Consider the following 173,620-nt stretch of genomic DNA (forward strand, 5'->3'; position numbering starts at 1 on the left):
AAAATCGGTCTTATAATCTCGACACTTTTTGGATCTTCTTTTATTAGCTCATCTCTTTTCTTTCCATCGATAATAAAAGCTTCATTATAACCTGTTTTTATTCCATAGTTAATTTGTATGTCCCAGTCTTTTATAGGCGTTCCGATTTTTTCCATTTTTTCTTTTATCCTTTTTTCAACAGAAGACAATACAACCCAACTTTCATTTTTAAAAAAAGTTGGAGCTGAATTTTCAATAATGAAATTTTCAAATAAATCAGAATTAAAATCTTTATTAAGTAAGCAAGCGTTTGTTGCACTTTCATATTTTGTTTTACTCCCAATTAAAATATTTGTGTCGACTGTGGCAGAATCGAATACTTGAACTCCTCCAAAATCGATAAGTAAAAGAGGGCTGGATTTTTCAACGAAATACTTACGAAGACTTTCTCCATAGGCAGCTCGCATCCATTTATTTGAAGTTATATATGTTAATATTCCATTTTGCCGAAGTAAGTTGAATCCTAATTCATAAAACAGGCTATAAATGTCTCCTGATTTAGAGTAGGTTTCAAAGCTCATTTTTTCTAAAAAAGCACCATCGACCCCCATTTTTTGTAATTGAATGTATGGAGGATTACCAATCATTAAATCAAAACCAATAAATTCCCCATCATTATTCAATGTCTCTGGAAACTCGAAACGCCATTCAAAAGCATTCTCGTATATCTTATTGTTTTTTATATCGTCAATTGTGGCTTGGTATTTTTTAATGTTTTCTTCTAACTCTTTTTTGTCTTTAAGTTGTGCGCTAGTTAGTTTTACTTCAAACAGTTGTTCAGTAACATATTTATTATTGTATTCTAATGATGCTTTTTGAAGGTCTTTTATTTCTTTGCTATTACTGCTTATTTCAGTTTTAAAATTGTTTTTTATGTTGGAAATCAAATCTTCCATTTCTCTTTTTTGCTCTTTGCTATCAGCATTTTGATAGGTTCTCACAGCATCTTTATAAGACTGAATTGTTAATCTACTCTTTTTTAAAGTTTGCTTTAAATCGGCATCCAAATTAAAACGAGAAATTAAAGAGTTACCACATTTTATATTGATGTCAATATTAGGTAATGTTTCCAGTTCATTACTATCAGTTTTGTAGTAGGCATTTTTGAGTAATTCAATCCACAAACGTAAACGACAAATTTTTACAGAATTAGGATTAATATCTACACCAAAAAGGCAATTTTCAATAATGGTTTGCTTTTCGTGAAACAATGTTTCTTGTATGCGTTGGCTCTCTTTGTTAGTTATATTGTACTGAAAAGGAATTCCATCATCATCGGTTATAATCAATTCATCATTAACTACCTCAATGGAATAATCCCGAAGTGTTTTTCCTTGTCTATCGGTTAAAATTCCTAAATCATGTTTAATTGCAATGATTTCATTTAATGCCGAAACTAAAAAATGCCCAGAACCTACTGCGGGGTCACAAATTTTTAAACTATTAATAATACCATTAGCTTCTTTTTTGTCCTTTATGTTGTTGTATAGTTCAGAAAAGTTATTGCAAGACCATTGCAAGGCTTCATTAAACTTTTGCAAAACAGCTCTTCGGATAGTTTCTTTACACATATACATTGTGATAAAACTAGGTGTAAAGAAAGAACCGTCTTTGTAACCATTGATTTTTTCAAATATCAACCCAAGTACTGAAGCATTGATTAATGTTTTGTTGTCTTCTTGAATTTCTTCACTCCCCTCACTTGCAAAGTCATAAGCATCAAGAAATGAAAAGAAATAATACAATGCGTTTTTAGTTCCGCTTACTTTTTTACCATTTGCATCTTTTATAACTGTTGAAGGTAATAATGGCAAAGAAATATTATCTTCTAATTGATTAATAGACAATGCAATTCTTTCCAATTCAGTTGGTTCAAATAACGAACTATTTAAGTAAGGTACTTTTTCAAAATCTTTTACTAATCTATCAATACGTTCATCCGTTTTTTTGGCTAAAACTTTAAAGAAAAGGTTGTTTAAAACATCATAATCTTTTATCGAATCTGCGTTTAGAAATGAATAGCTTTTATTGCCTTTATGGTATGATATTAATTGCGCTTCGAGTAGTTTTAGAAATAAAATTCTGTTTACCCATGTAATTGTTAGCTCTAATCCGATTGCGAAGAGTTGTTCGTCTTTGTTTTCTCCATATTGCTTTAAATTAGGGATATAGTTTAGTTTATCTTCACTCTCTAGTTGCAATATTGCATTTTCAAGTAATGAACCATCGTTTCTATTTTCTTTTTCGTGGCGTTTTATTAGTTTTTTACCTCCATCTTTTACTTCGGTCAAGCCTATGATGTGAAGTAATTCATTGTAAAAGTTTTTGTCTAATGAATTGCTATCATTTGCAAAAGACAACTTTAATAAATGTTCCGGAGAAAGTAATTTGAATAATGCAATTAGAGTTTTGTCGTCATTTTTGTCATTATTGCGTAATGGTTTGTCATACTTTCTAATATCGAAATGCGCAAACTCAATAGTGCCTTGCAAACTTGCGATGTATGGTTTTGCAATATCGTTGTAAAAATAATCCGTTTTACTCCCTGATAAACGTTTTTCTTCAAAATCAATAAACTGTTTGACAAAGGTTTTGTTTTCAGCAAACAACTTATTAAATAGCTGTGCATCAAAAACAAACCATTCATGTATGTTTGAAATTACAAGGTGTTTTAAATCGGTGTTTTTGTGGGTAATGCGTTCACGCATATAATATAAAACTAACTCTTGCAATGCTTTTCCGTTGAGATTGTCAACGGTAATCATTTCAGATTTATTAGATGGACTTTTAACTTCAATTATAACCCCAACGCTAGTTTTAGCTTCTTTACCATTATGAATTACTAAATCGTTTCTGCCTTTCGTATTCACAAAATTATTAGGGTCATAATAAGTTTTCTTTAAAAACTCAATGACAAGATTTTTGTGAAACTCTTCGCTTTCTTTTTCGTTAATAGAGTCTAAAATTGCAATTAAATTGATTTTGAATAATTCAATTCCAGTTCTATTTGGTTTGATTTTTAGAAATGCTTTGTTTAATGCTTTTCGTGGTTCAAGTAGTTGAATATTCATTGCAATTGTTTTGTTTCTGTAAATATAAAAAAATCAACGGCTTTGCAATAATTGTTTTACAAAGGAAATAGTATTGTAATGAAATTTAAAAGGAATTGCAATAATGCAAAACCAATTGACATATTATTTTAATTTATAATCGTATTTGCAAAGTAGTTATATAACTATTTGCAAATACCTCTGCAACGCTCAACAACACCATTACAATGAGCTTATTCGTTTATCAATGCACATCAACGCTATTTCAACTTTATCGTTGCTCTGCGTTGCAACGCTAGACTATGCCTTTTGCAATAGTTTATTATATGTTTTGCAATGCCATGACATAGCACTTCAACGTTATTTCAACGCAAAAGCAACGCTACCGTTGAAAAGCGCATCAACGCTTTACAACGCTAAAAAGACTGTCGTTGCTATAGCAGTGCAACGCTTTTGCAACGCTAACAATGCAATTTCTAAATTATTAAAAAAACACATTCTCTAACCCTTGAAAACAGTGCGCTCCAACGCTATTGCAACGCTAAAAAATACTATAATATTAATAATAGTGAATCTCAAATATAACCATACTTGCAAGTATGGTTTTCAAGCTTGCAAGTATGTCTAAGGCTACTTTAATAAATTTGAATAATCCTCTGGAAGTTCAGCATCAATGTCTCTTAAATATTTCTCTAATGCAGTCATTGTAGAATGCCCAGTGATAAGCATCAATTTACTTTTAGTTTCAAATTGTGAGCTAGTTTTTCGCATTTCTCGATACAATTTAGTGATGAAAGTATGTCTGAAACTATACATTCCGTAATCTTTGTTAAGGTTGAAATGTGTTTTTACAACTTCTTTAAATCGTTTTGAGAAGTAGTCTCTTTTATTGTTTGGTTCTGTAACCCAATCTTGACCAAAGCCAGTAGGAGTGAAGAGAAAACTTTCAGGGGCGAAATTCGATAAATCGGGTAAATCATTCAGCAAAATTTCAGGTATTATTTTGATTTTTACTGCTTTGTTTTTTGTTCTTAAATAAATCCTTTTTCCGACTAAATCAATGTCTTTAATTCTCAATTCACAAACTTCGATTGGTCTCAAAAAGTTATAAGACACAAATTTTATGAATAATAAAAGTAACTTGTCGTTCTCTTCGAGAAAAGAATAAATGTCTTTCTGCATTTCAGAGGTGTAAGTCTTATTTCTTTCAGGATTGGACTTTAAAACATTTATTTTTTTGACTAGGTTATCTGCAATTATTTCATTGTCTTCTAAAACTTGAAATAATGAACTTAAATCTGCTCTTGTATTGTTTCGGTTCCTTGCACTTGAATTAACCAATACGTCATTAAGATAATCGTTAATAACCTTTTTGGTTATGAAAGTTATCGGTTTGTTTTCATCCAAAGACTTTCTAAATTTTCTAACTCTTAATTCAAAGTTTTTATATGAGGTATCTCTAATTGTACTCTTCTTTAAGTTTAAGGCAAATTCAAAAGCTTCTTTAATTGTTAGAGTTTCGAGAATTGCAATATTTTCTTGAGGTATTGCAATTGTATTGTTAGGAATTGCAATGGTTTCAGTAGGTATTGCAATGTTTTCTTTTGGTATTGCAATGCTAGTATTGTTTCCTTTTGAAGCTTCGGATTGCTTTTTATTGAGTAGCTCTTCAATATTATTGGTTATGTTAGGATTGAAGCCTTTTTCAAGTAAAAATTCTAGCGCAACACACATTGCATTCAAGTATTCAACCCTTTCTTTTTTAGTTTTTAGCTTATTTACATTGCCTTTAATGTTCGGCATTCTCTTTAGTTTGCCAGTTTCAGCATCTCTAAAACTATAATATATATACCAACTTTTAGATAATGCTTTTGCTTTTTCGGATTCACTAAGTTGATTCCATAGCAGAATGTTTACACCGCCTGTAAAGATTTTTGGAGCAGTAAAGTCTTTTTGTTTCAACAAGTTTTTTGAGTGATTAATTGGGGAATAGTGTTCTAAATCGTGTACTAAATCGTGTACTTTTTGTAAATGTAAAAATATTTTAGACATAAAAAAAACGGTTTAGAGTACCTAAACCGTTGATTTTCTTGCTTTCAATTTTGTAGCGAGAGGGAGATTTGAACTCCCGACCTCAGGGTTATGAATCCTGCGCTCTAACCGACTGAGCTACCTCGCCATTATAATCATTCCCTGAATGCGGGTGCAAATATAAAATTAAAATTTATGGGTGCAAACTAATAATGGTTATTTTTTTTATTTTCGAAAACGTTTTTTTTTTGATTTTATATTCTATATATTTCCAAAAAATTTGTTCTAATCATGGATAATAAAATACGTTACGAACTTGAATTCCCTTTGAATTCTTCACCTCAATTATTGTATCAATATATCTCAACTCCTTCAGGATTACAGGAGTGGTTTGCTGATAATGTAAATTCGAGAGGAGAATTTTTTACTTTTATTTGGGATGGTGCGGAGGAAAATGCCAGACTTGCTTCCAAAAAAACCGGTGAGAAAGTAAAGTTTAAATGGGTTGATGATAATAAAAAAGATACAGAGTATTATTTTGAACTGAGAATCTTGGAAGATGAAATTACAAAAGATGTCTCTTTAATGGTGGTTGATTACGCCATAGAAGACGAATTGGAGGAGTCAAAACTTTTATGGGAAAACCAGGTTTCCGACTTAAAACACGTCATTGGTTCGATTTAAATAAATTTTATTGCAGTATATTTGTCCCGCTAAAAAACGGGACTTTTTTTATGGTAAATTTTAACGGTGATATCCTAGATTCTGAATTGCAATTAACATTTTCTAATCGCTCATTCCTCTACGGCGATGGCGTTTTTGAAACTTTAAAAGTAGTCGATAATAAAATATTATTTTTTGAAGACCATTATTTCAGATTATTGGCGTCCATGCGAATTATCAGAATGCAAATCCCAATGTCTTTTACTTTAGAATATCTGGAAAGCCAGATTTTAGCTTTGGTAAGCCGACAAAATATCTCAAATTCTGCTCGTGTCAGGTTGACAGTTTTTAGAAATGAAGGCGGTTATTACTCGCCGTTAGACAATTCGGTTTCCTTTGTTATTCAAGCCAGTGAATTGCAGAATAAGTTATATTCAATACAGAATGAATCATTTGAAGTTGATTTATATAAAGACTTTGTTGTTACTAAGCAATTGCTTTCCACCTTAAAAACCAACAATAAAATAATCCAAATCACCGCTAGTATTTTTGCCCAAGAAAACCAATTGGATTCTTGTTTGTTAATCAATGAAGATAAAAATGTTATAGAAGCAACCAATGGAAACCTTTTTATGCTGATGAATAACCAATTGATTACACCGCCAATTTCACACGGATGTTTGAATGGTATCATGAGAAAACAAACCTTAAAATTGGCAAAAGAGATTGAAAATGTTGAGGTAATAGAAAAAGAAATTTCGCCTTTTGATTTACAAAAAGCTGATGAATTATTCATAACAAATGTGATTGTTGGTATCCAACCGATAACAAAGTACCGCAAAAAAGAATTTGAAACTAAATTGTCTAATGCATTGTTGGTTAAACTAAATCAAGCGATATTAGTTTAGTTTAAGATAGGGTTTTCGGGAGCGTTGGACCAAATTAAGTATTCTCCGCCCAATTCGATGATTTTTTCTTTCCAAAAATGAACAGAAGCTTTGCCTAAGATTTTATTTTCATAAATATTCTTGGTTAAAATCCACGAACTCGACTGCATTTCAGTTTCTAATTGTTCAGAATCCCAACCGGTGTAACCAAGAAAGAAGCGAATATTTTTCTTTTTTAGTAATCCGTTGTTGATTAAATCTTTGGTCAACTCAAAATCACCACCCCAAAAAATACCATTGGAAATCTCAATACTATTCGGAATCAAATGAGGAACATTATGGATAAAGTATAAATTGTCTTGTTCCACCGGACCGCCGTTATAAATTTTAAATTTGGCATTAATCTCCGGAAGTAAGTCTTTGATGGTATATTTCAAAGGTTTGTTTAAAATGAATCCAACCGAACCTTCTTCATTGTGGTCGGCTAATAAAATTACAGATCTGTTAAAAGATAAATCACCTATAATAGATGGCTCAGCTATTAACAATTGACCTTTTTGTAATTTTTCCGAAATCATTCTCAGCTAATTTTTATTAAAGTTGGGAAAAAAAAATTAGATAACCAAAAGAATTTGTTAAAAACAAAAAAACCATCTCGATTGATTGAGATGGTTTTTGTATATCAGAAGAACTAATTTATTAGTTTACTGCTCCGTCTAATTCAGCACCAGCTTTGAATTTAACTACATTTTTAGCAGCGATTTTGATAGTTTTTCCTGTTTGAGGATTTCTTCCGTCTCTTGCAGCTCTTTTAGATACTGACCAAGAACCGAATCCTACTAAAGATACTCTTCCACCTTTTTTCAAAGTACCACCTACATTTCCTAAAAATGATTCTAAAGCTAGTTTTGCAGCAGCTTTTGTGATTCCAGCGTCAGCTGCAATTGCATCGATTAATTCTGATTTGTTCATAATGTTAGTTATTAATTGTTGGTTAAACATTCTGTTAATGATAACAAATTTAATAGGAATTCCTTACCGTGCAAGCGTTTTCGGGTTTTTTTCAAAAATTTGTTGATAACTTCGGTCATTTGTTGATAAACCCAAGCGTTTCGTCGATTATTTTGAGTCAAAACGCCTTGAGACCTTATTCTGCTTGCGCTCTTTCAGAAAATGTAACACCATTTAATAGTTCGTGAGCCTGCATTTTTTTCTTTCCGGGCAATTGTAAACTTAGTATTTGGATATAACCATCTTTTACAGCGACTTTGATTTCTTTTTTGGTAGTGATGATTTGACCAACATTAAAGGAATGTGCTTCAGATATTATTTTGGCATCATAAAGTTTTACATTCCATTCTTCTCCGTTGTCTTTAAAAAAACACCAAGCTGATGGATAAGGCGATAAACCTCGAATTAAATTATGAATTTCATTGACTGATTTGTTCCAATCTACTTTGCAGTTTTCACGATTGAGTTTATAAGCGGTTTTGATTTCAGAATTATCTATTTGAATAGTTGTCTCCACCTTTCCTTTTTCTATTAAAGTCAAAGTCTCGACAACTGCGTTGCTGCCTAATTCCATTAATCGGTCATGTAATTCGCCTGCGTTTTCTTCCGAACTTATTGCTGTTTCTTTGCTCAATATCATCGCGCCGGTATCAATTTTATCATCAATAAAAAAAGTAGTCACACCGGTTTTGGTTTCACCATTAATGATTGCCCAATTGATTGGTGCAGCTCCACGATAGTTTGGCAAAAGCGAAGCATGAAGATTAAAGGTTCCTAGTTTTGGCATGCGCCAAACAACCTCAGGCAACATTCTGAAAGCCACAACCACTTGTAAATTGGCATTTAAACTTTGTAATTCGGCCAAAAAAGTTTCGTCTTTTAAATTCGATGGTTGTAATAATCTTAGGTTGTGTTCCAATGCATATTCTTTCACCGCTGAATATTTCAGCTTTTGGCCTCGACCGGCAGGTTTGTCAGTTGCGGTAATGACACCAACAACTTCGTGATTATTTTTGATAATGGTGTCCAAAATGCCGACGGCAAATTCTGGAGTTCCCATAAAAACGATGCGTAATTTTTCCATGCTTATTTTAAGGAATATAAATTATTCGAATTGATGCTGATGGTTTCGTCTTCCAGCAACTTCTGCAACGCAAAGATAACATCGTCTTTCGGAAGTTTGGTCAACTTTTGAATGTCTCTCGAATTGAAATCTTGTATTTTTAATAATTCAACAATTTTATCGGAAACGGTTTCCGGGTTTTGCTTCTTTCTATTTTTCGAAATACAATAGGAGCAAATACCACAATCTGCAGCGAGGCTTTCACCAAAATACTGCATCAATACTTTATTCTTGCACGATTTGGTGTCTTTACTATACTGTAGAACCGCTTGCAACTGTTCTGTTTTTAACTTGTTCTGTGCTTCCAAATATTTAGAAACTCGGTTAATGGTACGTTCATCTTCTCGAATTTCATTCAAAGTAATCGTCGCGTCATTGCTTTTAGCCATCATTTCGATGATGTTTTTCTCTTTTAATTTTTGCAAAAGCGAAAGCACTTCGTTCTCAGTATGATTAGATTTTTTGGCAATCAATTGTAAGTTGAAAGCAGTTTGCATGTCATAAATGCCGGGATAAGTGCGCAACATCGTTAAGAGAATTTCTTCGTCATTCGGATTCAGACTCATATACCGAATCACTTCTTTGGACGGAATGATAAATTGCAACGTGATTTTCTCTGAGAATTCTTGTGATAAAGTGATTATACCTTGTCGGTCTAAGAACTGCAAAGCATTATAGGTTTTTAAAGTTGGAAAACTATATTTGGTGCAAAAGTGATTCAGGTTGAAACTAAATTGTTCGTCAATACCTTCGCCATAAGCGATTTGGAAATAATTGCATAATTTAGTAAAAACCAAATTCAAGAATTTTTTATCCGGTAAAACGCTGATAAATTGCGCTTCAGCGTGTAAAATATCGGATGGATTGTTTAATAAAACGGCAAAAGCTTTATCGCCGTTACGTCCGGCGCGTCCGGATTCTTGGTAGTAATTCTCTAGATTTTGTGGCAAATGCAGATGAATAATAGTCTTAACATTCGCTTTGTCAATTCCCATTCCGAAAGCATTGGTAGCGACCATCACCTGAACTTTTTCGTTCATCCAAAGTTGCATGTGCTTTTCTTTGTCTTTGGATGACAAACCGCCATGATAAAAAGTGGCAGTAAAACCAAGGCTTTCCAATTGATGAACGGTTTCATTGCACGACTTTCTATTGGTTACATAAATAATAGACGGTTGCGGATTTTTTTGGAGAATTTGTTGCAGTAAATGCAACTTGTCCTCGGTTTCAAAAACCATATAAGCAATGTTATCTCGGTAAAATGACTTCGTGAAAATCTGAGGATTATCGAGTTTTAATTGCACCATAATATCTTCCTTCACTCTTGGCGTAGCCGAAGCAGTCAAAGCCAAAAAAGGCACTTTCGGAAAGTATTCTTTAAGTTGTACAATCTTCAAATATGCCGGTCGAAAATCATGTCCCCATTGTGAAACACAATGTGCTTCGTCAATCGCGATAAGATTTACAGGAAGATTTTTAATGCGTTCCAAAATCCAGTCGTTTTGCAAACGTTCAGGAGAAAGGTATAGGAATTTGTAATTGCCAAACTGGCAATTGTCTAATAAATCGATTATCTCATCGGAATGAATGCCACCGGTTAAAGCGATGGCTTTTATGCCTTTGTTTTGTAAATTCTGTACTTGGTCACGCATCAGCGCAATCAGCGGAGAAATCACCAAGCAAATGCCTTCCTTCATCATGCCCGGAACCTGAAAACAAATCGATTTTCCGCCACCGGTTGGCATCAAGGCAAAAGTATCTTTGCCTTCCAAAACCGAAGCGATGATAGCTTCCTGTGGTTTCCGAAAAGCATCGTGTTTCCAATACTTGGTTAGGATTTCTAGGGCTGAATTCAAATTGTGAATGGTCAATTGTGAATGGTGAATTACAAACTAATTCAAATGTATAAAAAAGAATTGGAGTGCTGTTATACAAAAAATGTATTTATGCAAGCTGACTTAAGATATATTGGATGCGTTCTTCCACGGTTCCGCAAGGAACTTGAATGAGTTCATAACCATATTTTTCATAGGTTTCTATCAAATGGTCGAAGATGAGTTTGGCTTGCTCAAAGTTTTCATAACGCGCTTCGTCACTTTCGTAGATTTCTTCCCAAGGCGGAAGTACAAAAATTTTGGCGTATTGATGTTCTCTGCAAGCATGGTCAAAAAAAGCCGGATAACTGTCGCCGATGTAATGCATGTAAGCTAAAATATCGGGAATTCCTCGGTCGAGGAAAACCAAATCGGCCACGTCTTCCGTAGCTTGTTGGTGTTGTTTTCTTCTGCCTTCGAGTAATAATTCGCTGAAGAGTAAAGGTTTTTCAAGAAACAATTGTTCGATGCCCTGTTTTTTGGCTTCTAAAGTTACTTGTCTTGAAATCTCAGGGAAACACGCGTAACCTTGTTCGATAAGTGCATCGATGATTGTGGTTTTTCCGGTGCCCGGACCGCCGGTTATGACTATGAGTTCCTTTTTCAAAATTTTTAGCAATAAGGGGCAAATTTATTGAAACAAATTAGAATACCGAAAGGGATTTTGGTTTTTATTTCGGTCGTGGCCAAAAGTGCGATTAGTTTCCTTTTTAGCCCTGATGGGAGCGGTTACCGTGTAAAAGCGGACAGCAGGAAAACGGCTTGTAAACCAACCCGAACCTTTCGCTACTGATTAAGATCGGCACAAGTCAAAAAAATAAATAAAACCGATGGAATTCTTCTCCAAAATCTGAAATCAATACTGTATATTTGCTTTTATTTTTTGATTAATGGATAAGAAAACCGAAGAATTTTATACCCGATTGCGAGAAGAGTTGAACAATACTTCAACATGGCCGACTGAATATTTGTATAAATTTATTGTGCCAACAGACCCTAAAAAGATTGAAGAAGTCGAAAATGCTTTTGATAATTTGGGCGCCGTAATCCAAACTACCCAATCTAAAACGGGAAAATACACCAGTCTTTCTGTAAACGTGATGATGGAAAGTCCGGAAAGCGTTGTCGAGAAATACATTGAAGTTTCTAATATAGAAGGAATAATTTCATTATGATGGCGGAGAAATATATAAAAGAGAATGCCAATGATGTCGTTCACCATTTGGAGTACAATGCCGAGAGAACGCATTTGATTATTCCGGAATATGGTCGTCATTTGCAAAAATTGATTGACCAAGCCACTGTAATTGCAGATAGGGAAGAGCGCAACAAAGCAGCCAAATACATTATTCAGGTAATGGGAAGTTTGAATCCGCACTTGCGTGATGTGCCCGATTTTCAGCATAAATTGTGGGATCAGATTTTTATCATGTCCGATTTCAGATTGGATGTTGATTCTCCGTATCCTATTCCGACCAAAGATGTAATTCATCTGAAACCGGAACGTTTGCCTTACCCGCAAAAAAATCCGAAGTATCGTTTTTATGGCAACAACATCAAATACATGATTGATGTGGCCAACAGTTGGGAAGAAGGCGAAATGAAAAATGCGTTGGTAAAAGTCATTGCCAACCATATGAAGAAATCTTATTTGAGTTGGAACAAAGACACGGTAACCGATACCGTGATTTTTGAGCATTTATATGAATTGTCCGAAGGTACTTTAAATTTATTGCAGAGCTCTGAAGAATTATTGAATACCAGTGATTTGATGCGTACCAATAAGAAAATGTCGAACAAAAATATGCCGCCTCAAAGCGCAAAGATTAAGAGTAATAATAACGGGAAGAAACCGTTCCCGAAGAAAAATAATAACAATCAGAAATAAAGGTGCTGAGGCACTAAGGTTCTAAGGTACTAAGGCCTCAGAACCACAGAGCCTCATGACCTCAGAACCTTAAAAACACATATGGGAACTTTTAAAATTGAAGGTGGCATTTCACTGAAAGGAGATGTACAACCACAAGGCGCCAAAAATGAAGCATTGCAAGTTTTGTGTCCGGCATTATTAACTTCAGAAAAAGTTAGAATTACCAATATTCCGGATATTATTGACGTTAATAAACTCATCGTTTTATTGGGGAATTTGGGCGTAAAAATTCAAAAAAACGGTGTTGGTGATTACACTTTTCAAGCAGATGAAGTCAATATTGATTATTTAAAAACGGAAGCCTTTAAGAAAGAAGGTGGAAGCTTAAGAGGTTCGATTATGATTGTTGGGCCACTTTTAGCCAGATTTGGTTGTGGTTATATTCCAAAACCGGGTGGTGATAAAATTGGTCGTCGTCGTTTGGATACGCACTTTGAAGGATTCATCAATTTAGGAGCCAAATTCCGTTACGAAAGAGAAGACCATTTCTATGGCGTGGAAACCAAAACCCGTTTGAAAGGCGCTCACATGTTATTGGACGAAGCATCAGTAACCGGAACAGCCAATATTGTGATGGCAGCTGTTTTAGCTGAAGGAACAACTACTATTTATAATGCAGCCTGCGAGCCTTACTTACAACAGTTGTGTAAAATGTTGAACTCCATGGGTGCGAAAATCACCGGTGTTGGGTCTAACTTATTGACCATTGAAGGCGTTGAAAAATTAGGCGGTTGCGAACACAGAATCCTTCCGGATATGATTGAAATCGGTTCGTGGATTGGATTGGCAGCGATGACGCGTAGTGAAATTACCATTAAAAATGTAAGTTGGGATAACTTGGGTGTGATTCCAAGTGTGTTTAGAAAATTGGGAATCACTTTAGAAAGAAAAGGAGACGATATTTATATTCCGGCTCATACCAAAGGTTATACCGTTAAAACTGATATTGACGGTTCTATCTTAACTATTGCCGATGCGCCTTGGCCGGGATTTACGCCTGACTTGTTGAGTATCGTTTTGGTGGTAGCAACGCAAGCCAATGGCGATGTTTTAATTCACCAAAAAATGTTCGAAAGCCGTTTGTTCTTCGTGGATAAATTGATTGATATGGGTGCCAAAATTATGTTGTGTGATCCACACAGAGCGGTGGTCATGGGACATAATTTTCAATCGCAATTAAAAGCGACAACAATGTCTTCGCCTGATATTCGTGCGGGAATTTCCTTGTTGATTGCTGCGCTTTCTGCTAAAGGAACTTCTACGATTCAAAATATTGAGCAAATTGATCGCGGTTACGAAAGAATTGACGAAAGGCTCAGAGCTTTAGGGGCTAACATCGTTAGAGTTTAACAAAACAGATATATAAAGAGGCGCAAATTGTGCCTCTTTTCATTTTGAGCCTATGGAAACCTACATCATTGTATTGCTTTGTATTGCTTCTTTCTTTGCCGGTTTTGTTGATGCTATTGTTGGCGGCGGCGGTTTGATTCAAACTCCGGTTGCAATGATATTGATGCCCAATTTATCTGTGGCGAGTATAATTGGTTCACTTAAGATTCCGGCATTTAGCGGTACTAGTTTTGCTGCTTTTCAGTATTTGAAGAAAGTCGATATGAATTGGAAGCTGCTGTCTATTATGGCGGTCTTGGCCTTTTGCTCAGCTTTTTTAGGTTCGGCGCTGTTGAATGTGGTCAGTAGTGATTTTATGAAACCGTTGCTGTTTTTTGTTTTAATCGGATTGGCGATTTATACTTTTAAAAAGAAAAACTTCGGACAACACCAAGAGAAAGCACATACCGTTAAAAGGCAAATGCTTTACGCGGTTATCATCAGCATATTGGTTGGTTTCTACGATGGCTTTATTGGTCCCGGAACGGGAAGTTTTTTAGTGTTAGGATTTGTTTCGATTTTAGGATTTGATTTTCTTCATGCTTCCGCGAATGCAAAAATGGTCAATCTTGCCACCAACTTCGGTTCGATATGTTTGTTTGTCTTGAAAGGCAAAATCATATGGGCTTTTGCGATTCCGATGGCTTTCTCTAATGCTTTAGGCGGTTGGATTGGCGCCAAATTAGCCATAAAAAAAGGAAACGACTTTATTAGAAAGTTTTTCCTTTTTGTAGTGGTATTGACGTTAATCCGTTTTGGATATGATGTTTTTATAAAATAATTACCATTCGCTGAAAACAACACTGTCATTTATGGTAAGACGAGTAATGTGCTTACAAGTGGTCCCGAATGGCGCTAAAGGTGTCCAACTTTTAGCATAAAACAGTGTAATTTTTTTTCCTTCAAAATCTTTTTTGGCTTTAGCCATTTCAAATCCGTTTTCAAAACCGCGATTGATATAGTAGGTAGTTTTGTGGTTTTCCAATTTAAAAACCACATCTTTAACACCACCTTCATAAACTGATTTTACGGTCCCGGAAACTTCAATGGAATTTTCTTTGGAAGTATCAATCGCCGTTGATAAAATAATAAAAAAGGCAACAACGAAAAATAGGATAAAAATATAAATAGCTTTTTTCATGGTTTTAGTTTTATGGTTATCTCTAAAACGAATAAAATCACTTTTTATTATTCATTTCATTTAAAAATTGAGACCAAACATCACGCCATCGCCTTGATAACCATTTTGATAGGTACGAACATAATCGATTCTCAAAACTCTGAATTTCCCAAAGCCTAAATTGCTTAAACCGGCAGAGAATTCTTGATAAGGATTTCTATCGGGAACCGCCAGGTTCTTAAAGCCTAAAACTAATTTTGATTGCAATTTGTTCAACAACGGAATTTTATTCATGATAAACCCTTTGTCGTTGTATTCCATATGCGTTTCAAAATAGCTGTCGTTGGTACTGGCTAAATAGTAAGGTAAAAAGTTAAATTGATTGGTATAAGAACTGCCAAATACCACATGGGTTTGGTTTCCGTTGAAATGATTATAATCAACAAAGGAGATTCCTTCTGCATTAAAGAACTTTCCGGCCTTGGTGTTGATGGCTATTGCGCCTTTATTGCCCATAGTTAAATCATAGGTTATTCTGGTCGAAATTTTATCATAATTGTATAGGTTCTCACTTCCGCCTAATCCTTTTTCATAATTTAGGGAAACGGTTGGGTATTTGTCGTTCCCGAGATTGTATTTCCCGTCAGGACGTGTGATGTATTGTTGGCCAAATTTTATTCTGGCACCAACATTTAGTTTAACCAAATTATGTCTGTCAATCGCTGATGTAGTATAGTCAAAAGGAAGCAAAGGATTATTCGAAGTATATAAATCTTCTGATTTGATTACAGTATAATCTGTAGTGTTGAAGAGCGGTTTTCTTTCTGCATATTCAAGACCTAAACTCATGTTTAACCCATTGAACATTTCTCTTGAAAAATTAGCAGCGATATAATTCTTCTCATACAATTTCATAAAGTTGTTTTTGAAAAATAACGTACTTATGGAATTAATCAACTTTGAAATTGGCTCTTCGCGGTTGAACTGATTGACCGAATTCCCGCCAAAAACAGAAAGATAAGATTTTGATTTGTTGCTTAGTTTTGACGAAAAATAAGCCGTTGGTCTAAATCTCTCGTCTGAAAAGCCATACGCCAAAGACGAACCAAATTGATAATAAGTGTTTTTGTCTTCGTTTCTTTTAAAGTAAGACAAACCAATACTGGTATTATAGCCTTGAACGGTGTTGAAAGAAGTGTTTAATAATGGTCCGTTGTAATTTATCGACCATTTTTTATAAGAATTAGAATAGCTGTAACCATTTAAAACATCCATCAAGCGGAATTTATTTTTTTTGGCATCAATTGAATCTAAATATACTTTTGACTTTTTCTTTTCTTGAAGCGCATCTTTCTTAATATAATCGGTGGTTTCTTCAGAAGTTAAAGGCACGGGACGAATGGTGTTCCAAAAAGCATCGTCTTTTTTATTGGCATTTTCTTCAAATCGGATAACTTCTGCTGTAAATGTTTTCTTTTCAAATTTTTCTGGAAAGGCGAAATTTGAAAACACATAAGTAAATCTTCCGGAGATGTTCACGCCTAACATTCCGGCATCAAAATCTAAAGTTTGTGTATTTTTTGCCCAGATTCTTGAAGTGCTGTTGTAGCTGAAATTTTGTTTTAAAGTCAAAGTGTTTAACGCAGGATTTTGAATTTGCTTGCCGGTAAAACTGACATCAACTGCATAGATTGCATAAGTATCATCGACTATATAAATGTAGCCCGACATTACGGGTTCAGTTTCTCTGCGTGGAATGATTTTGATTTTGTTAATCTGTTGGCGATTTTCTGTAAAAAACGAACCTTCAAATTGGTATTTGTAATAGTTGAATGCGTTATCTGCTATAGGGGAAACTACATTAGTATCAAATTCTAAATAATTTTCATAAAAATCAAAATTGGCAGACGAAGCATCGTTAAAACTAAAGCCGTTGTCATTACCGCTGACTTTGGAAGCCAAGATTTCTTCCTTCATTTTATCCGGTTTTTGAAAAGTAACTTTGGAAACGGTTTCGGACAAATATAAAATACCGCTTCGTGTAGAGTCAATTACCTCGTCAAAGAAATCGAGTTTTTGCCCTAAGATTGTTTTGGGTAAATTTTTAACTCTAAAAATACCTCTCGAATAAAAATCGGCAGTATATCTTGCTGTTTTAGCAGAGTTTTCTTTTTTGTTTTTGATGGCATTCCTAATGATTTCATTTGCCGGATTGTCTTTTGGATTGATGACTACTTCATTTAAAATGAAATTTTCTTCAACCATTACAATCTCTAAAACGACAGGTGTTTTATCAATAGTAATTGTTTGCTTGTTGGTCTTAAAACCTAAATACTGAAAAATAATAGTGTGTTGTTTTCCTGGCGTTTTCAGATTTAATTCAAATTGCCCTTGGTCGTTACTGGTGGTTCCGTTATAGGTGTTTTCCTCGAAGATGTTTACAAAAGGCAATGGATTTCCTTTTTCGTCGGTGACTTTTCCTTTGACTTGTGACAAAGCGATTGTAGAAATAAATAAGAATACGGCAGAAAGTAGTTTTTTAGGCATGTTAAAGATAAATTTTAGAGTTTATAAGAATGATTGCAAAGCCAATTCGTAACTTTTTAACCCGAAACCAATGATAATTCCTTTAGCATTTGGAGAAATAAAAGATTGATGGCGAAAAGTTTCTCGAGCAAATGTATTAGAAATGTGTACTTCAATTACCGGTGTTATGATAGCTTTAACAGCATCGCCTATACCAACCGATGTATGTGTGTAAGCTGCCGCATTGAGAATAATGCCGTCATAGGTAAAACCTGTATCCTGAATTTTATCAATTAGTTCGCCTTCAATATTACTTTGAAAATAGTCCAAATCGATTATAGTGTATTTACTTTTCAATTCTTCAAAATAGTTTTCGAAGGTCTTGTTACCATATATTTCCGGTTCGCGTTTTCCTAATAGGTTGAGGTTTGGTCCATTTATTATTATAATTTTCATACAATTTGATCTTTTTGTAAATGTATAAAGAATCTTTAACAGTGAAAATTAATGTTTTTTGATGATTTTATGTTGAGGTGCAAGCATTGAAAGTGGTTTTTTGTATTTTCCTATTAGTGCTCTTTTTTTTAAAATCTTTATGAGATGGCAACATTTCCTTGTAAATCAATAGTGTAGCTTGTGAAAATTGTTAACAAAAATGTTAATAACTATAAAGAGGTCTTTGGCTGCTTAAAAAGGATTAAGAATAATTTAGTCTCACTAATTTTAAAATTAATAAACATGAAAAAAATTATTTTAACTGTTGCTGCAATATGCGCTTTTGGGTTTGCTAATGCACAAGACAAAGGTGGTTCAAGCGACATGAGATTTGGTGTTAAAGCTGGTTATGCCAACACTAACTTTGGTGGAGATGCAGATACTGATGCTGCTTCAAACTTCTACTTAGGTGGTTTAGTAGATTTTACTATTTCTGAGAAATTCCACGTTCAACCAGAGTTATTATACTCTATGGAGGGTGCTGATAACCCAGAGACTGGATTAAATTTCGTTAGAATACCGGTTATGGCTAAGTATTACATAATGGAAGGTTTAAATCTTCAAGCTGGACCTCAATTTGGTTTTGTTGCAGGAGGAGATGCTATCAAAGATTCATTGAAATCATTTGATTATGGTTTAGGAATCGGTGCCGGTTATGAATTGGAGTCAGGATTATTCTTTGATGCTAGATATAACTTAGGTTTAGCAGATTTGAACGATACTGGAGGTGATGCTAAAATTTCTACAAATTCATTTAATGTTGGTTTAGGATACAGATTCTAATCAGTTTTAAAGATTATATTTTAAAACCTCTCGTTATGAGAGGTTTTTTTATATCCATACATTTCGTTTATTTGTAATATGAACTGGAACAGCTATATCAAGAGTTTTCAATCTTATTTAAAAATTGAAAGAGGCTTGTCAAAAAATACAGTGGCTAATTATACTTTTGATTTGGAAAGATTGTGCGCTTTTTTAAGTGCTGCTAATATCAATGTTTCTCCCGAAAAAATTAAGGAAGAAACCATTCAACAGTTTATTTATGAAATCTCTAAAGAAGTCAACGCGCGTTCGCAAGCCCGAATAATTTCAGGATTAAAGAGCTTTTTTACGTATTTAATTTTTGAAGATTTTCGTTCTGACAATCCGATGGAATTGATTGAAGCCCCAAGAATAGGCAGAAAATTGCCGGATACCTTATCAGTGGAAGACATTGATAATTTAATTGGCGCCATAGATTTGGCCACACCCGAAGGTGAACGCAACAGAGCGATGCTCGAAACTTTATATGGATGTGGCTTGCGTGTTTCCGAAATAATTACTTTGAAGATATCTGACTTGTTTTTTGAAGAAGGCTTTATTAAAATTACAGGTAAAGGCAACAAACAGCGATTTGTTCCGATAGCCCAATCTACCCAAAAGTTTATCGGACTCTATAAGCAATCAATTAGAAATCATATGGTTGTTGCTAAAGGTTTTGAAGATACTTTGTTTTTAAATCGAAGAGGCAAACAACTTACGAGAGCTATGGTTTTTACTATTATAAAAACTTTAGCTGTTAAAATCAATTTAGTTAAAAATATAAGTCCACATACTTTAAGGCATTCTTTTGCTACCCATTTACTTGAGAATGGTGCTGATTTACGTTCGATTCAAATGATGCTTGGTCATGAGTCAATTACGACGACTGAAATCTATGTTCACTTGGATAGGAGACATTTAACACAAATCATCAATACATTTCATCCGAGAAAAGCGTAGTTTATCGGTTTTTTTGTTTAATATTGCAAAGTCTAAGACAATAATCCCCAAATCTGTTTTTAAAATGAAGTTCAACAACCTATTTGTTGTGGATGATGATAAGATGCACCACTTTATTATCAAGAAGTTGCTCGAAAAAAATAATATTCAGGTCAATCCATGTTTTTTTGAGAATGGACTAGATGCCTTGAGCGATTTAAAAGCCAAACTTAATGAAACCGAAAACCTTCCTGATTTAATCTTATTGGATATTAATATGCCTGTTCTCGATGGTTGGCAATTTTTGGAGGAATTTAGTGAAATAAGAAAAAATGTCTTAAAAGAAATCACCATTTATGTTGTAAGTTCTTCTGAAGATTATTTCAATTCTGATAAACTCGAACAATTTAAGAGTTTAATTGCGGAATATTATGTGAAGCCGATGACTGGCGATGTGATTAAAAAGATATTTACCTAATAAAAAAGGCGACCAATAGGTCGCCTTTTTTATGCAGTACTTTTAATTATTTAGCGATATTCACCGCTCTTGTTTCTCTGATTACAGTGATTTTTACTTGCCCCGGATAAGTCATCTCCGTTTGAATCTTTTGTGAAATTTCAAATGATAGGTTAGAAGCCATATCGTCACTTACTTTTTCACTTTCTACAATCACACGTAGTTCGCGACCGGCCTGAATTGCGTAAGCATTCTTAACGCCGGTAAAGCCAAAGGCAATGTTTTCCAAGTCTTTTAGTCTTTGGATATAAGAATCAAGTACTTGACGTCTTGCGCCTGGTCTTGCGCCTGAAATTGCATCACACACCTGAATAATCGGAGAAATCAAATATTTCATTTCAATCTCGTCATGGTGCGCTCCAATCGCGTTGCAAACTTCTTCTTTTTCGCCATATTTCTCAGCCCATTGCATTCCTAATAAGGCATGTGGTAAATCACTTTCTGTATCTGGTACTTTACCAATATCGTGTAGTAAACCGGCGCGTTTTGCTAATTTTACATTCAATCCTAATTCAGCGGCCATGATTCCGCAAAGCTTGGAAACTTCACGCGAGTGTTGTAATAAGTTTTGTCCGTATGAGGAACGGTATTTCATTCTACCAACTACTTTAATCAATTCAGGATGTAAACCGTGAATTCCTAGATCAATAACTGTACGTTTACCAACTTCAATGATTTCATCGTCGATTTGTTTCGTCGTTTTGGCCACTACTTCTTCAATTCTCGCCGGGTGAATTCTGCCGTCAGTTACCAATTTGTGTAATGACAAACGAGCAATTTCTCTTCTCACCGGATCAAAACACGATAAGATAATTGCTTCCGGAGTATCGTCAACAATAATTTCAACACCGGTAGCGGCCTCTAAAGCACGGATGTTTCTTCCTTCACGACCAATGATTCTTCCTTTAACGTCATCTGATTCGATATTGAAAACAGATACACAGTTTTCTACTGCTTCTTCCGTTCCAACACGTTGAATGGTATTGATGATAACTTTTTTAGCTTCTTGTTGCGCTGTTAATTTAGCTTCTTCAATGGTGTCTTGGATATGCGACATCGCTTTGGTTTTGGCTTCCGCTTTCAAGCTTTCTACCAATTGCTCACGAGCATCTTCAGCAGACAGACCTGAAATCACTTCCAATTGCTCTACCTGACTTTTGTGTAGTTTTTCAAGCTCTTGTTGTTTCTTGTCTAACAGCTCTATTTTACTATTGTATTCATTTGTTTTGGCTTCGTAATCGTCATTGACTTTTTTGGCTTTGGCCAATTCGCTCGATACTTGAGATTCTTTATCGCGTGTTCTCTTCTCTACTTCGGCTATTTTTTTGTCTTTGTTTAAAATCTCTTTTTCATGCTCTGATTTTAATTCTAAAAACTTCTCTTTGGCTTGAAGTAGTTTGTCTTTCTTAATGTTTTCAGCCTCAACGTTAGCATCTCTTAAGATAGAGGTAGCCTCTTTTTTAGCGTTTTTAATCATATTAGAGACGTTGCTTTTTTCTAGGAATTTTGCAATTCCAAAACCTCCGGCAACGCCAACGATTAACGCAATTATAGTTAATGTAATTTCCATGTTTTGATTGTGTTTATATATAAAAAAAGCCTACATTAGGTGAATGCATAAACTCGTAAGGACAAGTTTTGAGCTAACTCGTTGGTCAAGGATCCACGATAAAAGTGGCGTGCTTTAGTAACGATGATTTGCTCATTCTAAATTGTTAGTGTTGAGTTTACCAATTAAAATCTAATGTAGGCGGTATTGTAATCTATGTTAAGAACGTTATTTTTTATCGAGATAGTCGAACAATAAATCATTAATTTTTTTTAATCTGTCCAGAGTTTCTGTACCATCAATGGAATTGTCCACTTGCTTTTGTTCTACTTGCGAGGCAAATTGTAAAGCGCACATGGCCAATACATCTTGTTTGTCGCGAACGGCATAGTTTTCTTCGAATTGCTTAATCATTGCATCAATTTTTTTAGAAGCACTTCTCAGACCTTCTTCTTGCGAAAGATCTACCGTTAACGGGTAAACTCTGTCGGCTATTGATAACTTTATTTTAAGCTTATCCTCCATATTTTAGTCTGATAACTGCGCTATACAGTAATCGATCTCTCTGATTAATGAATTTATTTTAAGCTTTGTATCTCTTTTATTTTCTTCACCGCCTAATAATGAATTGGCCATTTTGAGGGATTCACATTCTGATTTCAATGCTGTGATTTCGTCAGTTTTCTTTTGAATCAATTTTGCAGCTTCTTGCAATTCTGTTCTTAATGCCATAGAATTTTTCTCCAAACTGTCTATTTTCATAAAAAGTTTTTCAATCCTATTTTCAACAGAATCAATTATTTCTGCAATTTCACTCATAAATTACTTTATTCATTACTTACTTTACAAAGTTAGGATTCTATTTTGTTTGCACAATATTTTTGACAATTATTTATTCCTTGTTTTTAAATGAAATTATAATATTTTGTTTTTTAACGAGTTATAAATTAAAAATCACGATTGTAAATTTTAACTCACTTTTTTGTATCTTAGCTAAAACAACTTTTGGATGAAATATATCTTGTTTTTGTGTTGTTATTCAACTTTGGTTTTAAGCCAAAATCAGTATCCAAAGGACTATTTTCGTTCTCCTTTGGATATTCCTTTGCAGCTTTCGGGCAACTTTGGCGAATTAAGACCCAATCATTTTCACTCAGGTTTCGATTTTAAAACCCAAAAAAAAGAAGGATTCAATGTTTATGCCGTAGCTGATGGTTATATTTCCCGAATTAAAATAGCCGAAAATGGTTATGGGAAAGCCATTTACATTACCCATTCTAATGGTTATACCTCTGTTTATGGACATTTACAATCGGGATACGGTGAAGTTGAAAAGTTAATTAAAAGCGAACAGTATAAAGCGAAATCGTATGAAATTGATTTAACATTTTCTTCCACGGATTTATTAGTCAAAAAAGATGATGTTATCGCAATTTCCGGAAATACAGGCGGTTCTGATGGTCCGCATTTGCATTTTGAAATTCGCGACACCCAATCCGAGAAAATTATCAATCCGATGTATTTCGGCTTCGATTCGGCAATAACCGATTCGAAAAGACCAATTCTTAACAGCTTGTTTGTTTATCCTTTAGATAATAATTCGATAGTCAATCAATCAAAAAGACCAATTGCGGTCAGTATTTCACAACAAGCAGACGGAAGTTATATCGCCGAAAAAGTGTTGGCGACAGGGAAAATCGGTTTCGGAATTACCACTTTTGACTATGATGATGTTTCCTGGAATGCAAATGGAATTTTTAGAGTACAAACTTTTCTGAACGGCAAAACCAATTTTAGTTACAAGTTTGACACTTTTGCTTTCGATGAAACGCGTTATGTCAATGCGCTAATTGATTATGGCCGCTATAAAAAGTTAGGACAACGCGTTCAGAAACTGTTTGCTGAAAATGCATATCCACTGAGCATAATCCAATCCGGAACCAATGGAGGAATCATTTCAGTTACTTCCAATGTAACTCAAAACTATAAAATTGAAATAGCCGATTTTAGCGAAAATGTGACTAGAGTTTTTATCCCGATTGACTATTCACCATTACCTTCTAAAGTCTACGAAGAGTCAATTACATCCAAATATTTAGTCAAAACCAATAAAGAAAATGTCTTTTCATTAGAAAATGTCACTGTTTCTATTCCGGCGAATGCTTTTCTAAAAGATTTCTACATGGATTTTGAAGTCAAAAACGGATTGTTGCATTTGCATGATGATTTGGAACCGGCTTTCGCCAATATGACGATAACTTTTGAAGACAGTATTACTGCCGAAAACGAAAGACAAAAAATGTTTATCGGTTCCATTGATGGTAAAAAAATCTACTATTACCATACTAAACGCTACAAAAATTCGTTTACTGTTTATTCCAAATATTTGGGAGATTACAAATTATTCAAAGACAGTATGCCGCCAAAAATCAAAATTGATAAGAAAATCGGTGGTAAATGGATTAGCCAACAAAACGAATTGATATTCACGATTTCCGATGATTTGTCAGGCATCAAAAGCTACGAAGGCACGCTCAACGACAAATGGATTTTATTGGAATATGAACCCAAAACTAAAAAACTGATTCATCGCTTTTCAGATGGTATAGTAGCCGAAGGGAAAAACGATTTAAAAGTCGTCGTTAAGGATAATGTTGGAAATTCTACTATCTTTGAAACACATTTTTTTAGAAGTCAAAAACCTTAATTATATCCTTTGAGAACAAATCAATTCCTTTTTACGCTCCTTTTTTTAGCGTTCAGTTGCATCACTTTTGCCCAAAATCAAACGGCTAAAGTCGCCGGAGTCGTACTCGATGAAAATAACAGACCAGTTGAAAATGTTAACGTAAGTTACCAAACCAGATCAGCGACTACCGATGCAAACGGTTTCTATGAAATATCTGTTCCGGCCAATCAAAAAGTGGTCTTGGTGTTTACACATACATCGTTAAAAAGTATAACAGCAACTTTTCAATTAAAACCTGCCGAAAACTTAGAATACCATGTAGTAATGAGTGAAAAAGCCGAGCAACTAAATGATGTGGTAATTACCAGTAGTAAAAGACGAGTTCAAGGAATTACCTCAATCGAACCGGAAACTATTCGTAAAAATCCTAGCGCCATGCCCGGAGTAGAAAGCGTTTTGAAAACTTTTGCAGGCGTAAATGCTAACAACGAATTAAGTTCGGGTTACAACGTCCGTGGTGGAAATTACGATGAAAACTTAGTTTATGTCAACGAAATAGAAGTCTATCGTCCGTTTTTAGTTCGATCCGGTCAACAAGAAGGATTGAGTTTTACCAATACCGATATGGTGCAAAACGTCGATTTTTCTGCCGGTGGCTTTCAAGCGAAATATGGCGATAAAATGTCTTCTGTTTTAGATATTACTTACCGTAAACCAACAAAATATAGCCTGACAGCCGAAGCCAGCTTGTTAGGCGGAAGTGTAACCGGAGAAGGTATTTCGAAAAATAAAAAATGGTCAGCCATAACCGGAATTCGTTACCGCGACAACTCACTTTTTGTAAACAGTCAGGAAACGCAAACCAATTTCCGACCAACTTTTATGGACGTACAAACCAACGTTAATTTTAGTCCAAATAAAAGATGGCAATTCAGTTTTTTAGGAAATGCATCGCAGAACAAATACAATTACCAACCGTTGACGCGTCAAACCAATTTTGGAACCATAGATGAACCGATTGCGTTGCAAATATTTTATGATGGTCAAGAAAAAGACAAATACCAAACGCTTTTTGGTGCACTAAAAACCACTTTTGTTAAAGACGAAAACAATAATTTCAGATTAATTGGTTCGGTTTATCATACACAGGAACAAGAGTATTTCGACATTTTTGCAGCTTATTTTTTAGGAGAAGTCGATACCAATATCGGTTCAGAAACTGTAGGCGAAGTGACGTACAGTCAAGGTGTCGGAACGCAATTAAATCATGCTCGTAACGATTTAGATGCCTTAATTATTAACGCAGAAGTCAAAGGAACCCATTTCGTAAATAACAAAAAGCACCAAATCGATTGGGGTTTTAAATACACTCGTGAAAATATTCGCGACAGAATCGTAGAATGGGAAGTAATTGACTCAGCCGGTTTTTCTTTAAATCCGCCCGATTTTGATTTCCCAAATGACCAACCTTATAATCCTTATGTTGGACCTTTAGTACCATATCAAAACGTTAGAGCAACTAATTTCATCGACATAGACAGATTTTCAGGGTTTGCCCAATGGAATACTAAAACTGAAATGGGTAACAGTCAACTATGGATTACAGCCGGTGCGCGTTTTCACAATTGGACAGTATCAGGTGATGGTATTTCAAATGCGAAAAGCCAAACCGTTTTCAGTCCGAGAGCACAATTTGCCCTTAAACCGGATTGGGACAAAGACATGATATTCCGTTTTGCTGCCGGTTTGTATCACCAACCGCCATTTTATCGCGAGTTGAGAGATATGGATGGCAATGTAAATCCAAATGTAAAAGCACAGCAATCGATTCATTTCGTGTTGAGTAATGACTATAATTTCAAAATGGCAAAACGTCCTTTTAAATTGGTTACCGAAGCCTATTACAAAACTATGACGGACGTAAATACTTATACTTTGGAAAATGTTAGGATCCGTTACCGCGCCAATAATGATGCGGAAGCGTATGCTTATGGTTTAGATATGAGATTAAACGGAGAATTCGTTCCCGGAACAGAATCTTGGTTGAGTTTAGGTTATATGAAAACGGAAGAAAACCAAAATGGCAGAGGCTTTATAGCGCGTCCTACAGATCAAAGATTGAAAGTTGGAATCTTATTCCAAGATTATATGCCGAATTTACCTAATATGAAATTGTATCTGAATTTGGTTTACAACACCGGTTTGCCGGGCGGTTCTCCATCTTATGCAGATGCTTATACTTACCAAACCCGTTTGCGTGATTACCGTCGTGCCGATGTTGGTTTCTCTTATGTTTTAACCGAAAGAAACAATGAAAGACCGGATGGTCATTGGCTGAAAAAATTCGAGGACTTGTCCTTTGGTTTTGAAATTTTCAACTTGTTCAACAATCAAAATGCCATTACCAATACTTGGGTTCGCGATGTTTATACCAAAAATCAATACGGAATTCCAAATTATATGACTACGCGAGTTTTCAATATAAAGCTGACCGCAAAATTGTAGAAATAATTCACTATTTTTGATTACAAATTATTTTGAGATGAAAAATTATCCTTTCTATATTTCCTTGATTTTAGTGCTGACTTTGGTAAGTTGCAAAAAAGAAGAAGCGCCAAAACCCAAAGTGATTTATCAAGATCCTTCAAAAGTTAAAACCGAAGTTCCTGAAGATACCAGTCAAATTGAAATTGCCGATTTACCTATCAATATGGATGGAACCAATTACTTGATTTTTCCAATCGGAACGATTTCTAGTGACAAAAAAGGCATAAAATCTTCTTATGATTCTAATACGGGTTATACGGTTTCTAATTATGGCGAATACCAAATTACCGGTTATTTGCAGAATTTGAAGTTTCAAGAAATAGGGCAAGACACGATTTATGCCTTGACCGAAAAAAATGTGTTGATAGAAACGGCTACTTATTTAAAAGGCATAGCCGACAAAGCCAAAAAGCAACTGATGGTTTTTACCTTGGCGGATTTAGATACCAATAAAGACAATAAAGTCAACAATAGTGACATCAAATCACTTTACTTGAGTGATATTTCAGGGAAAAACTTTACTAAAATCTCTACTGATTTTCAGGAATTAATTGATTGGAATATAATTGAATCCAGAAACAGGTTGTACTTCAGAGCTATTGAAGACACTAATAAAAACGGTGCCTTCGACAAAGAAGACACACTTCATTATTATTATGTTAATCTTTTGGATAAAGAATGGAAAGCCATAGAGATTAATCCATTACCTTAATTTTTAGATTAAAATATCGCTCTCTAAATCGGATTTTTCAATCTCAAAATCAAACCCTAATTTGGAGACCAATTCAATCACCAACTTTTTATACCAATTTTCCGATTTGGGATGAATATAGATTTTTTCAATCATTTGATTGATATCGACATCAATTTTTAAACCGTCATTGATTTTAATGTCCTTGTCGGATAAATCGGCAATGATTCTGACTTCGCCTTCGTATTGAAAACTTTTTCGCTTAAACAGGAACGGAAAAAACATATCGTCAAACGGAATATATTCCTTTTTGTAATCGATATAATTGACTTCGCCAATGTATTGTTTGAAATCTTTTTCGGCTTCCAAAGCTTTTTGCAAACGACCAATCGTAGATTGAATGGCTAAACCTTCACTATTTTGGGTAAAAATCTGCCACATGGCAAACGATTCGTATTCGTTGATGTGCCAACTGCTAACCACCACTTTTTCGCGGTGTGATTTGTAATACGCTAGGAATTCAGGATTGTTTTCGGAAAGTTTTTTGATTTCTTCAAATGTTGGTTCGCTAAAAGTACCTTCGTATTGGTCTTCAAATTTGTCCGAGCGAGACATGAACAATTGTCCGGAAAGCAATAAGTCGAGAAATTTCGACAAGTCCAAATATTTCCAAACTACCGTATTTGGATCTTCAGGCAGTTTGATATTTGGATTGTTTACATACATTTTGGAATTATGAATTACGAATTACGAATTACAGTCAATAAAGACCAAATATAATACCTTAAACTTCTAATAATCTAAATATCTAACAATCTAATCAAAAGATTGCATGGTTACCAATTTGGAATAAGTTCCGTTTTTGGCCAAAAGTTCGTCATGTGTTCCTTGCTCCACGATTTCTCCTTTTTGCATTACGACTATCATATCGGCTTTTTGAATAGTCGAAAGTCGGTGCGCAATAACTACTGAAGTTCGGTTTTGCATCATGTTTTCCAAAGCTTGTTGGACTAATCTTTCACTTTCGGTATCCAAAGCTGAAGTTGCTTCGTCCAAAATCATAATCGGTGGATTTTTTAAAACCGCACGAGCAATGGACAAACGTTGTTTTTGTCCACCCGATAGTTTGTTTCCGCTGTCGCCGACATTCGCATAAATTCCGTCCGGTAAATCTTTTACGAATTCGTAGGCATTGGCAATTTTCAAAGCTTCTATGATTTCTTCATCAGTGGCGTCTAATTTGCCCAAAGCAATATTGGCCTTAATCGTATCGTTGAACAGAATAGAATCTTGTGTTACCAAGCCCATTAAACCGCGAAGAGAATGTAAATCCATGTCTTTGATGTCGACATTGTCTATCGTTATTTTACCTTCATTTACATCGTAAAAACGCGTCAATAAATTGGCAATCGTACTTTTTCCCGAACCGGATTGACCAACTAAGGCGACGGTTTTTCCTTTTGGAACTTGAAGCGAAAAGTTCTTTAAGACGTTTTCGTCTTCGTATCTGAAATTGATGTTTTCTAAGGTGATTCCGGATTCAAAAGTCGATTTCTGAACCGCATTTTCTTTGCTTTCAATCGGGTTTTCTTGTTCCAAAATTTCTAAAATTCTTTCAGCAGCAGCTTCTCCTTTTTTGACACCATAACTGGCTTTTGAAATCGCTTTGGCCGGTGTTAAAATGTTATAAGCCAATCCCATATAGCCAATAAATTTTGCGCCCGAAAGCGTTCCTTCCACTAAAACCATGCTTCCACCGTAAACTAAAAGTACCGCAATGATTAAGATTCCCAAGAATTCACTTAAAGGTGAAGAAAGGTTTTGACGGTTTAGAATTTTATTGTTCAGGTGAAAAAATCTATCGGTTGAATTAGTGAATTTCCCTTGGAATACTTTTTCACTATTGAAACCTTTAATAACTTTTAATCCGCTTAGCGTTTCTTCTATAATGGATAAAAAATAACCTTGTTCAATCGCCGCTTTATCTGATTTTTTCTTAAGTGATTTACCTACTTTGGAAATGATAAAACCGGATATTGGAATAAATATGAAAACAAACAGCGTTAATTTGACACTGATAAAAAACATCGCGCCAATAGTAAATAAGATGGTCAAAGGCTCGCGGACAATCAATTCTAAAACCGACAAAAAAGAATGTTGGATTTCCAAAACATCCGAGGTCATTCTTGAAATCACATCGCCTTTTCTTTTTTCTGAAAAATAGGAGATAGGCAACTCTACTGATTTCTTGTACATTGCATTTCGAATGTCTCTTAACACCCCATTTCTGAGAAAAGTAATAAAATACATCGCCCAATAATTACACAAGTTTTTCAGTAAAAACAACGTAATAATCAGTGTAATCATGATTAATAAAGTGTATTGTTGGCCTTTAGTTTCGTTGAAATGAGAAATGTAATAACCCATATAATTTTCCACAAAACTACCAATGTGTTCTATACCTTCAAAAACCGGTTTTGTAGTGATTTTATTGTCTTCTTTAAAAAGCACGGACAGCATCGGAATCAGTGCCACAAAAGAAACAGCGCTGAACAAAGCGTAGAAAACATTAAAAAAAATGTTTAAGTAAACGTACTTTTTGTACGGACGGATAAAAGGAAATATCTTTTTGATGCTACTCATTAGTTCAACTGCATTTCAGAAATGATAGTGGTGATTTTTTGGTCCAAATAAGCTTCGGCAGCCGGAATTTCTCCTAAATTTTCTATAGCGGTATTGACGCTGAAATAGAATTTTATTTTCGGTTCCGTTCCGCTTGGACGGGCACAAATTTTTGAACCGTCTTCTAAATAATAAATCAACACATCTGATTTTGGAATTAATAAGCTTTCCGTTTCGCCGGTCAACAAATTTTTTGCCGTAGAATTTTGGTAATCTTCTACCATAATAACCCGTTGTCCATTGATTTCAGAAACCGGATTGTCGCGCATGTCAATCATCATTTGTTTGATTTCATTCGCGCCTTCGATTCCTTTTTTGGTAATTGAAATTAGGTATTCTTTGTAGAAACCAAAATCCACATACATTTGTTGCAAATATTGGTAAACGGAACTGTTATTTTCTTTAGCCTGTGCTGCAATTTCACACATTAATAAAATCGCACCAACAGCATCTTTATCGCGAACGGCATCGCCAACCATAAACCCAAAACTTTCTTCGCCACCGCCAATGAATTTCAACTCAGGAAAATCTTTGATAAACTTGGCAATCCATTTGAAACCGGTCAACCCGACTTTGCATTCCACACCATAAGCTGAAGCCAATTCGAGCATCATTGGTGTTGAAACGATTGTAGAACCGATGAATTGTTTGCCGTCAATTTTGCCTGCTTTTTTCCATTGTTCCAATAAGTAATTGGTCATAACAACCATCGTTTGATTTCCGTTAAGGAGAATCATTTTATTGTTGTTGTCTCTAACGGCAACGCCCAAACGGTCGCTGTCAGGATCAGTTCCAAAAACGATATCGGCATTTAATTTTTCTGCCAAAGCCAAAGCCATGGTCAACGCTTCAGGTTCTTCGGGATTGGGTGAAACTACGGTTGGGAAATCACCATTAGGTTCAGCTTGTTCCGGAACAATATTTACATCCGTATATCCAGCTTTTGCTAAAACATTTGGCACCGATTTTATGGAAGTTCCGTGTAAAGAAGTATAAACAATTTTCAAATTCGCTTTTGCATTTACCGAAGTGTTAAAACTTGCATTCGCAACAGTTGACTCTACAAATGCATTGTCAATCTCTATATCAATGTATTCGATTAAATTATTATTGGCTTCGAATTTAATTTCGCTGTATTTTAAGTCTTCAATCACTTGAATGATTTCTTCATCTTGTGGCGGAACGAGTTGTCCACCATCTTGCCAATATACTTTGTAACCGTTGTATTCCGGCGGATTATGAGAAGCAGTTAGTACAATTCCGGCATGACATTTTAAATATTTTAAAGCAAAAGACAATTCCGGAGTAGGTCTCATTTCTGAAAACAAATACACTTTGATGCCATTAGCCGAAAAAACATCGGCAACCACTTTTCCTAAAGTGTCACTGTTGTGACGACAATCATAAGCAATTACGACTTTTAAGTCTTCGCCAGGGAATGATTTTTTTAAATAATCAGAGATGCCTTGCGTATTTTTACCCAAAGTATATTTGTTGATTCGATTGGTGCCAACACCCATAATTCCGCGCATTCCACCGGTTCCGAATTCTAAGTTTTTATAGAAACTCTCCTCCAAATTTTTGGGAGAAGTCGTCATCATTTCTTTGATCTGGTTTTGGGTGTCAACGTCAAAAGTTGGTGTCAACCATTCGTTTACTTTGTCTAAAATAGCTTGTTCGATATGCATGGTAATTGTTTTATTATTGAAATGAAGTCGTTATAGATTCACTTCGCTTGAAATTTTATAACGCTCTTCATTGTTTTTGGTTCGAAGTATAATTTCGCCCAAAAATCCGGCTAAGAATAATTGGGAACCAATAATCATTGAAGTTAAAGCAATATAGAAAAGAGGGTTTTGTGCTACTAAAATGGTCGGTTCATGAAATACAAATAATTTCATCAGTTTAATTCCTATGATTAAAAATGTAGAGATGAAGCCAATGATAAACATGACAACACCTAGTGCTCCGAAGAGATGCATCGGGCGTTTGCCATATTTTGAAAGGAACCAAATCGTTATCAAATCTAAAAAGCCATTGATGAATCGGCTCATGCCAAATTTAGATTCGCCATATTTTCGCGCTTGGTGAATGACCACTTTTTCGCCTATGTTGGAAAAGCCTGCATTCTTGGCCAAAACCGGAATATAACGGTGCATTTCTCCCGAAACTTCGATGTTTTTAATGACAACACTTTTGTAGGCTTTTAAACCGCAGTTAAAATCATTCAAATAGACCCCAGAAGTTTTTCTCGCTGCCCAATTGAATAGTTTAGAAGGTAGGTTTTTAGCAACCACCGAATCATAACGTTTCTTTTTCCAACCGGAAACTAAATCGAAATTTTGATTAGTCACCATATCAAACAAACCCGGAATTTCGTCCGGGCTGTCTTGTAAATCGGCATCCATCGTGATTACGACATCGCCTTTGGCTTTGGCAAAACCCGCATGCAAGGCTTGTGATTTTCCAAAATTTCTGAGGAAACGAATGCCTTTTACATTCGGGTTTTCTTGGGAAAGTTTTTCAATAATTGTCCATGAATTATCCGTGCTTCCATCATCGATGAAAATAACTTCATAGGAATAATTGTGGGTTGTCATGACTTTGACAATCCATTGGTGTAATTCGGGTAAAGATTCCTGCTCGTTAAGAAGCGGAATTATTATGGATAGATTCATCTATAATCCTTGATTCGATTTTGATTTGAAAATGGCGGCTAAAATTAAACCGAAAATCGCTTGAAACACTAAGCCTATAGCAAAACCAAACATTAGATTGCCTAATGAATAGTTGTCGGTTTCTGCCATTTTTTGCATGGTTTCATTGATTGTTGCTGCCGGTGTACCAAATTTTTCCATCATTTCTTGTGTATACTTTAAAGTAATTTCTTTGATGGTTTCTTTGGCTTGGGTATCGATAAAATTGAATAAAACATAATTGTAAACGGTTGAGATAAAAGAACCAATTACTGCGGCAATAAAATACACTGTAAATGCCTCTTTGAAGGTGATGTTTCCACCTAATTGTTTTTTTGTTTTGGATACTAATACCACTCCAATAACAATTGAGATTACGATTGCAACTATACCAATCCACCAACTTGTGAACAGTTGTAAGTCAATTACATAAATTGCCGTTGTAAAAAGAACTGAAAAAAGTCCTAAGATAATTCCAAAATTGATTCCGTTTTTCTTAATAATTTCATTCATGGTTTTTAGGTTTTAATTAATTAACAAATATAGTAATTCCGCAATTACTTACCAGTAAGTTTAAAACAATTAAAAAAAGTTACAGTTCGCTTTGATTTTTGTAAAAAAGTTGTATTTTTGCACTCTCAATTTAAAAAAGAAATTAATAAAAGTTGTAGCCAGTTTACACCTTTCAAAGTGAAAGCTTCAAAACGAACTACTTCAAAACAATAAAAAGATTTATCATGAAAAAAGGAATTCACCCGGAAAATTACAGATTAGTTGCTTTCAAAGACATGTCAAACGAAGATGTTTTTATCACTAAATCAACAGTAGAAACTAAAGAAACTATCACGCACGAAGGTGTTGAATATCCAGTTTTCAAAATGGAGATCTCTAGAACTTCTCACCCTTTTTATACAGGTAAATCTAAACTTATCGATACTGCAGGACGTATTGATAAATTCAAAACAAAATACGCGAAACACGCAAAATAGTAGTTTCAGAGTTCAAATTTTAGGAAGACCATTCACGAAAGTGAGTGGTTTTTTTATTGAATAAACTTTGCCTAGGCTTTGTCGAACGGATTTTTTTTATAAACTTTGGACACACAACTGATAACAAACAAAATGAACTACATACTTTTTGACGGAACTGTTCGCAATGCTCTTCTCCCTTTTACTTTTACACGTCCGGTTGCCGATATTCGTGTCGGGATTTTAACCATACGTGAAAAATGGGAAAAACATTTGGGTTACACCACGACTACTTTAACCGAAGAATACCTTTCCGAAAAGTTTCCAATGGTGGAAATGGAAGAGAACGTAATGATTAATGCTTCTTTTTTACCAAATGATGTTTTGGCAGAAATGGTAAAAAGTCTCGAAAATAACCAAGCTATTTTTCAAGGTGAAGAAGTGGTTGCTTTTTTTACCAATGATACACAGGAAGAAGTCGATTTTGATTTCTATGAAATCATTGAATACAACGAAGAAGGCTTAAGAATCGAGCACACTTGGGATATTTTCGCCAAAAATGACGCTGCTTTGAGAGAAGATTTCGAATTAATCACTGAAGACAGACATTCCCAACCGATTCCAAAAAGTGTCAATGTCATTTCGCCCGAAAATATTTTTATTGAAGAAGGAGCAAAGCTTGAGTTTGTAACTTTAAACGCTTCAACCGGACCAATCTACATCGGAAAAAATGCAGAAATCATGGAAGGTTCAGTCATTCGCGGGCCATTTGCGTTATGCGAATCGGGTCGAGTGAAGTTGGCTTCCAAAGTATATGGTGCGACTACTGTTGGACCACATTCTGTGATTGGCGGCGAAGTGAGCAATTCGGTTTTAATGGGTTATTCGAATAAAGGACATGACGGATTTTTAGGCAATTCTGTTTTAGGCGAATGGTGCAATATCGGAGCCGATAGCAATAATTCCAACCTGAAAAATAACTATGAAGAAGTGCGTTTGTGGAGCTACGAAACTGAAGGATTTGCCCGAACCGGTTTGCAGTTTTGTGGTTTAATGATGGGCGATCACAGCAAATGTGGCATCAATACGATGTTCAATACAGGAACGGTGGTTGGTGTTTCTGCTAACATTTTCGGTTCCGGATTTCCACGTAATTTTGTGCCGAGTTTTTCTTGGGGCGGCGCTTCGGGTTTCACAACTTATTTGACTTCAAAAGCTTTTCAAACGGCTAAAATTGTGATGGCTAGACGCCAAGTTGAATTCAGTGAAGAAGACGCGAAAATTTTGGAACACGTTTTTGAAATTACAAAAAAATACAGGAAAGAGTAAATTTGAACTCGATTATATTTACCGTTAATTCGCAAATTGAAAATAAGTAATTTGCGAATTAACGGTTTTTAATTTTAACTGTTTTATTAATAGAAATTTAGTTTGTAAATTTGCCCACTCAATTTTTTGACAACGATTTCATCAATTGAGCAATCTTATGGAACAAAAAAAGAAAGTCGCCTTTTATACTTTGGGGTGCAAATTGAATTTCTCCGAAACTTCTACCATTGCGAGAAACTTCCAAGACGAAGGTTTTGACCGCGTCGATTTTGAAGAAGTTGCCGATATATACGTGATTAATACCTGTTCGGTAACGGATAATGCTGATAAACAATTCAAGCAAGTTGTCAAAAAAGCCATGAAGCTCAACGACAAAGCGTTCGTTGCGGCTGTGGGTTGTTATGCGCAATTAAAGCCGGAAGAATTAGCAGCAGTTGATGGTGTTGATTTGGTTTTGGGTGCGACAGAAAAATTCAAAATCACCGATTATATCAATGACTTGTCCAAAAACGATATGGGTGAAGTGCATTCGTGCGAAATTGAAGAAGCTGATTTTTACGTCGGCAGTTATTCCATAGGCGACAGGACGCGTGCTTTTTTGAAAGTACAAGACGGTTGCGATTATAAATGTACGTATTGTACAATTCCGTTAGCCAGAGGAATTTCTCGTAGTGATGCTTTGGAAAACGTTTTAAAAAATGCGTTCGAAATTTCACAACAAGGTATCAAAGAGATTGTTTTGACCGGTGTCAATATTGGTGACTATGGCAAAGGCGAATTTGGCAACAAAAAACACGAACATACTTTTCTTGATTTGGTCAAAGCTTTAGACGATGTTGAAGGTATTGAAAGACTCAGGATTTCTTCTATTGAACCCAATTTGTTGAAAAATGAAACCATAGAATTTGTATCCCAAAGCCGAACATTTGTCCCACATTTTCACATTCCATTGCAAAGCGGAAGCAACGATATTTTAAAGAAAATGAAACGTCGTTATTTGCGTGAAGTGTATACCGAAAGGGTTTCTAAAATCCGCGAAGTAATGCCTCATGCTTGTATTGGTGTTGATGTGATTGTTGGTTTTCCGGGTGAAACAGATGAACATTTTTTGGAAACTTATAACTTCTTAAACGAATTGGATATTTCATATTTGCACGTGTTTACCTATTCAGAAAGAGACAATACCGAAGCTGCTGAAATGGATGGCGTTGTACCTGCGAATGTGCGTTCGAAAAGAAGTAAAATGCTTCGCGGTTTGTCAGTAAAAAAACGCCGTGCTTTTTATGAAAGCCAAATCGGAACCAACCGAACGGTTTTATTCGAAAGCGAAAACAAAGAAGGCTACATTCACGGTTTTACAGAAAACTATGTGAAAGTAAAAACCCCTTGGAATCCAGAGTTGGTCAATACTTTACACGAAATCAATTTGTCAAGAATCGATGAAGACGGAAGCGTTAGAATGGAGTTCTTAAACGTTGAAGCTTAAATATAAAAACCCTGAAAACTAATTTTCAGGGTTTCTTTTTGAAATTTAATTTACGGCTTCTACCAATCGGATAAATTCGGCTTTGTAGCCTTCATCATCATTTCTCAAACCGGATTTGGCTAAACTTTTAATTTCATCAGAGGATTTATTCGAAATCAATTTGGAATCTCTCAGTTTCAATCCGAACCAAGCCACGGCGGAACAGAATTTAAAATCGGCAGTACTGCTTTCCAAAGCAATTGCTTTGTCCGCAATCGTCTCAACCATTTCAATGCTTTTTTCGCCATCCGGTTTTTTGTAACGGAATTTAATCGTCGCCAATTCCTCTGCATAATTGATATCAGATTCTGTCTTAACTTTGGTGTATTTCAAATCCGAAGGCACATAATCGCTGTCAACGCCAACCGGAATGATTTCATACAAAGCTGTTACCGTGTGTCCGCTGCCTAATTCACCGGCATCAATTGCATCGTTTTTGAAATCTTCTGCTTTTAATCTTCTGTTTTCATAACCAATCAATCGGTAAGCCAGAACATGTTTTGGATTGAATTCGATTTGGATTTTTACATCTTTGGCAATAGCAAACATAGAACCCTTAAATTCTTTCCCTAAAAAGCGATTCGCTTCCTGAATGTTGTCGATATAAGCATAATTTCCGTCGCCTTTATCGGCTAAAATCTCCATTTTACTGTCTTTATAATTGCCCATTCCATAACCCAAAACAGTTAGAAAAACACCCGATTTTCTTTTCTCTTCAATCAAATCTTCCATGTCACCGTTAGATGAAGCACCAACGTTGAAATCACCGTCAGTGGCTAAAATCACTCTGTTATTTCCTTCTTTAATAAAGTTTTGCTCCGCCAGTTTATAAGCCAAGTTGATGCCTTCACCACCTGCCGTACTTCCGCCAGCCATTAAATCGTCAAAGGCATCCATAATTTTTCCTTTTTCGTCACCGGAAGTTGGCTCTAAAACCACACCGGCTGCACCGGCATAAACCACGATCGAAACTTTGTCTTTGCTGCGCAATTCTTTGACCAAAACTTTCATCGATTCTTTGAGTAAAGGCAATTTGTTTTCGTCGCTCATTGAACCTGAAACATCGACTAAGAAAACCAAGTTAGAAGCCGGCAAATTGGTCGTTGGAATATCTTGGCCTTGTAAGCCTATTTTTAGCAACTTGTGTTTTGAATTCCATGGGCTCGTACTGTATTCTGTGTTGATAGAAAATGGATGCTCACTTTGTGGTTGCGGATATTGGTATTTAAAGAAGTTGACCATTTCTTCGATACGAACAGCGTTTTTTGGAACTTCTTGACCGTTGTTAATGAATCGACGGATATTGGTGTAAGCGGCATTGTCAACATCGATTGAAAAAGTAGATAACGGTGCTGTTTTTGGCGATTCGAAAGGATTTTCTATAAGTTCGGCATAGCTTTCGGAGTTTTCATTTATGGTGACTGAATCCATGGCGCTATCAGTCAAGTTTTCTGCGTCTGATACTTCAACAGTAGTTGAGTCTGTAGCGGCTTCTCCTTGATATGAGCCATTTTTGCAACCGGCAAAAATAAGCATAAGAAGTACCGCTGAAAAAAAATGATATTTTTTCATTGTAATAAATGTTTAGAAAATTAATAATGATTTTGTTTCTTAAAATAACCTCCTGAATTCCGGATTGCTCAGAAATATTATTCTTCAATTTTGGTGCATTCAAATTTGATGCCAAAAAATTAAGCCAATCTTAAGAATTGCTATTTTATGCCTAAAATCTTAGTATTTATAGTGGAATCTAATTTTGGTAATTCTGAAAACATCAAAGCTGTATTGCTCAATGAACTCAAATTTGTGTCGCCCGAGTTGTTGGAAACTAATAATTCTGTCGGCTGAAATTTCATAATACATATTGCTGCCTTCCATCATCAGTTTTTGACCATTTTTGCGATAGGCTGATCGAATTAATTCAAATTCTGATAGATTCCAAGTAGTGAGATTTGCATCGAGTGTTTCCATGTCGGTGCACAAGCCTTCGGTTATCTCTGTTTTGGAACCATAATATTTATCGATTTGCTCGAAGAAAGTTACAATCTCTTGGCGGAAGTCTTCTGTATTCATCCGATAAATATAAATAAAATCCACAAAAAAAAGCCGTCTGGTTTTCTAGACGACTTGTGTTAAAGTTATTTTGTGTTAGATTTTTATTCCCGGAGGCAATAAATCTCTGTAGGTAGTGTTCTTTCTAAAGAAAAGTGCGATTTTTGGTAAAATAGGAACCACTTTTAGTTTTCGTTCGTAAGCAATTTCCATGATGTTTTTCAGCAAATCATTGATAAACTCCTCGTCATTAAAGCCGTCAAAAGTATTAATTCTCGTCAGGAATATTTTCTTTTCTTGAAAGGAATATTCAACAGAAATCAATTTCCCACCTACCAACGTTTCAAATTGTCGAGCAAAAGTGTTGTCTTTAATTTCCATTTTATCTGAAATTAATGTTGTGTTCATAATCAAGTGAAATAAAAGGATTATTTTTATGCAAATTTACTAATAATTAACGAGTTTACAGTTAAATAATGTCTAAAATCCACGTTTACTTCATGCCAGGCATGGCAGCCAGTCCATCCATTTTTGAACGAATCCAATTGCCCGAAGACACTTTTGAAATGCATTTGCTTGAATGGGAAATTCCAAATAAGGGAGAAAGCTTAAGTGCTTATGCTGAAAGAATTGCTAAAAAAGTGCAGCATGAAAATCCAATTTTAATCGGCGTTTCCTTTGGTGGGGTTTTAGTTCAAGAGATGAAGCAGTTTTTAAAGCCTCAGAAAGTCATAATTATTTCGAGTGTAAAATCTAATACGGAATTCCCTAAAAGATTTAAGGTAGCAAAATCGACTAAAGCCTACAAACTCATTCCGACCCAATTATTTGAAAATATTGAATCTTTAGTCAAATTTTCTTTTGGTTCTTCAATAGTCAAACAACGATTGGCTTTGTATGAAAAGTTTTTGGCGGTTCGTGACAAACGTTATTTAGATTGGGCTATTGAACAGATTATCAATTGGACCCGAATTGAAATTGATCAGGAAGTCATTCACATTCACGGCGATGCAGATGAAGTTTTTCCGCCTAAGAATATTAAAAATTTCATTCCGGTAAAAGGCGGAACCCACATTATGATTTTGAATAAATACCGATGGCTCAATGATAATTTGCCTAAAATTATGTTAGAAGATAAGGTGTAGCGGCTCAATTTTTGTAGCTTTACTATAATATAGTTGTAGTTTTACAACATTAAAAATGAAATTCATGAAATCACTTTTAGTGAATCAATAATGACCACTAAAAATAAAATCCTTCATTATGAAAACGAATAAAGCCTTATTATCCGTAATAACCGTTGTCCTGCTATCAGGAATTCTTGTTTTTGGAATTTCGGGCGACAATAAAGAAAAGCTGTTGCGAGAAGGCACAGCGATGTATTTCCCTATGGAAGTTGATTTTGCCGGCGAGAAAGCACCACTTCAGATAACAGATGTTCGCGAAAGATTAGATAGAGAATTACTCATCAATGCTAATCTTGACGCAACCACTGCGTTAATTATCAAAAGAGCGAATCGCGCTTTTCCTATCATCGAACCGATTTTAGCCAAATATGGCGTGCCGGATGATTTTAAATATTTAGCCGTAATCGAAAGTGGTTTGGTCAATGCAGTTTCTCCTGCCGGAGCACGTGGTGTTTGGCAATTTATGCCCGATACCGCCAAAGAAAAAGGAATGGAAGTTAACGATGTGGTGGATGAAAGATACCATTTAGAAAAATCTACAGAAGCCGCGTGTCGTTATCTTTTGGTAGCCAAAGATAAATTTGGTTCTTGGACATTAGCAGCCGCTTCTTACAATGGAGGAATGTCCGGAATCAACAAAAAAATTGAAGAGCAAAAAGTAAGCAACTATTATGATTTGGCACTTACCGAAGAGACATCACGTTATGTTTTTAGGATTTTAGCCTTAAAAGAAATCATGAAACAGCCAGCAAAATATGGGTTCAGTATTTTTGAGAGCGATTTGTATGCGCCAATTCCAACAAAAAGAGTCGCCGTTGACAGTACCATTACTGATTTAACCGGTTTTGCCATTTCACAGGGTATCAATTATAAGATTCTTAAAATTCATAATCCTTGGTTGAGAGATAAGAAGTTGGTGAATCCTAATAAGAAAAGATACGAAATTGAGATTCCGTTAGCAGGATATTAAAGGAGTGATCAGTGTTCAGTTTTTAGTGTTCAGTAAAATTTATATAAAAAAACGTCCCGAGAATTTCAGGACGTTTTTTTATTTCTGGAAATAACTGTCAACTAATCGCTGAACACTGAACACTAGATTTTCTTCATTTGCTCTTTCATCATCTTAATCTGATCGTTCAGCATATTCTGTTTGTCTAACTTTTTCGCTTCGTTTAACAAAGCGGTAGCTTCCATTTTGCGTCTTCTTGACATTGCGATTCCGGCTAAATTCAACTTAGCTACGGCCAAATCCATATCCATACTCAATCCTAATTCAATCGCTTTCTTGAAGAATTTCTCTGATTGGTGCAAATTAGTTTGCGATGTCATTAAACCGTGAAGGTAATTGTAATAACCTTGTTGTTTTCTCACCAAAGCCGTTTCCGGATTTTTGATTTTGTCCAACCAAACTTTCGCGCCCGGAAAATCTTGTTTTCTCAACTTTAAGAAAGCCAATAAGATAAATTCGTTTTTATAATATAAAAAGATAGGAATGGCGGTCAATAAAATCAAGAAAATACCGTTCCCGATATTACCTTCCGTAAATTGCCAAATACCTGCTACGACCATCAACGCCGCTATAATTAATTTAATAAATCTGTGAAACATGTCTTTTAATTTTTAGTGGCACAAAGGTAATAAAAGGATTTGAAAATATTTTTATAAAACTACTTGCCAGAAAAAAAAAGGTTTGTATATTTGCACTCGGTTTTAAAACAGCCATATACCATAGAAATTAAACAAGATTTTAAAGATACAGAGCAATGAGCAAAAGAACGTTTCAACCATCGAAAAGAAAAAGAAGAAATAAACACGGATTTATGGACAGAATGGCTTCTGCAAATGGAAGAAAAGTCCTTGCGCGTCGTAGAGCAAAAGGAAGACATAAATTGACTGTATCTTCTGAACCAAGACACAAAAAATAATGATTAGCCACTAATCAATATCAAGCCGTTACTTTTATTAGTAGCGGCTTTTTTTTAAACCTGTTCATAAATATTGATAATTTTTAGGAGCTATTTCCCGCTGTTCGTTACAATCTTTTTATTTTTAGAAAAATAAAAAGGATTTTCACTACCATCGGGGCTAGTTAAGCATAAAACACAACATAATACAACACAACAAATTAATCTAACATTCTAAGAAGTCTAACGATCTAAAAATCTAAGAAGTCTAAAAATCTAACTACAATGCCTAAAGACAACTCCATCAAATCGGTTTTAATTATTGGTTCAGGACCAATCGTTATCGGACAAGCCTGCGAATTTGATTACGCCGGTTCTCAATCTGCTCGTTCACTTAGAGAAGAAGGAATCGAAGTAATCCTAATCAATTCCAATCCGGCCACGATTATGACCGATCCTTCCATGGCCGATCATGTTTACCTATTGCCTTTAACCACCAAATCGATTATTCAGATTTTAAAAAATCATCCACAAATTGATGCGGTTTTACCAACCATGGGCGGACAAACCGCGTTAAACTTGTGTTTGGAAGCCGACGAAAAAGGCATCTGGCAAGATTTCGGTGTGCGATTAATCGGTGTCGATATCAACGCCATCAACATTACCGAAGACCGTGAGCAATTCAAACAATTGTTGGCCAGAATTGATGTGCCAACCGCACCGGCCAAAACTGCAACTTCATTCCTAAAAGGAAAAGAAATTGCACAAGAATTTGGTTTTCCATTGGTAATTCGTCCTTCGTTTACTTTGGGTGGAACCGGAGCGGCATTCGTACACAAAAAAGAAGATTTTGACGATTTACTTACCCGAGGTTTAGAAGCATCACCCATACACGAAGTCTTAATTGACAAGGCTTTACTCGGTTGGAAAGAATACGAATTAGAATTACTGCGCGATCAAAACGACAACGTAGTAATCATCTGTTCGATTGAAAATATGGATCCGATGGGAATTCATACCGGAGATTCAATCACGGTTGCACCCGCAATGACATTATCAGACACGACTTTTCAAAGAATGCGAGATTATGCCATTTTGATGATGCGTTCTATCGGAAATTTTGCCGGAGGTTGTAACGTGCAATTCGCCGTTTCACCGGATGAAAAAGAAGATATCGTGGCCATTGAAATCAATCCGCGTGTCTCTCGTTCTTCTGCTTTAGCATCAAAAGCAACCGGTTATCCGATTGCGAAAGTGGCGACAAAATTGGCTTTAGGATATAATCTTAATGAACTGCAAAACCAAATCACCAAATCAACTTCGGCTTTATTCGAACCAACTTTGGATTACGTAATTGTAAAAATCCCGCGTTGGAACTTCGACAAATTCGAAGGCTCAGACCGAACGTTAGGACTTCAAATGAAATCGGTTGGAGAAGTTATGGGTATTGGGCGTTCGTTTCAAGAAGCGTTGCACAAAGCCACTCAGTCGTTAGAAATTAAGCGTAACGGAATCGGAGCTGACGGAAAAGGTTATAAAAATTACGAACAAATCATAGAGAAATTGACGTTCGCTAGTTGGGATAGAGTTTTCGTAATTTACGATGCCATTGCGATGGGAATTCCACTAAACAGAATTCACGAAATCACTAAAATCGACATGTGGTTTTTGAAACAATACGAAGAACTTTATTTCTTAGAAAGAGAGATTTCTCAATACAAAGTCGATACTTTACCAAAAGAATTATTACTCGAAGCCAAACAAAAAGGTTACGGTGACCGCCAAATTGCACATATGATGGGCTGTTTGGAAAGTCAGGTTTACAAATTGCGCGATGATATGAATGTGAAAAGGGTTTACAAATTGGTTGACACTTGTGCGGCCGAATTTAAAGCTTTAACACCTTATTATTATTCAACATTCGAAGCCGAAATCCAAACGGCAACCGGAGAAAGATACGTTCACAACGAAAGTATTGTTACCCCGAAAAAGAAAGTCGTGGTTTTAGGGTCAGGACCAAACAGAATCGGGCAAGGAATTGAGTTTGATTACTCTTGCGTACACGGCGTTTTAGCTGCTAAAGAATGTGGTTATGAAACCATCATGATCAATTGTAATCCGGAAACGGTTTCAACCGATTTTGATACGGCAGATAAATTATACTTTGAGCCGGTATTTTGGGAACACATTTATGATATAATCAGACATGAAAAACCGGAAGGTGTAATCGTGCAATTGGGCGGACAAACTGCTCTGAAATTAGCCGAAAAATTAGACCGTTACGGCATCAAAATATTAGGAACTTCTTTTGACGCTTTAGATTTAGCCGAGGACAGAGGAAGATTTTCAGACTTGTTGACCGAGTTGAAAATTCCTTTTCCAAAGTTTGGCGTAGCCGAAAATGCGGATCAAGCCTCAGCTTTAGCGGATGTACTTGATTTCCCGTTGTTGGTTCGTCCTTCGTATGTTTTAGGAGGGCAAGGCATGAAAATTGTCATCAACAAACAAGAGTTGGAAGAACACGTTATCGATTTATTGAAAAATATTCCCGGAAATAAACTGCTTCTAGATAATTATTTAGACGGAGCGATTGAAGCCGAAGCGGATGCGATTTGTGACGGAGAAAACGTCTACATTATTGGAATCATGGAACATATCGAACCTTGTGGTGTTCACTCAGGTGATTCGAATGCAACCTTGCCACCGTTTAACTTGGGCGAGTTTGTAATGCAACAAATCAAAGACCATACGAAGAAAATTGCGTTGGCTTTGAGAACTGTTGGTTTAATCAACATCCAATTTGCCATCAAAGACGATATCGTTTACATCATTGAAGCCAATCCGAGAGCGTCGCGTACAGTGCCATTTATCGCGAAAGCTTATGGCGAACCGTATGTAAATTATGCCACGAAAGTGATGTTGGGCGAAAATAAAGTCACCGATTTCAAATTCAATCCTCAATTGAAAGGTTATGCGATTAAGCAACCGGTTTTCTCCTTTAGCAAATTCCCGAATGTCAATAAAGCACTTGGACCAGAAATGAAATCTACGGGAGAGAGCATTTTGTTTATAGATGATCTAAAAGACGACCAGTTTTATGAGTTGTACTCACGAAGAAAAATGTATTTAAGTAAATAAATAAAAAATCCCGAGTTATCGGGACTTTTTAAGGTTAGTTTTTAACTAATTTATAAGTTGCTTTTCCTAATTCAGTATTGATAGTCACGAAATAGAATCCGCTTTGAAAAGCACTGATGTCTATTGGTTTTAAACTTACAACAGTATTGCTTTCCAGGTGTTTTCCATTGAGGTCAAAAATTTGATATTGGGCATTCATTTCGGTTTGCATGGCAATGGTGAAATAACTTGAAGTTGGATTCGGATACAAAGCAAAATTGCCTTTAACATTATCCGTAATAGACAAAGCAACCATTTGAGTTGTGACTGTATTGGTTATAATTGGCGAGTTGTAATCAAAATAAATGTCAGATTTTGAACTTGCAACATCACCAATGGCAAAATTGCTTTTGGGTTTAATTCGGTAAACCATCCATCCATGACTTGCTGGTTCGTTTGCGGATTCATAAGGTAAATCAATATTGGAAAAGGTATAGGTTAAGTCATTTCCGGTTCTGATTTGAATATTGGCTTCATGACTGGAAGCAATTGGTTCAAATGTATTCCAATCCAAATCGGTATCTAACGTTTCTTTGATAACTACAGTAGTTGCATTAGCAGTTCCGGAGTTTTGAAAACGAGTCAGGTAAGTCAAGTAATTATTGGCTTCAGCCGTAGTAATATAAGCGCCTTCGATTACGGTTTTGTCATTCGGATCAAAGGAACTTCTGACCGTTTGATTCCAAGAAAAAGTATTATTGGCAGGAGTATTATCTCCGACAATTGGATTAGAGACTACAGTAAAATTTAATAAATCATTGATGTTTACAGTGGGTGGTGTAAGAACATTTAAAGTCAAATGAATGTTATGGTGTTCAAACGGCTGAAGGTTGGTGTAATTCCATGTTAAAGTATTTGTTGTAGCATTGTTTTGACTTGGAGTGGCATTGGCAAAAGTCAATTTACCACCGTCAAAAGTCAATTGAATGCTCCCGCTCAAATTGGTTGTGCCATTGTTCCAAAAGCTAATGTAGTAGCCTGCCGTATTTCCCGGAATTGCCTCGTTACTATTGTGCATTGAAACACTTAAATCGGCAAAATCTGTAATAGCACTAAAGCAGAAATCATTGTTATTATAATTAACGGGCACACCTGAATTATAAGTTGTGGTTGCTATTGAAATTGGATTAGAAGTAAAATTGGGGTTTAAATTAGTCGTAGCCGTTGTGGTATAATTTCCATACATATTTGGGATTATAATATGATAGTCACCACTAGTGTTGGTGTATGTTGTATAGTTATAAGTCCCATCGGAAGTGTCAACTCTTCGCTGTGGTAAATTGATACCGGTATTACAATTGTCATTATTGTTATTGAATTTTATATTTCCTGATATTTTATGTGGTTGTAAATTGCTTATCTTAGTGATAATATTGGCATTATTAGGATTGGGGCAGCTATAACAAACGGATTCATCTTCGAATTCAAGATAAGTTGAGCCCCAACATTGAGATTGGTATATTACATGTGAAGAGTTATAAACATAACCCATATTTATTTCGGCTTGAGTAATATAATGAATGCCTGTTGCTGAAACTTGACCTGACGAATAAATCATGTCTGAAATGATAGCATTGTCATCGTAAAAAATAGGGTTGACGAATCCCTGAAATAGATAGGTATAATTGATAACATCACCAACGTCAACTATATTGTTACTGTTTAGATCATAATAGGTTCCGTTTTGAGAAACTCCAGTGATATAATCCTGATAATAACTGCTTGTAGGGATGTCATTATAATAAGAACCATAAGAAAAGTTTCCATTCACGGTTTCATATTGAAAAGGATCTGAAGATAAATCGGTTATTTCACTTCCTCCAGTTGTTGTAGCATGAACAATGGTTTGGCTTACATCATAACACATGGCATCTTTATGTCCATACAGATAACTAATTTCTTCACCGGGAGCTAAACTGGCAATAGGAGTGAAGTAGTATGTAATAGGAGATGTACCGGGTGCTTCTGTTATGTATATATTAGTTAAGGTCTCGGTGCCAATGTTCTTAATGTAAAAAGAAAATTGAATAGAAGATGGACCGCCTCCAAAACCTCCTGTCATCTTTAAACCAATCGCCGGACCATCAACGGTTTTGTTAGGCTTAGCAATAACTAAAGAAAAACTCAATAAAAAAAGGAATAGTAGTTTTTGTTTCATTGGTGTTGGTTTAGTTGGTAACTGTTTGATAGCGATAAAGATATAAAATAAAGTGTAAGTTTTTTACTTTTTTTTCTCTTCTTCTTCCAAATCACTCAAATGCAAACGCAAAGCCGTAACCGAGATGCTAATTTCCCAAAACGAAATACCCAATGAAGTCAATAAACACAATAAACTGGCGGCAAAAAGATAAATCCCTGCCGTTTGTAATTCAACAAACAAACACAACATCGCAAACACGGAAAGAAACAAACACAAAACCCCAAAAAGTTGCATATAGCGAATCAAAGAAAGTCTCAAGTTGAGGTTTCTGATTTGCAGTAAAATGCTTTTGGTATGCACTTCGTCATAATGTTTTTTCAAACTGCGCACAATTTGCGCAATAGTCAAAAACCGATTGGTATAAGCCAACAATATCAAAGAAGTTGCTGAGAATAATAGGGCTGGAGTTTCTATGTTGAGTGTCATTAGTTTTTGATTTTAATAAGGGTTGTAGGACAGTGAAATATAGTAGATATGGAAGGAAACTTATATTCTACATCAGTGAAAATATAAGTATCGCCAAATTCAGCTAAGCGAACGAGTTCGGAGTAGTTTTCAGTTACTAATTCGCTGGTTATAGCATTGTTTTTATCAATCCTGATAATCTTCATATTGGTGATGTCCAAGCTGAAATCGTTGCATACAAAGTCAGGCGAAACAATTATTCCGGGTCTTGTAACCCTAAATCTTCGAGCCGAGATGGAATCAGTTTCTTCAAAAACCTCTCCTCCAAAAGTCAAGACAGATGGTGCAAGTTTTTTGATTTTGAAATCAAACTCCTCCGATTTGTTTCTTAAATGGACCGTAATCTTACTTATATAATCATCTTGAGGGATTACGCTATAGTTGTTATTTTCTGTTTTTTCAATCGACCCTTTATCAATGGTCACATTTATAACCTTTTTATTGGAAACTACAATGAGTATGTTTGGAAAACCTTTAGTCAATTCTTTCTTTGATTGTCTGTTATAGCAATCTACAGTTGTTTTTGATGCACATGAGCTCAAAATCAGGACAACCAACAAGATAATGAATCTCATATGACAATTTTTAATAGGAAATCTAATGTAATGATTTTTCTTTATTAATGTCAATAAAAAAACCTGCAAGCTTTCACTCACAGGTTTCTAATTGCTTATCTCTAATCCCTTTTTACTTAATCAACTCAAAACTTCTCTTCACAAAAGCCGTTAATTCTTCGCCTTTTAGTAAACCTTGAGAAATCTTGGCCAAGTCTAAAGCTTGTTTCACCAAACTTTCTTGAGCCGATTTGTCGGAAGTATTTAAAATGGTTGTCGCCAAATCTGAGTTGGTGTTTACCACCAAGTTATACATTTCTGGGAAATTGCCCATACCGAACATGCCACCGCCACCGGTTTGACTCATTTCTTTCATTCTTCGCATAAATTCCGGTTGCGTGATGATGAACGGTGCTGCGTTGCTGTCCAACGGCTCCAGTTGAACAGAATAATTGGTTTTTGGTACAATTTCTTCTAAAACTGTTTTCAATTGGGTTGATTCATCTTCCGATAATTTCGAAATTTGAGTGTCTTCCTTTTGAATTAATTTGTCGATATGGTCAGAATCTACACGAGTGAAAGTTAGGTTCTCGTTATCAGATTCTAATTTTTGAATCAAATGCGAAACGATTGGCGAATCTAACAAGATTACTTCATAACCTTTTTCTTTGGCGATTTCAATATAGCTGTGCTGTGCATCTTTGTTTGAAGTGTACAATACCACTAATTTTCCGTTTTTGTCGGTTTGGTTGGCAGTGATGGCTTCTTTCAATTCTGCTAAAGTATAATATTGGTTATCAACCGTTGGATACAAAACAAAGTCACCTGATTTTTCATAGAATTTTGGTTCCGATAACATTCCGTATTCTAAAACGATTTTGATATCGTTCCATTTTTTCTCGAAATCTTCACGGTTTTCCGTAAACAAACCTTTTAGTTTATCAGCTACTTTGCGGGTAATGTAATTCGAAATTTTCTTCACATTGCTGTCGGCTTGTAATCCGGAACGCGAAACGTTCAACGGAATATCCGGCGAATCAATCACACCTTTTAGCATGCCTAAAAATTCAGGAACAATTCCTTCAACATTATCCGTTACATAAACCTGATTTTGGTACAATTGGATTTTATCCTTTTGCATTTGCAAATCGGCCGACATTTTTGGGAAGTATAAAATTCCGGTTAAGTTGAAAGGATAATCTACATTCAAATGAATATTGAACAAAGGTTCTTCAAACTGCATTGGATACAATTCGCGGTAGAAATTTTTATAATCTTCCTCAGTCAAATCTACCGGTTGCTTTGTCCACGCCGGATTTGGGTTGTTGATGATATTGTCTACTTCAACTTCGGTAAAGATGTTGTCTTTGTTTTCTTCAGAAACAGATTCTCCTTTTTTCTGCTCTATTTTTTCAGTTCGGGTACCAAATTTAATCGGCACCGGCATGAATTTATTGTACTTGGTCAACAATTCATTGATTTTATACTCTTCTAAAAATTCCAGAGAATCCTCGGCGATGTGTAAGATGATTTCCGTTCCTCTGTCGGTTTTGTCATGCGGTTCCAAAGTAAATTCCGGACTGCCATCACAAGTCCAATGTGCTGCCGGTTCGTCTTTGAATGATTTGGTGATGATTTCTACTTTTTCGGCTACCATAAAAGCAGAATAGAAACCTAAGCCAAAATGACCAATAATCCCTGAATCTTTGGCAGAGTCTTTATATTTTTCCAAAAACTCTTCAGCTCCGGAGAAAGCGACTTGATTGATGTACTTTTCCACTTCTTCGGCTGTCATTCCCAAGCCTTGGTCGATAAGGTGTAATTTTTTGCCTTCTTTGTCGATTTTTACTTCAATGATTGGATTGCCATATTCTACTTTGGCTTCGCCAATACTGGTTAAATGTTTTAATTTTAAAGTTGCATCCGTTGCATTGGATACTAATTCGCGCAAGAAAATTTCGTGGTCGCTGTATAAAAACTTCTTGATTAGCGGAAAGATGTTTTCTACTGATACATTAATTTTTCCTGTTGTCATATTTAGATTTTTTAATTAAACAATTTGGAAATACTCTTGTCAAAACTAATACCAATTATGTTGATTATGACAAATTGACGTAGTAACAATTCTACAATCATTATCAGAAATTATGTAAAAATGTAATCAAAAATGACCGTATATTTGCCAATACAAAACATAAATATATATAAGATGAAAAAAATTATTTTACTAAGTTTATTATCGGTTTTGATTTTATCTTGTAAATCGAATTCTGCTACTAGTACTAAGATTGATTCAAAATCTCAGATGGCTATTAAAGGAGAATGGAGGGTTTCTTCAGTGTATTATCCCGGTTCAGAAGTGATTAAAGTTACTTCGTTTGACCTCGCTGATTCCAAATGTTTTATCGGAAGTACTTGGAAATTTGTTTCTATGAGTAACAAAGGAAATATGGCTTTAAACAGTTCAAGTTGTACAGCCTATTCTACGCCAATCTCTTGGTTTATTAACAAAGAAGGTGAATTTGTATTGAAAATATTGGATGAATCTAAAGCAAAAACGGTTAAGTCAGGTTACGTTTTAAGAGTAGCCAATCAAACCGGCAGTTCTTTTCAGTTGATAGATAAAATCAATGTAGGAGGAACTTTAACTGATGTAGTATATCAATTTGAAAAATTAAATTAAAAGAAACATGAAAAAATATAGCGCAATTTTATTAGGAAGTTTAATGATTTTATCAACGGTTTTCACTAGTTGTGAAGCGGTAAAAAATACCAGTAATTCGCAACGTGGTGTGGCTATTGGAGCTGTTGGCGGTGCCGTTTTAGGCGGGATTTTAGGAAATAATGTTGGAAAAGGCGGAAATGGTGCTTTAGGTGCTGTTCTTGGCGGCGTTATCGGAGGTGTTGCCGGTGGAGTTATTGGTAACAAAATGGACAAACAGGCCAGAGAAATTGAATCCGCTTTGCCCGGTGCACAAGTCGAAAGAGTTGGTGAAGGAATTCGATTGGTTTTAGGGGAAAATGCAGTGCGTTTTGATACTAATAAATCAACCTTAACTGCTGCTGCTAAAGCTAATTTGGATAAATTGGTTCCTGTATTTAATCAGTATCCTGACACCAATATCCAAATTTATGGGTATACTGATATTACCGGAAGCCCGGAATACAATTTGAATCTATCTGAGCAAAGAGCTGCTTCAGTAAGAGCTTATTTGGCCGGAAAAGGATTGTCATCAGCAAGATTTACCACTACAGGTTTAGGTATTGCTGATCCAATTGCATCTAATGATACTGCGGAAGGAAGAAGTCAAAACCGTCGCGTAGAGTTTGCCATTACAGCCAATGAGAAAATGGTTCAAGAAGCTCAAAAAGAAGCCGGTAAATAAAAATTATTTCAATATATTCAAAAGCGTTCATCACAAGTGAACGCTTTTTTTATTTTCATTTTTTTTGAACAACATTTAACAAAACTTTTTGTTTACTTATTTTCTTAAATAATTAAACAGTTGTAATTTTACATGGCTTTTAAAATCAACACTATGGCAACAACAAAACGCGCTAAGGCAAAGAAAAACGCAATTGATGACAATTACTTAATCGAATTGTACATGAATGATGTTTTAGAAACCAATGAAGAACCCAGAAATGCTTATGCTTTTTGCAAGAAGCATGAGATTGAGGAAAGTGATTTTTATGCTTTCTTTGGGTCACTCGATATTGTCAAGCAAACCATATGGGTAAAGTTTTTTGATAATGCTGTAACTACTATCGAAAAAGAGGCAGCCTTTGAAAACTATTTGGATAAGGATAAATTGTTAACACTTTATTTTACGCTGTTTGAGGTTTTGACTTTAAACAGAAGTTATGTCTTATTTTCACTCAAAGAAAATAAAGAAGGATTGAAAAATTTGAAAAATTTAAAACTTTTCAGAAACCATTTTAAAGAATATATCGTAAATAAAATAAAGTCAAAACCTTCAGAGCCATTCGGGAAAGTAGCGAAAGTAACCGAACCTGTTTTCTCTGAAGGTGCTTGGCTACAGTTCTTATTCATATTGAAATTTTGGATGGATGATACGTCAAAAGGATTCGAGAAAACCGATGTTTTGATTGAGAAATCTGTGAATACAGTAGTCGATTTGTTAGATACTAAACCCCTGGAAAGTTTGTTTGATTTGGGCAAATTTCTATGGAAAGAAAAAATGCAATAAATGAAAACATTAGACAAAATACCAACGGGTAAAATAGAACGCGCTAGTCAATTGGTCAAAACCGGAATCAAAGTAGGAGGAAACTACGTCGCTTATTATGGTGAAAAAATAGTGAATCCATCATTGAACCGCGACAAATTAAACGAAAGCAATGCCGAAGACATCTATGACGGATTGAAAAACTTAAAGGGAAGTGCCTTGAAAGTCGCTCAAATGTTGAGCATGGACAAAAGCATTATGCCACAAGCGTATGTCGATAAGTTTTCATTGTCACAATTTTCGGTTCCGCCTTTGTCAGCGCCATTGGTTCGAAAAACCTTTAAAAAATATTTAGGGAAATATCCCGAAGAATTATATGATTCCTTCACTCCGGATGCTATGAATGCGGCGAGTATCGGTCAGGTACACAAAGCAACTAAAGATGGGAAAAAGCTTGCTGTGAAAATCCAATATCCAGGAGTGGCGGATAGTATTAGTTCTGATTTGGCGTTGGTGAAACCTTTTGCTGTTAGAATGTTTAATATCAAAGGGAAAGATTCTGATAAATATTTTCAAGAAGTTGAAAACAAATTGCTTGAAGAAACCGACTATATTTTAGAATTAAAACAAAGTATAGAAGTATCGGATTGGTGTAGTAAAATTGACAATTTGCGTTTCCCCAAATATTATCCTGAGTTTTCTTCGGAGAAGATTTTAACGATGGAATGGATTGATGGCGAACACCTTTCAGAATTCACGTCGCACAATCAAGATAGGGTGAAAGGTGATAAAATCGGTCAGGCGTTATGGGATTTTTATATGTACCAAATGCACTACTTAAAACAAGTACATGCCGATCCGCATCCGGGAAATTTTTTGATAGATGCTGAAAATTATTTGGTGGCGATAGATTTTGGTTGCATAAAACATGTTCCCGATGAATTTTATATTCCGTATTTTGAATTGGCAAAGCCTGAAATTATTGGTAATCCAAAATTGTTCAACGAAAAGTTATATGAATTAGAAATATTGCGTCATGACGACAGTAAACAAGAAATTGAATATTTCACCAAAATATTTCATGATTTGTTGAGTTTGTTTACCAAACCGTTTCATGGTGATTATTTTGATTTTTCCGATGAGGATTTCTTTAGCAAAATTGCCCAAATGGGAGAAGATTTTTCTAAAGATACCCAACTCAGAAAAATGAATGGGAATAGAGGTTCTAAACACTTTTTATACATCAACAGAACGTTCTTCGGATTGTATAATTTGTTACACGATTTAAAAGCCCGAATTGACACAAAGTCATTTGAAAAATATATACCGAGTTAAAATTGTTTATTTATTGGTTAGGTTGGTAAGAGCGACACTCCACGTTTGAGTCCTGTCGCTCTTATCTTTTTAAGTTTAAAAAGATAATTTAATTCCCAATGACAATCCAATTAGTGCCATCACTTTGCACCATATATCGTGTATTTGGATTTAACACTGTGATATTTGCACCAGATACATCATCGTAGATGCCGCCACCTAGAGTTGAGAAAATTTTACTTGTTATGGTATTACTTCCGATGATTATAAAGACTTTACCTATATTGCTAGCGGCAGCCGGTAATCTGACTTCAGAGACGCCACCAAAAACCCTTACAGTGTACTCGGTTAAGGAAACATCATAAATTCCGGTGGCTGCTCCGGTAGTGTTATATGGTTTGACAGTATTAACAGGAACAGTGGCCCAAGTTGTAACTCCGGCGCCATCTGTTTGTAAAAATTGACCATTAGTTCCGCGTCCGGTTGGAAAAGCATAACCGGTTGTAGCAGGGTTTCCCACTTGAAGCGTTCCGTTTGTTCTTAGTATCTTGTTGTCAAATTCACCATAAATCAAAGCATTTGAAGCATTAGCATTCGAATTTTCTATGTACAATTTATTGCTTCCGGTTTCTAATCTTCCCGCTTGATATCCTATACCGACGTTTCCGCTACCCAATACATTTCGTAAAGCTTCATATCCCAAGGCCGTGTTGTTGGTTCCTGAGGCATTTTGGCGCAAAGACGCAAAGCCCACTGCAGTATTATTATCGCTATTAGAGGTCGTTAAAGCATTTCTTCCGACAGCCACATTATTATTGGCCGAACTATTAGAAAATAATGCTCCCGAACCAATGGCTGTATTTGTAATTCCGGTAGTATTTGAGAATAAAGCAAATTCACCTAGACCGACATTTAATCTTCCTGTTGATAAATTAGGCATTACATTTACCCCAAAAGCTGTATTTCTTACACCAGCTTGAGTTCCAAAATTAATGGTAGGATTAAGCATTGAATTAGCGCCAAAAGAGGTGTTTCCGTTGTTGGAATTAAAACCTCCATCATAAGTTGGGTCACCAATAAATCCAGCTCTAGTATTAAATCTTTTAAAAACAATGTTTTGATCGTCTGTTGTTCCTAAAAAATGAGTGCTCGGATTTGTACCTGCATTTCCCAAAATACTCCAATCCACAGCGGCACTGGTTTGAATTCCAATCCAATTCGTTGAAGCATTGTCCCAATAATAAAAACCTGGATTTCGACTACTACTTGCAAATGTTGCTGTAGTGGTAAGATATACTAACATACCTTGTTGTAATGCAGTTGGATTTGTGACCGGGAATAGGTCAATTTTAGGGATTAATACGCCATCGGTATTGGTAGGAGTAGCTTGATTACTCGAACGAATATCCAATTGAGCTTCGGGTGAAGTTGTGTTGATTCCCACCTGAGCGGCTGTTTTGTCGGCGGCCAAAACAAGAATTAGAAAAATAATTAACTTCAATTTCATATTTCAAAGTATATTTGAAAATCGTGCGTACTAAATTATTTAATTCCGTCAATAAACAATAATCCTAACAAAGTTGAGGATTTTTACAATAAAAACAATGCGAAGTATGGCAAAATTGCATACTTTTTTAAATTTAAAATCGGCACCAATTCCTTAATCCTATGCTGAAAGTCCAAAACATTTCCTTTTCTTATAAAGATAAACCTACATTAAAAGCACTTTCTTTTGAATTAGAGAAAGGTAAAAACTTGGCGGTAATTGGTGAAAGCGGTTGCGGAAAAAGCACGTTGCTCAAACTCGTTTATGGCTTATATGATTTAAATGAAGGAAGTGTTTATTGGAACGAAAATGAAGTTTTAGGGCCGAAATATCATTTGATTCCAGGGATGGACTATATGAAATATTTGGCACAAGATTTTGACTTAATGCCTTTTATAACGGTTGCTGAAAACGTGGGGAAATACCTGTCGAACATTTATGCTGATAAGAAAAAAGAACGCATTGCAGAATTATTGGAAATCGTCGAAATGAAGGAGCATGCTAATAGTAAAGCCCAATTTTTAAGTGGTGGACAAATGCAACGCGTGGCTTTGGCGAGAGTTTTGGCGCTTGAACCCGAAGTGCTGTTGCTTGACGAGCCGTTTAGCCATATCGATAATTTTAGAAAGAACAGTTTGCGCCGAAAGTTATTTGCTTATCTAAAAGACAAACAAATCACGACCATAGTTGCCACACACGACAGCTCGGATGTATTGTCATTTGCAGATGAAGTTATTGTGATGCAAAACGGAAAAATCATTGTTGCTGATTCTCCAAAGAAATTATACCAAAATCCAACCAGTAAATACATCGGTTCACTTTTTGGAGATGTCAATGAAATAGAAGTTAATAGTAAGATTCAATATATTTTTCCACACCAACTGAAAGTGGTTCTCAAATCGGAATTAGAAGTTGAAATCGTCAATAGTTTTTACAAAGGCAGTCATTATTTGATGGAAGCTAAGCGAGGTGAAGAAACCATTTTCTTTGAAAATCCAACTGATATTCCCATCGGAACGACCATTTGTCTCAAAATAAAAAACCCTGAAATCGATTAATCTCAGGGTTTCTTTTTTAGTTTTTCAAATACTTTTCAAGGAATTGGTCTTGTTCCCAAAGCAAGTGAAGAATATTGTCTTTGGCCGCATAACCATGGCTTTCTTTTGGTAGTAATACCAAACGAACCGGCGCACCTAAATTTTTCAACGCTTGGAAATAACGCTCAGATTGCAAAGTAAAAGTGCCCGGATTGTTATCGGCTTCACCATGAACTAATAACAATGGTGTTTTCATCTTATCGGCATTCATAAACGGCGACATGCCATTGTATATTTCCGGTACATCCCAATAATTTCTTTGCTCACTTTGGAAACCAAAAGGGGTCAAAGTTCTGTTGTAAGCACCACTTCGGGCGATTCCGCAGGCGAATAAATTAGAATGTGTCAATAAATTAGCCGTCATAAAAGCACCATAAGAATGACCACCAATCGCTACTTTTTTACGGTTGATATAACCTAGATTATCAACTGCATCAATCGCTGATTCTGCATTGGCGATTAATTGTGGCATAAAAGTGTCGTTTGGTTCCGTTTTACCTTCGCCAATAATTGGGAAAGAAGCGTCGTCTAACACCGCATAACCTTTGGTTACCCAATAGATAAACGAGCCGTAGTTTGGAAACGTAAACTCATTTGGGTTTTTGTTGCTTTGGCCAGCGCTGCTTTTGTCTTTAAATTCTTCAGGGTAAGCCCAAATTAACAAAGGTAATTTCTCCGCTTTTTTATTTCGGTCATATCCGGCCGGTAAATACAAAGTTCCGGATAGCTCTACACCGTCTTTTCTTTTGTATTTAATCACTTCTTTGTAAACATTTTTAATGCTTTCAAAAGGGTTTTTAAAGTTGGTGATTTGGGTTAGTTTTCCCGATTTGATGTTTCTGAAATAGTAATTCGGAAAGTCATTTTTAGACTGAATTTGTACCAAAACATCGCCTTTTTTGAAATCTTCAATCGATTGTAAATCCTCTTTTTTGTCTTTGAAGGTAGATTTATACAAACGTTTAGATTTTAGCGTAGCCAGATTGAATTCGTCAATAAATGGAAATTGTCCTTCTTTGGTAAAACCGTCACCCATTAAGTAAGTGTTGTTATTTTCGATGGCTAACACATAGCGATTGTATTGGTTTCTTTTGGTTTCAAAATTACCCGGATCGGAATAAATGTCCTGAGAATTTCTATCCCAAATGATTTTTGGTGCTTGAGCCGGATTTGACGGATTGAATAAATACGTTTTTTGGTTGCGAGTATCATACCAATCATCATAAGCAATCGCAGTTGTTTCGTTGCCCCAAATGATTCCGGCAAAACGTTGTTGGGTTTTGAGAACCGATTTTGGTTCGGCCGAAAATGGTGCATCCCAATTGAAAATTTCATCTCTGAAATTAACTTTTTTGGCTTGATCTCCTTCGTCTAAAGCGATAACATAGGAAAGCGTTGCCGGCTTGTCAGCTCTCCAATTCATGCTTCTTTTTCCTTTTCTAACCGATGAAAAACCTTTAGGAATTACTTCACTCAATGGAACTTCGTTCACTACTTTAACTTCTCTTCCGGTTAGATCATAAACGACTGATTTTTGTGGAAAACGACTCAGCGGAACGATATAAGAATAAGGTTTTAAAATGGTCGTAATCATCAAATAATTCCCGTCAGGCGAGAAGCTTTCTCCGGCATAAATGTCAGCCGATTTGAATAGTTCTGTTTTTCCTGATAACGATACTTTATACAATTCCGAAGTCACTAAGGCGTCAAAATTAGCTTCATCTGTTTTGTTTTTTAATAAATCCTGATAGGTTCTGTTTTGTGATTTTGAACCATCGCTGGTCGAAACCGTCGGCCCTTTTGGTAAGTCTTTTTTATTGTCGATTAAAGCAGCGCGATTTTTTGGTAACATTTTTACCAAAAGCGTTTCATTGTCTTTCATCCAACTGTATGGATTTCCTAAGTTGGCATTTAAATTGTCATTCGTAACTTTTTTGGCGGAAGCCGTAACGACATCAATTACCCAAAGTTCAACGCCGGTATTTGTCGTGTTGGTAAACCCAATTTTCTTTTCGTTTTGTGACCAAGAAATGTTGGTGATTCGAGGATTTTGGGGTAAACCTGAAACTTGTGTTTCAACTTTGTCGCTTACTTTTCGCAACTTCAAATTGTTGATGTAAGTTACGGTGCTTGAGATATTAGTAATCGGATTAATTCTTAAACCACCCAAACGCATTTCTTCTTGATTCAGGTCGTCGAGTGTTTTATAGGTATTTCGGTAACTCAAAAGCATGTATTCTTTTTTTGAATCCATGCTTACTGATGGCGAGCGATCATAATCAGCTAAAGCCAAAATTTCAGCGGAAGGTTTTTGATAATTCAGATTTTCTTGAGCCCAAGAAGAAAATCCCAATCCGACTAATAAAAGAAGGGTAAGATGTAATTTCATATGCTGTTAGTTGGTTTAAAATTGATTTAAATAGTTGGTCTAAATTACTTTATAATGGTTACAATAATTTTAAGATTTTGTTAAATTTAATCCTGAAAAACAACGGCTAAGGATTGGTCATTTTTGCTAATTTTCAAAATTGAATCCAAAAAGGGCTTTTAGAAATATAAGATTGTTAAATTTGCTGTTCTCATTTTATTAAATAAGCAAAGAATATGTTTCACTCCAAAATAACAGGTTTAGGGTTTTATGTTCCGGATAATGTGGTGACCAATGATGATTTGGCCAAAATAATGGATACCAATGACGAATGGATTCAGGAACGAACCGGCATTAAAGAAAGAAGACACATCAAAAGAGGTGAAGATACCACCACTACAATGGGCGTAAAAGCGGCCAAAATTGCTATAGAACGTTCAGGTGTTGCTAATGACGATATAGATTTTATAGTATTCGCTACTATTTCACCCGATTTTTACTTTCCCGGTCCTGGTGTGGCTTTGCAAAAAGAATTGGGATTGAAAACGATTGGTGCTTTGGACATTCGCAACCAATGTTCGGGTTTTATTTATGCCTTATCTGTTGCCGATCAATACATCAAAACCGGAATGTATAAAAATATTTTGGTTGTCGCTTCTGAGTTGCAATCTTTAGGATTAGACATGACCGATAGAGGTAGAGGTGTTTCGGTTATTTTTGGGGATGGTGCCGGAGCCGCAATGTTGAGTAGAGAGGAAGATGTGTCTAAAGGAATCTTGTCAACTCATTTGCATTCAGAAGGAGAACACGCCAAAGAATTAGCGGTTTTAGCACCAGGAATGGGCGGAAGATGGGTTACTGATATTATCGCAGAGAATAATCCGGAAGACGAAAGTTACTTTCCTTATATGAACGGACAATTTGTGTTTAAAAATGCAGTAGTTCGTTTCAGCGAAGTTATTAACGAAGGCTTGCAAGCCAATAATTTACAGGTTTCTGACATTGATTTATTGATTCCGCATCAGGCGAATTTGAGAATTTCACAATTCATTCAGCAAAAATTCAAATTGACCGATGACCAAGTATTCAATAACATTCAAAAATATGGAAATACCACTGCGGCTTCCATTCCGATTGCTTTGACAGAAGCTTGGGAGCAAGGTAAAATCAAAGAAGGAGATACGATTGTTTTAGCGGCTTTCGGTAGTGGATTTACTTGGGCAAGTGCCATCATAAAGTGGTAAAAACATAACTTTTATAAATAGAAAAAGCCAAACTTTACGTTTGGCTTTTTCATAACAACTAATTCAAATAATCCTTGTGATAATTATAAAAGGCCACCACTACCTTGTGTCTCGTTTTGATCTCTTTGCTTGCGTTGCATAGCACTGTTTTTACCGCCACCAAACATATAATTGAATCCTACGTAGAATGTTTGACTTTCCCAGTAAAAGGCTCCAACTTGACGATAAGGAATACTTCCGTCAAAAGCAAAATGCATCGTTTCAAAAACGTCATTTACTCTGGCTGTGATACTTCCTTTTCCTTTCAGAATAGTATAAGTTGAGCCAATATCCATTTTATACATAGGTTTTCTTTCAAACTGTAATCCTAAATCTTTTCCTCTGTACATCGCAAATAAATTGAATCTTAATTTTTTGGTCGCTACAAAGTTGTTGTTAATTCTTGCGTTGAAGATAACTACATCGGCTTCTGCTCTTTCTTGTTCTTGGGTATTGGCGTTTTGAACCGTTCCTCTCACTTTTTTGAAATAAGCATCACTACTGGCATTCACTGACCACCACGGTGTTAATTTTAAGTTGGCAGAAACTTCCGCACCAACAGCACTATTGTCATCAAAATTGTCATAAGAAATGATATCTTGATTGTTGTTGTCAGGGTTTTTATAAATGATTCTACCGATTTCATCATTGATTTGTCTGTAGAAAACACCCGAAGTAATAGAACCGATTTTGGTAATTCTGGTGTAATTAACTTCAAAAGAGTTGGTGAATTGCGGTTCCAATGAAGGATTTCCTCTTGATTCCACCAATGGTGTTGTCCATTCTCTAATCGGGCTGATTTGTCCGATGCTTGGTCGGTCAACACGTCTTGAATAATTAAAGTTAAAAGAGTCTTTATCACTCGCTTTATAATTGAAGAATACCGATGGATAAACCGAGAAGATATCGTCTTTAATATTACTTTGGTCATTAATGTTTTCTGTCGGATTTGAGGAAGTCACGACATTTTCAAAATCACCGTCGATTTCATATTGTTCTAATCTTACTCCGGCTTGAACACTCCATTTTTTCCATTGCTTTCCTAGGTTTGCATAAAACGAATGGATATTTCTGGTGAATTCAAAAGCAGAATTCCCTTGTCTGTTATAAGATTCAGAAGGTTCGCTGATGGTTTCGTCAAAATCATTGGTGATTTTTTGAAGACGCGTTTCGGCACCAATTTCCAATTTAACGGTTTCCGATAACGGGTTTACATAATCCAAGTTGATTTGCAAATAATCAGTATCACGCTCAATATCGTTGTTGGTGAATCTGGTTGAAGTTGGATTGGTTTGAGTGAATTCATAATCCGTTATTTCAGGACTTTTTGTAGTAGAAAAGTTGGCTTGAAAATCGAAAGTTTCCCCCTTTTTAGTAAAATCATGTTTGTAAGCAACATCATAAGTTTGCGTATAGTTTTCAGTTTCAGAATCAGAAGTTTGTCTTGAATCTCTCAACAATGAATTTTCATAGTCAGCAAATGTAAAGCCATTCCCGCCGCCATTTACAATGTTTTGATTGGTGTAAAAGGAAATGGTATTTTTTTCATTGATAAAATAATCCATACCTAATTTAATCAGATGAGAAGTATTCAAGTTTGAACCACCAAATTTTTGATTGTTTTCCAAAAGAGGTCTGAAACTGTTGATATAACCATCGTTTTCATTCTGACCATGATTGAAACCATAATTAGTGTAGAAATTCACTTTTCCTACTTTATAATTAAGATTCAAAGCCGAATTTACTTTCGGAGTTACTCCAAAAGTGACACCGGAATTGATGCTTCCGTTAAAACCTTCTTGCGAGTTTTTGTGTAAAATAATGTTGATGATACCACTCATTCCTTCAGGATTGTATTTGGCAGAAGGATTGGTAATCAACTCAATTTGTTTGATAGAAGATGACGGGATTTGTTGTAGCAATTGAGCAGCGTCAATGTTAGATGGTTTTCCGTCAATCAATACTCTTACGTTGGAGTTTCCTCTTAAACTCAATTCTTTCGTTTGCGGATCAACACTAACGGTTGGAATATTATTCATAATTTCAGAAGCTGTATTTCCGGAAGCAATTAAATCTTTACCAACATTAACCACTTTTCTGTCGATTTTTTGCTCGATAGTAGAACGTTCTTTTACAATTTCAACACCGGCTAATTGTACTGCTTCTTCTTCAATTGAAATAGTGTTTAAGTTAATGGTTTTGTCGCTTTCTGACAAAGTAACTGCTTGGGTCACTTTTTTATATCCAATAAATTGAATTTCAACGGTGTATTTTTTTAAAGCCAAACCTTTGATAGAAAAGTTTCCATTTTCCAGAGTAATTCCACCGGTGATGATTTTTGCATCTTCTAAAATCGATACATTCACATAGGGAATAGGTTGTTTGCTGTTTTTGTCTATTACTTTTCCGGTGATTACACCAGGACCGTTAGTTGATGGAACTTGAGCCATTAGAATAGAAAAATTACAGACTACTAAAAGAAATAATAATTTAAATTTCATTTTGTTTTAATTGATGATTTAATGTTGAGATTATTACTGGTAAAGATGATTCTTTAACAGTTGTTAATTTTATTCAACCAAGTAGACTTGGAAAGCAATTATTTGTTACAGTAAAAACAAAAAAACTCTCAAAAATATTTTGAGAGTTTTTGATGATGTATAATATTGAAATTATCGTTTCATGGCAAAATGCGCCTTGAATTCTTTTGTTGTTTGATTTTCATCGGTATAAGTAACTACAAACCAATAATCATCTGAAGGCATCATATTTCCGTTGTAAGTTCCGTCCCATCCACTTCCGCTTGGTCTTATTTGTTTAATCGTTTTTCCATATCGGTCATAGATTGTAATATTGGCTGTTGGTTGGTTTGATAAATTTGGGATATTCCAAGTGTCGTGGGTTCCATCACTATTTGGTGTGAAGTATTTAGGATAGTTGATTACTATAGCTTGAATGGTAGTTGAACCACAACCATATTTATCTCTCACAGTGATAGTGTGTATGCCTGACAAAACATTTTCAAAAACCGGATTGTCTTGGAACGAACCATTGTCCAATTGGTATTCAAAATTGTTTCCTTGACCAGTGGCAATAACAGTAATAGATTGTGAGTCTGAAAAATCTTCTGTAACAGTATAGGTGACAACAGCTGGTTCAGAGGCAACAACGTTCACATTAACAGGTTCTGAACTACATCCTGTTGAGATTCGAGTAGCGACTAAGGTATAAACTCCCGGTAATACTGCGGTGTAATTATTTCCGGTTCCAACTGTTACTCCTTGATCATTTGTCCAAACAAAAGTATGTGTTGCTGTACTGAGTCCACTAAAGATATTGTAAGCATTTAAAAGTGTTTGTGTTTCACTGTCAAAACAGATTACGCCATCCAGCGGTGTTGGAACAGGTAAAGTATTTACAATAATTGTTATTGGTTTGATATCAAAACAGCTTGCTGCTAAGGTATTGCTAACTCTAACATATACTGTAGAAAGTGTAGTAGTTGCAATAGCATTGGATTGGTTTGAAGCATCAGCTAAAGTTGCGTAGTAGGCAACCGTAAACTCGCTGCCGGTTTGGGTTCCTAAAACGGTAGTTGACAAACTTGTTAAATCAAAAGAAGTCACACCATCATTTGTGCCGTCTTCATCACATACTGTTCTTTGAGCAACCGGAACGATATTAGCGATAGGCGTATCAATAATGGTTACCGTAAATGAAATCTCATCAGCACAACTTGGGGTAAAAGGCGAAAGAGCATAAATGTATATGGTTTGCGATGTTGATAATGTAGTTCCGGCAGCCAACGGTGTTCCAGTAGCATTTGGTCCGGTAAAATAGTTACCAACGCTTAATGCAGGTAAAGTATAGCTTTCGCAAATAGTTACATTTGGGATGTTGTCAACATTGAAAATTGTGATGTTAAAGCTGGTTTCGCTTGTACAGTCCGGAGTTGTATTTGTTCTTGCAAAAATATATACTGTTTGAGATGAAGTTATAGTCTCACCTGCATTTAATAAAGTTCCGGTTCCGTTCGGACCTGTATAATAGTTGCCCACAGTTAATGGGTTTAAAACATAAGAATTACAAGCAAAAACATTAGCCACAGCCGGAATTACTGGCGTGTGATTTATAGTAACGTTGAATGAGTTTTCATCAATACAAGAGAATGCTGTTCTGATTTCAGACTCTTTATAAATATAAATGGTTTGACTAGTAGTAATTGCAGTTCCCGGTAAAATTTCTGTCCCAATTCCGTTTGGACCACCTGATTGCGTAAAATATTTATTATTTGGTGTTAATGTTGGCAAAGTGAAACTATCACAGGTTGTTACATCAGCAACCACATCTGCAGAGGTAGAGAAAATATTTATTTCAAAACTATTTTGGGCACTACAAGCCGGCGTAGTATTAGAAATGGCATAAATGTAAATTCTCTGAGATGTTGTTATAACTGTTCCTCCGGGAATCATAGTTCCTGTTCCATCCGGACCGGTGTAATAACTACCAATTTGTAAAGGAGTCAATACATATTGGTCACAGATATCAATGTCCGATCTGGAGCTTATAGCAGGCAAAGGATTTATAGTAACCGTAAAACTTGATTGATTAAAACAAGTGCTGTTTAATCTTTTGAAAATATAAAGAGTTTGGGTTGCAATTATCACATCACCAGGATATAACTGCATACCTGTACCATCAGTTTCAGTATAATATTCTCCATTGGTTAATGTTGGTAAAGTATAACTCTCACAAACTGTTACGTCACTTAAAGTATCAATATTCGGTTGCGAAATGTTTAGAGTAAAGAATAAATTATCGGTACAATTTGGTCCTCCACTTGTAGTTTGTGCATAAATATATACAGTTGTGCTTGTGTTGATTACTGTTCCACCAGGAATTTGTTGTCCTGTTCCATTTGGACCAGTGAAATAATTTCCAACCGCTAATTGTGGTAAAGTATAACCGTTACATTGTGAAATATTTTGCGGAGGAGTTAATCCAATAATTACTTCAAAACGATCTTCATCACTACATGGTGTTGTGCCGGTTGTAGTGGCAAAAACATAAATTGTTTGACTGGTTGTAATTTGTGTTCCTGCTGCAAGTTGTGTTCCACTTCCATTGGGACCTGTAAAATAATTTCCTAAAGATAAAGCAGGTAAAGTATAAGAAGAACACTCGAATACATTAGCTCTTTCTCCAACTTCAACGGTTGGAATAATGGTAACTGTAAAACTAGAGTCAACATTACAAACAGGAGGTGTCACTGTTATAAAATAATAATATATTGTTTGAGATGAACTGATAACAGTTCCGGCCGGAATTTCCGTTCCGGTTGCACCCGGACCAGTGTAGTATTTTCCCAACTCTAATGAAGGTAAAGTATAGCTTCCACAATTGACTACATCATCCGGAGTCATATCAGTGGTGTCAATTATTGTAATTGTAAAAGAACTAGTAGCACCACAGCTGCCAGGACCGCCGGGTTGATTATAGATATACAATGTTGTTGTTTCTGAAATCACATCACCGGCATGCATCATAGTACCGCCACCATTTGTTGCAGTAAAGTAGTTTCCATTTACTAAAGGCTGTAGAATATAATTTGAACAAATTAATACATCTTCTAAATCGTCAACAATAGGTAATGGCGTTACAATTAAATCAAAACTTGTGATGTTAAAACATGATGGGTCTGAAGTTGTATACACTCTTACATAGATAGTTTGTCCGGTTGATAAATAATTTCCTAAACCCGTAATTGGATTGATATTATCTATTGCATTGTTTGATGAGGTAAAATATCTTACGGTGTAAATTGATGTAGATTGTCCATTCAGTATTACAGCGCTTTGTTGGTTTAAATCAAATCGAGCGTTGAGCTGAGTTTGTGATCGAGCACAAAGGGTTAAATTTTGTGGTTGTGTGGCTGTTGGAGCCTGTGCAGTTAATATAGAAAATGACTTTACAGTAAAACAACCGTTCGGTAATTCAATTCTAACATAAATCACTTGTCCTGGTGTGCTATCATATGCTAATGACAAAGGGCTTACGTCGTTTGTAGCATCATTTGCAGAAAGGTGATAGGTTACAACGGTTAATGGGTCTAATCCTTGTTTAACTCTACTGGTATTGGAATCTAAATTGTATGTATAAGTGGCAGCGCCTGTATCACATCTAAACAAATCTCTTGGATTCGGCGATACTATTTCAGCATTGTATTCAACAATTACCGAATCTGAAATCGGTTGACAAAGATTATTATTATTCAGATAGGTTACAGTGTAATTTCCGGCTTGATTTATGGTTAAGGAAGGGCCTGTTTCGTTAGGAATTATACTTTCACCATTTGACCAAACAAACGAATATTCAGTTGCACTTAAACCAGTATCTAAAGTCAAACTTGCACCATGACATAAAGCGGTATTGGTAGATAAAGTAAAATCTTGACCTAAAACATCTTGTCCGATGTTAAAACTGTCAGAGGACATAAAAATTGCTGAATCTGACTGTGGATCTAATCTATCAGCAATCACTAATTTAATATGATAAGGTACTCCAGGCGTTAAAACGGAAGCAGCAGTCATTACTGTAGTTTGTCCATTAAAATTAGTGGCAGCGCCTGCAGCACCGGAACCACCATTAAAACTTCCAAAATATTGTGAATTAGCCGAACCACAAGATGAATTAAATAGAAAATCTCTAATGGTTATAACAGAGATAGGTTCATTGGTATTGGGAACAACAGCCAAATTGGTAGTAATTCCGGTATTCATATTGGTCAATAAAAAAGCAAATGCATCAGAATATTGACATTGGAAATTTCCGTATTCTTCTGAAGCAAATATAAAATCAAAACTAAAATTGGGAGAAATTGGCGTAAAGTCAAATTCTAATACGGTTGCATTTGAAGAAACCATCGGAATGCCTGCCGCTGCTAATGTAGCTTCAAGACTCGCATCTCCTGGCCAAGCAGCAGAACCATCATTTAAAATTGAGGTATTTGGTCCCGGAGCATTTAAGGCATCTCCGGTACTCAAAACGACACCGCTTTGCATTGGGAAATTGGGATTGGTGTTTTGAAAGAATCCAATACCATTGGTCGAACCAAAATTTGAACCAGTGCTCCATGTAATGTTAGTTGCCGATACACATGGGGAATTGATTAAAACGTTGTTAACCAATTGTGGTACTGAATGACTAGTAGTACTCACTGTTACAGATTGTGAGAAACCTAATGTAACTGTTAAGATTGTAATAATTAGTAATAGCTTTTTCATGATTTGGGGGATTTTGACAAAGCAAATATGCATGATATCATCGTTTAAAAGCAAATAAAATCGATGAAATGCATAATAATTTAATTTAATTAAGTATTAAACTTACAAATACATCGATTTTAACTTGCTGATTATTACTTTTTATATTCCAAAACCAATTCCTAAAAATTTATTTTCTAATGTTTATCTTTGTCAGCCAATAAATAAATTAACATGAAGCTTTCACAAATTTTAACGAGTCACATTCAAGTCGCAATTCAAGAACTTTTCAATATCACTGTTGAAAGGGTAGAGTTTCAGTTGACCCGCAAAGATTTTGAAGGCGATATCACGATGGTTATTTTTCCGTTGCTGAAAGTCATCAAAGGAAATCCAATCGAAATCGGAACTAAAATCGGAGATTATCTTGTAGCCAATGTTGAAGATGTGGTTCGTTTTAATGTCGTTTCAGGCTTTTTAAATATTGTTGTTTCTGATGATTATTATTTGAATTTCTTCAACAATATCATAGCTGATGAAAATTTCGGATTCGTTTCGGCTTCGCCAAATGAAAAGGCGGTAATGGTAGAATATTCATCACCAAATACCAATAAACCGCTGCATTTAGGTCACGTTCGTAACAATCTTTTAGGGTATTCAGTGGCCGAAATTATCAAAGCTTCGGGCAAAAAAGTCTACAAAACCCAAATCATCAATGATCGCGGAATTCACATTTGTAAATCAATGTTGGCTTGGCAAAAATTCGGCGAAGGCCAAACACCGGAATCAGCCGGTTTAAAAGGCGATAAGTTGGTTGGAAATTTCTATGTCAAATTTGACCAAGAATACAAAGCGCAAATCAATGATTTAATTGCCCAAGGAAAAACAGAGGACGAAGCCAAAAAACAAGCGCCAATCATTGTAGAAGCCCAAAGAATGCTTTTAGATTGGGAAGCCGGAAAACCCGAAGTAATTGAATTGTGGCAAAAAATGAACCAATGGGTTTACGACGGTTTTGCCCTAACGTATAAAAATTTGGGTGTTGATTTCGATAGTTATTATTATGAAAGCAATACTTATTTGTTAGGGAAAGAAGTAGTACAATTTGGTTTAGAAAAAGGCATTTTCGAAAAAGATCCGGATGGTTCGGTTTGGATTGACTTAACTGAAGATGGTTTAGACAGAAAAATTGTGTTGCGCTCAGATGGAACCGCAGTTTATATGACGCAAGATATTGGAACCGCTATCCAACGTGTAAAAGATTTTCCAGATGTCGGCGGAATGGTTTATACCGTTGGAAACGAACAAGATTATCACTTTAAAGTACTGTTCTTAATTCTGAAAAAACTCGGATTTGATTGGGCTGAAAGTTTGTTCCATTTGTCATACGGTATGGTCGAATTGCCTTCGGGAAAAATGAAATCTCGTGAAGGAACGGTTGTAGATGCTGATGATTTAATGGAGGAAATGACCGAAACCGCTGGTAGAATTTCAACGGAATTAGGTAAATTAGAAGGTTATTCAACAGAAGAAAAAGCCAAACTTTTCAGAACGATTGGTTTAGGCGCTTTGAAATATTATATTCTGAAAGTAGATCCAAAAAAACAAATTCTGTTCAACCCGGAAGAATCCGTAGATTTCGCCGGCAACACAGGTCCATTTATTCAATATACTTATGCGCGTATCCAATCGATTTTGCGCAAAGCGAATTTCGATATTGTTTCACCGAGCGCAGTTGAGGTGCTTCATTCAAAAGAAAAGGAACTTATCAAGCAAATTGAACTTTTTCCTGAAGTAATTCAAAACGCTGCTCACAATCACAGTCCGGCTTTGGTGGCCAATTATACTTATGAATTGGTGAAAGAATACAACTCGTTCTACCAATCAGTGTCAATTTTAGGCGAAGAAGATTTGACTAAGAAAACCTTCAGAGTCCAACTTTCTAAAAAAGTGGGCGAAACCATAAAATCAGCCTTCAAACTATTGGGAATAGAAGTTCCGGAAAGAATGTAAAAGCAAAAAATCCAAACTGAGAAGTTTGGATTTTTTATTTACTGTTGGCACTGTCAAATTTATTTTGCAATAAAAGAATCAATAATCGCGTCAATTTCTTTTTGACTTGCTTCCGGTTTTAAATCAAATAAAAAGGAATAAAGCGGTTTGTTATTTACAGATTTTTGTAGCGTTACATCTTTGTCATTGGCATAAACTTTATCCCATTTGGCTCTTACTTTTTGCCATATCAATTGGTTGTTTTTCCAATAATCTTGCGCTGCTTTACATTTGCTGTCATCGACTTTGGTATACACGTCAACTCCTTTTTCTTGTGCCAAAAGAAAATCTTTGCCTTTATCATCTCTGACAATTTTGTCGTTGTCTTGTTCGTGTAACCAACCGTAAGAGGTAATTTCGTGAATGTTTCTTCTTTTCAACACATTATAATCGTCTCTTTTAGTGTGTTCTCTTCTTGGTAATGGCGCATCGGTGGTATTGTTCCAATAGCTTTTGCCATCTACAAAAACCCAACTAGCGGTTCCTTCATATCTCGGACTGTCATCAACTTGATATACTTTTTGTGTCCATTGGCCTTTAACGTCGTTTGGAGCAAATTTTTTATACTTCCAAGTTTTGTCTTTGAAGAAGGAGTATAGTTCAGTGTTTTCATAAAGCCAATCTTGTCTCCAGTGTTTTACGATGTCTTTTTCTGTTGCGCCAACAATTAATAAATGTTGCAAAACGATTTTGTTTTCTTGGTTCTCTACTAATTCGACCCATTCTAATCCGCTATCGTGTTTCGTTTTTGATGGTTTGTAATTAGCAGTGTCTTTAGCATAACTAAAAGTTTCTGTGAAATTGAATTGGACTTCATAGCAACCACACATCGATTTGATGGCTTTTTGGTCTTGCTGTTTTTTAGTTTCCTGACTTTTACCGGTAAAGCCGATTAGCAAAAATGCTGTTGAAAATAGAAATGAATTGATTTTCATATTGTTAAAATTTAGGTTTGAAATGATGTCGCAAAAATATTAAATTAATTTAGAATAAATAAAAATAAGATATATATTTGTCAAAAATTATTAAGAATGTTTCTAAATAGATGTTTTTGTTTTGGATTTTTAGTTTGCTCAGGTCTTATCTTTGCTCAGGAAAAGCAAACAATCGATACTGTTAAAGTCAATCAGTTAAATGAAGTTGTTGTTACTGCCACAAGAACAGAAAGAAAACTATCATCCTTGCCATTACCTACATCCATCATCACCTCTGATGCAATTTCAAGAGCCGGAGTTACGAGACTGAATGAAATTTTGGCAGAGCAAACCGGACTAATCATGATTCCTGATTTTGGTGGAGTAGAAGGTATTCAAGTGCAAGGTTTAGACGCCGCTTATACTTTAATTATGGTTGATGGCGTTCCGTTAGTTGGAAGAAGTGCCGGAACTTTGGATTTGTCCAGAATCAGCGTTGGTAATATTGAGCGAATTGAAATAGTAAAAGGTGCATCATCTTCTTTATATGGTTCCGAAGCTTTAGCCGGCGTGATTAACATTATTACTAAAAAACCAAAAAAAGACAATCTCTCCGGAAATGTTTCTTATCGATATGCGACGTTTAATACTAACGATGCAAATGCCGATTTTGTTTGGAAGAAGAAAAAGTTTTCGGGCAGCATTTTTACGAATTACTTTTCTACTGATGGTTATGATTTAGATAAATCTACTATGATTCAAACAGTTGAGCCTTATTACAGCACGACTGTTCAACCCAAATTGTATTACGAATTTTCAGAAAAATTAAAGTTGGTTTTAGGCAATCGGTTTTACCATCAAAAACAAGAGTATAAAGCTGTGGTTTCGGATGAAAATTATATTGGCGATGCTCAAATCAATGAATGGAATGCCCAATTAAAATTGGAACAAAAATGGAATGCCAAGATAAACTCGGAATACGAAATCTATACTACAAACTATAAAACAGCAGCGTTTTTAAATGACGAAAACAACCAACTTTTCGAAGAAAGTTATTATAACCAATGGCTATTTCGACCTGAAATCAGAACTACTTTTTCTACTGAAAAAAGTAAGACTACGGCCGGAATTGGAATCAATTATGAAACCTTAGACCGAACTTATTTCAGTTCGAATGTCACTTTCAATTCACAATACGGATTTCTGCAATATGATTACAATCCAACTGAGAAATGGAACATATTAGCCGGTTTTCGATACGATAATCACAACCAATACCAATCGCAATTCAGTCCAAAGTTGGCCTTAAATTATAAAATTAACAAAGCCATTTCTTTGAAAACCTCAATCGGTTACGGATTTAAAGCGCCTGATTTCAGACAATTGTACTTTGATTTTACCAATTCTAGTGTTGGTTATACGGTTTTAGGTTATAATGTCGCTGAAGACCGTTTAGACGAATTAGACAGTCAAGGTCAACTTTTATTCAGAAGTCCGGGAATCGATTTTAATAATCCGCTAAAACCCGAAAGTTCGGTGAATTTCAACTTCGGGACATATTTTCATAAAGGCAAGTTGACCATTGACATAAATGCTTTTTACAATTCGATTTCCAATTTGATTGATACGAGAGTGGTTGCGCAAAGAACGAACGGTCAAAACGTATTCAGTTATTTCAATATCAATGAGATTTTTACTTATGGAATCGAAAATAATATAGTTTATAATTTTAGCAAAGAGTTCAAGCTTTCTTTAGGTTACCAATACTTGATTGCCAAAGACAAATCGGTCATTGAAGCGATTGAAAACGGAGAAGTTTTTGCCCGCGATCCGGAAACGTTGCAATCTTTTCAAATCAAAAAATCGGATTATTTCGGATTGTTCAATCGATCAAAACATACTGCTAATCTGAAAGCATATTACACTTTTACTAAACTCAAAACCGATGTTAACCTGAGAATTTTTTATCGCAGTAAATACGGCATTTTCGACAGCAATAGTAACCAAATCTTAGATAAATACGACGATTTTGTCAACGGCTATTTCATGACCAATTTATCGGTTTCCAAACATTTCAAAGAAAAATACTCACTTCAAATCGGAGTCAATAATGTATTCGATTTTACCAATCCACAGGAAATCAGCAATGTTTCCGGAAGACAACTTTTTGCCCGAATTCAATTTAATTTTTAATATATAAACCTTTTTTTTATGAAAACAAATTTCTTAAAACTTTCAATTGTAGCCTTAGCTATAGTCGTTTCTTCTTGCAGCAATGATGATTCAAGCTCAACTCCGGCATTGGAAACAGAGACTTTCTCTAATTTATATGCGCCACAAACCGGCGGTCAAGGACAACCTGTTGGCGGAGCGTTTACCAAATTCAGTTTCTCGGAAAATGCTGTGGTGACCAATGACAATTGGGATATCGCTTTTAGAGGAACCACTATTATTGTAAATGGCGGAACTCAAATCGGAATTACGGATGAGCCAACAAGAACAGGTATTGGAGCAGTAAGTATGGTGACCAGTACGCTTGATGCTGTTATGGCAATTCCTGCAACTTCCACTTTTGCTCAGGACGGAAATGCTACTTACGCAATTCCAACCGGAAGCGGAAACGGTTGGTATAACTACAATTCAAGCAATAATATTATTTCGCCAATCGCAGGAAAAGTTTTTGTCGTAAAAACGCATGACGGAAAATATGCAAAATTTGAAATCTTGAGCTATTACCAAAACGCTCCGGCAAATCCTGATGCGACTTCGGTTGGTCGTTATTTTACTTTTAATTTTGTGTATCAACCTAATAGTACAACGACATTTTAATTTTGGTAGTTAGTTTGCATTGAAAAGGGTTGGATTTTTTCCAGCCTTTTTTTATGCTAAAAACTAAGTTTTACATTAAAATTAGGTGTCATTTCAAGTGAATAAGTATCTACGCTTTCTACAGAATTATCGGTTGTGTTGACTCTGTAAAAACGATTCAAACTGTTTTTGGCGTTCAATAAATTCAGTATAGAAGCAGCAGTTTGTAATGTAACTTTGGAACTCAATTTCCAATCTTTCGAAGCCGAAAAATTCACCTGAAAATAATCTTTAAGTCTGGAATTATTAGGCGAATTATAAACGATGTTCGGATTGGTTTCTGTCACGATAAATGATGTTGGTGTTGTAATTGGTCTTCCACTATGCCATTTGGTACCTAAAGCTAATTTCAATTTATTCCATTCATAAATTCCGGCCCAAGAAATGGCATGAGTAATGGCATAATTGTTTGGAAAAGTAGTACTTGATAAGGCTTCAAAATCATATTTATTGTCATTATAAGAATAACTCATCCAAGTGTAAAATCGATTAAATGATTTTTGAATCAAAAATTCTGTTCCCAAAACTTGATAGTCGCCTATGGTTTTTTCCAATTCAAATTGGTTTTGAAATCCCTGACTGCTACTGGTAATTCCGGTGATTTTTTTATAGAAATTGTCCAAAGTCAACAACCAATTGTTCTTTTTATAACTCAAACCTAACGAAACCTGATTGCTCTTTTGAATAGGAATAGTTGAATTGTTAGCCAATGTCCATCGTCTCTTTTCAACACCCAAAAAATCTTGTTGTAAGTCGATAATTTGCGAAAGCGTTTGGCTTTTTTGTTCACCTAAAATCTCAAACCTCAATTCTGAAGTCAAAGCTTGATTGAATTGAAGTCTCGGTTCCAAAATAAAGGAATCAAACTTGTCAAAGTAATTCGCACGCATACCGGCTTTTAGAAAAGTTTTTTTATTTACAGTTTCAAAAATACCTTCTGCGATTCCAACATGCGTCAGCAATACATTGGTAATCGTTCTTGAGAATAGTGGCAGATTGACTTTGTCATAATTGGTAACGCCGGTTTCATTAAATTGATAACCGGAATTAAAAGTAAATTGTTTTGAAATGGTATTGGAGTGCCTAACTTGAAATCCGGTGTCAAGGACTTGGTTTTTTTGGTCTAATATCTGATTGCTTTCCAAAGTTTTATAAGATGAATTCAAGTCATAACTCGAAAAATAACCTTTGAATTCCGTGCTGTGTTTTGCATTCCAATTGGTTTTCCATTGAATGGTGGCGCCAAAATTTTCTTGTTCTAATTGGCTGTTTCTATTCAAATCTGTCGAAGCTTGATTGAATTGTAAAGTATTTTCAATAGCAATAATATCAATATTCAATTCGTTTTTGGTACCAATCTTTTGCTGGAATTGAGTTGTAATATCATAAAAATAAAATTCGACTTCGCTTTTGTAATTCACAATTTCATTGTTGTTCAAATCGGTAATAACGCTATTTTGAAATATTCGATCACTATAGTTTTTATAAGTCGGAGATTGGAAAATATCAGTCAAAGAACGTCTGGCAGACAAAGTTAAATTCGCTTTTTCTGAAACTTTTAATTTAGTATAAAACTCAACGCTGATAAGGTTTGTGCTAATACTGCTATTGGTCTTTTCTACCGTACTGGTTCTTGAAGAAATGTCTACCAAACTCGAAACACTTTCGCCAAAAAAAGCAGAACTACCGTTTTTGGTAATCGAAATGGTTTGTGCCAATGAAGGATTAAAAGCCGATATCAAACCAAAAAAATGTCCGGTTTGAAACATCCGAATGCCATTCCAAAGAAACAAGTTTTGGTCATGCGTTCCGCCGCGAACATTGATGTTGGAAATCGTTTCATCGATGCTGATAATGCCAGGAACTTGTTGCATCGTTTGCAAAACATCAGGCTCAATTAAACCGGGTAAAATGCCGAATTTCTTTGGTTTTACTTCTATTGAACCATCATTTTTTTTGCTGATTCCTGTCGCCAAATATCTTTGCGCCACGACTTCTTCAAGGGTTTGCGTAATGGCTTGCAATTTAAATTTCGGACAATTAACAACATTTAAATCTTCGGGATTGATGGTAAATGATTGATAGCTTTGGTGCTGTACTTCTATTAAATCTGAAGAAACTTTGGGCAATTCAAAATAGCCGGTTTCATTAGTGAAAACTGAAATCGCTGTTTTATCGATTTTAAGTAACGCATTTTCAATTCCTTTTCCGGTTTCGACATCAAGTAAAAAACCACAAAGCGGTTTGTCTAATTTTTGGTCGTTAAAAATGGTGTAATATTTTTGGGTAATCTGTTTGAACTGTAGTTTGGTTTCTTTTTTCAGATAAGCAATGGATTGTTCTAAAGACCAATTTTTTTCCGGCGGAACAACAGCATAAACGATAATTTCATCTTCTATATAACTGAATTTTACCTCATGTTGCTGAGTGATTTGAGCCAAAATATTTTTCAATGGAATAGCCTTCTTTTCTCCTTGCGCCAAACATTGGGCAACTGAAAAAAGAAAAATAAAAAAGGAATAGGCTAATCTATTTTTGAGCATTAACCGCTTTTAAGATGATTTTGTTTTTACTCACTTTAGTAGGTTCTAAATGATAAGTGGTGGCCAAAATCTGTAACGCAATATCAATATTTTCCGAAGGAATCGTTCCGGTAAATAATTGTGAATTGTCATTTGATTTCAATTCCAAAGTTACATTAAAACGACGTTCGAATTCACCTATAATTGATTTTAAATTAGCTTGATAAAAAACCATTTCGTTATTCAGCCATTCCGGATTTTGAATCGCATTTTCGGGAATTGTAATGGATTTTCCATCTTCAAAAGCTATGCTCATGCCTTTGGTAATAATAACTTCAGTTTCCCCATAATTTACTTTGACTTTGCCTTCATAACAAGTCACGTCAAAGCGGTTTTCTCGCTGTTTTACATTGAATTGCGTTCCGAGAACAGTCACTTTTCCGAGTGAAGTATGGACTTCAAATTTTTGACCTTTGGCGACTTTGAAATAAGCTTCTCCATTGAGTTCGAGCGCTCGATGGTTCTCCCAATTCCATTTTTTATATTCTATTTTGGAACCGGAATTCAGAACCACTTCTGAATTGTCAGGTAAAGTAAATGAGTTTTGAACACCATTTTCAGCATATTCCGTTGAAGTGGCAAAGTTTTGGTAGCCAATGAACAATCCCAATCCAATTACTAAAACGGCCGCGATTCTGAAGAACCAATTTTGAGCAAGCGAAACCGTTTTGATTTCTTTCTTTGGTGAAGCCAAAATGGTGGACAAAGTTTTGTTCTCATCAAAATTGGGCGTTTCCAATTCCGAAGCGTATTTTTTGATTTTGTTATAAATGACAAAGTCAGGCTCCGCTTCAAATGCAGCCAATTCATCTTCGCTCATTTCTCCGGACAGCCACTTCGCTAATTTGTAATTTTCTTCCATAATCTTCTGCATTTCAATACTGAAACAGATTTACTTTATTTTACCCTACTTAAAATGATCAAACTCTTTACGCAATTCCACCAAAGCCAAATGGATACGTTTTTCCACCGCTTTTATCGAAATGTCTAATTCAGTTGCGATTTCTGCATATTTTTTTCCGTCAATTCGATGCATCAAAAAAGCCACACGTTGGGTTTCATTGAGCTTGCCTATCGCTTTTAAAAGTTTCGATTTGAATTCGTCTTCTTCTAAGATAAACTCCGGACTTTCATTAGTGGTATCTTTGTTGGGCGAACTTTTTGCATAATTTAAAACCACTTTTTGGTGCGCGATTACGTTTAAAGAAGCATTGTTGGCAATGGTGTAGACATAGGATTTGGCTTTTTCAATGGGAACATCGGCACAATTTTGCCACAATTTGATGAAGGCTTCTTGGGTTACATCTTCGGCTTGATCTTCGTTGCCAAATTTGTAATAGAGATAATTTCGCAATGCTTTAGCATGACTTTTAAAAAAACCGGAAAAAACATTTTCCTTGCAAATCCCTGATAATTCCTTGTTTGACATACAATTTATTGGCTAAGTCTTTGGTAAAAATAATTATTTTTTTCAATTAAAGTAGGGTAATTTTACGATTGCTTGTTTTATCTTCAAACCAACCCGAGCCAAAGGCGAACGGAGTGGAGCTAAACCTATTATCATTTTATGAATGCATTGCGATATATAATCTTTGGCTTTATATTTTTCTCCTTCGGCAGTTGCCAAAAAGAAGAAGAAACCATTATTCAGGACGAAACCGAAAGTTTTGTGCTTGATTCACCGATAGCAGGTTTGTTGTCGCGAACTTCTCAAAACCCAACGTCAATGGATAATATATTAGACAACTCGAGTTGTTTTAGTGTCCAATTGCCGGTAACAGTGATTGTAAACGGTCAACAAATACTCGTTTCAGACGATGCCGATTACCAAACGGTTCAGGATGCAATTGATGAATTTTCAAACGATGATGATTTGGTCAATTTTGTGTATCCGATAACAATCCGATACCAAAATTTTCAAACCGATGTTTTGCAAGATGCGGATGATTTAGAGGATGTTTTAGATGATTGTGGTGATGATGATGGTTTTGATGAAATTGACTGCATCACTTTGGTTTACCCAATTACAATTAATGTTTACGATAGTAACAATCAGTTGGCCAATACAGTAACTATTACTAGCAATAGCAATCTTTTTAACTTTCTGGCTAACTTAGGAAATAACGTTTATGCAGCCATTAATTATCCAATTTCGGCTATTAATTTCAATGGACAAACTATAGCAATTAATTCTAATAGTCAATTAGAAAATTTTATTGAAGAGTCTATTGATGATTGTGATGATGACAATTCAGGCGGTGGCGGAACAGGAAACCAAACCTTTACCGACGTTTTGATATCAGGCAGTTGGTATATCTCTTATTTCACTGAAGATGATGACAACGAAACCGCTTATTTTAACGGTTATAATTTTACTTTCAATACTAATGGAACAACAACTGCGGTTAAAAACGGAGTGACTACTAATGGAACTTGGAGTACTTATGTTGACAGCGGAGAAAATAAATTAGACTTGAGTTTTGATGGTGCTATTTTAGATGAAATCGAAGAAGATTGGAGAATCATTGAGTTTTCTGCAACGCAAATCCGATTAAAACATATAAGTGGTGGTAATGGTGGAACCGACTATTTAACATTCACCAAAAATTAAGATTGATTATGAAGTTTTTGTTTAAAAAAACCTCTGATAATGAGTTGAAATGTAAAGAAGAACCGAGCAAAATATCTAAAATGCAATATTTTTTGAACCAGTTTTTAATATGGATTTTTATCTTTTTAATACTGATGTTTGTGATGGATTTTTTAAATATTAATACTAACTTAAACGAATAAATAATGAAAAAACTAATTTTAATTCCAGCCCTATTTTGCCTATTTATGTTAAATGTGGCCTCTATGTGTAGTTCTGATGATGATTCTTCTTCTTCTCAAGATCCAACACCGGTAATTAATACCGCTACCGATGGCACTTGGAGAGTTACTAGTTATGTTGATTCTGGAACCGACGAGACAAACCATTTTACAGGTTACAATTTTACTTTTGCTACAGGTAATGTTTTAACAGCTACCAATGGAACCAATACCTACACCGGAGTTTGGTCGGTTACTTCTGATGATAGTAATGATGACAGTCCAAGTAGTGATTTAGATTTCAATATTGCGTTTGCCACACCGGCTAACTTTGCAGATCTTACCGATGATTGGGAAATAGTATCATACACTGCAACAACTATTTCATTAATTGATATCAGTGGTGGAAATGGCGGAACAGATACGTTGGTTTTTACTAAGAATTGAGTTTGATTTTAAATAGAGTTATTGATTGAAAACCATCCTGATAAAAAGGATGGTTTTTTTATTTGGTCAAGCATAGAAGTTCTAAATCAAATCCTTAAATTTGCACTTCATTAAAAACAAAGCATACCATTATGTTCAATAATTTAAGTGATAAACTAGACAAAGCATTACATATCCTAAAAGGACATGGAAAAATCACCGAAGTCAATGTAGCCGAGACTTTAAAAGAAGTACGTCGCGCTTTATTGGATGCCGATGTTAATTTTAAAATTGCCAAAGATTTTACCACAAGAGTTAAAGACAAAGCTATTGGTGAAAATGTATTAACTACATTACAACCGGGACAATTGATGGTCAAAATCGTAAAAGACGAATTGACCGAATTAATGGGCGGCGAAGCAACCGGCATCAACTTGTCAGGAACGCCATCGATTATTTTGATGTCGGGTTTACAAGGTTCGGGTAAAACGACTTTCTCCGGAAAGTTGGCCAATTATTTAAAAACTAAAAAAGGTAAAAAACCATTATTGGTAGCTTGTGATATCTATCGTCCTGCGGCAATTAACCAGTTACACGTGGTTGGAGACCAAATAGGAGTAGAAGTTTATTCAGAACCGGAAAATAAAAATGCGGTTTCTATTGCTCAAAATGCCATTCAATATGCTAAATCAAACGGATTTAATGTAGTCATTGTCGATACTGCCGGTCGTTTGGCCATTGACGAGGAAATGATGAACGAGATTGCCAATGTGCATGCCGCCATCAAACCACAAGAGACTTTGTTTGTAGTTGATTCGATGACAGGTCAAGATGCGGTGAATACTGCAAAAGCGTTTAATGACAGATTGAATTTTGACGGTGTTATTCTAACCAAACTAGATGGTGATACTCGCGGTGGAGCTGCGATTTCGATTAAATCGGTTGTAGATAAACCAATCAAATTCATCGGAACCGGTGAAAAAATGGAAGCCATCGATGTTTTCTATCCTTCGCGTATGGCGGAAAGAATCCTCGGTATGGGTGACGTTGTTTCCTTAGTAGAAAGAGCACAAGAGCAATACGATGAAGAAGAAGCGAGAAAACTCCAAAAGAAAATCGCTAAAAACGAATTTGGTTTTGATGATTTCTTAGCCCAAATCCAACAGGTGAAAAAAATGGGGAACATGAAAGACTTAGTTGGAATGATTCCCGGTGCCGGAAAAGCATTGAAAGATGTTGAAATTGAAGACGATGCGTTCAAACATATTGAAGCTATCATTCACTCGATGACACCATTGGAAAGAACCAAACCGGCTGTCATTGATATGAAAAGAAAAAACAGGATTGCCAAAGGTTCCGGAACCAAAATAGAGCAAGTCAACCAATTGCTCAAGCAATTTGACCAAATGAGCAAAATGATGAAGATGATGCAAGGCGGTGGCGGCAAAAATTTGATGCGCATGATGGGCGGCATGAAAGGCATGAGATAATGTAGAGACGCGATTTATCGCGTCTTATTTTTTTATAACAACACACAACAAAATAGCTACATGGAATTATTAGACGGAAAGAAAGTCTCCAACGACATCAAAGCAGAAATCATGGCTGAAGTGAATAAAATGAAAGCCAATGGTGAGAAAGTACCGCATTTGGCTGCAGTAATTGTCGGTAATGACGGTGCGAGTTTGACTTACGTTGGGAGCAAAGTAAAAGCCTGTGAATTGGTTGGTTTTGAATCGACTTTGGTAAAAATGCCAAGCACTACTTCGGAAACGGAGTTGTTGAAGAAGATTAAAGAACTCAACGAGAATGACGACATCGATGGTTTCATCGTGCAGTTGCCTTTGCCGGAGCAAATTGATACCCAAAGGGTTTTGATGGCGATTGACCCAAGTAAAGATGTTGATGGTTTTCACCCGGAAAACTTCGGAAAAATGGCTTTGGACATGACGACTTTTATTCCGGCGACGCCATTTGGAATTCTGGAATTATTGGAACGATACAACGTAGAAACCAAAGGAAAACACACCGTTGTCATCGGAAGAAGTCACATCGTTGGTCGTCCAATGAGTATTTTGATGGGCAGAAAAGGATTTCCGGGAAATTCAACGGTTACCTTGACACACAGTTACACTAAAAACATAGCCCAAATCACCACACAAGCCGATATTATTATCACGGCTTTAGGTGTGCCGAATTATCTGAAAGCCGAAATGATTAAAGATGATGCTGTTGTAATTGACGTAGGTATTACCCGTGTAGCCGATGATACTGATCCAAGAGGTTACCGAATTACCGGTGATGTCGATTTTGAATTTGTATCCAAAAAAGCTTCGTATATCACACCGGTTCCTGGCGGCGTTGGACCAATGACAATTGCAATGCTGTTGAAAAATACGTTACTCGCCAGAGAGCAAAAAAGATTAAGATTAGAATAAAAAAATCCTGAGTGACAACTCAGGATTTTTTGTTTTTACCGTTTTTATATTGGACTTTTTCCACCACTTGGACTTTTGGCGCTTGCTTTTTGTCTCTGGGGTTAAAAGGTTTAGCTCCGCTCTGTTCGGCTTTGCCTCGGGTCTTTTTGAAATCTGTTTTAGGTTTAGCCTTGAATTCCGTTTTTTCTTTGAACTCTGTTTTCGGCTTTTCAGCAACATTTTTCTTAACCTCGGCCTGATTTTGTTTAATCACATCCATCGCATTCTTCGGTTCTTCTTTGGTGCCGCGCAAATGAATGACCAAACCGTTTAAGAAATTGCGCAACACTTGGTCGCCACAATCCATGTATTTCGGATGATCGGTAGCTCGGAAAAAAGCACCCAATTCGGCCGCAGAAATTCTGAAATCCACCAATTGCATGATTTCTACTATTTGGTCATCGCGCAGTTGAAGCGCAACACGTAATTTTTTAAATATATCGTTGTTGTTCATTTGTCTTAAATTAGAAAAGCCAAAGGTACGCCTTTTTAAAATTTTCGCGCCACAATTTTTCGTTGTGTTGCCCGCCTTTGACAATTACTTTTTTGTTGAGTTTTTTGCATTCACAACGCTTGGTATTGACCCATTTTTCTACGTTTTCCATATCGGGAATCACATCGGCATCGCCTTCATTATCACCACATAAGAAATAAACTTTGGTTTTGAAGGTTTCTGTTTTTGATAACAAATCGTTGATGTCTTTTCGGTTAAACCAAAAAGAAGGTGAGAAGCAACCGACTTTTCCAAACACTTCCGGATATTTTAAAGCGGCATAAAATGAAACCAATCCGCCCAAAGAACTGCCCATAATGGCTGTGTTCTTTGCATTGGTTTTGGTTCGGTAAGTTGCGTCAACTTTCGGTTTTAAAGTTTTGACGATAAAATCCAAATAAGCATCAGCTTTACCACCGGCATATTTTGGGTGTGGATAAGGTGTTAATTCTTCAATTCGTTTATCGCCACCATGTTCGATTCCGATTACTATTACTTGTGCATTGATACTATCTAGAGTTTCATCTACATTCCATTCGCCCACATAAGAAGTCTTGGCGTCAAAAAGGTTTTGAGCATCATGCATGTAAATGACAGGATATTTTTTGGCGGAAGCCGAATAATCTTTAGGCAAATACACCCAGATTTTTTTGTTGCTTTTGAGTTGTGGTGCTTCGATAGTAAAAGTTGAAACTTGCTTGCTGGCAGTACTTTCCTGAGCATTTGACTGAAAAAAAATAAAGCCAAATAAGAGCAAAAAAATAGTTTTCAAAATGATTAATTATTGGAATCAGTTTCTTTTTCCTTTTCTTTTTCCTTTTCTTTATCTTCGCTCTGTTCGGCATTGCCTCGAGTCTTTTTTTTCTTCTTCTCCGATTTTTGAGTTTTTAGTAAAGCGTATTTTTCCTTTTGAGAAGCACTTAGATAGCCCAATATGGTTTTCTCCATATTTTCTTGAATGGATTTTATTTCGGCTGCTTTTTCTTCGTCTGAGTATTCGCTTTTTATTACAATATCTATTCGCTTACTGTTATTAATCATTTCATTTTTAATCGCAATATATTGTAGCTCGTCAAGGGTCAAATCAGTTTTTAAAACCGACATATAACTGTCCACTTGTTTGGTTCTGTTTTTTTCAATCTCTGCCGGAGTCAATTCTCTTGGGGTTGATTGCGGACTTTGCATTCTGTTGTTTCTATTCATGCCTTGACCACCATTGGGATTGCCGAATTGTGCATTGGCTCCAACGCTAAAAAAGAGAAGACAAACAAATACTATTTTTAATATTTTCATGATATTCCTAAAATTTAAAAAAGTAAAATTAAGTAAAATTATACAGGTATCAATGTTAAAAAATAAATGATTAACATTTGGCAAAAAATCATATTTTAGCAAAAAAATAATTTATTGATGAACAAATACGAAGAAAAATTAGCTTTATTGTCTGAAATGATTGCTTTTTCTGTGGTTGACGGAAGACTGCATGAAAGGGAGTTTCTTTTTCTAACAATGATTGCCGATGAACTTCAGGTAACTCAAGAAGATTTTAAAGCCTTGTTTCATCACGAAAACTATCCTACAGTTATTAAAACGGAGTTTGAGCGTATCCAACAATTCTACAGATTGGCTTTGCTAATGCATTGTGATGGAGTGTTACACGAACGTGAACAAATTAAAATACACGAAATCGGGATCAACATGGGATTGAATCCGCATGCCATCAAACGGGTATTGAAAGCCATGGCAATTTCTCCAACCAAAATGATTTCTCCTGAGTTTTTACTCGAAGTTTTTCAAGAGCAGTTAAACTGATATTTAGTCAGTTAAAGAATTCTTAAATACGTCAAAATTTCATTTTTGAACTTTGTTGTGTTGCCAAAATGGCTTAAAAATAGCCTTGGTATATCCTTTGTTTTTTCAGTTGTAAAAAGAGTGTTTAACATTAAATTTTTACAACCATGAATTTAGTTAAAAGAAATTACAACAATTTTCCATCAATCATTGATGAGTTTTTGAAACCGGACTGGTTTGGAGGTTTCCAAAATTTACAAACTAACATACCGGCGGTTAACATTAAGGAAACGGATACTAATTACAGTTTAGAATTGGCCGCGCCCGGAAAAGTTAAGGACGATTTTGTGATTGAAATCGACCACAATGTTTTGACTATTTCTTCTGAAGTTAAAACAGAAAACGAACAAAAAGACGATAACGGAAGATATACCCGAAGAGAGTTTAGTTATGCGGCTTTCAGAAGAGCCTTTACTTTACCTGAAACGGTGAATACAGAGGATATCAATGCCAATTATGAGAACGGAGTATTATGGATAACCTTGCCTAAAAAACAAGAAGCATTACCCAAGCCGAAGCGATTGATTGATATCTTGTAAATGAAAAAAGCGTCCTAAATCAGGACGCTTTTTTATTTAATGGTTGATCTTTATTTCAATGAGATTTAATATATCATTTTGTAAAGTTTCATCTTTAATGTCGATTCGAATGCCACGACCTTCAGCATGTACTTTAGTGGCTAACAGTTCTTTTTTTATGGATTCAGAGATGTTACTTGTCATAATTTCATCAGTGGCTTTTTGACCAAAAACAAAGGCGACTTTAAAGAAGTTATCCCTTGGCAGTAAGTAAATAATCACTCTTTTTTTGTCCTTAATTCTGAGACTCCAACCGAATTTCTCGTTTGAGAAGTTCCATTCACAGATGGCTTTTGGATATAATTTTTTGGTATGTTCTGCAAAAGTTTGCCAATAAACATAAGTTTTACCTAAAGCTTCCTGAAGTTGGACTTCGTTTGGGGTTTCTGACTTATTGGTAAAAATACTTTTCATAGCTTTCGATTAAGTGATCGCTAATTTACTCTGCAACGCATGAATCTCATCGCGAAACTTTGCCGCTTGCATAAAGTCTAAATCTTTAGCCGCTTTTTCCATCGCTTTTCGGGCGTCACGGATTTTTTTTTCGATTTCGGGTTTGGATAAATAAAGGCTTTCGGGTTCGGCAGCTTTGGCAATTTTATCTTCAAAATATTGTGTAGAAACAGAGTTGCTACTCAAAGCATTTCCTAAGCTTTTATTCAATGCTTTTGGTTCCAAACCGTGTAAAGTGTTGTAAGCGCTTTGTTTTTCCCGACGATAATTGGTTTCGTCTATGGTTTTTTGCATACTGTTGGTAATCTTATCAGCGTACAAAATCGCTTTGCCGTTGACGTTTCGCGCAGCGCGTCCAACGGTTTGCGTCAGAGAGCGATGACTTCGCAAAAAACCTTCTTTATCTGCATCTAAAATCGCAACCAACGATACTTCGGGTAAATCTAAACCTTCACGGAGTAAGTTTACACCAATTAAAACATCAAACAAACCTTTGCGCAAATCTTGCATGATTTCTACCCGTTCCAAAGTATCAACATCTGAGTGAATGTATCGACAACGAATCGAAACTTTGGTTAAATATTTGGTCAGTTCTTCCGCCATTCTTTTGGTTAAGGTGGTGACCAAAACGCGTTCATCGGCTTCGCAACGCAACTGAATTTCTTCGATTAAATCATCAATTTGGTTCAAACTCGGCCGTACTTCAATAATCGGATCCAATAATCCTGTTGGACGAATCACTTGTTCCACATAAATGCCTTCCGATTTTTGCAATTCATAATCTGCAGGTGTTGCCGAAACATAAACGACTTGGTTTTGCATACTCTCAAATTCCTCAAACTTTAACGGACGGTTGTCCATCGCAGCCGGTAATCGGAAACCATATTCGACCAAATTCTCTTTCCGACTTCTATCACCACCATACATGGCATGTACTTGCGAAATTGTTACGTGACTTTCATCGACAACCATCAAATAGTCATCGGGAAAATAATCGAGTAAACAGAAAGGTCGTGTTCCCGGAAGTCGACGGTCTAAATATCTTGAGTAATTCTCAATGCCGGAGCAATAACCCAATTCGCGTATCATTTCCAAATCGAAATTGGTACGCTCTTCTAAACGTTTGGCTTCAAGATGTTTGCCGACTTCTTTAAAATAATCGACTTGTTTGACCAAATCTTGTTGGATATCCCAAATTGCTGATTGCAAAACATCGGGTGACGTTACAAACATATTGGCGGGATAAATATTCAGTTTTTCGTAGCGTTCAAAAACTTTCGCGGTTTTTGGATCAAAAGCTTCAATTTCTTCAATTTCATCGCCAAAGAAATGCACGCGAAAAGGTTCGTCCGCATAACTTGGGAAAATTTCCACGGTGTCGCCTTTGATTCTGAAAGTTCCGGGTGTGAATTCTACTTCGGTTCTGGAGTATAAACTTTGGACTAAGCGGTGTAATAATTTGGTGCGAGAAATCACTTGACCTTTGTCTATCGAAATTACATTTTTTTGAAATTCCACCGGATTTCCGATACCATACAAACAAGAAACAGAAGCCACAACCAAAACATCTCTACGGCCGGATAATAGGGCAGAAGTAGTGCTTAAACGCAGTTTTTCTAATTCGTCATTGATGGATAAATCTTTTTCGATAAAAACGCCGGTAACCGGAATGTAAGCTTCGGGTTGGTAATAGTCGTAATAAGACACAAAATACTGTACGGAATTGTTCGGAAAAAATTGCTTAAACTCCGAATACAATTGCGCGGCCAAGGTTTTATTGTGAGCCAAAACCAAAGTCGGTTTCTCGACTTCCTGAATCACATTTGCCATAGTAAATGTCTTTCCGGAACCGGTAACACCTAAAAGCGTTTGGTATTTTTCACCACTAACAATCCCTTTGACTAATTTGTCAATGGCTTGTGGTTGGTCACCGGTAGGTTGGTATTCGGATACGACTTGGAATTTCATAATAAATAATTTGTGGCTAACCCGAGCACGCAGTGCGAATTGTGTAGAGCGCAGCGGAGCAAGTTACTATGTTGCTGAGTGGCTAAGTTACAAAGAATAAAATTTAAACTAAACCATTGATTTTTGCATATTGTAATAACATAATTGTCTTCGCATCTTTGATTTCGCCTGACGCAATCATGTTGTAAGCTTGGTCAAAATTGAGCTCTAAAACTTCGATGTTTTCTTGTTCTTCTTGTATTCCGCCACCATCATTGACTTTCATGTCCTTGGTATATTCGGCAGCAAAGAAATGGACAATTTCGGTAACGGAACCTGGCGACATATAAACTTCAAATAGTTTTTCTACAGCTGAAATTTGATAACCGGTTTCTTCTTCAGTTTCTCTTCTGATGCATTCCTCGGCGTTGTCTTTGTCTAATAATCCGGCGCAGGCTTCTACCATCATTCCGGTTTCGTTGCCATTGACATAAGTTGGTAAGCGGAATTGTTGTGTTAAGATTACCGTTTTAGCTTTTTTGTTATATAACAAAATCGTGGCGCCATTTCCTCGGTCATATGCTTCGCGAATTTGCGTTTCCCAATTGCCGTCTTTTTTGAGATAGTTGTAAGTGATTTTTCGGAGCACATACCAATTGTCTGAAAGGATTTCTGATTTGAGGATTTCTATTTTTGGGTTACTCATAAGTTTAACGAATTAATCATTTCGGTTTGTTGTTTTGGCGAAAGAAATGTCCATGCGACCAAGCGGCTTATCTTTTGGCCTTGCGCCATATCAATGGTTTTGATTTCGGCGGCGCTAACTTTATTTAGCGTTTTATAAATGCTTTTCAAATTGTCTTTTTTGGAAACCAAAGTCGTAAACCATAAACATTGTAACGGATATTTGGCACTTTCATAAATCATTTGGGTAATAAATCCGATTTCGCCACCATTACACCACAATTCTGCATTTTGACCATCAAAATTTAAAACGGGATTTGAGGTCTTTTTATCATTTAAAGTATTCACTTTGCGCAACGCACTTTTTGCCGCTTCTTCAGCCGAGTTGTGAAAGGGCGGATTGCAAATGGTGAAAGCAAATTTGTCTTCGGGCAAAATAATGTTTTTGAAAATAAATCTTGGTTCGACTTGTAATTGTAAACTAATGGCATCAATTAACTTTGGGTTTTCAGCGATAATTTTTTTGCAATTTTGAAGCGCTTTTTCATCGATATCAGTACCAACAAAACTCCAGCCATAAGCGCTATTTCCTATAATCGGATAAATGCAATTGGCACCAATACCAATGTCCAAACCGACTACAGTTTCGCCTTCAGGAATGATTCCGTTATTTGTTGTAGCCAATAAATCTGCGATGTAATGAATATAATCAGTTCTTCCGGGAATTGGCGGACAAAGATAGTTGGCAGGAATATCCCAATTTTGAATGTCGTAATGGAAAATCAGTAAGGCTTTATTCAGTGCTTTTACAGCATCAGGATTACTGAAATCCACGGTTTGCTTCGACTGTTCGCTATCGCTCGAGCCTATTTTGTGTTCGTTGGTATGAACAAAACTTTTCAACTCCGGACAAACTTTGATCAAGGCTTCAAAATCGTATCGAAATCGGTGTGGATTTCTAGGATGTAAAGTAGTTTTTTCTGAACTGTTTTGAGTTTTCAAGGGTTGTTTTTTTAATTAGTCCCAACATTCCATCAGCAATAAATCGCCTTCGGTATGGGAAATTGACACAATTCCGTCTGTGGTAACGTGGTTGCTGCTTCCGGTTCGGTAACCGATGGTCAATTCTTCCTGGGTCAATGAATAGAAAAGATTTCGAGTGGTAATGCCGCTTACTTTTCCGATGGGAATCAGTGAAATAATGGTGTTTTCTGTGTACCATTTTTCAAAAGTATTGGGTAATAAGAACACTTTGGAATGGTCGTCCAAAATAACCACTTTCAGTTTATTTCGGTAAGCAACGATGTTCGTTAAATTAGTGATGGTGTGATCGGCACGTTTTCCGGTGGCCCAAATGACATTCGCTGCTTTATGTCCTTTTTCGATTAAATAGTCAAAGGCTTTTTCCAAATCAGTTTTGTCTTGGTTGGGCGCGTACACAATTTCAATCGGATATTGTTTTTCTTTGTAATAGTCAGCATCAAAACCTCGGTCAAAATCGCCTAATAATACATCAACTTTAATCCCTAATTCTAAAACCCGTTCAATAGCAGAATCTAAGACTATGACCAATGGTGACCATTCAAGCAATTGTCCTAATAGTTCAGCGCTACAAGCTTCTCCATTGGCAATAATTAAAGCCGGTTCTTGGTCGTCGCGAACGATGTGATGTGATGACATTTTTTGAGTAATGAGTTAGCTGTCGGAAGCATAAAGTTCCTACGGTAAAAGTAATTAAAAAACACTTAGTATTTTGTGCTTCTTACTGAATGATATACTCTGAAATTTCGGTTTTACTCAGTCGGAAATAACCCAAAGCAAAATTGTTGAAATTGGTTTGGTTGACTATATTTCCTCTTACGGTTGAGGTTGGTGTAGAAAATGGTCCCATACTATTTGAACCCGTTTGTTCCAATAAAATGTCCATGTAATTATAGTAGTTTAAGGTAATTCCGTTTAAAGTGAATTTTAAAGTATCGTTTGGTTTTAAATCTTCACTAAAATACAAACCAAACATTTCATTGTTTTGAAAAAAACGATCTTCAATCACACCGTATTCTGGAATGACTTTGTAAGGATCATCAATTCTAACCATATAGTGATTGGTTTCATTGACTAAATCGTCAAAAAAGAATTTCACTTCAACTTCATCGCCTAGAATCCCGCCTTCATCATCTTGTTCGATTCGGGTTACCGTTGGCGTATCTAAGAGTTTTTCTGTAGAAGTATACGTTTCGCCTTCATAGATAACGGTTAAAGTGTAAGTTTCATTCACCACGGGAATAAAATTAAGGCATTTATAAATTCCGAGTTCTGTATCTTGGGTAAAATTGAAAACGACATTGGAACTGTTAGTAATGTAAACTACCGCATCAGTAACCGGTGGAATTTCACCGGAGAAGTAATCTGTCGTAGTGGAAAGTTTGACGATTTGTTCGTTTCCGGGAGTTCCGTTAAGCCACTGAATGGAGGCTTCAATTACTAACCTTGGTTCCGAAGTTGATAAGTCAACATCAATGACTTTTTCACAAGAGGTGAATGAAAAAAGGACAATCAGCAAACTAAAATATATGGTTTTCATAGTTTAAAATTTAATGTTATAAGTAGCACTTGGCACAATTCCGAAAATAGACAATCTGATGGCTTCATTATTACCGGTTTCTTGATTTTGTCTGAAGGTAATAGAGGCGGAATTCATTCGGTTGTAGATGTTGTAAATCCCGAAAACCCATTCGCTTTGCCATTTTCTGCCTTTGTTTTTTCTTGGTGTCAAAGTAGCCGAGACATCTAAGTGATGGTACAAGGGTAAATTGTTTTCGTTTCTGGAGCTAAAAATCGGAACTGTGATGCCTTGGTATTCATATTGTCCGGTTGGAAAGGTCACAGGTTGTCCGGTTTGCAAAGTGAAATTGGAACTAAAACGCCATTTTTCATTTAATTTGTAATTCGCTACCACCGCCAAATTGTGCATTTTGTCAAAGCCGGTTCTATACCATCTGCCGTTGTTAATTCCGATTTCTTCCGGAGTTCTTCCGTCAACTTGCTGTTCTGATCTTGACAACGTATAAGAAACCCAACCTTTGAAACGACCTGAGTTTTTTCGGAACAAGACTTCTAATCCGTAAGCTCTTGCTTTTCCGTTCAAGACCACTCTTTCAATAGCTTCGTTGGCTATTAAATTGGCTCCGTCAATATAATCGACACGATTTTTAATTTTTTTGAAAAAAGTTTCGACTTCAAGTGAATACAAATCATCGCTTATATTTCGGAAATAACCTAAAGCTACTTGGTCTAAAATCTGAGGTTTCAAATATTGGTCACTTGGTGCCCAAACATCCAAAGGTGTTGGCGATTGCGTATTTGAAATCAAATGCAAATACTGCGACATTCGGTTATAACTGGCTTTTACAGACTGGTCTTCATTTAAGGTGTAAGCAATGGCAAAACGAGGTTCCAGGTTTTCAAAATTCGCTATCGTTTCATTTTTACCATAACTAACAGTTCCGGTGGGTTCTGCACTTTCGTAGATTAAAAATTGGGAATTAAATGTCACCGGTTGATTGTTGGCATAAGTATTCATCGTTTGTTGGCCCAAACGCAGAAACGAACTAAATCGAAGACCATAAGAAAGGGCAAGGTTTTTAGAAATTTGGTGTTCCGCATCTAAATAAACGGCATTTTCTAAAGCATATTTTTTCTCCAATTGGTCTGCATTAATACCTGATTCTTCACTGGTAGGCTCAATTTTACCCGGATTGAAATCGTAATAATGGGTTTGTATACCGTAAGTAAGTTTGAGTTTGTTAGTCAAATAATGTTTGAAATCGTATTTGAAATTGTAGTTTTTGATTCCGCTATCCCAATTAAATCCAATGATGTCTAATTTGAGACCGTAATAATAATCAGAATAAATCATCGACATATTGGAGAACAATTTGTCTGAAAACAAATGATTCCATCTAAAATTGAGAACCGCATTTCCATAAGTGTTGACAAAACTATTGTTCAGTTGGAACACATCTCTACCAAAATATCCCGAAAGATAAATGTTGTTTTTTTCATTGATGGAATAACTCAATTTGGTGTTCAAATCATAAAAATAAGCCGAGTTTGGATTATCCGCCAGTTTTAGAAATAGATGTGCATAAGAACCTCTTCCGGCAAAAACGAAGGAACCTTTTCCTTTTACAATTGGTCCTTCGGCTAAAATTCTACTGGAAATAAGTCCAATACCGCCATTCATGTGAAAAGAGTCTTTGTTTCCTTCTTTTTGGTAAATGTCTAAGATGGAAGACAATCGACCACCGTATCTTGACGGAATGCCACCTTTATAGAGTTTCAAATCTTTAATGGCATCGGGATTAAAAACCGAAAATAAACCGAATAAATGCGAGGAATTAAAGATGGTAGCTTCGTCTAATAGAACCAAGTTCTGATCAGCACCGCCTCCGCGAACGTTGAATCCCGATTGTCCTTCACCGGCATTGGTAACTCCCGGAAGCGTTAATATCGATTTGATAACGTCGACTTCACCAAATATCACCGGCATTTCTTTGATTTCCTGAATGGTGAGTTTGTTGACACTCATTTCAGGCTTTCTGACGTCCACGCGTTTGCTGTTTTGAACAATTACGACTTCGTCAAGTTGTTGGCTGCTTTCAGTAATTAAGAAATTTTTCCGGGTATCTTGAGTAAGTTCTATGGTTTCTGTTATGGTTTTGTAGCCCACATAACTAACCGATAATGTATAATTTCCTTTGGGCAAAGTAATAGAATAAAAACCGTATTCATTGGTGGTTAGTCCGGTTTTTGTTTCTTCTATATACAAGGAAACCCCAATTAATGTTTCTTTATTTCTGCCATCAGAAACTAAACCACTAATGGTGTATTTTTGTTGTGAATGGAGTTGAAACGTTAATAAAATTAAAAAGATAGGAGTGAAAATATTTTTTGGCATAAATTTGGCTTTAGGAAATACAAAATTCTTAATAAAATTAGTAATTTCCTCATAATCATTTGTTAAGGTTTGGTTAATAGAAAGCGGTAATTTTTAGAGAATTGAGTATTTTCACTATTCAAAAATAAGTTATAATGAAGGCAGGTTTTACGCTATTATTTATATTAATTTTCAGTTTTAAGGGGTTAGCTCAATTTGAACAACCCAAGAAGACTTTGAAAATAGCTCCTGTTACGAATCCTTCAGGGCAAATTGCTCCAACTTCCTCAAAATCGATTACTTATCCGAGTATATTTGATAAGAAAGACAAATTATTAGAGAATGTTTCTTTGCTTAAAAAGAAGCCGGAAGAGGAGAAGAATATAATGGAGAAAGAGCAGTTTGAAGATCCTTCAAAACCCTACACGGAAAGAATGAATAGGAAAAGTAGTGATGGCGAAATTCTGGAAAAATTCAAAAGTGATAGTTTTTTAGGCCAATTTAAAACAGGCTCTAAGGTCATAAGTATTGCTTGCAGAGACCACGAAGCGCCTGACGGAGATTTGGTTAGAATTTGGCTCAATGATAAAATTGTGGTTGATGCTATTTTATTAGAAGTTAGTTTCAAAGAAGTGTATTTAGACTTAAACGAAGGAATCAACAAAATAGAAATCGAAGCTTTAAACCAAGGAGAATCCGGTCCGAATACAGCCCAATTCGTGATTTTTGACGATAAGAAAGGCATGGTAACCACCAATAAATGGAATCTAACCACGGGTGTAAAAGCCAAATTAGTTATCCTAAAAGACGACGGCGGTTTGCAAGAACAGAAATAAAAAAAGCGACTTAATTAAGTCGCTTTTTTTATAAATATATCAATTAGCATTATACCAATTTTGATAGAATTGCATTAAAAGTGCCACTCGGACGCATCGCTTTTTCCGTCAACTCCTTTGAGGGTTGGTAATAACCTCCAATTTGTTGAGGTTTACCTTGCGCTCCAATCAATTCTTCATTAATGGTAGCTTCGTTAGCGTTCAATTCACCTGCAATTTGAGTAAACTTAGCTTGTAATTCGGTGTCTTTTGTTTGAGAAGCTAAAGCTTCTGCCCAATACATGGCTAAGTAAAAGTGAGAACCTCTGTTGTCTATTTGGCCAACTTTACGCGCCGGAGATTTGTCAGTAGCTAAGAATTTCTCGGTAGCTACGTCTAAAGCTTCTGCTAAAACCATCGCTTTCGGATTGTTTTGGGTTTGGGCTAAATGTTCTAAAGAAGCGCCTAAGGCTAAAAATTCGCCCAAAGAGTCCCAACGCAAATAACCTTCTTCAATAAATTGCTCAATGTGTTTTGGAGCTGAACCACCGGCTCCGGTTTCAAATAAACCACCGCCATTCATTAAAGGAACGATTGATAACATTTTGGCCGAAGTTCCTACCTCTAAAATCGGGAATAAATCGGTTAAATAATCACGCAATACGTTTCCGGTTACTGAAATAGTGTCTAATCCTTTGCGGATTCTGTCCAATGTTAATTTAGTAGCGTCAATCGGATTCATGATACGGATGTCTAATCCATTGGTATCATAATCTTTTAAATATAAATTTACCTTTTTGATAATTTCTCTATCATGTGCTCTGTTTTCATCTAACCAGAAAATAGCCGGTGTTGCAGACAAACGAGCTCTGTTTACGGCTAGTTTTACCCAGTCTTGAATTGGCGCATCTTTAGTCTGACACATTCTGAAAATGTCTCCGGCTTCAACCGCTTGTTCCATAAATACATTTCCTTCCGCATCTAAAACTCTGATTGTTCCTTCCACATCTGCCTGGAAAGTTTTGTCGTGTGAACCGTATTCTTCTGCTTTTTGGGCCATTAAACCAACATTTGGAACTGATCCCATAGTTCTTGGGTCTAATGCGCCGTTGGTTTTACAATCTTCAATAGTTGCGACATAAAGACCGGCATAACATCTGTCCGGAATTAAAGCGATAGTATCTTGTGCTTTTCCTTCCTTGTTCCACATTTGTCCAGAAGTGCGAATCATTGCCGGCATTGAAGCATCAACGATTACGTCTGATGGTACGTGAAAATTCGTGATTCCTTTATCAGAATTTACCATAGCAATGGCTGGTCCGTTGGCGATTGCATTTTCGATTGCGGCTGTAATTTCAGCTTCTTGCGGATGACCGACAATTTTTACATACAAATCACCTAAACCATTATCCGCTTTGTAGCCTAATGATTTGAAAACATCTGCGTATTTGGTGAAAACATCAGCGAAATAAACTTCGACAATTGCACCGAAAATAATTGGATCGGAAACTTTCATCATCGTTGCTTTCAAGTGAGCCGAAATTAGAACACCAGCTGCTTTCGCCTCTTCAATAGTGGCAGAAACAAAAGCTTTCAATGCTTTTAAATTCATTACTGAGGAATCAATCACTTCACCGGCTTTCAAAGCGCCTAATCCTTTTAATTCTTTTATCGAACCATCTTTTCCAACGAATTCTATTTTGAACTGAGAAGCATTGGCTACCGTTACTGATTTTTCAGTGCCGTAGAAATCGCCTTCGTTCATAAAAGCCACCTTGGTTTTAGAATCTTTCGACCAAGCGCCCATGGAATGCGGATTGGCTTTGGCGTAATTTTTAACCGCTTTTGGTGCTCTGCGATCAGAGTTTCCTTCACGTAAAACCGGATTTACTGCTGAACCTAGTACTTTAGCATAACTAGCTTTTATCGCTTTTTCTTCATCGTTTTTAGGATTGTCAGGATAGTTCGGAATGGCAAATCCGTGTGCTTGTAACTCTGCAATAGCATCAGTTAATTGTGGGATAGAAGCAGATACGTTAGGTAATTTTATAATGTTTGCTTCCGGCGTTGTAGCCAATTGGCCCAACTCTGATAAAGCATCGCTTACTTTTTGATCTTCTTTTAAATAATCAGGGAAATTAGATAATATTCTGCCCGCAAGAGAAATATCCCTCAATTCAATGTCAATATTGGCAGGCGCCGTAAAGGCTTGTACTATTGGTAAAAACGAATGAGTAGCCAACATCGGCGCTTCATCAGTAAGCGTGTAGTGGATTTTAGAATTTTGTATCATTGGTATTGTTTTATATTCGTAACGTTTAGTTTGTAGTTGCTTTTTGGTCGAAAACGTTCATTTTCAAGCCATGCAAATATAAGTAAATCACGATTACGCTCCATTGGTTTTGAACGAAATCGATTGAATTGTCAAATTGATAATATGCGAGGTTTAAATTAGTAAATTGATAATTAGCGCAACTTAAAATAGCAAAATGACAATTTTTTAGACTAATTTTTAAACATAAAAAAGCCCCGATAATATCGAGGCGTTTTTATAAGTACAAAGTTTAGAATTATCTTCTTCTTTCTTTGATTTTTGCTTTTTTACCGGTAAGTTCTCTAAAGTAGTAGATACGAGCTCTTCTAACTTTACCTCTTTGGTTTACTTCAACTTTTTGTAAAGCCGGCATGTTTACTGGGAAGATACGCTCTACACCAACTGCGCCAGACATTTTACGGATGGTAAAAGTTTCAGTCAATCCTGCACCTTTTCTTTGGATTACAACTCCTTTGAAAAACTGAGTTCTTGTTTTTTCACCCTCTTTAATTTCGTAGTATACAGTGATTGTATCACCAGCTCCGAATAAAGGGAAATCTTTTTTTGTTGATAATTCGTTGTTAACGAAATCTACTAAATTTGCCATTTTTAAGACTATTATGGTTTGAAATCTGAGCAACATTCACGGTTTTCGCCAGAGGTTAGTCAAATGTGGGTGCAAATATAAAAAAGAATTACGAATTATGAGTTATGAATTATGAGTTTTTTTATCCTAAGTTAGGAGTTTTAATTGTTCTATAATGTCTTGATTGTCAATTGAGAAAGATTTCCTCTTGCGAATGCTTTCATAAACTTCATCAAACAAAGCATTGAAGTTTCCTTTAATTGACGGAATTGATTCAACTATAGTTTCATTATTGGCATTGATGTAAGTCAGTTTCCCTTCTTTATTGGGCTTTTCATTACCAAAATTTGAATCCAATGGTGACATGCCGTCAATCAACTGATTTTCCTGTTCGTCGCAAAATTCTTTGATGAAACTGCCTTTGGTGCCGTGAATTACAATTCCGGCTTGTGCATCGGAAACCAACATACTCGTGGTGATAAACACATTGACTTTATTTGGAAAAACGATATGCATAAACGCAAAATCATCGACTAACGAGTTTTCGCGATAGCTGTTTTTACTTCTATAATGACTGACAGGTTTTCCAAAAATAGAAATCGCCTGGTCAATCAAATGCGAACCTAAATCATACCAAATACCGCTACTTGGAATCGGGGTTTCTTTAAAAGTTTTAGCACTAATAGTTGGACGATATCGGTCAAATCGCAAATGTATTTCGATAACGTCGCCTAATTTTCCTGAGTTGATAATTTCTCTTGCAGCAGTAATATCACTGCTCCAACGTCGGTTTTGGTAAACAAAAACTTTCCGGTTTACTTTTTCGGCTAAAGCCAAAAGGATTTCAAATTCTTCCGGAGTTGTGGTTGCGGGTTTTTCAATTAAGACATGTTTGCCTGATTCTAAAGCCTGTTTAGCATAATCGAAATGAGTATTATTCGGCGTGTTGATTACTACTAATTCTATCTTTTCATCCGAAAGTAATTCGTCAATAGCAGAAAAACTGATGATTTCAGGATAATCGTTTACAGCTTTCTTCTCATTTCGTTCCAAAACCGCATAAAGCTCAAAACCTTTGTTGGTCGCCAAAAACGGTGCGTGAAAAACTTTGCCCGACATTCCGTAAGCCAACAAAGCAGTAACAATCGGTTTTTCCATAATTAGTCTTCGAGTAAATCAGGTCTTCTTTTTTTGGTATGCTCATACGCCATGTCTTCGCGCCATTTGTCAATTTTGGCAAAATGACCGCTGGTCAATACTTCCGGCACTTTCCAACCTTTGTAATCGGCTGGTCGGGTATATATTGGTCCCGATAATAAATTGTCCTGGAAACTATCCGTTAAAGCCGACGTTTCATCACTCAAAACACCCGGAATCAGTCGGATAATCGCATCGCAAAACACAATCGCACCAATTTCGCCTCCCGAAAGTACATAATCGCCTATCGAGATTTCTTTGGTAATAAAATGATCGCGAACGCGTTGGTCAACGCCTTTGTAATGCCCGCAAAGGATGATAATATTCTCATACATCGACATCGTATTGGCCATTTTTTGGTTCAGCGTTTCTCCGTCAGGCGACATGTAAATGATTTCGTCGTAGGTTCTTTGGCTTTTCAAATGCGTGATACAATCATCTATTGGTTGTACCATCATGACCATTCCTGCGCCGCCGCCAAATTGGTAATCGTCAACGCTTTTTTGTTTGTTGGTTGTATAGTCTCTTAAATTGTGAAAATGAACTTCCACCAATTCTTTTTCGATGGCGCGTTTCATAATCGAGCCTTCAAAAGGACTTCGCAATAAATCAGGTAATATGGTAATGATGTCTATTCGCATGGGGCAAATATAGAAAGAAGTTTTTTTAGAAGCTATTTCCCGCTATCCGTTCCAATCTTATTGTATTTTCCTTCCGCTTTGCTACAGGATAATCCAAAAGGATTTCCACTTCTATCGGGGCTAGGGTTTCAGCATGTATTAGAAATTTATTTTTTCGAAGCCAAAATCGAATACACCATCGGGATTTTATTCTCCAATGGTTTAATTCGGAACTTCCCTTTCTCAAATTCTACTGTTTTATTAAAACAATTATAAGGCGAATAGTCATATTCGTTAAACGAATTGATTTCCAAACCGCTTTGAATTAAACTATTTAAAATTTCAGAAATCGGATGGTTCCAAGTGATGGTTTTTGTGGCTATTTCTGCTTCGCGGTCGGCGTAAGTTCCGGTTTCGCTTTCCACTATCGGTTCCACATTAAAATAATGATAAAAAACGGTTTCAAAATCATTGTCAAACATCCAAACCACGGGATGAAAATCAGCCATGACAAATTTTCCATTCGGCTTTAAAAAATGCGAAACAACATTCGCCCATTTCTCCAAATCGGGAAACCAACCGATAGTACCATAACTCGTAAAAACGATGTCGAATTTTTCGTCAATTAAAGTTGGTGCGTCATAAATGTCACAACAAACAAAAGTCACATCTAGATTTAGTTTTTGAGCAAATTCTCGAGCACGCTCAATGGCTTTGTCCGATAAATCAACACCGGTGGCTTTGGCACCCATTCTGGCCAATGAAATAGTGTCTTGTCCAAAATGACATTGCAAATGCAATATCTTTTTACCGGAAACATCGCCTAATAAGGGTAATTCAATATCGTTTAAAGCCGATTTTCCATTCAAAAAACCTTCAACATCATAAAACTCGGAAGCAATGTGAACATCCGTTTTATGGTTCCAAGTTTGTTTGTTTACTGCTCTGTAGTCAGGATTGTTTTCCATTGATTTCAATTGTTATGGGCTAAATCGTTTTGGATTTTCAGTAACCAAATTTACAATATAATATAGTACCTTTGCACCAGATTTTTAAAAAAATAGTACAATGGAAAACGGAATATACGCTAAATTCAACACGAACAAAGGTTCGATTTTAGTTAAACTAACACACGATTTAACACCGGGAACGGTTGGAAACTTTGTAGGCTTAGCCGAAGGACAATTAGAGAATTCAGCACGTCCGATGGGAAAACCATACTACGACGGATTAAAATTCCACAGAGTAATTCCGGATTTTATGGTTCAAGGCGGTTGTCCGCAAGGTATTGGAACCGGCGGTCCTGGTTATAACTTTGATGATGAATTTCACCCAACGTTAAAACACGATAAACCAGGCGTTTTGTCAATGGCCAATGCCGGTCCGGGAAGTAACGGTTCTCAATTTTTTATCACACACGTTCCAACAACTTGGTTAGACGGAAAACACACTGTTTTTGGTCACGTAGTGGAAGGACAAGATATTGTTGACGCAGTAGCACAAGGCGATTCCATAGAAACTTTGGAAATCGTTAGAGTAGGTGATGAAGCTCAAAAATGGAATGCGATTGAAGCGTTCAGAACTTTTGAAGGTTCAAGACAAAGAAGAATAGAAGAGGCTAAAAAGCAAGCCGAAGAATCAATGGAAAAATTAGCCGCCGGTTTTGAAAAAACGGAAAGCGGTTTGCGTTACAAATTCATCCAAAAAGGAAATGGTAAACAAGCGGAAAATGGCAAAACAGTTTCTGTTCATTACCAAGGTTCATTAGAAAGCGGAAAAGTATTTGACAGTTCGTATCCTCGCAAAAAACCAATCGAATTCCCTTTAGGAAAAGGTCACGTAATTGAAGGTTGGGACGAAGGAATCGCCTTGTTGCAAGTAGGTGACAAAGCGCGTTTTGTGATTCCGTCTTATTTGGGTTACGGTTCAAGCGGCGCTGGTGGTGTAATTCCACCGGATGCGACTTTGATTTTTGATGTAGAATTGATGGACGTGAAAGGATAATATAAAACTTAAGTTTTGATTAAAAGAAAATCCCAATCATTAACGGTTGGGATTTTTTTTTACATTTACTTCAACCATTAACAAAAAAATATGAAATATAAAGTACTTGCCTTGGCTGTTTTAGCCACGATTATTTATTCTTGTGCCTCGAAAACGGCTGTCGCGACAACGGAAGTAAAAAAAGAAGAAGTTACAATAGCCACAGTTATGACTCCGGAATTAGCGGAAGGAAAATCGCTTTACGAAAATAATTGCGCCAAATGTCATTCTCTGTATAAGGCAAGTGATTTCAATGCCGAACAATGGAAACCGATTGTTTTGAGTATGCAAAAGAAAGCCAAATTAGATAATTTACAAGGACAAAAAATCTACAATTATTTGACAATGCAATAATAAAAAAACACTCTTTTGGAGTGTTTTTTATTTTATACAGTAAAACCATCAGGAAGTATAGCGCCTTTTTTGACGACGATAATGCCGTCTTTTATCGTGTATAATTCTGTATCGGTATCTTCTAAATGTTTTCCGCCGTTAAGTCGGACGTCATTGCCGATTCTACAATCTTTGTCGACGATGGTGTTGTTAATAAAACAACGTTCGCCAATACCTATGTTGATAACGCCATGTAAAGAATTGGTTCTGATTTCTTCCAGATTTTGGTAATAATCATTTCCCATTAAATACGAATTGATTACGGTTGAACCATAACCTACGCGACTTCTAATGCCTATAACCGAATGTTCAACAGTAGCGCCATTCAGTATACAACCTTCGGCAATAACAGATTTGTCAACGGTAGACGAACCGGTGATTTTTGTTGGTGGCAAAACCCTGGCGCGAGTGTAAATTTTACTCGAATTGTCAAATAAATTAAACTTCGGAATATCATCCGTTAAACCTAAATTGGCTTCAAAGAATGAATCAATGTTTCCAATGTCGGTCCAATAGCCTTCATATTGATAACTTAATATTTTTTGTTTGCCAATCGCTTGCGGAATAATTTCTTTTCCAAAATCTTTGGTGTCAGGATTTTTCATTAATTCCACCAATAAATCTTTATTGAAAATATAAATTCCCATCGACGCCAAATAATGTTTGCCTTCAGCTTGAGATTCTTCACTGACTTCAGAAGTCCATTCGGGTAACAAACTCACATGTGGTTTTTCGATGAAGGAAGTGATGTAATTTTCGGCATCAGTTTTTAAGATTCCGAATTCAGGTGCTTCTTTCGCCGTTACCGGTAAAGTGGCAATCGAAATATTCGCTCCTGCATCATGATGCGCTTTAATCATCGAGTTGAAATCCATTTGATACAACTGGTCTCCCGATAAAATCAGGGCATAATCAAATTCATGGTTCATAAAGTGATGCATACATTGTCGAACCGCATCGGCTGTGCCTTGAAACCAAGTGATGTTGTCAGGCGTTTGTTCAGCGGCTAAAATATCTACAAATGCCGTGCTGAAATGACTAAAATGATAAGTGTTTTTGATGTGCTGGTTTAAGGATGCCGAATTGAATTGCGTCAACACAAACATTCTCTTGATATCTGAGTTGATACAATTTGATATCGGAATGTCTACCAAACGGTATTTTCCGGCAATCGGAACGGCCGGTTTAGAGCGGGTTTGTGTTAATGGCGCCAATCTTGAACCTTGTCCGCCACCCAAAATAATGGCTAGTGTGCTTTTATTTATCATGATAATTATCGTTTGGTGGTTGACTTTTTACGCTTTTTCTTTTTCAAATCGATGGATTACGGTTTCGTAATAGCTATAAGTTGTTTTGGCGATTGAGGCCCAACTGAATTTCTCTAAAACTTTTTTCCTTCCGGCTTTGCCCATTTTTGTGGCCAAATTTTCATCATCTAATAATTGGTTGACTTTAGCGGCAAAGTTTTTCTGAAAAACTTCCGGAAATTTTGGATTGAAATCGGTTCGGGAAATGCTTTCCAATTCAATTAAATAACCAGTTTCCCCTTCGACTATAATCTCGGGAATACCGCCAACCGCACTTCCGACAACCGGAGTTTCGCATGACATGGCTTCGAGATTGATGATACCGAATGGTTCGTATAACGACGGACAAGCAAAAACGCGAGCGTGACTGTAAAGCACTTTGATTTTTTCACGAGGCAACATTTCCGAAATCAGAATGACACCATTGCGACTGGTTTTTAAATCGGCTATCAATTCTTCAGTTTCTTTCGCTATTTCCGGTGTATCCGGCGCGCCGGCACAAAGCACTATTTGACAATCTTCATTGAAATATTTGGCTGCGGAAATCAATTGCGAAATTCCTTTTTGACGTGTAATTCGGCCTACAAAAAGCACAAATGGAATATCAGGATTGATGTTGTATTCTTTGAGTAAATTGTTGTCAAAAGTAGGCGCATAAAAATCAGGATCGATGCCATTGTGAATGACCGTTACTTTTTCAGGAGCAACGCTATAAGCCTCAATGACATCGGTTTTCATTTGTTCGCTCACGGCTATGATTCCGTCGGCCGTATTGTACGCATGATTTTCAATCCAACGCGATAAAAAATAGCCATTGCCGAGTTGTTCCACTTTCCAAGGGCGATGCGTTTCTAAACTATGCGTTGTCAGTATCAAAGGCGATTGCAACAATTCTCTCGAAAAGATTCCGGCCAAATGCGTGTACCAAGTATGACAATGAATGATATCAGCTTGTAAAGTATGTTGCGACATTTCGACATTTTTGCTCAAGTTGTGAAACATCTTGAGATGCGGATTCTTGTCGTCTTCGGGTTGGGTCAATGAGGATTGAATTCCCAAAACGTTCATTGATGCAGTAGCGGCATCTTGGTTGCCAAAACAACGCACTTCGACTTGACCTAATTTAGCCAATTCCTGACTCAGAAAATCGATATGAACTCCGGCGCCGCCGTAAATATTTGGTGGAAATTCATTGGTGAACAGGGCAATTTTCATAGCATTAACCTTAGCGGGATTTATTAAAACCTAAATGTATAAAATATATTCAACTTTTAGATTAACAGTACTATATAAAAACGATACGGTTTGATAAATAAAAAACCCGAAGTGCTGGTAGAAGTGCGCTCCGGATTTTCATCATTGGGTTTTTGAATTAAGAACTCAAAAACGCAATTAAATCTTTATTCAATCGCTCTCGTTCTGTGTAAAACAACCCGTGTGGCGCTTCTTCATACACTATAAATTGGCTATTTTGAATCATAGCTGCCGATTTTTCTGAGGAAACTTCAATCGGAACGATTTCATCTTCATCGCCGTGGATGATTAAAGTTGGGACATTTACCGCTGCCATTTCATTTCGAAAATCGGTAGTCGAAAACGCTTTGGCGCATTCTAAAGTCGCACGAGGAGAAGCAAACGAACACAACATTTTGAAATAATCCAACAAAGAAGAACTCAAAGGATTGGTTAGCATACTTGCGCCAAAGAATGTTTTTCCGAAACCATCGAGAAAACCAATTCGGTCTTCTTTAATTTTTTGGGCAGTGGCTTCATTTTTTTCCGGTAGATTGCCATCAGGATTGTTTTCTGTCCATAAAAGGAAAGGGGTAACGGAGGAAATCAGCACAGCCTTAGAAACATTTTTTCCGCTATAGCGACTAAAATAACGCACAACTTCGCCGCCGCCCATAGAGAATCCAACCAGCGCAACATCGGATAAATCCAATTGGTCTATAATCGATTTTAAGTCATCGGTTAATGTATCATAAGTGTACCCATTCCAAGGTTGGGAAGATTTACCGAAACCGCGACGATCATAAGCAATCACGCGATAACCATTTTCGACTAAAGCTTCCATTTGGTATTCCCACATTTCGTTAGACAATGGCCAACCGTGAATCAAAATCACCGGTTTTCCGTAACCATAATCTTTGACATACAGTTTAACATTGGGAGCGGTTTCGATATATTTATCGGTTGAATTTTCTTGAACTAAGAAATTAGTTTCTCTTAAATCCGGTTCATGGTCTACGTGGTATTCTTTCATCTTGCGGTATTTTTATAATTGAATTTTTACTTCAAAATTGATTTATAAAATTACACTTCTGACCTAAAAAAGCGTTATACAATTAGGGAACATATTTTTATAATTCTTAGGTTTGTTTACTGATTAAATTGAAGAGTATGGAATTAACTTGGCAAGAATTTGAAAAAACTGAAATGCGTATCGGAACTATATTAGAAGCAAACGATTTTCCGGAAGCCAGGAAACCGGCGTATCAATTGGTGATTGATTTTGGTGCCGAAATAGGCATAAAGAAATCTTCTGCACAAATTACCAAGCGATATGCTAAAGAAGATTTAATGGGCAAACAGATTGTCGCCGTGGTTAACTTTCCCAAAAAGCAAATCGGAAATTTTATGAGCGAATGTTTGGTTTTAGGTTCGGTCGGAGCTGATAATGATATTGTTTTACTGACTTCGGATTTGAAAGTCGAGAATGGTTTGCGTATAGGTTAGTTAGTCAAAAACTGTTTAACCATCCAATGATTTTTGTGGTTCTTCGTCAAGTCGGCAGCAAGAGCTTCTTTTGCAGTTTTATCATCGGCCAGTAAATAACTATAAACTTTTAAAGGAATAGATTCCGGGTAAAATTCCAAGGACATTTTAAAATGATTTTGTGCTCTGGAGTTAGCGCCCGAATTCATCAAAGCTTCTCCCATATAAACTAAAACTATGGGCGGAATGGTTTGGTATAAGTCTATTAATTCGCCGGAAAGAATTTTCATTAAAGCTACTCTGAGATCTTTGTTGTTTTTTTTCTTGCCCAGTTCGGTTTGCGTAATTTCGTTTTGATAAGTCTCAAAAAGATAAAACACAGGCCAATTGGCAAGCTTGGAGTCTTCTTTGAAAGCTTGGTATTTTGCAATGGTCTTTTGGCTTAAAGATCCGTCATCTGCCTGTAATGTCTCGTCATACAAACTGTTCAGTAACTTCAGAATAGTTTTGTCTTTTTTATTGATATTGCTTACTTCTTTTAATTTGTTGAATTCAACCGTAAGGCTATCAAAAGTTTTGTTTTGTTGGGCCTGTAAATTTAGATTTACAAAGAAAAGGAAGAATGATATCAGTTTGAGAACTTTCATTTCGTTTGGTTTCTTTGTTTGATTGCTCTGTACAAATTAAAAATCGACAAAAACAAAAACATAATCAAACCACCAAAAGCCAATTTCTTAGTCAATGGCAATTCTTCGGTTTGCATGGTTTGAATCCCGTTTGAAATCAGCCAGAGCCAAAATACGATACTCAATCCATGAAATACAATGCCATACTTGTTTATAAAATCTGTAAATTTTTGCATATCAATGAATTTAAAAAGTCCAAAACTTTTCAGCTTCGGACTTATTACTTATGGCTATTGCCTAATTACTTTTTCAATTAAATATCGTCAAAATCAATATCGGTGAAACTCTTTTCAGAAGTGGTTTTGGTTTCTTCGGCAGTTTCTTGTTGGTATTCTCTTTTGAAATCTTTTTGGTGTCTTTCTGAAATTACTTCTTCGCCTTTGTGGTTCAAAACATAAGTAGTCATTTCTTCTAAAATATCAGTGAAAGCTGCGAAATCTTCTTTGTACAAATAAATTTTATGTTTTTTGAAGTGAAAAGAACCATCTTCTTCAGTAAACTTTTTGCTTTCGGTAATGGTTATGTAGTAATCATCTGCTTTGGTGGCTCTCACATCGAAGAAATAAGTTCTTCTTCCTGCTCTTAAAACTTTAGAAAAAATCTCATCTTTTTCTAACATATCATTTTCTCTCATATTCTTTCAGTCAATTAATGGTGTTTCTATATAGTTCAAAAATGGTAAAATTTTTGTTACCAAACAACAATTAATTTAATTCTTTTTCCGAAAGTTGTCTCAGGTACAACTCAGCATAATAACCCGGTTGGTTTACCAATTGATTATGAGAACCTTCTTGGATGATTTTACCTTCATCGATGATAATGATTTTGTCGGCGTTCTTGGCGGAAGAAACTCGGTGACTCACAATAATTGTTGTTTTGTCTTTTGAAATTTGGAGTAGATTATTTAAAATTTGCTCTTCGGTTTCGGTGTCTACAGCCGATAAACAGTCATCAAATAACAATATCTCCGGATCTTTGATAATCGCTCGCGCAATGGAAACTCTTTGTTTTTGTCCGCCGGAAAGTGTAATGCCTCGTTCTCCTAAGATGGTTTCGTATTGGGCATTGAAGTTCATAATGTTGTCATGAACCACTGCATTTTTAGCAGCCGTCATTACTTCTTCATCGGTGGCATTTTCTTTGCCAAATTTGATGTTGTTTTTGATAGTGTCCGAAAACAAAAAAGCATCTTGAGGCACAATCCCAATACTGTTTCGCAAATCGTATAAATTGACTTGGTCTATTGCTTTGCCGTCAATGTTGATTTGGCCTTCTTTGATGTCATACATTCGGGTAATTAGAGAAAGAATACTTGATTTTCCGGAACCGGTTTGACCTAATATCGCCAAGGTTTCCCCTTTTTTAACAGTAAACGAAATGTTTTTTAAGGCTGTGATTTCGGTATCTTCATAAGTAAAAGTCACGTTTTTGAACTCAATTTCTCCTTTAATATTCGTGTGTTCGGTCGCTTTATTTTTGATTTCCGGTTCAATTTTTAAGAACTCATTGATTCTTTTTTGTGAGGCTTCGGCTTCTTGTACCAAAGAGGAAACCCAACCGATAGAAGCTACAGGCCAAGTCAGCATATTGACATACAAGATAAATTCGGCAATGGTTCCAATACTTTTAATGGTGCCATCGATGTACATTAAGCCGCCAAAATAAATCACGACTAAGTTGCTCACGCCAATCAAAGCAATCATCAACGGACCAAACAGCGATTGTACTCGTGCCAAACTCATACTCTTGGTTTTGCTTTCTTTAGCCAAATCAATGATTTCGTCTTGGTATTGCTTTTCCATGGCATAAGCTTTTACTACTCGAATTCCAGAGAATATCTCTTGGGTAAAGCTTGAAATTTTGGATAAGTATTGTTGGAAAGTCGTGCTACGTTTATTGATTTCAGTACTTAATCTGAAGATGATAAAAGACAAAATCGGCAACGGTAATAGGGTGTATAAAGTTAATAGCGGAGAAACATTATACATATAAATAATCACCACGGTAAATCGGATAAAAGTGTTGATGGTGTACATGACGGCTGGCCCAACGTACATGCGCACTTTTCCAACGTCTTCACTAATGCGGTTCATCAAATCACCGGTTCGGTTGCGTTTGTAGAAATTTTGGTCTAAAACTTCGTAGTGTTTGAAGACTTCATTTTTCAAATCAAACTCCACGTGGCGCGACATTACAATTAAGGTTTGACGCATCAAAAAAGTTAAAACGCCGGCAATCAAAGTGGTACCGACAATCCAAAGGACATTTTCTATTAATTCGGCTTTAATCATTTCACTCGTCATTTTGGTGCTGTGAAAACTCTCTATGGCTTGAAAAGATTGGCTTACCAATTTCGGAGTAAAAAGAGAAAAGATTTGTGCAACTATAGTGATTAAAATTCCTAATAAAAAATGGAGTTTGTATTTGACAAAGTATTTGTTTAAATATTGAAGTTCTTTCATGTTAATTTTGCAGAAATGGGAATTACGACTTAATATTTGTTAAAATGTTGAAAATAATTAAATTATTATATTCTTGATTAAAATTGAGTTTATTAACAATTTGCTAATTATTCGTGATATTGATGAGTTTTATTGAATAATATTTTATTTTTGTATCGACTTTTTACAAAGTCTTAAATTAATACTACTTCATTATGACTTCAGAAATCACTACACCGGTCGAGCTAAAAAAGATGGATCCAGTTTTCGGTCAACTTTCTTTTGACAATCACGAACAAATCGTTTTTTGTAATGACAAAGATACAGGTTTAAAAGCAATTATTGGTATTCATAATACAGTTATGGGACCGGCTCTAGGTGGAACCAGAATGTGGAATTATGCTAACGAATGGGAAGCATTAAATGACGTTTTAAGACTTTCACGCGGAATGACATACAAATCGGCTATCACCGGTTTAAACCTTGGTGGTGGAAAAGCCGTTATCATCGGTGATTCTAAAATAGACAAAACCCCGGAAATGATTACACGTTTTGGTGAGTTTGTAGACTCTTTAAGCGGAAAATATATCACGGCAGAAGACGTTGGAACTACCACTGAAGACATGGACAGAATTCACAAAGTAACCAATCATGTTACCGGTATTTCTGAGTCAATCGGAGGTTCCGGAAATCCTTCTCCGGTTACGGCTTATGGCGTTTACATGGGAATGAAAGCTGCGGCCAAATACCAATTCGGTTCTGAGAAATTAGACGGTAAAAAAGTATTAGTACAAGGAACAGGTCACGTTGGTGAAACGTTGATTAGCTATTTGAGAAAAGAAGGTGCCGAAGTTTTTGTAGCCGACATTCACCAAGATAAAATGGAAAATATGGTTGCTAAATATGGTGCCAAAATTTTCACCGGGGCAGACTTATACAGCGCTGATGTTGATATCTATTCGCCTTGTGCTTTAGGTGCGACTATCAACGACGAAACCATTCACAAAATCAAAGCGAAAGTAATTGCCGGTGCAGCTAATAATCAATTAGCGGTAGAAGCCATTCACGGTCAAATTTTAAGAGAAAGAGGTATTGCTTATGCGCCTGATTTCTTAATCAATGCAGGCGGAATTATCAATGTTTACGGTGAAATCGTAAAATATGGTAAAGACGAAGCGATGAGAAAAACGGAGAATATCTACAATACTACGTTAGAGATTTTCAATTTTGCTGACATCAACAATATGACGACGCAACAAGCAGCCATGCAAATCGCGCAAAACAGAATTGACCAAAGAAAAAAAGAAAACGCGAATAAATAATTATTAGGTTTTAAAATATTACTATTTTTGCAAAGCGAAAGAAATTCTTTCGCTTTGTTAATTTTTAAAAGTTCTTACAGGTGTTAAACAGAAGACATATTCGAGTAAAAGTGATGCAATCCATTTATGCAATGCATCAAAAGAATTCTGATGAAATGGAGAAAGAAGAAAAATTCTTAATCCAAAGCATTGATAACATTCAGGATTTGTATTTAATCATGTTGTCGACTTTGACAGAAATCAGAAAAAAGGAGATTGTTTTTTTGGAAGCTTCCAGCAAAAAACATTTGGCCACGCCTGAAGAAAAAAATCCCAACAACAAGTTTGTCAACAATGCGGTTCTTCTCCAATTGGAAGAGAATAACTCTTTGAGTATCGCTTTAGAAAAAAGAAAAATCAACAACTGGTCATTGAACGATGATTATATTTTGATTTTACTCAATGACATCAAGCAAAGCGATTTGTATGCCAAGTACATGAGCAATCGCAAAAACGATTTTGAAGAAGACAAACAGTTTGTGGTCGATATGTTTACCGAACTCATTGCGCCCAATGAAAAGCTCTACGAATATTTAGAAGACAACAAACTGACTTGGACAGATGATATTCCCGTAGTGAATACCCAAATTCAAAAGCAGTTAAAACAAGTGTCTGAGAAAGGCGAGTTCAGAGTAGTAAAGCTTTACAAAGACGAAGAAGACAAAGAATTCGTGGGGAACTTATTCAGAAAAACCGTTTTAAACGAAATTGAATTGGCCAAAGAATACATTGACAAAACTCCCAATTGGGACGCCGACAGAATCGCCGAAATCGATACCATTATCTTGAAAATGGCAATTTGTGAGTTCTTGAAATTCCCGTCTATTCCAATCAAAGTGACCATTAATGAGTATTTGGAAATTGCCAAAGAATATTCAACCCCAAAAAGCAGTATTTTTATCAACGGGATTTTGGATAATTTGGTCAAAGAATTTCAAACAGAAGATAAAATTAAAAAAACCGGTAGAGGTTTAATGTAATTATAGACTATGAAAAAAAGAATCAATTTAATCGCCGTTGTAGCTTTATTAGCATTGACAACAGCTTGTAAAAAAGAGAATACTACTGAAAACAATTCCGGTGCAGATACTATTGCAGTAAAACAACCGGAAGCCAATAGCAATGGAGTGCCGCTTGTTCAAGCTGCGTCAGACTCAAAATATCCTATAATGTCTTTTGACCATGAAGTGCATGATTTTGGTACCATCCAACAGGGAGACAAACCAAGTTATGTTTTTGAGTTTAAAAACACCGGAGAAACCGATTTGGTAATCACTTCTGCTAAAGGGTCATGTGGTTGTACCGTTCCGGAATATCCTAAAACACCAATCAAAGCCGGTGAATCAGGAAATATAAAAGTGTCTTTTGATTCAACAGGAAAGACCGGTCAAACAACCAAAACCGTTTCCATCATGTGTAACAACAAAGAGGGAACCAAAATATTAACCATTAAAGCTAACATCGAAGCTCCGAAAGGCGCAAAATAAATTATTTATTATTATGGAACAATTAACTAGTTTTTTACCGTTTTTATTAATGTTTGTGGTGATCTATTTCTTTATGATCAGACCGCAACAAAAGAAAATCAAACAAGAAAAAGAATTTGAATCAAGCTTAAAAGTAGGCGATAAAATCATCACCAAAAGTGGTTTCCACGGTAAAGTTGCTGAGTTGTCAGAAGGCACTGCGGTAATCGAAACCATGTCAGGAAAATTAAAGATTGAGCGTTCTGCGATTTCTTTAGAATTGACTGCGGCGGCGAATAAGAAAGTATAATTTCTTAAGTGAATTAAATAAAAAAAGTCCTCTTGTTTTAAACAAGAGGACTTTTTTTATTTCAAATATTTAAGAGTCAATTAAATTGCTATTTTTATGACCTTGAAAAAAACGAAACAAACTAATTTTATGAAATACTTTACTTTGCTGTTGCTGATTTTTTTTAACGCAACATTTTCTTATGCCCAATGGACAGACTTGAATACCGGAATCAATGATGATTTGACAGGAGTGGTTTTCCTGGATGAAAATGGTTTGGCCAGCGGTGCTAATGGATTGTATTATACAACAACCGGTGGCGCTGGAGTAGGAAGTTGGACAAGATTTGAAATCACCAATAACACAGTAAACGCAGCTATTTATGAGAATACAGTGTTCACCCATTGTTATACAAATCAAACCAATACTTCCAATACCGGATTTGTTTACGCTTGTGGTCAAGATACTGCAACCAATAAGGCCATTATTATCAAAATTTCGCTTCCGTCTATGGCTTATGAAATCAAGTATGTTGGTTCGGTGAATTCTAAATTAAATAAAATGGATTACTCTAATTCTCAGGGTAAATATATAGCTGTTGGTGATGACGGATTATTGCTTACGTTTACAGATACAGCTTTGACTACTATTAACACCGAGTTAACAGATGATTTGCTGAGTATAAGTTCCTCGAGTAGTTCGATATTGATGGGTTCAGACCAGAAAGTATTCAGAGCTTCATTAGGTGGTTCCAGCATTGGTAATGTTACTGAAGTGGCTACACCTAATATTATCAATACTGATGTGGCTTTGGCAAGCAATGCATCTTACACTTACGCTTTGGGCGATAATGTATTTTCTCATACCGACCTGTCTTCCCTAACCAATTATTTGACGCGCTACAATCAAAATTATTATGGTCCGCTTGATGCCAATGGAATGATATTGTATTCGAGTAATTTTTATATCGGTACCAACCACGGCATCTATAGATGTTCCTATGCAACCAGTAGTTTTCAAAATGTCACTGTCGAATGGCAAACCAGTTCTTTGAATCATCACATCAATGACTTTTGGAAGCAAGACGGAACAACCGAATTTTATGCTTTTGGAAACAATGGTGTGATTTTAAAAACAACCGGCAACGGTGGTGCTACAAAACCTTATGTTCGAATCAATGCCAATGGTGGTTGTTATCCCGGTTCTATACCGCTCAATGCAGTTACCGGTAGCGGCACTTCTTATAGTTGGTATTCGAACGGAAATTTAATTCAAAGCGGTACCAACTCATTTAATTACAATTTTCCTTCTGTAGGCGAGTATACCATTTCTTTAACGGTGCAAAATAATGCAGGCGAACAATCTACCGACACCAAAGTGATTCATATAGTCAATCCGCCCCAAATTGACAAAGCGGTTACGCTAAGCGATAATATACTTTGCAAGCAAGAAGTAATTCAAATTCAAATTGCCGATACAGAGCCGAATGTCATTTATACTTTAAGAATGGAAGGGCAATCCAATTCAAATTATGGACAAAGCCAAGTAAGTACCGGTGGAACTTTAACTTTTAACAGTGCAATGATTGAGGTAACCGGAAACTATTACATTGATACCAAAAGTAGTTTGGCCAATTGCAGTAGAAGATTTACGGGTAATTTCTTAATTACGGTAGAAGAAACCAAAGCCGATTTTCATGCAGGATTGATTAATGCCGAAGTCAATGAACCGGTTGATTTCTTTGAAAACACGACCGATTCTCAAAACTTTGCTTGGCAATTTACACCCAATGCTTCTACGCCGTCGTCCTCGCTTCCGAATCCGCAACTATCTTTTACTACCCCGGGACAAGTGACCACTACTTTACATTCTTGGTCTAACAACGATTGTCATGATACGGTTATCGCTTCAAAACCCAATATTTTTGAACCCAATGCTGCAGCAGAAGAATGTTTTTTATTGGTCAATAACAGCAATGATCCCAATTGGCCCGGAAGTTATAATCCGGATATATCGCAAATGACGCCTACCGCTGATGGTTTTTTGCTAAGCGGAACGTATTTTAATGAAATCTTCGATTCTAATCATGGTGTTACCCTCAATTTGGACGGAAAAAAAGGAGGTTATTTATCAAAATATGATAGAAATGGAGTTCTAAAATGGACGGTTTATAACATCAATACCGCATTTGGGAATAACAATGACAATGGAGTTTATTCGACTGTAGTTGACTTAAACGGTAACATTTACATTTCAGGAAAAGGAATCGGAAAATTTATTGACAATACCGGACGAAGTACCGATTTGTCTGCAACACTCAATCAGGCCGGTTTTTATTTGATTAAATTGAATCCGAAAGGCGAACTGATTTGGTATTGGCAAAACAGTTATATGGGATTTGTAAAAATGGAAGTGGACAGTCAAAACAATTTGGTAGCACTTTCCGATTTGAATCTTAATTTCACCACCATTCAAACCTATTTTAATGGTGCTTTAGCACAGGAGATAGGACAACAGGTAGTTTCGCCTCAAGCGACTAATCTTATCGTAAAGTTTTCCCCTTCGGGTAATGTCATTTGGGATACAAAAGTCTATTTGTATTCCGCCAACAGAATTGGATTGAGCAATTTAGGCATTGATGGCAACAACAATATTTATTTCACCATGGATTTCGATTTACAAGCCCAAGTATATCAGGCAGGAAGTAATAGCATATCAGAAACCTTCACTGGTGACGGAAGCTACGGCTGTAAAATAGGTTTAATTAAAATGAGTCCTAATGGTGAAATTCTGTGGAAACTCAGAAGCCGTACCATTGATGGCAATGGTTTTCCAAGCGATTTGACTTACGTCAATAAAATGATAGTGGAAACCGACGGAACTATTTACCTTACCGGAGCCAATTCAACGGGTTATAATTATTTTGGAACATTAAATTATACACACGTTTTCGAAAACACTGACGGTTCAACCGTTTCAACACAAAACGGACCTTATTTTGTGGCTAAAGTCAATAACAATGGTATTTGCCAATGGATTAGAGGTTCGGGACATACTTATTATGGATACGGTGAAAACTTGTTGAAATCGGGAAATGAAATTCATGTGGTAGGCCAAATTTTTAACAATACCAACGACGGAGATAATTGCACTGCACTTTTTGACAGTACCAATGGGAACGGCTATAGCTTAACCATCAATAGGTATGATTATTTCGTTTCAGTATATGATGAAGCAGGAAATCTGAAAAGATTGTTCTTAAACAACGATGGTGGCAATGTCAATCATTTTTACGGATTTACAGGCTTTTTCAAAGGAACAGGCGATTATTTCTATTTGGCTAAGAATATGGGATATCCTACTTCTGATACACCAATCTATCATGATTTTGGATTGACAATGCCTGAGTTTAATGGTGTTGACGGATCAGTAGTTCGCTTTACCGAAAGTTGTGGAGTTTCTAAGTATGATGCTACTTTGAGCAACAACGATTGGTCAAATGACGCTTTAGAAAATCTAGTTATTGTTCCCAATCCTACAGCGAGTGAATTCAGTATAACATTGAATGACTCTTTTGAATCGGTTACTTTACAAGTTTATGATATTACCGGTAAAATGATTTCTGAAACACAAGTTAATAATGCAACCAAAGTGTCTTCGTCCATTAGCGGACAAAGCGGTTTGTATTTTGTCAGACTCAAAACTGCTGATACTCAAAAATGGTTCAAACTGATTAAATCTTAGTTTTAAATGGCAATAAAAAGCCCTCTGGTTTCAAAACGAGAGGGCTTTTTTTATTTTCTGTATTGATCATTCAAACCTCGACCTTCCATAATCATCGGCGTGATTTTCTCTAACCGCGTGACTTTGGTTTTCTCTTGTTTGGCAGTTGCCATGTATTCCCAAAACTCCTTTTGTTTTCCGGGTGTAAACTTTTCAAAGGCAGTTTTTAAAGTTTTGTTTTTATCCAACGCCGCTTGAAAGAACGCACATGGCAAAGCTTCTTTCTTTTCAGGCTTAATCGCTAAACCCGCTTTCTCGTTGGCAATCGCTTCGTTGATGTAACGCAAAATAAGTTTTTCGTCAATCTCGGTAGCCGACGTAAAACGCCATTGGCGCAAAGCTTTCGTCACGCCTTCATTAGCATTGACTAAAACCTTAGCTTCATCTTTCAGAAAAACACCATTCCAAAACCAAAGGGTAAAGTAGTTTTTAAAACCTCCAATGCCCAACACATTTTTGTTATTGATGGTATACACTTCGCCACCCCATTTAGTGGTTTCCACCAATTCGGTTTTTTGAACAATTTCCCGCAACAGCCCGATTTCTTCAGTCCATTGCTCGTTTTTGATCCAAGGGTTTTTAGCTCCGCTCTGTTCGGCTTTGCCTCGAGTGGCTTCTTTCATCGCTTGAAAAGATTACTTCTTCTTTGTCTTCTTTGCTTTCTTTTCTTTTTTAGTAAAATCAGTAGTAGCCGTTAATTCCGCAATTTTCACAATCACTTCTACCGCTTTTTGCATGCTTTCTACCGGAACGTATTCATACTTTCCGTGGAAGTTGTGACCACCGGCAAAAATGTTCGGACAAGGCAATCCCATATACGACAAACGACAACCGTCAGTGCCACCGCGAATCGGTTTGATTAAAGGTTTGATGCCTAAAGACTTCATCGCTTTTTCGGCCAAATCTACAATAAACATTACCGGTTCAACCTTTTCCTTCATGTTGTAGTATTGGTCTTTGATTTCGCAGATGACAATGTCTTCCCCAAATTGCTTTTTAAAATCTTTATTGAATTTCTTGGTGATTTTGTGCACCAATTCTTTTCGCTTCAAGAATTTCTTCATATCGTGGTCGCGAATGATGAGTTCCAATTTGGTTTCCTCAATGCTTCCTGTTAAACCGGTCACGTGGAAAAACCCTTCGTAACCTTTCGTCTCTTGCGGTGTTTCCCCTTTGGGTAATTCGTTGATGAAATCGTTGGCGATTAACATCGAGTTGATCATTTTGCCTTTGGCATAACCGGGGTGAACCGATTTTCCTTTAAAGGTAATTTTCACTCCCGCGGCATTGAAGTTTTCATATTCCAATTCGCCAATCTGACTGCCATCCATGGTGTAAGCCCATTCGGCACCGAATTTCTTCACGTCAAACAAATCGGCACCGCGACCAATTTCTTCGTCAGGCGTAAAACATACTCTGATTTTTCCGTGTTGGATTTCCGGATGTTGGATTAAATATTCCATTGCGGTTACAATCTCAGTAATTCCGGCTTTGTCATCGGCGCCTAATAAAGTTAATCCGTTAGTCGTGATTAACGTTTGCCCTTTGTATTGCAATAAATCTTTGAAATAACTAGGCGAAAGAACGATGTTTTGTTCTGCATTCAAAATGATATCGCCACCGTCATAATTCGGAATCACTTGTGGTTTTACATCTTTTCCGGTGAAATCAGGCGTGGTGTCAAAGTGCGATACAAAACCTATCGTTGGTACTGCGTGTTTCACATTCGAAGCCAAAGTCGCCATCACATAACCGTGTTTGTCAATGGTGACTTGCGTCATGCCAATGGCTTTGAGTTCGTCCACCAGTTTATTGGCTAAATCGAATTGTTTTTTGGTACTTGGTGTTGTTGTTGAATTCGGGTCTGATTCGGTATCGATAGTGACGTAGCTGATGAAGCGGTCGATAATGTGTTGCATGGTTTTAATTTTTTGGTAAAGATAAGAATTAGGAGTTATAAGTTATGAATTATGACCCGAGCAAAATGTGTTATTTTGTGAACAGGCGAAGCAGTTATGAGTTTTGCCCTTCGACCCTTCGACTGCGCTCAGGACAGGCTAGCTTAGGGTGACAATTGTAGAATCGATTGGTTTTTGTTGATTGAGGAGAAGTTACTCATTAATAACTAAAAACAATAACAATGCACACTGTCACCCTGAGCGCAGTCGAAGGGCTTTTGTCGCCGTCAGCATACCCTTCTTAACCCTCCGAAGCTTGTTCGTAACACTCCGCAAACCATTTGAAGCCTTCCGAAGACCGTTTGTAGAAGTCCGAAGTGTGTTCGTATGCCTCCGATGACTGTTCTCGTAAGTCCGAAGCTTTTTCTTGTGAGTCCGAAGCTCGTTTGCGGGAGTCCGAAGCTCGTTTGCGGGCTGGGAAGGCTTGGAAATGGGGGAAAGTTGGTTTTTGGAGAAAATAGTACACTTGACAGGTTTTGGGAACCGGTCAGCTGTGGGTTGGTATTTTAGAAGCCACACGGAAGGATTCGTGCGGGAGCGGGGCACCCTAAGCTTAACCTGCACTGAGCTAGTTTATCCTGTCCCGATAGCTATCGGGATGCAGTAGGGTCGAAAACCCTCATTATTGCAGAACCCAATCGTCCACATACTGTCAGTCAATCCCGATAACAATCAGATATCAATGACTCAAAGAGCACAACTGACTCATTATTCATGATTACTGTTTTTAAGACTGGTAAAAACTTTTAATAACTTTAGCGTTTTTGCAGCAGTCGCTGAACATCGATAACTTTAATTCACTCACTTTTGTAATAAATAGATACTAACTCTATAATGGAAAATCCATTACTTTTGGCAAAAAGAACCAGCAAAATACAGTGATGAGCAAAATGCAAATGATATTAAAGAAAAGCCCGGTTACAATCATATGCTCAATTTTTATATGACCTTTAGCAAAAATAATAGCATTTGGTGGGGTTCCCATCGGAAGCATACAGGCACAACTGGCGCCCAAAGTCATTGGGATGCCCAAAAACAGAGGATTGATATTTAATGCCAATGCCATCGTAGTCACTATAGGTGATAGAATAAGTACGATGGCAATATTACTCATGATTTCACTTAAAAAGACAGTAATCGCAGTTACCATTAATATGATTATAAACAGATTGTTGCTGGTATAGTCAGCCAGACCAAAACCGAATTGGTGTATCAATTGAGAAGTCTCCAAAGTATTAGCCAATGCTATTCCTCCGCCAATAAGCAGTAAAATATCCCATGCCATATGGCGAGCGTCAGGCCATGCCATCAATCTTTCAGGAAAACGTCGGCCTTTATTCCCCGAAGGGACTAAAAACAAAAGGAGGGCACCCAACATACTAATGTTAGTGTCATCCAATAGCAAATAATCCTGAGCCTTGTTAAGAAAATCTTTTGTTATCCATAAGAATACAGTAATAGCAAATAGCAACAACACTCTTTTTTCAGGCACACTAATACTTCCTAAATCCTTTTGAGCAGTCTTTATAGCAATGGTTGCTTCTTTGCTGTGCTTAATGTTATTTGGATATAAAATCTTTACAATAAACCAATAAAGCAATAATAACAAAAGTAAAGTTAGTGGCATAAATAAAAGCAGCCAATCAACAAAATTAATGGTGTAACCAAACCGGTCTTTGATATAACCAACATAGGCTACATTGGGAGGCGTGGCAATGATAGTCCCTACAGCAAAGTTAGAGGCATAGGCAATTGAAAACAGGAGCGACAAAGAAAAGTTAGAGGTGCTTTTTTCATCTTTATTATGGGTTTTAACCAGCTGAATGACTGATAGGGCTACCGGAAACATCATCATGGTTGTAGCCGTGTTGCTCAACCACAAACTTAGTGCTCCTGTTGCCATAATAAATCCGAGTATAATACTATTACCATTAGTGCCGGTAATCCCAATGATACTCAAGGCTATTCTTTTGTGCAAATTCCATTTTTCAATGGCAATGGCAATGAAAAAGCCACCCATAAAAAGAAAAACAATAGGATCGGCATAATGATAAGCTATTTCTTTTAAAGGGATTATATTTAATAAAGGAAATAAAAGGAGCGGAAGCAACGCCACCATCGACATAGGAATGGCCTCAAAAATCCACCAAATAATCATTAGAATAGCAATGGCAAGAACCTGATTGGCCTTGTAAGTAACTTCAAACGGATTGGAAATAAAGCATGCCATACTAAGCAATATGCCCATTGTTAAACCGATCTCTTTTTTGTAGGTCTTATAAAAGGCGGGCATGTCTATTTCTGTTTGTTATATTCCAAAGGTTTAAGCCTTTAAATTTTGCACTCTTTTTTTTAATCACGGTAGCATCGGACCTGCCTGTATTTCCTCAAGTATATCTTCCATATTGTTATTTAATTCCAAGATGTCGGTAAGGAACTGATTTTTAAACACCCGATATCTGTATTCGGTTTGATTGTTATAATTATGGATATCTTTCTTAAAAGAGAGATTTTCTCTCGTCAGACGACTTTTAAGTTCATTGTATTGATTTTTACTTTGTGTGTATAGTAAGAACAAAGATTCTTGTTCATCAACAATCAAGGTTTTATCCCTCATGACGGATAATGACTTTAAATTGCTAACTGTAATGGCCAATAACTTTTCCGCAGTAGTGTTAAACTTTTTCCATTCAGCAGTGGCAGTAGCAACGGTTTTTTTATGCTCAAAAGTCACCTCGTCTTTATCAATAATTATTTCTTCCGTATCACTGGTGGAATCTTCTTTAGCACAAGTATAGGCTAACATAAAGAGAACAAGTAGTAAAGAACTGTTTTTAGTGATAGATTTCATGATTTAGTTTTATTATAGATACTCAATCAAAAGTCTTAAATTTTAGGATGGGTTTACTTGATTTTAATCACAGTAACACTTGATATGTATCACTATTTCAGTGATTCATTTAGGTTAGTTTTGACTGGAATCCTAAGACTATCTGTCATGAAAAAAATTCTCTTTCCTGTTGACTTTTCCGGAACATCTTTAAATGCTTATCAATTTGCCTTGCATTTGGCCAAAAAAATGGGTGCTGAAATCATAACGTTGCATGTATATGATGTTATGACTATACCCTATGTTGATTACCGAGATTATATTTTGGAGCATTATGAAATTACTGAATGGGAACAGTTTGAAAACTTCAAAGATGAAGTGCCTAAATTGAGAGCTATTGCCGAAAAAGAACAATTAGGACGCGTAATAGTTCGCCATGCTTTAAAAGAAGGAGACACCGAAACAACAATCCTAAAAGTTGCTGAAGAAGAGAAGGTTGATTTTATTGTAATGGGTACTAAAGGAGCCACCGGATTAAAAGAAGTGTTTTTGGGAACTATAACCCAAAAAATAATGAACAACAGTAAGGTTCCCGTCTTAGCCATACCGGAAACGTGTAGTTATAAACCTCTTAAAAAAATTCTCTTCCTTACGGAGTATGACTTGTCACAACTCCACATGCTTAGAAAGGTGCACAATTTGGCACTGTTATTCGGGGCACAGGTAGATGTCCTCCAGGTGTCAGAGATTGATAAAGGACAGGACAGAAAGTTTAGCACCGAATGGAAAAAAATAAGACCTAAAAGTGAGGTCAACTTTTATCATTTAACCAGTAATGATGTTGAAGGAACCATAACCGATTTTATCGAATTGCATAAAATAGATTGGATTACCTTATCTACACATCACTATGGCTTTTTTGAAAAGTTATTTCACTACAGTTTATCAAAAACCTTGGTTTTTCATACAGAAATCCCGGTTTTATCTATTTGTGAAACTCAGAAAGAAGAATAAGAAACACTATGCTCCTAAATTAGAAATTATGAATAAAAATATACCACATAAAATTGGGTTTTGGTCAGCTGCTGTAGCCATAGCATTAGTTTTTGTCTACGGTTTATTGCAAGCATTGACTGATATGAATTTTATTTCAGGAATTAAAGAATCTCTATTGATATTTTGGCCACCGCTCTTATTGGCGCCAATTTTTTTACTCATTGTAGTAAGTCTGCATTATAGTGTGGGCAGAGAAAATAAAATATGGACATTAATAGCCTTATGTATTGCCACAATTTATTGTAGTCAAATAGTCATGTTATATATTATGCAATTTGCCATGCCTTTTGAAGACATGTTGCAAGGAAATCTGGGCTCTTATAACGGTTTGTTTGATCGCTATGACTTTTTAATCGCTATTGATGCACTGACTTATTTTTTTATCAGTTTATCGGCCTTGTTTCTTGCAGTTGCCCTCAGAGGAAATAGGTGGATTTATCAGGCATTATTGTGGATAGTTATTTTGGTGCCGATACTAATATTCTCCTTCTTTTATCCGTTGTTTTACTTTGCCGGCGTAATTTGGATTATTTCTTTTACTATGGCAATGATTGAAATCGCATTTTTCTTTAGAGTAAGTACCAAAGCTAATTTAAATATCGTATTATGAAACTAAACAAAGAATGGCATAAAGCGAATCCTATGCCAAAAAAACCGACAGAAGAACAGAGGCTTGCTTGGCACATTGAACATGCCAAAAACTGCGCTTGTCACAAAATGCCGGCAAAGCTTGCTGAAAAACTCAAAAAGGGCAGTACTATGCCTTTACTGCTATTGCCACATATAGAGCAATGACAATTGTATTCGATGTTTTTGTGAACCTCAAACAGCAATACCATTAATCTTTAAAATGATTTATCGGTTATGGAAAATATATTGTCCTATCAAGTAAAAACCACCTGGAAAGAAAGCAGAGTAGGTGAAATCAGCTCTCCGGTTTTAAATAACGTAATTGAAGTCGCCACACCACCTGAATTTGCAAAAGGAGTAGTTGGTTTATGGTCTCCCGAACATTTATTAGCGGGAGCGGTAAGCAGCTGTTTTATGACTACTTTTTTAGCTGTAGCTGAGAAAATGAGAATGAAGTTTATTCGTTTTGATTGTACTGCCACCTTATTCCTGGAGAGAACCGAAGGAAAGTTAAACGCAATTCAGATTACAATTCATCCCACAATTACGGTTAGTAATAGCCACGATAGTGGAAAAGGATTAAAAGTGCTGGATGTTTCGGCAAAATCCTGCATTATCAGTAATATGCTGAAGCCTGAGATTACTATAATACCTCAAATTATTGTTGAAATGCACCGGACTGTTTAAGAAGATGAAACAGGTCGATAACAAATCTGACTGCTTTTATTAAATGAGTTAGGATAGGAACAAAAAAAACCCTGCTTTGGCAGGGTTTTCAGTTGTAAACCTGAGTTAGTTCACTTTGATGTGTTTAACAGGTTCAGCAATGCTGACTTCACTTTTGGGTAGTTTCAGTTTTAACACACCGTTCTCATACTTAGCATCAATTTTGTCTGCTACTAAGTTGTCGGGCAAAACAAAAGAACGATAAAGAGAACTATAAGAAAACTCTCTGGAGAGATAGTTTTTATCTTCACTTTTGGTCTCGGCTTCTTTTTCGGCACTAATGGTTAACATACCGTTTTTTATTTCAATATTGAAATCTTTTTTATCAAGTCCGGGTGCCGCTAACTCAATTTGGTACTCTTTTTTGTTTTCAACGATATTGGCTTCTGGCAAAACATTTTGGAAATTTACTTCCGGAAATGCACCGTTGAAATCCAATAAAAATCGATCATTGTTGAAGAAATTAAGCCACAAAACCTATCTTTTTTCTTTTTTTTGTTGCTACTAGTGTCATATTGATTTGATTTATAATTAAACAAATAATTTAATAAGCCAAATTTAGAACGTAGTAACAGCATAATAGGTGATGCAAATCATTACAATTGTTGATTTGTATCACGAGTTTGATAACCAAAAAAAAGAAAAAAGATAGGTTTTGTGGCTTAATTTCTTAAACTGCTTAGTTTTTGTGGATTGAGTAATACCAACTCATTGCGGTTTTTATCAATAAGCCCTTCGTTTTCAAAATCAGTTAAAGTACGACTGACCGTTTCAGGAGCTGTTCCTGATAAATTGGCTATTTCATATCGAGTTAGATTGATGCTTTCCCCATTAGTACAGTGTTGTTTGTGATAACTCAACAAAGATTCGGCAATTCTTTTGCGAACAGAAGAATAGGCCATTTGTAGCAATTGCTCTTCTTTATCACCAACTTCATTAGACAGTATCTTGATAAATTTACCGGCTACATCAGGATACTGACTGATTAGTTTTTCGAGTTCCTGTATAGGGAAGAAACTAAGTGAGCATTCTTCGAGTGCCGTCGCATTGTCTATATAATGTTCGCTGGAAAATAGAATATTAGCACCAACAAATTGATCGATATCATAGATGCCGGTAGTAAGTTCGCGGCCATCATCTGCAATTTTTGTAGTTTTAATTTTTCCTTTATGGATTAAATAAATGCCGGTTACTTTGTCTCCTTCATAATAAAGAACCTGCTTTTTACGAACAATGCGCAACTTTCGGTCGTCAATAATTTTTTTTAATTCAGGAAGTCCTTTTGTCGCGGTAGCCAACGCCTGCATTTGGTCTATAGATTTGCTGTAAAAATCTTTTTGTAACCCTCTTTTCTTTAAGCGGGTTTCTATAGCATTTAATAATTCCACATCATCAAAGGGTTTCATCAGATAATCATCAGCACCCATTTCCATCCCTTTTCGCAAATCTTGTTTTTGGGTTTTCGCCGTTATAAATATAAAAGGAATGGTACTCGTTTCAGGATGTTTGCCTAACATTAGTAGCACGCCATAGCCATCTAATTCATCCATCATAATGTCACACAAAATCACATCGGGTAAATGTTTCAATGCCATTTCTACCCCTTTTCTGCCATTGGCTGCAGAATAGACCTCATAGTTTGACAATTGTAGGATTTCGGTAATATTATCCCTCATTTCAAAATTGTCTTCAATAACGAGTATCTTATTCATAATAGAAAGGATTACAATACTATTGGTTAAGCAATTAAAATAGAGAATGAGGCAAAATCCCTATTTTGTGTTTTGTTTATTATATGCTATAACAAATATATATAAATATGATATAAATTGTTATAAAACAGTTGTTTACTTTTTTGGCTCTCGTCAAACAACTGTTAATATTAAAAAAAAAGTATTTGGATTCTTATTTGGGAGGGTATTGGTATAGATTAACCTAAGGTAAACATGTTTTAAATCATTTTTTTGAATGATTTCTATCAGTATCTCAACAGCTGAAGAGAAATAAATTTACAATGAATTTCAAAGAAACTGTCGGCTTATCCAATAGTTTTAAGTAACAATTAAATCGTATTAAAATGAAAAGCAACGAACAACTACAGAAAGATGTAATGGATGCCCTTAAATGGGAACCACAATTGCATGCCGCCGAGATTGGCGTTATAGTACATGACGGAATTGTAACCTTAACGGGAACCGTAAATGCTTATAATAAGAAAATTGCTGCTGAAGCTGCTGCCAAAGAGGTAGCGGGTGTTAAGGCAGTTGTAGAAAAAATTGACATTAATTACCCTTATTCCGCAATCAAACCAGATGAAGAAATTGCAGCCAATGTGTTGAAATCACTGCAAAACCATTGGAATGTTCCCGATGACAAGATAACCATTGAAGTGGACGATGCTTGGATAACACTTAATGGAGAGGTAAACTGGAATTATCAGAAAGAAGCTGCCAAGCATGCTATTGAGAATATCCCGGGTGTTAAAGGAGTATTTAACCACATTACCATAAAATCGGCGCATAAAAGTGAGCTTGAGAAAAAGGTTATCGAAAATGCTTTGCACCGCCACTGGGCTATAAATGCAGATGATATTAGGGTTATGGTTCAAAATAATAAAGTCATCTTAAATGGAACTGTGACTTCATTGTATCAAAAAGAAGAGGCAGAAAAAATAGCATGGAAGACTCCCGGAGTGTGGTTTGTAGACAACAATCTGGTAATTGATTATAAATATGACTTTGTTGAATAAAATTACGGGAGCTAGGCTCCCGTAATTTTATTGCAGTTGGCAGAAAATATAACAGTATGCATGATTGCTTAAATGTTTCAAGGATTAATTAATTTTAATATAGAGCTTATGTGTTTTTCAGCTACTGTCAGTTTTAGTGCCGGTGCGGTACTTACCGTAATAGGGATTGCCTCTTTTAAAAAAGCAACCAAACCAAATGAGCGCCTTTTTGCCGTTATCCCTTTATTATTTGCGGTACAGCAATTTGCTGAAGGTTTTTTATGGATTACGCTATCCAATTCAAGCCATGCCCAACTCGAAAAAGTTTGTACAGCGGTTTTTATTATTATTGCTCAAATCGTTTGGCCCATTTGGGTGCCTTTGTCAATACAACAAATGGAGATTAATCGAACAGCAAGACAATTACTGTCTTATTTTACAGGACTGGGACTAATCGTTTCTTTGAGTTTGATGTGGTACTTTATAACTTATGGGGTTAAAGCAGAAATCGACGGTTATCATATCACTTATTTACAAACCTACCCCGATCTTTTTAAGGGGATAGGAGGTTATTTCTATGTGTTGGTAACCATTTTACCGCCTTTTTTTTCACATTTTAAAAGAATGTGGTTATTGGGATTGGCGATTTTGGTTTCTTACTTGGTTACTAAAATATATTATGATGATTATCTTATTTCTGTGTGGTGTTTTTTTGCGGCTGTAATCAGTACTGTTGTCTATTATGTTTTGTTCGAAGTAAAAAGTAAATCTCTGCGGTTGTATACCAGGGTAAGTAATAAAGTAAACTAATAAGCAATTTTATGAGATTCAATGTTAAATGGCATATTGCAAACACTTTTACAATAAATGCTCCATTCAGCCAAAAAATGGAATGGCACAAGGAACATAAAAAGCATTGTGGTTGCAGACTGAGCGTACTTGAAATCACGGGTAGCATTTGGAAATGGCAACTAAAGAAAAAAATAATTACCAATATCTAAGCTTTACATTAGATAATTAATTGATCAAATTATGTTTTATAGTGAAATTAGTTTACCCGTTGACGGGGTTCGTTTGATTGGAGATTTAACCATGCCTGAAGGAGCTAAATCCCTAATTGTCTTTTCTCATGGAAGTGGCAGTAGTCGGCTTAGTCCACGCAATCAACAAGTGGCTATCTATTTGCAAAAAAGAGGTATAGCTACGTTGCTTTTTGACTTACTGACCCCGGAAGAAGATCAGGAAGTGGCCAATCGTTTTGACATAACTCTACTTACCAAAAGGCTTTGTGAAGTTACCAAAGTCCTCGAAGAGTTGTCAACAACCAAAGGCATTGCTTTAGGGTTTTTCGGAGCCAGTACCGGAGCTGCTTCAGCTTTAGACGCTGCCGCCAAATTACCACAAGTCTTTGCCGTGGTGTCAAGAGGAGGGCGACCTGATCTAGCTACCACAGACTTGTCAAAAATAAAAGTTCCTGTGCAACTCATTGTAGGAAGTAAAGATACAACCGTTTTAGCCTTAAATCGTTTGGTTTTCGACAAGCTACGATGCAAAAAAGAACTTGCCATAGTACCGGGAGCCACTCATTTATTTGAGGAAGACAGCAGTATGGACAAAGTAGCAGATTTGGCTTATAACTGGTTTAATACTCATGTTCCATTAAGCCCCAAAAACAATTAGATCTTATACACAATTTTAAATTTATAATCGTTTCCAAAATGTTTAAAAATCGAACAACCGCCGGACAATTATTAGCAGAACAACTAGAACATTACGGAGATAAGGCATTGGTTTTGGCTATACCCAGAGGGGGCGTACCTGTGGCCTTAATAATTGCCAAAATGTTGCATCTGCCATTGGCTTTAGTCTTAACGAAAAAAATTGGACACCCTAATAATAAAGAGGTTGCCATTGGAGCAGCTAGCCTGACAGATTATTTTGTGACAGAAAATAGTGGCGTTTCAGAAGCCTATATTACTGCGGAAGTCCAAAAAATTCGTCATAGAATAAATGAAATGAAAACCACCTTTCAACATGATTTCACTTCGTTTAATATAAAAAACAAAACTATAATTTTAGTAGATGATGGACTGGCTACTGGTATTACAGCATTACATACAGTTCAGTTGTTAAGAAAGTATAATCCTAAAAAGATTCTATTGGCCGCTCCTGTTGCTTCATTATCTGCCGTAGAGATGCTTCAACAGGTAGTCGACGAGTTAGTGGTACTAAACGTTGACTCTTTTTTCCAAGCGGTTGGTTTTTATTATGAAGATTTTAAAGAAGTCACAGACGCTGAAGTTTGTAAATTATTGGAAGATGCCGAGGTCAATTATACAACCTTATGATAATGAATTAACTAAAGATTTTTTTTAGAGATTTAATGTAAAATTTCTTTACTTTTAGTTATTATTTATATAAAACGAAGTAATGAATTCTCAACAACCAATTGATTTCAAAGCCTTATTTGAAGGGGCGCCCGGATTATTTTTAGCACTTTCTCCCAACTTAACCCTATTGGCCATGAGTGATGCTTACACCGCAGCCAATCTTATCAGAAAAGAGACAAAGGTAGGAGATAATTTTTTTGATGTTTTTCCCAATAATCCAAACGATAGCAAGTACGGTATAGTGACCCAAATCAGAGCTTCGTTGGAGTATGTACTACAAAACAAGATCACACATATCATGCCGGTAATAAGGCTTGACGTTCAAAATACTGCAGGTGTTTTCGAAGAAAAATACTGGAATCCCATAAATAAACCTATTCTCAATAAAGACAATGAAATCCAATATATTTTTCACAGCATTAAAGAAGTAACCGAATTCGTCGAACTGGAAAAAATATATACTTCAGATAAGGATAAACCTGCTACTTTAAATGAAAAAATAGGTGCTCTAAAGTCAGAACTTTTCCATCGCTCCCAGAAAATAGAACAACTGAATCAAAAATTTGAGCAAAAAATAATTAAGCAAAGTATTGAGTCGGAACATCTGGCCAAAGATATTTTAGATTATAAAGTAGCTTTAGATGCTGCCGATATAGTGGCCATAACCGATCAAAAAGGAACCATACAATATGCCAATGATAATTTCTGTAAAATTTCAAAATACACTAAAGAAGAATTAATAGGTCAAAACCATCGCATCGTTAATTCCGGCTATCATGAAAAATCCTTTTTTAATAATCTTTGGCAAACTATCGGGAGCGGCTCAATCTGGAAAGGGGAAATCAAAAATAAGGCAAAAGACGGAACTGTTTATTGGGTCGATACTACTATAGTGCCCTTTCTCAATGAAAAGGGAAAACCCTATAAATACCTAGCCATTCGCTCAGATATTACCGAGCGCAAACTAAGTGAGGAAGCCCTTAAACAAAGTGAAGAGCAATACAGGGATATTTTTTCGAATGCGTTGGTAGCGATATTAACCATGGATGTAGCGACCTCTAAAGTAACCGCTGTCAATAATGTCGGGGTCGAACTGTTTGGCTATGATTCCAAAGAAGATTTATTAAAAAACTTTAGTCCAATCAATCATTATGTACATCCAAATGAGTATGAGGATAATATGATTATCTTAATAGAGCATGGTGAACGGAGAAATATTCAACACATGAAAAGAAAGGACGGAAGTTTGTTTTGGACCAGCATTTTTGTCAAAGTAAACGAGGCCAAAACAACAACCCAAACCATCTTGTTAGATGTGACTTCTCAAATTGCCTTTCAGGAAGAACTGGAGACCAAAGTGGCCCAACGTACGTTTGAACTTACCGAATCGCTCGCAAGAGAAAAAGAATTGAATGAAATGAAATCCAATTTTTTGGGGATTGCTTCGCATGAGTTTAGAACTCCTTTGGGAACTATTTTGTCCAGTACCTCCTTGTTGAAAAAATACACCGAAAGCAATCAACAAGAACTGGTTACAAAACATTTAGACAGAATTTCGGGTTTGGTTAACCACCTTAACGCCATATTAAATGACTTCTTAACCTTGGAAAAACTGAGAAAAGGGTTTATTGATTTTGAAGTAAATGAATTTAATTTGCCCGATTTTATAACTGAAACCATTAGCGAAATAGAAGCTTTAGCCAAACTGAATGACCAAAGTATTCACTATTCGCATACCGGCGAATCCTATATCAACCAGTCGTCTAAAATACTTAAAAATATTTTGTTGAATCTATTGTCAAATGCCAGCAAATACTCCGAACATGGAAAAGAAATTCAAATTGAATCCCAAGTAAATGAAAGTACGGTAACCATAAGTATTCAGGATCATGGAATTGGCATCCCGTTTAAAGACCAAAAGAAACTGTTTTCAGAGTTTTATCGCGCCAGTAATGCCAAAAATATTCAGGGTACCGGTTTAGGATTGGCCATTGTAAAGAATTATATTGCCTTATTGGAAGGTTCCATAAGTTTCAACAGCCGGGAAAGAAAAGGAACGGTTTTTACCCTTTCCTTTCCCAGATATCTTTCAGAAACTTTATGGTAGTGTAGCCTATTTATACATCGGACTGGCAAAATGCTCGTGTATGACTTTATTTCTTTGTTTTAACGTCATTTTTCCGGTCTCTTTTAAATAGGTTTTGATTTTAAAGAAATGATGGTCTTCAGACAATAGATTAAACAATTCTGCTTTGGCATTGGTAGGGCCAAAAAGCAATACTTTATCATACTGTAAAATAATTGAGGCTATTTTTTTAAAATAGTCGGTTTTGCATTGTCTTGCCAGTGAGTGCAGATGCTTTTCTCCTTTTTCTTTTTCTTTGGATTTAAGTTTGGATTCAAATGTGGATTCTATAACGGCAATCTCTTTCGGTTGTTCCGAAAATGACATAACATGTGCCGAGGTATAATCCATCCAAATTCCGATTTTTTTTGTTACATTCATGGTTTTTAGGTTTTAGTGATTGTGTATATTTATTCATTTTGCTTTTTGGCTTCTTTTTTCTTTTTATTAAAATAGCCTCTTAATAAAAAATTACTCTTAGCGGCTTCCTCGAGCTCCTTTAATTCTTGAACCCTCTTTTCAAGGTTAATTAAGGTGGAATCGACCGATTTTCCCAGTTTTGGATTGTTAATGAGTTTTGATAAAACGTTTTCATCATTGTTGATTTTTGAAGTGAATTTCACTAAATCAGCCGAACTGCTTTCCAGGTTGTAAAGCGTTTTCTCCAAAGCCAGTGCTATAGTGTCATTGGAAAGCATTTGGGAAAGGATATTGTTTTTGTCGTTTAATTGGGTCGTAAAAAGAGCAATGTCATTGGAACTGTTTTGCAGAGCAGAAAGGCTGTTCTCTATACTGTTGGCCCATTCTTTATCCGTAAAAATTTTAGAGGCAATGCCATTTTTATTATTCAAGGTAGGTGCAAACTGCGCAATTTCTTTGGCGCTGATTTGAAGATTGGTTATGGTATTGTCAATTCTTACGGCAAAATCTTTATTGGTCATTATTTTAGCCAACAGCCCATTTTTATCATTCATTTTATTACTGAATTCAATCAGTTCATCTGTAATTATTTTGGTATTATCAGCACTTTTTTTAACACTGGAAAGGATGTCTTCTATTTCAATTGTTTTAAAAGAAGCAATGATATCATTGTTTTTTACCGGCGTATTGGAACTATTGCCTGGTGAAATAATAAGTACTTTATCACCAACCAACCCATCTGATCCGATACTGGCAATAGCATCGGTTTTGATGTATTGCTGAACATCTTTCCTGATTAGCAATTTCACTAGTACCAACGAATCTGAAATAAAAACAATCTTGTTAACGGTACCAATGTTAATTCCGGAAAGCCGCACATTGCTGCCTTGTTTCAGACCGCTGACATTTTTAAATTCGGAACGCAATACGAAGTTGGAACCAAATAAGTTTCTATTAATACCAATAAAATAGATAGCCACTACAAACAGCAGTATGCCCATGGTAAAAAAAGCGCCTAATTTCCAATTGTTTGATGTTTCGTTGCTCATGATTATTATAATTATTTCTCAAAAAATGATTTTACCCAATCGTCTGCATTATTTTCAATATCACTAAAACTGCCCTCGGCTTTGATGATACCGTCTTTTAAAACAATAATTCTGTCACCGGTATATTTGGCGCAGGTTAAATCGTGTGTGATAATGATAGAAGTGGCATTATAGTTTTGTTTGATATTGCGAATCAATTCAATGATTTCACGAGCGGTTATCGTATCTAAACCTGCCGTTGGCTCATCATAAATTATAATTTCCGGCTTGATGATTAAAGCCCTGGCCAAACCTATTCTTTTTCGCATACCACCCGATAATTCGGCAGGCATTTTATCTATGGCTTCTGCCAGCCCAACATTGTTCAACGCCTCCAGTATAGCCACTTCTACTTCAGACTCGTTTAGTTTTTTATTGTTGTGCTGTAAAGTAAAAGCCAAATTCTGCTTAACAGTCATGGAGTCATATAAGGCTCCGTTTTGAAATAGAAAACCTATTTTCAATCGGATTTGATTGAGTTCCTGTTCGTTTAATTTTGTGACATCTTTCCCCATAACGGTTATTACTCCTTTATCAACCTTGGTTAAGCCAACCAAACATTTAACAGCAACCGATTTCCCTGAACCTGATCTGCCCAGTATGACCAAATTTTCTCCCTTGTGAACCGATAAATTAATACCGTTCAACACCTTGTTGTCGCCATAGGATTTATAAACATTTTCAAAGGTTATCAAAGGCTGACCCGTTGTCCACTCATTAGATTTTGCAGATGAATTTTTGCTGTTTTCCATGACATTCAAAAAAACAAATCGGTTATTTGTACAGCTATCATATCGATAATAAAGATGGTAAGCGATGCTGAAACCACTGCGGAGTTGGCTGCTTTACCTACACTTTCGGTACCGCTGGAAGCATTGAATCCTTCATAGCAGCCAATAATCCCGATAAAGAACCCAAAAAAGAAGGTTTTTATGGTGGCCGGTAAAAGGTCTACATATTCTAAAGATTCAAATACTTCAGAAAAGTAACGTGTAATATTAACCTCGCTATGCATGTTTACCCCTATATAGCCTCCCATAATCCCAATCAAATCAGCATACATCACCAAAATGGGTATCATTAAAGTAGTAGCAGTCGTTCGGGTAACTACCAAGTATCTGTATGGGTTGATGGCAGAAACTTCCATGGCATCAATCTGCTCGGTCACTTTCATCGAACCCAATTCTGCTCCAATACCCGAGGATATTCTGCCGGCACAAATCAATGCGGTTATTACCGGAGCAATCTCTCTGATTAGAGAAAGGGAAACCATTCCGGGTATCCAAGACTCTGCACCAAACTTGGCCATGGCTGGCCGTGATTGTATCGTCAGCACCAAACCCATAATAAAACCGGTTATGGTTACCAAGGGTAAAGATTTGTAGCCAATGGTGTAACATTGGCGTATAAACTCCCTGAACTCAAACCCCGATTTAAAAATTTCTTTAAAATAGCGGGAAGAGAAAGCGGCAATATTGCCTACGAGACTAAAACTGTTTTTTAAATTAAGCTCCAAGATTTTCGGTTTAACTATTCATTAAAATTCGTTTGTGCTGGACTTTCCTTTTTCCCATTGGTTAAGGTTGTAAAAGGTAGTTGTCGCTATATCAGTCAAAGCCTCCTGGGTCAGGAACGCTTGATGACCGGTGATGATAACATTTTGATTGTTGCGTAGCTTATCAAAAAGTTGATCAATAATAATTGTATTGAGATGATTCCTGAAAAAAATGCCTTTTTCATTTTCATAAACATCTAAACCGGCTCCGGCTATGGTTTTGTTGTCTAAAGCGGCCAATAAATCAATGGTATTAACAATACTGCCTCGAGCCGTATTGATTAGTAAAACACCTTTTTTCATTTGAGCAAAAAGTACCTTGTTGAACATATACCTTGTTTCCGGTGTCAACGGACAATGAATCGAAACCACATCCGCTTGCTGGCAAACTTCCTCCAATGTGGTATAGACCAAACCGGTTTTTAAGGCTAATCCTTTGTTTTCAATAGGGTCGTAACCTAATAAACGACAGCCAAAACCACTCATTATTTTGGCAAATGCACCACCAATTTTACCAACACCTACAATTCCGATTGTTTTTTGGTACATGTCAAAACCGATAAGTTCATCGAGTGAAAAATCATTGCGCTTCATTAATTTTTGACCAACCATAAGTTTTCGGTTTAAGGCTAATAGTAGTGCTACTGCGTGTTCCGCTGTAGAATACGGAGAATAGTTGGGGACATTTGCAACTTTAATACCCAATTGCTTAGCTTTTAACAAATCAACATGATCAAAGCCTACTGATCGCAAAGCAATAAACCGAATACCATGATAATACAAGTCGTCTAGCACATCCGCAGACAAATCATCCGAGGTGAATGCGATGATGGCTTTACATCCATTGGCCAGTTTTGCAGTATCAGCCTCTAAGGCAAAAGCCGAAAAGATAAGTTCGTGGTTATCATTGGCTGCCTTTTGCAAAAAAGGTTTTTCAAAGCGATGCGTACTGTAAACAAATATTTTCATGGCTGGAAATGGGTTGGTTTATAGTCTGATTTTTCGGTATACTAATAACGGTACTTTAGTAGTAAATGAAAGCTCGGCCGACTTGCTGGAAAGCAGCAAACGGTCAAACCATTTTCTGTTTTGTTTCGTAAAAAGTACTACCAGTGAAGGCTTAAATAAAGCAATGGCTCTTTTCAGATGATCTTGTAAAGGATAAATGGCATCTAATTTTTTATAGTGAAACTTGATGTTTTTGGTTTCATATTTTTGGGCTATTGCCGTTAATTTATCCTGATTTTCATGTAAGCCTATTTCATAGTCAAAATGGAGTACTCTTACGGCAGCGCTTAACGAATTGGTCAGTGCTAAAACTTTTTTTATTTCAACTTCAGGGTTTTCCATATCAGAGGCATAGCATAAATCAGTTAGAGGTTTTAATCGGTAGTTTTTTGGAATGACAAAAACAGGAATAGGAGAATCAGTAATTAAGTGTTGGGCAACAGTGCCAAATAGTTTGGCCATAACACCGGTTCCTCTTGCTCCGGTGCAAATAAAATCAATCTTGTGTTTTTGAGCATATGAAATAATCTGGTCTGCAATATCATTCCCTGATTGGCTTACACAAGTGTATTTAACTCCGGATGGTAATTTAGAATTATAAACCTCTTTAATTAATTTGACCAAATGGTTTTTACTCCGCTGCAATTCTTCCTCCTGAAATTGACTGTAATAAGTATAATCCCAGGTAGCATCTGAAGTAGGAGCTAGGATACCCACCAGATGGAAAAAAATTATTTCTGCTTTAGACTGCGAGGCCATTTGAATGGCAAAACGTATAGTTTTTCTCGAATTAGCCGAGAAATCTACGGCTACTAATATTTTGTTCATGGTGTGCGATTTTTTATTTTACAATGGCATTGATAGATTAATCCAATAATCCTTTATTCAATTTGCCTAATTAGTATATTAGATTTAGGATACCGATTGAGGGAGTAGTTGGTGAACTGCCAATAGATTGTTCACAGTCCATACCCCTGGAGAATTCCATGCAATTCTTTCGGCTTCCTCTTTTTGAAAGTAGGCACTTACTGTCCCTGTCAATGTAACGACACTACCTGTAACTGCTACCTCAATAGCTTTATCATAAAGCGATGAATTTCTATGGATGGCACTTTCTATGGCTTGTTTTTCTATTTTGTCAAAATCGGCTGATTTGATTTGGATAGAATTGATGACCCCTTTTACACCGGGAATGGTTTCTACTGCTTTTTTTGCGGAATGTTTTTGATAGTTCCACTCCACAACCCCTTGCAGGTAAACCCATCCTTGGCTGACAATTATTTTGAGCTTGTCGTCTGGAACCGAAACACTCCATTTGAGAGCTTCTAAGGCCTCTGCTGCAATATCTTCATCTGTTCGGATGGAATGATTATAGTCAATCTCAATTTTTTCGACTACTGCTTTTACACCGGTTACTTTTTTTGCTGCATTTTCAGCTTCTAATTTTTTTACATAATTATCAACGGTTCCGGTTAGGGTAACAATTCCGTCTTTTACAGTAACACCAATTTCTGCTGCCTCCAGTAATGGTTCCAGCGCTATAGCATCCTGTACATTTTTTTGTAATACTTCATTTGTTTTCATAATACGAGTATTTAATTTTTTTGATTTTATTTTAAAAGGAATCTACCCCGATTTCATTGTCAACAGACCAAACACCTGGCGTTTTCCAGGCTATTCGTTCTGCTTCTTCTTTTTCAAAGAAAGAAGCGACCAAACCGGAGAGTTTCACATCATTATTGTTAACCGATACTTCTATATGGTCATGCTCTAAAGCGGCATTGTTATGTATTGCTTTTTCAATAGCAGTTTTCTTTATCGCATCATTGCGATTTGTGCGTGTCATGATATTATTAGTTACGCCACGTACTCCCATCAAATCAATAACTGCATTTTTGGCTGCTTCTTTTTGATAGTTCCAGTTGACATTACCTTCCAGCGTTACCCATCCTTTTTCTACTTTTAGTTTGATTTTTTCGTCAGGAATAGAAAAATCAGATTTGAAAACATTTAATATCTTTTCAGCAATATAGTTATCATTAATGCTTTTAGAATCGGGAGTTTTTATTTCAATTTTTTCAACTATGGCCTTGACACCGCTCACTTTTTTGGCGGCATTCTCAGCTTCGCTTTTTTTATAATAATTGTCAACGGTACCGGTTAAGGTTACGATACCGTTTTTGGCAATGACACCAATTTCGGCAGCACGCAACTGAGGTTCCCATTTAAGCGCATCTTGTACGTCTTTTTGTAAATTTTCATCAGATTTCATAATGGTATGTTTTTTAGGATATACAAATGTGTTACTCTAGAATGTTATGGACTTGAAGAGCATTGTTTAAAAATTCATCTTCAAATACAATTTTTACATTCTTTGGCCAATTTTTGGTCATAAGTGGATGGTCTTTAACCATGGTGCTTTTCTTAGCCCTAGGTTTTGAAGTTGTTTTTTGGCCATTTTTATGAAATGACTTACCCTTTAGTTTTTTTAGAATGGTCATCGTTTTAGGTTTTAGAGGTTAACAGTATTTGTTTTTAGAGGTTATTATTTTTTCTCGATAAACCCTTCCTCCAACATCTTTTTATGGATAGCATGGGCAATTTCATCGGTTAGTTTTTCAACTCCGGCAGGGTCATAAGTCTCAGTGATGCCCGACCATATTATTTGGTCATCCGGAATAGAATAAATCACCGTTTCAATAATAAACTTCTTGGTAATGGTATAGTAACCCGGAGTGCTGTAATAGCTCCAACTTCTGTAATAATAGTGGCTGTAATTGCGATAGTACATCGGATACATATAATGTTGTTCGGGGGTATACACTTTTTCCTTTTCCACATCTATCAATCGCATAGTAATGACCGCGTCAAAACCTTCATCTTTAATTTTATTTCGGAGTGCCTCTTCATTTTTTGGGTTGAAGTTTTCTCCCAAATAACTGTACGAGGTAATGCCTTTTCCATGAAGGTATTTTACCATTTCATCTTCGGCACGGCGGCGATTGGTTTCATTTCGCAGTAAAGCAACGACAAGTACCTTTTTCCAATCGCCGGCATGAATTTGTTTATCAGGATCCCGCCAACTGCTGGTAATTTGGGTAGAACTGCAGGAAGTTGTGAGTACAATAAGAAAGGCAAACAGGATATAATATTTATTTTTCATAATGTTGATATTGAGTACAGAGTTATTTACTGCCCATCATGCACAAATACACTCAAGCAGTATTTCTATTTCAAAGTTCCAAAAACAGTCAGTAAAGGAGAATGATATAAATCACAGTGAAGTATGATACTGGTCAGTCTTTATAGACTGCAATTATACTGACGGGTCAAAATAGCGGTGGATTTTGTTTTCTCTGTAGAAAACTTTTGTAGCGTATTGACTTAAACGTTGTTCAATTAGAAAGAAGGTTGCCTAAAAGTAACTTAAATGTGGTGAAAACAATTTTGACTTAGTATTGTAATCATTGGTACTTTAATAATAAGACAGGTAGGGTTTATTGGTATTGAATATAGATAGGCTTTGGACTAAACAACAATAGCTCTTCAGGGGTATACAACCGCTGTTTGTCTCGGGTGTCATTTTTATAAAACAATTTGAAACCGGTAAACTGAACGGGTTCCCGGTAAATGGCTATTCGGTAGGATGATCGCTTTAGGGCTTTGTTGCCAAAACCGTCCATATTCATAACGATTTGCACCTCAGGGCAGGGTTTTATATTTTGATAGTCAGTAACCATAGCTTTGGTAAAACGATGTATTACAAGTATTTTTGGAGGTAAGTTATTTTCTTTCACAAGATGAGCAAGAATAGAAATGGCCTCATTAATTGTATGTGAAGACAAAGTGCCAATTTTAGTACCTGGAATTTCCCCTTCTTTCATCGCAAATTCAGGATCAATGGCCAAATGCACATTCGGAAGTTTTAAGTATTTGGTTAAAGTATTCACTTCTTCTTTTACAGAACTCTGACCTACCTGTACATCTAAAAAAACAATACCATTAATAGAGTTAGCCCAAGCTACAATAGTGTCAATTTGCTTAAAAGGCATTCTTAGTCTATACTTATTGTTCTTTCCGGGTTGGCGTTGTGCGGTAATGGCAATATAATGTAATGCAGGAACGGTTGGCAAGGTAGAATCAGCCAACTCCCATTGCTCGGTCATTTCCAAAAGCTTATTAAGCATTTGATCTTTGGGGAGTTCGCCAAGTATCCCCATCCTTTTACAATACAAATTACCATAAAAGGCTACCACTCTTTTATAAGGAAGTACAGCACCCGGCAATGGATAGGGCGTTTTATTTTTCCGATTTTCAAAAGTTCCGTTATTATTCAATGCCCACATTCTCTGGTCATAATCGGCGGTATCAATAATGCTGCCGACTGTTTCAAGAGGAGTAATGATTTTTTTGGGACTGATTTCTGTTTGTGCTTTTTGTTTTTGCTGACATCCCACAGTACAAACCGAAAGTATTTCTAACAGTAATAAACAAAAAATAAGGCTGTAGGAGTTCTTCATTTTCTTTTGATAAACGATTGACAATTAATCATGTTATCTTTTTAATCTGGATATTGGTTGCCAATAGTCCAGACTGAATTGGTATAACATTGACAGTCTAAAAAACAAAAGTCCCGATAGTGAGACCGAGACTTCTGCATGATGCTTGTGAGAAACGATAATTCATTTCTGGTTACTGAGTTACGCCCCTAAAGAGCGGCAACAATGGCGACTGCAAAAACTATACTTCATTTCCGGCAAAAACGTTCTGTTTTTCCTTCTGGAACCCCAGCTGTACAATTGCCTCTGACAAGCACCTATCTATAATGACCTTGACCATGTTCTTGATACTATCTAATGAACTTATTTCTTTACCAAAGGTAGGATGGTTTTCTGTGAACAATGATGACAGTGGTCACAGCAGGATATGATAGTGATCAGGATTTTATTGAGATAGGCTTCTTATTTTTGTCGCATAAAGGAATTATATATGCAAAAAACAACGATTTTTATTGTAGAGTTATTGCTTTCCATTAGTATAGTCATTACCGGTTGTATTAGTTTACTACAGCATGATTTCTATAAGCTGGAGACAAAAAATTGGCAGGTGCAGGCTATGGGTCAGGATTTGATTAATATATTGGTCATTGTTCCTTCCCTGTTATGTACGGCTTGGTTTTCATTAAAAGATAAGGCTTGGGCAAGCTTGGTCAAACCCGGAATTTTCCTTTATCTTGCTTATACCTTTACTATCTACTGTTTTGATATTCATTTCAATCAGTTGTTTCTTTCCTATTGTTTAATATTGGGTTTATCCTTTTACCTGCTGGTTTATTATATAGTCAGTCATTGGCATTTGATTTGGCAAAGTAGCGGTAAGACACTGGCCTCAAAAACAACAGCTATTTATTTTCTCATTATGGCCGTACTGTTTTACGCACTTTGGCTTTCAGAGATAATTCCCGCTTTAAGTAAAGGCAATTTACCACAAAGTCTTGCGAAGACCGGACTCTTTACCAATGGTATCCAGGTTATTGATTTGGCACTTTTTTTACCGGGTGTTTTTATCACAGGCGTCCTGCTTCTCAAAAAGTCTCGTCTTGGTGTACTCTTTGCGCCGGTAATACTTACGTTCTTTATTTTGATGGATATTACCATTGCTGTCCTCACTGCTGTTTTATACCTTAAAGGAATTGAAAGTGATTTATCAGTGATGGTAATGATGGGACTGCTCGATGTTTTCAGCTTCGCACTCTTGGTTTGGTTTCTCAGTGAAAATAGACCACAGCAATACCGTACTGCACAAGAAACAAAAAATCAGACTGCAGCATAGCAGATTAATTTTGATGCAATTGCCATAAATTATGGGCAACAGTATAAGTTACCACTGCTATAACAAGATTTACTAAAGTACCTGATTTGGTTTCTTTCCAGCGGGTTATGATGTCCAATTGAGATATGGTAATAGCCGGAACTGCCACCGTCCACCAATAATCATTATCATAGTGAAGCAGGCCTGCTGTACAAAAAAAGAGCAAGGAAGCGGTAAGCCATAAAATCCCCAACCCTTTCGAAGCAGTTTCTCTGGCCTTAGGAGTTGGTTCACCAAAAAAACTTCGTATAAACGCCGGTAAATGTAGTAATCCGTGAGCTATAAGGAATGTCTCGAATAGTAATTTCATAAAAAGGTATAGTATTTCAAGTAGTTAATTCCGTTAATCCTAAATCCGTTTTAACGCCTTTTTGTACTTCGCTCTTGTGGAAGACTTTTGATATTGTTGCGTTGCGTCTTGCGTTGTGTATCAGGAATTGTAGGGGTAGTGCTGTTTTGTCTTGGCATATCGGCACTTCTGTAAACCGATGGGATTGGTTTAGCGGAACGGCGTTGTTGCATTTCCGGAGTTTCAATAGAAGGGCTATAGACACGCATTCCGGTAGAAGTGGCTCGGTTGGGTATGCTCTTGCTGGTCTCTATCGGTATAGGAGTAATAGTAGTTCTGGTCTCCCTTTGTACTTCTTCAAAAGCAGGTCCGGTAGCATAATACAAATGGTGGGTTGAGGTGGTTTGAAAATTTCGGAGGGTATTTATTCTGGTTCCGGGTCTGACACCATCACCACGAATTGTGTTGTGATGTAAATGCGTATGGGTAAGATAAGGACGTGGGCACAGATTCCAATAAAAAGGAGGAGGTGACCAGCTATCATATATAATAGTTACATCAATACCGGGCATTAAAGGAGCCCAGCAATAATAATCGGCTGCACTGCCCCAAACAACCCAGGCCGGAGACCACTCATAACCGGGTATCCAAAGCCAGCCAAAACGATCATCATAATACCAACGCCCATAGTGAAACGTTGCCCAACCCCAACTGTATCCTGAGACCCAAGCCCAGCCTGCAGTGGTTGCCTGCCAGTGACCATTGGTGAGGTAGGGACTAAAATCTCCCCTAATGTTGGGATTCCAAACAGCTCCATAACCGGGATACTCAATCCAGGTACCATAAGGCGAAAGGTGGTCATAAAAAACCTGATAGGTGAGTGGCTCTTCACCATCGGTTTGTACAACGCTGCTGCAACTGCAAAAAAGGAATAGACCTCCGAAGCCCCATCCCATATTTTTTAAGACAAAAGGTATTTTCATGTTTTGACGATTTTCAGATTATTATAGGAAATGTTTAAATATGTTGATGATGATGGGCATGATATCCCTTATAGGACTGATGCTTGTTTTTTTTAAAAGCTGGCCGCTAAAGGGATAAGTTAGAAAAACAAAAGTCCCGATGGTGAAACCGGGACTTCTGCATGATGCTTGTTGGAAACTATAATTTATCTCTTAGCGTAAAATTGTAGTTCGCTTGAGAACAACAAATACTACTGCGAAACTATACTTCATTTCCGGCATAAACTTTCTATTTTTCCTTTCGGAACCCTAGCTGTACAAACTGCCTGTGACAAACATCAAACCTTGATGGCTATTGCCGTATTTTAGTTTTTATTTATGAACTTAAATCTTTACCAAAGATAGAACTGATTTCCCGGGATAAAGATGATGCCCATCACGGGTTGAGATGATGTTCATCAGTAAAAAGACCCTTATACTTATAAAAAAACAGTGGTACACTTAGAAATAGGATTTATTTAATAACCGCTATAGTTTTCATTTTATCTTTTTACAAAGATATTTTTATTATCTGTTAGCAAAGATATGAGTCACGCAGTGAACGTGTTATTGTACCAATAACTGTGACAGTAATTTTTTTAGAAGCGTTGACATGGAAAGGCAATACGAATGTAAAACAGCCCACTTAAACTGAACGAAAAGAAATGTTCTTAGATTAACAATTTATTCGTTTTACTACTTTATGTGTTTAAAATATCAATTTTACTAAACAAATATCCTTTTTACTGCAGTTTTTCGAAAGATATTTATTTTAATAATTGTTTTACATAAATACAAGGCTTTTTTATTACATTTACTGCATCAATATCATTTTTACCGCATCTTATGGCAATACAAACAGCAGGAAGCCTTTGGCTGGCAGCACATTTTGGACTCAGTAATTATCGTATAACCCATCGTTCCTATATTGGAACAAGGGATAAAATTGAACTGGCTCATGATAGTAGTACTGAGCAAACCTATGGTCCCAAGTATGCTCCTAAAAATGATACTGTGACAGGTCATATAGAATTTATGCTGAAATATGACGATTTGAATCTTGATCTTTTAGCGGCAGTATTCGACAGATTGGAAGAACAGGAACTTCTACATTATATTTCCGAAAGCCCAAGCGGACGTTATGCAAGAAGGATAGGTTATTTATATGAATGGTTAACCAATAGAAAATTAAACATCACCCATGAGGTCAGTGGCAATTATACTGATTTGCTTGACACCGACCGATATGTTACCGGTAATGTAATAAAAAATGCCCGCTGGCGGATTAATGACAATTTATTGGGCGTTCCGGAGTTTTGCCCGATAATCCGAAAAACGCAAGCTTTAGATGCGCTACTTGCAAAAGACATTAGGAGTGAAATTGAAGGGCTTAAAAATGATTATTCTCCTGAAATATTTCAACGTGCCACCCAATATTTATACCGTAAGGAAACTCGATCATCTTACGAGATTGAAAGCGAAAAACCATCGCCTGACCGTGTAGACCGGTTTATCAATATACTCTATCAAGCAGGGAAGCAGCCTTTTTCGGAGGTAATGGCTGAACAGAATTTAACCACGCTACAAAATGCTATTGTAGACCCACGATATGCTCAACCTGGTTTTCGAGATTTTCAAAATTATATTGGGCAAACCAATTATCGAGGCGAAGAAATTTATCATTATGTATGTCCACCTCCACTTATGGTTGATTCTATGATGAAAGGACTTACTGCAACAGAAGCAAAAACCTTAGGAACTCCGGCAGCTGCTCGTGCTGCAATAGTTGCCTTTGGGTTCGTTTTTATACACCCCTTTTTAGATGGGAACGGACGCATCCACCGTTTTTTGATTCACGACATGCTTACCCGGGATGGTTTGGCTGAGCAAGGCGTTATCATTCCTGTTTCTGCGCATATGTTGCAAAATATGGCTGAGTATGATACTGTACTTGAGGATTATTCTAAACCTCTGATGCAGCGTGTTCGTTTTACTATTTCGGCAAATGGTGATTTGAGTATAGACAATGCAAATGATGTCAGCGCTTATTTTAAATATCCAGACCTGACTTTGCAAAGTGAATACCTCGCTAATACGATATTCTCGACCATTCAACATGACCTACTTGAAGAGTTGTTTTTCCTGGAACGCTATGACGAACTAAAAAAGGAACTCCAACAATTGATAGATATGCCCGATAAAAGGCTAAGCGATGTTATTATGTACCTTCATCAAAACAAAGGTGTTTTTCCAAATCGAAGAAAAAAACACTTTGAGGAAATTACTGAGGAGGAGTTTAAAACCATGGAAAGTATATACTCGGAGCTGTTTTCCCGATAAAGACTTTAAAGAAACTATTTAATCTATACTTTAATTTCTAAATCAGTACACTTTTTGCTGACGATTTACAGTATTTATTTTACTTTGCTATATCACAGCTAAATTTGTATTTTTGTTTGAACCTATACATTAACCTTATAAACCAAAGACCATGAAAACTTCTGCCAAACCAAGCCACATAGGCCGCAAAATCTCTAAAATTCGTGAACTCCGAGGCATGAAACAGGAAGCCCTGGCTATGGCTATCGGCGTTAGCCAGCAGACAATAAGCAATATTGAGAACAGCGAGGAAGTAGAGGAGGAAGTATTTTAGAAACATTTGCCGCCGCACCAAGATTAAAGAGCACCAAACCTCTACATGGTCTTGCGTATTATGGTTTACATTTAGTCGTTCCGCAGTCCTCTCGAAACCCTAAAAAGCTAGTTTTTGGGGAGGAATACCTGTAAATACTGAGAAGTTTGGTTTTTGGAGGGTTTTGGTTACCTCAAAGTCAGGAGACTTTGCGGAGCTGATTGATGCGATGAAAGCGGCAAAAAATGTTGTCCTGGAGCCACTGGCAAGCGGGTGGGATGCGCGGCTTTTTTACATAATGTTGTTATAGTTCATGATTTGGTTTCTATAGATGCAGGGAGTTTCTTTATGAACTATAACGCCACATTATGTAACTAAGCTTGGGAGGAAAAATTTGCTCACGGCGTATTTATTTGTCTTTAAAGGAGCTCGCCGATGTCGTGGGCAGGTCCGGCGCAAGGTACTGTCTTAAAAAGCAAATATTTTTTAATGACTTTTTAATTATTTTTGTATTTGAATAAAGAAGGCTTCAGGCAATTCTTTGCTTGGAAGTTTATCTAGTGTAGTCCTGGTTTTATCGGGACTACTTTTTTTATTATTTTGACTCAATGTTTACCTAAGAAACAAACATAGAGGAAGGATTAAGCTCATCATTAACGGAAATTTTATTTTGTTGTAATTGAAAAGACTCATTTTTTTTCCAAAGCGTATAGATATAAATTAATAGTTTTTTTTGAACGGCAACATAACCTTTCATTTTGATAGCTGTCTTTTGATGCACTCTATTAAATAGATCAATAAATGGCTTTTGATTATAAGTTATAACGCTAAAAGCCGGCATGTGTAATATCCGTCTAATATGACTATTCCCTTTTTTAGATATTTTGCTTTTTCCAACATGTTTTCCAGATTGATTTTCTACTATGTCATATCCAGTAAAGCTAACAAGTTGTTTGATGTTTTTAAACAATTCAAATCCATTAGTTTCCCCCAAAACAGTAGCAACCGATAACATTCCAATACCTTTGATTTTACAAATATTTTCAACTTTTTGTAAAACCTCACTATTACTGTTAATGTGTTTTTGTATAGTAATTAAATTTTCTTTTAGTTGTTTGTCTATTAAATTAATAAGCTTGTTTTGATGTTTAATAACTTCTTTAACTTCAAAGGCACCATTTTCAAGAGCGTGTAGTTGATTTCTAAAAATTGTTTTCGATGCTTGAAGTTGTTCGTGATGCCTAGTTAGCTGTCTCAGTTTATAAAAATAATCCCCCATAGGCTGCCACAGATCAAGCTTTTGTTCTGCAGTCATTCTAGCCAATCCTTTGGCATCAATTTTATCATTTTTTGATTTTAATCCCAAAGCCTGCATATATTTTTTTGCCTTGTTTGGAAGTATAACAGATATTGAAAAAGCTTTTTTGTAAAGGAAAAATGCTAATTTTTCATAATAAATACCTGTTGCTTCCATTGCTAACACTAATGATAGTTTTAGCTTTTGTTGTTTTTGTAGCCATATTTCAAATTCTTTGAATCCTTTAAGATTATTAGAAAATTGACGACTTGCTTTAATTTTAACCTGTTGATTGATTGCTATTTCACAAAAACAAACGTCAAATTTGTCTTTAGATAGATCAATACCTACCACATACTTAATAAGTTGTTCTGCCATTGCTAGTGGGATTAAAGTGAAACATAACTATTAAAAATGAAAACTACTTCAACCGTTTTTACTCATATTTTATACAAGATTGCCTAGTATTCTAAACATCTTTAAGTACTGTTCAAACTCTGGAAGAAGAACTAAAGCTGGATATTCCTTGCGCACAATATCGTTAAAACGTATTTAGTCACGAAATCGAGAGCCAGCTATAGTTTTCATTTTATCTTTTTACAAAGATATTTTTATTATCTGTTAGCAAAGATATGAGTCACGCAGTGTACGTGTTTTTTCTAAAAACTGTGACGGTAATTTTTACGTAAGCAAGGAGACGGTTGAATAAGAATTGTTTTCATGACTTTGGTACTCAGTTGGTTATTTTTTAAATTCTTTAGCTTACTTTTTTTGAGTTTGAATATGCATTTTGGGAATAATTAACGTCAAATAGTTTACAAAATATTTTTTTCTTACAAATTTTTATATACATTCGTATTAAATAAAACCAAAATACCACTTCCGGGTTTTATTTACCCGTATCTGAGATACCACATCAGAAAAATATTTGGTCAGGTCCAATTGCTGACTTTAATAATCGTCCAAACGGGTTATTACATTTAAATTTTTATACAGATTTTTTCTGTAATAGATTGTGTTTAACGAAATATTCGATAGGCTTTGCTATGCTGTTATTTGCATTGGCGGTTTATGGACAATGTAATATTATACCCTGATTTATGAAAAAACAAATTTTGCAACAAGTTGGTGTTATTGGGATGCTTATTCTGTGTACTAATTCACTTAAAGCCCAAGATATACTTTGGGAAAAAAGTTATGGAGGAAAGCATGCAGATTATTTATTTGATGTTGTTCCAACTCCGGATTATGGTTTTCTGCTTGCGGGAAGTTCATTGTCTAAAAAGACAGGAAATAAGACTGAAGATAACCGGGGTGATTTGGATTACTGGGTTTGGAAGATGGATGAGAAAGGTGATTTAGATTGGCAAAGAAGTTTTGGAGGTAAGGGTCAGGATGTTCTTCGTAGTGTACTTTTAACCAACGATGGTGGGTTTCTTTTGGCTGGATCATCTCAATCTAGTGAAGGTCTAGATAAGAAAGGAAAAGCAAATGGAGGCAATGATTTCTGGATTATAAAGTTGAATGCTGCAGGAGTTGAAGAATGGCAGAGAACTATTGGTGGCTCGGGTCAAGATGAACTAAGTACTGCTTTAAAAACACTTGACGGAGGTTTTATACTAGCAGGCTCCTCAAGTTCTGGCCTTTCAGGAGATAAGAAGGCTAAAAATTTTGGAGGTCTTGATTACTGGGTTGTTAAAATTGATGGTAAAGGGACTATTGTATGGCAAAATACTTTCGGTGGAATTTATAATGATGAGTTACGTAGTGTTGCTTTGACCGAAGATGGAGGCTACATTCTTGGAGGAAGTTCCAACTCTCCTGAGAGTGGGAATAAAACAGAGAGAGGATTAGGACAAGGTGATTACTGGATAGTTAAACTGGATGATAAAGGAAAGTTAGAATGGCAAAAAGGGATTGGCGGTACTAGTGATGATCAGCTATCTGTTGTATGTCAAACAAGTGAAGGGAATTATATTCTAGGAGGAAGTTCTAGTTCTGAAAGTAGCGAAAGTAAAAGTAAAGGTAATGAAAGCGGCATTGATTTTTGGGTCGTATCTATTGACAAGAAACTTGAAATATTATGGCAAGAAACTTATAATATATCTAAAGTGGATGTGTTGACATCGTTAGTAGAAAATGATGATATGACTATTTTATTAGGTGGTTATGGACAAGGAGAACCTTTCAAAAAGAAAGAATTAAGAGGAAAAAGGCAAGAAGATGTTGGCGTGGTGAAGAAAGGGACTGGAGATTATGTGGCTATAAAGATAAGTGAAAAAGGAGAGGAATTATGGCGTAAGGAAGTTGGGAGTGATGGACAAGATGTTTTGGTAAAGGTTATTGAAGTTAGGGATGGAGGTTATCTAATGGCGGGAACAAGCAAAACGATACAAACTGTTGATGGAAGAGTAAAAGCAACAGGAAATAAAAGTAGCGGAAAAGGAAGTAACGACTTTTGGGTAGTAAAACTTAAAGACAAACAAAAAATTAAACCGCCAGCCAAACCTGTTGAGGCTATTCCTAATCCCGCGATGGATTACACTAATATAATTGTTGGGTATGAGTATACAAAAGGAACGGCAACACTAGTTGATATATCCGGACATGTTTTACAACAATTTAAAATTACTGACCGAACCATACCGATAGATTTAACTGGTCTGCCTGAAGGCATTTATATAGTGAATATTTCAACCGATATTCAGAATAGTGGAGTTAAAGTTATTAAACAAAGAACCAGAAATTAGAAAAACCTGCACTTATGAAAAAAATAGTTTTAATTTTTATTATTAACATTTATATGGTCTCAGCTCAGACTATATCAACTTTTGCACCCAAAATAACTAATATACCCTCATCGCCAGAAGCTGCGTTGTTTCAAAGGTTTGGAGATATTCCGGTTGGGTACTATACAGGAACAGCAAATATTTCTATACCAATATATACAATTAAGGAAGGTGGCTTAGAGATACCTATTGAACTAAGATATAATTCTTCGGGAATACGGGTATCAGATGAAGCGACTTGGGTTGGGCTAGGTTGGGATTTGACTCCGGGAGGTGCTATTGTGCAGGAAGTAAAAGGGCAAAGGGATGACGAAGATCCTTTTTATTATCCAACCCAGCCAGAGGGATATGAATATTTAAAAAGTAAAATCTTAGCGAATGGCCCAGCTGGATTATACAAACTAATGTGGCGTTTTTGTGGTGCTCAAGCTGATGAATTACCATTTTATCAGGCTTTTCAAGAGGTGCCATACTCCACTGCTGATTACGCCTTAAGGAATAGCATTGAAGCAGGAGGAAGTCAGCCTGATATTTACAATTTTAGCTTTGCAGGATATTCAGGTCAATTCTATATAAATTTTGAAACCAAACAGATTGAACAGATTGATAAAAAAGAGGAAATCTTTTTTGAACACATTGGCGATTCTTTTACAGCAACAACTCAAGACGGCAATATTTTTCATTTTAATGTTGTAGAAAATGCATACAACTACAATTCATCAGTTGATGTAGGTAACAAAGCAGGAAGGACATTTAGATTAGGATCAATCAATTTCTTTAACGGGCAGCGTGTAGATTTTTCTTATACAACTGTTTCCGTAAGTAGTAGATCATATAGTGAGAGCAGGTATATTGTTCAAAATTGCTCGAACGAAAATGCAAATTTAGGTTTAAAGGAAACTCTAATTCAGAGTACGTCTAAAGTTCTAACACAAATCTCAACTAAAGATGCAGTCATAGATTTTGTACTAGAAGACAGGGAAGATCTAATTGGCATAAGTATTCCCGGAGCAGTTAGCCCCAAAAGGTTGCAAAAAATTGATATTTATTCTAAATTTAATTCTCCTGCTACCAATAAAAAGATTCGATCCTTTGCATTTAATTATAGCTATTTTCCATATAATCAATCTTTAGGTGTCCCGGGCACTGTTAGTCAGCCAATTGCTGACATAGCATCACTTGGAAAAAGACTAAAACTAGATTCCTTAAAAGAAATTGGATATGACGCAGGTACCGAGGTTTTAACAAAACCTGCGTATAAGTTTGAATATGATTTGAATGTTAGCATGCCCTTAAAAACCTCTTGTTCCAAAGATTTTTGGGGTTATTTTAATGGAGAGAATAACACATCATTATTGCCAAATCTTGAATATTTTGATTTTGAGCATGATATAGACTATATGCAAAATTATTTTTATACCCAAAATGGTGAGGTACATATGATTTACCACCATCTACCATTTCAATACAATAATTATGTGTCCGGAAATCGATATGTGAATCCTTCGACCGTAGGCACCTATATGTTAAATAAAATAGTATATCCAACAGGTGGGTCTACAAAATTTACCTATGAGTCCAATACCTTTGAAAATCAGTTTGTACCCACAAAAGTACAGGAAAGCATTGCCAAGAAACAATTTGCCTTGGACAACCATGGGCAAGGGAACCAACAAGTAAACTATCAAAAAAAATTTGTATTGAGCAAGACCACGACCGTTACTTTTCATAATAGTATGAATGATGGTTATTCTCCACAAACTATTAATAATCCTAACGCTCCTGTATATCCATTAAACGCTTTTAGTGGTTCTAAAATTATCTTTTCAAAAGTTAAAGTATTACCTTCAGGGCAAAGTCAAACTACTATAATAAAAGAGTGGCAGGCTAATGATCTAGGCGTATTAACTGCACAATTCGAAACAGATCACTACCACAATTGGGATGAGAGTTTTAGAATTGACTATGATCCTGACATAAGTGTTTATTATGCTGTTGATGTAATAAATACCCTTAGTTATTCAAATGATACTTACCACATTGCTGCCATTAAAGCTAATTTTCGCTTTTATGATGATACTGGTATAAATACTTCCATAAGTTATGGAGCTGGTGTTAGGATAAAGGCAATCAAAAACTTTTCTGAGAAAGGTGTTTTAATCAGCGATAAAGTTGTTAACTATTCAAATGGAAAATTATTAAATCGTTTCAGGCCAATGACTTCAAAGGACTCATTTTGTGCTAGTGCGCCTCCATTTTTTACTAATGGACAGCCTGTTCAGAATGTAAGTATGACCAATCCTATTTTTATTTCTTCAGATGGATTAATTCAAAATAGCGGTAAAACTCTAGGTTATGGAACGGTTGAAGAAAAAGAACTGGGCAATGCTTCAGGAAACAATGGTAAAAAAGTCTTTAACTTTAGGAATTTTGAGAACTTAAATTACAGAGATGCACCGACTATTGTTGAACCTTTGAATGGACTACCGCTTTATGATGATATTTATGATGCTGCGGGTAATTTAAAATATAAAAAAATCTATAACTATCTGGATTTATATGTAAATCGTCAAAATAAATATTTTTATGGTACAATAAACATACATCTTTTATCTGGTTTTGCTTCTTATTGCACTGCGGATGGTGGTGCAATTAGGGATTACATGCTGATTACTTATCCCATAATTTCGACTTGGTATAAACTAGAGTCAATTACTACAAGGAATTACTTTGGAAATGATTTTGTATCAGAAACTGAAAATTATACCTATAATACTTTTGGGAATATTAAGAATATTACCAAGTTGAATAGTAATAACGAAGAACTGATTACTCAATATTTTTATCCGACAGATACCCCCGTTATGGTTAATCAATCGTTAATAAACAATCATATGACAGGAGTAGTACTTACAACAAAGCAATTTAATGGGACATCGTTGCTTTCAACTACAAGAACTGATTATGATGTTTTTGGTAATTTGTTAATGCCAAAATCAATTTATGCTTCCAAAGGTAATGCCCCAGAAGAGAGAAAGATATCCTTTGATTCTTATGATAGTAAAGGGAATGTTCTGCAGTATACTATGGAAAACGGAGCTCCAATTGCCTTTAAGTGGGATAGCATGCAATCAATTATTCTTGCCAAAGCTGAAAACAGTACCTATCAGCTGGCAAATTCAGTCGGTTTTCTTCAAGGAAATCTTCCTAATGCTATGGTTACTTTATATGAAACGGAGAAACTTATTGGTGTAACTAAGATTACAAATCCAAATGGTGCTTTTGTTTTTTATGAATATGATGCTTTTGGTCAATTAAAGACAGTAAAAGATAGAGATCAAAAGATTTTATCTGAGCATGAGTACCACTATTTACCTCAAAATTAAATATCATGAAAAGAAAATTTTATTTTTTTGCATTATTATTTATTGCAACAACTATTTTAGGTAAAATTAATTTGTATGGAGCAACAGCCCCACCAATCTACCCTAATGTCTCGTTTACATTAACTGCTTCAAACCTAACAGCAACAGGTAGTGGTAATATTTATGGTTCAGCTACAATATACAATAATGTTTTAACTGTTGCTTTTGGAGGAGGATGGTCAAACGGCGTGCAGTTAAAAACATCTTCACCAATCTTGAATTTTGGAATTAGCCCTACACTACCAAATATGGAAATTGGCACAATTTTGTTTTCAAACGGGATACCTAGTTCTACTGGATATTTTATAAAGATTCAAAATAATAATTTAGTTATTTATTCCAACGGAACACCAATATCGTTAACCAGTTGTTATATTAGTATTAGCATAAATCTGAATTGTGTAGATTCTAATGGACAAATTTTGGATCAAACTACTGTATGGTATCTTGATGATGACCTTGATGGATTTGGAGATCCTGCAAGTGGTGTTGTACAATGTTATCAACCTGATGGAAATTATGTTTTAGACAATTCAGACTTGTGCCCTGCTGTTTATGGATCCCTTACAGATTGTAACCAAGTTACGAACACATCTTCATCTAACTATAATTATATTAGGGCTAAAACTTACAGAGTGTCCACAGCTGCTTCTATAAGTAATCCGACAATTCTTGATGCGTACCAACAAGTAGTCTATTATGATGGATTGGGGAGGCCCATGGAAAAGATTGATAATGCACAATCTGCCAATGGAAAAGATATGATTACTTATATAGAATATGATGAATTTGGAAGGCAGTCTAAGGAGTACCTACCTTTTGTGTCTTCACAAGACAATATGTCTTTTTTAGAGGGGACTACACTTATCCCAAGTCTTGTTGCCCAATACCAGACCCAATATGGCGATACTAATCCTTATAGTGAAAAGCAGTTCGAAGCTTCGCCTCTAAATCATTTACTTAAGCAGGCAGCACCGGGAAATGACTGGGCATTGGGACAAGGACACGAAGTGAGACTAGACTATAAAACCAATATTGCTAATGAAGTAAAACAATTTAAAGTAATAGCTGACTGGTCGATTAGTAATCGTATATATGAGACTACATTCGTTAATGGTTCAGGAAGTGTTTTTTATCCTGAAAATATGCTGTATAAGACAGTCACTAAAGATGAGAATTGGGTAAGTGGCAAAAACAATACTATTGAAGAGTTTAAAAATAAAAGTAATCAGGTTGTTTTAAAGCGAACATATTCAGATTATAAAGACATTAATGGAGTTATTCTTGATACAGAAGTAGCACATGATACTTATTATGTTTATGATATTTACGGCAATCTGACTTATGTATTGCCACCAAAGGCAGATGGAGTAATAACGCAGACTGTTCTGGATGAACTTTGTTATCAGTATAAATATGATGCAAGGAACCGTTTAGCTGAAAAAAAACTACCAGGAAAAACATGGGAGTATTTAGTTTATGATAAGCTAGACAGAGTTGTGATGACAGGTCCTACAAATCCACCATTTAGTGACAGGACTGATAATGGCTGGATAATTACCAAGTATGATCTTTTCAACAGAGCTGTTATCACGGGTTGGATTTCATCAGGCTCAACAATTAGTAGTTTGGTAAGAAACGACAAACAATTAGAAAGAGATAACCAGACTTCCAATTTTAATGAGAGTAGGATAGCACCTGGAGCAACAACAGTTGCGGATAATATAGGAAATATAGCCCATAGCTATACCTATGTAAGTAAACCAGTTTCAGGATATCATTTATTGTCTGTAGTTTATTATGATGACTATAGTTATACAGGAGCACCGGGAGTGCCCACTACGGTTGAAAATGATGTGGTTTTTTATAATAACAGTACTAATAAGCCTAAAGGCTTGGTAACAGGAAAGTGGCTCAGAGCAACAAAAACTACAGGTTCTTACAGGAATACACTTAGTTATGATTTTTACGACAACAAATCTCGTGCGATACGGAGTGTGTTAAGAAACCATGAAAACAGTCCTGGAGGATATACCCAAACTGACAGTAAACTGGATTTTGAAGGAAAGCCATCCTACACAGTGACCTTGCACAAAAGAATCAATAGTGAAACTGGTGTTACTATTAGAGATTATTATACTTATACTAATCAAGGAAAGATTCTTGCTCATACGCAAAAGATAAACAATGGAGTAATTCAGTTGATAGCGAAGAATACTTATGATGTTTGGGGGCAATTAATTAGTAAGAATGTTGGTGGTACAGATGTAATTAATTATAATGGATTGCAGAAAGTAGATTACAAATATAATATTAGGGGATGGTTGAAAGGCATTAATGATGATGTTCCTGATCCTATTACCCATTATTTGAATCTCGATACAGCTGAGAATGACCTGTTTGCCTTTAGGATAAATTATAATGAAGTTGAAAATCATGGCACTTATGCAGGCAATGAATTATTTAATGGAAATATATCGGAAACTCATTGGATAACAGCAAATGGTAACGGACTTAAAAAGTATGGTTACTTTTATGATAATCTGAACAGGCTTAAAAATGCGGTATTCCTGCAACCTGGCAGTACATTACCGGAGCCTGATTTTTATAATGAAAGTGTAGAGTATGATAAGAATGGTAACATTTTAAAACTGCATCGGAATGGAGATAATAGTATATCATTGCCTGCTTTTCAGATTGATGACCTGACTTACAACTATGCTAACGGTAATAGTTCGAATCTTCTTAAAAGTGTGCAAGATGGCTTTAATGGTAATCCTGCCAGTGGTTTTGTAGATAGTGCTAATACTGTAGATGAGTATGGCTACGATATTTTTGGGAATATGACCCGAGACGATAATAAGGGCATTACAGATATAGACTATAATCAATTGAGTTTACCTACTAAAATAACATTTGGAACATTAGGGACAATAGAATATCTTTATGATGCTGAAGGGAAAAAAATGGAAAAAATTGTTACTCAGAACGGAGCGCCTAATATTGTAACAACAACAAAGTATTTATCAGGATTTCAATATGTCAACGATGTATTACAGTTTTTTCCTCATGCCGAAGGATATGTGACGAAAACATCCAGTAAGTATAATTATGTATTTAATTTTATTGATCACCTAGGTAACATAAGGTTGAGTTATGCTGATTTGGATAAGGATGGGGTTGCAGAACCATCTGAAGAAATTATAGATTGTAGTGGTGGAGGTGGTAATTGTATTACCTATTATACAAGTTCAATCATGAAAGAAAATAATTATTATCCGTTTGGATTGGAGCACAATGGATACAATGGGGATAGTAGTCAGGCAGTTGATTTTAAATTTAAATACAATGGGAAAGAATATCAAGATGAATTGGCACTTAACCTTTACGACTATACAGCAAGGAATTATGATCCAGCAATTGGGAGATGGATGAATATTGATGCATTGGCGGAAAAATTTTATCCGGTTTCTCCTTATATTTATGCAATCAATAATCCAGTTTATTTTATCGATCCAGATGGAAATAGAATAATGATAGGAAATAAGGCCTATTCTTATCAAGAAGATAGAGATTATAGTCAATATGCTGAAGGATTTGAGAGGGATGTTTATGTTGCATTAGATTATCTTTATAGTTCTGGCGCAATGAATATAACTTTTGGTGAAGGGGATACAGCAACAACTGTAAACGTTTTAGACGCTCTAATTAATGACACAAAACATGATGTTGAGATAATTGAAGGACCTAGCGATCCTAATAAAAGTCCATTTGAATTTTTGAGGAATAAAGATGAAAGTAAAAATGATCGCATTTTATTCAGAGGTGATAGAGCAGGTTTTTTTGTCATGGATGTGAAATTGCCCTATGTCCCTGAAAATTTAGGATGGGTTTCACCTATAGGCAGTTTTGCTCATGAGTTAATGCATGAATACACATGGAGATTTGATAATAAAAATTCAAAAACCAGATGGGCAGATATCAAAACTCAAGGTAAAATATTGCATGAGGGATTTGATTTGAGCTTTGATAATGGAGAAGAAGCTTATATTACTACTATGACAAATCAAGTATTAAGTAAAATAGGAGATGATAAAAGGTCAAACTATGGAATATATTATAAGACTGTTGCAAGTCCAGCTATAAACACAACAATTAGAGAATGAAAAAGTTAGTAATCTTCCTTATGATAATTTCAGTTTTATCTTCCTGTGCTGATAGAATTATTGTGAATCAATACAATAACTTCAAATACGGTGGTAATAGTATTGATACCTCTCTTGCCAAGTTTAAAATAAAAGATTTTAATAAAGTTGAAAGACTAATCGGCATTGAATATAAAAATGAATTTATTCGAATTAAGGAGCTAGTTAAATTAAAAGGAGTTGATGAACCGATAGATAATTCGATTTACAATTTTGCCTTCGTTTATAAAAATGATACAATTTATACTAATGCTCTTAAATCAAAAGATTCTAGTGAATATAATCACTTGTTAAAATGCTGGAAGTTTAATAATAAGGTTATTTTATTTCAATCGGATGTATTTACCAGAGAAATATTAGATTAAATAGATAGTTGGAATTTTGCATCATTAACCGCTATGGTAAATTAATAATCATTTTTAAAGGCTTAGATTTTGGATGGGATGGTACTTTAAATGGTAAACTGTTATTTGCGGATGATTATTGGTTTGTTGTAAAAAGACAAGACGGTAAAGAATTTAAAGGTCATTTTTCTTTGTTGAGGTAGAAATTTTTATAATGCAATACTGTTTGAAGTGACTTTACAATGCTAATCATTTTTTAAGAGTGTTGAGGACTGGCAATAGAAAAAATGTAAAAACAATCAACTAAGATAAGAACAGATTAATTTTACAAGTGTAGATAATAAATAGAAAGAAATAATTAAATTTAATTGGTAATCGTTTCCTAATAATATTTGTAAGTCTGTTTATTGTATCCTATTGGTTTTTATTAAAGTATTGTTCGCATTTAAATAGATAGATAAACTTATTTTTTATTTAATTTATCAAAAATGCGAAGACAGTATTGATTTTCTTCATCTAAAGCCAGGCCAGCGTTCACTATTTCCATCGCTTTATCTTCATTGCTATTATTGAGGAAAAGCCATGCTAGTCTTGAGTAATCTGTAGGTGAACCTTCTTTTATTCTTCTTAACATAATCTCAGAAACTTTATCTAAAAGAATTTTTTTATATTCTGCAACTCTTGCTTCTGGATGAGTATAAAAGTGATTATTTATCCTGTTGGCTGCATCACTGATTAATTGAAAATCAATTCCTGGCAACAAAGCTAGTTCCGAAAGAGCGTGACTTTCACCTTCCCAATCTTGAGTAATATCGCAAACATCCGCAAGCCGTTGCCAAAGTAGAGCTTTACCTTTATTTGTTCTTTCTTGTTTAAGATTTTCCCTTATGTAATATTTTACAGATTCGTAATCACCATATTCTTCGAAAATACTAATTATATGTGAATATGAGTTAGGATATTTAGTTGCAATATATTCTAAAACAGGCAGTTCTTTCTTAAATTCGTCAAGAGAACTAATTCGATTAGCAACCGCTCTAAACTTTCTCTCAACTTTTGAAGACACACCAATACTTACGCTTGTTTGATTTGAAGCACCAAATTCCATTAATAATTCACGATCTTCCAATATCTTAAGCTTTTCAGGATATACTTCGAGTTCTCCTTTTCCGAATACTGAAGCTGCTAATGGAACATTAATTAATGTTTCCGAATCTTCATTTATAATATCGATAAAAGAACTCATTCTTAACTCTTCAATTGCATTTTGAACATCCATTTTTTCATTTTCAGGTCTCCAAAGAACTGCCTCGACGGCAATAGTTGGTACAATAGAATTCCAGCTTGATAATGTTAAAAATACGCGCTTGGCTGCTGGTGATAAAGTATTAAACGTTCTCTTAAAAAGAGCAGTTAATATTTTTTCTTGCTCTGCAACAATCCTTTGAATTTTCTCAATCTTACCAGATTTTGCAACTTCACCTAGTAAAATTTTTATAATATAAGGATGCCCATCTGATTCAGAAATCAATTCATCAATATATTTATTAGTCAGTATTTGTGATATTCGTAGTTTGGAACCTACTAAATTAATTAACGACTTGCATTCTTCCTCAGTCATACCATTAACTTCAATAGGATAGTCTGCTTTAAAACTGCGGCTTATTCTTGATGTTATAATAACCTTATTTGGATTTCGAATATATGTATTTATCCACTCAAAGACTTCAACAGGATTTGTTACCGTTTCAAAATTATCAAAAACGTATAAAGCAGTCCCTATATCATTTGATGTAAGTTGGTGTGAGAAAAAATCGAGCTTGTCTTTAATTTCAATACCCGGATAAACCAAATTACAATATTCATTAGAAATATCTTTTTGATTTAAAACCTTAGTTTGTACTTGCTTAGGGCCATCCATTAGCAAGTCTATATCTCTTGCACTAAACCAAATTATTAAATTAAATCTTTGCGTTAACGCAACTTGTTTAAGTACATTTAGTGCTAAAGTTGTTTTGCCAATCCCGCCTTTGCCTAGTAAAGTAATAATAGGGAATCGCTCGGTCTCATTTATGGTATTAAGAAATTCTTTCTCTAAATCTTTTCTGCTAATATATTCTTCTGTAGATACGGGAAGATTAGTAAAACATTCCCCAAGCACCTCTAAGGAACTAATTCCTTCAGTGTGGCTTGGAGGCAATTGGGTAATTGGATTTAAAAAGTTTTTTGCACAAGATGCTAATCTTTGATCAGTAATATAAGAGATACTCTCAAAAACTTCACTTTTAAGATTACCGTTTGTTACAAACACATCAGTTAACTCGGAATTCGAAGTTAGTAGATTAATTTTCCTTAACTCGTGATCTAATAGACAATATATTCCATCATCAAGAGAATGAGTCTTTTCAAGTTTCAAATAATCTAAATCATCCGTCTTATTTGCTAAAAATGAGAGTCTATATTTACCAGATAAATTACGATGTAAATGAACCCATGGTCTATTAAAAGCGGAAAAATTATTAAAAATTAATCCTATTGATTTTTCCAAGAGAGGACAAGCTAAACTACATGGTTCAATTCTAATTGCACCATGCCCTTTAGTTTTGTTTCTCAAATATGCAAATAGATTGAACCAATTTCTTAATGGACTTTTACTTGCTAATGTAGTGGTTGGGATATTAAAAATTTGTAATACTTCATACAGTTGTTGTTGTGCATCATATTGCCAATCACCTGCTTTAGCTCTATACGTTAATTCTTTAAGTTCTAAATCTCGTATAGAAATACTAAGAAGTTGGGCAGGTGGACCTGTTAGAATTTCATCGATTGATTTTGAAAAATCACCTATTGAATTTGCACGGACAAGATTATATTCCTGACGATAACGAGAACGTTCTTTATCATCATTTATAGACGCTACTAGGAATAAATTAATAGTTTTAGTCAAAAACTCACCATATAGAAGTAGGTCATAAAAATAAGCAATGTCTGAATCGTTTTTGGCAGATTCTAGTCTTTGATGTAGTAAGTCAAAAGGGATAAATTGCATGTTAGGTTAATTATAAGTTCAACACAGAAATATTTAAAAGTAATGATTTGACAACTAAAAAAGAAGACCGTAAAACGGTCTTTATTGATTTGTTTATTAACTATTAGTTGATTTTACGCTTTTCTGCCTCAAGAAGGCGCTCATAAAGTTTTTTATTCTCTTCGTAGGCTTCAATTAGCTTTTCTATCGGATTGAAATTATAAACTGGTCCAAATGCGCCCTGACCATTACTGGCACTATTATCATAGAAATTATTAAAATAATTAATCACGTTTTCTTCTGAAAAATTCTTAATTGCTTCCGGAGTTACTCCTAAGGCCTTTGCAACTTCCACTAATTTTTCTTCATCAATTGTTTCACTGTTTTCCATTAAAGAAATAGCTTGTTGATTAGTGCCCATAGCTTGTGCTAAAGCTTCCTGTTTCATATCTCTAAGTTCGCGGATGCGGCTGATTTTTCTTCCTATGTGGTTTTTGGTTGGTGTCATACTTCAAAGATATTAATTGTGATTGAAACGTTGTAAATGTAAAAAACATAAAATTTTAATGTGCAATACAGTAAAAAATGATTCGGTACATAACCGATGCTTACTTACTTGCATGCAGTAACAAAAATACAATTTTTCGGATAAGTTTCACATTAAAATTATGAATTATGTATCACAACACTTTAATCACCAAAGACCATCCGCAACAGGCGGAACTTGAAAAAGTAATTGAGCTAATCTTGGCATTTTCAAACACCAATACTATTTATTTCTCGACTCACGTAGAAGAAGACCTTAATGCCGGAATACTTATGGTAATTATTGGAGAGGATAGTCCACATTCGTGGGACGACCTCAACGATAATTATTGGAAAGTTTTTGAAACTTTTCCGCAATTCTCATTTCGGATTTTTGATTCCAACTGGGTAAAGGATGAACTTAAAGATGGAAATCCCTTTTTTGCAATGCATTGTACCAAAAACAGTTTGGTTTATAGCACCGAGGGAAGTAAGGAATTTAATTTCGTCGAAAGCCTCAAACCTAAACGTTTTTTAAAAAAGGCTAAAAGTAAATTTGATAGTGCGGATTATTCGGCTTTTGTTCTAGGAATCAATCTTAAATATTACCAACGACGTGAGGATCATTTACAGGCAGCCTACAACATACACCAAAATATCCGGTGGCTTTTCATAGCTGCGGAAAATTTCCTAACGGGTGAATGGCTTGTTGAACACGACCTTAAAATTCATCAGCGGCATGTAGGCATGTTTTCTAAAGAACTGGCCAAGACTTTTAATAGTGAAGTTGACGAGGATATGCAGCTTTTAGAACTACTCAATGCTGCGTGCTATGCAGTACAAAGTGGCTATGATATACCCGAACTAAGTGCAGAAATTATAGAATTAGCTGAGGCTAAAAAAGAATGGCTGCGTAGCGAAGTCAACCGGCTTTTTAAAGAATGTACTTGTAGATGCCGTTATGAATTTGCTAGAAGCAAAAATCCGTTGATTACGATTGAAGATGGTAATCCTTTGAAATTGATTGCCAAGATAATTACTGATACCATTGATACATCAGCCCTTTATTGTTTTGGAAAAAAAACCAGGAATACCTCAACAGAGATTTCAATATTGGTTGATAACAGTGAGAAATTTGAAAGTACGCACTATTACCTGTTTTTGATAGTGAAGCAGTTTCAAAATGATGTACTTGGCAACGTTGCTCAAATGATAAAGGAACAAACCGGCGGTCGTTCTACAGTAACTATATTGATGCATACCAAAAAGTCACTCCATCAAAAGACAGGAGACCAACAGCACTTTTTCTATCAGATTTTGCAACGCGGTACATTACTGTATCAGGAAACAACCAACCCGCCGTTTTTACCTTTTGATGAAACGCCAACTCGAAATTTGAAGTCGGCTAAAATGTATGTGATGCAAAGAGACAGAACTAAAGCATTTTTGATGGATGCAGAAGGATTGGACGGTGGTGGTGCCACAAAATTACATGTGTATATGATGCACCTGGTTATTGAGCAAACTTGCCTTGGATTGATAAGGTTGTTTCTGGGTTATACGCCTAATCAATTTGCTTTGCAATATCTGTTTGAATTGTGTGAATATTTTTCGCCACTTACTGCAGAGATATTTCCACGTGTCACAAAGAAAGATAGAGAGTTACTAAAAATACTTTCCGGACATACTAATTCACTACGTTATGGTTTTATTGATGATGTGCAATATTTTGATTATGAAGTGCTAAGTAACCGTTACCTTGAGTTTGTGGAGCGTGCTGATAAACTAACGGCTAATGAATTGGTAAGACTGGAAAAATTGAATGAAACAAAAAATGAAAATGTTTGAATTATGGAAAATGAAAAAATAAAATCGATTGAAGAATTAAAAGAATTGGCTAAGAATAATTTTCAGGTGTTGAAGCCTTGTAAAAATCGAAAAGGAAAAGCAACAGTAAAAATTTCTATAAACAGCTATGCAGAATTGAGCTATTTTTTAATCGATGTACTCAAGGTGACGGTCGCTGCTCTTGAAGCAGATAGCGAAGGTGTGGGTACTGTGCGGAATGTTCCTAATGCTGTAAGCGGTGTGCTTGAGAAGATAATTGAGATTATACCTTTGGAGGAAATGGACCTTTTGGATAAGATTCATGAGTTGGTAGTAGATGATTATAAGAGAGGCTAGCTGAGTGAAATGATTATCAAATCGAAATAAAATGCTCTAAATTGTTAATTAAATTGTTTATAACAACTTCAAATCGAACCAATTGCGGCTAAATTAATGATATACTTTTACACTTTGACGTGGGTTAATGGCCTGCAAGGAATTTTACGCTCTGTTAAGAAGTAAGTTCCTTAACTTGTTTACAAGTTAAAAAAAAACCGAAGCGAATGGAATTTACGCTCCGGCCTGTAGAAAAATTGGAATCGGACCCATAAATTTCTTCTGCAAAAATATAAGATTAAATCTTATATCCTAAAAATTCCTCGGGTTTTCGACCTACACCTAGTGTTAAAGTATTGGTCATTTTAAATATCAGATTTTTTATCTAGTAATTGGCTGATACATATTATCACCATTCCACTAGTTTGTTCAACTGCGTAATATGTATTGCGTAAAAAACCACCTATATGTCAAGAGAACATGTAAGCCATGATGATATCGCACAATTTGCGAAAGACCGAGTGAATTTACCCAAAGACTGGGCTGACGATTATCGCGCACAAGCGAAAAGGTTGCGAGACAAGCTTTCAACTTACGTATCTGAACATCCTGATTTTACTTTAAAAAAAATGTTGATTTCTGGAAGTTTGGCTAAAGGAACAGCTTTGCGAACACTAAATGACATTGATGTAGCATGTTACATTAGTGGTGCCGATGTTCCCAAAGATATAGAAGCGCTATTGGAATACCTTGCAGAGAAATTACGGTCAGCTTTTCCAAACTTTACACCAGATCAAGTTAAACCTCAAACCTATTGTGTAACGGTTTCTTTTAAGGGATCTGGATTGGATGTAGATATTGTACCTATTTTATATAATGGAGACCCGGATTGGTATGGAAATCTAGTTAGTCAGGAAGATGGTTCTTTTTTAGAAACATGTATCCCCAGACACCTTGAATTTATTCGGACACGCAAAGCTAAAGATATTCATTTTTCTCAGGTAATCAGATTAGCTAAATATTGGGTCAAAAATATGAAAACAGAACGCGATGGTTTCAGGCTGAAGTCATTTATGGTAGAACTTATCTTGGCTAAACTGCTCGACGAAGGAAAGAAATTTAATGACTATCCTGAAGGGCTGCAACATTTCTTTTCATACTTGGCGACCAGTGATTTGACAGACATGATCTATTTCACTGACTATTATAAGAAAGGAGATATACCCACACACAGTGAGCCAATCAAAATTATTGACCCGGTAAACCCTAAAAATAACGCATCTAAACTTTATACACGTAAGCAAGCCGATATGATTGTAGATGCAGCTTTGGACGCAGGTGATGCCATTGATGCAGCTTTAGCAGCTACGACAAAGGAGAAAACAGTTTATTATTGGCAAAAAGTTTTTGGTTCAACATTTCAAATCTAATTATCATGAGCTCAAGTTACACTTCTACGCAGGCATTTACAATAACACATGCCAAGCATTTAGCATCAAAGGTGGCTGCTGATTTAAAACGCATGCAGCGATTTTACGGAGCACCGTCTGATTCAAAAATTGCTGACCTCGAAACTGAATTAATCGAATTTCTACGAAACGGCTATTTAGATAACATTACCTATGGATACAAAAGGGATGGTGTATGGATAGAACCAATGCTTAAATACACTGCCAAAGACCTAGATGGAATGAGTTATGCAGATGATGACCCTGGGAAAGTACGACCAAATGCAAATGTCAGCGGTGCCTCTTTTTATTCATATCTAGTACATAATTTAAAGTATGATAATATGACTGATTCCGAACGTAATTCGTTTGAAAATACTCTTCCATTCAGCAGGACGGGCGCACCATACCCTGGGATTAGTGGCTATATGGATTCTGACAAATCTTATTCTTCAGGTGGAAAAGGGCTTGATCGTTCATCTTTAAAAAGTTATTAATATGGATAATTTAAAGCCGTCTTTTTCGGAGTTGTTTGAACAAACTATTTTGTTTCCGGATCCGGAAATGAAATCACGATTTGAATTACTAGTTGGGCTTGACGACAAAAAGGAAATGCTGTCGAAAACACTTGGGATTTTGACAAACGTTTCAGGTATTAAAAAATGGAAAGAAAAATTTCATCCTGAGAGCAATATTATTATGGATATGGTACTTCGCCGTCCGCCATTAGTTATTTTGGCTGGAGATGTGGGATGCGGAAAATCGGAACTCGCTTATACTATTGGTGACGCGGTAGCCCGATTAGAAAAAATTGATATTGAACTTTTTCCATTGAGCCTATCTACCCGTGGTCAAGGCATGGTTGGGCAAATGACTCAACTTGTATCTGCCGCCTTTGATTATACAATTGAAAGAGCTAAAAAACTTAAAGGAAGCGGAAGCTCTTCTAACGGGGCTGTGATTTTGTTGGTTGATGAAGCTGATGCCTTAGCACAATCACGGGAAAATAATCAGATGCATCATGAAGACAAGGCAGGTGTAAATGCATTTATTAGGGGAATTGATGGTTTAGGCAACGGAAAATTACCAGCTGCTGTTATCATGTGTACTAATAGACCTGAAGCCCTTGACCCTGCAATAAAGAGGCGTGCGGCGTTAATCCTAATATTCGAACGGCCTACTGCTGAGCAAAGGAAAAGTGTTCTTCTAAAACCATTACTTGAATTAGGGCTAAAAGAGAAAGACGTAAATGATATTGTGGAGTTAACTGGTAAGACAGGAGAACGCAATTATGGCTTTACTTTTTCGGACTTAACACAAAGGCTGTTGCCAGCAATTGTATTGGATGCTTATCCTGAGAAAGCTGTTACAATGGAGAGCGCATTAGAAGTTATAAAGGGAATTGCCCCTACATCACCATTCAAAGAAGAGTAAAAATGGCTAAAATTGACTTAAAAATGTTGTTTGCAGGCCTACAAAATCAAATGGTGGCACAGCTTAACACTAATCGTGAATTTATCGAACATCCGGGATCAAAAGGTGATTCACTCGAAAACGCATGGATTGATTGGTTGCGAAAGTATTTACCGAACAGATATAGTGTTGATAAGGCTATTGTAATTGACAATGACGGTAATACGAGCCACCAAATAGATATTGTAATTTACGACAATTGGTTTACACCATTTATTTTTTCTCAAAATGGGTTTCATTACATTCCGGCCGAGGGGGTTTATGCAGTGTTTGAAGTAAAGCCGGATATAGGTGGTACTTCAGACGGGAAACCAAATATTCAATATGCTGCTGAAAAGATTGAAAGTGTTCGTATATTAAAAAGAGAAGCAGCAAGTTTTATTAATGGCGGTATAAAATTCCCACCACGTCCACTTACTAAAATTGTGGGAGGGATTTTATGCAATACTAATTCTTTTACTCATAGAAATAATAATACAATCATTTCTCATTTAAAAGATAATATTGGGTTAAGAAGTATCGATATGGGATGTGTGGCCGATTATGGAAGTTTTTTTGTAAACTATGAGCCTAATGAGGAGATTAATATAGCAGGACAGGATGCTTATCTGGATTTTTATAAAAGCCGAATGTACAAAGAGATTAAGTTTAGCAAAACAGAAAATTCACTTGTGACATTTTTTATGCAACTCACTAGATACCTGCAACAAGCCATCGGCACTATTCCTGCTATTAACCTCCAATCCTACCTTGACGAGATTGGCGAGCAGATTGACGAGCAAATTTAAGTTCATTGGTATAGCGCCCACAACTATTGGACTGGCTAGTCATTAAGGAAAATGGAGCAAAAAAAAGCAAGCAAAGAAGTCAGGCGAATAAATTAATTGAGGATTATGCAAAGTTGCATGAGGTGATGAAGGCGAATATTCAATTCTAAAGTCATTGTTCTTACAACCTTAAACTTCCTTTAATTTTGCAACGCGGTTAATTTTTGTTAGGTAGTGTATATTGGCTTTATCGGGATTGTCATTGAAAGCTTGCTGTAACTTTTCTGAAATATTCGTTGCTTTTGCAAGACTTTTTCCACCGAATTTTAGCGCAGTATATGCCAAACCAAGAAATGGCATTCCACTAGCATATCCTGCTACATCGATTGCTGTATTAACACCTAGTTCTATCGCTGCAGGACTGATTTTTTTAGAATTCAGATTCCTAACGACCTCGTCGTTATAGTAACGAATTTTTGCCTGTCTATCTGATTCTGTAAGCGATGCTAGGGTTTCAAGTAAATTTTTGTTGCCTGGAAAGAATTGCCCTTTCGCCAATGTCGCTTCCAATTCGGTTATTGATATGTAATCGTTTACGTGTATTATGTCAATTGGGTTGATTGGAACAACACCAGAACTAATTTCATTTCTACTTTCGATAAATGAAGCCATATTCTGCAATGTAGCAGTTTTGTAAAAATTCAGCTGGTCACCCATAACATTTGCAAAATATTGATCGGTATAGCCTCCTTCCGATTGAAACGGAAAGTATGTTGCGTTTAGTGAATTGGCGAGGTGAATTGCAGGAGAATTTACTATAAATTCGAAAGACAAATCTTTTCCGACAGCTTCACTAATCCTTTTCTCGACTGTATTGTTTACACCGTAGGCACCTGTTTGAAATGCACCTCCGTTTAATAAGTAGTCAAAAGATTGACGCCGGGCTTTGATGGGCCAAACCAACATGTCGTAGAAATAGCTTGCCTTGGTGTTTGAAATCTTAGCGGCAGCTTCACAAAAAGGCATTAATTCCCGAAGAATGTTTGGGTCATTCAAGATATAATTATCGGACATTTCAACCAAATCGATCTGATGCAATGCTGAAATGGCACGTCGCGAAATTACCCCATTAGGATTGGCTGCGTATGCTTCGGGAAGAAATGTATGGTCGTAACGGAATTCGGGTTGCGTAAGTACCAATTTGACGCGACCGCAGGCAATCAAATCCAAAAATTCAACTTTTTTAATGTTAGATTCTTTGAGCCATCCCTCGATATGCTTATCGTATGGTAACGTGAGGTAGACCGTTTGAAATAAAAGCAAGTGATTCCTTAAATCAATATTTTTAAATGAACTGTAATCAACATAACAAGAATACTCTCTATCATCGTAGAAATACAAATCCTTTTTCGTAAAAGTGCCTTCAAAAATATTATCAATCCTATCAAACCAAAGTGCTTCATCACGACGAGAAAAATCGTAGGCATAGCGGCTGCCAATTTTCGTGGCTTCGATAATCTGCACTGGATTGTCGCTGTGGTATATTTTGAGGTCGGGTAAATCGGTAACATCTTCATCCTTAATTTCAAAAGGAAGTGGCATTTTTAAGCCTGCCAAAAAAAACTCCAATAGCTGCTTATCGGCGAGGCTCGTATAATGATATACCTTTCCATCAGGAATATCTTCAACATAATTTGCTGTGTAGATAATAATTTTAGGAAACTCCTGTTCAATTCGTGTAAAATTGATCTTAGGGAATTTGGCTATTAGAATGTTTCGAAACATTACTATTGACATGGACATTCCCTCAAAGCCTTTGGAGATTTCCTTATCGGAAATAGGCGGTATGATGTCGAGAAATGCTGATGGGCGAATTTGTGTTACTACAACCGGTGCTATGAAACTTTTAATTGCATTGTCGAAGTATTCACTAAATTCTAGAAAGTCTCCGTTGACCCCATCGCATAAAATTTCGAACCTGTCTTCAGAAATTTTATAGATTGTTGTACGCAGATCTGGATATTCGCTGCGCAGGTTAAGATCTGTTCTTCGTGCTATTCCTGTATGAGGCATTTGATTTTTGAGTTGGTTAAAGTAGTTATCACAAGTAAATGTTTTTAGTTGAATTAAAGGTCTAAAACTGTATCGTATGAATAGTCACTATGATACAAATTATATAGTAAAGACATAATAGATATTAAATCGAAAATGATGTTTCAGGAATAATATCAAGCTTATTTATTAAAACATTTGCCACTCCTTCAATATACTTCTTTTTCAGGCTGGCAATAATTTCAGATTTAAGCTTATCACTTTTTTTAAATGCTTTCCAATATGATTCAGTTTTATAGTGCAAAATCCAATAGGAATTAAAATTTGAATAGTCGAATCCATCAATATCCATTAGCCAATCGTAATATTCCTTGTCTATTGCTCTTGATGATAATGACTGAAGAGCAGGCGTAAATTCTGCGCCAAAATGAAATGCTAAATTAATGGCTTTGTCAAGATGATAATTTCTCCGTTCCTTCTTACCGCTCATAAATTCATGTCCAGTTTGCTTAGTTGTATAGTCGGGCGTTAAGTCAAAGTACTTTTTCAAAAACGATTCATTATAGTCAAGCACATCGAAAATGCTAAAAATATAATATAGTTCACCATCAAAGTTGGTATTTAGTTTGGCGACTATTGTATCTTTTACTGATTTTTTCGTTTCATTGGTCAAGTCTGGAATAAGAAATATCAAGCCTGAAAATTTACCTCTCTCACAAAAATCCTCGGTAATAAATTCATTAATCTGTAGAACTTTTTTTAGTGCAGATTCAACTTCTTCCGGTGTATCAAACTTCCCGGCATAAAGATTCAATGTCGTTGAAAACAAATCGTGTTGGTAATGGTCATGTGCAATAAGAAGAGTAATTATTTTTTCTAAATTGTCATGACTGATATCGTTATTATAGTGTAGAAAATCATCTAAAAACTCGAACGATGTAAAGTACCATTCACCTATAGTTTCAATCAGAAGCAGATACCTGTCCAAAAGAATATTCTTCTCACTGTCAGGTAGATTAATCACTGCAATAATCAACAAATAATTTTGTGTGATTTGTCGAATTTTATCATTGTGAGCAAAATTTTCTTCTCTAAAATTCTGAAGTATTATAGGGGCGGAATTAATGAGATTTCCAATATATTCATGTAACCTATTATATTCAATATCACTGAACTCCATGTTTATGGATTTCAGTTTATATTTTATTAATAAATGCCTTATATGTTTTGGTTCTGCGTGAAAAAGCCACATATCGATTATCGTGTATCCAAAATGGTCATATTTTGAGGACGCGGGATTATTCATAGCATAGAGTGCAAAAATTCCTTCAAGCATCTTGTTGACCAATACTTCAAATTCTCTATATTCATTATAGATTAGTAAGTTATACTCAACAAAATTATAAGTCCGCAGGAAATCTACAATTAAATTCCTGGCATGACTATTAGTTGAACTTCCGCCAAATTGATCGCTATGCCATAATTTTTGAATCTCAATCAACTTATTATCGATATCCCATAGTGCATTATTGACAAATTTGCTTTCTCCAATTTGCCTGAAAATATCTAGATAGTATTCGGGCATCAATATCTCGTCGAGGGCAAAAGTTTCATTTTCTAATTCCTTCAAAATCTCATGTCGTGCATCACCAAAATATTGTCGATCTATCATCTTTTTTAATTGCAGCAAGTTATATTTTGCCACTATATAAAGTCCAGGTGTTTTGCTTATGCTTATTGCGTCAATAGCTTTCTTATGCTCGCGATAAGATTTTTCAAAGTCAGCCATCAAATAATAAGTATAAGCCTTTCTTAACCGAAATTCGATTTCCAGAGACTCATTTTCAACGGATAGTAATTCTATAACCCTTGGAAAATTAAGTTTTTCATAAGAACATCTTTCACAATTGCATCCTTTTGAAATAAACAAATCGTGTACGCACAACCGATCCCTTTTTTTCTCTGACCTTCCACGCCATGTTATATGGGTTATCCAATTGACCCTAAAGAAATTTAAAATGTGGCGCACTTTTTCTTGAAAATCTGAAACTATTGCATAATCAACGTCGCTATTCTTCAAATAATATGTTTCATCCCGAACTTCTAAATTTTCAAGAAAATCATAAAGTTTTTCATTATGCGTAGATAGTGTCTCGCCGTATAGGCTGCTGCCTTCAGCACCTGTAAAAATGTGAAGTTTGTTAATTACAAATTCAGGAAAGACATTTATACCCTGAAACATTTCTATTAATTTGTAAAAACCTTCAATAATGTTAAGGTTCTGAATACTTTCATTTATTTTATCATAATTGGCTTTTAGATTAATCCTCTCCTTTTTTTTGTGAAGCTGTGCCATTTGCGATTTACCCAAGTCAGTAAGGAACCTCTCGAAATTTTCTTCATTTAAAATATTATCTGCGGGAATTTTTACCTGTAAAGTTTTCTTACGGTCTCTTGCCTGTTGAGGGATACGTTCTTTTAACTCCGTATCTAATTGTACAGCATACCAATAAATTTTTTCATCAGTGATATCACAAACCATAAATATGAGTGGCTCGGATAATTCATGATAAAAATAATTAGCATGTCGTAACGACATCGTGAATGCAAAAGAATTTTCATCCTTAAGAATCTTTGGATTTTTGTTAATCCCTTTGCATTGGATTAAGAAAAGCATCTCGCGCTTGTTTTCTTTATCCTTATTCAAAACCTCAATATAAAAATCGGTACCCCAATCCTGACTTGGAGTGGTGGTGTTTTCTCCTAATTCGAGATGTTTGGTAAGAAAAAGAGCTCGAAGCTTTTTTGTGATTATACCGTTAGCATCTTTTTCTATGTGCTTATTGCTTGGTTGGTCATTTCTTTTCATTGCTATATTAATTTCCGGAATTTAATACAGCAAGATTTTTATTTCTTCTTGTAGTATTTGTATCGACACTAAATTTTAAATTTTCCAAAAATTCTATGTAACTGTCGGGTAACTCATTTTGTTTCGCTCCTGATAAAATATATTCTCTATACCAGTCATATGGTTTAAGGCTAATATTTGTTTGTTTTTCATCAGCAATATATATTTGTGCTAAATGTTCATTACCAGCAGTGTCATAGAATGTAAGTATCTTTTCATCATAACCGCTACCAAGCCCCTCTGCTTTATCTAATAAACTTTTTTCATTTTGATCAATAACAAATAAGACTCCCCATACAACATTTTCATCATTATCACTAAGTGTTACATTTGCTTTGGCAGAACCGTCTTTACTTACTTTATTGCAGACGAGAGCATAACCTTTGAGGTAAGCGTTGGTATATTTTCGTGCGGATGCAACTCGTTCTTGCAAACGTTTAATATTCATGTTAGAACCGTAGGCAAATATTAGCATAGCAAATTATTTTAAAAACCCCGAAGTTTTATCAATTATGAAAGTTTGATTACGGTAATTAAGAGTAACAGTTTCTGGATTACCTGCTTCGAATGTCCCTTTAATCATACCTCGTAGTGTAGATTCGCAAGACATAAATATTAGCTGTACTAACGAAATTAGTGATTCTATATCCTTTTCAGTGCTTTTCTCAAGTGCATTTTCACAACATTCCTCCAAGATAGCTTTATGCAAAGGATGAATCTGTGGGAATGATAATTTTTGAACTACAGCATTGTAAAGGTCATCGGTATTTAAATTCGAATTGGTCATTACTTTTATGATTTACTAAGTTGTCGTAAAGTTAGAGTTTTATTGTCTTTTATCTATCATATTAAGATTGTCAAGATAAAGTTGTAAGTCATATAGATAAATTAATTCATAAATTTCTTTTTCATGCATCTGAGCAAGCTCTACAAAATTGACATTCTCAAACAAAGATTTTTCGCCAATAATATCCTGCATAATTATGAAAACTACATGTAGAAGATTTTTATTAGTGCAATGAACAGTAAAATTTTTCAGGTATACGATCATGTCTATTTTTTTAACTCCTTCATACTCGAAAGGCATAAACTTAAGTTCGCTTGCTTTTAAATTAATATCCTTGAAAACATACGGTTTATCCAGACCAGCTTCCATTTCTTCAATACTTTGTGACGGTTGAATAAAGGCAACAAACTTCCAGTTTTTCAACAATGGTGCGTTCTCTATCAAGGTTGCGACTTGTTCAAAATATTCCGGATTGCCACTGGCCGATATAATAAGTTGTGTCGGCTCGTTTTCGTTTGCCGGAAACATTAAAATGCTTTCAAGGTGTTCGCAATAATTATGAAGGTGTTTATCTAACCAAAAGACAAACATTTTTTGCGCAGCTGGCTTTTCATTTCGAAGATTTCTTAGTGATTGTTCATTGTAGCGGATCCAGTCCCAAAATTGTGTAATTGATTTCATTATTTATAAATGTTAGCGTTTGTCTTTTGTGTTTTTGTCGTAAGAAATTAAGTTGACCATTTGGCGAAGTCGGCTTCTAACGCGCAAACCGTAATGCCCCCGCTAACGCGCGAAATGCAATTCGACGAAGTCAATCCTTTCGCGTGGTTATGATACATTATAGTGCCTTCTTTATTATTTACCGCTCTTTCCATACCCGCCTTGCTTTACTACCCTGCAAAAGTGTAAAAAAGGGGTTGTGTTGCATCAACGGTAAATTTAAGGTTGGGTATATAGGCGGCAAGCTTATTAAGTTGCACAGCCATTTGTTTATCCGGTACGGTAACTATTACAAGTTCCCACGCCATCAGCCGTTCAAAATCAGCATCAGTGAGGCTAATGTCAAGCATCGTAAATAGTAGTTTAATCTTCTCCACATTCAACGCCCGTATATCGGCATCCAATGCGGCCAATTGCTTTAAATACTCAGGGTCAATAATAACTGTAGACATGGTATATAAGTAAGTGTCTTAAAAATACAGGAAAAATAAACTGCACGCAATACTTCGTAATTCAAACGTCCTGATAGTGCGGATTTATAACAGGATCTATCGGACTGCTAATATCACTCCGCATCAATAAATAGTTATTTATTTATTTATTTATTTATTTATTTATTTATTTATTTATTTATTTATTTATTTATGTTGTCAACTATTAAATCAAATTCAAAAGAGAATTTTTCAATTTTTTTTGTCAAGTTTTGTGTCCAAGAAAATGTTTTTAAATGTAAATTATTAGTTCTGAATATACTTTTTATATTTAATGTTATTAAAAATAATAAGGTAAATTATATATATTAAATCAGAAAAATATAATTAGAAAAATAAAATTTGTAAATAAATAGTTATATATTTGAAATATAGATTTTGCAAAAACTATTTGTCAATTTGTTTTATTAATTTAATTTTTAATACTTTATGAGAAATATAATTTATAAATCAGGAATTTTGTTTGTAAGTTTATCTTTGCTAATTTTAAGTTGCAGTAAGGACAGTGAAAACTCTCAAACAACAAGTACAGAATATTTAAATAAAAACACTCAAAGTGAGCAAACAACGGCCAAGAATTTGTTCGTTGCTATGATTAATACATCTACTATTCCAGTTACAAAAGTTCACTAGATGCTTTTGTTGACAAGATGAATGGCAATGCAGTTTATTTTACTACCAAAACTGCATACATGAGTTGGATAACTACTAATATATCTAATACGTCATTTACATCAACTCAAGAATTTAGCTCAATACTTGATGACATAATAGCAAAACATGCTAACTTGGTGAGTAACAACAGTCAACTTTTCGCTTTAATAGACAATGCGGATCCAGGACAGATAATAGAAATTATCCAACCTAGTTTAGCGACAATAGAAGTTTTATCAGGATCGAATTCATGTAAAAACCAGTGTATTAGTGATTACGAATTTGCAATGAATGGCAATGAATGGGCTTATGCACTAGATTATGGCACTAATAATCATGCCTTTGCTGCGCAATATTATTGGGTAAGAGTTAAAAGTATTACCGATAATTTAAGTAACTGTGTCTATTTCTGTTAATTTTTAGATATTATGAAAATCAGAATTTATATTTTTTATTTGTTTTTTTGCGTAATAGCAAATGGACAAACATCAATTTTAAAAGGAGAGGCCAATTCATCAAAAGTTGGTTTGTCAAGTGATGAATTAACTTATGCTTGCAATGAATATGAGAAACTTATAGAAACTGATGCATATCTTGAATATGAAAAAAAAGTAAGGTTTTTTGCTGATAAGATGGAAAATGCATTTAATGATAAAGACCTACCTATAGATAGCTTTAAGAATGATAGTCTCTATTTAGAATGGATCGGAAAAAACATTTCAAAAACAAAGTTTAAATCAATCGATGAAGCCAAAAACGCTCTTGAAAACCAACTAAAGAGCGAAGAAAAGATGAAAAAAGAAAATCCGAAACTCTTTGAATTAATAGACAAAGCTAACCTTGAACAACGCCATAAAATATTTCAACCTCTTTTTAATAGAGCAAGAAATGAAATCCAAGGCTACTAAATTTATAAAATTAAGGTTATTTATCACTAACTGTGTAAATATAAAATAATGGAATTTAACAACCATTGTTTTTATACTTACACAGTTTTTAGGTTAGTGTCAATTCCTTTAATTAGTTTTTTCTTAAATAATACTGCCCTACAGCATATAACGATTTATATTTCCCGATGACGGATTTGTACACGAGCGTAGCGACTGCCGCAGGAATCCGTGCTTACCTAATAATTCAACGTTCCTTCCAGACACGCCTTGCTTTCCTGCCTTGCATCAGCGTAAAAAGAGGCTGTGTCTCGTCAACGGTAAACTTAAGGTTTGGTATGTAAGCAGCATGCTTATTGAGTTGTACTGCCATTTGTTTATCCGGCACGGTAACAAGTAGAAGTTCCCATCCCATTAGCTTTTCAAAGTCAACAGCAGTCAGGCTAATGTCTAGCGCTTTAAATAGTAGTTTAATCTTCTCCACATTCAGTGCCCGTATATCGGCATCCAATGCGGCCAATTGCTTTAAATACTCAGGGTCAATAATAACTGTAGACATGGTATATAAGTAAGTGTCTTAAAAATACAG

At 35.8% G+C, this 173,620-nt stretch carries 153 protein-coding genes, 1 tRNA gene, 1 other RNA gene and 1 pseudogene; 68 read left to right on the forward strand and 88 right to left on the reverse strand.

The genetic code is table 11. The features are described from left to right. The 3 genes from B3C16_RS12215 to B3C16_RS12225 form a co-directional block, all read right to left on the reverse strand. The coding region (locus B3C16_RS12215) for a DUF7149 domain-containing protein (RefSeq protein ID WP_291132072.1) at positions 1–3,110 on the reverse strand (3,110 nt) is incomplete at its 3' end. A gap of 609 nt (positions 3,111–3,719) precedes the next feature. Then, positions 3,720–5,141, reverse strand: coding sequence for a tyrosine-type recombinase/integrase (locus B3C16_RS12220; RefSeq protein WP_291132074.1), 1,422 nt, complete (start codon positions 5,139–5,141; stop codon positions 3,720–3,722). A gap of 53 nt (positions 5,142–5,194) precedes the next feature. Next, positions 5,195–5,268, reverse strand: a tRNA-Met gene (locus tag B3C16_RS12225). A 143-nt stretch (positions 5,269–5,411) separates the two neighbouring features. Here B3C16_RS12225 and B3C16_RS12230 point away from each other — a divergent pair. Both B3C16_RS12230 and B3C16_RS12235 read left to right on the forward strand, forming a co-directional pair. Next, a complete protein-coding gene (locus tag B3C16_RS12230) occupies positions 5,412–5,804 on the forward strand; it encodes an START-like domain-containing protein (RefSeq protein ID WP_121314913.1) in 393 nt (130 codons plus the stop codon). A gap of 50 nt (positions 5,805–5,854) precedes the next feature. Then, positions 5,855–6,691, forward strand: coding sequence for an aminotransferase class IV (locus tag B3C16_RS12235; RefSeq protein WP_291132077.1), 837 nt, complete (start codon positions 5,855–5,857; stop codon positions 6,689–6,691). On the opposite strand, the gene B3C16_RS12240 is transcribed toward B3C16_RS12235, so the two are convergent. The 5 genes from B3C16_RS12240 to B3C16_RS12260 form a co-directional block, all read right to left on the reverse strand. Beyond that, entirely contained in the window at positions 6,688–7,248 is a 561-nt protein-coding gene (locus B3C16_RS12240) for a YqgE/AlgH family protein (protein ID WP_121314911.1), read from the reverse strand. The genes B3C16_RS12235 and B3C16_RS12240 overlap by 4 nt on opposite strands. Before the next feature lie 121 nt (positions 7,249–7,369). After that, on the reverse strand, positions 7,370–7,642 hold the full coding sequence (locus tag B3C16_RS12245; RefSeq protein ID WP_121314922.1) for an HU family DNA-binding protein: 273 nt from the start codon (positions 7,640–7,642) through the stop codon (positions 7,370–7,372). A 175-nt stretch (positions 7,643–7,817) separates the two neighbouring features. Continuing rightward, on the reverse strand, positions 7,818–8,765 hold the full coding sequence (gene fmt, locus B3C16_RS12250; protein ID WP_121314910.1) for a methionyl-tRNA formyltransferase: 948 nt from the start codon (positions 8,763–8,765) through the stop codon (positions 7,818–7,820). 2 nt (positions 8,766–8,767) lie between these two features. Beyond that, complete coding sequence (locus B3C16_RS12255) at positions 8,768–10,660, reverse strand: RecQ family ATP-dependent DNA helicase (protein ID WP_291132081.1); 1,893 nt, start codon at positions 10,658–10,660, stop codon at positions 8,768–8,770. 88 nt (positions 10,661–10,748) lie between these two features. Continuing rightward, entirely contained in the window at positions 10,749–11,285 is a 537-nt protein-coding gene (locus tag B3C16_RS12260; protein ID WP_121314909.1) for an AAA family ATPase, read from the reverse strand. 283 nt (positions 11,286–11,568) lie between these two features. Here B3C16_RS12260 and B3C16_RS12265 point away from each other — a divergent pair, with 283 nt between their 5' ends. From B3C16_RS12265 to B3C16_RS12280, 4 genes are all read left to right on the forward strand, one after another. Continuing rightward, positions 11,569–11,853, forward strand: coding sequence for a DUF493 family protein (locus tag B3C16_RS12265; RefSeq protein WP_121314908.1), 285 nt, complete (start codon positions 11,569–11,571; stop codon positions 11,851–11,853). Further along, entirely contained in the window at positions 11,853–12,566 is a 714-nt protein-coding gene (locus tag B3C16_RS12270; RefSeq protein ID WP_291132427.1) for a DUF4290 domain-containing protein, read from the forward strand. The genes B3C16_RS12265 and B3C16_RS12270 overlap by 1 nt, the downstream gene beginning before the upstream one ends. 81 nt (positions 12,567–12,647) lie before the next feature. After that, entirely contained in the window at positions 12,648–13,958 is a 1,311-nt protein-coding gene (gene murA, locus B3C16_RS12275) for a UDP-N-acetylglucosamine 1-carboxyvinyltransferase (RefSeq protein WP_121314907.1), read from the forward strand. Positions 13,959–14,010: 52 nt separating this feature from the next. Continuing rightward, positions 14,011–14,778 (forward strand): sulfite exporter TauE/SafE family protein, encoded by a 768-nt coding sequence (locus tag B3C16_RS12280; RefSeq protein WP_291132085.1) that lies wholly within the window; start codon positions 14,011–14,013, stop codon positions 14,776–14,778. Here the strand turns inward: B3C16_RS12280 and B3C16_RS12285 are convergent, their stop codons facing one another. Genes B3C16_RS12285 through aroQ form a run of 3 tightly spaced genes read right to left on the reverse strand, consistent with a single transcriptional unit; the run spans position 14,779 to position 18,099 of the window. Continuing rightward, the gene (locus B3C16_RS12285) at positions 14,779–15,138 is read right to left on the reverse strand and encodes a hypothetical protein (RefSeq protein WP_291132087.1); all 360 of its coding nucleotides are present in this window, start codon (positions 15,136–15,138) and stop codon (positions 14,779–14,781) included. 60 nt (positions 15,139–15,198) lie between these two features. Then, the gene (locus B3C16_RS12290) at positions 15,199–17,664 is read right to left on the reverse strand and encodes a DUF5686 and carboxypeptidase regulatory-like domain-containing protein (protein ID WP_291132089.1); all 2,466 of its coding nucleotides are present in this window, start codon (positions 17,662–17,664) and stop codon (positions 15,199–15,201) included. A gap of 21 nt (positions 17,665–17,685) precedes the next feature. Beyond that, positions 17,686–18,099, reverse strand: coding sequence for a type II 3-dehydroquinate dehydratase (aroQ, locus tag B3C16_RS12295; RefSeq protein WP_291132091.1), 414 nt, complete (start codon positions 18,097–18,099; stop codon positions 17,686–17,688). A gap of 282 nt (positions 18,100–18,381) precedes the next feature. On the opposite strand from aroQ, the gene B3C16_RS12300 reads away from it, so the two are divergent. The 3 genes from B3C16_RS12300 (at position 18,382) to B3C16_RS12310 (ending at position 20,356) form a co-directional block, all read left to right on the forward strand. Continuing rightward, complete coding sequence (locus B3C16_RS12300; protein WP_291132093.1) at positions 18,382–18,921, forward strand: porin family protein; 540 nt, start codon at positions 18,382–18,384, stop codon at positions 18,919–18,921. Between the two features lie 78 nt (positions 18,922–18,999). After that, complete coding sequence (gene xerD, locus B3C16_RS12305) at positions 19,000–19,899, forward strand: site-specific tyrosine recombinase XerD (protein ID WP_121314900.1); 900 nt, start codon at positions 19,000–19,002, stop codon at positions 19,897–19,899. A 64-nt stretch (positions 19,900–19,963) separates the two neighbouring features. Then, entirely contained in the window at positions 19,964–20,356 is a 393-nt protein-coding gene (locus B3C16_RS12310; protein WP_291132096.1) for a response regulator, read from the forward strand. Between the two features lie 46 nt (positions 20,357–20,402). Here the strand turns inward: B3C16_RS12310 and rny are convergent, their stop codons facing one another. The 4 genes from rny to B3C16_RS12330 form a co-directional block, all read right to left on the reverse strand. Further along, positions 20,403–21,965, reverse strand: coding sequence for a ribonuclease Y (gene rny / locus B3C16_RS12315; protein ID WP_121314898.1), 1,563 nt, complete (start codon positions 21,963–21,965; stop codon positions 20,403–20,405). A gap of 49 nt (positions 21,966–22,014) precedes the next feature. Next, positions 22,015–22,122, reverse strand: a non-coding RNA gene (ssrS, locus tag B3C16_RS12320) — 6S RNA. A gap of 50 nt (positions 22,123–22,172) precedes the next feature. Then, positions 22,173–22,469 (reverse strand): cell division protein ZapA, encoded by a 297-nt coding sequence (locus B3C16_RS12325; RefSeq protein WP_121314897.1) that lies wholly within the window; start codon positions 22,467–22,469, stop codon positions 22,173–22,175. Positions 22,470–22,472: 3 nt separating this feature from the next. Next, on the reverse strand, positions 22,473–22,763 hold the full coding sequence (locus tag B3C16_RS12330; protein WP_291132102.1) for a hypothetical protein: 291 nt from the start codon (positions 22,761–22,763) through the stop codon (positions 22,473–22,475). 190 nt (positions 22,764–22,953) lie between these two features. On the opposite strand from B3C16_RS12330, the gene B3C16_RS12335 reads away from it, so the two are divergent. Genes B3C16_RS12335 through B3C16_RS12345 form a run of 3 tightly spaced genes read left to right on the forward strand, consistent with a single transcriptional unit; the run spans position 22,954 to position 27,892 of the window. Then, entirely contained in the window at positions 22,954–24,651 is a 1,698-nt protein-coding gene (locus B3C16_RS12335) for a M23 family metallopeptidase (protein ID WP_291132104.1), read from the forward strand. 9 nt (positions 24,652–24,660) lie between these two features. Further along, positions 24,661–27,138: a TonB-dependent receptor gene (locus B3C16_RS12340; RefSeq protein WP_121314894.1), complete on the forward strand. Its 2,478-nt coding sequence runs from the start codon at positions 24,661–24,663 to the stop codon at positions 27,136–27,138. A 37-nt stretch (positions 27,139–27,175) separates the two neighbouring features. Then, a complete protein-coding gene (locus B3C16_RS12345) occupies positions 27,176–27,892 on the forward strand; it encodes a hypothetical protein (protein ID WP_291132107.1) in 717 nt (238 codons plus the stop codon). Positions 27,893–27,895: 3 nt separating this feature from the next. Here B3C16_RS12345 and B3C16_RS12350 read toward each other — a convergent pair whose 3' ends face one another. From B3C16_RS12350 to B3C16_RS12370, 5 genes are all read right to left on the reverse strand, one after another. After that, positions 27,896–28,597: a hypothetical protein gene (locus B3C16_RS12350; RefSeq protein WP_291132109.1), complete on the reverse strand. Its 702-nt coding sequence runs from the start codon at positions 28,595–28,597 to the stop codon at positions 27,896–27,898. A 90-nt stretch (positions 28,598–28,687) separates the two neighbouring features. Beyond that, positions 28,688–30,514, reverse strand: a complete 1,827-nt coding sequence (locus B3C16_RS12355; RefSeq protein ID WP_291132110.1) for an ABC transporter ATP-binding protein — start codon at positions 30,512–30,514, stop codon at positions 28,688–28,690. Continuing rightward, positions 30,514–32,241, reverse strand: a complete 1,728-nt coding sequence (locus tag B3C16_RS12360) for a phospho-sugar mutase (RefSeq protein ID WP_291132112.1) — start codon at positions 32,239–32,241, stop codon at positions 30,514–30,516. The genes B3C16_RS12355 and B3C16_RS12360 overlap by 1 nt, the downstream gene beginning before the upstream one ends. A gap of 30 nt (positions 32,242–32,271) precedes the next feature. Continuing rightward, positions 32,272–33,231 carry a glycosyltransferase family 2 protein gene (locus tag B3C16_RS12365; protein WP_121314885.1) on the reverse strand — a complete coding sequence of 320 codons (960 nt, stop codon included), beginning with the start codon at positions 33,229–33,231 and terminating at the stop codon, positions 32,272–32,274. Then, a complete protein-coding gene (locus B3C16_RS12370) occupies positions 33,232–33,762 on the reverse strand; it encodes a DUF4199 domain-containing protein (RefSeq protein WP_121314884.1) in 531 nt (176 codons plus the stop codon). A gap of 224 nt (positions 33,763–33,986) precedes the next feature. Here B3C16_RS12370 and B3C16_RS12375 point away from each other — a divergent pair, with 224 nt between their 5' ends. The 3 genes from B3C16_RS12375 (at position 33,987) to mtaB (ending at position 37,032) form a co-directional block, all read left to right on the forward strand. Continuing rightward, a complete protein-coding gene (locus B3C16_RS12375) occupies positions 33,987–34,238 on the forward strand; it encodes a type B 50S ribosomal protein L31 (protein ID WP_121314882.1) in 252 nt (83 codons plus the stop codon). Between the two features lie 132 nt (positions 34,239–34,370). Then, the gene (locus tag B3C16_RS12380; RefSeq protein WP_291132117.1) at positions 34,371–35,546 is read left to right on the forward strand and encodes a GlmU family protein; all 1,176 of its coding nucleotides are present in this window, start codon (positions 34,371–34,373) and stop codon (positions 35,544–35,546) included. Positions 35,547–35,703: 157 nt separating this feature from the next. Continuing rightward, positions 35,704–37,032, forward strand: coding sequence for a tRNA (N(6)-L-threonylcarbamoyladenosine(37)-C(2))-methylthiotransferase MtaB (gene mtaB / locus B3C16_RS12385; RefSeq protein WP_291132120.1), 1,329 nt, complete (start codon positions 35,704–35,706; stop codon positions 37,030–37,032). A gap of 45 nt (positions 37,033–37,077) precedes the next feature. Here mtaB and B3C16_RS12390 read toward each other — a convergent pair whose 3' ends face one another. The 3 genes from B3C16_RS12390 to B3C16_RS12400 all read right to left on the reverse strand — a co-directional run bounded on the left by B3C16_RS12390 (position 37,078) and on the right by B3C16_RS12400 (position 39,504). Continuing rightward, entirely contained in the window at positions 37,078–38,643 is a 1,566-nt protein-coding gene (locus B3C16_RS12390) for a VWA domain-containing protein (protein ID WP_349680463.1), read from the reverse strand. 159 nt (positions 38,644–38,802) lie between these two features. Then, on the reverse strand, positions 38,803–39,144 hold the full coding sequence (locus B3C16_RS12395; protein ID WP_291132123.1) for a hypothetical protein: 342 nt from the start codon (positions 39,142–39,144) through the stop codon (positions 38,803–38,805). 75 nt (positions 39,145–39,219) lie between these two features. Next, the gene (locus B3C16_RS12400) at positions 39,220–39,504 is read right to left on the reverse strand and encodes a GNAT family N-acetyltransferase (protein WP_121315100.1); all 285 of its coding nucleotides are present in this window, start codon (positions 39,502–39,504) and stop codon (positions 39,220–39,222) included. Between the two features lie 95 nt (positions 39,505–39,599). Here B3C16_RS12400 and B3C16_RS12405 point away from each other — a divergent pair, with 95 nt between their 5' ends. Continuing rightward, on the forward strand, positions 39,600–40,268 hold the full coding sequence (locus B3C16_RS12405; protein WP_291132125.1) for an alpha/beta hydrolase: 669 nt from the start codon (positions 39,600–39,602) through the stop codon (positions 40,266–40,268). A 118-nt stretch (positions 40,269–40,386) separates the two neighbouring features. After that, positions 40,387–41,280, forward strand: a complete 894-nt coding sequence (locus tag B3C16_RS12410; RefSeq protein WP_121314872.1) for a lytic transglycosylase domain-containing protein — start codon at positions 40,387–40,389, stop codon at positions 41,278–41,280. Positions 41,281–41,402: 122 nt separating this feature from the next. Here B3C16_RS12410 and B3C16_RS12415 read toward each other — a convergent pair whose 3' ends face one another. Beyond that, the gene (locus B3C16_RS12415; RefSeq protein WP_121314870.1) at positions 41,403–41,918 is read right to left on the reverse strand and encodes a DUF2892 domain-containing protein; all 516 of its coding nucleotides are present in this window, start codon (positions 41,916–41,918) and stop codon (positions 41,403–41,405) included. 155 nt (positions 41,919–42,073) lie between these two features. On the opposite strand from B3C16_RS12415, the gene rpmH reads away from it, so the two are divergent. Beyond that, on the forward strand, positions 42,074–42,235 hold the full coding sequence (gene rpmH / locus B3C16_RS12420; protein WP_008464848.1) for a 50S ribosomal protein L34: 162 nt from the start codon (positions 42,074–42,076) through the stop codon (positions 42,233–42,235). A 264-nt stretch (positions 42,236–42,499) separates the two neighbouring features. Then, positions 42,500–45,352 carry a carbamoyl-phosphate synthase large subunit gene (carB, locus tag B3C16_RS12425; RefSeq protein WP_291132130.1) on the forward strand — a complete coding sequence of 951 codons (2,853 nt, stop codon included), beginning with the start codon at positions 42,500–42,502 and terminating at the stop codon, positions 45,350–45,352. Between the two features lie 34 nt (positions 45,353–45,386). On the opposite strand, the gene B3C16_RS12430 is transcribed toward carB, so the two are convergent. The 4 genes from B3C16_RS12430 to htpG form a co-directional block, all read right to left on the reverse strand. Continuing rightward, the gene (locus tag B3C16_RS12430) at positions 45,387–47,549 is read right to left on the reverse strand and encodes a T9SS type A sorting domain-containing protein (RefSeq protein ID WP_291132133.1); all 2,163 of its coding nucleotides are present in this window, start codon (positions 47,547–47,549) and stop codon (positions 45,387–45,389) included. Between the two features lie 63 nt (positions 47,550–47,612). Further along, complete coding sequence (locus B3C16_RS12435) at positions 47,613–48,017, reverse strand: DUF2721 domain-containing protein (protein WP_121314865.1); 405 nt, start codon at positions 48,015–48,017, stop codon at positions 47,613–47,615. After that, on the reverse strand, positions 48,017–48,631 hold the full coding sequence (locus B3C16_RS12440) for a GldM family protein (RefSeq protein WP_291132136.1): 615 nt from the start codon (positions 48,629–48,631) through the stop codon (positions 48,017–48,019). The genes B3C16_RS12435 and B3C16_RS12440 overlap by 1 nt, the downstream gene beginning before the upstream one ends. Positions 48,632–48,743: 112 nt before the next feature. Further along, positions 48,744–50,645 carry a molecular chaperone HtpG gene (gene htpG / locus B3C16_RS12445; protein ID WP_291132140.1) on the reverse strand — a complete coding sequence of 634 codons (1,902 nt, stop codon included), beginning with the start codon at positions 50,643–50,645 and terminating at the stop codon, positions 48,744–48,746. Positions 50,646–50,819: 174 nt separating this feature from the next. On the opposite strand from htpG, the gene B3C16_RS12450 reads away from it, so the two are divergent. The 4 genes from B3C16_RS12450 (at position 50,820) to B3C16_RS12465 (ending at position 54,135) form a co-directional block, all read left to right on the forward strand. After that, positions 50,820–51,293: a lipocalin family protein gene (locus tag B3C16_RS12450; protein WP_121314860.1), complete on the forward strand. Its 474-nt coding sequence runs from the start codon at positions 50,820–50,822 to the stop codon at positions 51,291–51,293. Between the two features lie 7 nt (positions 51,294–51,300). Then, positions 51,301–51,996: an OmpA family protein gene (locus B3C16_RS12455; protein WP_291132144.1), complete on the forward strand. Its 696-nt coding sequence runs from the start codon at positions 51,301–51,303 to the stop codon at positions 51,994–51,996. A 153-nt stretch (positions 51,997–52,149) separates the two neighbouring features. Further along, on the forward strand, positions 52,150–52,821 hold the full coding sequence (locus tag B3C16_RS12460) for a TetR family transcriptional regulator C-terminal domain-containing protein (RefSeq protein ID WP_291132148.1): 672 nt from the start codon (positions 52,150–52,152) through the stop codon (positions 52,819–52,821). Next, complete coding sequence (locus B3C16_RS12465) at positions 52,822–54,135, forward strand: ABC1 kinase family protein (RefSeq protein WP_291132151.1); 1,314 nt, start codon at positions 52,822–52,824, stop codon at positions 54,133–54,135. Positions 54,136–54,223: 88 nt separating this feature from the next. Here B3C16_RS12465 and B3C16_RS12470 read toward each other — a convergent pair whose 3' ends face one another. Then, entirely contained in the window at positions 54,224–55,621 is a 1,398-nt protein-coding gene (locus B3C16_RS12470; protein ID WP_291132154.1) for a hypothetical protein, read from the reverse strand. 161 nt (positions 55,622–55,782) lie between these two features. Here B3C16_RS12470 and B3C16_RS12475 point away from each other — a divergent pair, with 161 nt between their 5' ends. Beyond that, positions 55,783–56,718, forward strand: coding sequence for an ABC transporter ATP-binding protein (locus tag B3C16_RS12475; RefSeq protein ID WP_121314853.1), 936 nt, complete (start codon positions 55,783–55,785; stop codon positions 56,716–56,718). Between the two features lie 16 nt (positions 56,719–56,734). Here the strand turns inward: B3C16_RS12475 and B3C16_RS12480 are convergent, their stop codons facing one another. Next, the gene (locus tag B3C16_RS12480) at positions 56,735–59,146 is read right to left on the reverse strand and encodes an alpha/beta hydrolase family protein (RefSeq protein ID WP_291132158.1); all 2,412 of its coding nucleotides are present in this window, start codon (positions 59,144–59,146) and stop codon (positions 56,735–56,737) included. 215 nt (positions 59,147–59,361) lie between these two features. On the opposite strand from B3C16_RS12480, the gene B3C16_RS12485 reads away from it, so the two are divergent. Beyond that, on the forward strand, positions 59,362–60,369 hold the full coding sequence (locus B3C16_RS12485) for a 3-oxoacyl-ACP synthase III family protein (protein ID WP_121314849.1): 1,008 nt from the start codon (positions 59,362–59,364) through the stop codon (positions 60,367–60,369). 83 nt (positions 60,370–60,452) lie between these two features. On the opposite strand, the gene B3C16_RS12490 is transcribed toward B3C16_RS12485, so the two are convergent. After that, positions 60,453–62,909, reverse strand: a complete 2,457-nt coding sequence (locus B3C16_RS12490) for a TonB-dependent receptor domain-containing protein (protein WP_291132163.1) — start codon at positions 62,907–62,909, stop codon at positions 60,453–60,455. 171 nt (positions 62,910–63,080) lie between these two features. Further along, complete coding sequence (locus B3C16_RS12495) at positions 63,081–67,691, reverse strand: choice-of-anchor L domain-containing protein (RefSeq protein ID WP_291132166.1); 4,611 nt, start codon at positions 67,689–67,691, stop codon at positions 63,081–63,083. Positions 67,692–67,904: 213 nt separating this feature from the next. On the opposite strand from B3C16_RS12495, the gene argS reads away from it, so the two are divergent. Then, positions 67,905–69,683, forward strand: a complete 1,779-nt coding sequence (gene argS / locus B3C16_RS12500; protein WP_121314844.1) for an arginine--tRNA ligase — start codon at positions 67,905–67,907, stop codon at positions 69,681–69,683. Positions 69,684–69,742: 59 nt separating this feature from the next. Here argS and B3C16_RS12505 read toward each other — a convergent pair whose 3' ends face one another. Beyond that, on the reverse strand, positions 69,743–70,657 hold the full coding sequence (locus tag B3C16_RS12505) for a DUF6607 family protein (protein WP_291132171.1): 915 nt from the start codon (positions 70,655–70,657) through the stop codon (positions 69,743–69,745). A 96-nt stretch (positions 70,658–70,753) separates the two neighbouring features. Here B3C16_RS12505 and B3C16_RS12510 point away from each other — a divergent pair, with 96 nt between their 5' ends. Together B3C16_RS12510 and B3C16_RS12515 are read left to right on the forward strand one after the other, a co-directional pair. Next, a complete protein-coding gene (locus tag B3C16_RS12510; protein WP_291132174.1) occupies positions 70,754–72,829 on the forward strand; it encodes a TonB-dependent receptor plug domain-containing protein in 2,076 nt (691 codons plus the stop codon). Between the two features lie 18 nt (positions 72,830–72,847). Next, positions 72,848–73,465, forward strand: coding sequence for an HmuY family protein (locus tag B3C16_RS12515; protein WP_121314838.1), 618 nt, complete (start codon positions 72,848–72,850; stop codon positions 73,463–73,465). 56 nt (positions 73,466–73,521) lie between these two features. On the opposite strand, the gene B3C16_RS12520 is transcribed toward B3C16_RS12515, so the two are convergent. Genes B3C16_RS12520 through B3C16_RS12530 form a run of 3 tightly spaced genes read right to left on the reverse strand, consistent with a single transcriptional unit; the run spans position 73,522 to position 77,515 of the window. After that, positions 73,522–76,047 (reverse strand): TonB-dependent receptor, encoded by a 2,526-nt coding sequence (locus B3C16_RS12520; RefSeq protein WP_291132179.1) that lies wholly within the window; start codon positions 76,045–76,047, stop codon positions 73,522–73,524. Then, positions 76,034–76,948 (reverse strand): FecR family protein, encoded by a 915-nt coding sequence (locus B3C16_RS12525; RefSeq protein ID WP_291132183.1) that lies wholly within the window; start codon positions 76,946–76,948, stop codon positions 76,034–76,036. Before B3C16_RS12525 ends, B3C16_RS12520 begins: the two co-directional genes overlap by 14 nt. 45 nt (positions 76,949–76,993) lie before the next feature. Beyond that, positions 76,994–77,515: an RNA polymerase sigma factor gene (locus B3C16_RS12530; protein ID WP_121314833.1), complete on the reverse strand. Its 522-nt coding sequence runs from the start codon at positions 77,513–77,515 to the stop codon at positions 76,994–76,996. A 138-nt stretch (positions 77,516–77,653) separates the two neighbouring features. Here B3C16_RS12530 and B3C16_RS12535 point away from each other — a divergent pair, with 138 nt between their 5' ends. From B3C16_RS12535 to B3C16_RS12550, 4 genes are all read left to right on the forward strand, one after another. Then, a complete protein-coding gene (locus tag B3C16_RS12535; RefSeq protein ID WP_291132187.1) occupies positions 77,654–78,697 on the forward strand; it encodes a hypothetical protein in 1,044 nt (347 codons plus the stop codon). A gap of 185 nt (positions 78,698–78,882) precedes the next feature. Then, positions 78,883–79,344: a hypothetical protein gene (locus tag B3C16_RS12540; RefSeq protein WP_121314829.1), complete on the forward strand. Its 462-nt coding sequence runs from the start codon at positions 78,883–78,885 to the stop codon at positions 79,342–79,344. Between the two features lie 131 nt (positions 79,345–79,475). After that, positions 79,476–80,813 carry a signal recognition particle protein gene (gene ffh / locus B3C16_RS12545; protein ID WP_121314827.1) on the forward strand — a complete coding sequence of 446 codons (1,338 nt, stop codon included), beginning with the start codon at positions 79,476–79,478 and terminating at the stop codon, positions 80,811–80,813. A 60-nt stretch (positions 80,814–80,873) separates the two neighbouring features. Further along, complete coding sequence (locus tag B3C16_RS12550; protein WP_121314825.1) at positions 80,874–81,761, forward strand: bifunctional 5,10-methylenetetrahydrofolate dehydrogenase/5,10-methenyltetrahydrofolate cyclohydrolase; 888 nt, start codon at positions 80,874–80,876, stop codon at positions 81,759–81,761. A 19-nt stretch (positions 81,762–81,780) separates the two neighbouring features. Here B3C16_RS12550 and B3C16_RS12555 read toward each other — a convergent pair whose 3' ends face one another. The 3 genes from B3C16_RS12555 to B3C16_RS12565 are packed head-to-tail and all read right to left on the reverse strand — an operon-like array spanning position 81,781 to position 83,586. After that, positions 81,781–82,254, reverse strand: coding sequence for a DUF1456 family protein (locus tag B3C16_RS12555; RefSeq protein WP_291132195.1), 474 nt, complete (start codon positions 82,252–82,254; stop codon positions 81,781–81,783). A 10-nt stretch (positions 82,255–82,264) separates the two neighbouring features. After that, on the reverse strand, positions 82,265–83,065 hold the full coding sequence (locus B3C16_RS12560) for an alpha/beta hydrolase (RefSeq protein WP_414655266.1): 801 nt from the start codon (positions 83,063–83,065) through the stop codon (positions 82,265–82,267). Between the two features lie 5 nt (positions 83,066–83,070). Continuing rightward, complete coding sequence (locus tag B3C16_RS12565) at positions 83,071–83,586, reverse strand: hypothetical protein (RefSeq protein ID WP_291132197.1); 516 nt, start codon at positions 83,584–83,586, stop codon at positions 83,071–83,073. Positions 83,587–83,703: 117 nt separating this feature from the next. Between B3C16_RS12565 and B3C16_RS12570 the strand changes: the two genes are divergently transcribed. Together B3C16_RS12570 and B3C16_RS12575 are read left to right on the forward strand one after the other, a co-directional pair. Beyond that, positions 83,704–84,105 carry a TerB family tellurite resistance protein gene (locus B3C16_RS12570; RefSeq protein ID WP_121314819.1) on the forward strand — a complete coding sequence of 134 codons (402 nt, stop codon included), beginning with the start codon at positions 83,704–83,706 and terminating at the stop codon, positions 84,103–84,105. 146 nt (positions 84,106–84,251) lie between these two features. Beyond that, positions 84,252–84,683, forward strand: coding sequence for an Hsp20/alpha crystallin family protein (locus B3C16_RS12575; RefSeq protein WP_121314817.1), 432 nt, complete (start codon positions 84,252–84,254; stop codon positions 84,681–84,683). 36 nt (positions 84,684–84,719) lie between these two features. On the opposite strand, the gene B3C16_RS12580 is transcribed toward B3C16_RS12575, so the two are convergent. From B3C16_RS12580 to B3C16_RS12610, 7 genes are all read right to left on the reverse strand, one after another. After that, on the reverse strand, positions 84,720–85,136 hold the full coding sequence (locus B3C16_RS12580) for a DUF3788 family protein (RefSeq protein WP_291132201.1): 417 nt from the start codon (positions 85,134–85,136) through the stop codon (positions 84,720–84,722). Between the two features lie 9 nt (positions 85,137–85,145). Then, a complete protein-coding gene (uvrB, locus tag B3C16_RS12585) occupies positions 85,146–87,143 on the reverse strand; it encodes an excinuclease ABC subunit UvrB (RefSeq protein ID WP_291132204.1) in 1,998 nt (665 codons plus the stop codon). A 103-nt stretch (positions 87,144–87,246) separates the two neighbouring features. After that, complete coding sequence (gene nudK, locus B3C16_RS12590) at positions 87,247–87,828, reverse strand: GDP-mannose pyrophosphatase NudK (RefSeq protein ID WP_291132207.1); 582 nt, start codon at positions 87,826–87,828, stop codon at positions 87,247–87,249. Then, a complete protein-coding gene (gene rlmF, locus B3C16_RS12595) occupies positions 87,825–88,808 on the reverse strand; it encodes a 23S rRNA (adenine(1618)-N(6))-methyltransferase RlmF (protein ID WP_291132210.1) in 984 nt (327 codons plus the stop codon). Before rlmF ends, nudK begins: the two co-directional genes overlap by 4 nt. Positions 88,809–88,823: 15 nt before the next feature. After that, complete coding sequence (locus B3C16_RS12600) at positions 88,824–89,486, reverse strand: thiamine diphosphokinase (protein WP_121314808.1); 663 nt, start codon at positions 89,484–89,486, stop codon at positions 88,824–88,826. A gap of 82 nt (positions 89,487–89,568) precedes the next feature. Further along, positions 89,569–90,387 (reverse strand): DUF4249 family protein, encoded by an 819-nt coding sequence (locus tag B3C16_RS12605; RefSeq protein WP_121314807.1) that lies wholly within the window; start codon positions 90,385–90,387, stop codon positions 89,569–89,571. 3 nt (positions 90,388–90,390) lie between these two features. Next, positions 90,391–92,763 carry a TonB-dependent receptor gene (locus tag B3C16_RS12610; protein WP_291132216.1) on the reverse strand — a complete coding sequence of 791 codons (2,373 nt, stop codon included), beginning with the start codon at positions 92,761–92,763 and terminating at the stop codon, positions 90,391–90,393. A 134-nt stretch (positions 92,764–92,897) separates the two neighbouring features. On the opposite strand from B3C16_RS12610, the gene B3C16_RS12615 reads away from it, so the two are divergent. Beyond that, on the forward strand, positions 92,898–93,578 hold the full coding sequence (locus B3C16_RS12615) for a hypothetical protein (RefSeq protein ID WP_291132221.1): 681 nt from the start codon (positions 92,898–92,900) through the stop codon (positions 93,576–93,578). A 49-nt stretch (positions 93,579–93,627) separates the two neighbouring features. Here the strand turns inward: B3C16_RS12615 and B3C16_RS12620 are convergent, their stop codons facing one another. The 5 genes from B3C16_RS12620 to B3C16_RS12640 all read right to left on the reverse strand — a co-directional run bounded on the left by B3C16_RS12620 (position 93,628) and on the right by B3C16_RS12640 (position 99,242). Then, positions 93,628–95,850, reverse strand: a complete 2,223-nt coding sequence (locus tag B3C16_RS12620) for an NADP-dependent isocitrate dehydrogenase (RefSeq protein ID WP_291132224.1) — start codon at positions 95,848–95,850, stop codon at positions 93,628–93,630. A gap of 277 nt (positions 95,851–96,127) precedes the next feature. After that, positions 96,128–96,478, reverse strand: coding sequence for a 50S ribosomal protein L19 (rplS, locus tag B3C16_RS12625; protein ID WP_121315098.1), 351 nt, complete (start codon positions 96,476–96,478; stop codon positions 96,128–96,130). A 126-nt stretch (positions 96,479–96,604) separates the two neighbouring features. Beyond that, positions 96,605–97,615, reverse strand: coding sequence for a Gfo/Idh/MocA family oxidoreductase (locus tag B3C16_RS12630; protein ID WP_291132228.1), 1,011 nt, complete (start codon positions 97,613–97,615; stop codon positions 96,605–96,607). A 2-nt stretch (positions 97,616–97,617) separates the two neighbouring features. Continuing rightward, positions 97,618–98,295 (reverse strand): tRNA (guanosine(37)-N1)-methyltransferase TrmD, encoded by a 678-nt coding sequence (gene trmD / locus B3C16_RS12635; RefSeq protein WP_121314799.1) that lies wholly within the window; start codon positions 98,293–98,295, stop codon positions 97,618–97,620. Between the two features lie 146 nt (positions 98,296–98,441). Continuing rightward, complete coding sequence (locus tag B3C16_RS12640) at positions 98,442–99,242, reverse strand: class I SAM-dependent methyltransferase (protein ID WP_291132231.1); 801 nt, start codon at positions 99,240–99,242, stop codon at positions 98,442–98,444. A 100-nt stretch (positions 99,243–99,342) separates the two neighbouring features. Here B3C16_RS12640 and B3C16_RS12645 point away from each other — a divergent pair, with 100 nt between their 5' ends. Beyond that, positions 99,343–100,278 carry a peptidylprolyl isomerase gene (locus tag B3C16_RS12645; RefSeq protein WP_121314795.1) on the forward strand — a complete coding sequence of 312 codons (936 nt, stop codon included), beginning with the start codon at positions 99,343–99,345 and terminating at the stop codon, positions 100,276–100,278. A 90-nt stretch (positions 100,279–100,368) separates the two neighbouring features. Next, complete coding sequence (locus tag B3C16_RS12650) at positions 100,369–100,671, forward strand: c-type cytochrome (protein WP_291132236.1); 303 nt, start codon at positions 100,369–100,371, stop codon at positions 100,669–100,671. Between the two features lie 32 nt (positions 100,672–100,703). On the opposite strand, the gene B3C16_RS12655 is transcribed toward B3C16_RS12650, so the two are convergent. From B3C16_RS12655 to B3C16_RS12665, 3 genes are all read right to left on the reverse strand, one after another. After that, positions 100,704–101,978, reverse strand: coding sequence for a glucose-1-phosphate adenylyltransferase (locus tag B3C16_RS12655; protein WP_291132239.1), 1,275 nt, complete (start codon positions 101,976–101,978; stop codon positions 100,704–100,706). 27 nt (positions 101,979–102,005) lie between these two features. Beyond that, complete coding sequence (gene glgA / locus B3C16_RS12660) at positions 102,006–103,232, reverse strand: glycogen synthase (RefSeq protein WP_291132243.1); 1,227 nt, start codon at positions 103,230–103,232, stop codon at positions 102,006–102,008. A gap of 157 nt (positions 103,233–103,389) precedes the next feature. Beyond that, positions 103,390–104,283: an alpha/beta fold hydrolase gene (locus B3C16_RS12665; protein ID WP_291132248.1), complete on the reverse strand. Its 894-nt coding sequence runs from the start codon at positions 104,281–104,283 to the stop codon at positions 103,390–103,392. 137 nt (positions 104,284–104,420) lie between these two features. Here B3C16_RS12665 and B3C16_RS12670 point away from each other — a divergent pair, with 137 nt between their 5' ends. Beyond that, entirely contained in the window at positions 104,421–104,756 is a 336-nt protein-coding gene (locus B3C16_RS12670; protein ID WP_121314789.1) for a tRNA-binding protein, read from the forward strand. Here the strand turns inward: B3C16_RS12670 and B3C16_RS12675 are convergent. From B3C16_RS12675 to B3C16_RS12690, 4 genes are all read right to left on the reverse strand, one after another. Continuing rightward, positions 104,753–105,382: a hypothetical protein gene (locus B3C16_RS12675; RefSeq protein ID WP_291132251.1), complete on the reverse strand. Its 630-nt coding sequence runs from the start codon at positions 105,380–105,382 to the stop codon at positions 104,753–104,755. The two genes, B3C16_RS12670 and B3C16_RS12675, sit on opposite strands and share 4 nt — an antisense overlap. Further along, on the reverse strand, positions 105,379–105,597 hold the full coding sequence (locus B3C16_RS12680) for a hypothetical protein (RefSeq protein ID WP_121314786.1): 219 nt from the start codon (positions 105,595–105,597) through the stop codon (positions 105,379–105,381). The genes B3C16_RS12675 and B3C16_RS12680 overlap by 4 nt, the downstream gene beginning before the upstream one ends. A 77-nt stretch (positions 105,598–105,674) precedes the next feature. Next, the gene (locus B3C16_RS12685) at positions 105,675–106,055 is read right to left on the reverse strand and encodes a PUR family DNA/RNA-binding protein (RefSeq protein WP_121314784.1); all 381 of its coding nucleotides are present in this window, start codon (positions 106,053–106,055) and stop codon (positions 105,675–105,677) included. 70 nt (positions 106,056–106,125) lie between these two features. Next, on the reverse strand, positions 106,126–107,883 hold the full coding sequence (locus B3C16_RS12690; RefSeq protein WP_291132256.1) for an ABC transporter ATP-binding protein: 1,758 nt from the start codon (positions 107,881–107,883) through the stop codon (positions 106,126–106,128). Positions 107,884–108,077: 194 nt separating this feature from the next. Here B3C16_RS12690 and B3C16_RS12695 point away from each other — a divergent pair, with 194 nt between their 5' ends. The 5 genes from B3C16_RS12695 to B3C16_RS12715 all read left to right on the forward strand — a co-directional run bounded on the left by B3C16_RS12695 (position 108,078) and on the right by B3C16_RS12715 (position 114,722). Continuing rightward, the gene (locus B3C16_RS12695; RefSeq protein ID WP_121314781.1) at positions 108,078–109,184 is read left to right on the forward strand and encodes a Glu/Leu/Phe/Val family dehydrogenase; all 1,107 of its coding nucleotides are present in this window, start codon (positions 108,078–108,080) and stop codon (positions 109,182–109,184) included. 113 nt (positions 109,185–109,297) lie between these two features. Beyond that, positions 109,298–110,203, forward strand: coding sequence for a transcription antitermination factor NusB (gene nusB / locus B3C16_RS12700; RefSeq protein WP_291132431.1), 906 nt, complete (start codon positions 109,298–109,300; stop codon positions 110,201–110,203). Positions 110,204–110,212: 9 nt separating this feature from the next. Next, the gene (locus tag B3C16_RS12705) at positions 110,213–110,710 is read left to right on the forward strand and encodes a DUF1573 domain-containing protein (RefSeq protein WP_291132260.1); all 498 of its coding nucleotides are present in this window, start codon (positions 110,213–110,215) and stop codon (positions 110,708–110,710) included. A 13-nt stretch (positions 110,711–110,723) separates the two neighbouring features. Next, on the forward strand, positions 110,724–110,999 hold the full coding sequence (gene yajC, locus B3C16_RS12710; RefSeq protein WP_121314775.1) for a preprotein translocase subunit YajC: 276 nt from the start codon (positions 110,724–110,726) through the stop codon (positions 110,997–110,999). 129 nt (positions 111,000–111,128) lie between these two features. Beyond that, positions 111,129–114,722, forward strand: coding sequence for a T9SS type A sorting domain-containing protein (locus tag B3C16_RS12715; protein ID WP_291132265.1), 3,594 nt, complete (start codon positions 111,129–111,131; stop codon positions 114,720–114,722). Positions 114,723–114,772: 50 nt separating this feature from the next. Here B3C16_RS12715 and B3C16_RS12720 read toward each other — a convergent pair whose 3' ends face one another. The 4 genes from B3C16_RS12720 to B3C16_RS12735 form a co-directional block, all read right to left on the reverse strand. After that, on the reverse strand, positions 114,773–115,384 hold the full coding sequence (locus B3C16_RS12720) for a YdeI/OmpD-associated family protein (RefSeq protein ID WP_291132269.1): 612 nt from the start codon (positions 115,382–115,384) through the stop codon (positions 114,773–114,775). Positions 115,385–115,396: 12 nt separating this feature from the next. After that, positions 115,397–116,680, reverse strand: a complete 1,284-nt coding sequence (gene pepT, locus B3C16_RS12725) for a peptidase T (RefSeq protein WP_291132273.1) — start codon at positions 116,678–116,680, stop codon at positions 115,397–115,399. Positions 116,681–117,548: 868 nt separating this feature from the next. Further along, the gene (locus B3C16_RS12730) at positions 117,549–118,967 is read right to left on the reverse strand and encodes an SLC13 family permease (protein WP_291132277.1); all 1,419 of its coding nucleotides are present in this window, start codon (positions 118,965–118,967) and stop codon (positions 117,549–117,551) included. Positions 118,968–119,075: 108 nt separating this feature from the next. Beyond that, entirely contained in the window at positions 119,076–119,570 is a 495-nt protein-coding gene (locus B3C16_RS12735; RefSeq protein WP_291132280.1) for a hypothetical protein, read from the reverse strand. Between the two features lie 147 nt (positions 119,571–119,717). On the opposite strand from B3C16_RS12735, the gene B3C16_RS12740 reads away from it, so the two are divergent. The 4 genes from B3C16_RS12740 (at position 119,718) to B3C16_RS12755 (ending at position 121,922) form a co-directional block, all read left to right on the forward strand. Beyond that, positions 119,718–120,563 (forward strand): universal stress protein, encoded by an 846-nt coding sequence (locus B3C16_RS12740; RefSeq protein ID WP_291132283.1) that lies wholly within the window; start codon positions 119,718–119,720, stop codon positions 120,561–120,563. A 28-nt stretch (positions 120,564–120,591) separates the two neighbouring features. Next, positions 120,592–121,215, forward strand: coding sequence for a hypothetical protein (locus tag B3C16_RS12745; protein ID WP_291132286.1), 624 nt, complete (start codon positions 120,592–120,594; stop codon positions 121,213–121,215). Continuing rightward, positions 121,212–121,400, forward strand: coding sequence for a hypothetical protein (locus B3C16_RS12750; protein WP_291132288.1), 189 nt, complete (start codon positions 121,212–121,214; stop codon positions 121,398–121,400). Before B3C16_RS12745 ends, B3C16_RS12750 begins: the two co-directional genes overlap by 4 nt. Positions 121,401–121,469: 69 nt before the next feature. Continuing rightward, a complete protein-coding gene (locus tag B3C16_RS12755) occupies positions 121,470–121,922 on the forward strand; it encodes an OsmC family protein (RefSeq protein ID WP_291132291.1) in 453 nt (150 codons plus the stop codon). Between the two features lie 105 nt (positions 121,923–122,027). On the opposite strand, the gene B3C16_RS12760 is transcribed toward B3C16_RS12755, so the two are convergent. Beyond that, positions 122,028–122,435 (reverse strand): Hsp20/alpha crystallin family protein, encoded by a 408-nt coding sequence (locus B3C16_RS12760; RefSeq protein WP_291132294.1) that lies wholly within the window; start codon positions 122,433–122,435, stop codon positions 122,028–122,030. Positions 122,436–122,623: 188 nt separating this feature from the next. Beyond that, the gene (locus B3C16_RS12765) at positions 122,624–123,673 is read right to left on the reverse strand and encodes a response regulator (protein ID WP_291132297.1); all 1,050 of its coding nucleotides are present in this window, start codon (positions 123,671–123,673) and stop codon (positions 122,624–122,626) included. 365 nt (positions 123,674–124,038) lie between these two features. On the opposite strand from B3C16_RS12765, the gene B3C16_RS12770 reads away from it, so the two are divergent. The 5 genes from B3C16_RS12770 to B3C16_RS12790 all read left to right on the forward strand — a co-directional run bounded on the left by B3C16_RS12770 (position 124,039) and on the right by B3C16_RS12790 (position 129,186). Then, positions 124,039–124,710, forward strand: a complete 672-nt coding sequence (locus tag B3C16_RS12770) for a BON domain-containing protein (RefSeq protein WP_291132301.1) — start codon at positions 124,039–124,041, stop codon at positions 124,708–124,710. Between the two features lie 108 nt (positions 124,711–124,818). Next, positions 124,819–125,499 (forward strand): DUF6629 family protein, encoded by a 681-nt coding sequence (locus B3C16_RS12775; protein WP_291132304.1) that lies wholly within the window; start codon positions 124,819–124,821, stop codon positions 125,497–125,499. Positions 125,500–125,721: 222 nt separating this feature from the next. After that, entirely contained in the window at positions 125,722–126,369 is a 648-nt protein-coding gene (locus B3C16_RS12780) for a dienelactone hydrolase family protein (protein ID WP_291132307.1), read from the forward strand. A gap of 38 nt (positions 126,370–126,407) precedes the next feature. Further along, complete coding sequence (locus tag B3C16_RS12785) at positions 126,408–127,037, forward strand: phosphoribosyltransferase (RefSeq protein WP_291132310.1); 630 nt, start codon at positions 126,408–126,410, stop codon at positions 127,035–127,037. Between the two features lie 82 nt (positions 127,038–127,119). Then, positions 127,120–129,186, forward strand: a complete 2,067-nt coding sequence (locus tag B3C16_RS12790; RefSeq protein WP_291132316.1) for a sensor histidine kinase — start codon at positions 127,120–127,122, stop codon at positions 129,184–129,186. 6 nt (positions 129,187–129,192) lie between these two features. Here the strand turns inward: B3C16_RS12790 and B3C16_RS12795 are convergent, their stop codons facing one another. The 11 genes from B3C16_RS12795 to B3C16_RS12845 form a co-directional block, all read right to left on the reverse strand. After that, complete coding sequence (locus tag B3C16_RS12795; protein ID WP_121314750.1) at positions 129,193–129,585, reverse strand: hypothetical protein; 393 nt, start codon at positions 129,583–129,585, stop codon at positions 129,193–129,195. A 29-nt stretch (positions 129,586–129,614) separates the two neighbouring features. After that, on the reverse strand, positions 129,615–130,673 hold the full coding sequence (locus tag B3C16_RS12800) for an MlaD family protein (protein ID WP_291132320.1): 1,059 nt from the start codon (positions 130,671–130,673) through the stop codon (positions 129,615–129,617). 11 nt (positions 130,674–130,684) lie between these two features. Further along, positions 130,685–131,464 (reverse strand): ABC transporter ATP-binding protein, encoded by a 780-nt coding sequence (locus tag B3C16_RS12805; protein WP_291132323.1) that lies wholly within the window; start codon positions 131,462–131,464, stop codon positions 130,685–130,687. 5 nt (positions 131,465–131,469) lie between these two features. Beyond that, a complete protein-coding gene (locus B3C16_RS12810) occupies positions 131,470–132,228 on the reverse strand; it encodes an MlaE family ABC transporter permease (RefSeq protein WP_291132326.1) in 759 nt (252 codons plus the stop codon). Between the two features lie 21 nt (positions 132,229–132,249). Further along, positions 132,250–133,236 (reverse strand): 2-hydroxyacid dehydrogenase, encoded by a 987-nt coding sequence (locus B3C16_RS12815; RefSeq protein ID WP_291132331.1) that lies wholly within the window; start codon positions 133,234–133,236, stop codon positions 132,250–132,252. 18 nt (positions 133,237–133,254) lie between these two features. Further along, positions 133,255–134,103, reverse strand: coding sequence for a universal stress protein (locus tag B3C16_RS12820; protein WP_291132334.1), 849 nt, complete (start codon positions 134,101–134,103; stop codon positions 133,255–133,257). 84 nt (positions 134,104–134,187) lie between these two features. Further along, entirely contained in the window at positions 134,188–134,859 is a 672-nt protein-coding gene (locus tag B3C16_RS12825; RefSeq protein ID WP_291132338.1) for a BON domain-containing protein, read from the reverse strand. 31 nt (positions 134,860–134,890) lie between these two features. Next, entirely contained in the window at positions 134,891–135,547 is a 657-nt protein-coding gene (locus tag B3C16_RS12830) for a BON domain-containing protein (protein ID WP_121314738.1), read from the reverse strand. A gap of 31 nt (positions 135,548–135,578) precedes the next feature. Further along, entirely contained in the window at positions 135,579–135,776 is a 198-nt protein-coding gene (locus B3C16_RS12835; RefSeq protein ID WP_291132343.1) for a hypothetical protein, read from the reverse strand. A gap of 44 nt (positions 135,777–135,820) precedes the next feature. Then, entirely contained in the window at positions 135,821–136,438 is a 618-nt protein-coding gene (locus B3C16_RS12840; RefSeq protein ID WP_291132348.1) for a hypothetical protein, read from the reverse strand. A 334-nt stretch (positions 136,439–136,772) separates the two neighbouring features. Next, on the reverse strand, positions 136,773–137,795 hold the full coding sequence (locus tag B3C16_RS12845) for a hypothetical protein (protein WP_291132351.1): 1,023 nt from the start codon (positions 137,793–137,795) through the stop codon (positions 136,773–136,775). A 469-nt stretch (positions 137,796–138,264) separates the two neighbouring features. On the opposite strand from B3C16_RS12845, the gene B3C16_RS12850 reads away from it, so the two are divergent. After that, positions 138,265–139,107, forward strand: a complete 843-nt coding sequence (locus tag B3C16_RS12850) for a hypothetical protein (protein WP_291132354.1) — start codon at positions 138,265–138,267, stop codon at positions 139,105–139,107. Between the two features lie 4 nt (positions 139,108–139,111). Here B3C16_RS12850 and B3C16_RS12855 read toward each other — a convergent pair whose 3' ends face one another. Next, entirely contained in the window at positions 139,112–139,456 is a 345-nt protein-coding gene (locus B3C16_RS12855; protein ID WP_121314728.1) for a hypothetical protein, read from the reverse strand. Between the two features lie 50 nt (positions 139,457–139,506). After that, positions 139,507–140,418 carry a DUF6600 domain-containing protein gene (locus tag B3C16_RS12860; protein ID WP_291132358.1) on the reverse strand — a complete coding sequence of 304 codons (912 nt, stop codon included), beginning with the start codon at positions 140,416–140,418 and terminating at the stop codon, positions 139,507–139,509. Between the two features lie 864 nt (positions 140,419–141,282). Between B3C16_RS12860 and B3C16_RS12865 the strand changes: the two genes are divergently transcribed. Both B3C16_RS12865 and B3C16_RS12870 read left to right on the forward strand, forming a co-directional pair. Continuing rightward, positions 141,283–142,776, forward strand: coding sequence for a Fic family protein (locus B3C16_RS12865; RefSeq protein ID WP_291132361.1), 1,494 nt, complete (start codon positions 141,283–141,285; stop codon positions 142,774–142,776). Positions 142,777–142,927: 151 nt separating this feature from the next. After that, positions 142,928–143,080 (forward strand): annotated as a pseudogene (locus tag B3C16_RS12870) (helix-turn-helix transcriptional regulator); the annotation flags it as partial. A 604-nt stretch (positions 143,081–143,684) separates the two neighbouring features. Here the strand turns inward: B3C16_RS12870 and B3C16_RS12875 are convergent. Beyond that, entirely contained in the window at positions 143,685–144,743 is a 1,059-nt protein-coding gene (locus B3C16_RS12875) for an IS110 family transposase (protein ID WP_291132366.1), read from the reverse strand. A gap of 722 nt (positions 144,744–145,465) precedes the next feature. Between B3C16_RS12875 and B3C16_RS12880 the strand changes: the two genes are divergently transcribed. Genes B3C16_RS12880 through B3C16_RS12900 form a run of 5 tightly spaced genes read left to right on the forward strand, consistent with a single transcriptional unit; the run spans position 145,466 to position 155,331 of the window. Beyond that, positions 145,466–147,115 carry a T9SS type A sorting domain-containing protein gene (locus B3C16_RS12880; protein ID WP_291132369.1) on the forward strand — a complete coding sequence of 550 codons (1,650 nt, stop codon included), beginning with the start codon at positions 145,466–145,468 and terminating at the stop codon, positions 147,113–147,115. A 14-nt stretch (positions 147,116–147,129) separates the two neighbouring features. Beyond that, positions 147,130–150,540 (forward strand): hypothetical protein, encoded by a 3,411-nt coding sequence (locus B3C16_RS12885; protein ID WP_291132372.1) that lies wholly within the window; start codon positions 147,130–147,132, stop codon positions 150,538–150,540. 5 nt (positions 150,541–150,545) lie between these two features. After that, on the forward strand, positions 150,546–154,745 hold the full coding sequence (locus B3C16_RS12890) for a DUF6443 domain-containing protein (RefSeq protein WP_291132375.1): 4,200 nt from the start codon (positions 150,546–150,548) through the stop codon (positions 154,743–154,745). Beyond that, positions 154,742–155,149, forward strand: a complete 408-nt coding sequence (locus tag B3C16_RS12895) for a hypothetical protein (RefSeq protein ID WP_291132378.1) — start codon at positions 154,742–154,744, stop codon at positions 155,147–155,149. The genes B3C16_RS12890 and B3C16_RS12895 overlap by 4 nt, the downstream gene beginning before the upstream one ends. Positions 155,150–155,157: 8 nt before the next feature. Next, positions 155,158–155,331, forward strand: a complete 174-nt coding sequence (locus B3C16_RS12900) for a T9SS type B sorting domain-containing protein (RefSeq protein WP_291132381.1) — start codon at positions 155,158–155,160, stop codon at positions 155,329–155,331. Between the two features lie 260 nt (positions 155,332–155,591). Here B3C16_RS12900 and B3C16_RS12905 read toward each other — a convergent pair whose 3' ends face one another. Then, positions 155,592–158,177, reverse strand: coding sequence for an NB-ARC domain-containing protein (locus B3C16_RS12905; protein WP_291132384.1), 2,586 nt, complete (start codon positions 158,175–158,177; stop codon positions 155,592–155,594). Between the two features lie 103 nt (positions 158,178–158,280). Continuing rightward, positions 158,281–158,664, reverse strand: coding sequence for a helix-turn-helix domain-containing protein (locus tag B3C16_RS12910; protein WP_291132387.1), 384 nt, complete (start codon positions 158,662–158,664; stop codon positions 158,281–158,283). A 167-nt stretch (positions 158,665–158,831) separates the two neighbouring features. Here B3C16_RS12910 and B3C16_RS12915 point away from each other — a divergent pair, with 167 nt between their 5' ends. The 6 genes from B3C16_RS12915 (at position 158,832) to B3C16_RS12940 (ending at position 164,553) form a co-directional block, all read left to right on the forward strand. Then, on the forward strand, positions 158,832–160,529 hold the full coding sequence (locus B3C16_RS12915) for a hypothetical protein (protein WP_291132390.1): 1,698 nt from the start codon (positions 158,832–158,834) through the stop codon (positions 160,527–160,529). A gap of 3 nt (positions 160,530–160,532) precedes the next feature. After that, positions 160,533–160,865: a hypothetical protein gene (locus B3C16_RS12920; protein WP_291132392.1), complete on the forward strand. Its 333-nt coding sequence runs from the start codon at positions 160,533–160,535 to the stop codon at positions 160,863–160,865. A 446-nt stretch (positions 160,866–161,311) separates the two neighbouring features. Further along, the gene (locus B3C16_RS12925; RefSeq protein ID WP_291132395.1) at positions 161,312–162,274 is read left to right on the forward strand and encodes a CBASS oligonucleotide cyclase; all 963 of its coding nucleotides are present in this window, start codon (positions 161,312–161,314) and stop codon (positions 162,272–162,274) included. Between the two features lie 5 nt (positions 162,275–162,279). Next, a complete protein-coding gene (locus tag B3C16_RS12930; protein ID WP_291132398.1) occupies positions 162,280–162,789 on the forward strand; it encodes a hypothetical protein in 510 nt (169 codons plus the stop codon). A 1-nt stretch (position 162,790) separates the two neighbouring features. Beyond that, positions 162,791–163,726: an ATP-binding protein gene (locus B3C16_RS12935; RefSeq protein ID WP_291132401.1), complete on the forward strand. Its 936-nt coding sequence runs from the start codon at positions 162,791–162,793 to the stop codon at positions 163,724–163,726. A 2-nt stretch (positions 163,727–163,728) separates the two neighbouring features. Then, positions 163,729–164,553, forward strand: a complete 825-nt coding sequence (locus B3C16_RS12940; RefSeq protein ID WP_291132404.1) for a DUF6602 domain-containing protein — start codon at positions 163,729–163,731, stop codon at positions 164,551–164,553. Between the two features lie 168 nt (positions 164,554–164,721). On the opposite strand, the gene B3C16_RS12945 is transcribed toward B3C16_RS12940, so the two are convergent. From B3C16_RS12945 to B3C16_RS12975, 7 genes are all read right to left on the reverse strand, one after another. Beyond that, positions 164,722–166,605, reverse strand: a complete 1,884-nt coding sequence (locus B3C16_RS12945; protein ID WP_291132406.1) for a hypothetical protein — start codon at positions 166,603–166,605, stop codon at positions 164,722–164,724. A 124-nt stretch (positions 166,606–166,729) separates the two neighbouring features. Beyond that, positions 166,730–169,453: a DUF4365 domain-containing protein gene (locus tag B3C16_RS12950; protein WP_291132408.1), complete on the reverse strand. Its 2,724-nt coding sequence runs from the start codon at positions 169,451–169,453 to the stop codon at positions 166,730–166,732. A gap of 7 nt (positions 169,454–169,460) precedes the next feature. Then, on the reverse strand, positions 169,461–169,967 hold the full coding sequence (locus B3C16_RS12955; RefSeq protein ID WP_291132410.1) for a gamma-glutamylcyclotransferase family protein: 507 nt from the start codon (positions 169,965–169,967) through the stop codon (positions 169,461–169,463). Between the two features lie 6 nt (positions 169,968–169,973). Next, entirely contained in the window at positions 169,974–170,279 is a 306-nt protein-coding gene (locus B3C16_RS12960) for a hypothetical protein (RefSeq protein WP_291132412.1), read from the reverse strand. A 39-nt stretch (positions 170,280–170,318) separates the two neighbouring features. Then, positions 170,319–170,960, reverse strand: a complete 642-nt coding sequence (locus tag B3C16_RS12965; RefSeq protein ID WP_291132415.1) for a hypothetical protein — start codon at positions 170,958–170,960, stop codon at positions 170,319–170,321. A gap of 47 nt (positions 170,961–171,007) precedes the next feature. Continuing rightward, entirely contained in the window at positions 171,008–171,154 is a 147-nt protein-coding gene (locus B3C16_RS12970) for a hypothetical protein (protein ID WP_291132417.1), read from the reverse strand. A 15-nt stretch (positions 171,155–171,169) separates the two neighbouring features. Further along, positions 171,170–171,451, reverse strand: coding sequence for a hypothetical protein (locus B3C16_RS12975; protein WP_291132419.1), 282 nt, complete (start codon positions 171,449–171,451; stop codon positions 171,170–171,172). 731 nt (positions 171,452–172,182) lie between these two features. Here B3C16_RS12975 and B3C16_RS12980 point away from each other — a divergent pair. After that, positions 172,183–172,560, forward strand: a complete 378-nt coding sequence (locus tag B3C16_RS12980) for a hypothetical protein (protein ID WP_291132421.1) — start codon at positions 172,183–172,185, stop codon at positions 172,558–172,560. Positions 172,561–172,572: 12 nt separating this feature from the next. Further along, positions 172,573–173,052 carry a hypothetical protein gene (locus tag B3C16_RS12985; RefSeq protein ID WP_291132423.1) on the forward strand — a complete coding sequence of 160 codons (480 nt, stop codon included), beginning with the start codon at positions 172,573–172,575 and terminating at the stop codon, positions 173,050–173,052. 226 nt (positions 173,053–173,278) lie between these two features. Here B3C16_RS12985 and B3C16_RS12990 read toward each other — a convergent pair whose 3' ends face one another. Then, positions 173,279–173,590, reverse strand: a complete 312-nt coding sequence (locus tag B3C16_RS12990) for a hypothetical protein (protein WP_291132425.1) — start codon at positions 173,588–173,590, stop codon at positions 173,279–173,281. Positions 173,591–173,620 lie beyond the last annotated feature (30 nt).

Source organism: Flavobacterium sp. UBA7682 (assembly GCF_002482945.1).
Classification (GTDB): domain Bacteria; phylum Bacteroidota; class Bacteroidia; order Flavobacteriales; family Flavobacteriaceae; genus Flavobacterium.

Bases quoted from the DNA above. Each gene is read 5' to 3' on its own strand.
- B3C16_RS12220 (WP_291132074.1), bottom strand. From the start codon at position 5,141: ATGTCTAAAATATTTTTACATTTACAAAAAGTACACGATTTAGTACAC.
- B3C16_RS12230 (WP_121314913.1), top strand. From the start codon at position 5,412: ATGGATAATAAAATACGTTACGAACTTGAATTCCCTTTGAATTCTTCA.
- B3C16_RS12235 (WP_291132077.1), top strand. From the start codon at position 5,855: ATGGTAAATTTTAACGGTGATATCCTAGATTCTGAATTGCAATTAACA.
- B3C16_RS12240 (WP_121314911.1), bottom strand. From the start codon at position 7,248: ATGATTTCGGAAAAATTACAAAAAGGTCAATTGTTAATAGCTGAGCCA.
- B3C16_RS12245 (WP_121314922.1), bottom strand. From the start codon at position 7,642: ATGAACAAATCAGAATTAATCGATGCAATTGCAGCTGACGCTGGAATC.
- fmt (WP_121314910.1), bottom strand. From the start codon at position 8,765: ATGGAAAAATTACGCATCGTTTTTATGGGAACTCCAGAATTTGCCGTC.
- B3C16_RS12265 (WP_121314908.1), top strand. From the start codon at position 11,569: ATGGATAAGAAAACCGAAGAATTTTATACCCGATTGCGAGAAGAGTTG.
- B3C16_RS12270 (WP_291132427.1), top strand. From the start codon at position 11,853: ATGGCGGAGAAATATATAAAAGAGAATGCCAATGATGTCGTTCACCAT.
- murA (WP_121314907.1), top strand. From the start codon at position 12,648: ATGGGAACTTTTAAAATTGAAGGTGGCATTTCACTGAAAGGAGATGTA.
- B3C16_RS12280 (WP_291132085.1), top strand. From the start codon at position 14,011: ATGGAAACCTACATCATTGTATTGCTTTGTATTGCTTCTTTCTTTGCC.
- B3C16_RS12285 (WP_291132087.1), bottom strand. From the start codon at position 15,138: ATGAAAAAAGCTATTTATATTTTTATCCTATTTTTCGTTGTTGCCTTT.
- B3C16_RS12290 (WP_291132089.1), bottom strand. From the start codon at position 17,664: ATGCCTAAAAAACTACTTTCTGCCGTATTCTTATTTATTTCTACAATC.
- aroQ (WP_291132091.1), bottom strand. From the start codon at position 18,099: ATGAAAATTATAATAATAAATGGACCAAACCTCAACCTATTAGGAAAA.
- B3C16_RS12300 (WP_291132093.1), top strand. From the start codon at position 18,382: ATGAAAAAAATTATTTTAACTGTTGCTGCAATATGCGCTTTTGGGTTT.
- xerD (WP_121314900.1), top strand. From the start codon at position 19,000: ATGAACTGGAACAGCTATATCAAGAGTTTTCAATCTTATTTAAAAATT.
- B3C16_RS12310 (WP_291132096.1), top strand. From the start codon at position 19,964: ATGAAGTTCAACAACCTATTTGTTGTGGATGATGATAAGATGCACCAC.
- rny (WP_121314898.1), bottom strand. From the start codon at position 21,965: ATGGAAATTACATTAACTATAATTGCGTTAATCGTTGGCGTTGCCGGA.
- B3C16_RS12325 (WP_121314897.1), bottom strand. From the start codon at position 22,469: ATGGAGGATAAGCTTAAAATAAAGTTATCAATAGCCGACAGAGTTTAC.
- B3C16_RS12330 (WP_291132102.1), bottom strand. From the start codon at position 22,763: ATGAGTGAAATTGCAGAAATAATTGATTCTGTTGAAAATAGGATTGAA.
- B3C16_RS12335 (WP_291132104.1), top strand. From the start codon at position 22,954: ATGAAATATATCTTGTTTTTGTGTTGTTATTCAACTTTGGTTTTAAGC.
- B3C16_RS12345 (WP_291132107.1), top strand. From the start codon at position 27,176: ATGAAAAATTATCCTTTCTATATTTCCTTGATTTTAGTGCTGACTTTG.
- B3C16_RS12350 (WP_291132109.1), bottom strand. From the start codon at position 28,597: ATGTATGTAAACAATCCAAATATCAAACTGCCTGAAGATCCAAATACG.
- B3C16_RS12355 (WP_291132110.1), bottom strand. From the start codon at position 30,514: ATGAGTAGCATCAAAAAGATATTTCCTTTTATCCGTCCGTACAAAAAG.
- B3C16_RS12360 (WP_291132112.1), bottom strand. From the start codon at position 32,241: ATGCATATCGAACAAGCTATTTTAGACAAAGTAAACGAATGGTTGACA.
- B3C16_RS12365 (WP_121314885.1), bottom strand. From the start codon at position 33,231: ATGAATCTATCCATAATAATTCCGCTTCTTAACGAGCAGGAATCTTTA.
- B3C16_RS12370 (WP_121314884.1), bottom strand. From the start codon at position 33,762: ATGAATGAAATTATTAAGAAAAACGGAATCAATTTTGGAATTATCTTA.
- B3C16_RS12375 (WP_121314882.1), top strand. From the start codon at position 33,987: ATGAAAAAAGGAATTCACCCGGAAAATTACAGATTAGTTGCTTTCAAA.
- B3C16_RS12380 (WP_291132117.1), top strand. From the start codon at position 34,371: ATGAACTACATACTTTTTGACGGAACTGTTCGCAATGCTCTTCTCCCT.
- mtaB (WP_291132120.1), top strand. From the start codon at position 35,704: ATGGAACAAAAAAAGAAAGTCGCCTTTTATACTTTGGGGTGCAAATTG.
- B3C16_RS12390 (WP_349680463.1), bottom strand. From the start codon at position 38,643: ATGAAAAAATATCATTTTTTTTCAGCGGTACTTCTTATGCTTATTTTT.
- B3C16_RS12395 (WP_291132123.1), bottom strand. From the start codon at position 39,144: ATGAATACAGAAGACTTCCGCCAAGAGATTGTAACTTTCTTCGAGCAA.
- B3C16_RS12400 (WP_121315100.1), bottom strand. From the start codon at position 39,504: ATGGAAATTAAAGACAACACTTTTGCTCGACAATTTGAAACGTTGGTA.
- B3C16_RS12405 (WP_291132125.1), top strand. From the start codon at position 39,600: ATGTCTAAAATCCACGTTTACTTCATGCCAGGCATGGCAGCCAGTCCA.
- B3C16_RS12410 (WP_121314872.1), top strand. From the start codon at position 40,387: ATGAAAACGAATAAAGCCTTATTATCCGTAATAACCGTTGTCCTGCTA.
- B3C16_RS12415 (WP_121314870.1), bottom strand. From the start codon at position 41,918: ATGTTTCACAGATTTATTAAATTAATTATAGCGGCGTTGATGGTCGTA.
- rpmH (WP_008464848.1), top strand. From the start codon at position 42,074: ATGAGCAAAAGAACGTTTCAACCATCGAAAAGAAAAAGAAGAAATAAA.
- carB (WP_291132130.1), top strand. From the start codon at position 42,500: ATGCCTAAAGACAACTCCATCAAATCGGTTTTAATTATTGGTTCAGGA.
- B3C16_RS12430 (WP_291132133.1), bottom strand. From the start codon at position 47,549: ATGAAACAAAAACTACTATTCCTTTTTTTATTGAGTTTTTCTTTAGTT.
- B3C16_RS12435 (WP_121314865.1), bottom strand. From the start codon at position 48,017: ATGACACTCAACATAGAAACTCCAGCCCTATTATTCTCAGCAACTTCT.
- B3C16_RS12440 (WP_291132136.1), bottom strand. From the start codon at position 48,631: ATGAGATTCATTATCTTGTTGGTTGTCCTGATTTTGAGCTCATGTGCA.
- htpG (WP_291132140.1), bottom strand. From the start codon at position 50,645: ATGACAACAGGAAAAATTAATGTATCAGTAGAAAACATCTTTCCGCTA.
- B3C16_RS12450 (WP_121314860.1), top strand. From the start codon at position 50,820: ATGAAAAAAATTATTTTACTAAGTTTATTATCGGTTTTGATTTTATCT.
- B3C16_RS12455 (WP_291132144.1), top strand. From the start codon at position 51,301: ATGAAAAAATATAGCGCAATTTTATTAGGAAGTTTAATGATTTTATCA.
- B3C16_RS12460 (WP_291132148.1), top strand. From the start codon at position 52,150: ATGGCAACAACAAAACGCGCTAAGGCAAAGAAAAACGCAATTGATGAC.
- B3C16_RS12465 (WP_291132151.1), top strand. From the start codon at position 52,822: ATGAAAACATTAGACAAAATACCAACGGGTAAAATAGAACGCGCTAGT.
- B3C16_RS12470 (WP_291132154.1), bottom strand. From the start codon at position 55,621: ATGAAATTGAAGTTAATTATTTTTCTAATTCTTGTTTTGGCCGCCGAC.
- B3C16_RS12475 (WP_121314853.1), top strand. From the start codon at position 55,783: ATGCTGAAAGTCCAAAACATTTCCTTTTCTTATAAAGATAAACCTACA.
- B3C16_RS12480 (WP_291132158.1), bottom strand. From the start codon at position 59,146: ATGAAATTACATCTTACCCTTCTTTTATTAGTCGGATTGGGATTTTCT.
- B3C16_RS12485 (WP_121314849.1), top strand. From the start codon at position 59,362: ATGTTTCACTCCAAAATAACAGGTTTAGGGTTTTATGTTCCGGATAAT.
- B3C16_RS12490 (WP_291132163.1), bottom strand. From the start codon at position 62,909: ATGAAATTTAAATTATTATTTCTTTTAGTAGTCTGTAATTTTTCTATT.
- B3C16_RS12495 (WP_291132166.1), bottom strand. From the start codon at position 67,691: ATGAAAAAGCTATTACTAATTATTACAATCTTAACAGTTACATTAGGT.
- argS (WP_121314844.1), top strand. From the start codon at position 67,905: ATGAAGCTTTCACAAATTTTAACGAGTCACATTCAAGTCGCAATTCAA.
- B3C16_RS12505 (WP_291132171.1), bottom strand. From the start codon at position 70,657: ATGAAAATCAATTCATTTCTATTTTCAACAGCATTTTTGCTAATCGGC.
- B3C16_RS12510 (WP_291132174.1), top strand. From the start codon at position 70,754: ATGTTTCTAAATAGATGTTTTTGTTTTGGATTTTTAGTTTGCTCAGGT.
- B3C16_RS12515 (WP_121314838.1), top strand. From the start codon at position 72,848: ATGAAAACAAATTTCTTAAAACTTTCAATTGTAGCCTTAGCTATAGTC.
- B3C16_RS12520 (WP_291132179.1), bottom strand. From the start codon at position 76,047: ATGCTCAAAAATAGATTAGCCTATTCCTTTTTTATTTTTCTTTTTTCA.
- B3C16_RS12525 (WP_291132183.1), bottom strand. From the start codon at position 76,948: ATGGAAGAAAATTACAAATTAGCGAAGTGGCTGTCCGGAGAAATGAGC.
- B3C16_RS12530 (WP_121314833.1), bottom strand. From the start codon at position 77,515: ATGTCAAACAAGGAATTATCAGGGATTTGCAAGGAAAATGTTTTTTCC.
- B3C16_RS12535 (WP_291132187.1), top strand. From the start codon at position 77,654: ATGAATGCATTGCGATATATAATCTTTGGCTTTATATTTTTCTCCTTC.
- B3C16_RS12540 (WP_121314829.1), top strand. From the start codon at position 78,883: ATGAAAAAACTAATTTTAATTCCAGCCCTATTTTGCCTATTTATGTTA.
- ffh (WP_121314827.1), top strand. From the start codon at position 79,476: ATGTTCAATAATTTAAGTGATAAACTAGACAAAGCATTACATATCCTA.
- B3C16_RS12550 (WP_121314825.1), top strand. From the start codon at position 80,874: ATGGAATTATTAGACGGAAAGAAAGTCTCCAACGACATCAAAGCAGAA.
- B3C16_RS12555 (WP_291132195.1), bottom strand. From the start codon at position 82,254: ATGAACAACAACGATATATTTAAAAAATTACGTGTTGCGCTTCAACTG.
- B3C16_RS12565 (WP_291132197.1), bottom strand. From the start codon at position 83,586: ATGAAAATATTAAAAATAGTATTTGTTTGTCTTCTCTTTTTTAGCGTT.
- B3C16_RS12570 (WP_121314819.1), top strand. From the start codon at position 83,704: ATGAACAAATACGAAGAAAAATTAGCTTTATTGTCTGAAATGATTGCT.
- B3C16_RS12575 (WP_121314817.1), top strand. From the start codon at position 84,252: ATGAATTTAGTTAAAAGAAATTACAACAATTTTCCATCAATCATTGAT.
- B3C16_RS12580 (WP_291132201.1), bottom strand. From the start codon at position 85,136: ATGAAAAGTATTTTTACCAATAAGTCAGAAACCCCAAACGAAGTCCAA.
- uvrB (WP_291132204.1), bottom strand. From the start codon at position 87,143: ATGAAATTCCAAGTCGTATCCGAATACCAACCTACCGGTGACCAACCA.
- nudK (WP_291132207.1), bottom strand. From the start codon at position 87,828: ATGAGTAACCCAAAAATAGAAATCCTCAAATCAGAAATCCTTTCAGAC.
- B3C16_RS12600 (WP_121314808.1), bottom strand. From the start codon at position 89,486: ATGTCATCACATCACATCGTTCGCGACGACCAAGAACCGGCTTTAATT.
- B3C16_RS12605 (WP_121314807.1), bottom strand. From the start codon at position 90,387: ATGAAAACCATATATTTTAGTTTGCTGATTGTCCTTTTTTCATTCACC.
- B3C16_RS12610 (WP_291132216.1), bottom strand. From the start codon at position 92,763: ATGCCAAAAAATATTTTCACTCCTATCTTTTTAATTTTATTAACGTTT.
- B3C16_RS12615 (WP_291132221.1), top strand. From the start codon at position 92,898: ATGAAGGCAGGTTTTACGCTATTATTTATATTAATTTTCAGTTTTAAG.
- B3C16_RS12620 (WP_291132224.1), bottom strand. From the start codon at position 95,850: ATGATACAAAATTCTAAAATCCACTACACGCTTACTGATGAAGCGCCG.
- rplS (WP_121315098.1), bottom strand. From the start codon at position 96,478: ATGGCAAATTTAGTAGATTTCGTTAACAACGAATTATCAACAAAAAAA.
- B3C16_RS12630 (WP_291132228.1), bottom strand. From the start codon at position 97,615: ATGGAAAAACCGATTGTTACTGCTTTGTTGGCTTACGGAATGTCGGGC.
- trmD (WP_121314799.1), bottom strand. From the start codon at position 98,295: ATGCGAATAGACATCATTACCATATTACCTGATTTATTGCGAAGTCCT.
- B3C16_RS12640 (WP_291132231.1), bottom strand. From the start codon at position 99,242: ATGGAAAACAATCCTGACTACAGAGCAGTAAACAAACAAACTTGGAAC.
- B3C16_RS12645 (WP_121314795.1), top strand. From the start codon at position 99,343: ATGGAAAACGGAATATACGCTAAATTCAACACGAACAAAGGTTCGATT.
- B3C16_RS12650 (WP_291132236.1), top strand. From the start codon at position 100,369: ATGAAATATAAAGTACTTGCCTTGGCTGTTTTAGCCACGATTATTTAT.
- B3C16_RS12655 (WP_291132239.1), bottom strand. From the start codon at position 101,978: ATGATAAATAAAAGCACACTAGCCATTATTTTGGGTGGCGGACAAGGT.
- glgA (WP_291132243.1), bottom strand. From the start codon at position 103,232: ATGAAAATTGCCCTGTTCACCAATGAATTTCCACCAAATATTTACGGC.
- B3C16_RS12665 (WP_291132248.1), bottom strand. From the start codon at position 104,283: ATGAAAGAATACCACGTAGACCATGAACCGGATTTAAGAGAAACTAAT.
- B3C16_RS12670 (WP_121314789.1), top strand. From the start codon at position 104,421: ATGGAATTAACTTGGCAAGAATTTGAAAAAACTGAAATGCGTATCGGA.
- B3C16_RS12675 (WP_291132251.1), bottom strand. From the start codon at position 105,382: ATGAAAGTTCTCAAACTGATATCATTCTTCCTTTTCTTTGTAAATCTA.
- B3C16_RS12680 (WP_121314786.1), bottom strand. From the start codon at position 105,597: ATGCAAAAATTTACAGATTTTATAAACAAGTATGGCATTGTATTTCAT.
- B3C16_RS12685 (WP_121314784.1), bottom strand. From the start codon at position 106,055: ATGAGAGAAAATGATATGTTAGAAAAAGATGAGATTTTTTCTAAAGTT.
- B3C16_RS12690 (WP_291132256.1), bottom strand. From the start codon at position 107,883: ATGAAAGAACTTCAATATTTAAACAAATACTTTGTCAAATACAAACTC.
- B3C16_RS12695 (WP_121314781.1), top strand. From the start codon at position 108,078: ATGACTTCAGAAATCACTACACCGGTCGAGCTAAAAAAGATGGATCCA.
- nusB (WP_291132431.1), top strand. From the start codon at position 109,298: ATGCAATCCATTTATGCAATGCATCAAAAGAATTCTGATGAAATGGAG.
- B3C16_RS12705 (WP_291132260.1), top strand. From the start codon at position 110,213: ATGAAAAAAAGAATCAATTTAATCGCCGTTGTAGCTTTATTAGCATTG.
- yajC (WP_121314775.1), top strand. From the start codon at position 110,724: ATGGAACAATTAACTAGTTTTTTACCGTTTTTATTAATGTTTGTGGTG.
- B3C16_RS12715 (WP_291132265.1), top strand. From the start codon at position 111,129: ATGAAATACTTTACTTTGCTGTTGCTGATTTTTTTTAACGCAACATTT.
- B3C16_RS12720 (WP_291132269.1), bottom strand. From the start codon at position 115,384: ATGAAAGAAGCCACTCGAGGCAAAGCCGAACAGAGCGGAGCTAAAAAC.
- pepT (WP_291132273.1), bottom strand. From the start codon at position 116,680: ATGCAACACATTATCGACCGCTTCATCAGCTACGTCACTATCGATACC.
- B3C16_RS12730 (WP_291132277.1), bottom strand. From the start codon at position 118,967: ATGGGCATATTGCTTAGTATGGCATGCTTTATTTCCAATCCGTTTGAA.
- B3C16_RS12735 (WP_291132280.1), bottom strand. From the start codon at position 119,570: ATGAAATCTATCACTAAAAACAGTTCTTTACTACTTGTTCTCTTTATG.
- B3C16_RS12740 (WP_291132283.1), top strand. From the start codon at position 119,718: ATGAAAAAAATTCTCTTTCCTGTTGACTTTTCCGGAACATCTTTAAAT.
- B3C16_RS12745 (WP_291132286.1), top strand. From the start codon at position 120,592: ATGAATAAAAATATACCACATAAAATTGGGTTTTGGTCAGCTGCTGTA.
- B3C16_RS12750 (WP_291132288.1), top strand. From the start codon at position 121,212: ATGAAACTAAACAAAGAATGGCATAAAGCGAATCCTATGCCAAAAAAA.
- B3C16_RS12755 (WP_291132291.1), top strand. From the start codon at position 121,470: ATGGAAAATATATTGTCCTATCAAGTAAAAACCACCTGGAAAGAAAGC.
- B3C16_RS12765 (WP_291132297.1), bottom strand. From the start codon at position 123,673: ATGAATAAGATACTCGTTATTGAAGACAATTTTGAAATGAGGGATAAT.
- B3C16_RS12770 (WP_291132301.1), top strand. From the start codon at position 124,039: ATGAAAAGCAACGAACAACTACAGAAAGATGTAATGGATGCCCTTAAA.
- B3C16_RS12775 (WP_291132304.1), top strand. From the start codon at position 124,819: ATGTGTTTTTCAGCTACTGTCAGTTTTAGTGCCGGTGCGGTACTTACC.
- B3C16_RS12780 (WP_291132307.1), top strand. From the start codon at position 125,722: ATGTTTTATAGTGAAATTAGTTTACCCGTTGACGGGGTTCGTTTGATT.
- B3C16_RS12785 (WP_291132310.1), top strand. From the start codon at position 126,408: ATGTTTAAAAATCGAACAACCGCCGGACAATTATTAGCAGAACAACTA.
- B3C16_RS12790 (WP_291132316.1), top strand. From the start codon at position 127,120: ATGAATTCTCAACAACCAATTGATTTCAAAGCCTTATTTGAAGGGGCG.
- B3C16_RS12795 (WP_121314750.1), bottom strand. From the start codon at position 129,585: ATGAATGTAACAAAAAAAATCGGAATTTGGATGGATTATACCTCGGCA.
- B3C16_RS12800 (WP_291132320.1), bottom strand. From the start codon at position 130,673: ATGAGCAACGAAACATCAAACAATTGGAAATTAGGCGCTTTTTTTACC.
- B3C16_RS12805 (WP_291132323.1), bottom strand. From the start codon at position 131,464: ATGGAAAACAGCAAAAATTCATCTGCAAAATCTAATGAGTGGACAACG.
- B3C16_RS12815 (WP_291132331.1), bottom strand. From the start codon at position 133,236: ATGAAAATATTTGTTTACAGTACGCATCGCTTTGAAAAACCTTTTTTG.
- B3C16_RS12820 (WP_291132334.1), bottom strand. From the start codon at position 134,103: ATGAACAAAATATTAGTAGCCGTAGATTTCTCGGCTAATTCGAGAAAA.
- B3C16_RS12825 (WP_291132338.1), bottom strand. From the start codon at position 134,859: ATGAAAACAAATGAAGTATTACAAAAAAATGTACAGGATGCTATAGCG.
- B3C16_RS12830 (WP_121314738.1), bottom strand. From the start codon at position 135,547: ATGAAATCTGATGAAAATTTACAAAAAGACGTACAAGATGCGCTTAAA.
- B3C16_RS12835 (WP_291132343.1), bottom strand. From the start codon at position 135,776: ATGACCATTCTAAAAAAACTAAAGGGTAAGTCATTTCATAAAAATGGC.
- B3C16_RS12840 (WP_291132348.1), bottom strand. From the start codon at position 136,438: ATGAAAAATAAATATTATATCCTGTTTGCCTTTCTTATTGTACTCACA.
- B3C16_RS12845 (WP_291132351.1), bottom strand. From the start codon at position 137,795: ATGAAGAACTCCTACAGCCTTATTTTTTGTTTATTACTGTTAGAAATA.
- B3C16_RS12850 (WP_291132354.1), top strand. From the start codon at position 138,265: ATGCAAAAAACAACGATTTTTATTGTAGAGTTATTGCTTTCCATTAGT.
- B3C16_RS12855 (WP_121314728.1), bottom strand. From the start codon at position 139,456: ATGAAATTACTATTCGAGACATTCCTTATAGCTCACGGATTACTACAT.
- B3C16_RS12860 (WP_291132358.1), bottom strand. From the start codon at position 140,418: ATGAAAATACCTTTTGTCTTAAAAAATATGGGATGGGGCTTCGGAGGT.
- B3C16_RS12865 (WP_291132361.1), top strand. From the start codon at position 141,283: ATGGCAATACAAACAGCAGGAAGCCTTTGGCTGGCAGCACATTTTGGA.
- B3C16_RS12875 (WP_291132366.1), bottom strand. From the start codon at position 144,743: ATGGCAGAACAACTTATTAAGTATGTGGTAGGTATTGATCTATCTAAA.
- B3C16_RS12880 (WP_291132369.1), top strand. From the start codon at position 145,466: ATGAAAAAACAAATTTTGCAACAAGTTGGTGTTATTGGGATGCTTATT.
- B3C16_RS12885 (WP_291132372.1), top strand. From the start codon at position 147,130: ATGAAAAAAATAGTTTTAATTTTTATTATTAACATTTATATGGTCTCA.
- B3C16_RS12890 (WP_291132375.1), top strand. From the start codon at position 150,546: ATGAAAAGAAAATTTTATTTTTTTGCATTATTATTTATTGCAACAACT.
- B3C16_RS12895 (WP_291132378.1), top strand. From the start codon at position 154,742: ATGAAAAAGTTAGTAATCTTCCTTATGATAATTTCAGTTTTATCTTCC.
- B3C16_RS12905 (WP_291132384.1), bottom strand. From the start codon at position 158,177: ATGCAATTTATCCCTTTTGACTTACTACATCAAAGACTAGAATCTGCC.
- B3C16_RS12910 (WP_291132387.1), bottom strand. From the start codon at position 158,664: ATGACACCAACCAAAAACCACATAGGAAGAAAAATCAGCCGCATCCGC.
- B3C16_RS12915 (WP_291132390.1), top strand. From the start codon at position 158,832: ATGTATCACAACACTTTAATCACCAAAGACCATCCGCAACAGGCGGAA.
- B3C16_RS12920 (WP_291132392.1), top strand. From the start codon at position 160,533: ATGGAAAATGAAAAAATAAAATCGATTGAAGAATTAAAAGAATTGGCT.
- B3C16_RS12925 (WP_291132395.1), top strand. From the start codon at position 161,312: ATGTCAAGAGAACATGTAAGCCATGATGATATCGCACAATTTGCGAAA.
- B3C16_RS12930 (WP_291132398.1), top strand. From the start codon at position 162,280: ATGAGCTCAAGTTACACTTCTACGCAGGCATTTACAATAACACATGCC.
- B3C16_RS12935 (WP_291132401.1), top strand. From the start codon at position 162,791: ATGGATAATTTAAAGCCGTCTTTTTCGGAGTTGTTTGAACAAACTATT.
- B3C16_RS12940 (WP_291132404.1), top strand. From the start codon at position 163,729: ATGGCTAAAATTGACTTAAAAATGTTGTTTGCAGGCCTACAAAATCAA.
- B3C16_RS12945 (WP_291132406.1), bottom strand. From the start codon at position 166,605: ATGCCTCATACAGGAATAGCACGAAGAACAGATCTTAACCTGCGCAGC.
- B3C16_RS12950 (WP_291132408.1), bottom strand. From the start codon at position 169,453: ATGAAAAGAAATGACCAACCAAGCAATAAGCACATAGAAAAAGATGCT.
- B3C16_RS12955 (WP_291132410.1), bottom strand. From the start codon at position 169,967: ATGCTAATATTTGCCTACGGTTCTAACATGAATATTAAACGTTTGCAA.
- B3C16_RS12960 (WP_291132412.1), bottom strand. From the start codon at position 170,279: ATGACCAATTCGAATTTAAATACCGATGACCTTTACAATGCTGTAGTT.
- B3C16_RS12965 (WP_291132415.1), bottom strand. From the start codon at position 170,960: ATGAAATCAATTACACAATTTTGGGACTGGATCCGCTACAATGAACAA.
- B3C16_RS12970 (WP_291132417.1), bottom strand. From the start codon at position 171,154: ATGGAAAGAGCGGTAAATAATAAAGAAGGCACTATAATGTATCATAAC.
- B3C16_RS12975 (WP_291132419.1), bottom strand. From the start codon at position 171,451: ATGTCTACAGTTATTATTGACCCTGAGTATTTAAAGCAATTGGCCGCA.
- B3C16_RS12980 (WP_291132421.1), top strand. From the start codon at position 172,183: ATGAGTTGGATAACTACTAATATATCTAATACGTCATTTACATCAACT.
- B3C16_RS12985 (WP_291132423.1), top strand. From the start codon at position 172,573: ATGAAAATCAGAATTTATATTTTTTATTTGTTTTTTTGCGTAATAGCA.
- B3C16_RS12990 (WP_291132425.1), bottom strand. From the start codon at position 173,590: ATGTCTACAGTTATTATTGACCCTGAGTATTTAAAGCAATTGGCCGCA.